This window comes from Chitinophaga arvensicola (genome assembly GCF_900110835.1).
Taxonomy (GTDB): domain Bacteria; phylum Bacteroidota; class Bacteroidia; order Chitinophagales; family Chitinophagaceae; genus Chitinophaga; species Chitinophaga arvensicola.
Genome location: NZ_FOJG01000002.1, coordinates 1 through 230,686, shown reverse-complemented (window position 1 = coordinate 230,686; position 230,686 = coordinate 1). Strand labels below are relative to the sequence as shown.

181 protein-coding genes and 2 tRNA genes (1 of these 183 cut by a window edge) are annotated in these 230,686 nt (G+C 46.7%); 95 read left to right on the top strand and 88 right to left on the bottom strand.

The annotated features are described in order from the left end of the window. From BMW79_RS18215 to BMW79_RS18195, 5 genes are all read left to right on the top strand, one after another. A protein-coding gene (locus tag BMW79_RS18215) for a TetR/AcrR family transcriptional regulator (protein ID WP_177192240.1) crosses the window boundary here: on the top strand, positions 1 to 179 show its 3' portion. Its footprint begins 379 nt before the window's first position; the window shows 179 of its 558 coding nt (coding positions 380-558); its start codon lies off the left edge, out of view; its stop codon occupies positions 177 to 179. Between the two features lie 6 nt (positions 180 to 185). Next, on the top strand, positions 186 to 1,427 hold the full coding sequence (gene fabF, locus BMW79_RS18210; RefSeq protein WP_089897091.1) for a beta-ketoacyl-ACP synthase II: 1,242 nt from the start codon (positions 186 to 188) through the stop codon (positions 1,425 to 1,427). Positions 1,428 to 1,607: 180 nt separating this feature from the next. Further along, complete coding sequence (locus BMW79_RS18205) at positions 1,608 to 2,825, top strand: alpha/beta hydrolase (protein ID WP_089897090.1); 1,218 nt, start codon at positions 1,608 to 1,610, stop codon at positions 2,823 to 2,825. 71 nt (positions 2,826 to 2,896) lie between these two features. Then, complete coding sequence (locus BMW79_RS18200; protein WP_089897089.1) at positions 2,897 to 3,874, top strand: DUF6268 family outer membrane beta-barrel protein; 978 nt, start codon at positions 2,897 to 2,899, stop codon at positions 3,872 to 3,874. 43 nt (positions 3,875 to 3,917) lie between these two features. Further along, a complete protein-coding gene (locus BMW79_RS18195; protein ID WP_089897088.1) occupies positions 3,918 to 4,367 on the top strand; it encodes a hypothetical protein in 450 nt (149 codons plus the stop codon). A 47-nt stretch (positions 4,368 to 4,414) separates the two neighbouring features. On the opposite strand, the gene BMW79_RS18190 is transcribed toward BMW79_RS18195, so the two are convergent. After that, a complete protein-coding gene (locus BMW79_RS18190; protein WP_089897087.1) occupies positions 4,415 to 7,675 on the bottom strand; it encodes a S41 family peptidase in 3,261 nt (1,086 codons plus the stop codon). A gap of 288 nt (positions 7,676 to 7,963) precedes the next feature. On the opposite strand from BMW79_RS18190, the gene BMW79_RS18185 reads away from it, so the two are divergent. Both BMW79_RS18185 and BMW79_RS18180 read left to right on the top strand, forming a co-directional pair. Next, on the top strand, positions 7,964 to 8,425 hold the full coding sequence (locus BMW79_RS18185; RefSeq protein WP_089903910.1) for a cold-shock protein: 462 nt from the start codon (positions 7,964 to 7,966) through the stop codon (positions 8,423 to 8,425). Positions 8,426 to 8,543: 118 nt separating this feature from the next. Then, entirely contained in the window at positions 8,544 to 9,641 is a 1,098-nt protein-coding gene (locus BMW79_RS18180) for a metallophosphoesterase (protein ID WP_245752581.1), read from the top strand. Here BMW79_RS18180 and BMW79_RS18175 read toward each other — a convergent pair. The 6 genes from BMW79_RS18175 to BMW79_RS18150 all read right to left on the bottom strand — a co-directional run bounded on the left by BMW79_RS18175 (position 9,629) and on the right by BMW79_RS18150 (position 20,452). Beyond that, on the bottom strand, positions 9,629 to 10,663 hold the full coding sequence (locus BMW79_RS18175) for a sterol desaturase family protein (protein ID WP_089897086.1): 1,035 nt from the start codon (positions 10,661 to 10,663) through the stop codon (positions 9,629 to 9,631). The two genes, BMW79_RS18180 and BMW79_RS18175, sit on opposite strands and share 13 nt — an antisense overlap. 106 nt (positions 10,664 to 10,769) lie before the next feature. Beyond that, complete coding sequence (locus tag BMW79_RS18170) at positions 10,770 to 12,029, bottom strand: alpha/beta fold hydrolase (RefSeq protein ID WP_089897085.1); 1,260 nt, start codon at positions 12,027 to 12,029, stop codon at positions 10,770 to 10,772. Then, positions 12,026 to 12,922, bottom strand: a complete 897-nt coding sequence (locus BMW79_RS18165) for an SdpI family protein (protein ID WP_089897084.1) — start codon at positions 12,920 to 12,922, stop codon at positions 12,026 to 12,028. The genes BMW79_RS18170 and BMW79_RS18165 overlap by 4 nt, the downstream gene beginning before the upstream one ends. After that, the gene (locus tag BMW79_RS18160; protein WP_089897083.1) at positions 12,909 to 13,208 is read right to left on the bottom strand and encodes an autorepressor SdpR family transcription factor; all 300 of its coding nucleotides are present in this window, start codon (positions 13,206 to 13,208) and stop codon (positions 12,909 to 12,911) included. Before BMW79_RS18160 ends, BMW79_RS18165 begins: the two co-directional genes overlap by 14 nt. Before the next feature lie 190 nt (positions 13,209 to 13,398). After that, the gene (locus BMW79_RS18155; protein WP_089897082.1) at positions 13,399 to 17,910 is read right to left on the bottom strand and encodes a TonB-dependent receptor plug domain-containing protein; all 4,512 of its coding nucleotides are present in this window, start codon (positions 17,908 to 17,910) and stop codon (positions 13,399 to 13,401) included. A gap of 4 nt (positions 17,911 to 17,914) precedes the next feature. Continuing rightward, on the bottom strand, positions 17,915 to 20,452 hold the full coding sequence (locus BMW79_RS18150) for a SusC/RagA family TonB-linked outer membrane protein (RefSeq protein WP_089897081.1): 2,538 nt from the start codon (positions 20,450 to 20,452) through the stop codon (positions 17,915 to 17,917). A 307-nt stretch (positions 20,453 to 20,759) separates the two neighbouring features. Here BMW79_RS18150 and BMW79_RS18145 point away from each other — a divergent pair, with 307 nt between their 5' ends. The 3 genes from BMW79_RS18145 (at position 20,760) to BMW79_RS18135 (ending at position 22,324) form a co-directional block, all read left to right on the top strand. Further along, a complete protein-coding gene (locus BMW79_RS18145) occupies positions 20,760 to 21,296 on the top strand; it encodes a hypothetical protein (protein WP_143059211.1) in 537 nt (178 codons plus the stop codon). Positions 21,297 to 21,381: 85 nt separating this feature from the next. Then, on the top strand, positions 21,382 to 21,873 hold the full coding sequence (locus BMW79_RS18140; RefSeq protein WP_089903902.1) for a BON domain-containing protein: 492 nt from the start codon (positions 21,382 to 21,384) through the stop codon (positions 21,871 to 21,873). Positions 21,874 to 21,898: 25 nt separating this feature from the next. Further along, positions 21,899 to 22,324: an SH3 domain-containing protein gene (locus tag BMW79_RS18135; protein ID WP_089897079.1), complete on the top strand. Its 426-nt coding sequence runs from the start codon at positions 21,899 to 21,901 to the stop codon at positions 22,322 to 22,324. Positions 22,325 to 22,385: 61 nt separating this feature from the next. On the opposite strand, the gene BMW79_RS18130 is transcribed toward BMW79_RS18135, so the two are convergent. The 3 genes from BMW79_RS18130 to BMW79_RS18120 all read right to left on the bottom strand — a co-directional run bounded on the left by BMW79_RS18130 (position 22,386) and on the right by BMW79_RS18120 (position 25,034). Beyond that, positions 22,386 to 22,823, bottom strand: a complete 438-nt coding sequence (locus BMW79_RS18130) for a GNAT family N-acetyltransferase (protein WP_089897078.1) — start codon at positions 22,821 to 22,823, stop codon at positions 22,386 to 22,388. A 77-nt stretch (positions 22,824 to 22,900) separates the two neighbouring features. Then, positions 22,901 to 23,932 carry a cupin domain-containing protein gene (locus BMW79_RS18125; RefSeq protein WP_089897077.1) on the bottom strand — a complete coding sequence of 344 codons (1,032 nt, stop codon included), beginning with the start codon at positions 23,930 to 23,932 and terminating at the stop codon, positions 22,901 to 22,903. A 313-nt stretch (positions 23,933 to 24,245) separates the two neighbouring features. Then, positions 24,246 to 25,034 (bottom strand): sterol desaturase family protein, encoded by a 789-nt coding sequence (locus BMW79_RS18120; protein WP_245752579.1) that lies wholly within the window; start codon positions 25,032 to 25,034, stop codon positions 24,246 to 24,248. A gap of 143 nt (positions 25,035 to 25,177) precedes the next feature. Here BMW79_RS18120 and BMW79_RS18115 point away from each other — a divergent pair, with 143 nt between their 5' ends. From BMW79_RS18115 to BMW79_RS18095, 5 genes are all read left to right on the top strand, one after another. Further along, positions 25,178 to 25,630, top strand: a complete 453-nt coding sequence (locus BMW79_RS18115) for an SRPBCC family protein (RefSeq protein ID WP_089897076.1) — start codon at positions 25,178 to 25,180, stop codon at positions 25,628 to 25,630. After that, positions 25,611 to 25,934, top strand: a complete 324-nt coding sequence (locus tag BMW79_RS18110; RefSeq protein ID WP_089897075.1) for an ArsR/SmtB family transcription factor — start codon at positions 25,611 to 25,613, stop codon at positions 25,932 to 25,934. Before BMW79_RS18115 ends, BMW79_RS18110 begins: the two co-directional genes overlap by 20 nt. Positions 25,935 to 25,940: 6 nt before the next feature. After that, the gene (locus BMW79_RS18105; protein ID WP_089897074.1) at positions 25,941 to 26,312 is read left to right on the top strand and encodes a SnoaL-like domain-containing protein; all 372 of its coding nucleotides are present in this window, start codon (positions 25,941 to 25,943) and stop codon (positions 26,310 to 26,312) included. Positions 26,313 to 26,505: 193 nt separating this feature from the next. Next, positions 26,506 to 26,943 (top strand): hypothetical protein, encoded by a 438-nt coding sequence (locus BMW79_RS18100; RefSeq protein WP_143059210.1) that lies wholly within the window; start codon positions 26,506 to 26,508, stop codon positions 26,941 to 26,943. Positions 26,944 to 27,091: 148 nt separating this feature from the next. Continuing rightward, on the top strand, positions 27,092 to 29,470 hold the full coding sequence (locus tag BMW79_RS18095; protein WP_089897072.1) for an ABC transporter permease: 2,379 nt from the start codon (positions 27,092 to 27,094) through the stop codon (positions 29,468 to 29,470). A 41-nt stretch (positions 29,471 to 29,511) separates the two neighbouring features. On the opposite strand, the gene BMW79_RS18090 is transcribed toward BMW79_RS18095, so the two are convergent. After that, the gene (locus tag BMW79_RS18090; protein WP_177192239.1) at positions 29,512 to 29,916 is read right to left on the bottom strand and encodes a CPBP family intramembrane glutamic endopeptidase; all 405 of its coding nucleotides are present in this window, start codon (positions 29,914 to 29,916) and stop codon (positions 29,512 to 29,514) included. 316 nt (positions 29,917 to 30,232) lie between these two features. Between BMW79_RS18090 and BMW79_RS18085 the strand changes: the two genes are divergently transcribed. Continuing rightward, positions 30,233 to 31,123, top strand: coding sequence for a helix-turn-helix domain-containing protein (locus BMW79_RS18085; protein ID WP_089897070.1), 891 nt, complete (start codon positions 30,233 to 30,235; stop codon positions 31,121 to 31,123). Positions 31,124 to 31,175: 52 nt separating this feature from the next. Here BMW79_RS18085 and BMW79_RS18080 read toward each other — a convergent pair whose 3' ends face one another. Together BMW79_RS18080 and BMW79_RS18075 are read right to left on the bottom strand one after the other, a co-directional pair. After that, complete coding sequence (locus tag BMW79_RS18080) at positions 31,176 to 31,562, bottom strand: hypothetical protein (RefSeq protein ID WP_089897069.1); 387 nt, start codon at positions 31,560 to 31,562, stop codon at positions 31,176 to 31,178. A 3-nt stretch (positions 31,563 to 31,565) separates the two neighbouring features. Continuing rightward, a complete protein-coding gene (locus BMW79_RS18075) occupies positions 31,566 to 31,919 on the bottom strand; it encodes a hypothetical protein (RefSeq protein ID WP_089897068.1) in 354 nt (117 codons plus the stop codon). Between the two features lie 234 nt (positions 31,920 to 32,153). On the opposite strand from BMW79_RS18075, the gene BMW79_RS18070 reads away from it, so the two are divergent. From BMW79_RS18070 to BMW79_RS18060, 3 genes are all read left to right on the top strand, one after another. Continuing rightward, entirely contained in the window at positions 32,154 to 33,632 is a 1,479-nt protein-coding gene (locus BMW79_RS18070; RefSeq protein ID WP_089897067.1) for a hypothetical protein, read from the top strand. A gap of 214 nt (positions 33,633 to 33,846) precedes the next feature. Next, positions 33,847 to 35,391, top strand: coding sequence for a hypothetical protein (locus tag BMW79_RS18065; RefSeq protein ID WP_143059209.1), 1,545 nt, complete (start codon positions 33,847 to 33,849; stop codon positions 35,389 to 35,391). Then, a complete protein-coding gene (locus BMW79_RS18060) occupies positions 35,391 to 36,479 on the top strand; it encodes a hypothetical protein (RefSeq protein WP_143059208.1) in 1,089 nt (362 codons plus the stop codon). The genes BMW79_RS18065 and BMW79_RS18060 overlap by 1 nt, the downstream gene beginning before the upstream one ends. Positions 36,480 to 36,666: 187 nt before the next feature. On the opposite strand, the gene BMW79_RS18055 is transcribed toward BMW79_RS18060, so the two are convergent. After that, the gene (locus tag BMW79_RS18055; RefSeq protein WP_089897064.1) at positions 36,667 to 37,620 is read right to left on the bottom strand and encodes a helix-turn-helix domain-containing protein; all 954 of its coding nucleotides are present in this window, start codon (positions 37,618 to 37,620) and stop codon (positions 36,667 to 36,669) included. Between the two features lie 89 nt (positions 37,621 to 37,709). Between BMW79_RS18055 and BMW79_RS18050 the strand changes: the two genes are divergently transcribed. Next, positions 37,710 to 38,810, top strand: a complete 1,101-nt coding sequence (locus tag BMW79_RS18050) for an FAD-dependent monooxygenase (RefSeq protein ID WP_089897063.1) — start codon at positions 37,710 to 37,712, stop codon at positions 38,808 to 38,810. Positions 38,811 to 38,983: 173 nt separating this feature from the next. Here BMW79_RS18050 and BMW79_RS18045 read toward each other — a convergent pair whose 3' ends face one another. Beyond that, positions 38,984 to 40,033: a PDDEXK nuclease domain-containing protein gene (locus tag BMW79_RS18045; protein WP_218150376.1), complete on the bottom strand. Its 1,050-nt coding sequence runs from the start codon at positions 40,031 to 40,033 to the stop codon at positions 38,984 to 38,986. 1,074 nt (positions 40,034 to 41,107) lie between these two features. On the opposite strand from BMW79_RS18045, the gene BMW79_RS18040 reads away from it, so the two are divergent. The 3 genes from BMW79_RS18040 (at position 41,108) to BMW79_RS18030 (ending at position 45,818) form a co-directional block, all read left to right on the top strand. Further along, a complete protein-coding gene (locus BMW79_RS18040) occupies positions 41,108 to 42,136 on the top strand; it encodes a hypothetical protein (protein WP_143059207.1) in 1,029 nt (342 codons plus the stop codon). A 246-nt stretch (positions 42,137 to 42,382) separates the two neighbouring features. After that, complete coding sequence (locus tag BMW79_RS18035) at positions 42,383 to 43,510, top strand: hypothetical protein (RefSeq protein WP_089897061.1); 1,128 nt, start codon at positions 42,383 to 42,385, stop codon at positions 43,508 to 43,510. Positions 43,511 to 43,901: 391 nt separating this feature from the next. Further along, the gene (locus tag BMW79_RS18030; RefSeq protein ID WP_177192238.1) at positions 43,902 to 45,818 is read left to right on the top strand and encodes an ATP-binding protein; all 1,917 of its coding nucleotides are present in this window, start codon (positions 43,902 to 43,904) and stop codon (positions 45,816 to 45,818) included. A gap of 255 nt (positions 45,819 to 46,073) precedes the next feature. On the opposite strand, the gene BMW79_RS18025 is transcribed toward BMW79_RS18030, so the two are convergent. The 4 genes from BMW79_RS18025 to BMW79_RS18010 form a co-directional block, all read right to left on the bottom strand. Continuing rightward, the gene (locus BMW79_RS18025; RefSeq protein ID WP_089897059.1) at positions 46,074 to 46,328 is read right to left on the bottom strand and encodes a hypothetical protein; all 255 of its coding nucleotides are present in this window, start codon (positions 46,326 to 46,328) and stop codon (positions 46,074 to 46,076) included. A gap of 5 nt (positions 46,329 to 46,333) precedes the next feature. Next, positions 46,334 to 46,660 carry a sensor histidine kinase gene (locus BMW79_RS34405; RefSeq protein WP_177192237.1) on the bottom strand — a complete coding sequence of 109 codons (327 nt, stop codon included), beginning with the start codon at positions 46,658 to 46,660 and terminating at the stop codon, positions 46,334 to 46,336. 336 nt (positions 46,661 to 46,996) lie between these two features. Next, positions 46,997 to 47,674: a phage integrase SAM-like domain-containing protein gene (locus BMW79_RS18015; protein ID WP_089897057.1), complete on the bottom strand. Its 678-nt coding sequence runs from the start codon at positions 47,672 to 47,674 to the stop codon at positions 46,997 to 46,999. Positions 47,675 to 47,982: 308 nt separating this feature from the next. Then, positions 47,983 to 48,066, bottom strand: a tRNA-Leu gene (locus BMW79_RS18010). Between the two features lie 159 nt (positions 48,067 to 48,225). On the opposite strand from BMW79_RS18010, the gene BMW79_RS18005 reads away from it, so the two are divergent. Together BMW79_RS18005 and BMW79_RS18000 are read left to right on the top strand one after the other, a co-directional pair. Then, on the top strand, positions 48,226 to 49,506 hold the full coding sequence (locus BMW79_RS18005; protein WP_089897056.1) for a hemolysin family protein: 1,281 nt from the start codon (positions 48,226 to 48,228) through the stop codon (positions 49,504 to 49,506). Between the two features lie 58 nt (positions 49,507 to 49,564). Continuing rightward, the gene (locus BMW79_RS18000) at positions 49,565 to 51,049 is read left to right on the top strand and encodes an arylsulfatase (protein WP_089897055.1); all 1,485 of its coding nucleotides are present in this window, start codon (positions 49,565 to 49,567) and stop codon (positions 51,047 to 51,049) included. A 41-nt stretch (positions 51,050 to 51,090) separates the two neighbouring features. On the opposite strand, the gene BMW79_RS17995 is transcribed toward BMW79_RS18000, so the two are convergent. Next, positions 51,091 to 51,840 carry an ABC transporter permease gene (locus BMW79_RS17995; RefSeq protein WP_089897054.1) on the bottom strand — a complete coding sequence of 250 codons (750 nt, stop codon included), beginning with the start codon at positions 51,838 to 51,840 and terminating at the stop codon, positions 51,091 to 51,093. Between the two features lie 15 nt (positions 51,841 to 51,855). Further along, positions 51,856 to 52,644: an ABC transporter ATP-binding protein gene (locus tag BMW79_RS17990; RefSeq protein ID WP_245752577.1), complete on the bottom strand. Its 789-nt coding sequence runs from the start codon at positions 52,642 to 52,644 to the stop codon at positions 51,856 to 51,858. Between the two features lie 248 nt (positions 52,645 to 52,892). Here BMW79_RS17990 and BMW79_RS17985 point away from each other — a divergent pair, with 248 nt between their 5' ends. Then, on the top strand, positions 52,893 to 55,322 hold the full coding sequence (locus BMW79_RS17985) for an ABC transporter permease (RefSeq protein WP_143059206.1): 2,430 nt from the start codon (positions 52,893 to 52,895) through the stop codon (positions 55,320 to 55,322). Positions 55,323 to 55,324: 2 nt separating this feature from the next. On the opposite strand, the gene BMW79_RS17980 is transcribed toward BMW79_RS17985, so the two are convergent. The 5 genes from BMW79_RS17980 to BMW79_RS17960 form a co-directional block, all read right to left on the bottom strand. Then, the gene (locus tag BMW79_RS17980; protein ID WP_089897052.1) at positions 55,325 to 55,960 is read right to left on the bottom strand and encodes a response regulator transcription factor; all 636 of its coding nucleotides are present in this window, start codon (positions 55,958 to 55,960) and stop codon (positions 55,325 to 55,327) included. A gap of 10 nt (positions 55,961 to 55,970) precedes the next feature. Next, on the bottom strand, positions 55,971 to 56,750 hold the full coding sequence (locus tag BMW79_RS17975; protein WP_089897051.1) for a sensor histidine kinase: 780 nt from the start codon (positions 56,748 to 56,750) through the stop codon (positions 55,971 to 55,973). Then, entirely contained in the window at positions 56,720 to 57,358 is a 639-nt protein-coding gene (locus BMW79_RS17970) for a hypothetical protein (protein WP_089897050.1), read from the bottom strand. The genes BMW79_RS17975 and BMW79_RS17970 overlap by 31 nt, the downstream gene beginning before the upstream one ends. A 23-nt stretch (positions 57,359 to 57,381) precedes the next feature. Next, positions 57,382 to 57,930: a hypothetical protein gene (locus tag BMW79_RS17965; RefSeq protein WP_089897049.1), complete on the bottom strand. Its 549-nt coding sequence runs from the start codon at positions 57,928 to 57,930 to the stop codon at positions 57,382 to 57,384. A 92-nt stretch (positions 57,931 to 58,022) separates the two neighbouring features. Beyond that, positions 58,023 to 60,224, bottom strand: coding sequence for a B12-binding domain-containing radical SAM protein (locus BMW79_RS17960; protein ID WP_089897048.1), 2,202 nt, complete (start codon positions 60,222 to 60,224; stop codon positions 58,023 to 58,025). Positions 60,225 to 60,574: 350 nt separating this feature from the next. Between BMW79_RS17960 and BMW79_RS17955 the strand changes: the two genes are divergently transcribed. The 5 genes from BMW79_RS17955 (at position 60,575) to BMW79_RS17935 (ending at position 67,109) form a co-directional block, all read left to right on the top strand. Beyond that, positions 60,575 to 61,831, top strand: a complete 1,257-nt coding sequence (locus BMW79_RS17955; RefSeq protein WP_089897047.1) for a peroxiredoxin family protein — start codon at positions 60,575 to 60,577, stop codon at positions 61,829 to 61,831. A 79-nt stretch (positions 61,832 to 61,910) separates the two neighbouring features. After that, entirely contained in the window at positions 61,911 to 62,555 is a 645-nt protein-coding gene (locus BMW79_RS17950; RefSeq protein WP_089897046.1) for a YceI family protein, read from the top strand. Between the two features lie 199 nt (positions 62,556 to 62,754). After that, complete coding sequence (locus BMW79_RS17945; protein ID WP_245752575.1) at positions 62,755 to 63,720, top strand: cytochrome-c peroxidase; 966 nt, start codon at positions 62,755 to 62,757, stop codon at positions 63,718 to 63,720. A gap of 20 nt (positions 63,721 to 63,740) precedes the next feature. After that, the gene (locus BMW79_RS17940) at positions 63,741 to 66,296 is read left to right on the top strand and encodes a TonB-dependent receptor plug domain-containing protein (RefSeq protein WP_089897045.1); all 2,556 of its coding nucleotides are present in this window, start codon (positions 63,741 to 63,743) and stop codon (positions 66,294 to 66,296) included. An 18-nt stretch (positions 66,297 to 66,314) separates the two neighbouring features. Then, entirely contained in the window at positions 66,315 to 67,109 is a 795-nt protein-coding gene (locus BMW79_RS17935; RefSeq protein ID WP_089897044.1) for a DUF4397 domain-containing protein, read from the top strand. 347 nt (positions 67,110 to 67,456) lie between these two features. Here the strand turns inward: BMW79_RS17935 and BMW79_RS17930 are convergent, their stop codons facing one another. Both BMW79_RS17930 and BMW79_RS17925 read right to left on the bottom strand, forming a co-directional pair. Next, complete coding sequence (locus BMW79_RS17930) at positions 67,457 to 69,361, bottom strand: TonB-dependent receptor plug domain-containing protein (RefSeq protein ID WP_089897043.1); 1,905 nt, start codon at positions 69,359 to 69,361, stop codon at positions 67,457 to 67,459. A gap of 65 nt (positions 69,362 to 69,426) precedes the next feature. Then, positions 69,427 to 70,665 (bottom strand): outer membrane protein assembly factor BamB family protein, encoded by a 1,239-nt coding sequence (locus tag BMW79_RS17925; RefSeq protein WP_177192236.1) that lies wholly within the window; start codon positions 70,663 to 70,665, stop codon positions 69,427 to 69,429. Positions 70,666 to 70,733: 68 nt separating this feature from the next. Between BMW79_RS17925 and BMW79_RS17920 the strand changes: the two genes are divergently transcribed. Continuing rightward, entirely contained in the window at positions 70,734 to 70,871 is a 138-nt protein-coding gene (locus BMW79_RS17920; protein WP_089897041.1) for an alanyl-tRNA synthetase, read from the top strand. A 102-nt stretch (positions 70,872 to 70,973) separates the two neighbouring features. Here BMW79_RS17920 and BMW79_RS17915 read toward each other — a convergent pair whose 3' ends face one another. From BMW79_RS17915 to BMW79_RS17885, 7 genes are all read right to left on the bottom strand, one after another. Further along, complete coding sequence (locus BMW79_RS17915; RefSeq protein ID WP_089897040.1) at positions 70,974 to 71,195, bottom strand: CDGSH iron-sulfur domain-containing protein; 222 nt, start codon at positions 71,193 to 71,195, stop codon at positions 70,974 to 70,976. 63 nt (positions 71,196 to 71,258) lie between these two features. Then, positions 71,259 to 71,639, bottom strand: coding sequence for a VOC family protein (locus BMW79_RS17910; protein ID WP_089897039.1), 381 nt, complete (start codon positions 71,637 to 71,639; stop codon positions 71,259 to 71,261). A 105-nt stretch (positions 71,640 to 71,744) separates the two neighbouring features. After that, positions 71,745 to 73,085: a rhodanese-like domain-containing protein gene (locus BMW79_RS17905; RefSeq protein WP_089897038.1), complete on the bottom strand. Its 1,341-nt coding sequence runs from the start codon at positions 73,083 to 73,085 to the stop codon at positions 71,745 to 71,747. Positions 73,086 to 73,096: 11 nt separating this feature from the next. Further along, a complete protein-coding gene (locus BMW79_RS17900) occupies positions 73,097 to 73,522 on the bottom strand; it encodes a DUF6691 family protein (RefSeq protein WP_089897037.1) in 426 nt (141 codons plus the stop codon). A 15-nt stretch (positions 73,523 to 73,537) separates the two neighbouring features. Continuing rightward, complete coding sequence (locus BMW79_RS17895) at positions 73,538 to 74,107, bottom strand: YeeE/YedE family protein (RefSeq protein WP_089897036.1); 570 nt, start codon at positions 74,105 to 74,107, stop codon at positions 73,538 to 73,540. 120 nt (positions 74,108 to 74,227) lie between these two features. Beyond that, a complete protein-coding gene (locus BMW79_RS17890; protein ID WP_089897035.1) occupies positions 74,228 to 74,878 on the bottom strand; it encodes a Crp/Fnr family transcriptional regulator in 651 nt (216 codons plus the stop codon). Between the two features lie 97 nt (positions 74,879 to 74,975). Further along, on the bottom strand, positions 74,976 to 75,716 hold the full coding sequence (locus tag BMW79_RS17885; RefSeq protein ID WP_089897034.1) for a DUF3108 domain-containing protein: 741 nt from the start codon (positions 75,714 to 75,716) through the stop codon (positions 74,976 to 74,978). A 46-nt stretch (positions 75,717 to 75,762) separates the two neighbouring features. On the opposite strand from BMW79_RS17885, the gene BMW79_RS33915 reads away from it, so the two are divergent. From BMW79_RS33915 to BMW79_RS17875, 3 genes are read left to right on the top strand one after another with little or no spacing between them, the layout of a single operon-like run. After that, positions 75,763 to 75,933 carry a hypothetical protein gene (locus BMW79_RS33915; RefSeq protein WP_177192235.1) on the top strand — a complete coding sequence of 57 codons (171 nt, stop codon included), beginning with the start codon at positions 75,763 to 75,765 and terminating at the stop codon, positions 75,931 to 75,933. Between the two features lie 45 nt (positions 75,934 to 75,978). Further along, positions 75,979 to 76,995 (top strand): sensor histidine kinase, encoded by a 1,017-nt coding sequence (locus BMW79_RS17880; protein ID WP_089897033.1) that lies wholly within the window; start codon positions 75,979 to 75,981, stop codon positions 76,993 to 76,995. Further along, positions 76,992 to 77,702 (top strand): LytR/AlgR family response regulator transcription factor, encoded by a 711-nt coding sequence (locus BMW79_RS17875; protein ID WP_089897032.1) that lies wholly within the window; start codon positions 76,992 to 76,994, stop codon positions 77,700 to 77,702. The genes BMW79_RS17880 and BMW79_RS17875 overlap by 4 nt, the downstream gene beginning before the upstream one ends. Position 77,703: 1 nt before the next feature. On the opposite strand, the gene BMW79_RS17870 is transcribed toward BMW79_RS17875, so the two are convergent. Next, positions 77,704 to 78,108: an L-rhamnose mutarotase gene (locus tag BMW79_RS17870; RefSeq protein ID WP_089897031.1), complete on the bottom strand. Its 405-nt coding sequence runs from the start codon at positions 78,106 to 78,108 to the stop codon at positions 77,704 to 77,706. A 154-nt stretch (positions 78,109 to 78,262) separates the two neighbouring features. Between BMW79_RS17870 and BMW79_RS17865 the strand changes: the two genes are divergently transcribed. Next, positions 78,263 to 78,724 carry a hypothetical protein gene (locus tag BMW79_RS17865; protein WP_143059204.1) on the top strand — a complete coding sequence of 154 codons (462 nt, stop codon included), beginning with the start codon at positions 78,263 to 78,265 and terminating at the stop codon, positions 78,722 to 78,724. On the opposite strand, the gene BMW79_RS17860 is transcribed toward BMW79_RS17865, so the two are convergent. Then, positions 78,696 to 79,244, bottom strand: coding sequence for a hypothetical protein (locus BMW79_RS17860; RefSeq protein WP_089897029.1), 549 nt, complete (start codon positions 79,242 to 79,244; stop codon positions 78,696 to 78,698). The two genes, BMW79_RS17865 and BMW79_RS17860, sit on opposite strands and share 29 nt — an antisense overlap. A 167-nt stretch (positions 79,245 to 79,411) precedes the next feature. Between BMW79_RS17860 and BMW79_RS17855 the strand changes: the two genes are divergently transcribed. Continuing rightward, entirely contained in the window at positions 79,412 to 80,284 is an 873-nt protein-coding gene (locus tag BMW79_RS17855; RefSeq protein ID WP_089897028.1) for a hypothetical protein, read from the top strand. A 68-nt stretch (positions 80,285 to 80,352) separates the two neighbouring features. Here the strand turns inward: BMW79_RS17855 and BMW79_RS17850 are convergent, their stop codons facing one another. Beyond that, complete coding sequence (locus BMW79_RS17850) at positions 80,353 to 80,949, bottom strand: hypothetical protein (protein ID WP_089897027.1); 597 nt, start codon at positions 80,947 to 80,949, stop codon at positions 80,353 to 80,355. 117 nt (positions 80,950 to 81,066) lie between these two features. Between BMW79_RS17850 and BMW79_RS17845 the strand changes: the two genes are divergently transcribed. The 3 genes from BMW79_RS17845 to BMW79_RS17835 all read left to right on the top strand — a co-directional run bounded on the left by BMW79_RS17845 (position 81,067) and on the right by BMW79_RS17835 (position 85,281). Beyond that, on the top strand, positions 81,067 to 81,741 hold the full coding sequence (locus tag BMW79_RS17845) for a hypothetical protein (protein ID WP_089897026.1): 675 nt from the start codon (positions 81,067 to 81,069) through the stop codon (positions 81,739 to 81,741). Between the two features lie 42 nt (positions 81,742 to 81,783). Next, positions 81,784 to 82,863: a hypothetical protein gene (locus BMW79_RS17840; RefSeq protein WP_143059203.1), complete on the top strand. Its 1,080-nt coding sequence runs from the start codon at positions 81,784 to 81,786 to the stop codon at positions 82,861 to 82,863. A gap of 96 nt (positions 82,864 to 82,959) precedes the next feature. Next, a complete protein-coding gene (locus BMW79_RS17835; protein WP_089897024.1) occupies positions 82,960 to 85,281 on the top strand; it encodes a T9SS type B sorting domain-containing protein in 2,322 nt (773 codons plus the stop codon). A gap of 49 nt (positions 85,282 to 85,330) precedes the next feature. Here the strand turns inward: BMW79_RS17835 and BMW79_RS17830 are convergent, their stop codons facing one another. Continuing rightward, the gene (locus BMW79_RS17830) at positions 85,331 to 86,593 is read right to left on the bottom strand and encodes an alpha/beta fold hydrolase (RefSeq protein WP_089897023.1); all 1,263 of its coding nucleotides are present in this window, start codon (positions 86,591 to 86,593) and stop codon (positions 85,331 to 85,333) included. A gap of 144 nt (positions 86,594 to 86,737) precedes the next feature. On the opposite strand from BMW79_RS17830, the gene BMW79_RS17825 reads away from it, so the two are divergent. From BMW79_RS17825 to BMW79_RS17805, 5 genes are all read left to right on the top strand, one after another. Next, positions 86,738 to 87,289, top strand: a complete 552-nt coding sequence (locus BMW79_RS17825) for an RNA polymerase sigma-70 factor (RefSeq protein WP_177192234.1) — start codon at positions 86,738 to 86,740, stop codon at positions 87,287 to 87,289. Between the two features lie 67 nt (positions 87,290 to 87,356). Beyond that, the gene (locus BMW79_RS17820) at positions 87,357 to 88,367 is read left to right on the top strand and encodes a FecR family protein (protein WP_177192233.1); all 1,011 of its coding nucleotides are present in this window, start codon (positions 87,357 to 87,359) and stop codon (positions 88,365 to 88,367) included. A 206-nt stretch (positions 88,368 to 88,573) separates the two neighbouring features. After that, positions 88,574 to 91,834, top strand: coding sequence for a SusC/RagA family TonB-linked outer membrane protein (locus BMW79_RS17815; protein WP_218150374.1), 3,261 nt, complete (start codon positions 88,574 to 88,576; stop codon positions 91,832 to 91,834). A gap of 17 nt (positions 91,835 to 91,851) precedes the next feature. After that, positions 91,852 to 93,453 (top strand): RagB/SusD family nutrient uptake outer membrane protein, encoded by a 1,602-nt coding sequence (locus BMW79_RS17810; RefSeq protein WP_089897020.1) that lies wholly within the window; start codon positions 91,852 to 91,854, stop codon positions 93,451 to 93,453. Between the two features lie 5 nt (positions 93,454 to 93,458). Further along, a complete protein-coding gene (locus BMW79_RS17805) occupies positions 93,459 to 95,423 on the top strand; it encodes a glycoside hydrolase family 127 protein (RefSeq protein WP_089897019.1) in 1,965 nt (654 codons plus the stop codon). A 36-nt stretch (positions 95,424 to 95,459) separates the two neighbouring features. Here BMW79_RS17805 and BMW79_RS17800 read toward each other — a convergent pair whose 3' ends face one another. Then, positions 95,460 to 97,838, bottom strand: coding sequence for an ABC transporter permease (locus tag BMW79_RS17800; RefSeq protein WP_089897018.1), 2,379 nt, complete (start codon positions 97,836 to 97,838; stop codon positions 95,460 to 95,462). 183 nt (positions 97,839 to 98,021) lie between these two features. On the opposite strand from BMW79_RS17800, the gene BMW79_RS17795 reads away from it, so the two are divergent. From BMW79_RS17795 to BMW79_RS17730, 14 genes are all read left to right on the top strand, one after another. After that, on the top strand, positions 98,022 to 98,798 hold the full coding sequence (locus BMW79_RS17795) for a hypothetical protein (protein WP_089897017.1): 777 nt from the start codon (positions 98,022 to 98,024) through the stop codon (positions 98,796 to 98,798). 196 nt (positions 98,799 to 98,994) lie between these two features. Beyond that, positions 98,995 to 99,597 (top strand): RNA polymerase sigma factor, encoded by a 603-nt coding sequence (locus BMW79_RS17790; RefSeq protein ID WP_089897016.1) that lies wholly within the window; start codon positions 98,995 to 98,997, stop codon positions 99,595 to 99,597. Between the two features lie 73 nt (positions 99,598 to 99,670). After that, the gene (locus BMW79_RS17785) at positions 99,671 to 100,876 is read left to right on the top strand and encodes a FecR family protein (RefSeq protein WP_089897015.1); all 1,206 of its coding nucleotides are present in this window, start codon (positions 99,671 to 99,673) and stop codon (positions 100,874 to 100,876) included. 63 nt (positions 100,877 to 100,939) lie between these two features. Next, positions 100,940 to 104,593, top strand: a complete 3,654-nt coding sequence (locus BMW79_RS17780) for a SusC/RagA family TonB-linked outer membrane protein (protein WP_089897014.1) — start codon at positions 100,940 to 100,942, stop codon at positions 104,591 to 104,593. 11 nt (positions 104,594 to 104,604) lie between these two features. After that, the gene (locus BMW79_RS17775; RefSeq protein WP_218150373.1) at positions 104,605 to 106,071 is read left to right on the top strand and encodes a RagB/SusD family nutrient uptake outer membrane protein; all 1,467 of its coding nucleotides are present in this window, start codon (positions 104,605 to 104,607) and stop codon (positions 106,069 to 106,071) included. A gap of 21 nt (positions 106,072 to 106,092) precedes the next feature. Beyond that, positions 106,093 to 107,259: a TlpA disulfide reductase family protein gene (locus BMW79_RS17770; protein WP_089897013.1), complete on the top strand. Its 1,167-nt coding sequence runs from the start codon at positions 106,093 to 106,095 to the stop codon at positions 107,257 to 107,259. A gap of 139 nt (positions 107,260 to 107,398) precedes the next feature. Further along, the gene (locus tag BMW79_RS17765; protein ID WP_089897012.1) at positions 107,399 to 108,457 is read left to right on the top strand and encodes an MFS transporter; all 1,059 of its coding nucleotides are present in this window, start codon (positions 107,399 to 107,401) and stop codon (positions 108,455 to 108,457) included. 85 nt (positions 108,458 to 108,542) lie between these two features. Continuing rightward, complete coding sequence (locus tag BMW79_RS17760) at positions 108,543 to 108,992, top strand: DUF6010 family protein (RefSeq protein WP_245752573.1); 450 nt, start codon at positions 108,543 to 108,545, stop codon at positions 108,990 to 108,992. 12 nt (positions 108,993 to 109,004) lie between these two features. Beyond that, positions 109,005 to 110,033, top strand: a complete 1,029-nt coding sequence (locus BMW79_RS17755) for a S41 family peptidase (protein WP_089897010.1) — start codon at positions 109,005 to 109,007, stop codon at positions 110,031 to 110,033. Between the two features lie 73 nt (positions 110,034 to 110,106). Beyond that, positions 110,107 to 110,652, top strand: a complete 546-nt coding sequence (locus tag BMW79_RS17750) for a hypothetical protein (protein ID WP_143059202.1) — start codon at positions 110,107 to 110,109, stop codon at positions 110,650 to 110,652. Between the two features lie 193 nt (positions 110,653 to 110,845). Then, the gene (gene acpA / locus BMW79_RS17745) at positions 110,846 to 112,213 is read left to right on the top strand and encodes an acid phosphatase (protein WP_245752571.1); all 1,368 of its coding nucleotides are present in this window, start codon (positions 110,846 to 110,848) and stop codon (positions 112,211 to 112,213) included. 57 nt (positions 112,214 to 112,270) lie between these two features. Continuing rightward, positions 112,271 to 114,037 (top strand): cytochrome-c peroxidase, encoded by a 1,767-nt coding sequence (locus tag BMW79_RS17740; RefSeq protein WP_177192232.1) that lies wholly within the window; start codon positions 112,271 to 112,273, stop codon positions 114,035 to 114,037. 384 nt (positions 114,038 to 114,421) lie between these two features. Further along, positions 114,422 to 115,981 carry an ABC-F family ATP-binding cassette domain-containing protein gene (locus BMW79_RS17735; RefSeq protein ID WP_245752569.1) on the top strand — a complete coding sequence of 520 codons (1,560 nt, stop codon included), beginning with the start codon at positions 114,422 to 114,424 and terminating at the stop codon, positions 115,979 to 115,981. A 5-nt stretch (positions 115,982 to 115,986) separates the two neighbouring features. Continuing rightward, positions 115,987 to 116,580 carry a TetR/AcrR family transcriptional regulator gene (locus BMW79_RS17730; RefSeq protein WP_089897007.1) on the top strand — a complete coding sequence of 198 codons (594 nt, stop codon included), beginning with the start codon at positions 115,987 to 115,989 and terminating at the stop codon, positions 116,578 to 116,580. 198 nt (positions 116,581 to 116,778) lie between these two features. Here BMW79_RS17730 and BMW79_RS17725 read toward each other — a convergent pair whose 3' ends face one another. From BMW79_RS17725 to BMW79_RS17710, 4 genes are all read right to left on the bottom strand, one after another. After that, on the bottom strand, positions 116,779 to 117,357 hold the full coding sequence (locus BMW79_RS17725) for a hypothetical protein (RefSeq protein WP_089897006.1): 579 nt from the start codon (positions 117,355 to 117,357) through the stop codon (positions 116,779 to 116,781). A 78-nt stretch (positions 117,358 to 117,435) separates the two neighbouring features. After that, the gene (locus tag BMW79_RS17720; protein ID WP_089897005.1) at positions 117,436 to 117,831 is read right to left on the bottom strand and encodes a hypothetical protein; all 396 of its coding nucleotides are present in this window, start codon (positions 117,829 to 117,831) and stop codon (positions 117,436 to 117,438) included. 136 nt (positions 117,832 to 117,967) lie between these two features. After that, positions 117,968 to 118,051 (bottom strand) — tRNA-Leu (locus BMW79_RS17715). A 77-nt stretch (positions 118,052 to 118,128) separates the two neighbouring features. After that, complete coding sequence (locus BMW79_RS17710) at positions 118,129 to 118,533, bottom strand: carbohydrate-binding protein (RefSeq protein WP_089897004.1); 405 nt, start codon at positions 118,531 to 118,533, stop codon at positions 118,129 to 118,131. Between the two features lie 244 nt (positions 118,534 to 118,777). Here BMW79_RS17710 and BMW79_RS17705 point away from each other — a divergent pair, with 244 nt between their 5' ends. Beyond that, complete coding sequence (locus tag BMW79_RS17705; protein WP_089897003.1) at positions 118,778 to 119,830, top strand: AOC03_06830 family ribosome hibernation factor; 1,053 nt, start codon at positions 118,778 to 118,780, stop codon at positions 119,828 to 119,830. Positions 119,831 to 119,900: 70 nt separating this feature from the next. Here the strand turns inward: BMW79_RS17705 and BMW79_RS17700 are convergent, their stop codons facing one another. The 7 genes from BMW79_RS17700 to BMW79_RS17670 form a co-directional block, all read right to left on the bottom strand. After that, a complete protein-coding gene (locus tag BMW79_RS17700) occupies positions 119,901 to 120,968 on the bottom strand; it encodes a glycoside hydrolase family 76 protein (RefSeq protein ID WP_089903877.1) in 1,068 nt (355 codons plus the stop codon). Between the two features lie 14 nt (positions 120,969 to 120,982). Beyond that, positions 120,983 to 122,128, bottom strand: coding sequence for a glycoside hydrolase family 76 protein (locus BMW79_RS17695; protein WP_089897002.1), 1,146 nt, complete (start codon positions 122,126 to 122,128; stop codon positions 120,983 to 120,985). A gap of 8 nt (positions 122,129 to 122,136) precedes the next feature. After that, positions 122,137 to 123,261 (bottom strand): SusE domain-containing protein, encoded by a 1,125-nt coding sequence (locus BMW79_RS17690; protein WP_089897001.1) that lies wholly within the window; start codon positions 123,259 to 123,261, stop codon positions 122,137 to 122,139. A 27-nt stretch (positions 123,262 to 123,288) separates the two neighbouring features. Further along, a complete protein-coding gene (locus BMW79_RS17685) occupies positions 123,289 to 124,896 on the bottom strand; it encodes a RagB/SusD family nutrient uptake outer membrane protein (RefSeq protein ID WP_089897000.1) in 1,608 nt (535 codons plus the stop codon). Positions 124,897 to 124,915: 19 nt separating this feature from the next. Further along, positions 124,916 to 128,422 carry a TonB-dependent receptor gene (locus tag BMW79_RS17680; protein ID WP_089896999.1) on the bottom strand — a complete coding sequence of 1,169 codons (3,507 nt, stop codon included), beginning with the start codon at positions 128,420 to 128,422 and terminating at the stop codon, positions 124,916 to 124,918. 46 nt (positions 128,423 to 128,468) lie between these two features. Continuing rightward, positions 128,469 to 129,488 carry a FecR family protein gene (locus BMW79_RS17675; protein WP_089896998.1) on the bottom strand — a complete coding sequence of 340 codons (1,020 nt, stop codon included), beginning with the start codon at positions 129,486 to 129,488 and terminating at the stop codon, positions 128,469 to 128,471. 124 nt (positions 129,489 to 129,612) lie between these two features. Then, positions 129,613 to 130,227: an RNA polymerase sigma-70 factor gene (locus BMW79_RS17670; RefSeq protein WP_089896997.1), complete on the bottom strand. Its 615-nt coding sequence runs from the start codon at positions 130,225 to 130,227 to the stop codon at positions 129,613 to 129,615. Between the two features lie 247 nt (positions 130,228 to 130,474). Between BMW79_RS17670 and BMW79_RS17665 the strand changes: the two genes are divergently transcribed. Further along, a complete protein-coding gene (locus BMW79_RS17665) occupies positions 130,475 to 131,695 on the top strand; it encodes an MFS transporter (protein ID WP_218150372.1) in 1,221 nt (406 codons plus the stop codon). Between the two features lie 12 nt (positions 131,696 to 131,707). Here BMW79_RS17665 and BMW79_RS34250 read toward each other — a convergent pair whose 3' ends face one another. Continuing rightward, entirely contained in the window at positions 131,708 to 132,472 is a 765-nt protein-coding gene (locus tag BMW79_RS34250; protein WP_089896996.1) for a LuxR C-terminal-related transcriptional regulator, read from the bottom strand. 47 nt (positions 132,473 to 132,519) lie between these two features. Next, positions 132,520 to 132,822: a hypothetical protein gene (locus BMW79_RS17655; RefSeq protein ID WP_089896995.1), complete on the bottom strand. Its 303-nt coding sequence runs from the start codon at positions 132,820 to 132,822 to the stop codon at positions 132,520 to 132,522. A gap of 88 nt (positions 132,823 to 132,910) precedes the next feature. On the opposite strand from BMW79_RS17655, the gene BMW79_RS17650 reads away from it, so the two are divergent. Beyond that, positions 132,911 to 134,056 (top strand): TlpA disulfide reductase family protein, encoded by a 1,146-nt coding sequence (locus BMW79_RS17650; protein ID WP_089896994.1) that lies wholly within the window; start codon positions 132,911 to 132,913, stop codon positions 134,054 to 134,056. Between the two features lie 58 nt (positions 134,057 to 134,114). Continuing rightward, positions 134,115 to 134,861, top strand: a complete 747-nt coding sequence (locus BMW79_RS17645; protein WP_089896993.1) for an XRE family transcriptional regulator — start codon at positions 134,115 to 134,117, stop codon at positions 134,859 to 134,861. A gap of 63 nt (positions 134,862 to 134,924) precedes the next feature. Here BMW79_RS17645 and BMW79_RS17640 read toward each other — a convergent pair whose 3' ends face one another. From BMW79_RS17640 to BMW79_RS17625, 4 genes are all read right to left on the bottom strand, one after another. Continuing rightward, a complete protein-coding gene (locus BMW79_RS17640) occupies positions 134,925 to 136,088 on the bottom strand; it encodes a sialidase family protein (RefSeq protein ID WP_218150371.1) in 1,164 nt (387 codons plus the stop codon). An 83-nt stretch (positions 136,089 to 136,171) separates the two neighbouring features. After that, complete coding sequence (locus BMW79_RS17635) at positions 136,172 to 136,864, bottom strand: ATP-binding cassette domain-containing protein (protein WP_089896992.1); 693 nt, start codon at positions 136,862 to 136,864, stop codon at positions 136,172 to 136,174. Further along, complete coding sequence (locus tag BMW79_RS17630; protein WP_089896991.1) at positions 136,861 to 137,163, bottom strand: hypothetical protein; 303 nt, start codon at positions 137,161 to 137,163, stop codon at positions 136,861 to 136,863. The genes BMW79_RS17635 and BMW79_RS17630 overlap by 4 nt, the downstream gene beginning before the upstream one ends. Before the next feature lie 104 nt (positions 137,164 to 137,267). Then, a complete protein-coding gene (locus BMW79_RS17625) occupies positions 137,268 to 137,771 on the bottom strand; it encodes a hypothetical protein (RefSeq protein ID WP_089896990.1) in 504 nt (167 codons plus the stop codon). 687 nt (positions 137,772 to 138,458) lie between these two features. On the opposite strand from BMW79_RS17625, the gene BMW79_RS17620 reads away from it, so the two are divergent. From BMW79_RS17620 to BMW79_RS17605, 4 genes are read left to right on the top strand one after another with little or no spacing between them, the layout of a single operon-like run. Next, entirely contained in the window at positions 138,459 to 141,719 is a 3,261-nt protein-coding gene (locus BMW79_RS17620; protein ID WP_089896989.1) for a SusC/RagA family TonB-linked outer membrane protein, read from the top strand. Positions 141,720 to 141,736: 17 nt separating this feature from the next. Next, positions 141,737 to 143,209, top strand: a complete 1,473-nt coding sequence (locus BMW79_RS17615; protein WP_089896988.1) for a RagB/SusD family nutrient uptake outer membrane protein — start codon at positions 141,737 to 141,739, stop codon at positions 143,207 to 143,209. Between the two features lie 18 nt (positions 143,210 to 143,227). Further along, a complete protein-coding gene (locus BMW79_RS17610) occupies positions 143,228 to 143,917 on the top strand; it encodes a hypothetical protein (protein WP_245752567.1) in 690 nt (229 codons plus the stop codon). A 23-nt stretch (positions 143,918 to 143,940) separates the two neighbouring features. Then, positions 143,941 to 144,909 carry a DUF5007 domain-containing protein gene (locus BMW79_RS17605; RefSeq protein WP_089903866.1) on the top strand — a complete coding sequence of 323 codons (969 nt, stop codon included), beginning with the start codon at positions 143,941 to 143,943 and terminating at the stop codon, positions 144,907 to 144,909. A gap of 63 nt (positions 144,910 to 144,972) precedes the next feature. On the opposite strand, the gene BMW79_RS17600 is transcribed toward BMW79_RS17605, so the two are convergent. Continuing rightward, on the bottom strand, positions 144,973 to 145,224 hold the full coding sequence (locus BMW79_RS17600; RefSeq protein ID WP_089896987.1) for a hypothetical protein: 252 nt from the start codon (positions 145,222 to 145,224) through the stop codon (positions 144,973 to 144,975). Positions 145,225 to 145,353: 129 nt separating this feature from the next. Between BMW79_RS17600 and BMW79_RS17595 the strand changes: the two genes are divergently transcribed. Further along, positions 145,354 to 145,578 (top strand): helix-turn-helix domain-containing protein, encoded by a 225-nt coding sequence (locus tag BMW79_RS17595; protein WP_089896986.1) that lies wholly within the window; start codon positions 145,354 to 145,356, stop codon positions 145,576 to 145,578. 166 nt (positions 145,579 to 145,744) lie between these two features. Here the strand turns inward: BMW79_RS17595 and BMW79_RS17590 are convergent, their stop codons facing one another. The 3 genes from BMW79_RS17590 to BMW79_RS17580 all read right to left on the bottom strand — a co-directional run bounded on the left by BMW79_RS17590 (position 145,745) and on the right by BMW79_RS17580 (position 149,922). Continuing rightward, on the bottom strand, positions 145,745 to 146,248 hold the full coding sequence (locus tag BMW79_RS17590) for a 2'-5' RNA ligase family protein (RefSeq protein ID WP_089896985.1): 504 nt from the start codon (positions 146,246 to 146,248) through the stop codon (positions 145,745 to 145,747). An 81-nt stretch (positions 146,249 to 146,329) separates the two neighbouring features. Next, complete coding sequence (locus BMW79_RS17585; RefSeq protein ID WP_089896984.1) at positions 146,330 to 147,355, bottom strand: hypothetical protein; 1,026 nt, start codon at positions 147,353 to 147,355, stop codon at positions 146,330 to 146,332. 137 nt (positions 147,356 to 147,492) lie between these two features. Then, positions 147,493 to 149,922 carry a TonB-dependent receptor gene (locus tag BMW79_RS17580; protein ID WP_177192231.1) on the bottom strand — a complete coding sequence of 810 codons (2,430 nt, stop codon included), beginning with the start codon at positions 149,920 to 149,922 and terminating at the stop codon, positions 147,493 to 147,495. A 362-nt stretch (positions 149,923 to 150,284) separates the two neighbouring features. Here BMW79_RS17580 and BMW79_RS17570 point away from each other — a divergent pair, with 362 nt between their 5' ends. Beyond that, the gene (locus BMW79_RS17570) at positions 150,285 to 151,817 is read left to right on the top strand and encodes a T9SS type A sorting domain-containing protein (protein ID WP_089896981.1); all 1,533 of its coding nucleotides are present in this window, start codon (positions 150,285 to 150,287) and stop codon (positions 151,815 to 151,817) included. A gap of 98 nt (positions 151,818 to 151,915) precedes the next feature. Here BMW79_RS17570 and BMW79_RS17565 read toward each other — a convergent pair whose 3' ends face one another. The 9 genes from BMW79_RS17565 to BMW79_RS17530 form a co-directional block, all read right to left on the bottom strand. Beyond that, a complete protein-coding gene (locus BMW79_RS17565) occupies positions 151,916 to 154,171 on the bottom strand; it encodes a GH92 family glycosyl hydrolase (RefSeq protein WP_089896980.1) in 2,256 nt (751 codons plus the stop codon). Between the two features lie 115 nt (positions 154,172 to 154,286). Continuing rightward, positions 154,287 to 155,816 carry a RagB/SusD family nutrient uptake outer membrane protein gene (locus BMW79_RS17560; RefSeq protein WP_089896979.1) on the bottom strand — a complete coding sequence of 510 codons (1,530 nt, stop codon included), beginning with the start codon at positions 155,814 to 155,816 and terminating at the stop codon, positions 154,287 to 154,289. 48 nt (positions 155,817 to 155,864) lie between these two features. Further along, a complete protein-coding gene (locus BMW79_RS17555; RefSeq protein WP_089896978.1) occupies positions 155,865 to 158,855 on the bottom strand; it encodes a SusC/RagA family TonB-linked outer membrane protein in 2,991 nt (996 codons plus the stop codon). A gap of 136 nt (positions 158,856 to 158,991) precedes the next feature. Next, positions 158,992 to 160,893 carry a carbamoyltransferase family protein gene (locus BMW79_RS17550; protein WP_089896977.1) on the bottom strand — a complete coding sequence of 634 codons (1,902 nt, stop codon included), beginning with the start codon at positions 160,891 to 160,893 and terminating at the stop codon, positions 158,992 to 158,994. Continuing rightward, positions 160,890 to 161,039 (bottom strand): DUF5989 family protein, encoded by a 150-nt coding sequence (locus BMW79_RS34400; protein WP_407641632.1) that lies wholly within the window; start codon positions 161,037 to 161,039, stop codon positions 160,890 to 160,892. The genes BMW79_RS17550 and BMW79_RS34400 overlap by 4 nt, the downstream gene beginning before the upstream one ends. Positions 161,040 to 161,059: 20 nt before the next feature. Beyond that, positions 161,060 to 161,449: an SxtJ family membrane protein gene (locus tag BMW79_RS17545; protein WP_089896976.1), complete on the bottom strand. Its 390-nt coding sequence runs from the start codon at positions 161,447 to 161,449 to the stop codon at positions 161,060 to 161,062. Positions 161,450 to 161,451: 2 nt separating this feature from the next. Beyond that, positions 161,452 to 163,506: a tetratricopeptide repeat protein gene (locus BMW79_RS17540; protein ID WP_143059200.1), complete on the bottom strand. Its 2,055-nt coding sequence runs from the start codon at positions 163,504 to 163,506 to the stop codon at positions 161,452 to 161,454. Positions 163,507 to 163,652: 146 nt separating this feature from the next. Next, entirely contained in the window at positions 163,653 to 166,238 is a 2,586-nt protein-coding gene (locus BMW79_RS17535; protein ID WP_089896974.1) for an AfsR/SARP family transcriptional regulator, read from the bottom strand. Positions 166,239 to 166,403: 165 nt separating this feature from the next. Next, the gene (locus tag BMW79_RS17530; RefSeq protein WP_089896973.1) at positions 166,404 to 166,691 is read right to left on the bottom strand and encodes a hypothetical protein; all 288 of its coding nucleotides are present in this window, start codon (positions 166,689 to 166,691) and stop codon (positions 166,404 to 166,406) included. A gap of 224 nt (positions 166,692 to 166,915) precedes the next feature. Between BMW79_RS17530 and BMW79_RS17525 the strand changes: the two genes are divergently transcribed. Next, the gene (locus tag BMW79_RS17525) at positions 166,916 to 169,600 is read left to right on the top strand and encodes a PQQ-dependent sugar dehydrogenase (protein WP_089896972.1); all 2,685 of its coding nucleotides are present in this window, start codon (positions 166,916 to 166,918) and stop codon (positions 169,598 to 169,600) included. Positions 169,601 to 169,727: 127 nt separating this feature from the next. Here the strand turns inward: BMW79_RS17525 and BMW79_RS17520 are convergent, their stop codons facing one another. The 5 genes from BMW79_RS17520 to BMW79_RS17500 all read right to left on the bottom strand — a co-directional run bounded on the left by BMW79_RS17520 (position 169,728) and on the right by BMW79_RS17500 (position 182,412). Beyond that, positions 169,728 to 173,333 carry a glycoside hydrolase family 2 protein gene (locus BMW79_RS17520; RefSeq protein ID WP_089903863.1) on the bottom strand — a complete coding sequence of 1,202 codons (3,606 nt, stop codon included), beginning with the start codon at positions 173,331 to 173,333 and terminating at the stop codon, positions 169,728 to 169,730. A gap of 117 nt (positions 173,334 to 173,450) precedes the next feature. Continuing rightward, entirely contained in the window at positions 173,451 to 174,560 is a 1,110-nt protein-coding gene (locus BMW79_RS17515) for a glycoside hydrolase family 99-like domain-containing protein (RefSeq protein ID WP_089896971.1), read from the bottom strand. Between the two features lie 11 nt (positions 174,561 to 174,571). Then, positions 174,572 to 176,353: a SusD/RagB family nutrient-binding outer membrane lipoprotein gene (locus BMW79_RS17510; RefSeq protein ID WP_177192230.1), complete on the bottom strand. Its 1,782-nt coding sequence runs from the start codon at positions 176,351 to 176,353 to the stop codon at positions 174,572 to 174,574. Between the two features lie 9 nt (positions 176,354 to 176,362). After that, complete coding sequence (locus BMW79_RS17505) at positions 176,363 to 179,563, bottom strand: SusC/RagA family TonB-linked outer membrane protein (protein WP_177192229.1); 3,201 nt, start codon at positions 179,561 to 179,563, stop codon at positions 176,363 to 176,365. A gap of 296 nt (positions 179,564 to 179,859) precedes the next feature. After that, complete coding sequence (locus BMW79_RS17500) at positions 179,860 to 182,412, bottom strand: kelch repeat-containing protein (RefSeq protein ID WP_089896968.1); 2,553 nt, start codon at positions 182,410 to 182,412, stop codon at positions 179,860 to 179,862. 596 nt (positions 182,413 to 183,008) lie between these two features. Between BMW79_RS17500 and BMW79_RS17495 the strand changes: the two genes are divergently transcribed. Then, complete coding sequence (locus BMW79_RS17495; protein ID WP_089896967.1) at positions 183,009 to 186,104, top strand: SusC/RagA family TonB-linked outer membrane protein; 3,096 nt, start codon at positions 183,009 to 183,011, stop codon at positions 186,102 to 186,104. Positions 186,105 to 186,115: 11 nt separating this feature from the next. Continuing rightward, positions 186,116 to 187,759 carry a SusD/RagB family nutrient-binding outer membrane lipoprotein gene (locus tag BMW79_RS17490; protein WP_089896966.1) on the top strand — a complete coding sequence of 548 codons (1,644 nt, stop codon included), beginning with the start codon at positions 186,116 to 186,118 and terminating at the stop codon, positions 187,757 to 187,759. A 60-nt stretch (positions 187,760 to 187,819) separates the two neighbouring features. On the opposite strand, the gene BMW79_RS17485 is transcribed toward BMW79_RS17490, so the two are convergent. After that, positions 187,820 to 188,611 carry a sterol desaturase family protein gene (locus tag BMW79_RS17485; protein WP_089896965.1) on the bottom strand — a complete coding sequence of 264 codons (792 nt, stop codon included), beginning with the start codon at positions 188,609 to 188,611 and terminating at the stop codon, positions 187,820 to 187,822. A 91-nt stretch (positions 188,612 to 188,702) separates the two neighbouring features. Then, a complete protein-coding gene (locus BMW79_RS17480) occupies positions 188,703 to 189,299 on the bottom strand; it encodes a Crp/Fnr family transcriptional regulator (RefSeq protein WP_143059199.1) in 597 nt (198 codons plus the stop codon). Between the two features lie 120 nt (positions 189,300 to 189,419). Here BMW79_RS17480 and BMW79_RS17475 point away from each other — a divergent pair, with 120 nt between their 5' ends. Continuing rightward, positions 189,420 to 189,698 carry a DUF4342 domain-containing protein gene (locus tag BMW79_RS17475; protein WP_089896963.1) on the top strand — a complete coding sequence of 93 codons (279 nt, stop codon included), beginning with the start codon at positions 189,420 to 189,422 and terminating at the stop codon, positions 189,696 to 189,698. Positions 189,699 to 189,708: 10 nt separating this feature from the next. Here the strand turns inward: BMW79_RS17475 and BMW79_RS17470 are convergent, their stop codons facing one another. Continuing rightward, entirely contained in the window at positions 189,709 to 192,159 is a 2,451-nt protein-coding gene (locus BMW79_RS17470) for a mechanosensitive ion channel family protein (RefSeq protein WP_177192228.1), read from the bottom strand. Between the two features lie 63 nt (positions 192,160 to 192,222). Next, entirely contained in the window at positions 192,223 to 193,728 is a 1,506-nt protein-coding gene (gene mqo / locus BMW79_RS17465) for a malate dehydrogenase (quinone) (protein WP_089896961.1), read from the bottom strand. Between the two features lie 297 nt (positions 193,729 to 194,025). On the opposite strand from mqo, the gene BMW79_RS17460 reads away from it, so the two are divergent. The 13 genes from BMW79_RS17460 to BMW79_RS17400 all read left to right on the top strand — a co-directional run bounded on the left by BMW79_RS17460 (position 194,026) and on the right by BMW79_RS17400 (position 208,909). Then, the gene (locus BMW79_RS17460; RefSeq protein ID WP_089896960.1) at positions 194,026 to 195,246 is read left to right on the top strand and encodes an acyltransferase family protein; all 1,221 of its coding nucleotides are present in this window, start codon (positions 194,026 to 194,028) and stop codon (positions 195,244 to 195,246) included. Positions 195,247 to 195,384: 138 nt separating this feature from the next. Next, positions 195,385 to 196,146: a polysaccharide biosynthesis/export family protein gene (locus tag BMW79_RS17455; protein ID WP_089896959.1), complete on the top strand. Its 762-nt coding sequence runs from the start codon at positions 195,385 to 195,387 to the stop codon at positions 196,144 to 196,146. Positions 196,147 to 196,157: 11 nt separating this feature from the next. After that, positions 196,158 to 198,518 (top strand): GumC family protein, encoded by a 2,361-nt coding sequence (locus BMW79_RS17450; protein ID WP_177192227.1) that lies wholly within the window; start codon positions 196,158 to 196,160, stop codon positions 198,516 to 198,518. Next, complete coding sequence (locus BMW79_RS17445) at positions 198,511 to 199,851, top strand: flippase (protein ID WP_089896957.1); 1,341 nt, start codon at positions 198,511 to 198,513, stop codon at positions 199,849 to 199,851. The genes BMW79_RS17450 and BMW79_RS17445 overlap by 8 nt, the downstream gene beginning before the upstream one ends. Positions 199,852 to 199,854: 3 nt before the next feature. Continuing rightward, positions 199,855 to 200,547, top strand: a complete 693-nt coding sequence (locus tag BMW79_RS17440) for an FkbM family methyltransferase (protein ID WP_089896956.1) — start codon at positions 199,855 to 199,857, stop codon at positions 200,545 to 200,547. Positions 200,548 to 200,549: 2 nt separating this feature from the next. After that, the gene (locus BMW79_RS17435) at positions 200,550 to 201,197 is read left to right on the top strand and encodes a class I SAM-dependent methyltransferase (RefSeq protein WP_089896955.1); all 648 of its coding nucleotides are present in this window, start codon (positions 200,550 to 200,552) and stop codon (positions 201,195 to 201,197) included. After that, a complete protein-coding gene (locus tag BMW79_RS17430; RefSeq protein WP_089896954.1) occupies positions 201,197 to 202,102 on the top strand; it encodes a hypothetical protein in 906 nt (301 codons plus the stop codon). Before BMW79_RS17435 ends, BMW79_RS17430 begins: the two co-directional genes overlap by 1 nt. A gap of 16 nt (positions 202,103 to 202,118) precedes the next feature. Then, complete coding sequence (locus BMW79_RS17425) at positions 202,119 to 203,549, top strand: hypothetical protein (RefSeq protein WP_089896953.1); 1,431 nt, start codon at positions 202,119 to 202,121, stop codon at positions 203,547 to 203,549. Further along, positions 203,533 to 204,402, top strand: coding sequence for an FkbM family methyltransferase (locus BMW79_RS17420; protein WP_177192226.1), 870 nt, complete (start codon positions 203,533 to 203,535; stop codon positions 204,400 to 204,402). Before BMW79_RS17425 ends, BMW79_RS17420 begins: the two co-directional genes overlap by 17 nt. Positions 204,403 to 204,417: 15 nt before the next feature. After that, entirely contained in the window at positions 204,418 to 205,521 is a 1,104-nt protein-coding gene (locus tag BMW79_RS17415; protein WP_089896951.1) for a glycosyltransferase family 4 protein, read from the top strand. Beyond that, the gene (locus BMW79_RS17410; protein ID WP_089896950.1) at positions 205,518 to 206,255 is read left to right on the top strand and encodes an FkbM family methyltransferase; all 738 of its coding nucleotides are present in this window, start codon (positions 205,518 to 205,520) and stop codon (positions 206,253 to 206,255) included. Before BMW79_RS17415 ends, BMW79_RS17410 begins: the two co-directional genes overlap by 4 nt. Continuing rightward, complete coding sequence (locus BMW79_RS17405; RefSeq protein ID WP_089896949.1) at positions 206,252 to 207,481, top strand: glycosyltransferase family 4 protein; 1,230 nt, start codon at positions 206,252 to 206,254, stop codon at positions 207,479 to 207,481. The genes BMW79_RS17410 and BMW79_RS17405 overlap by 4 nt, the downstream gene beginning before the upstream one ends. 24 nt (positions 207,482 to 207,505) lie before the next feature. Continuing rightward, on the top strand, positions 207,506 to 208,909 hold the full coding sequence (locus BMW79_RS17400; RefSeq protein ID WP_089896948.1) for an undecaprenyl-phosphate glucose phosphotransferase: 1,404 nt from the start codon (positions 207,506 to 207,508) through the stop codon (positions 208,907 to 208,909). Here the strand turns inward: BMW79_RS17400 and BMW79_RS17395 are convergent. Then, a complete protein-coding gene (locus BMW79_RS17395; protein ID WP_245752770.1) occupies positions 208,906 to 209,619 on the bottom strand; it encodes an FkbM family methyltransferase in 714 nt (237 codons plus the stop codon). The genes BMW79_RS17400 and BMW79_RS17395 overlap by 4 nt on opposite strands. A gap of 332 nt (positions 209,620 to 209,951) precedes the next feature. Here BMW79_RS17395 and BMW79_RS17390 point away from each other — a divergent pair, with 332 nt between their 5' ends. After that, complete coding sequence (locus BMW79_RS17390; RefSeq protein WP_089896946.1) at positions 209,952 to 210,812, top strand: helix-turn-helix domain-containing protein; 861 nt, start codon at positions 209,952 to 209,954, stop codon at positions 210,810 to 210,812. Between the two features lie 95 nt (positions 210,813 to 210,907). Beyond that, on the top strand, positions 210,908 to 211,687 hold the full coding sequence (locus BMW79_RS17385; protein ID WP_089896945.1) for an alpha/beta hydrolase: 780 nt from the start codon (positions 210,908 to 210,910) through the stop codon (positions 211,685 to 211,687). Positions 211,688 to 211,738: 51 nt separating this feature from the next. On the opposite strand, the gene BMW79_RS17380 is transcribed toward BMW79_RS17385, so the two are convergent. The 4 genes from BMW79_RS17380 to BMW79_RS17365 all read right to left on the bottom strand — a co-directional run bounded on the left by BMW79_RS17380 (position 211,739) and on the right by BMW79_RS17365 (position 215,155). After that, complete coding sequence (locus tag BMW79_RS17380) at positions 211,739 to 212,302, bottom strand: cysteine hydrolase family protein (RefSeq protein ID WP_089896944.1); 564 nt, start codon at positions 212,300 to 212,302, stop codon at positions 211,739 to 211,741. Positions 212,303 to 212,321: 19 nt separating this feature from the next. Next, positions 212,322 to 213,581: an MFS transporter gene (locus tag BMW79_RS17375; protein ID WP_089896943.1), complete on the bottom strand. Its 1,260-nt coding sequence runs from the start codon at positions 213,579 to 213,581 to the stop codon at positions 212,322 to 212,324. A gap of 82 nt (positions 213,582 to 213,663) precedes the next feature. Further along, positions 213,664 to 214,272 carry a TetR/AcrR family transcriptional regulator gene (locus BMW79_RS17370; RefSeq protein ID WP_089896942.1) on the bottom strand — a complete coding sequence of 203 codons (609 nt, stop codon included), beginning with the start codon at positions 214,270 to 214,272 and terminating at the stop codon, positions 213,664 to 213,666. A 139-nt stretch (positions 214,273 to 214,411) separates the two neighbouring features. Next, the gene (locus BMW79_RS17365; protein ID WP_089896941.1) at positions 214,412 to 215,155 is read right to left on the bottom strand and encodes an SDR family oxidoreductase; all 744 of its coding nucleotides are present in this window, start codon (positions 215,153 to 215,155) and stop codon (positions 214,412 to 214,414) included. 190 nt (positions 215,156 to 215,345) lie between these two features. Here BMW79_RS17365 and BMW79_RS17360 point away from each other — a divergent pair, with 190 nt between their 5' ends. The 4 genes from BMW79_RS17360 to BMW79_RS17345 are packed head-to-tail and all read left to right on the top strand — an operon-like array spanning position 215,346 to position 217,930. Next, positions 215,346 to 216,161: an SDR family oxidoreductase gene (locus BMW79_RS17360; RefSeq protein WP_089896940.1), complete on the top strand. Its 816-nt coding sequence runs from the start codon at positions 215,346 to 215,348 to the stop codon at positions 216,159 to 216,161. A 15-nt stretch (positions 216,162 to 216,176) separates the two neighbouring features. Further along, entirely contained in the window at positions 216,177 to 216,677 is a 501-nt protein-coding gene (locus BMW79_RS17355; protein WP_143059198.1) for a hypothetical protein, read from the top strand. Next, a complete protein-coding gene (locus tag BMW79_RS17350; RefSeq protein WP_089896938.1) occupies positions 216,670 to 217,506 on the top strand; it encodes a helix-turn-helix domain-containing protein in 837 nt (278 codons plus the stop codon). Before BMW79_RS17355 ends, BMW79_RS17350 begins: the two co-directional genes overlap by 8 nt. Then, entirely contained in the window at positions 217,484 to 217,930 is a 447-nt protein-coding gene (locus tag BMW79_RS17345) for a nuclear transport factor 2 family protein (RefSeq protein WP_089896937.1), read from the top strand. The genes BMW79_RS17350 and BMW79_RS17345 overlap by 23 nt, the downstream gene beginning before the upstream one ends. 83 nt (positions 217,931 to 218,013) lie before the next feature. Here the strand turns inward: BMW79_RS17345 and BMW79_RS17340 are convergent, their stop codons facing one another. The 4 genes from BMW79_RS17340 to BMW79_RS17325 are packed head-to-tail and all read right to left on the bottom strand — an operon-like array spanning position 218,014 to position 221,619. Beyond that, positions 218,014 to 218,847: an SDR family oxidoreductase gene (locus BMW79_RS17340; protein ID WP_089896936.1), complete on the bottom strand. Its 834-nt coding sequence runs from the start codon at positions 218,845 to 218,847 to the stop codon at positions 218,014 to 218,016. Between the two features lie 12 nt (positions 218,848 to 218,859). Then, the gene (locus BMW79_RS17335; RefSeq protein WP_089896935.1) at positions 218,860 to 219,681 is read right to left on the bottom strand and encodes an SDR family oxidoreductase; all 822 of its coding nucleotides are present in this window, start codon (positions 219,679 to 219,681) and stop codon (positions 218,860 to 218,862) included. A 19-nt stretch (positions 219,682 to 219,700) separates the two neighbouring features. After that, entirely contained in the window at positions 219,701 to 220,489 is a 789-nt protein-coding gene (locus tag BMW79_RS17330; RefSeq protein WP_089896934.1) for a helix-turn-helix domain-containing protein, read from the bottom strand. Then, the gene (locus tag BMW79_RS17325) at positions 220,489 to 221,619 is read right to left on the bottom strand and encodes an MBL fold metallo-hydrolase (RefSeq protein WP_089896933.1); all 1,131 of its coding nucleotides are present in this window, start codon (positions 221,617 to 221,619) and stop codon (positions 220,489 to 220,491) included. Before BMW79_RS17325 ends, BMW79_RS17330 begins: the two co-directional genes overlap by 1 nt. 157 nt (positions 221,620 to 221,776) lie before the next feature. Between BMW79_RS17325 and BMW79_RS17320 the strand changes: the two genes are divergently transcribed. From BMW79_RS17320 to BMW79_RS17310, 3 genes are all read left to right on the top strand, one after another. Next, complete coding sequence (locus tag BMW79_RS17320; protein ID WP_089896932.1) at positions 221,777 to 222,235, top strand: hypothetical protein; 459 nt, start codon at positions 221,777 to 221,779, stop codon at positions 222,233 to 222,235. A 268-nt stretch (positions 222,236 to 222,503) separates the two neighbouring features. Next, entirely contained in the window at positions 222,504 to 226,928 is a 4,425-nt protein-coding gene (locus BMW79_RS17315) for a hypothetical protein (RefSeq protein ID WP_143059197.1), read from the top strand. A 69-nt stretch (positions 226,929 to 226,997) separates the two neighbouring features. Continuing rightward, on the top strand, positions 226,998 to 230,686 hold a 3,689-nt coding region (locus BMW79_RS17310), incomplete at its 3' end, for a COG1361 S-layer family protein (protein ID WP_177192225.1).

The following is a 230,686-nucleotide window of genomic DNA, read 5'->3' as shown; positions in this document are numbered from 1 at the left end:
CACAATGCCTTGAACAGGGCAGAAAACAGGGACGTCTTCACTTTAAGGGCACCGCACATACGCGGGCACTGATCATCATATCCAATTTACAGGCTTCCCTTCTATTATCGAGGGTAATAGGCTCATCGGCAATTCGTGATATAACGGAACAACTGCTGGCTGACCTGAGGCAAAAATAAAAAACTATGAAAAGAGTTGTCATAACAGGAATGGGTACAGTATCTCCGATCGGTAACAACGTTACTGATTTCTGGAACAATCTTGTAAGCGGTAAAAGCGGTGCAGCCACTATTACACATTTTGATGCAAGCCGTTTCCGTACGCAGTTTGCGCATGAGTTAAAAGGCTTTGATGCCGGCACTCTGCTCGATAAAGCAGAAGTACGCAAAACCGATCCGTTTACGCAATACGCACTGGTAGCGGCGCACCAGGCTATCCAGGATTCCGGGCTTGATTTTACAAAGATGGATCCATTCGATACCGGTGTGATCTGGGGCTCCGGGCAGGGCGGTATGCAAACATTTGAAGAACAGGTAACAGAGTATGTGACCGGAGATTTTAATCCCCGCTTCAGTCCTTATTTCGTGCCCAAGCTGATCACCAATATGGCTTCCGGCATGATTTCCATCAAGTACGGACTGATGGGCATCAATTACACCACCGTTTCTGCCTGCGCCACTTCCAATACCGCTATCATGGATGCATTTACGTATATCCGTCTGGGTAAGGCGAAGGTGATTGTCACCGGTGGCTCAGAAGCCCCTATCACACCGGCTTCCGTAGGTGGTTTCTGTGCCATGAAGGCAATGTCGGTACGCAATGATGATCCAACAAAAGCATCCCGTCCTTTTGACGTGGACCGTGATGGTTTTGTAATGGGCGAAGGCGCCGGCGCACTGATCCTGGAAGAATATGAACATGCCAGGGCAAGAGGCGCTTATATTTATGCAGAAGTAGCCGGCGCGTCGATGACTGCTGATGCGTATCACATGACCGCCACACATCCGGAAGGACTGGGCGCCTTAAGGGCCATGCAACAGGCACTGGAAGACGGTGAATTGAATGCCACTTCCGTAGATTACCTGAATGCACATGCCACTTCTACACCAGTAGGCGATCTGAGTGAGATTGCCGCCATCGGTAAAATGTTTGGAACCAATCCCGCTCATCTGCACATCAGCGCTACCAAATCCATGACTGGTCACTTATTGGGTGCTGCAGGGGCCATAGAAGCCATTACCAGCATCATGAGCATGGAAAAAAGTATCATCCCTCCTACTATCAACACACAGCAACTGGACCCGGCTATTCCAGCCGGATTGCAGATTGTGCTGGGAACAGCGATAGATAAAAAGGTGAACGTGGCCATGAGCAATACCTTCGGTTTCGGAGGGCATAATGGCATTGTCGTTTTCCGTAAAATATAAATACCATTGCCCGGGCATTTTTCGGGAGATCTCTGCGAAGAGAAACCACCGGTGCCCGGGTATAGTATCATTGTTTTTATCCCACCAATTCCCTGCTCTGTCACATTTTTTAACCCCTGCATCACAAGCTGCATAAAACCCGATGGAATAATTTCATCTTACCGGAAATAACATGCTGGTATGAAAAAACTATCCCTCGCTGCCCTTGCTATCTGTCTATGTTTCCTTGTAAATGCGCAATCCGGACAGATGCTGGTGTCTTTTGGAACACCCGATAGCCTTTACTCCAACACGCTGAAAGAGAACCGGCCGCTATGGATCTATACTCCTCCTGCTGATACCGCCTATTTCAGTAAACCTGCTTACCCTGTATTGTATGTACTCGATGGAGATTTCCATTTCTCTTCATTGCAGTCAATGATTTTTCAGCTAAGTACCAGCAACGGTAACACGGCCCTACCCAAAATGATTATTGTTGGCATTCCTAATACTAATAATCACCGGAACAGGGATTTAACTCCGTCTGCCGATGCCAGGGATCCGCATTCTGGCGGCGGAGAAGCCTTTACGGCATTCCTTGGTAAAGAGCTGATCCCTTATATCGATAAAAAATATGCGACAGCACCATTCCGCGTACTGATCGGTCATTCACTGGGTGGCCTGCTGGTGGTAAATACCTTATTGCATCATCCCGGCCTGTTCAATGGCTACATCGCTATTGACCCGAGCATTTTCTGGAACAACAGCAATGTGTTGGCAAACATACAACAGCAGTTATCACATTCCTATCAAAACAAAAGCTTCTACCTGGGAGTGGCACATACCATGAAACCCGGTCTGGATACCATACAGGTAAGGAAAGATACTTACATGGGCTCCCTTCATACCAGTGCCATCCTCCAATTAGCAGATGAGATAAGGGCTTTCCCGGGCAACCAACTAAGATGGAAATACAAATATTATGAAGACGACGATCATAACTCCATTCCCTTTATAGCTGAATACGACGGACTACGGTATATATTCCCGCATCACCGCTTCCCTACCTATCTCTATACAGACAACAGTTGCCCGGCCGATTCCCTGCAAGCACTGATCAACACACACTTTCAGCAGTTATCAAATGAAATGGGTTACCGTGTACGCCCCGATGAAGCTACCATGAATGAATTTGGTTACCGCAACCTGCAGGATCAAAATTTTGAAAAGGCGAAAATGTTTTTCCAGCTGAACATTGATTATTACCCGGAAAACTTTAATCCTTATGATAGCATGGGTGATTACTACCTCGCTGTGAAAGATACGGCGCGGGCCAACATCTTCTGGAAAAAAGCATTGGCCCGCAGGAGTACTGCAGAGATCAGGGAGAAGGTCGCCCTGGTAAACGCCGGAAAATAATTTTCCAGGATCCATAGGGGTCAGCAGGGGTCATGGTGTCTTCCTTCAAAGGTTTCAAAAACACCTGACTCATGACTCAACAACAACTGCAACATTCAACTAAGCAACAAAAGAATGGATATACCTGTCTGCTCATTTTATTATTCGCATTCGCACCTGTACATCAGCTGTGGGCTCAACTGGGCGCCACTTCGCTGAGTGGACCAGGTATCGGTATCAGTGTAGATTATTTACCGGCATCACGTTATATCCGGCCGGAAGACAGTGTAAAAACGAATTCGACTACCTCCCAGCAGCGTTATAATTTCGCGGCCGCCTTTATGCTCAGCAACCGGGTGGATACCGCCACCGGTAAGGTCCGGAACTGGGGACTGGCAGTATCTGGCAGCTACACAAAACTGCAGAACAAAGACTATGAACATTCGCTGCTACCCGAAGAGTTACTGAGTACACAACTGGTATTAACACATTACCGCAGTCTGCATAACCGTTGGGGAATGCTGAGCCTCTTGTCTGTAGGGCTTTACACCGATATGGAGAAAATGGATATGGAAGATATTTTTATTAATGGCGGCGTTTTATTTATCAAACAACATAACCGTCACTTCTCCTATGGTATAGGCGCCATGCTGACCAATAGCTTTGGTACACCGATGGTGCTGCCGGCTTTACTGGTTAAATGGCAAACAGACAGCAAATTCAAGATAGATATTAATTTCCCGGAGAAACTGAGTGTATCCAAACGGATGAACAGTCAGACCGATCTGGCGCTGGCCTTCCGTATGCGCGGTTCCTCCTATGATGTAGAAAATGGTCCGGATAAAAAGCGGCTCATGGGCTATTCGGAGATGAGCCTGGGCCTGGAGAATACCTGGCACCTGAATAAACATATCGATTTTGTTGCCTCCGGCGGAAGCATTCTTTACAGCGGATTTACTTTCCAGAACAAGAAATTATCTGAGATGTTTTCAGACAAACCGATGCATAGGATGGCCACGAATTACTTTTTCAGTGGTGGTTTGCGCTGGAATTTTCAGGCGAGGAAGTAAAAAAGATAATTACCTTCGGCGGCATATCAACTGCTATCAGCCTATGCCCTTTACTATTTCTTTCGATCTGGATGATACCCTGATACCTGGCGTTAAACGCTTTCCCGTAGAACGCAGAGGACTCTGGCAACAGCTGCTCGCGAAAGAGTCCCTGAGAAAAGGTACCATCCACCTGATGAAGGCGCTAAAGGAGAGAAAGATCCGGGTATTTATTTATACCACCTCTTACAGGTCGCCCTCCTATATCAGGCGATTATTTTTCTCTTACGGTATTTTTCCGGAAAAGATCATCAATAAAGAAATACACGATAAAACACTCGGTGAGCGCGGCAACCGGATTTCCAAATATCCACCGGCATTTAATATCGACTGGCATATCGATGATTCACCCGGAGTGGCCATTGAAGGTGAACGATATCAATTTAAAACGATTATTGTTTCGGAAGATGATGCCGATTGGGGGAATACTATATTAAGTCAACTGGTCGGTTAGTTAACATGTCACCTGTCCACATCGTAAACAGGTGACATGTTATATCTTTATCTCACTTCATAAGGAGGCTGCGCTGGCGCCTTATAAGGCTTTGTCTGTAACAAACTCTTGATTTCAGTAATGGCACGTTCGATCTGCGGATCAATTCCTTTTGCCATATCACCGAGGTTTTCATCTACCGGGATATCGGGATCTACACCATGTCCTTCCTTGAACCAGGTACCATCGCTGTTGAACATACGGAAAGAAGGTACGGTAATAACGCCGCCATCAATAAGGCCGGGCGTATTGCTGATACCGATCAATCCGCCCCAGGTACGGGTTCCGATAATAGGTCCCAGTCCTGTTTTGCGGAAATAATCCGGGAAGGCGTCACCACCGGAGCCGCTCCATCCGTTGATGAGCATTACTTTGGGCCCGAAATTCGCATATTGCGGCCATTGCGAGGGAGTGCCATTGCGGGTAGCCCAGTACGACAGTGGTTTGCGGTTCAGCATTTCAATGAAGCGATCAGGTATTTGTCCCCCGTTATTGAAGCGTTCATCAATCACCAGGGCGGCTTTGTCCCATTGTCCGTTGAACTGGCGGATAAGCTCATCCTGTCCGTCGATACCGGTGCTGGGAACAAAGATGTAACCTACCTGGTTATTGGTGGCCTCTGCAATGTGTTTGCGGTTACTCTCAATCCAGGCCAGGTGGCGCAACCGGTATTCGCTTCCGATGGTTTTTACGATGGCTGTTTTCGCGCCATCCAATGATGGCCGGTTATTCCAGGTAAGCTCCACTACTTTTCCGGCGAGCGACTGGAAGACACTGTAGGGCTCCTGTGCCGTGGTTACCGGTACACCATTTACCGCAAGGATGTAATCTCCTTCATGGATATTCACGCCCGGTTCATCCAGCGGGTTGCGGGCTTCCGCATTCCAGGGCGCCCCACGGATGATACGTTTAATTTTGTAGTATGGACCATCTGCCTGCCAATCCACCCCGAGATAGCCCACACTTTCATGCTTGCTGTCTTCCACGTCTCCTCCGAAGTTGTAGGTGTGGGATGCATTCATTTCACCAAGCATTTCATTAATCACGAAGCTTACTTCTTCACGGGTGCGTGCGCCGTCCAGCAGGTGTGCGTACTTCACTTTAACGTCGTTCCAGTTCACACCATGCATATTAGGATCATAGAAGAAATCCCTTTCCAGCCGCCAGGTATCCATGAAGAGTTGTTTCCATTCTTCTACCGGATTAACGGTCATCTCCATTTCTTCCACGCGCATGGAGGTGTCTATTTTCTGGTTTTCGGCTACGTCGATCACACCGAACGGACCGCTGTTAACCAGTATTTTATTGCCGTCGGCAGAGAGTTCATACTGACCGGCGTTCTTGATGATATTCTTCACCTGTTTGGTGGCCACATCGTAGTACTGCAGGTTCGCTTCACCGGCGCCGTCTTCTTCATCCGGCGGGATATTACTGAGAAACAGGATCTTTCCTTTCGTGGCGCCGAGGCGACTGTAATTACCGGCGGGCACTGGCAGGAGGATCAACCGGGCCTCCATATTTTCCAGGTCTATCGTTGTGTCGTCTTTCTTCGCGGCCGGTTTCTCTTTTTTGTCTTTTCCTTTTTCTTTGGCAGGTTTGGCGGGTTCTTTCTTTTCGTCTTTCACTTCCACTGCATCGTTGCGGGTAGCCAGCAGGGATGGTGTTTCTTTTTGCAGACCGATTACGCCCACCAGGGTGCTGTTGGCATAGATAAAGGTATTATCAATGCTGCTGTAGGTGGGTTTGAATGATTGATTGGTAAGCACGTAGAGATATTTTCCTTCTTCATCAAACACGGGCCGGCTCACGTCGTAGAAACCGCTGGTCACCTGGTGTCGCTGGTTGTTTTTTGTATCGAAGAGGAATACTGCTTCATGCCCATTTTCCATATCACGGCTGTAAGTAATCCAACGGCTGTCGGGTGTCCAGCTGAAGCGGAAGCCTTCCAGTACGTCGGGGGAATAGTGCAGGGCTTTATCCACCGCAGTAGTTTTACCTGTAGCAATATCCAGTACCCATATTTTCAGGTCCTGGTCAATAAAGACGAGTTGTTTGCTATCGGGCGACCAATACGGGCGATAGCGGAAGCCCGCGCCGTAGCGGGTGATCTGTCTGGCCTCATTTTCTTTGCCGGCAGTGGCTATCCAGAGTTCATAGTCGCCGGATTTATCGCTCCACCAGGCGATGCTTTTACCATCGGGCGACCAAACGGGATAGCGTTCGGCCACTCCGCTGGTACGGGTAAGATCTTTTACGTAGCCATTGATGGCAGGAACGGAAAACACATCGCCACGGGCGCTGATAAGGGCGCGCTGGCCATCGGGGCTGAGGGAGGTAGACTGGATATACTTCACAGTACGTATGGTACGCGGCTTCAGTGCAGCCAGATCAGTGGTGATATTGACCTTTACCTCCGTGGGTTGTTGTGTGGCGAGCGACAGCACAAATATTTTACCGTTGGCTTCATACACGATGTCGTCGGGTCCCATAGAGGGGAAGTGAACATCATAGTCTTTGTAGCTGGTAATCTGTTCGTATGTTTTCGCATTCGTATCGTAGCGCCAGAGGTTCATTCTTTTCTCCGTGCCCCGGTCGGACAGGAAATAGATATAATTTTTGAACCACATGGGAAACTCGTCGCCTGCTTCACTTTTAGCGGAGATATTTTCTGACAGCTGGGTATTGAAATCGAAAACATGAATGTCGGCTTTCATGCCACCACGGTATCGTTTCCAGTTACGGAAGCTTTGTGACCGCGTGGTGAGCGCCATTTTAGCGCCATCGGGCGAGTAGCTCCCAAATTCGGCGTAGGCCAGTGGCAGTTTGGTAGCAGCGCCGCCGGTTTCCGGGATGGTATAGAACTGGTTAAAGCGCTCTTTGGTGCTTTCCCTTCCGGAGGCAAAGAGCACCTGTTTACCGTCCGGAGTCCAGTCGACCACCCTGTCGGAGCCGCCATAATTGGTAAGCCGGAGTGGTACACCACCGGCTACCGGCAATACATATACGTCGGTGTTACCGTCGTAATTGGCACTGAAAGCCAGTTTAGCCCCATCTGGTGAAAATTTCGGAAATGTTTCTACCCCTGGTGGGGAGATCAATTTAATGGCAGTGCCACCGGTTTTCGGAACAATCCAGATATCATTCGCATAGGAGAATGCAATCTGTGACCGGGAAACATCAGGATAGCGGAACAAGCCGGCGTCTACCTGTGCAATTGCCTGTTTTCCTGCCATGGCGGCCAGGAAGACCAGGGCGGTTTTCTTCATCATAAGCTTTTAGATTTTTGAACGGGTCCACTTCAGGGGGTTCATTTTTTGTTGCGGATAATAAAACGGATTTGCTAATCTAGCGAAATATAGGGAGACAATAATTACCGCTGCACACAAATAAATACGGCATCCGGAGGGTTATTTGAAGATGTGTAAAAAATATAGAATAGCCGCTACAGGGAGTCCTGGGTCAAAATAATGAAATCCCGCCGCAGTGCTGCTTTATATTTCCGGTCTCTTACGCAAAAAAAGCCGATCTTTGTGGAGTATCAAAATTTATACATAAATATGGCTAGATCCCAGGAAACAGTTGGTAAAAAGGAAAAAGAAAAGAAAAAGGCAAAACAAAGACAGGACAAGCAGGAAAGAAAGGAAGAGAGGAAGCAAAACAGTGGTAAAGGAAAGAGTCTGGAAGATATGATGGCTTACATTGATGAGAATGGTAATATCTCCTCTACTCCTCCAGATCCCAGCAGGAAAAAAGAGATCAATGTGGAAGATATTCAGCTCGGACCAGGCAGACAATTGCCAGAGGAACCGGCAGAACTGATCCGCAGAGGTGTCGTGAAGTTTTTCAACGAGTCCAAAGGTTACGGGTTTATCATCGATCAGCAGACGCAGGACAGCGTGTTCGTTCACATCAATCAGCTGACCGAACCTATTAAAGAAAAAGATAAGGTAACTTTTGAAGTGGAAAGAGGACAGAAAGGTCCAAGTGCGGTAAATGTTAAGAAAGAAGTAAAAGGCTAAACGGAAGTAAGGTCTGGCCTTTTTGAAATAATAAAATCTGAGCGGTTATTGATAATCGCTCATTTTTGTGCGTGGTAAGGTGGTGATGCCATACCATCTGCTTTAAAAGTATCACAACGTGCAAAACCCGCTGAAAAAACTACTCAAACGTCCCATCATCTGGCTCTCCAACCGTTTCTCCTCTCAGCCGGACAAAACCAAGGTATTTTCTTCTTTATCGGAATTGCAGGAGGCTATTCTGAAAGGCAACAAACACAAAGGCGTTACCATCCCCTTTCATTACGAGCATGCGCGTTTTATCATCTTCTCCGACCAGCATAAGGGAGGTAAAGATGGCGCAGACGATTTCATGGCTGCAGAGGCCAATTATGTAGGGGCATTGCGATATTACTATGATAAACAGTTCACCTTTATTAACCTGGGTGATTGTGAAGAGTTGTGGGAATCCACACCCGCAGTAGTGATCCGTGAAAACCAGACCTCATTACGGGAAGAAGCCCGTTTTCTGCAACAGCAGCGGTACTACCGCGTATTTGGCAATCATGACCTGGAGTGGCATTATGCGGTTCCCCGGCAACAGTTTCTGAAAGATATTTTCGGCAAACGCCTGAAAGTATACGAAGGCCTCATATTGCAAACACGTTACCAGGAGCAGGATTACCGGATATACCTGACGCATGGCCACCAGGGCGATCTGCGCAGTGATGGAAACCCTTTCAGCAAATGTTTTGTAGCAGCTGTATGGACACCGGTGCAGCGTTTTTTTGATATCCGTGTGGATACCCTTTCCGACTCCTTTGATCTGGCAGACCGGCACAATATCATCATGTATGAATGGAGCCGGCAATATGAAAAAACGTTCCTGATATCGGGACATACGCATAAACCGGTGTTTGCATCCCTGGATCATATAGACCGGCTGACAAAGCAGCTGGAAAGAGCCCGCAGCCTGGGAGATACGGGGCAGGTTGACATCTTACAAAAAGCATTGGCAGCAAGACAGGCAGAATATGCAGGTAAACAGTTTGTAAAAACAATGGCGCATCCCTCCTATTTCAACACCGGCTGCTGCTGTTTCAGCGATGGCGATATTACCGGTATTGAAATAGCAGATGGATTTATCAGGCTGATCAAATGGAAAAAAGAAAACGGGGCGCCTTCCCGTATAGTGCTGGAAGAATCGCCCCTGTATTATCTGTTTGATCAGATGAGCTGATCGGCGGTTTGTTTGATGGCTGCCGGTTGCTGCGCCTGTTGCGCCTCCTTCAGAAAAGCCGCTTTTACTACTTTCGCGGTTTTATGATCGCCGGTATGGCTCCATCCCGGCGGCATTACAACATACAGCAGTTTATTCTTTATCCCCGGCGCATGGCGCATGTCTTTCCAGAGTCCGTACAATTCTCCGAAATATACATCCAGGAAACTATTGGGATTCATTTCCCTGGAGATTCCATACTCAATCTGCATTTCCCGTTTTTCATGCTGGAAGGTACCGAATACCTTATCCCAGATGTTCAACAGGTTACAGAAATTCGTATCCATGTACAACGGGTTTTTAGCGTGATGTACACGGTGATGGGAAGGTGTAAGAATAATTTTATTCAGGAAGCCAAGGCGTCCGTCTTTGATAAGATTTTCACCGACATGGATAAACGAACCCCAGGTACCATCTATAAACATGATGATGAAAAGCAGCGGCGGATTAACTCCCATGAGAATACAGATACTGGTTCTGATCACATCCGCATAAGGTGCTTCGAGAAAAAAGTGCGCATAGGTAACCGACAGATTCATCGTTTGCGGAGCATGATGGGTAGAGTGCAGGCACCAGAATAAGCGGACCTTATGACCAAAATAATGGTAAATGAAATGTGAGAATTCCCAGATCACATACCCGTAAATAAACCAGTACCATTTCAACGATGTGTTGAACAGCGCGTATTTCTCCAGCAGACCGATACAGAAAGCCACCATCGCAATAGAAAGAAAGCGGGATATGAACCGGTTAGCCACAAAAATCAGGAAAGGCATCTTATAGTCTTCTATCTTAAACTTCTTATAGAAAATGGCCCTGCAAATCTCCAGCAGCAGCAGGAAAGGCACCAGCGGTGAGATAACAGAGAAAATTCCGTTTAAGGTGAGCAGGACTTTGTAGTTGCCCGTTTTGCACACTTCTATCAATTGTGAAATACCCAGGAATCCGATGATTTCCTGGAATAAAGTCTGAATAACTTCCATAACGCACTTATTTAAGATCGGTTTGTACGTACAAAATACAACTTTGTACGTACAAAGTAAAGAAAATACCCAATTTTTTAGTCCATTATGGAAGAGGCTGACAAACTCAGGATTTTATAAAGTTCGCTATCGGAGTAATGAGTGCCGGGGATATAGGTAAAGGTTTGCCATCCGGATAGGTTGTTTCTGCTTCATTTTTGCCGGCGTGCGACATCCCGGGAATCAGGATTAACTGCGCGTCTGGTTTACAATGCTGCAGCAACGTGGCCTGTGCCGGAGGCACCTGCATATCTGCGGTCCCGTTCAGAATCAGCACGGGCATAGTGACGGTCTTCATCAGGGTGCAGGGATCAAAGCGAAAGGTGCTTTTCCAGAAAGCATAAAGAGACGGATTAAAGAGCGTGTTCAACGCGGCCGGCACATTGGCAGGATCATTTCCGTTGCGCAAGGCGGTCAGGATATCCGGCAACTGCTGATACAGCGACTTATCCAGCCTGGATTTCAATTGTGCCAGCAGCAACTGATCCATTGTTTCGCCGGGACCTGCAAAAGACACCAGGCTTTTGAAAGAATGTGTAGTGGCCAGTTTCATGCCTATCAATGCTCCCTCACTATGACCTATTACAGATACCGATTTAAAACGGCGATCTTTTTGCAGGTGGGTGAGCCAAATAGCTGCATCATTGGCGTAATCATCCAGCGTAGTAGCGGCAGCCGGCTTTGTGAAGCCCGTGCTCTCTCCTATGCCGCGTTTATTGTAACGCAGCGAGGCAATGCCATTGGCCGCGAGTGCGGCTGCCAGCTGCTGATAAGAAGATCCGTTGCGTGGGGTGGACAGCGGATTATTCCCGTTACGGTCGGTAGGTCCGGAACCGGCAATGATCAATACCAACGGAAAGGGCGCGTTCCCTTCTGGGAGCGTCAATGTTCCTAATAAAAGCCCCTGATCCGCTGTAGCAACGGAATCGGGAGATTCATTGGTTTGCAGTGAAACCGGTTTAGGTCTTGTGGCGGCGATAAAAAATCCGGCGATGTGGTGAGCACTGTCGAGTACCACGCGGAAGATAATGATGCCGTTGGCAAAGCGATTATCTGCCATCACAATCGTATATGCGCCATCCCGGCTGGTTTGCTGGGAAGTAAAGGCTTCCCATTTTCCATTTCCCTGTTCCAGTTGCTGCCAGATGCCGTTGAGCATATCCGGCGTCACTTTCTTCTTCATATTGGCATCCATGTGTTCCATAGCGCCGATCCAGTTTCCTTTACCCATCTGTTCAAAGAAGTGATTCACCACGGGATCTTTTTGCTGTGCGGTCAGCGTGTAGCATATGCAGCACAGGATCAGTAATAAGTATCCTTTTTTCATAGGTCGGGAGTTTGTTGGATTATCTTTTTGTAGATGATGTAAGAATAGATGAATGTGATAGCAGTAGACGTAAGTATCACCGTTGTCATTACTGCATACAACTGTTTTTCATCGACGATCAGAGACAGAATAAAGCCGGTAATACCAGCGATGAATAACACCACGCCGCCGAGGTGATGTGTTTTACGCCAGACGGTTTCATTTTTAAGTGTCCAGGGTGTGCGGATCCCAAAGAAATAATTGGGGCGTACATTGTACATGAGGTTACCACAGATAGCGAGGAACACAAAGATAAACTGTGGAATCAGCCGCAGCACATTCAGTTGTCCCGCAGCCAGCAGGATACAAACCGGCCCAATCGACATGATGACATGCGTTCCTGTCCATATCACCACATACGCCTTCCTGGACAAAGGTTTTACCTCACTGCGCTCATACAACAGGGCAAACATACGGTACATCATTACGTTGACCAGTACCAGCGCCACCGCGCCTGCGGTAATACCCCACAGGGTACCGTTTCCACTGGCTATCTTCCCGGTAGCATTCAGCATTTCATATATGGGAACACCACTTAAGAACACGACCAGGACTGCTTTGAATCCATACAGGTAAGGCCCTGCCAGCTTGAACTGTTTTATTTTCTCTTCGCTGAATGGAAATGGCAGCAGCGGTATACTCATCGATACATACACGATCAGCGCGCCGATAAAGGTGCTAAAAGTATTCGCCAGCGGCGCCATATAGGTATCCACTATCCACTTCCCGTCTTTGATAGAATAATGGGAGGGCAGTTTTTCAGGCAGTTGTGGTAACAGCCACACATACACTAAAAAAGGGGTGAACATGAACAGGATCAGCGGGATTTCTCTTAACCATTTATTTTCCTTCATATCTGGTAACGGGTTTTATTTTAGGTAATGCCTCAGCGGTGAACTGTAACATCCATTTCAGCAATTCATCCATCACAGTGGTGTTCAGTGAATAAAATACAAACTGCCCTTTCTTTACACTGGTGAGCAGTTCGGCCTGTTTCAGGAGGTCGAGGTGATGAGAAATAGTGGGCTTGGAAAAGTTAAAATGCTCCGCTATCTGACCGGCAGTCAGGTCCTCTTTTTTAAGGAGTTCGAGTATATCGCGTCGGGTTTTATCATTGAGCGCTTTAAATACGTTGTTCATAAGGCATATATTTAGACAACTATCTAAATACTAAATTAGGAGAATTTAGCGGGACCGGCAAAATAAAGATGAAGCTTGGAAAGATGATATGACAGATGATCATCATCAGCTAATAAAAATAGCAGCGCCTCCTTTTTGGGGAAAACGCTGCTGTGGCGGAAGTGAGAGGTAAAGGGATCTTAGCAAACTGCTAAGGAAGTATTTCAATAGCCGTTCCCTCCTGCCAGTGTTTATGCTCAGGCGTGTAATACAGGTAACAGTTACTGGCTTTGCCTTTATACTTACCGGGTACGTCTGCTTTCAGGTCGAGATGGATCGTTTTGGTTTCACCCGGGCTGAATCCCATCCAATAGAGTACGAGGTAATTATCAAAAATTTCATAGTAGGCCACTTCATTCTTCTGGGTCAGCTCTTTTAACTGCCAGGGTTGAAGAGACAGACCGGCCGGAATACCAATCTTTGCGATGGACATGGGTTGCAGTGCGGACGCCATATTTTTCACCTGGATATTCATCCTCACCGTTTCTCCTGTTTTCGTGCGGGTATCACTGAGGGTGGTCGCCAACTGAAGAACCGCTTCGGGGTTGCTGGCGGGTTGCATCGTGTAGTAGGCCACTTCCATACTGTATGGCACTTCTGCCTCCGCGGAACGGTACGTTACACTGAAATTATTGGCGCCGCTCTTCACTGCTTTTTCAGCGCCGCTCCCTTTTTCGATAGTCATGTTATTGAGCTGAAAGGCGATGTCTTCTTTGCTGAATTTGCCTTTCAGTTTCGTATAATCTATAATTGCCTGAAGGGCCAGCACGGTAGCCTGCGTAGCACCGTAACCGTAGTATGTTTTTGCCGAAAGTATTTCAGAGATACATTTTGCCATGGCTGCCTTGTCCGGTACCGCTTCCCGCGCGAGGGCCATCGTATATAACGATAACGCCTCTACGCGGAGGGAAGCATCCCGGGAGTTAACGACGGAAGTACTCAATATCAGTTCCTTCCGCTGATAGCTTTCTTTCAGGGCTGTCATCAGCCGGTTATAATCGGCCGTATTCTTTACATTACTGGCTGCCAGTGACATAAGTCCCATCTGGTAGGCATCTTTGGATGCCAGCGCCTTTTGGACTCCTGCTTCATATTCTTTTTGTATTTCGGCGCCGATACCCGCCTGTGTTAACGCATATACGATATAGAGATTGGCTATATGGTTGGGAACGGAAGCAAACTTATCATAGCCAGTGGATGACAATTTAAATCCACCTTGCCCGTCGCGGCGACTTAGCAGGAACGCTTTGGTACGGGCCAGCATGCCTTTGTCCACGTCTATAAAATCCTTCATGTCAGTAAACTCCAGTAAGCCATAAGCGGTAAGCGCTTCATGCGGTGGTGTTTTGCCAAACCATTCGAAGCCCCTGTCGGATGTTTCGAAGCCGATCAGTTTTTTATAGCCGGTCTGGATGTAATTCATTGCCCGTTGTTCTACTTCACGATTGGAGCGGCCAGTTTCTTTCAGGTATTTCAGGATCAGGATATTGGGATAAGTGCTGGAAGAAGTTTGCTCAAAGCAGCCATAGGGCTCCCTGAGCATAGATTCGATACCATCCAGGAGCTGGCCCTCCAGGGTGCTGAATACCTGTAGTTTTGTACGGATACTGCCTTTCACCGGTTGATTCACAATAAACGAATGCTCGGCGGATTTATCACCGGAGAAGATATAGATTACCGGGAAACCACGCTCTGCAACGGTAACGGGAAGTGCCAGTGTTTCGCTGCCGGCATTTCCATTGACCGTGAATTTGACGATGCCGCTGGTAGGTGCAATGGCCTCCAATGGAACGAGTACCTGTCGCGCACTGTTGGCAGCCACCGTGATGGTGTTTTCAAATTTACCGGCCGACATGTTCTCCGGTAGCGTAAGACTGATATCCAGCTCCAGGCCGGATGTGCCATTATTTTTCAGTACCAGCGGAATCAACGCCCGATCACCTACAGAGAGGTAAGGCGGAATCCTGGCATCTATCTGCAATGCGCTGCGGGTAGACCAGGTCGCTTCTGTTCTGCCTGGCTTGCCATTCCAGGCAATACCTTCTGCAATTGCACGGAAGGTGGTTGCGGCATCAGAATTATAGAACTCCAGTGTAGCCGTTCCCGTATTCCCGGTTTGCACTGTTGGATTCCAATAGATCGTTTCCCGGAAATCATTTCGTTCTTTCGTCTCCGTAGTGGCATAGCGTGGTGCGTAAAAACGACGGGAAGCGGCGAAATTAGGTATTCCTCCTGCTACGGAGGCGGTGGCGTAATAACTCTTTCCGTTCAGCTTCAATTGGAGGCTTGCTGCTTTTTTTCGTTTAGTGGTTACCGCAATAACGCCATTGGCGGCTCTTGCGCCATACAAGGCGGTGGCCTGCATGGATTTAAGTACCTCAATATGCTCTATATCGTTTGGATTGAGGTTAGGATCAAATCGATCCATGGGGATGCCATCTATCACATACAAAGGTTCGTTGTTCCCGGTAACAGAAGCATTGCCTCTTATCCTCAGGTTCGGCTGGGCGCCAGGATTAGCGACGGGCGTGACCACCAATCCCCCCACCCTGCCCTGAAGCAGCATGGGTATGTTTAAAACCGGTATATTCTCAAGATCTTTCCCGGTTACGGTCGTCACAGCCCCGGTTAGATTGGCTTTCTTCTGTGCACCATAAGCCACCACCACTACCTCACTCAATGCCTTATCTGATCCCAATGTGTTATCCATTTTTACAATGTCCCTGACCGCATTGGCATCACCTTTCTTCTGTGGTATTATCGGTAACGGATATACGGCCTGTCGAAAGGGAATAATTTTTTCCTGCAGTTTGCGGCTGCGGATACCATTAAACTCCACACCATTCTGTTCTATACGTATGCTCACCTGCTCCCTTGATTTACGGGACCTGGCGATGAGATAATAATGGCTGTAGGCATCGAGATGAGCGAAAAAGAAAGCGCCATCGGGGTCTGTTGTCATTTGAGTAGCCCTTCCCCGGTCCTGCACATTAATGAGAAATACAGTTGCCCTTACCGGTTCATTCTTTCTGTTCACCACCACGCCGCTCAACACACGCCCTTCGTCCGGGAAATATTTCAGAGAGTCCCCGCCGGCTGTTCCGGGGATATAACTGAAATACCGGTAGCCATGGGTCAGCATCACCAGATCCAGCGCGGGATCCGCCTTAGGTTCATCTCTCCGGAAATAAAATGAGGGCTCTTCAATCTTCCCGTGCAACTCACTGCTCATCAGCAACCAGGATAAAATATGATCTTGCTTATCATCTGCAAAAGACCAGAGTTTATCATCCATCACAGATAAGGATAAATTAGCAGGGAGCGGCTGGCCTTGCCTGTCGGTGGTTTTAACGGTCATCACTACTTTTTCCCGGGGGAGGTATTGCGACTTATCCGTGGTCACGCTGACTTGCAGCACGTTACTTTTATTGAGGAATACCAGTCTTTCTGCGATAGGCTGCTGATCCATCGCAACAAGGGTAAAACGCGCTATACCGGCAGGAAAAATACTGGTATCAATGGTAATTGTCTGTGTCCCTGCTTTCAGGTCCAGCGTTTTTGTATAAAAAGAAACCGATTTTGTTTGCCCCAACAACGTTACCCGCCGGGCGTTTTTACTGGAGATATCCATCAACAGCTGTCCCTCTCTGGCGTTCAGATTCATCACGAGTCCATCATCTGTGAAAGTGGGAAAAGAATACGTTTGGGAGATGTTCAAAGGCGAAGTAATTTTCACCGAATACTTTTCACCGGATTGTGGGGTAAATCGAAATTTTCCCATTCCGCCATAGTAGCTGTCAAAGGCAGCCACTTTATTACCTGCATGATCCAGCACCACGCCTTTTACATCCACTGGTTTACCATGTTCGTTCACCGCCCGGAAGGCAATATTACTATTGAGACCCGCTACCAGCGTACCTCCTTCCGGGAGCAGCTGCAGGTCTATTTTATTCAGCACGATAGGGATGCTCCGGGAAATAGCTTCTGTGTAGGCATCATAATCGATCGTCACATTCAGCAAACCATCGGTGGTATTGAGATCGGACGGCAGGGTAAACCTCAGTTGTACTTTTCCGTCTTTGCCCGTTGTAGCTACAGATGATTGTATAACGGTACCGCCTATACTTATTTTATAATTTATTTTATACCCTGCAACAGGTTGATCAGAAAGATTCCTGATGGCATAATCTGCCGTCACTTCATCCCCGGGGCCATAGCCTTTCTGTGGAAAATCCAGCTTCATCAGCACCCTGGGCGGAATCACCTTTTGTAAGGTCAGTTCTTTTACAAAGAAGGTACTATCGGCTTCATTACGCATCCAGGTGGTATAGGCTTTCAGTTTATAACTACCTCCCGGTGCATCCGGCATAAAAGCATACGACCCTTCGGCATAGCCATCATTCACCTCGTAATTTTGTTTTGCCAGCACCTTTCCGGATGGATCTATTACTTCCACATATGCTACTTTACTGAGTTTGGCGGGCGTCTGGTCTTTTGCATTCACTACGTACAATTTGAAAAACAGTTCCTCACCGGGTTGAAAAAAAACATGACTGGTATGCAGGTAAATTTTTTCTTTAAAAGAGTTGTAATCGTATTGCTGTGCGCTACCTGCAAGCGAAAGCAGCAGACATACTAAAAGGCAGCTGATGATATTTTTCATAATCTCAGAATTGAAGGGCTACATTAAAACCAACCGTTTTAGTGGAAGGCAGGTTAAAGAAATCCAGTCCGCTACTGTTGGGCTGATCAAATAATAATTGTTCGGGGTCAACGCCTTTGTAGGGAGACCATAAGACGACGTTATTGATATAGGCAGCCAGGGTTATCTTCTGTATGATGCCCCGAAAATCCAGCTGGTAAGAGAGTTTCAGACTATTCAGCCGGAGCCAGTCGGCCCGCTCCACGTAATCGGCAGCTACGCCACCGATGCCATACCTGACCCAGCGATTCTTACTGACATCCTGCTTCGTATTGTAAAAATCCACCGGGATATTATTGGGTGTACCATCTGTTTGCAAGCCTGTGAAAACATACCCGGTAATATTCCGCATTTCTCCTGATTGCCCGGAACGTCCGTAATAGTCGAGGATAGCCCGGGTACCATTCCATCTGTCGCCACCGTGTTTCCATTCCAGGTCGGCCTGCAAAAGGAAATTTTTCCAGGCCAGCCTGCTATTGGATTTTACGAGGAAATCCGGAATAGGGTTTCCGATGACAGCGGGATATTTTGCAGCCATAGGAAACCCATCTGCACCGATGATCTGGTTGCCGGCGGCATCGCGTTCCCAGGTACTTCCTACGATTACGCCCAGTGGCCGGCCTTCAATCAGTGCGGTATGAACATCGCTGAATCCCGCTATGGGAGTGTAATTATAGCCATCGTTAACTTTCGTCACCTTGTTGCGGTAGGTATAAAAAGAGAGGCTTTGCGAAAAAACCGGCCGGTCTTTTGAATAAGGGGTAGATATGGCCAGCGAAAGATCGATTCCCTGGCTGCGGTGATTTCCTACGTTTCTCAATACCAGTTGCCCTGCTGCATCTACCGGAAACAGGTCGTGATGAACGTTTCTGCTGAACGCTGTAGCAGAGAAGCTCCATAAACCGCCATTTGTTACTTCCAGGGTACCTGTCCATTCCTGCTGAAATATCGGATCCAGATGATCATAACTTTTCACTTCCTCCGTCTGCAGGTATTTTCCGGCATCCCTGATACTGTACCGGAGCAGGTTTACATATGCCAGTGATCTGTTGAGGGCCAGTTCCGTGGCGTTGGTAGCGTATCCGCTTTTCAGCGAGAGATCCCAGTTGGAATATGGCAGGCTGTATTTGGCTGCCAGACTGATGTCTGGTAAGAAATAATAACTTTTCGCAGCGGTATTGGACAGATAGCTTTTATTGCCAAGTCCGAGCAACAGTTCGGTACGGGAGAAGCCACTATAAGTATTTGTGGCGTGCAGATGGAGTTCCTGTGTTGTCCGTTGCCAGGTGTACCTGCCGGGAAACAACGACTGATAGCTGGTGTTGGTGCGGAAATCCGAAAGCGTATAACCGGCTTTGACATTAGTGGTTACGTATGTTATGTTGTCAAAAAAGGTCTTGCTGGTTTCACCAGTGAGTATATATTGCCTGTCGCGCTGCTTCCGTTCCAGCAGCATCCCTTCCGGAAATGCAGCGGTACCTGGTTTGTAGCTTTCGTTGCTGTTTGCCTCTTTATTTTCGAAAGATTGTGTCACTTTATATTTCATCTTATTCCATACATCCCTTTCCAGGACCAGGCTGGCCTGGTGAGTACCTGACAGGAAGCGGTGACCGTTGTCACGCAATAAAAACCCGGGGTTATCGGCTCCTGGCTGATAACTCCGCTGACCGGCGTTTAACGTGTATCCCTGTCCGTTATCAAAGCTAACCGGAGTAAGCAGGGATTGCTGATAGACCCTGTTCAGGAACCCGCTTCTGTTGGTATTGGAAAACTCCTCCTGCAGATAGTTGTACCGGCCCTTTATAAGCAACCATTTTTTCCGGGTGCTTCCGGAAAGCTCCAGGCTTTTCGACTGGTTGCTGTTGTCCCGGATAAATGTATTCTCTTTGGTATGCCCTACCAGGAAGCCAAATTCATGAAGCGGTACGCCATTGACCAGCATTTTTGTGTTTACGCTGAAACGTTGGGCAAACAGGCTTCCTGTTCTGAAAATATTATTCGTATAGCCCGCAGGGTGATGACCGTTGCCGGAGCCAGCTGCCACGAGTTTTCCATTGATATCGTAAGGATAGGAACTACCATCATATTCCAGTTGGGACAATGCAGGGCCGTAACTGAATGGCTCAGCGGTTTCCGGTCCCTGCCACTTGGCAGCTCCCATTAAGGATCGTCCCTGTGTATAGGTGGATTGAAGCGCCGGCAGCCGGTTGATGGTGCTAAATGCAATACCGGCGTAATAGTCGCCACTGATCCGCAGCTCCCGGGGATACGCTGCGCTCATTTTCAACTCATTGCCACTAACAACCACCTTACGTAAAGGGGTATTCAGATTGAATATTCTTCTGGTGCGGAGTTCTTTATGCCAGTTGGTAACGGGTAGCCTTACGAGGCTATCGTTATGCACCAGGCGGTAGTAATCCGTCGACAAAACAGGGGAAACCGGATAGGTTTGTTGTGCAAAAATCAGGGAGGGCGATAAGAGCAACAGTAGTAAATATTTCAAGGCACGTATTTTTACATTTATCAATATAAGGTATATTTCTAAAGTATCTAAAGCGCGCTTTAACCTGTGGATGAATATTTCATAGCGGTATCTTTATATCTGAATTTGATTGATAATAAAATAATTACGACACATACTTATCTACCTGCACCTCAAAATGATTTGTTCATTTCCCGCATGATGCCGGTTTAAAACAAATTCCATAAAGAGAGATAAAAAAATAATTTTTCTTCTCCTGCTGAAAAAAACGATGAAAGAATTGCGTTGAAATATTAAACTTGCAAACTGAAAAAACTCCCTTGCCTGTATGATGTACCGATTGTCGTTGCTGTTATTAATAGCAGCTATTTGTTTTTCCTGCAAAAAAGAAAAGAATTCTCCTCAGCTTGCCGGGTCATGGCAAAGCGTTGTGCAGTTCTATTCCAACGGAAACTGGGAGTACATTAATGTGGACAGTATCAGGGCTGCCGGCAAATTCAACTATGTATTAAATAGTAATCGTACCGGCTCCTTTACACGAATGGTAATACCGGAAACAACAACGCGACCGGTTAATATCCCGGCCAAATGGTTACCGGGCATGGGTAGTGGCACAGTGACCACAGGGCCGCTCCAGGTGCCTTTCCAGCCCAAGTATAAAACAGTGGCTGGCTTCTGGGAATATCATGCCGGTACAAAAAAAATGGTGTTGCTCGATGCGCAACGTCAAACATTGGAATCCTGGGAATTTGAAGAAGTGAGTGATCAGCAGATGACAACGCCGGCGTCTCTTCTTAGTTTACCTCTTCCCTTAACTAACGTCCCTTATAGCATAAAAGCGCGGGTGGTGTTTATTAAAAAATAAACAACTCTTTGATCCTGATTGCCAGGTGGAAAAAGATACTTAACTTAAGAAAGTATTTTTTCATCATTAAAACCTCAGTATGACTATGAAACTGAAACTCCTAAGCACCCTGATCCTTTCTATGGGAATCCTGTTTATGGTATCCTGCAAAAGCAAGCCCAAAGATGCGGACATCCAGGCTGCTGTTACCACGGCCTTACAGTCCACTCCCGGTGTTAGTGCAGATGTGAAAGACGGAGTAGTCACTCTTTCCGGAGCGGTAGCGTCACAGGCCGACAAAGATGCGGCTGAAGCTGCTGTAAAATTGAACCAGGGAGTGAAAAGTGTTGTTAACAATGTTACGGTAACACCGCCTCCTCCTCCACCCGCGCCTACTCCTGAAGTAACTGCTGATGATGCGTTAAAAACTTCTGTTGCATCTATCGTAAAAGACTTCCCCGGTATCCAGGCGGATGTTAAAGATGGTGTTATCATCATCACCGGTGAACAGAAAGCTGATCGTTGGAAGAAATTGAAAATAGCGCTGGACGCCTTGAAGCCTAAGAAAGTAGACGCTTCCGGTTTAAAAGTTAAATAATCTTTTTCTCTAAAACTTCACAATCATGGCAGCATTACAGGATAAATACAAGGAGCTTATTGACGCGGCTACTGAAGCCAACACTACTGATCTGAAAGTAAGTGAACTGGATGGAGTATTGCATATTGACGGCATTGCTCCAAGCGGTGCTGTAAAAGATCAGTTATGGGATATCTATGGAAAGATAGATCCAAATTTCCTGACAGGAGATGTGGTGATGAATATCAATGTAGCGACCGCCGTTGAAGGTGCGAAATTGAAAGTCGTTACAGAATCTTCCAACCTGAACGTGCGTCAGGGTCCGGGCACAGATCAACCCATTGTAGGTAAAGCAGCACATGGCGCTACCGTTACGTTGATCAGCAAACAAAGCGATCAGTGGTGGCTCATCCGCACTGATAGCGGCGCAGAAGGCTATGCTTACGCACAGTACCTGCAACCCATAGAATAACAACAAACAGTTGAATACAAAAAGGGGAATAACGTGCTGTTATTCCCCTTTTTTATTAAGATCATAATTCCATCGACAATATCGGGAATGGTTTTCCCATGCCATCGGTAGCCGACCGGGATACCACTTTAAAGCCGGCGTGCAGATAAAAGCCAACCGCCTGCGGATTCTGCTCATTTACATCTACTGCGTTAACTCCTTTCTCCCGGATAGCATATCCCAGCAGTGTTTTACCGATACCCATCCCCCTTGATTCCGGATGAATAAACAACATTTCTACCTTCCGTTCCGCGATTCCCATAAAGCCAATGATGTGTCCATCACTGTCCTTGATGCAAGAAAGTTCCACTGCCTTCAAATATTCATTAAGGATGAGTGGTTTGAAAAATGCAATATCCTCCGGTGTTAAAAAATCATGTGTGGCTGTTACGGAAGCTTCCCATACCGCTACTATTTCCGGATATGCTGCTTCCTCTACTGATTCAATCTGATGTTTCATAACTTATACTTATGAACGCAATTTACAAATTTGAATTTATTCCGGTTTCAGGCACCTGATTTTTATTACCCTCTTTTTTATGGTATGATAACCCGGTCGTGCCCCGGGAACTTATCTACCAGGGCGGCATCTACCTTAAAATTTCCCTGGAGCAGATCTTTAGGATTTCCGCTCAACCACATACTGAGATCTATGGCTTCGTACTGTCCGCTGTTAAAACCGATCAGAATTTTTAGTGTATCCGTTCCCGTATTCTTTATATAATGCCCTGCACCCATTGGTGCATAGCCGATATCTCCTTTTTCAAACTGGTCTACCACAAACTGATGTTCTGCCAGGAAAACGCCCATCTCAGCGGTCCCCTGTAAATAATATTGCCATTCATCGCCATTTGGATGCCAGTGTAACTCCCGGAGACCGCCTGGTGCAATTTCCAAAATGCTGCCGGTGATTGTACGTGCAATCGGGAATTCCTTTTGCGTTACCAGCTTTTGTGTACCTCCACCGGGAAACAGTTTCGGCTGTTGTGCTTCCAATGGATAGCGATGCTGGGAAATGAGCGTAGCATCGGTAGTTTCCAGTGCAATCCCGGAACGGACATCCGGTATTACACTGTTGGCAAAATAGACTTCGCCCTTAGGCAGCTGCGCCACTTCCCCCGCTGTGATTCCCAGATTTTGCGCAACAATGGCCGCAGGCACACAGGAAATAAAGTCGGTGACGCTAAAAGTATGATCTTCCGAAAAATCGCCGTTATCAAAAATCAGGATAAAGTGACAAGGCTGCGGACCTACACATTGCAGCGCATGCCCGTAGCCCCGGGGGAAATACCACACATCACCCGGCTGGAAGAGATCCACGTAAGTTTTGCCATCGGGATGTACCACGGTGGTACGCATATTCCCTTCCACGACATAGGCCCATTCTGCGGCGTTGGCATGCCAGTGTAATTCCCGCATGGCTCCGGGCTCCAGCCGCATGCTCACGCCTGCCAGTCCTGCCGAAGCAGGAAATTCCCTCACAGAAGCACCACGGGTAATTCCGCCAGGACCGGTTCTTGGCTCTTTTTTCTCCAGTTGGTATTTAAAACTTAAGGACGCTTTCTCCATCGTATTACCTGTTTTAGTATTGCTACTAACAGGGAAAAAAGTCTTTTTGTTGAACCATCTGTGGTTTCAAGCGTAATAAGGCGGTGGTAAGTCAGCAACCAATAGCGCGTATTCCAGCACTGATGCGGGGAGCGAATCAAATATTCTCCATGATGATATTTATTGTTTTACTGTGATATTTATATCACTGCCAGCTGGATTTTTTTATGAAACGCATATTTGTTTTTTTGCGACCGGAAAACGTCCGGGCGTCAAATATTTTTTTACAATAGTGCTATGGGGAATAGGTTTGCGTAAAATAAGTATGATGCTGTCATTTTTCCCGGTCAACAGGTAAGTAAGTATGAAAAAGACGATCCCACAAACTGGTATAAAATCCAAAGTTGCCATGAACATCGCGGTGGTGTGCATGATGAAATGCGGATGTGCCCAATATCAAACCGGCCCACCTGTTCAACCTGGGATATGACTGCAAGGGTTCAAATCCCAGATGCCCTGCCACACCAAAAATCACATTCAACACCAGGTAAATAATAATGCTCCATATATTGTAAGTCCCCGACCATAGTATTAACAACCACAATATCCCAAATCCGGCCGTTTCAACAGGATGCAATACAAAAAGATCTATTGGCGTGGGGTTTACCGCTTCGTGATGCAGTGCATGTACCGCACGATAAAGGAAAGTATGATGAATTACATAATGGAACACATACATCAGCATATCCATCGCAAAAAAAAGAATAAGGGTATCTCCAACTATCACCGGCCCGGAGGTATAAGTCATCCGGATATATCCATGCTTCCACAACAATGCACCGGCTATCGTAATAACCGTATTGATCAGCACCGTCAGCAGCCCTATTTTCCACGCAGCTACAGTAACGCGCTGTATGGGCACATGATACCATTTTCTCATGGCATATCCTGCCAGCAATGCACCAGCAAAAACAAGCAGGTTTTGCAGCAGCAACAGGCATAAAAGTAGTGGTAATGGCAGGTTTACCAATCGCTCCAGGTACGCTTCCATGATTACTTCTTTTTCCGGATAGCCTGTAAGATACGAAGCTAAACGGAAAGGATATACGCATGCTGCTGTCATCAGGATATAAAAAACAACTAAAAAAAGGATTAATTCGTTCACTCCGCTTCCACCATTTCTCTCACATAAGCAATCATCCGGAAAAAAAATTTGGGTAACTCAAAAGTTACCTATACATTTGAGTAACTTAAAAGTTACGCATTATGGCCCAAAGTATTCGTCATCAGTATTTCTTTCCTCATCCTCCTGAGATTGTCTGGGAATACCTCACAAAAGTTGAACTAATGGAACTATGGCTGATGAAAAATGATTTTCAGCCCATCATAGGATATGATTTTCAATTTCGCACCAACCCGGTTCCCAGTCTCAATTTCGACGGTATTTTCTATTGCCGCGTCCTGGAAATAATTCCCTTTAAAAAGCTGTCCTATTCCTGGAAATGCGGGCCGGGAGATGGCAAAATCACGATTGATTCCATAGTTGTATGGCAATTACGGACAGCAGACGAAGGCACCACACTCCTCCTGGAGCATAGTGGTTTTTCGGAAACGGAAGATCTTAGCATGTACGCTGCATTAACAGATGGATGGCTGAAGAATTTACACAAGATTGCAGAACGTATAAAAGCAGCGCAACATGGCCCAGCCAACGCTTGACACCTTCCAGGTGATCGCCGATCCGAGCCGGCGGGAGATGCTGAGATTGCTCTCAGAAGACAGTCTGACGATCAACAGCCTCGCAGAGAATTTCGACATGAGCCGCCCTGCCGTATCAAAACATGTTAAAATACTGCATGCGGCAGGATTTATTTCCATCAGGGATATTGGCAGGGAAAGATATTGCACATTGAAACAGGAAGGATTCAGGGAGCTACAGGAATGGATCTCTTATTTCGACAAATTCTGGACCTCGAAATTGAAAAAGCTGGAAACGCTATTAAATAAAAAAATGTCTAATTAACTTTTTATGACTTCAGCAACACGAACTGTACAGGAAGTAGCCGCACGCTTTGACGAGCTGGCCCGACAGGAAAAATGGTTTGAAATACAGGAGGAACTTTTTGCAGAGCAGGTGAAAAGCATTGACCCTCCTCACTCTCCCTATCTGGGCTATGCCGAAGGTAAAGCGGCAGTCCGTAAAAAAGGGGAAGACTGGGTTAAAAAGATCCAGGCGGTACAGGGTGTTTATACCACTCCCGCTGTAATTGGCGGTCAGCATTTTGCAGTAGGCCGCGGCATGGATGTGATGGTGGAAGGATTTGGCCGCGTGAAGATTGATCAGATTATGCTATATGAAGTTAAAGATGGAGAGATTATATTAGAGCAATTCTTTTATTAGGATTGCTCCCTTTTCGTTGTAACCTTTTACCTTTTAATCCGTTATATGCTGGATAGCCGGGAGGTAACACGCCACCATGATGACCACAGGAATATAAGACCACCAGTGCTTTTATTTCCGCATCACCCAGGGAGCTATGAACTTGAGCAAAATGGAACCTGTTACAATAAGGAGAACGACAAAGGATTTACCATTGATGTTACTTGTTGCCATCACTACCCTCTTTCCGGGAATGTATATGATGGCAACAGGGCGCACCTTTATGTCAGGAGCTATTCTTACCCTGCTGGTGGTTACCCTTGCGTCCACCGCTTTTATCCAGATTTTCAAACAACACCAGTACCTGACATTAAGCAAAGAAGGCCTCACATTTTCTGATGGTGGTCAACAGCAGTTTCATACCTGGGACGAAATAGCTGCTTACCGGCTGGAAACGGATACCCGGTCGTTCTATTCAAATGAAATGAACAGTTACCAGGAAAGCACCACACACAATATCATATTAACGCTCCCCGAGGGTCGTTCCTCCCGTATCACTATCGACAAGCTCTCCAAAGGACCCGATGAAATTATCGCACTGTTTGATTTATATAAAACCTATAGCAGATCTTTGCGGATCAGCGAACCTTAGCAAGGGTGTTCAGAACCGGACATCTTCTATTTCAAAAATGAACAAACAGGCTTTCTCAGCAAGACTATCTAATTGCAAATCAACCACATAACTATCCGGCATTGTCTTGGCACCTTCTCCTGTCCAATACATTTCAATAACTTGCATTATGATCAGAACCTTCTTCAAAGTCGTTTACCGGAATCTTCTGCGTAACAAAGGTTTCTCAGCTATTAATATTACCGGTCTTGCTGTTGGCATGGCCGCCGCTATACTTATTTTTCTGTGGATCAGGGACGAAAAAAGCTATGATGGATTTCATGCGAACAAAGACAGGATATACGAAACCTGGAACCGGGTACCCATGGATGGCAATATCTCCAGCTGGAATACCGTGTCTGCCCTAACAGGACCTGCCCTGGAAAAAGATATACCCGGGATAGAACGTACCGTAAGGGTCAACTCCAATAGCAATGCGCTTTTAACGGTGGGCGACCGGAAAATCATGAAGTCGGGACTTGCCGTAGATACCGGCTTTTTGCAGGTATTCAGTTTTCCCTTGCTGAAAGGCGATCCGCTCACCGCGCTGAATGACCCGCACTCAGTAGTACTGACAGCGAAAACAGCAAAAAGTCTGTTTGGGGAAGAAGAAGCTATCGGCAAAATCGTTAAAATAGAGAATAATGAAAACTTCACGGTAACCGGTATCGCTAAAGACCTACCCGATAATACCAGGTTCCAGTTTGACTACCTGCTGCCATGGTCCTCCATAAAAATGCGCGAGGGCACTGATTTTGGGTGGAACGACAATAGCACGCCTACTTATGTGCTGTTGAAGCCTAATGTAAACTGGGCGACTGTTGATGCTAAAGTAAAAACATTGAAACAGCATTACAGCGGCGAAGCAAAGGATATGAAATGGGAATTGTTTATCTATCCCCTTAGCCGCTGGCGGCTCTATTCCAGCTTCACCAATGGCATGGAAGATAATGGAGGACGCAGCACCTTCGTGAAAATATTTGGTATCATTGCAGGGCTGATATTATTGATCGCCTGCATCAACTTCATGAACCTGAGTACCGCCCGGAGTGAAAAAAGAGCAAAAGAAGTGGGCATCAGAAAAGTAGTGGGTGCACCTAAAAGATCGCTGATCAGCCAGTTTATAGGTGAATCTGTTTTTATCGCTTTCCTGGCCGGCATAGTGGCAATTCTTATTGTACAGTTAAGCCTCCCGGCGTATAACCAGCTGACCGATAAAAAACTATTCATCGACTTCGGCAACATCTATACCTGGCTCACCTTCTTTGGCTTCATCCTGTTTACCGGCATCCTGGCAGGCAGTTATCCGGCCTTCTTTCTGTCGTCTTTCCAGCCGGTAAAAGTATTGAAAGGTACTTTTAAAAGGAGCAATGCGTTAATAACACCGAGAAAAGCACTGGTGGTACTGCAATTCACCTGTGCTACTGTGCTGATCATCTGCACTATTATTGTCAAACAACAAATAGACTATGCCCAAAACCGGGAAACAGGTTATAACAAAAATAATCTCGTTTACCATTTCATGACGGGGGATATTCCTAAAAATTACGCGCTGATAAAAAATGAACTGATTGAATCAGGTATTGCCACATCTGTTACCCGGACCAACTCTCCCCTTACCGAAAGGTGGAGCAATGGCTGGGGACAGGATTGGCAAGGAAAAGATCCGAATGACAAAACACCTTTCGACCGGTATTTAGCGGACGAGGGGCTGGGTACCACAGCAGGACTTCAATTTACGCAGGGGCGTGATTTCGATCTGAAAAAGTTCCCGACCGATTCTACAGGACTAATCATCAATGAGTCGGCGCTGAAAGTAATGAAGTTCAAAGATCCGATTGGTAAAGTAGTCAGCGACCTTGGGATCGACTGGCATATCGTAGGGGTAATTAAAGACTTTATTCTTACCAGCCCTTATGAGCCCACCAATCCCATACTGATATGCGGTGCGAAAAGTCAGTTCATGACTTTCAACGTGGTGCAAATGAAGCTTAATCAGCACACCACCACTACCAGTAGTCTGAAAAAAGTAGAAACTATTTTCAGGAAGTACAACCCGGAGTATCCGTTTGAATACAAATTCGTAGATGAAGCATATGCGCAGAAGTTCGACAATGAACAGCGACAGGGCATCCTGGCCGCTTTATTTGCCGGACTCACTATTTTTATTTCCTGCCTGGGCTTATTTGGTCTTGCTACATACATGGCCGAAAACAGGGTCAAAGAAATTGGTGTCCGGAAGGTACTGGGCGCATCGGTGGCCAGCATTACTACTTTACTCTCGAAAGATTTTGTAAAACTGGTACTTATCTCCTTTATAATCGCTGCACCATTGTCCTACTGGAGCATGTATAAGTGGCTGCAGGATTACCAGTACCGTGTAAATATTCACTGGTGGGTATTTGCGCTGGCTTGTTTCTTAGCCGTAGCTATCGCGGTACTAACGGTGAGCTACCAGGCTATCAAAGCTGCGCTGATGAACCCGGTAACCAGTCTGAGGAAAGAGTAAAGCGCAGCGCTTTACTCTTTCCTGGCAATACGGTTCAATAACTATGCGTCTGCCAGGAAATAGTTCCATGCCAGCACCAGCGTATTATACAGCAAATGTATGAGCATGGTGGTAAGAAATGCAGGCCGGTGCTGTTGTTTGGACCGGGCATAGGAATAAGCCAGCACAATGCCAGGTACATACATAGCCAGCACATAGCCGTTGGAATAAGTATGAGCAAAAGCAAAGAATAATGCAGATACGATAATATAGCAATGCATGAACCACTGCTGCAGACGCTCTTTAAAAAGGTCAATGATTAAATAAGGTATCATCTGGGAGATCAAGGTCTCCAGCGGCGGAGCCAGCAATATCGCAACAGCGATGCTTTCCGCCATATTTTTGTGTTCAGACTGGTAGCCTCCAGGATCCCGCCCCAGGCTGTTAAGGAGAAATCCTACTCCCATTACATACAAGAAACTTATCAGAACAGATATTAATATTAAGCGAAAATCCAGTTTGCCTCGTGGCATCGGGTTAGCATCCATTATATATTGGTATAGGTTTAAACGACGAATGTACATAATACACTCCTTTTTCACAGCTCATACCGGGAATTTATCTTTATCGGTTACCCCCCTGTTTTTTCGTCATTTCCGGCAGCAACCACCGCTGGTGGTGGAATAACAACCGATAGTAGCGGATTTACAACCAAAAGTTGCCGCCTTTTTTTGGCCCCGAAGATGGATTCAATCACCTTTGTAGTGTCAAAAAAAAGCGTCCATGTCAGCAATCCAGGTGATCGGTAGTAAAATTGCCGAAGCAAGAAAGAAAATAAACATGTCACAGGCCCAGCTTGCCCGGCGCCTCTTTATCAGTGCCCAGGCGGTTGGGAAATGGGAACGCGGGGAGTCTATGCCGGATATTATTACCTTCAACCGTCTTGCTGAAATGCTGGGGGTTGACCTTAACTATTTTTCAGAAAGTGTCCCAGCCGGGGCGGCTGAGGCGCCCGCAACAGCACCGTTAACAAAGGAGCCAGCCGCCGAACCCTCACAGCAGTTTAACTGGGATATGTCGGGTGAGCAATGGATCGACGCCGACTTTTCGGGGATAAAAAACCTGCATGAGCAACTTAACTCCGCTCACCTGCTGCGTTGCAAGTTCATTGATTCTGATTTGTCCGGCCTGCTCCTAAAGGGCAATCATGTTGAAAACTGTAATTTCTCCGGTGCTGATATGAGCAATAGCCGCATTCAGCGATCTTACCTGGATAAAAATATATGTAAGAATAGCTTGTTAAAGGGAGCTGAATTCTTTGAAAGCTTCATGAAAAAATGCGATTTCTCCGATGCCAATTTTACCGGCGCAGTGTTAAAATCAGGATCTTTTCTGCATAACAATACAGTAAATGCAGTGTGGAAGCAAACCTCTTTTATCAAAATGCAGATCGAAAATATTGTTTTCAATGGTATCCTGGAAGATTGCTGCTTTGACAATTGCGCGTTCGACATGGTAACGTTTGAACGTGCTATCCTCACTAACACACTGTTTAAAAACAAAAGCCTGAAATGGGTCCGTTTTATTGATTGCCAGGCAGATCGCATCACTTATGAATTCCTGAAAAAAAATGGGAAAGCAGATCTAAGCGGTATCACCCTGATAACATCCTGAAGGTAGCCATGAATGGTGCAGGGAATTTTACTGATCCTCTGCACCCAGAGCATTACTTTGCCTTTTCAAAAATATACTGCTCAATAACAGCATAGTAGGAAAAGTAGGTTCCCTTTTTCACGTTCTCCACAACCTTCGGGTAATTCAGAATCAGGTATCCTTTTTCATCGATTCCTATCTGTGATACGCCAGCACTGGCTTTGGAAAACTTATACATCATCATAAACCTCCGGTTCTCTATTTTATACTTAGCCGACATCATCTTTTTAAAATCGTTCCTGCCTGTTTCCTTAGCATAGAGCTTAAAATTATTATCAGTAATAACGGCAAAAGCTTCGTCTTTGCTTTTATCTTCCAGGAGCACATCTTCCAGCCGGTAATATGTCTTTTCCGGAATCCATACGGAATCGTTATACCTGATGGAACGGAAGTTAATCATCCGCTAGGTTCCGATAAATTTCGTAGGATCATCTACCGTTGTTGTCGTATCCAATTGAGCATGCGGAATAATGGAATTAGGTGTCATGGTAGTAATAACGCCGTTCTGGGTATAGCTCATAGAAGCCTGTGTCTTTCTGATAGCGGGCGTAAGAAAGTGATAGTAAATATCGAAATCATTGTCCCAATGAGGATACTCCAGTCGTGGTCTTGAAATCTTATAATCCAATGGGAAGCGGATGCTGGTGTCTTTCGCTGCTTTTGACAGCAGTTCAAAGTCATTGTCCTGAGCCAACAGGTCTGCTGAGGCTACAACCAGCAAAAGTGACAGCAAGGTTTTAATAAAATAAGGAGCCATTAGTACAGGGTATTTTAGTAACGTCCGAAAATACATCATAAATGGTTATCCTGCTACGATACCCCGTGTTCTTAAAGTAGTTATTGTTATTGCCGGAGATATACCATGACCGTTAGATAAGTTGACTAAAAAACGGTATGGGCTACGAACTTGCACCTGACAGAAAATATACCCTGATTTTTTTCCGGGAGTTTAAAAAATTATTATATTAATCTGCAAACTCCCCTTTTACTTATGAAGCCCCTCATCGCTCTATGGCTGGGCATTTTCAGCCTTTATTTATTGTCCTGCCAAAACGCAGGCAGTCAAAAACACGTCGTAACAGATTCCACTCCATCACCACGTATCAGCTTCTGCCGGCTGCTTGATTCATTGCCTATGGTCGACCGGGCAGCCAGCAGCCACCTCACTGGATTGCGGGATGTAACCGGCAACGAAATGCTGCTAAGTTTTCCGCAGTGGGCGGGCCATATGGCGGTGGCTGGCGTTTATGTACGGAACCCGGGATTTACCGTGGTTTATATTTATGCGTCCGAAGGTGACGGTGCTGAATACCTGGCGGCTTATGACACCACTGGTCAGCTGTTATCTGCTCAAGTCATGGGAGAAAACAGATCCGCTTCTACAAACAGTACAAAGACATTTGTTAGCAGCACCACTGTTTTCCGGAACGACTCTATCATTGAAGTCAGGACTACAAAAGATAGTACAGACCTTAACGACCACCCGATTATAGCAACGAGCGGGAAATTAAGATTGTTGAAAATAGGCCGTGATGGTCAGATTGCTTATCTGCCTACAGAAACCAGGTCATTCGCTGAATACCTGGCCAGCTTTCCCAAAAGGAAGTTCCCCATTGAAATAAAGGCTGCACCTGTCACCAGTGGTTTGCCACCCCTTTCCGGGCAAACACCCTTTATGGATTACCGGGACTATATCACGGCTTACACCCTCCGTTTTTATCAATTTGCCAGTTTGAAAGCGGACCATAACTTTTACATGGCTATCTATGCGAACGACGAAATGAGAGAAGCCAGGCGGCTATTCCATGCAGGAAGCTTACTGATTGTCTATTCCAGAGAAGGAAGGGAAACGGACCGCACTACCTTGTATGGAGGAGCTTCGCAGGCCATGTACGAAAATGAGGTAACGTCTGCCAGCATTCAGGCCAACGGTACTGTGCGTATTAAGGATAAGGAGTCTTCCCTTATTTTCGAACAGCATACGGAAAATGAACACTACACCGATATTTACAGGGATTATACATTACGCGTAAATAAGAAAGGGAAGCTGGAAGGAGAAATAAACAATTTCAAAGTGAATTGCGATTTTCTTTATCCCGGCCGGTTCAGGAAACAGCTGCTATTTATGAAAAGAAGCGGCGATATAGGAAATACAGGCGCAGAACAGATCTGCTGGTTACCCTTTAAAAGCCGCGTTGGGCTACTGTTTCATTTTTTTGTCGACTTTCAAAATACTTTCGGCGAGTTATTACTGGTAGATAAAAATTTGGTAGTTACTGACAGGTTGCTTTTACATAATGGCTTGAAAACGGAAAGCCTGAAATCTATGTTCTGGAAGAAGGTACCGAAGGATGTATTCTTAGCGGAAAATATGAATCCCCTGATTACACTAAATAAGCCTATGGCCATAGCGGTAAACGGGCAATCATTGCTTGTTACACCACAAGGCAAATTTGTAGCTCCTGAATAACAGCGCGATATTCATCGTACCAGATTTTTTCATTAATTAAAACAAAACATACATTAACCATAATACCAATATATCATATATGGGTATTTGCTGGTGAACCACAAAATTGAAAAGCACTTTGCAGGCATATTAATAATTCCTATATTAGTACAGATAAATTTGTCGAAGTAGCAGATAGCCCCTATTGTTATTCCTCATCCCAATACTTATATACATGAAAAAGCTCTTTTCATTACTATTCCTGTTACCAATGGCGGATATGTATGCCCAGTCACCGGATACTATCCTTATCGATTATCAGCATTTGCCCAAATCCAGGATACGGCACCGTGTGAGTCATGGCAACCTGGTTGTATTAGAAATAACCAACATTAACAAAAGCCGTTACACGATCCAGGTAAATAACACCAGCACCAATTTCTTCACGCAGCAACCTGACATCCTCAAAAAACTGGATGGATCAACCGTTGCGCTCAACACCACAGATGATCCAAAGCCGCCGGCAGGGTCCAGCTTTTCCTTTAATGACGGTGTTCTGAAATTGAAAGCACAGTCGCAAGATGAGCTTACTCCTTTTAAAGCAAGCTATAAAAAGGTAAATGAAAAGCTCGATAGTTACTGGGAAAGCCTGGAGAAATTCAAAAAAGCAGTCAATGTATTGCAACAGAGTTTGCTCTATAAAAATAAGCTGGTCGTCATAAAAGATGCGTGCGATGGCACCTACCCAACCGCAAAAACATCCTTATTAACCGCAACTACAACCTTTGTCAACAATAATAAAATCGACCAGGAAGTTCCTGATTCTTCGAAAGAACTGCTGCTGGCACAGGTAATTAATATTCTGGATCACTATACGGAGGCTGCAACTACAGAGAAACCAGTTGTTGAGCAACTGGAAAAAGACATTGAAGAAGCAGCAAAATCCTTTAAGGAAGATGCAGATAAGCTGATGGCCAAGCTGGGGACCTTGAAAAAAAGTGCTAAGGCAGATGACTTTGGAAATGACTATGCTATTCTGGAAAAGGCCATCCGGGTTACCAATGAAAGAATTGAAGCCATGCAATCCAATAAAGCGGTTGTTACAAAAGCTAACGGCATCATTGATAATTACCTGCTGCTTGATCAGAAGAATTTAATAGTGAATAGTTACAAGACGATCAACCCGGTGAACTATGTCATCACGCAGGCTGCTATTGCAGATAAAGACGAACTGAAATTTGACATCAAAATAGATCCTAAAGAAAATACGATCTGCACTGATCCTGGTCTACAAATTCCAGTTATTGTAAGAACCTATGGCGGGTTTAAACTCGACTTCAGTACAGGCTTCTTTATGAACTTCGGAAGTAACAATTTTTTTGATCAGTCTTACAGACTTGATAGTATCAGCGGTGACCCCGACAACGCGAAAATTGCCAGAAATGATAACCGCAACAGGGTCATTCCTTCCATCGGAGCACTGATGCACGCTTATTACAGAACGGGCTGGGATTTTCAACCTGCACTGGCCATCGGTGTCAGTTTATCGGTTGGCTCTTCTACAAAATTCAATTATCATTTAGGTGTTTCTGCCGCACTGGGCCGCGAGCAGCGGATTATTGCCAGCTTTGGCTGGACACTCACGCAGGCAACACTCCTTTCTTCCAAATACCAGGAGGGGCAAGTGGTATCAAAAGCGACGATGGGCACAACGGTAGAAACGGAATCCTTTTATAAATGGGGAAATTTCCTGGCTATCACTTATAATCTCTCCAGATAATGTCAACGCATATAAAATGCCTGGTCCTGTGCTTCGCCATCATGCTGCTGCAATGGCCGCACAAAGCATATAGCCAGGTAGTTACCGCTGCGCAACCATCCAGCGATACGATACCGGAAGATAAATACTTCATCTTCTCCTGTAGCTTTGTCAGTACACAGCTGGAAGATGACTGTATTCCGGATATGCAACCGTCTTTAAGTGCGGATGGTTTTACCCCGGCCAGGGTAATCATCAAGATTCAGCAACTATTGGGCAAGGAAAGTGAAAACCGTATTGCCGCAAACTTTATGCTGTATGAATGCCAATTCCCCGGACCTGTATTTAAAGCGGTAATGACACGGGGCGACAGCACCCGGTATATTTTATATAATCGTAGCTACCTGGACAAACTGGTAGCTAAAAATACCGATTGGGTGGCCTTCGCGATCTTCGCCCATGAAGTAGGACATCATTTCCTCGGGCACTCCATGCGGTCGCAATCCTTAACCTACGCCATTTCCAGGCAAAGAGAACTGGAAGCAGATTTCTTCTCCGGGTATATTATTAAAAAACTGAAAGGCACACTGCAAAATGCGGAGTCCGGGATTATGGCAGTCAACAACCACCCTACTCCGGAACTGGAAGCGGGGTGCACCCACCCCACCAAGGCCAAAAGACTGATAGCAATAGAGAAAGGCTATAACTTCGTAAATCAGCCGGCCGCTTCACTGAACAGCTTTTTTAATATTGATAGCCTGGTCAGAAGCGAAGGTATAGAACAGTTACTCAACCGGACCAACCAGTTGTATCAGCTGCAGAAGTTCCAACAGGCTCTGGATCAGATTGACAATTTATTTGACAGAGTCAGCAGCAATCAACTCCCGATGTTGTATAACAACAGAGGACTGATTAAGCTCAAACTCAATCAGCAGATTTCTGCGTTGGAAGACTTTAATAAAGCGATTATGATTAATAAAAACCGGGCAGAATTCTTTGAGAACAGGGGACAGCTAAAAACCAAACTGGCTAACGAGATCAACCTGGAAGAAGCACAGAAAGATCTGAAAAAGGCTAAACAGCTGAAACAACAGGAACGGGTGCAATAATAAGATATTACACAGCATACGCTTGCCAACGGCCTGCATCAAATTTAAATGGACAAACCGGGATGCTCCAGGTTTGTCCATTTAACTAAACTCGGTTAATGCCGCCCGGCATAAAGCCCAATTAAAATAAAGCAATTAATTTTTTTTGATTGGAAAATCTGTTACAGCCTCACAGGTCTACGTTTTTCTACGCCAGTTCCTTACTATATTTTTTGGGCTTCTTTCCAATATGTTTTTCAAATACCCTGGAAAAGTGACTGAGATTCTCAAATCCCATTTGATACCCAACTTCCGATACAGACAACTTCTCATCCCGTAAAAGACGGGCAGCTTCTTTCATGCGTAAATGCTGGTAATAATCGTAAATACCCATTCCGAAAACCTGTGTAAAAAGTCGACGCATTTTTAATTCGTTCATTCCTGCAACCTGCTTTAACGTTGCGATAGCGCTTGGCTTGTCCAGCGATGAAATAATTTTGTCCCTAACGCTGTATATAGCTTCTATATCCTTACTGCTTAGTTTTTGATGAACAGATTTCTCCCGTTTGTTCAAACTTTGAAACAAATAGAAAAGTAGTTCCATTGTTTTTAGTTTGTAGTAGTAGCTATTGAGTGCCTCTGGTTCTTCCTTTTTGGCAATATCATTTATGGTGCGAAGTATATCATCCGTCATCATTTCTTCAATCAAAAAATTGCTGCCATTGTCGAACAAAAACGGGAAATGCTCAACATCATCTTTCAAAAAACTTTTCAGATAATCTGCACTGATAAATACAGACACCACTTTTACATGGGAGTTTCTCCTGAAAACACTGGTATATGGAAGTTCAGAGGGAAATACGCGGACGTACGGCGGTTTTTCCTGTGTTTTTAACTTTCTTTTGCCTTTTGCGGGTGCATCATCATCAAAGGCATTGTGAAAGAAAAAGCGGATGCTGTTTTGAATATGTTTGGGAGGTGTCGTATGTCGTGAAAACGTTTTCTTTACTTTATAGGAAGCAATAAATAAGGCAAAATCGGGTAGGAAATCAAAGTTTTTTTGAAATTGCACATCTATGTTTTGCGCCATACGTTCCCCGATATCGTAACCGATTTTATTTGCAAACTGAAGAAAGTCTTGCCCATCCCTTTCTGTTATCATAATTTTTACGACTATTTTTATTAGTTATTCAATTATTTTATTCTTAAAAATAGCAACATTTTTGTATTGTAAAACAAAAAATAATTGATATGACAAAGCGGGTTTTAATATCAGGAGCAAGTATTGCCGGCTTAACATTAGCCTATTGGTTGAATAAATACGGCTACGAGGTCACCGTTGTTGAAATTTCAAATGGGTTGAGAAGAGGCGGATCGCCCATAGACGTAAGAGGGGTAGCCTTAAACGTTGCAAAAGAAATGGGCATACTGGAAAAAATAAAGGCGAAAGAGTTTATTCACACGGATGAAATTGTAAACGCCAAAAATGAAACAATCGTTACGTTTTCGTTAAATGCGCAACCTGAATATCTCGGTGATATTGAAATTCACCGTGATGATCTCCTGGATATACTTTATCAAAACATTCCAACGAATGAAGTGGATATTATGTTTGACAACAAGATTGAAACATTAGTGCAGTACGAAGAAAACGTGGAGGTAACATTTAAAAATGGAGGTAGCAGCACTTTCGATTTTGTTTTTGGTGCAGATGGAACACATTCTGCCGTAAGAAAGCTGGTATTTGGAGAGGAAGAAAAGTACTCAAAATTTTATGGCGAATATTTTGCATTTGCGGAAGTGCCAAATATTAAAACCAAACCCAACACAGGGTTGATATACAACGAGCCACGTAAGTTTGCGGCGCTCTATCCGTTTAAAAATGCCGTGAATGCGCTTGTTGTTTTCAGATCGCCTAAACTGAATTGGGATCACAGGAATCACGAACAGCACAAGCAAATCTTGAAAGAAACTTTTCAAAACAGCTCCTGGAAAATACCTGAAATTTTAGACGCCATGTTGCACACCGACAATTTATACTTCGATGAAGTTTGTCAGATTCACATGCCTTCGTGGACAAAAGGGCGGGTGGCATTGGTTGGCGATGCAGCACATGCAGCGAGCTTCCATACAGGAATGGGTACAAGTCTGGCCATGCAGGGCGCCAATATTTTAGCAAAAGAATTGTATTCAAATGATCATTACGAAACTGCATTCGCTAAATATAATGACACTTACAGACCGTTTGTGGAAAGTGTGCAGGCAAAAATTTACCGTGGAATAAATTATCTGGTTCCTGAAACGGAGGAAGCTATCCAGGAGGCATACAAACGGTTTATGGTTAAAAAATAAAGGAGAAGGAAACCGGGAAAGCGTGACAATCGACACGTCATAGAATGAAAAGAGGCTTGCAAGTCAATTACTTACAAGCCTCTTTTGTGCACCGAAGTGGACTTTTCCCGAACCAAAGATTACTACTTCCAGATAGCATGCAAGTACGAAGTTCAGCTATTGGTCTGCGTGATTTATTGTTTTTTCATCAGCCTCAAAAGGATATCTTTCAAGTACCTTCCTACGTTCAATCCTTGCCTTAGCTTCAATGAAGATATTATGTATCTTTTTCTCCAGCGCTTTTTTGGGAGGTAGTTCTGTCCAGTATTCGCTACTATTATTCCATCCTTGTGCATTTCCAATAACTCTACCTGCTCTCTTCTACTTTCAGCACATAAGATTAAACCTATGGGAGGGTATTCTCCTTCTTGCTTTTCGTATCTATCCAGCCACTTTAAATACAACTCCATTTGCCCTTTATGTTGGGCTTCAAATTTTCCCAGTTTCAACTCAACAGCTATCAGGCGTTTTAAATTTCGGTGATAAAACAAAAGATCTAAATGAAAATCTTCGCCATCAATGATCATCCTCTTCTGACGCTCTATAAAGGCAAACCCTTTTCCCAGCTCTAATATGAAAGCCTCTAGTTCCCGAAGTATGGCCTCTTCCAGATCCTTTTCCAGATAGGTGTTTCGTAATCCAAGGAAGTCCAGAAAATGAGGGTCTTTGAAATTGTCACTAATAGCCGGATGATTACTTGTGTTTTGTATATTCGCAATGCCCGTCCGCTCAAATGTTTTGGTTGCAATTTGTTTCCTTAATTCCCTTATGCCCAATCCCTGATCAGTGGCTATCTTTGCGTAGTATAGCCTTGCCTCCTGGTTCTTAAGCGACAATAATTCCACGAAATGAGACCAACTCAGTTGCTGTGATAGCGGTAAGATAGCCTCCAGGTCTGTGAATTGCTCAGCAAATTGTATCATTCTCCTTAAATTCCTTATCTCAAAGTTTTTCCCATACTGACTCTTTAATTGTGTCGACAGTGTCGACACAATCCGTTTTGCATACTCCGCTCGCTTATTTCTAAGGATTTCATGGTTAATACGTTTGCCAATTTGCCAGAAAAGTATTGTAAGCGTACTGTTAGCATGTGAAAACACTTGTCGTTGACTTTGCTCTATAAGCTGCGAAAGCTCATTAAATAAAGATTGTTCAATTGAAGTCGTGTTTTCCCTTTTTACCATTATGCTTATTCTTTATCGGCAAACCAATATTGGGGATGCCAGATTCTCACGTTAGATGAATAACCTGAAAATTAGATAACGAAAGAATGATAAGCGTTAATTGGAAGTTAATGTGGTTAGAGTATAATAATTGAATGGCAAAGGAATGATTCGATTTTCCGCGAAAAACTCGTTTTTGACGGAAGCCATTATCGAACCGCTAGATTGAACGAAGCCGTCAAGCTGATATACAGTCTGGACGCGGATCTCCCCGAAAATAAAAATGGACAAACCAAGAGTAATCTCGATTTGTCCACTTTCGTGCCCAGAACTGGATTCTTATCTAGTTAAGGGTGAAAGAGTTGTAAGGTATTTGTGTCAATGAAGTGTCGAATTACAGTTAAAAAAACACTTCTAAATATATAAAAAATTAACCGAGTAGTCTAAAAATAAGCCCCCTATAATCCTTCACCAATTTCAGATATTATAGCCAAGGCATCCTTATAATTGATGTTGAAAAATTCTCTTTTGGGATTTACCATGCAATAATCGAGTCTTTTATGAATTAGTCTTTTCTATTAAGTAGCAATCCTTTACATGCCATTCAGAGGGTACCAAAAATTTGCTTACCGAGGCTGTTGTACCTGATAATTCCATTGCCCGAGTATTGCTATCACGGGTTGTTAATCCAATTTTGAATATATCAGTAACATGCAATTCATTTCGCACTAAATATTTAAATCCAGAGTTTTTGTCGTAAGCTGGTGGACTTGGTAAGTTGCTGTTAAAATTGATTGTTAGTGGTTGTTGCTGTTGTTCATAGCAAGATATCGTCTTCTCAACCCAAAGTCGAGCATGAATGAAATGTAAATAATATTGATAATCAATTAATTATGTATATCTATCATCAATCGAAGGTCAAAATGCCAACAGGATAACAGTTGATCACACTTTTTACTCTTTTTTCTCTCACGACACATCTATAATCATTAAACTTATTCGGCAAATTAAATGCCCCCTTTATTCAATATTTTTTATTTTATTTGAAATGAAACAAGATATGCATTTATGTTTCCTCCATTTTATAATTAATATATGACCAATTCTAATAAAAAAACGCCATTGAGGGATATACAAGAGACCTCTATCCAACTAATCTGGTTTTCGCTAACTCGAGAATATTTTCTGCTTGGTCATACATTTAATGAAGAAGATCTTCCTTTAAGAATTCCATTTAAAGGTGAAGGCTGGATTGAAATAAGCCAAGAATTTATTGGATATGCTTTTGTTTTACGGCTAAGAACAACAATTCAAACGAAAGTGGGTGAAAGAAGATACAATCAATTTAAAGAAATGCAATTAGAAGAGGGGACTGAAGCCATAATGAGCATTTCAGAACTGGCCAGATATCCTAAAATCAAAGCAGAGGTGAGTGTTGTACTACCGAGGCTAGAAGATATAACAGAAAAGTTATTTAAGCTGCTTCGATGGAGGTTTAAGCTTGCGGTTTATTTGAATAAAAGTACCAATGGCGAATTTAAATGGTCTTTTGATCAACACAAATGGCAACAGATTAATTCTTTTAAAGAATCTGGAGTTGTCTGTTCACCATTCTACTTTATTCAAAACCCAAAAGAAGAAATTGAAAAGTTAATAACCACACATTCTATTGAGGAAGAAACAGAACCAATAGGTCATACTATTTTAAGAGAAGCGCAAACAATCATAAGTTCAAGTCCTGAAAGTGGGTTGGTGATGGGTTTTGTTGCTTTGGAAGTTGCTGTTAAAAGATTCATTACATTGAGGGATCCAGAATATATATTTCCGGATCCTTCGCCCAATATTCATAAACTATTGACAGAAATAATACCAGCGCTTGATACCAAATTTGAATTGTCTAATAAAGATCAGAATACAGTGAAGGATATAATGCTTCACAGAAACGATATGGTACATAAGGGCAAGATGCCAGACTCAGTTGGCCCCCACAAAATCACGAAATATCTGGCCTTTATTGAAATGATAATTTTAATGCTTGATGTTCATATGGGGTTTGATTGGGCTCAGGAATACCTCAATTTTTGCGGCAATAACCTAAGATCAATGGAGTCAGTTAAAGAATAATCTTGGATAATTCTAATTTCATATGGATAATTTCCGTTATTGTGCACCCTACATTTGAAGAAAGGATAGGTGAATTGTTAGCAAAATTTACCCATCTATTTTTTCTGGACGGTCAATACTTTTGACTTTAGCACCATAGTGACCCGCGATCATTTATGACATTCTGGAAAGACTAGATGCTGATTAATTTCCAGACAAATTCAACCAATAGAAATTTTCAAGTCTTCTTAAAATATTAATTGATTTATGAGTGGTGATATAAATGATAATAATCCAAAGGTTCATATTCCTGTTGTTGTTGGTAATTATTTCCCTTTCAGACTAGTACTGAGGGAAAATGACACATGGCATCCGACTCTTGATGAAATAAATTATAAAAACTACGATTATGTCAAACTCACTAGGCTGTCAACATTTATTGATGTAGGCATTTCGCCTCTATCATTGGGTATATCCTTTAGTGGTAGTTTAATTTTACCTGCAATTCCTGAATATAGAGATAGAGAACTGGCTTTAAATAAATTCAATGAAACTCTAGGTTTTTTTTTACTTGGAGGTGTTTATTGTGAGGCAATTCAACCTACAGACATCTCCAGCGGTAAATTATTTCAGGACGGATATTTAAAGCTTGGAAATGGAGGAAGCGGATACTATGCTGAGCTAAATAGAGCATTTCAAACAAAACATGTTGGCCATCATGATGTCATTAAGTTATTAAATCCATTAACTATACAGGCGTCAGAACTAGAAAAAGCCTATCAATTAGGTAAAGGGTATTTTGCGAAAATTGGCAGCCTATCCCCTGCCTTGCTACTAAACGGCACCTCCAACTATGTGAGAAACCAATGGGGTGAAAGTTTAATTTTCTTATGGACCTCCATTGAACAAGTGATAAATATTATCTGGGTTAAAGAAATTGCGAAAGAAAATAGCGAAGAAAATGTAATCGAAGGTAGAAGAACTTTTTTAAAAGACTTTCGAACTTGGACAACTTCTACCAAAATAGAACTCCTATTCCAAAAAGATTTTATTACAATTTTGGATTACCAATTACTAAATAAGGCGAGGAAACTGAGGAATGATTTTGTTCACAACGGAAGAAAGTTATCCCAAGAACAGGTCAAAAATGCTCTAATAGCTTTATTTCGATTAATTTCTCTGACTATTTCTTCATACGAGGACGCTACACTTCTCGATGAGACATTAGAAACAATATATAAGAACGAAAGAGAAGAATTGTTCCCCAAAGACAACATTATTAATGGAGTTACACATTGGCTTTCTATCCCCCCAATACCTGGTGACCCTAGCTGGGGAGATAAAAGTTATGAAATAATTGAAGAGCTGGTTCTGAAGCCTTTGATAAGGGATTGATAGTTTCTCTAATTACATAAGTATAATAAAGCTGATGGCGGTATATAGCACGTATGATTGAATACTTACAAATTTCAACCCGCAGATCATTATTGGTTTGTAGCTAACAAATTCTTATCTAGATAACGCAATAGTACCCTTTTTATCTTTAGCAACACGTTTAAAAATCTCCTTTTGTTTATTTCTAATAACTATAGGAATCAGATTTTTTCTTGAAAAGTTAAGCTGCTAGACTGACGCGAGTAGAATTGAGGTAACAATAATATTATATCAGCTCTCCTAATGAATGGCTATTAATGATCATCTATTAAAAGGATCTGTGACGGCAATACTATACAAATTTGTATATTGTGAAAGTAATTATTTCTTAGACCCCATTCTTTTAAGTATTATGAGTCAAAAACACCACGCAACCTTTGCAGATCGATTTTTAGAATCTTTTGTTGGCTCAGCGATATTCTGTGAACCCAAAGTAGCTATAATAGAACTGATTGCTAATGCTTGGGATGCAGGATCGACTGAAGTTAATATAACATGGCCGGAATCAGATGGAGATCGATTTGAAATTTCTGATAATGGACATGGGATGACTGAGGGAGAATTTGAAAGTAGATTTATGGTACTGGCATATGATCGCATTAAAGATATTGGAGGAATGGCGCTAATCCCTCCCTCACATAGAGATAAAATTGCCTCAAGGCCAGCTTTTGGTAAAAATGGAAAAGGGAGAATGGCAAGTTTCGCCTTTGGTAACGTATTTACAGTATCTACTTCAAAAAATAATCTACAAAATACTTATGACATTTCAATAGATGGCAATAATAGATTGACATATCAAAAAATTGAAACAAAGGATTCTACTATATCCCACGGTACCACAATTTTCATTAAGCATTCCATAAGGCCCCAAATTTCAATTGACGATATTAAAAAGGAGATTGGAATGAGATTTTTGGTAGATCCTAACTTCAAAGTGAAACTAAATAATACTGAAATAACATTTGAAGATGTCCCTAAGGACCATATAGAAGAAATTAGAGTTATAGTTAAAGATGTCGGTGAATTTCCAATCAAGATAATAGACATTCAGGCAACAGATAAGACAACGCAGTTGCATGGTATAGCCTGGCAAGTAAAGAATCGTTTGGTTGGCGAATGTACATGGAAAGGAAGTGGAAGTGAACATCTTGTGGATGGGCGAAAATCAATAGCAAAAAGATACATATTTATAGTGAATGCTGATTGCTTGGAAAATTCAGTTTTAGCTGACTGGACTTCATTTCGAATCTACGACGAAGCTTACAAAAAAGCAAGTATGGAGATTTATAAAGAGATAAAAAATCATGTATTAAATTTAAGCAAAAGCCAGAGGGATGAAACATTTAAAGATATTGAGAATAATATTAAGCCCACGTTAAGGAAAATGGGGATTGTAGGAAGAGAAAAATGGGAGAAATTTGTAAAAGAAGTTCAGGAAGAATGCCCATCAATTGGAAGTGATGAGCTAGAAAAAATTGCCGCTTTATTAGCTAAACTTGAAACTTCTGAATCTAAATATGGACTTATTCATGCTTTGGCAGCAGCATCCGTTGAAGATTTAAATGATTTGAATAAAATTTTAGAGAAGTGGGATATTGATTTAGCAAAGGTTGTCCTTGATGAAATTGAATGGAGGACTAAGCTTTTGGAGAAATTGCAGGAGAAGGTATTAAATGAAACTACTGATGAAGTCCAAGAATTACAGCCGCTGTTCCATAGAGGGCTATGGATTTTTGGCCCTGAATATGAGACAATCGAATATACATCCAATAAAGGGATGACACAAGTTATTCAAAAAATATTTGGTGCAGATATTAAGGGAAGTACTATTCGACCCGACTTTGTTGTTCTTCCTAACAGCACTGTAGGTTTATATTCATTACCTAAATATGATAATGAAGATTTTGGCGAGATTGGAGTAGACAGACTAGTAGTTGTTGAATTGAAGCGCCCGGGAGTATCTATCGGCAGAGATGAGAAAGGGCAATCATGGAAATATGTGAAGGAGTTATTTTCTCATGGATTACTAAAGGACTATTCTAAGGTGGTCTGCTTTGTACTAGGTAGTAATTTAGATCCTTTAGAAGCAGGGAGAACGAATGAAATGGATGGCCGTGTGACCATCATACCTATGGAGTATGACATGGTAATCCGGAGGGCCCAAAGCAGATTGTTTAATCTATCATCCAAAATCAAACAAGCCCCTTTCCTAAAAGAATCGAGGATGAAAGTTTATCTTAACGATAAAGCTCAGCTTTCAATGTTTTAAAAACCAACCTCTATCCACAATTAGGTAAACTTTTTTTATCAGATTGTTACACAAATCAAATTTTAAAGGCTGCTATCCTAGCATCCAGCAAGTTGTATCATTGTTACACAATGAACTTGAAAGCAGCCTCCGCAGTCGGCCGCTTTAGGTGAAAAAGCCACTCGGAACTCGCACCTTTCTGTTAGGGGCAAACGAAATATTTAGCCCTGAAATTGGATCATTTCTAATCCAATTTCAGGGCAATCAAATTCAAAATCAGTACATTAAAATCTTATCAAGGTCACGGTTAATAGTAGCCTTTATTTCTTTAGCCATTCGTTTAATCATCTCCTTTTCTGCATTGCTTATACCCGGATGCGGGGTTGATCCACTCTTCAAATCCTTAAACGGTTTGGACTTTCGGTAATAGGTGGAAAGACTCCAATCACACTCTTCACATACACGATTCCTTAATAAAATTGGCGTTGAGGTTAACAATTCCTGAAGGTCATTCAATAAATTCTTGTGCATAATGGTCACTGGTTTTTCATGGTTACGGGAAGCGATACGTTAAACTTTGTTATACCATTTCTACTAAAGACGGAGATCATTCCATCCAGCAATTCCGTGTATTTTTTACAGAGATACAGCCCAAGACCGACACTTGCTTTACCTTTTTCTAGTGTCTGATATGGCTCAAAAATTAATTTGCGCTTCTCTCTGGGAATAGTCATTCCGTAGCTGGTAACATAGAACTTTAGAGCGCCATCAGTGATAAGCGCATAAAAATAAATAGTGGTTCCAGTACCACAATATTTAAAAGCGTTGTGCAAGATGTTGCAGATTATTTGTTGAGTTTTCACTGCGTCTATCTCCGCTTTTGTTCCTGGGGTGATATGAATTCTGGCTGATAAATCTATCCCGGTAATGCCCCATCAAATAAGCAATTGTAGGGTCATCTACCAATTTATCTTTCAACAGTATGGCAAAACTCAACCGCGCGCAAGACCATGTTATATATTTGCCTATGTCAGTTGCGCTAATCCATTTTTCCAGTACCTTATTAGCCCCATCTGCTGTGGGTAAGCGAAACAGTAAGCCCGTACCTGACCGCTTTCTTTTTTCCACTATCATGCGGGCAATAGGATGCAATGTGAGCGTAACAGGCAAGCCGGTTTTGGCCTGAATGATACGTGTGGTTAGTTTAACCCCGTTGATTTGGCTACCCAACGCAGACCAGTATAACAGCAAAAAATAAAGGCATCCTTTACCTCTTCGTTGGTGCATGGAGTATTTAGGAGTTCCAGATATTCCGGAACTTCCAGATGTTCTTTCAGCCGGGTACTGGGATTTGATTTAGCAGTTACCTTTTCTGTGGGGTTTATCCTGAAATAGCCATCAGCAGTGGCCGCAGTCAGCACCCATTTAAATCGGGTGTAATAATCGGCGGGCGTCTCTCCGGTATATTTATCTAACAAGAACCTACGAAATGCTTTGCAGGTATTTTCTGTTATATTACCTGGTGAAATAATGGAAGAGCCAAGAAACAACCGGAACTGTTTCAGACTACTTTCCAGATGACGGTTGCCATCCCGCTTATTATTGTTTACATACTCTTCGTAATAGTCGAGAAAGTTCTCTTTGAACTTATGCGCTGGTATAAACGCTGTGCCGATAGACTGCTGCTCAATGATGGCCTGACTCTTTTTTAACTCCAATAAAGCCAATGCCTGCTTGTTATGCTGCTTCTGTATTGCGTCTTTCGGCTTTGTATATACGAAAATGCCAGTCGCCGGACGTTGTCCTTTCTCACGGCCCAAGTCGTAATAGTAGTATGTTTTATCGCCTTTAGTATTCTTACGTTTCAGATAATTCATGCTCCAATGATTTTGAAAGTGAAACCATTGGCACTAATAGTATGCCGTGTCAGTAAGGATTTGAGGCAATTTTTAAAATCGAGCCAAAGCGAAAAAAAGCGGAGGAAAAGAATTTTTTGAAGGCTTGCGTGTCGTGTTGACATACTGCCAAAATGCCGGTGGGTAATAGCTTTGGAGAAATGAAGCGTGTGTCATGTGGTGTGTCAATTTGTGTCGTGATTGGTGAATAAAAGCGAAAAAAACCGGACAAAAACGACATTGACACAAACAAAAAAGGTTGTAAGTCAAATACTTACAACCTTTTCTAGTGCCCAGAACTGGATTCGAACCAGCACACCCTTGCAGGCGCTGCGACCTGAACACAGTGCGTCTACCAATTTCGCCATCTGGGCAACTGATATTGTGTCAGGGCTGCAAATATAAGCAGCGTTTCCATTTTTCCAAAATTTCAGTGAGATATTTTTTCAGTTAACCCCCACCACCACCCTGAAAACCAGCGCAATAAACAATAGTCCCACCCCGTTGTTAAGTAGTTCACAACCGCTGTCCATATGGCTTCTATCATTATCATACTCGTCCTTATTGCGCTCAACTTTTACTTCTCCATTGCGGAGATTGGTTTAATTTCGATCGACAAAACATTGCTGCAACAACAGGCTGACAGCGGAAACAAGAAGGCTGTGAGTGTATTGAATCTCATCAAGGATCCGGATGAATTTCTCAGTGCAGTACAGGTAGGTATTACGTTGGTAGGCATACTGGAAGGGCTATACGGAGGCGACCTCATGGCCGCCTGGCTGGAGCCGGTATTTGTTTCCTGGGGACTTCATACTAGCATGGCACACCTCGCAGCATTGATCATGGGCGTAGGCAGCATTACGTATCTGACCATTGTTATCGGGGAACTGATCCCTAAAACCCTGGCCCTGCTTGATCCTATGAAGGTATCTTACCTCATCACACCTTCGATGATCATTTTTTCAAAGATCACCTACCCTTTCATCAAGTTATTAACCGCCAGCACCAAATTCATACTGGGCCTGTTTTCTGTGAATACCATCCGCGAAGAAAAACTAACGGAGAATGATATACGGGGGATGCTGACCGCCGCATACAAACAGGGGCTCATCGATAAAGGCGAGTTGATCCTGCATAAGAACCTCTTCTCTTCTTATGATCTTACTGCAGAAAACATCATGACGCCGGCGAGCATGATCACTTATGTCCGCGAAGAAATGAGCCGGGAAGAGATAACGGAAACGATTAAACGTAGTATACATCGCACCTTCCCGGTGACGGGCAGTACACGGGAAGTGATGGGTGCGCTGGGTGTCAGGGAGTTCTTTCTTTACCCGGAGAAACGGGTGCCGGAGCTGCTGAATGCCGTTTCTTTTTTGTCGGTGAACCAGGAAGTATATGATATTTTCCAGCAACTGCGACGCGAAGGCACTAACATGGGCGTAGTGATCAATGAGTATGGCGAATGTGAAGGCATCATCTCCTATCACGATATTGTATCCGGTTTACTGGGTGGAAGTTTGCCAGGATTCAATGCCACCGAGCGATACCTGGTGCAGCAACCGGATAAAAGCTGGCTTACCTACGGCTATACCCGCCTGAGTTATATCCGCGAAACACTGAATTTTGAATGGCTCCGGGAATATGAAAAAGAAGACATCACCATTGCCGGTCTACTCATCGATAAGCTCCGGCATATTCCCGTACCCGGAGAAAAAGTAATGCTGAACCAGGTTTCCTTTGAGATAAAAAAGATGGATCATCACCGTATCGATGAAGTCATTATCCGGACGCAAACGCTTGCGCAATCGTGAAAGTGCTATAGATTATCTACCGGAACCTTTCTATCTTGATGCAAACAATTTGAAGGTAATGGTTAAAAGAACTTTGCTGCTCGGGCTACTCGTCCTGCAGGGTATTATTTCAGAGGCGCAAACGCGGAAACCCAATATCATATTCATCTATGCCGATGACATGGGATATGCAGAAACAGGCCCTTATGGTCAACAGAAGATAAAAACCCCGCACCTCGACCGCCTGTCGGCAGAAGGCATTCACTTTAACCAGTTTTATACCAGTACGCCTGTATGCGCACCAGCCCGCTGTATGCTGCTGACCGGCCGGCATGGTGGCCACGCTTATATCCGTGGCAATTATGAAATGGGCGGCTTCCCGGATTCACTGGAAGGCGGACAAATGCCTTTACCGGAAGGTACGGTCACCATTGGTACCATGTTACAAAAAGCAGGTTATACCACGGGCGCCATCGGCAAATGGGGATTGGGAATGTCGTACAGCACCGGCGATCCAAAACGCCAGGGCTTCGACTATTTCTACGGCTATCTCGATCAGAAGCAGGCACACAACTACTACCCTACCCATCTCTGGGAAAATGGTAAAACGGATCCACTGAATAACACCTATATCAATGTACACCAGACTTTATCGCCAGCTACCGCCACAGATGCGGATTTCGATAAATTTAAAGGGAAGGATTATGCCGTAGATGAACTGACAAAAAAAGCGACCCGCTTTATAAAAGACCATCAGAAAGACCCTTTCTTCCTTTATCTTCCTTACACCATTCCGCACATTTCCCTCCAGGTACCAGACAGTGCGGTGAAGGCTTACCTCGGGCAATTCAATGAAAAACCTTACTATGGCCAGCAGGGATACACGCCGCATAAATACCCGTTGTCGGCTTACGCTGCCATGATCACTTACCTCGACTCACAGGTAGGTGTTATCATGAACCTCGTAGCAAGTCTGGGCCTTGACAACAACACTATTATCATGTTTTCCAGCGATAACGGCGCCACTTTCAACGGCGGTGTAGACGCTGCTTTTTTCAACAGCACCGGTGGCTTAAGAGGACTTAAAATGGACCTTTACGAAGGAGGGATCCGGGAGCCGCTGATAGCCCGCTGGCCAGGCAAAATACCGGCAGGCAGGACCTCCGAACTTCCATCCGTGCAATATGACATGATGGCCACTATCGCCGCTATAGCGGGCATTCCGGCGCCGGCGAACGACGGCATTTCATTGCTGCCGGAAATGACCGGCCGCAATGCACAACAAACCGATAGAAAGTACCTCTATTTCGAATATCCGGAGAAGGGCGGCGCTATTGCTATCCGCATGGGAAAATGGAAAGCCATTAAAAACGGACTGAAGAAAAATCCTGCGGCTGCCTGGGAACTATATGACCTCAGTACCGATCGTTCAGAAGAACACGATGTAGCAGCTACGCATGCATCGATGCTACCAGCCTTTGATGAGATTGTAAAAAAAGAACACCGCAACGCACATATCAACGAATGGGAATTTATTAATTCCAAAACAGATAAAGGAAAGTAAGTATCGCGCCGGGATGTTTCATGAAGCATCCCGGCGTTTGTTTATTTATTTTCCCACTTAAACCACTTCACACCCAATACTACAAACATAATGGTGTAAGCAACAGCTGCCAATAACGCATAGGTGGTTTTAAATGTCCAGGCAGATGGTTCCAGGCTGGCCGCCAGTATTTCCCGCACCACACCATAGGGCGACCAACTCATGATCTCCTGCGTTTCTTTACCCAGCAAGCCCAGTTCTCCGAACATACCAATCATGATGAAGATAAAATAAACCAGGCGGGTGATAGAGTTCACCGTTTCCGGGTTTTTAAACCTTCCCACAATAGCCTGCCCCAATCCCAGGTATACGGCGCCTCCCAGTAAAGACATCAGCAAGCCAGCAATATAACCCAACGGCGACACATGAATATGATCGATGTAGTAGCCACCTATAAATACCAGCAACGTCATGACCATGATCATCGCGATCTGCACCAGCAGGCGGCTGATCATAATTGTCCAGGAAGATACCGGCCCTACGCGGAGCCGCTGAAATACGCCCCGGTCGCGGTCGCGCGCAATGGCATTGGAATAACCCATCAGTCCGATGCTGGTAAGACCGATGGTAATACAGGACGACAGTACAAACACGCCCCCCAGCTTATCTACCAGCCCTTTCCAGGATACCAGAATGATAAGCGGTACAATCAGCACCAAACGGAAAGAACGGCGGTTACGCCATAGCGTGGTAAAATCGGCACGCAGCAAAGCGGCCATCACAGTAGTATTTTTTGGTATTCTTGTTTCCATGTTGATAGCGTGAGGTTATGAGCGTACAGCCGTGCCAGTTAATCCGATAAACACATCTTCCAAAGTAACTTTTCCTTTCCGGACAACCTTCAATACCTCCGGATCATGCAAATGCTTTTCTATTAAGGCTGCCGGTGTATCAATAGCGATAATACGGCCATGATCAATAATAGCAATACGGTCGCAAACCGCTTCGGCTTCTTCCATGGAGTGAGTAGTAAGTAATACCGCATGTCCGTTGTTGCGGAAATATTCAATTCTTTCCCAGAGCTGGCGCCGCGACTGCGGATCCAGACCGGTAGTAGGTTCATCCAGCAACACCAGCTGCGGATGATGGATAGTGGATATCAACAGCGATACCCGCTGTTGCTGCCCACCGGAAAGCTGCGCAATCTTTTTGCCGGCAGCATCTTCCAGGTTAATCGCAGCCAGCTTCTCCCGGATAGTATCCTCTCCCAGCTCCACCCCGTAAATACTGGCAAAAAGCCGGATAATCTCCCCGATGGTAAGCTCCGGCTGAAAGCTGGTAGCCTGTAATTGTACGCCCATATTGGCACGGGCGTGCAATGGCTTCTCCCGTGTATTAAAACCCGCTACGGTGATCTGTCCCGAAACCGGCTTCAGCAACCCTTCTATAGCACTGAGCGTACTCGTTTTACCAGCGCCGTTAGGCCCCAGCAAACCAAAAATCTCCCCGCCATATACGTCGAATGACACGTCTTTCACCGCTTCAAAAGCACCATAACGGATATGCAGCGCTTTCACATCGAGAATGGGCGCATTGTCCCCTTGTTGATTCATCATCATTTCTACATTGACGACCGAAAATACAACAACCCCGGCGATCCCCGTTCGTAAAAAGGCAAAGGCCACCGAAAAAACGGTAAACGGAGCCGTTAAAACGGTGAAACCGGTTTTTCCTCCCTCTTTCCCGGATTACAAACGTCCGCTATCGTCAACAATTGTTCAAAACCGGACAATCCACCATACCCATAAACATTGAACATAAACAACTTACGTTTCTGACCTGCTTTTTGCGCTATCTTTCTGTTATGATAAACAGCTACCTGAAAACAACCTTTCGCAGCATTACCCGTAAACGAACATTTACCATCCTGAACATTGCAGGATTAGCCACCGGTATTGCTGCTGCATTGATTATTTTCCTGGTGATCAGCTATGAACGCAGTTTTGATAGCTATCATGCGGCGGCGGACCGGATTTACCGTGTAACCACCAACGTTATTAACCGCAGCAACGGGGAGGTAACGTCCAGGCTGAGTAATGTTAACTGGGAAATGGCGGATAAAATGAAGTCCGATTTTCCGGCAGTCGACAAGGCAGCTCTCATTTCTTTCCAGGGCGGCGCACAGATGTATGTGCCCTCCAAAGGAACCAGCGATGAGAAAAAATTCAAACAGACAGGCATCTTTTATACCACCCCTGATTTATATAATATCCTCGATTATACCTGGCTGGCTGGCAATGCCGCCGGTTTAAACGATCCACACACCGCTGTAATTTCAGAAAAAACCGCGCGGGCCTATTTCGGAGATGTCCAGTCGGCCGTTGGCCGCACCATACTGATGTGGTCTTACCGGGTCCCTTTCCAGGTAACAGGCGTATTTAAAGACCTGCCCACCAACACAGATCTACCCGTGGAAGTGGGATTGTCCTATAATGTATTGAAAACATTGACCCCGGATCAATTCCTGCCGGGCAGCCCCTGGGAAACCAGCCAGGGCTATGCGCAATGCTTCGTGCTGTTAAAAGACAACGCGCAGCGATCCTCCATTACAGCAGGACTGCCCGCCTTTGCGGCGCGCTACTACAAAGCCAGCACCACCCAGCTTGCACAATTACAATTGCAGCCGCTATCTGCCATGCACATGGATAAACGTTATCACAACTTTATTACCGGTAACCTATCCTCCAGGGAATTGTGGGCGCTGGCGCTGATAGGCTGTTTCCTGCTGCTGGTGGCCTGTATCAATTTTATTAACCTGGCCACCGCGTTATCAGTAAACAGGGCGAAGGAAATAGGCGTGCGGAAAGTACTGGGCAGTAACCGGGTACAGCTGTTCTCCCAGTTTCTGCTGGAAACCGCCGTGATTACATTATGTGCTATTGCGGTGGCCATCATTATTACCATTATAGCATTACCTTATACCGGGCAGCTGATCGACCGGGAATTATCTTTATCCTTACTAAACTCCCCTTCCCTATGGGCGGCGGTATTGGGTTGCGCGGTGCTGGTCACCCTGCTGTCCGGCTTCTATCCGGGGATGATTGTTTCCGGTTTCAACCCGGTAACAGCACTGAAAAGCAAAATCAGTATCAAATCGACCGGCGGCGTGTCATTGCGCCGGGGACTGGTGGTGTTCCAGTTTGTAATTGCGCAACTGCTGGTAATAGGCACGCTGGTAGTGGTAAAGCAGATGGACTATATAAGCCATCAATCGATGGGATTTAATAAGGATGCAGTAGTGCTGGTGAATCTGCCGAGCGACAGTACCTTAAAACTGAAATATGAATATCTTAAAACCAGCATGAGTGAATTACCAGGGGTGAGTGCAGTGAGTCTTTGTACAGACGCGCCTACGGCCGACTGGATTTTCCTACAGGATTTTTATTTCGACTCCCAGCCGGAGAAAGCACCATTTAAAATAGGTGTTAAACCGGGCGATGCAGATTTCTACCGCACCTTCGACATCAAGCTGAAAGCAGGCAGGCTCCCCTATCCCAGCGATACACTGAGGGAAATTGTTGTGAATGAAACCACGGTAAAAAAACTGGGTCTATCATCTCCGGAAAATATTATCGGTAAAATCCTCACTACCACCGAACACCAAAGTTTTCCGATAGTAGGTGTTATCAATGACTTCAACAGCAAATCCCTGCATGAAGCCATCACGCCTTTATTTATGGGCTCCCAGAGAGGCGCCTATGAATACATCGCCCTGCGCCTGGATCCCACGAAGATCTCCGCTACCCTGAAAAAAGTGGAGCAAACCTTTACCGGCATCTACCCTACCTACCTGTACGACCTCTCTTTCGTTGATGAGCGGGTGCAAAGCTTCTACGAAGCAGACGTTATCACCGCCAAATTATTCCAGTTGTTTGCCGGCATCGCGGTGTTCATTTCCTGCCTGGGGTTGTACGGCCTGATCTCCTTTATGGTTACCAACCGCACCCGCGAAGTGGGTATACGCAAGGTATTGGGCGCATCGGTCAACAATATCCTGTTCCTTTTTTCGAAAGAATTTATGCTACTGATCGGGATTGCCTTCGTGATTTCCGCACCATTAGGCTATTACTTTATGCAGGGCTGGCTGTCCGGATTCTATTATCATACGGCGATAGGCGCTGGCATCTTTGTTTCCGCTATTGTTTTATCATTGCTGATGGCATGGGCAACGGTGGGCTACAAGGCGTTGAAAGCGGCATTGTCTAACCCGGTAAAAAATTTACGGGAGAACTAGTTTTATAAACTCACGAGTTGTCTGCGTAAGGCCTCCAGGACCATACCGGTGCGGCTTTGCACATTCAGTTTGTTAAACAGGATTTCCCGGTATCCATCTACCGTACGTTCAGTAACATTCATTTTAGCGGCGATGGCTTTGTAGGTCAGATCGCTGCAGGCGAGATGGAGAAACTCCCTTTCCCGTTCTGTCAGGGTTTGTTTTTGTTCTGATTGCAGCAACAGGCGGCGATAGTTCACGTTGGACGCATCATTGTAATACTGTCCGGTGCTGTGTATTTCCGTCAGGGCTTTTTCCAGTTCTGTGGGGTGTATATCTTTCAGGAGATAGGCACAGCAACCGGCTTTCAGCATTTCTATGATCGTGGCGTCGTTGTCTTTCATCGACAGGGCCACCACTTTTACCGTGGGATATAGTTTTAATACAGCCGCAGTGGTGCTGGCGCCATCCATAACAGGCATGTTCACATCCACCAGCAAAATATCGGGTGGCGATGGCAGTTGCGCCAGTTTTTCAAGCAATTCCTTTCCATTCATGGCTTCCGCTACAATCTGAAAGCCGGCGAAGCCGCCAACCAGTAAACTGAGTGATTTCAGGAACAGCTGGTGATCATCTGCAATACCAATGTTGATCTTCATAAACAAAAATTTATTCCAGGGGTAATGTTATCAATACGGCGGTACCACCAGCGGTGGTGACTTCCCAGCGGATATCGCCGCCGAGAAGATTGGTACGGTGCTGCATATTCCGGATGCCCATCCCTTTAGACGACATACTGGCTTTATCAAAGCCCGATCCATCATCGGCGATAATCAGGATCAGCTGTTGCGCAGCTACCCTGATACTGATATCAATGACTTGCGGACGGGCGTGTTTGATACAATTCTGGATCGCTTCCTGGATAATACGAAACAGGATGATCTGTGGTTCTGCCTGGAGGGGCAATACCATCAGTTCATGGGTAAACGTTATTTTAATCTCCCTGCTGGAGTTAATTCTCTCTACTTCTGTTTTCAGATTGTCGATCAGGCTGAACTGATCCAGCCATTGACGGCTAAATGATTTGGAAAGCGCCCGCAGGTGCTGGATAGCGGTACTCAGGGTATTTTCCGCTATCTGCAGGGTATCGGGAATTTCCTTCATGCTCCGTTGGGTAACATTGATCAGGAGCTTGGTGCTGCTCAGCAACTGGCCGATATCGTCATGCAGTTCCTGGCCGAGATGGGCAAAGGCTTCTTCCTGCATTTCAATCTGGGACCACATAAGCTGTTTGTCGTAATCTTCCTTCATTAGTTTAAGCTGATGTAAATATGCATCCTGCTTCTTTTTATAACTTATTACCGCCGCCACTACCACCAGTCCCATGACGATAACGAGCAACGAAATAAAAATAACAGCTACAAAGAGATCCTGTTTGACCGGAAACATACGACGCCTTTTATCAGCATAATATACAACAGGTAATTGGATAATGAGTTTAATACCCTGAAAAAGTGCCTGGCCCGGGTGGTATCATTTTCCAGGAGCAAATTATAAAAGGCATTTACGCTCACAGAAGCTGCGAAATAAATAAAGAATGCAAGGGTTAACCAAAAAACAGGGTGCCGGAATATAGATGCTTCACTATCCGGGGTTATTGAAAAAAAGGATAAAAGGCACCAGCAGATAACCAGGAAGCTTTCTATGGTGATGTTGATACCGGGAAAGGCCCGCCATCCTTCCAATACAAAGCTGTAGAAAAGGGATACCATACCAAAAACAAAAATGGAAACACCCATTAATAGTCGCCAGCGATAGTCCCTGATCCCTGATCGGAGAATAATTGTAATCAAACTATATTCCAGCACCACAAAAAAATGATACACTATAAAAAAACCTAAACCTTCTGTGCCGATTACTTCTACAATTACTTCCGTAATAATAGAAGCCGCGAGCAACACACTTAATATCTTAACTTCCCTGTATTGCAGGTTAAATAAACTAAGAATAAAGCAGGTTACCAGTAAAAGATAATAAGCATACACCCAACCGTTCATCGGCACAAAAATTTATGTTCAGATTACTTTTTAAATACCAGATCAAGGTCTGCTGTTGCCAGGGGAGAGCCATGACCTTTTAATATTTGAAATAATTGCAGGAATGATCCATCCGGATTAGGTTTACCATTACCTCTTTCTTCCACCTTGGGATCGCCGCCGGCATGCAACATGTTATTATCGGTAACTTTCTGCAGCAATTGTGCATAGCCCACCTGGCCTAATTCTGAAGTCAGACCCTCCGCTACGAGGCTTAATTTGTTGTCTTCTTCAGGAATAGCAAAATGAAAACGAACATATTCACAGCCTTCCTGGCTAAGAATACGCATCAGGGACGCCTTGCTGAAGTCAACGGAATAACTGCCCTGGAATAAAGGGATCAGCTCCGGATTGGCAATTAAAAATTTGTAAAAATTGTTCAGCATTCCAAAATACGCCGCCACAGTAATGGGCATTCCATAGGTAGCAGGTTCTCCCGTAAATGGCATCTGGTAGGCTAGCTGCTCAGGTGTAGGGTTCAGGTGGCCCTGGTCATTACAGCCATAGCCAGCAAGGGACATAAGATCACTCATGATAGGTCAGTTTAGTGGAAACAAATATTTGACTTTTTCTTCATGACTGATACCGGGAATTTCCCCGGTAAGCATTTTTGCCGTTTAAAACACTACAGCTTCAACAATCCAAGTTTGTGCAGGGTGTTCACCGGCTTGTTGTCCCAGAAGAGCTCAAAGTCGTCCAGACCAGCCGCCTCATAACTATCTTTCACTTCCTGCAACGTCCATGTTTTCACATTGGCAACAGCCAGTTGCCGGAGTATCTGCGTAAGCCACACCCCTTGCGGCGGTTGCACACTAATATTGACTTTCTCTTTCTTGCTCTGGAAAGTTAAGGAAGACATCTCCCAACTGGCTCCTTTCTTTGATTTGGTAATAATTTCCATGGCCGGCTGTTTGCCCAGGTACACTACTTTAGAGGTGGGCTTCACCGTGCCCGCTTCTTCCTCCATCAGTGCGTTCACGATAAAGTCGGGATGCACACTGGTTTTCGGCACTTTGAATTCAAACCATTTCGATAGCGGGAAATCCAGGCAGGCGCCATGCATGAAATTCAGCAGCGATTTTTTTAATCCGTAGCTGAAAGATTCGTGGTCGGCCCCCGTAGGATCAATATGCATAATATCGTTATTGGCAAAAGCGCCGATCTCTTCTGTTTCCTTTTCTACATTAAACTTTGCAGGCTCCAATCCAACAGGACTGTGAGCGGTCATGGTAAACTGGTGCCAGAAGGCAGATTGCAGGATCCCGGCCTGGAACATCTGCCGCACCATTTCCAGCGCATCAATCGTTTCCTGTGCGGTTTGTGTGGGAAATCCATACATCAGGTATGCATGTACCATGATACCGGCTTCCGTAAAATGTCGGTTTACACGGGCCACCTGCGCTACCGTGATGCCTTTCTGTATCAGTCCCAGTAAACGGTCGGATGCTACTTCCAGTCCACCGGAAACGGCAATACAGCCCGAGGCTTTGAGCAGCAGGCAAAGATCCCGCGTGAAACTTTTCTCAAAACGGATATTTGTCCACCAACTGACGGTAAGCTTACGGCGGATAATTTCCAGCGCCAGGGCACGCATCAATGCGGGCGGCGCGGCTTCATCCACAAAGTGAAATCCGTTTTGCCCCGTTTGTGCAATGATGGTTTCCATCCGGTCGCACAGCAGGGAGGCCGTAATCGGTTCGTATATTTTTATGTAGTCGAGCGAGATATCGCAGAACGTACATTTACCCCAATAGCAACCATGTGCCATGGTGAGCTTATTCCAGCGGCCATCGCTCCAGAGGCTGTGCATGGGATTCACCACTTCGATGGCGGAGATGTATTTATCGAGTAACAGGTCGCTGTAATCCGGCGTACCAAGTTGCGCCTGTTTATAATCGTGCGTGGCTTTGCTGTTAACGTAAGTCACTTTCTCTTCTGTGAGCAGAAAGGTACGTTTCAGTTCTTCTGCCGTTTTCTTTCCTTCGAGGAACTGCAGCAGGTTTTCGATGGGCGCTTCTCCATCGTCGAGTGTGATGAAATCCACGAATTCAAATACACGGGCATCTGCCAGTGAACGCAGTTCCGTATTGGGAAAACCACCACCCATGGCCACTTTCACGGCAGGATAATGTTGTTTCACCCATTGTCCGCAGCGCAATGCCGCATACAGGTTGCCGGGAAACGGCACCGAAATGGCCAGCATAGCCGGTTGCACCTGCTCCATGTGTTGCGCCAGTAATTCCGTCAGGATACTGTCTATATAAGTATAATCCGCCTGGAGTGCGGCATAGAGTTCATCGAAGCTATTGGCAGAGCGACTGAGCCGTTCTGCATACCGGCTGAAACCAAAATGGGGATCCACGCATTCCATGATCAGGTCTGACAGGTCTTCCAGGTACATAGTGGCCAGGTGTTTGGCTTTATCCTGCGTACCCATGGAACCAAAGGCCCAGTTCAGATCATCCAGCTGCGCAAAACGGGAGGCTTCGGGTAAGTAATCGCGTTTACAGATGAGATGTGCCAGGGTAGGATTTTTTCCCTGTAGAAATAAAATAACCGCGTCGATAGTTTGTATGTAATCTTCCTGTAATACCAGCATGCGGGCAATATTCTCTGAAGCTGCCATCGGCGGCGCTGCAGCAATATGCGCAAACAACTGTTCCAGGCCCTGTTTTGAAAATAAACGGAGTGTTACCTCTATACCCAGATCTGACTGGAAGGAAGTAATATTTTTTGTATTCAGAAATCCTTTCAGGTAAGCAGTGGCCGGATACGGCGTGTTCAACTGGGTAAATGGTGGTGTTATTAAAAAAACAGAATTACTCAAGTCAGGTTATTTAAAGCGCAAATTTAGTTCTTTTTTAGGCAGAATAGTGTAGCAGCGTGGAGTGTCCGGCAGTTAACCGGCAAAAGCCGCGTCTCCTTCCAGGCCAATAACAAGCTCTCCGGATATAACTTTTCCCCGAAACCTTTTACTATACCCACTTTCTTATTAGTCTACAAAATTTATAGACTTTTATTTGGAAATAATAAAAGACCCCTTTATCTTTGTTTCACCACCACTGATAAAGCCACCACTCCATCAGTACTTCACCACCAGTTTTATTTTGTAGCATCCGCTCGTCGCCCCACCAGGACCGGCAACGTCTTGCATTGTTCAACCAATAATTTACAAACATGAAAACGTCCAAACACTTATTTTTAACCGGCCTGATGGTGGCAGGATTATTCAGCAACAACTCATTTGCTGCCCCTAAAAAACCATTTGTAAAACAAGGTATCTGGAGAGGCGTATTTACCCTGAGCGAAGCACAGGTACCCTTTAACTTTGAATTAAAAGGCAAAGACCCCGAGCATGCCGTATTTACACTGATCAATGGATCACGTCGCGACGACTTCCATGTACAGCGCATCGGCAACGATTCCTTATTTATCAAAATGAACACCTATGATGCTGCACTGGTCGCCAAAATTGAGACCGATGGCCGTATCACCGGTGAGTACCGCAGCCTCGTGCCTAACTTCCGGGGCAACGCACTGCCGTTTACCGCAGAACACGGACAAAGCTACCGCTTTGCGGAAGCAGGTACAGAAGCCGCTCCTGCTTACAATATCAGCGGCAAATGGGACCTGAAAATCTACAGTAAAGAACCTACCCCCAACCGCATCGGTTTACTGAAACAGAACGGCAACAAACTCACCGGCGTAGTGATGTCGGTAGTAGGCGACAGCCGCGAACTGGAAGGTACCGTACATGGGGATGAATTTGAACTGTCCGGCTTCACAGGCCCCAGCCCCATCTACATCAAAGGAAAGGTAAATGACGACAAATCACTGACCGGCGAAATCAGTTTAGGTATCTACAACAACATCAAATTTGATGGAGAAAAGAACGCCGCAGCTGAATTACCCGATCCTTACAAACTGACCTACCTGAAAGAAGGTTACAAGAAGCTGGACTTCACCCTGCCCGATCTGGATGGTAAAAATGTTTCCCTCAGCGATGATAAATACAAAGGTAAAGTGGTAATTGTAGAGATCATCGGTACCTGGTGTCCTAACTGTACTGACCAGACTTCTTTCCTGTCGCCCTGGTATAATAAAAACAAAGACCGTGGTGTAGAAGCGATTGCTATCGGCTTTGAACAGAAAGATGATCTGGAGTATGCGAAGTATACATTAGGTAAATTAAAAGAAAAATACAACATACAATATGATATTCTTTTTGGTGGCATTGCTGATAAGAAAGTGGCGTCAGAGAAGCTACCGGCGCTCAACCGTATGATGGCGTTCCCTACTACCATTATAATAGACCGTAAAGGTGAAGTAAGACAAATACATACCGGCTATACCGGCGAGGTAACCGGTGATTATTACAAGGATTATGTAGCGAAATGGAACCAGGATCTGGATGCTTTAATTGCGGAAAAGTAATTTTAACATTAATTTCCGGATCTCGTAAACGCTAATCCGCCCGTCACCCTTAAATTGCACCAAATTTAAACACACACATATGCAACGATTAGCATCACTGTTCTTTATTGGAGGATCTATCTTCCTGATGTCTTTCACTACACCTGCTACTGTCAACAAAGGAGAAAAACCAACCAAAGCCGCTACCGCCCGGAAAGCAACCGTTTTCCAGGTAGACAGTAAAGAGAGCAAATTAAACTGGACCGGTAAAAAAGTAACCGGACAACACGAAGGCACCATCAACATTGCCGATGGCAAACTGGATGTAGACAATAACGTGTTGAAAGGTGGCAGTTTTTCACTCGATACCCGTACCATTGCCGTTACCGATATTAAAGATGCCGGTGGCAACGCAAAATTACTGGGTCACCTGAAAAGCGAGGATTTCTTCTCTGTAGAGAAATTTCCTTCTGCCAACTTTGTTACTACCAGCGTTGTTTCCAAAGGCGGCGGTAACTACGACGTAACCGGTAACTTAACTATTAAAGGTATCACCAACCCTGTTACTTTCCCAGCCACCGTAACGGTAGCCGGCAATAAGCTCACTGCGAAGGCAGCCATCAAAGTGGATCGTACCAAATACAATATTAAATACGGTTCCAAGAGCTTCTTTGAGGGCATCGGCGACAAAGCCATCTACGATGACTTTGACCTGGATGTAACATTGGTAGCTGCTGCCAAATAACTCATTCGTGTTTTCACTACCCCATTATATAATTCCTGGGGAGGACGGGCACTCCCGCCCATCCTCCCGGGAATGCCAATAACCATTTCTTTTTTACAGCCTCCTTACAGCGACACAACACTTTAGTTCAACCAAATATTTTTTTTGCAACCCCCATGTTGCTCCAGGGCATACTATGTCCTTCCTAATTTTTACCACCATGAAGCTGAGAAAAATGATATTCATTTTACTGGGTGTGCTATGTGCCTTCACCATTGTGGCAGGATTCAATACCAGCGCAAAACTGGGCGATCCCCCCACCAGGGCGCAACTCGGAGAGAAGTTGTTCTTTGATCCGTTGTTGTCGAAAGACCGCAGCATCAGTTGCGCATCCTGTCATATTCCTCAATTTGGATTTGCCGATACCGTGGCTTTCAGCCGTGGTATTCATCATACACCCACCAAAAGAAATACACCCGGCATCACCAATCTTTCCGGCCGGCCCAATTTCTTCTGGGATGGACGCGCCGCCACCCTCGAGGAACAGGCGCTGCAACCGATCATCAACCCCGATGAAATGGGACTGCCTATTGAAGAAGCCGTACAGCGGCTGAACGACAATGAAAGCTATCGTTTATATTTTCAGCAGTTATTCAACAGTGCGCCCAACAGCAAAAATCTGCTGCAGGCAATCGCTGCTTATGAACGCACGCTGGAAACGGCCAACAGCCCGTACGACCGCTACATTGCCGGCGATGACAGCGCGCTCACGGCGCCGGCTATACGTGGCCGCCTCCTGTTTATCGGTAAGGCCAATTGTAATAACTGTCATTCGGGAGAAGACTTTACCGCCGACCGCTTCAAGAACATCGGTCTGTTTAACGGGATTACCCTGACCGATGCAGGCCGGTTTGATGCCACGAAAGACAGCTCCCACAGAGGCTTTTTCAAAGTACCCAGTCTGCGCAACGTGGCCGTCACCGCTCCGTATATGCATAACGGTATGTTCAAAACATTAAAAGAAGTCATCGCGTACTACAATGAACCTAACACCATTGTACACGACGGTATTAACCGGGATCTGTCGCTGAATAAACCCCTGAACCTCAGCAAAGAAGAAATGGAAGACCTTGAAACCTTCCTGGTAGCGCTCACAGATGACCGATTCAAAGTAGTACATCATTAACCATAAAATCAACCAAGGGCATGAAAAAAATTATACTGCCGGTCCTCTCTCCACTGTTGCTGCTTTCCGCCACCATCACGGCGCAGGATAAGCATCTGACGGATACTACCAAACAACTCGGCGAAGTACAGATCGTAGGTAGCCGCAGCGCCAACCGCACCAAACTGAACTCGCCGGTACCGGTAGATATCATCGATATTAAATCGCTGCAGGAAGCAGCACCCCAAACCAGTATCACCCAGCTGCTGCAATATGTATCGCCCTCCTTTCACTCGGTGAATGGTACCAATGCCGGCGATGCAGGATCCGCCCTGAGTCTTGCCCAGCTGAAAGGACTCGGCGTGGATCAGTTGCTGGTACTGGTAAACGGAAAACGCCGGCATAAAAGCTCCAATGTCAACTGGGGCGGACTAGGCAACGGCGCCACCGGTTATGATCTCAACTCCATTCCCGCCGGCGCCATAGAGCGCATTGAAATACTCCGGGATGGCGCCGCTGCACAATATGGCTCCGATGCCATTGCCGGTGTAATCAACATCGTACTCAAGAAACAAACCGACGACGTGATTATCAGCAGCACGGGAAGTATACGCCGCCGGGGTGATGGCGCCAGCACCCGCACCAATATCAATTACGGTATTAAAATCGGCGACCGGGGCGGTTATCTGAATGCCACCGCCGAATTTGCCACGCAGGGCATTTCCCTGCAACCCGGCCGCGATGACGCCGGTTTATACAACGGACCAATCTACGGCGGCGGCGCCAATACCCGGGGCTACGATAACATCTATACAAAGGAAATAGACGATGCGATTCTGAAAAGCCGGGGCATAGACAGGCACTTCTTTGATCAACGTGGCGGAGGTTCCAACAAAGCTAAAGATGCCCTGCTATTTTTTAATACAGCCGTTCCAGTTAGTGAACATGCAGAAGTGTATGCCTTCGGTGGTATCAGTCACCGTAACTCCCAATTCACCGCCGTATACCGCCTGCCCGGCTGGACAGAACGCAACAACACCGGGCTATATCCCGACGGTTTCCTGCCAGCCATGGACAACAGTATCACCGACAAATCCATTGCCATCGGACTGAAAGCCCGTGCGGGTGAATGGAAACTGGATATCTCCAACGTATATGGTAAAAATGATTTCGGCAATGTCATCAGCAATTCGCTGAATGCCAGCCTGGGATTAAAAAGCCCCACTACCTTCGACGCCGGTAAATACAATGCTTCACAAAACACGGCCAGCCTCGATATCAGCCGGTACTTTGAGCGCGTACTCCATGGCCTGAACGTAGCCTTCGGTGCACAGTACCGCACCGAAACCTACCAGATCATTGCCGGTGAAGAAGCCTCTTACAGCAAAGCAGATCTGCGCCCCATTTACCGGGTAGACACCTCCGTAAACGGCGTACCTTACCTGGCAGATGGCGGACTGCTGGCACTGAACGGACTTTCCCCCGGATCTCAGATCCACGCAGGTTTCCGCCCGTCTAATGAAGTGAATGTAAGTCGCGCTATCGTAGCCGGCTACCTCGATCTTGAACTGAACGTCACTGAAAAATGGCTGGTATCAGGCGCCCTGCGGGCGGAAAACTTCTCCGACTTCGGTAATGTTACCACCGGTAAAATAGCCACCCGCTATAGCTTTGCCCCCTGGCTCGCCATCCGTGGATCTGCCAACAGCGGCTTCCGGGCGCCGGATCTGGCACAATTCTACTATACGGAAACATCTACCAGCTTCCAGCAGGGACGCGCCATCGACCAGGTAACCGCTTCCAATAAAAATGCCGCTACCAGGGCACTGGGCATCCCTTCCCTCACCCCGGAAAAAAGCACGGGATATACCGCAGGGATCACCTCCCAGCCTGCCAGGAATGTAGAAATCAGCGTAGATGCGTACCAGGTAGATATCAAAAACCGGGTTGGCAATACCGGTAACTTCTCTGCCACAGATCCCAATCTGCCGGCAGATGTACGGGCTCTGCTACTGCAAACAGGTACCACGCAGGCGAAATTCTTTTACAACGCCTTCAGTACACGGACCAGGGGGATAGAATTTACCGGCAGCTACCGCATTCCTTTACATCGCAACAGCCTGCAACTGCTGGCAGGAGGCAACTTCGTAAAGAACGAGGTAACGTCTGTAAATACGCCCAAAGGACTGGAACAATACCGGTATGTCATCTTCAGTGAATCAGAAAAAGCAAGGGTCACCACCAATATACCACAGCAGAAAATCACATTACAGGCGATCCTGAACACCCCCCGGTTTACTTTCCTGGCCCGCACTATTTACTTCGGTTCGGTCACCACCGCCTCCGCGCTCAACGCCAACTTCCCGAGGCCGGATTATTACTTCCAGGAGCTGAAACCTATCTGGGTAACAGATTTTTCCGTGGGATATCATATCAGTAAAGCAGTACAGGTAACCGCAGGTGTCAACAACGCCTTCAACGTACTGGGTGATTATACAGATGCTGCGATTGCCGGGCTGCGGAATCCATCCGTAGTAGGTATTCAGAATGGCAGCGCAGGTATTCAGCCATTTGTGAGATTATATGCGCGTTTTTAATCCTTAAAAAAAGCTATGATGAAAAATAATACCCTCTTCCTCCTGAGCAGCTTTACCATGCTGGCTTTCAGCGCCTGCAACAAAACGGATTACCTGGATGTGAGCGCCGGCGACCGCCCCCCATTGTCGGCCAATATCCGTTTTGCGAATGCACGTATCGCCACAACAGGCATACAGTTCTGGACCTTCACCCAGAAAATCACTACCGATGCGGTGTTGCCGGGAAAGGCTTCTCCTTATGCCGCCACTACTTTCGGGAATGTACAGATCAATTTTACGGAGGGCAACGGCAATGCCTATAAAGCGTCGCGGCAGTTTGGCAACAGCGCCACCTATTCTGCCTCAGGCGGTCCTAACGGGCCTATTGCCGGATACTACCATACTGTGTTTGCAGCATCTGCGAAAAATGATGCGAGCAAAGATACCCTACTCCTTTTCTACGACGACCTCTCCGCTCCTGCCGCCGGAAAGGCCAAACTACGTTTTGTACACCTGGCGCAAGGCATCGGGAATGTAGGACTGAAATTAAAACAGAATAGTACGGAAACTGTGCTTTATACCGCCATTCCTTACGGCAGCGCCGGCGGAAGTAATCTCCAGGGCGGGGCGTACGACAGCGCACCGTTTACCAGCGTAAACGCCGGTACCATTTCACTGGTTGTGAGTGCCGGTGAAAATGCGTTACCGGTAGCAATTGACCAGCAGGCGCTGAGCAATATCACCCTCGACGCAGGAAAAATATATACCGTATTTATCCGGGCCGATAACAAAGGCGTGGTTAGTGCGGGCATCTTCTCTGCGACGGCGTTGTAGCAGACCGCAGCCAGCGGGTGGTAATAGATGGTAGCACCCGGGCAACTGCAGGTCCGGCTACCCGGCATGATGCTTAACAATTGGTCTTTTGCAAAAAAGGTGCCTCCCGTATAGGGAGGCGCCTTTTTTATGGCAAAGTCAGCGATGAAAAAGAATGTGCTTAGCCCCAGTTAAGCCCTATCTAAAATATAGTTCCGCACCATATAACCCATCACTATAAGATAGCTGTTATCTATGTCGGAACTCCTGCTGATGATCTGCTCAATCTCCTGTATTATATCAACAAACAAAAGCCGCTTACAGGATGATGATCCTGTAAGCGGCTATAAAAAGGAACCTAAAAAAAATCAGAAGTTTACTTTACCACCCAGCGTGATCCAGCGGCCAGGCATGAGCGAGGCGCCCGCCTCCACATAGGTAACATCCAGCAGGTTGCTGGCATCTGCATAGATCTGGTAACGCGGCTGTCTGAACGCAATACGGGCATCTACCAGCGTATAGTCTTTGTAGTTGATACGCATACAATAACGTGCCGCAGCAGATACACTGAAATGCTGTAACAGGTCGGTGCGTACGTTGGCGGTGAACTGATGCCTTAAGCTTTCAATCACATAGCGGGAAATCTTTGTGGAAAGTGCATCTCCCTTAAAGGAAGGCGACAGGTAATTATAACCGGCATTTACACCGAAACTGTTAAAGAAAGCATCCGGATGCAAAGTGGTGGTATAACCGGTATTGAGGGAGAATCCTGTCATATCGGCCCGCTGGAAGTTCTGTGGCTGCCAGGGTACTTTGGTCGGATCTACCCCACCGGCCGTATCTTTTACAAAATCTATGAAGTTGCTGACCTGGCGGTAAAAGGCGGAAGCAGAGAAAGAGAACCTGCCACTGAATTTCCGGATACCTGCTTCTGCGTAGGAGGCTTTTTCAGGTCCCAGGTTTTCATTGCCGATAATACCACCGCCTTTGTAATACAGATCGGTGTAGGTAGGCAAACGTTGCGCAGTACCTGCATTGGCAAACAGCTTGATGTCCGGGGTAATATTAAAGCCCACATCTGCACCGGGAAAGAACTGCCATCCATATACGGTGTTATAGTTGAGATAACCACCTACCGAAAAGTTGAACCGGCGGTCTGCGGGAGACTTATACTCTCCGAAGGCACCCAGGTTGGTTCTGTCGTGGTTGCCCAGGTTGGAACTCTTTATTTTCTCATAGCGGCCCTCCACACCGGCGCCGAAAGTACCGATAGCGGTGGTGAAGGTATTATTCAGTTCCGCATCCAGTACATGTGTATTGTGGAGGTTACGGAATTTATCCGGTTTGATGTAGATGTAATCGTCTTTTGTATAGCGGTAGCTGATCCTTGGCGTCATTACCCAATGAGGGTTAATGCGGGAGGTATTGCTGACTGCAGCCAGGAAGGTTTTTACGGTTTCTTCAGAGTTCAGGTCGCCGGGGGCCGCATAGAAGCCATTGGCGCCGTAGTTATTGTTCACGAAACCGGCCATCACATTGTACTGATGGGCGGTATCCTGGTTAAAGGCCGCCTGGTAGAAAGCACGATAGTTATCATAGGCAGTGTTATAGCGGTAGCCATTGCCCTGGTTGCGTTCTACGGATAAAGACTGGTTCACATATTTGCTCACCAGGGAACCCGTACCACCGATGTTATAGCCTGCATATAAATTGCCGTTCTCATTCTTTTTGAAGCTGCTGCCTCCGCTGCCTTTGATGGAAGCGCCACTTTCAGTGGCTTTGCGGGTCACGATATTAATGGCGCCGTTGAGGGCGTTGATACCATAAATGCGGGCGGCAGCGCCACGGAGTACTTCAATATGATCTACGTCCTGCAGGGATACCGGCAGGTTCATCACATTATGACCGGTTTGCGGATCTGTTACCTTTACACCGTTGATCAGTACCAGGGTTTGATCGAAGGTGCCTCCATCGATCCCGATATCGGCCTGGATACCGCCGGGGCCGCGCTGACGCACGTCCAGTCCGGGTACATAGGACAATACTTCTGTAATAGAAGTAACCGGCAGGGCTTCTATCTGACGGCGGGTAATAATGGTGATATTACGGTTTACCGCCTTTACGGGCGCTGACAGGCGATTTTCCTGTACAATCACCTCATCGAGGTGACGGGTGGCCAGGGCAGTATCGGAGCGCTGCTGCGCCGCCACACTGCCGCTGAGGCCTAAAAGCAGGGATACTAGTATTTTGGTATTCGGTATTGCTACACGCATCTTTTAAAAATCATTGCTAAAAGAGCGCAAAAGTACGTATTAAATCATTCTTTTAATCAAGTGCGTTATTGAAGGGCATATACGTTGCCATCGGTGCTGCCGAAATAGAGGACGCCTTCTTCCAGCCATGGGGTAGATAAAATACTGCCCATATCCAGGAAGTCGGCATACATTTTTATATAATCGTCCTTATACCGTGCCATCAGATCAGGAAAAAGCGCTTTGGTGTCAGGATTAAAAAAACGGTGCTCTTCCTTTGCAGAAGCGGCTGTCTGGAAAAGAGTAACGCCTTCGCCTGTACGCAGATCCATTTTCAGCAGTTTACCATCGAGGCTGCCCATATAGCCGTATGCGTTAGTAGAAGCGATGCTGCTGAAAACGTTGAGGTGTACGGGTGATTTCCATTGCAGGTTGCCATAGAGCGCATCAAAAGACAAGGCGCGGTAGGAATCGGAAGTAGATACCAGGAGGCGTTCGCCGGCCAGGCTGGGCACACAGCTCCAGCTACCGGGTTCGTGGTATACCCAGAACCCTACTCCTGTGCGGAGGTCCAAAGAGTATACGTTATAGTCGCGGGCACAGAAATAAACGCAGGTATCGGCTACTACAGCGTGGAATTGTACGGCTCCCACCGGGAAAAATCTTTCTCCGATAGTATTAAATTTCCAGCGCAGGGAACCATTGGGGTTCAGGGCATAGAAGAAGCCGTCGAAGCTGCCTGCCAGGATAATATCCTTTGCAACGGTGGGAGCTGCATGTACGGCGCCACCGGTGCGGAATTTCCATTGAAGCTTACCGGTGCGGGCATTGATAGCGTAGATATGTCCGTCGGTGCTGCCTACGTATACCACCCCTTTATTGATAGCGGCGGAAGAGAGGAAATAGTCCCATGGATCGGTGGCATGTTCCCCGCCTGTTTTGAAGCTCCAGCGGCGTTGGCCGGTATTCATATCCACGGCGTAGAGGAAACCATCTTCGCTCAGAAAATAGATCGCGCTGCTGTCGCAGGCTACGGAACTGTTTACCGCGCCATTGGTCTTGAACTTCCAGCGTTGGGTACCGGTGGTTCTGTCCAGCGCATACATACAGGAGTCGGTGGAGCCGATAAAAAGGTGGGACCCGTTTATGACCGGGGAAGAGATGACTTTCCCATTGGTTTTAAACTGCCATTTTACCGCAGGCTTATCAGGTATATCTGCGGAAGCGTGATAATTCGCTCTGCTGGCGGAACGGCCAAGCTGTTGCGCAGAAAGGGAAATATGCAGGGTCATCAGTGGGATTGCCAGCCAGAATAGTGCTTTCATAAGTGGGAATATATTAGTCTTCCTAAGATACATTTATCTGCACAAAAAATTCTTAATTTTGCGCTGCTATGTCTACAGAAAATAACAGAAAGGCACAAATTATAAAGTGGGTCAGAAAGCTGGGCGTCTGGGGCTTTCTTTTTTTCCTTATCAAGGGACTGGTATGGCTGGCGATCGGGTACTGGGGCGCTTCCCTGTTCCGTTAATTACAGCAATACATTGCCTACCTTACAGATAACAAATCTCCTTTTTACCGGACATAAAAAAGGCCCCATTTGCATGGAGCCTTTTCCAATGATCTCATACGCTTATGCCTTTTTTGGTGGCAGGGCAAAAGCGATGGCTTCGTGATCAAAATTACCTTTGTGGGAGCCATCGCAGAAAGGTTTGTTGGCAGACAGGCCGCAGCGGCAGATACCTACTACTTCCCGTCCGGCCAGATCATATTTGTCGCCGTTTTTGTCTACGATTTCAAATTCACCTTCTATTTTCAGTGAACCATTGTTGTTAACTGTAATTTTAGTAGCCATAAATCTTCCTTATTTAGCCGGCAAAAATAGGGAAAACAAACGGCTATTCCTTCCCGGTGCTGTTTACGATGCTTCTACTACGGACAGGATATTACCTGCCGGATCTGTAAACCAGGCCACGGTGGGTCCTTCATCGCCCCGGTGAATTCCTTTTTTATCCGTTTGGATGTCGCCGCCGTATTGGAGGAAAGTGATTCCTTTGGCGATGAGCTGATCTACGGCAGCTTCCGCGTCCGGTACCGGAAAATTGAGCACGGTAAAAGTGGCCGGTGTATGATTTGGTTTGCCGTAGAGCAACACGTTATTACCGCCAGCTATTTTAAGGGTGAGCATGTACTCCCCTTCCGTTGCTACCTCCAGTCCCAGTATGTCCTGGTAAAACTGTTTTGCTTTTTTCACGTCATCGACGGAGTACCCGCTGAATGCTTTTGTTTTCCCAAACATAATTGCTGATTTTTCTGGTGAACAATACCTTAAAGTTACCCTGCTCCGGGCAGTATAACAGGGGGTAAACAGGGCAATTAACGGGTGTATTACGACAATTCCGGATCAGAAAGCAAACTCTTTCACGGCATCGCCGAGGTCGTATATTTTCACTTTATCTTTTAATGCGGCAGCTACAATACTGCTGCCTGCGGCGCTTCTGTAGCCACCTGCGCAATGTACCACCACGGGCTTGCCGGTAGGAATTTCTGTTACCCGTTCCCGTAGTTGATCGAGGGGAATGGAGAGGGCATTTTCAAAAATGGGCTCCTCTTTTGATTCAGACGCCATCCGTACATCAACGATAGTATACTGCTCCGGATGTTCCCTGAAATTGGCCAGTGGCATGGATTCCATGGTCACGGCGCCACCGTTGGTGACCGCAGCGGCTTTGATATTTGTTTCATAGCCTATTTTAGCGGCTTTGCGGATCAGCTGCCATAATTCCTGGTCGTTAGCAGCCAGCAGGTAATACGGCTCCCCTGGTGCAATGATACTTCCCAGCCAGGTTTCAAACTTACCGCCATTCTGCAGGTTGATGGCGTTGGGCAGATGTCCCTGCTTAAAAGCAGCAGCCGGCCGGCTGTCTATGATCACTACATTTCCTTCCGGTACCGGTTCACCGCTGATGATGGGTACTTTCTCCAGGGCTGGCTGCAGATCAGGCGCACCTTCGCGGTTGATGGCTACATCATAGGGGAAATATTTTGGAATAAAAGGTTGCTGCGATAATAGCTCTGCCACAAAATCGGCTTCTGTAGAGGGTTGCAGGCTCCAGTTACTGACCGCTTCCGCCGCAATGGTGCTGCTATCGGCGTCGCTGAGGGATTTACCACACAGGGTGCCGGCGCCATGCGCGGGATACACCAGCACATCGTCGCCAAGTACCAGGAGTTTATTTCGAAGGGAATAATACATTTGTTTGGCCAACGTATTGCGGTCTGCCGTGATATTACCGGCATTTTCCCGCAGATCGGGGCGGCCGCAATCGCCGATGAATAACGTATCTCCCGTAAAAACCGCCCGGTCTTCCCCTCCATGCGTGAGTACAATACTGATACTGTCGGGTGAGTGACCAGGTGTATTCAGTGCCTTCAAGATGATATTTCCGAGGCGCAGGCTCGCGCCTTCGTCGAAGGCTGTATGCGGATAGGAAGCGCCGGTGAGTGCAGAGCAATATATACGGGCGCCGGTAGCGTGGTGAAGTTCGAGGTGACTGCTGATAAAATCGGCATGGGGATGAGTTTCAATCACGCCAACGATCGTTGCATTCATGGAATTCGCATATTCCAGGTAAGGCGTGATGTCACGGGATGGATCTATGAGTATGATCTCTTTGACGATTTCACTGTAGATGGCATAGGAGTAGTGTGCCAATCCTTTATCTTCAAACTGATGTATATCCATGGCTGTTAATTTTAATGTGGTAATTGGTCCCGGAACTTTCCGTATACCCAGGTGCCTGCGATGGCGCTGAGCAGGGTAATCACAATAACGGTAGCACCGGTTCCTATCTGGGCAAATAACGGACCGGGGCAAGCGCCGGTGATCGCCCAGCCAGTTCCAAATATAAGTCCTCCGTATATCTGTCCCTTACTAAATTTTTTCGGGTGAAAAACAATGGCTTCTCCCCCGATGGTGCGGATGTTGAATTTCCGGATGATCAGGACAGACAACATGCCTACCAGCAGCGCACTCCCGATAACGCCATACATGTGAAAAGATTGCAGGCGAAACATTTCCTGGATACGGAACCAGCTGATGACTTCTGCTTTCACAAAAACAATTCCGAAAAGGGTACCGGTGATTAAAAACTTAAGCTGGCTAAACCATTTATGCTCCATATAAGCGGGTAACTTTTATAATGAAAGAAGAAGTGGCAAAATAAGATTGGCGGTGATGAAGCCCCCCACCATAAAACAGGCAGTGGCTACGAGTGAAGGCCATTGCAGCGTAGATAATCCCATGATAGCATGACCGCTGGTACAGCCGCCCGCATAACGGGTTCCGAATCCAACCAGGAAACCGCCTCCTATCATCATGAGGCTTCCACGAAGGCTGCCCAGTGCTGCCCAGCTGAATAAATCTGCGGGTATCAGCGCGTGGTGACTATGGATACCATAGCTACTCAACTCCGCTGCCAATGCGGGATGTATGACCATATCCGATGGATCTGACAACCAGTTGCCGGCAATGATACCACCTAACGTGATCCCCCCTACGAAATAAAGGTTCCAGGCTTCTTTTTTCCAGTTGTACCGGAAGAACGGGATATTGGCCGGTATACAAGCGGCACAGATATGTCTCAAAGAACTGCTGATGCCAAACGACTTATTCCCCAGCAGCAACAGCGCCGGTACGGTTAATCCGATGAGCGGACCCGCCACATACCAGGGCCATGGCTGCTTTACAAATGCTATTACGTCCATTTTCCTGCTTTAAGGATACAAAGGTGTATCATCGCAGCCGGTATTTCTGTGACATTTGTTACATAAGCATCCGATTAACAGACGTATAACGATCCGGAGTAGAAAAGGTTTGAAAGCGGGTTAATCTGCCGGCAGTACTTCGATATAGTTCCTGTTGAGTTTTACGAGACCTTTCTGTTCCATTTTTTTCAGGAGTCGGGAAATGACTTCCCGCGAGGAATTAATATCCGTGGCAATTTCCTGGTGCGTTAATTTCAGTTGCCGGGTATTGAGTTGCCGGGACTGTTCGCGGATATAGGACAGCAGCCTTTCATCCATACTTTTAAAAACGGTGCTGTCAAGCACTGTCAGTACTTCTTCGAAGCGGCGGCGATAGGATTCAATCACAAAGCGGTACCAGCTTTTGTAGTCTTTCATCAGTAATTCCATGTGTTGCACGGGTATCATCAGCACCACCGATTCTTCCACTGCCTTTGCCATTACTTCGCTTTCTTTACCGGAAGCAATGCATATCATGGAAATAGCGCAGGCATCGCCGGGTTCGAGGTAATACATAAAGAATTCGCCCTGCTCCTCTCCTTCGCGGTATAGCTTGATGCGGCCTTCCAGTACCAGTACGGTGAACCGGATATACTGCCCCTGTTTCAGGAGTACTTCACCTGCCGGTATTTTTTTTAAGCCGCCGATAACGGACAGGTATTCCTTCAAATCCTTGTCCAGTGTAGGAAAATGTTTGTTGAGATAAGTGAGAATATCCGGGTGTTGCTCCATGGCCAGCTGCTTGATCAGGCGGCCAAGTTACGATAATATTTCCGGGAGATGGCCATGCGGGGTGCCTGCCGGATAACCGGGCATTACCCCGCCATATTTACCTGCTAAACCTTTCCGGCAAATGTGGTGCCGCTCCGGAAAGTTTGATCTTATACCGGTAAAAGCCTCCAAAGAAATCCTCTTCTTTCAGGAATTCATGACCGTCTTTGCTGATCCAGAATGTCTGCGTATAGTGTCCACGCGGCGAATCGCCTTCGGTAAACAATTTCCAGCAATCAACTGTCTGGCGTCCGTTGAGCTGTAATACTTCACTGCCTGTGACCTTATACGTGACGTATTTCGGCGGTTCCAGGCCGGCGTCATAAAAGTGTATTACAAATGTTTTTCCGGCCTTTAAAGGCAGCATTTCGAATGTTTCCATATCGAGGTTCCAGTTGTAGCTGGGGCTGTCAAAAGCCAGCTTAAAACCGGCGGCCTTATTATTAGCTGTGGTATCGCCGGTGATCTCCCGGGCAGACCAGCGATAGGCTTTCTGTTCCTTACCCCTGGTTTCTGCATGATACAGGGGCGAAAAATCGGCGGCACGGTTGATAGAATAGCTTTCGAGATAGCGGGTACTGTCTTCGCTGTACCAGTGCTGGGTAATGCGGAATACCGGTTCCTGCTGCCAGCTGCTCTTCTCTATTTCCCGTGTCCAGAGGCTAAGCCCCAGCCAGTTGGAATGAGCAGGCGCCTGGAAATATACCAGGTATTGCTTTACACCGGGTTGCAGGAAACCCGTATTGAGCCGGAGATGTTGCGGGCTGATGGTATCGGTTTGTGCAGAGAGTGTCTGCATAGCACAACCTATTAAAAAGTGGAGAAAAAAACAGTGTTTTGTTTGCATGTGGATAGACTTTTACCCGCCAAAGATGCGTGCCTCACCGGCAGCCGGTAAAATGAATTCAATGCAATTCCTTCTTTTTTTAACGGGTGGCGGATTTCTGATGATGACAGTACCTGTTGAGTTTTTGGGTGGATCTGTTGAAACATTGCCGGGAATCGTTGAATATTAAATCCGGAGTTCATTACTGCTTGCAAAAGCTTCGTAAATTGGGGCTATGCAACTGATTAACCGTATGTCGACCGCCGCCCGGGTACAATGGGCACTCTGGCTGGTTGTTTTTTTTATGATGTTCTTCTCTATGCTACCGGAAGACGGCTTCGGTCAGGCAGTTGTGTTCTCGTTACTGAACGTGTTGTTTTATGCGCTGGTGATTTATGGGAACATCAACTGGCTGTTTGTGCAGTTGTATTTAAAAGGGCGTATAGTGGTATATGTTATAGCCGTGTTGGTGTTTTTACTGGTGACGGGATTATGCAGGGGCTTCCTGCTTACCTGGATTTACAACACGTGGTTTACCACTCATCCGGAGCCGCTCACGATGAAAATAATGTTGCGTTACCTGACAGGAATCCCCCTGTTGTTTTTGTTAAGTTTTGTTTTCCGGATGGCCATTGTTTATTTTGAGCTGAAAGCGCAGGCAGCGGCGTTGGTATTACAACATGCAAAAACAGAACTCGATTTATTGAAGTCGCAGGTACAACCCCATTTCCTCTTCAATACGCTGAATAACATTTACTATGAAGCCTACCGGGAAGCCCCGCGCACAGCAGCATTGATAGAGCGGTTATCGGATATGATGCGCTATTTTGTGGAAGAGAGCCCGAAGGACCAGGTAGACATTGCCACGGAGATCGCATTCCTGGAAAACTATATTGCGCTGGAACGGATCCGGATCCGGCATGAAATCGCGTTGACGTTTATCCATGATATACCGCCAGGAGCGCGGATACCGCCTATGTTGCTGATGACGTTTACGGAAAACATTTTCAAACATGGCATCGACAAAGCCAGCCAGCAAAATGAAATTGAGCTTCAGTTGGTACAACAGAACGGGCGGCTCCATTTCCGGACACGTAACAGTTTACCGGCGGAACCACTTCATAACCGCCCGGGTGGCTCCGGGATCGACAACCTGAGGAAACGCCTGTCCTTGTTGTACGGCGCCGATTTCACGTTACAGGCAAATCAATCCGGGCATTATTTCACCGCTGTTTTATCTGTTCCTTTATGAGCCTGAAATGTATGATAGTAGATGACGAACCCAATGCAGTAAGCCTGCTGGAACTGCATATTGCGCAAACAACCGACTGGCAGGTAGTAGCCAGGTGTTATGATGCACTGGAGGCATTGACTTTCTTAAAAAGCCATAAAGCGGATCTCATCTTCCTGGATATCAATATGCCCCGGCTGGATGGAATGGAACTCGCCGCCTTGTTGCCGCCCGAGATGAAGATCGTGTTCACCACCGCTTATACCGCATATGCTGCGGCCAGCTATAATTTCCCGACCATCGACTACCTCCTGAAACCCATTACGCTCAAGCGTTTCCTGGCAGCACGGCAAAAAATAGAATCTGCGTTTATACCTGCCCGTATCCCGGAAGCATCCGTACCCAAACAAACAGAAGATTACTATTTTGTTAAAACCGGGAAAACCTTACTGCAGATCAGGTTATCAGAATTGCTATACCTGGAAGGCGAAAAGGAATATGTACGGATCGTGACCATCCGGGAAGAAGTGCTGGTATATAAACGGTTAAAGGAGATGGCCGAACAACTCACGGTACCATTCATCCGGGTGCATAATTCTTACATTGTAAACACAAGCCGGATCGATAAAGTCCAGGAAAATCATGTATTTATAGGCGATAAGCGTATTCCGCTGAGTGATAAGTTCAGGCCGGCATTTATGGCGCTGATACAGCAGCGTTTTCTGTAGTTTATTCCTGGTGAAATACTTCTTCCATGTCTGACCAGGTGGCGTTTTTCGCAGCAGCATCGGGTAACGGGAGCTGGCAGGGAGCAGTGACCTTCCACCATCTTTGGGTCGTGCTATCGGCGGCCATTTTTGCCATATCGGCAGCAAAATCTTTCCCGGTATATTCAAAGTAGCTGAACAGGTAATACTGTTCATTGATCTGCTTCAGAAAAATGGAATAATTACGGATGTTGCATTCCCGGATCTGCTTTGACACAGCCGGCCATACGGCGGCATGGAGCGATTTATACTCAGCGATCTTTTCCGGTTTCAGTCCGGTAACGGAACCATAACGGTGTGCTGGTGCGGAAGTATGGTTACAGGCCCAGCAACACAGCAACAGTAACAACCAGGTATGTTTTTTCATGAACGTTATCATGGGTTTGAAGTTAGCCTGAACCCGGATAGTATTCACCTGATAATTTGACTTATTTCAACACTATTTTGCTCCTATCTTGTAATAAATTTCCAGTTACCCTGTTACAACTTTACCGTATATTTGCTCACCCTTATATCGTAAAATGATGGAAATTAACCCGACCAGCCGTTACTATAATTATCTCGCGCAGAATGAAAGGTATTTTTACATGTACCGCATCTTAGCTATTTTCATCGTAGGGAGCGCCGGAATATTATTGATTCCTTTTATCATTTATTATATCCGGGCAAAATGTACCTTAACATTTACCAATAGCCTTCGCACAGAACAGGGGCAACTAATAATCGGTTATATGAAATTTTTCCGGAACAGGGAAGTTGCGTTTCCACTGAAAGAGACTGTGCTGGAGCTGCGTGAATTCCATGATGATGTTCGTTTTCCTCCTTACTACCAAATGGCTGTCCGGCATAACAACAAGATAAGATATACCTTAGACAGCAGGGAGGGCTATTCCAGGGAAACCCTGCTGACCTTTATGAACGGTTTTGCAACGGCGCAGTCATCGGCTGCTTTAGTTACTCCGCCAGTTCACTCAATTTGGTGATCTCCACACAAAGAACACAGAAACAAAAATTATTTACACAGGCGCATTCATACACCGTACCATTGCATTCGCGCGTAGTGCAGTCTGTACAACCCGCCGGGCGGTTGGCCGATTGCAATATTTCCACAATACGGTCCTGATCACCCAGGTAACGGTATACTTTGTGGTCCTTTCTAATGACCACTTTCATCCCTTTCAGCTCCTGATCTGTAGTAACCTGTTTGAATTGCTTTGGGTCCAGTGCCTTGTTTACAAACAAGCCGTCCATAAATTCAGCAACCTGTTTTTGCGGACGGGAAACACCTTTTTCAGAAATACTCTTTGCAACAGGCTGTTCTACCTTACGGCCGCCGGTGTAAGTCCGTTTTTCCTTTGCCACGATGATGGTGCTGTCGCTCAGCGTGGCCACTTCTACAGTAGCGGGTTTAGTAGCGGCGGCTTTTACAGGCTGGCTTGCCTGGGCAGCGCCTTGAAGGGTGAAGAAGATCGTCAGGGCGATCGAGGTTATTAACGCTTTCATGATAAATCTGTTTTGGAGTATATCAACAAAGAGCAGGAATTGTTACCCCTTAGCGTAAAAAAGTATTTCCGAACCGGCTGTGCAGTCTGAGGAGAGGTCCTCCCCCCTATCTGAGTAGGGATTTATTTATTATATTCGGGGAATACTATTTCTTAAAACGACAGCTGTTGAACAAACATACGCCAACTACAGATAAACTACATGCGCTCTTTAAGAACGTTCATACCGTTGTGATCAAAGAAGGAGGCGTTCATGATAATTCCGCTATGGGTAACGAGGTAAGGCTCACGTTGTCCCTGCCGGAGAAAATAGCACGACTCTCCTCTTTGCTGAACATCGAAGAGCCGAAGGAAAGATTCTACTGTATGTGTGCGGGTGATTATGCAATTGAATTGTATTCAGACCATCTCCTACCGGAAACTATTGGTTTTCATCATGAGTATTCCATCCGTTATTATCAATGGAACAGCGACGCCATACTTTTAACAAGAAAAGAATTATTACATTTCTTATCAGAGGAAGGTTTTTCCGACCCGTTGGAAAAATATTTGAAAAATGAAGCGGAGAGTACTATAGAAAGGATCCGGGAAAGGGATTGGTTTTGGGAGGCACCTAAAAGCTTCTCCAGGCATTTGTCCGAAATAAAAGATTTTTCTACCGAATATTTACCGGTCCTGATGGAGGATCTTACTGTGGAAATACCCGATACTCAACAGCGGATTATCGCCTTGCTGCAGCTCTATGGCAGAAGTAAACAATTATGGAGTGGTTACCCATCGTATGAAAACGTACCGGCCGAATTGCTTCAAACTTTTGACTTTAGCGCCATTATCCAGGCTTATGAATACTCGGACAAAAATTATAAAACGCGCCGGGGACTTGGCCGTTTTCTATGTTCTTTCGAATTCAAAAAGCAACGCAAGAAATACCTCGCCCTTATTTCCCCCAATCTGACAGAAGAGTTATTGAAGTGCTTTCTCGCTATCGGAGATGAACATGGGGTGATGGAAATCAGAAAGCTGGCAACAGCCATAAAATGACATAAACAGGCGCCATTATATCCACTCATGAACATAGGCGCCTCATAAATCTTTACTTTACTGGAAGATCATTTTATAATCCTATGTATGACAGGCGGATGCTTTGCCTTCCTGGCAAAGGAAAATCCTGCAATTGCCAGTAAGCCGCCAAATATCAGGAGTACCTTTTTTGTTCCCAGCGAAGCAAGGCCGATAACAGCAACGAGTAAACTGCCATGCCCATGGAACTCATAGCCGGTTCCCGATTCTATCGTCGAGGCAAAAAGCAACGTTACCAGGCACAATATACCCACCACAATTAGTGCGGCCAGTGGCTTCTTACCGGCCTGTATAGCGGTTTTACGTTCTGTTTTCGTCGAAAAGGAAGGCAGCAGCGTTTTAAAGTAATCAAATATTTCCTGCCGTTTGGTATCGTCATAAACGGTGAAATATTCTTCTGATCCCCGGAAAAATACCTGTATATAGTTTTTGCCTTCCTGCCATCGGATCTCACTGATATAGGATAAAGGAATACCGAACATATTTTCATCCGGAAGCACTCCTTTGCCGAGCCCCCAGGCGACCTGTTCTACCTCGTTGGCTTTGGGATTGCACTTATAGATGGTATCGCCCAGATGTGCGATAATGCGGTCCTCCCCTTTTTGGGAATTGATCCATATTTTCATAGTATAGGAATTTCTATCAGAGGGATGTTGATTGTTTGCTGCCAAATTATACTTTTTCCGGGCAAGAGAGAAATATGAAATTCCTTATTTTGCAGGCTGTGCCCAATAATATTGTTTATGACCTGGAACCGTGCTTACTATTATTATCTCCTCTTTGGCGACATTACACCCGATTATTCGCCCTGGGAAACAACCGTGTGGACGAACAACATCTACCCTGTGCTGGATAAATTACTATCGCTGTCCGGCCACTACAAGCAAACAGGGATCAGCTCCCTGCAATATGTCCCGAAGCCCGGCACGCCCTATTTCCAGCCATTTAAGCCGGGGCGTTTGAGCTGGAATGCGGCGGCGCAGGATAAGTGGACATTAGACGCACATGAGGTGAATCGCAGATTTCATCACCTGGATATCTGGACTCCGTCCAGGAGTGTTTGTGCAAAGCTGAATAGCGCACCTGACATTTTCTTTAGCCTTTTTAATGAACGGAATACCTTTCCCGTGGCAGATCCGACCTTTGAAACCTTTACGGTTGTTGCAGTTGCCCAGGCATTAAATGCAGATCCATTACCCGGAATATTGGCCTTATCTGCGGCATTAAAGGCGAAGAAAACAGTTTTCCGGATGCGTGGATGGGAAGAAAAACAGCAGGATGAAAACTGGGAACTTACCAATTCCATCCAGGATACCATGTCAGCAAACATCTACCAAAAAACAACGGGAGCCCTTAATAAAGCAGTATTTGCAGACATTCCTTTCGAACCGTTCTGGAAGGTGGTGTATGAAAGGTAATCCGGGATATTCCTATCTTCCATTATTATTTTTAAAGTGCCAATGAGATTAAATTTAATTTACAATAATACACTACCAACGGACCAGACTATCGTCACAGGTAGCCTGTCGGCGATAGATGAATGCGTATTGCTGATGAGTTCCGGGGAGGTAGTCCGTCATAAATTCAACACGGCGGATAACGAAACCCTCTTTTCGGTGATCAGCAGTATTGGATATACTGATGGCGGATTTGATATAACCGCCTCCTCCCGTATTTTTACGTTGGATGAGATTGTAGTGGTGGTCAATGATTATAAAAGACATGGCTTCATTCATTATCCGGGGAAATATACCGCCCTTCATCTGTGGCGGGAAGATTATCATGCCGATATATCTTCTTACCCGATTGCGATGTTCAGGGATGCGCAACTTGTTCCCCACATCATTTACGCAGTGGCCTGGAACCATGTACAGATCATGAATCTTGATACCAGGCAGGTATTAACAGCAGCCAAATCATTGATCGAAGAATTCGCAGAAGAGTGGCACCTGGCACATTTTAAAAAATACGACGATGCCAACAAGGCGCCCTGGCCTTCTCCATACGATTACTTTTATGGCGGACTGCAGATGTCGCCCGACAACCGCCAGTTCATGAGTACCGGCTGGGCCTGGGGATCCTATGATTTGTACAATATTTACGAGGTAGATCACTTTATCAGGAGCAATCGTATTGCTGATAAAATCATTGATAGCTGGGAACATAACAACCGGGCCGCCTGCTGGGTAAACAACCATACGGTTGCAGTGGCCTTCCATCCTGTAAGAGATGAGGAAGAAGGCGCCTCACCGGATGCACCCTGCGAAATTCATCTTTACAAAACCGGGGACGGCAAGCCGGAAATAGCACAAAAAATAAAGGTAACGGGGATGGATATACTGAATGCCAATCTTCATTATAGTAAGTCGTTGAATGCTTTTATTGCCTACGGCAATGATATAGGCGTGGCTTTAATTTCACCCGGAGGGGATATGCTGTTCCACGACGCAGACAAAAAAGTAAGCGGATACCATGCCGGCGACGATCTCCTGTTATGTCTGACAGGGAACACGATCCAGGTTTACCGGTTTGAGGTGTAGCCTCCAGTATACTTTTGCTGTTTTTTATTACTATCTTGCCGTGAAGGCCAATCGCCTTCATGATAAGTTGCCCGTACCTAATTCGTTGACCTCTATATGAGAAAAGCAATTGTAGCCTGTTTGATTACATGTCTTTTCAGTCCGCTCGGATTGAAAGCCCAAAAAGAAATCAACCGATGGTATTTCGGCTACAATGCCGGCATTAACTTCAATACCTCTCCTGCCAGTATTCTGACAGATGGACAAACCAATACCCGGGAGGGTGTGGCCACTATTTGCGATGGTATAACGGGAGATTTACTGTTTTATACAGAAGGCTCCCTGGTGTGGAATGCACATCACCAGGTGATGCCCAACGGCAGCGGGCTGCAGGGCGATCCTTCCAGCGTGGAATCAGGCGTGGCAGTGCCTTTTCCGGGACATCCCAAACAATATTATCTTTTTACAACAGCTGAATACAAAGGATTCCGGTATTCCATTGTAGACATGACACTCGATAACGGCGATGGCGATATTATACCCGACTCGAAAAATACGCTGCTGCTCCCAACAGAAGCCAGCACGGAGAAAATGACAGCTACACGGCATTGCAACGGGAGAGACTTCTGGATTATTACCCACGCGAAAAACAGCGCTGATTTTTACATCTACCTGTTAACACCCGCAGGCCTATCTACGCCTGTTGTCTATAAGCTGGGATACTATGTGAGAGAAGGTGGCTGGGAAGGCGTAGGTTACCTTAAATTTTCCCCACAGGGAGATATACTGGCGCATACCATTGGTCCGCAGGTACAGGGAGTGCCGGGAAGAGGCGAGTTATTCAGATTTAATAACCAGACTGGCGTACTGACGGGTCCCTACAGCATCCTCGATGGAATTACACCATTTGGAGTAGAATATTCTGCCGGAGGTCATCTGCTGTATGTGACCGCCTCCAATCAACCGATACTGGCGCAATATGACCTCCGGGCCGCAGATGTGAATGCATCGCGTATTGATATTGCACGTATACCTTCCCACCTTTCTATAGGTGGGTTGCAGATGGGACCCGACAAACAAATCTATGTGGCTTATGAAGACGGCTACGAGAAAGGCTACCGTTATGTGGGCCTTATCCGCGCACCGGAAGTAAGAGGAACAGGTTGTAGCTACATTCAGGATGGCATGGATATGGATCCTTCCGGTAACCGGAGAACAGCGATGTCTTTTCCGTCCTTTGTCAACAGTTTTTTCTATTACCCCGCAGATTTCACGGCCGTTGCCGCCTGCCTGCGTACGCCGGCCTCTTTCCAACTGATCAATTCCACCGGGGTAACAAGTGTACTTTGGAATTTCGGGGACGGCACCACCTCCGCCGAACTGGCGCCTTCCCATACCTATACTGCGGCCAAAGACTATATAGTAACCGTGAAGGTTACACGTAATTGCAGTACAGATGAAAAGGCTCAAACCATCAGTATCTCACCTCCTTATAACCAGAACGAAAATGTTACTATCTGTGATGGAACTTCCTATACGTTGCCTGACGGCAAGATCGTAAAAACAGCGGGCGACTATCAGAGCAACCTGACCGCCACCACAGGATGCGATAGTATTATCCATACCAAAGTAGTATTACTGCCAGCCTATCATCAAACAACGGATATTCAGATTTGCCCGGGACAATCGTATTTGCTGCCCGATGGCAGTAATACCACGGTAGCCGGTACTTTCACGGCTTCGCTTAAAACATACCAGGGGTGCGACAGCATTATTATTACCCGGTTGACCGTAAATTCCGTTATAGCAACGGAACGATACGACACCATTTGCAACGGGCAATCCTTTATTTTACCTGATGGTAAAACGACCGGTTCATCCGGAGATTACAAAAGTAAGTTTATGTCGGTCAACGGCTGCGACAGTATTATTACCACGCACCTACAGGTAAACGATAAACCGGTGATAGGACTGGATCCCACAGTTTGCCTTTTAAATTCCCGTCCCACCACCATCACCGCACCATCCGGCTACAAACGTTATCTGTGGCAGGATGGCAGCACCAAACCTTCCTATACGATCCGATACCCGGGCCGGTATAGGATGCAGGTAGGCAATGATTGTGGTATCACCACACTGGTACTCAATGCGCAGGATTGCTCCCCGGATCTCTATGTACCCAACGCATTTACCCCTAATAACGACGGCAGGAATGATGTATTCCGGCTGGCAACGCCCCATGGCCAGGTATTACTGGAATTCAGGATATTCAACCGCTGGGGCGGGGCACTGTTTTATACTACCGATGTTTCGCAGGGCTGGGACGGCACCTTCAAAGGCATTCCACAGGAAAGCGGCAGTTATACCTATTTCATCCGGTACCTGAATATAGATAAACAGGAAAAAACGCTGAAAGGCTTTGTAACATTGATACGGTAAGCGTTTCCTTATTTATATGTGAGTACGGTAGCCACTTTCCGGCAGCCTGTTACTTCCCGGTGAAAAATCCGGTCACTGTTTTTACAAACAATTCCGGTATTTCCCTAACGGCTTCATGACCTGTTTTCCTGAAAATGATTAAAGTTGAATGAGGGATACTCTTTGCGATCAACCTGGTATGCGGTTCTTTGATAACATCCTTTTCGCCCGCCATCACGAGGGTGTTGCAGGAAATTTTACCCAGGGATGCCGGGTCAATATGAGGTTCGTTCAATAAACATTGTTTTACCCGCCATTCAAAATTCAGATCGGCGTTCGCCTCCAATACCTTTATCTGGCTCCTGAGGGTATCATTTACCCAGTCGGCCACCGAAGAATGATCGTTATACAGGTTGGCGCCGAGAATGGCCAGCTGCCTTACTTTTTCCGGGTGATTCATGGCCAGTAACAACCCTGTATTTCCGCCATCGCTCCAGCCAAGCACCCGCACGCTATCCAGGTGCAGATATGTCAGCAATTTATTTACATCCTCTGCATATAACTGGTAAGTGAGTTTGGTTGTATCCGCAGAGGATTTTCCATGTCCACGGGTATCAACGGCAATGACTTTGAAATTTCTAGCCAGTAGCGGAATAATCCCTGCATAGGAACTGATAGATTCCAATGCGCCATGAAGCAGTACCAGCGGCTCCCCCGTTCCGTATGTTTCATAATAAAGACGAACACCATTTACGTCCGCAAAATTGCCGGCCGTTTTATTGTTGCCGTATGTTTCCGTATTTGTTTTATTTTTTGATACCACCTGTAATACGTGGTTGGAGGAGTTCAGCGGATCAATAACAATAGTGGCGGCATCTTCCACCTTTTTTGTAAAGAAATAGGAGTTAAGTCCGGTGGTATCTTCAAAACCGGCGTTTTTCAGCGTCACATTTTCTTCCCCGCTCCCTCCTTTCATCGACAAACGCATATCGTCATATAAAAACGTACCATCTCCTTTGTAATAAACGCCGACAAAAAGCCGGGCTGCGTTCTTACTCAACTTTCCTGTCACGGACAATGGCTCCCATTTATTGACAACCGGCAAAGGTTCATTTAAATAGCTTCTGATAAACTTACCATCTGCGTCGTAACATGCTACCAGCACCGTGGTGTTTTGAGACAAAGTAGTGCAACTAAATGTAAAAGATTTAGCATGAAAGGAGGAAACGTCAACCATATGTCCAAAGCCGGCATACTCGTCCTGCGCATATGTTAGCAGGGGAAACAGGAGCATTATCAGGATAACATGGAAGGTAGCAGGTAATTTATTCACCGGAGGTAATATTTAATGGGTTTTATTGATAACTTTTTCAAAATAATAAAAAAAGGAGATACCCAAAAACGGAGCGGCTGTTCTTTTGGCACATTTGCAGCCAACACATTTTTCCCTATATTGTATCCAGAATTCTTCCACGGGATGATGACAGAAGAAGATTGCAAGCAGCGCGTAGCCAGTTTTGCCGACGAAACCGCATTTGAATGGTTGTACAACCATCATGCACTTCCCGTGTTTCATTTTGTGTACTCTATCATCCGTAGCAAACAACCTGCAGAAGAAATCGTGAACGATATCTTTGTAAAGCTCTGGCAACAACGGGAAACACTTGCGGATATCCACCATTTAAGGGCGTATTTATTAAGGTCGGCCAGAAATGGGGCCAGCAATTACCTGCGAAGCCTGCATCAATTCATTGACCTGGACCAGGTCAGCGTGGCGCATATCCGTTTTGAGCCCTCTCCCGAGCGCCTCTCCATCTCTAAAGAATTTATCGGTATTATTACCAGGAGTATCGACCAGTTGCCGCCCAAATGCAAGCTTATTTTCAAGCTGGTAAAAGAAGACGGGCTGAAATACCGGGAGGTGGCAGAATTACTCGATATTTCTGTAAAAACGGTGGAAACCCAGATGACCATTGCATTACGCCGTCTTTCTGATGTGTTGGCGTACATCAAATCCCAGCAATCTTAAAAAAAGTAGTTTTTCTTTTCAGGGTAAACGGCAGGAAGCAGTGTCTTCTATGCAGATACTTATTTTCATGCTTCCTGAACGACTACTCATTTTACTTGGCAGAAAGATTTCCGGCGATGCTACCAGTGAAGAACTGACGGAGTTGCGGACATTACAGCACCTGCATGGGGAAGCAGATGGCCTGGAGGCCCTGACGGCATCCCTGCAGCGGGCAGATACCGCCTTTGTGGAAGTAGAAGAAGGAAGGGAAATGCTGGACAAAGGTTGGAAAAAAGTAAGCGGCCAGATGGGACTGCCGGCGAAACGGCGTTTGTACCACCTCCCCTGGCTCGCCGCAGCAGCCGTGCTGGGAGCGCTCTTCTGGGTATGGTGGCAATATAGCGCCCCTCCTGCTGCGCTGGCGCATCAGAACCAGGTAAGCACACGCCCTGGCAGCAAAACAAAAATAGAACTGCCGGATGGTACCAAAGTGAGTCTGAATGCCGGGAGTAAACTCACTTATGCAGATGGTTTTGTAAATGGTAAACGCGAGGTAACACTTGTTGGAGAAGCTTATTTTGAAGTAAGCGGTGCAGCAGAACATCCACTCGTAGTGCATACCCAGAATATGAAAATTACGGTGCTGGGTACCCGCTTTAATGTAAAAGCCTATGCAGAAGACTTACTGGCTGAAGCTACGCTGGTGAGCGGAAAAATATCCGTTACTGTACCTGGTAAAGCGCCGGTTATACTGCAGCCACTGGAGAAATTCACTCTCCAGCAGGTAAATGGCGGAATCCAGCCCGGCGAAGCCACTGAGCCACCTGTAGCCATCAAAAAAGTAGCAGAACTGGCTGCACCCGAAACCGCCTGGGTATACAACCGCCTGTCTTTTAAAAAGGAACCATTTGATGATGTGATCCGCAAAATGGAGCGATGGTACAATATCCGGATCATTGTAGAAAATGAAGCACTACATGACCAGCTGATGAGTGGAGAGTTTTCCAAAAATGAAGATATCCAGCAGGCGCTTACTGCGTTGCAATTCACCACTCCCTTCCGCTTCCATATCAACAAAGACACCGTTATGATCAGATAATACATTTCTTCACCTTTAATGCTATTGCCATGTAATCAACCAAAAGGAAAGGCTGACCAGTTTAATTTCACGTAACAGGGCAAAAAAAAGGGAAAGTGTTGGACCACTTTCCCTGGATGTCAAACCAGGATTGAATTCCACATTCGGATCAATGACCTGAACGGGATTTTCTTGCCCTGAATTTTAACAATTCTCAAAACAAATGTATGAAAAACAACCAAAACGACTCGCCTGGCTACAGGCGGCTCAAAAAAATATTGCTTTTTATGAAGCTTACCGCCATCTGCATTCTGGGCGCTTTATTACAGGTTTCTGCCAGTGTATACTCCCAGCAGCGGTTCACGCTGCGCCACGATCATGTAGCCGTGGAGAAACTCTTTGAGGAGATAGCCGCCGGCAGCAACTTCCGGTTTATGTTCAATAACAGCAGCCTTCAGAAAAAGACCGTCAACATTCATGTGGCCGATGCCACCCTGCCTGAAATCATGGACAACTACCTGCCCGATCTGCAATACCGTATCATGGACAACGGGCTGGTACTGGTAGCCCTCCGGGATGAAGTACTGAAAGACATCCGGATAAAAGGACATGTGGTAAATGATATGGGCCAGCCCCTGCCCGGTGTAACCGTGCGCATAAAAGGAACTGCTCTCGGCGCAGTCACCGATCCGCTGGGTAATTTCGAACTACAGGTGCCGGATAATGCCATCCTCACTTTTACCTTTATCGGCTACAAACCACGCGAAATAAAGGCAGGTACCCAAACTAATCTGACAATAGCACTGGAAGCTGATAACAGCGGCTTAAACGAAGTGGTGGTAGTAGGCTATGGCACACAACGACGGGAGCGCATCACCACCGCCATCGCCAGTGTAAAAGCAGAAGATTTTGTAAAAGGCGCCGCTACTGATGCAGGACAACTGATACGGGGAAAAGTAGCAGGACTCAGCATCACCATCCCGGACGGCAATCCCACCAGCACTTCCCAGATCAGTTTGCGCGGTATCAGCACCCTGAAAGCCGGCGTATCACCTTTAGTACTGATCGACGGTGTTCCCGGATCCCTGATCAGTGTGGCACCGGAAGATATTGAATCGATCGATGTGCTGAAAGACGGATCAGCAGCAGCGATTTATGGTACCCGTGGTACCAATGGTGTGATCCTCATCACCACCAAACAGGTACTGGGCGAAACACCTGCCACCGTAGAACTCAGCTCATATGTATCTACCCAGAAAATTACAAAGAAGCTGAACTTCATGAACGCGGAGCAATACCGGCAACTGGTAAAGGACAACAAACCAGGCGCTACAGACTATGGCGCCAACACCGACTGGCTGAAGGAAGTAACACAAACCCCCATCTCCCAGGTTTATAATTTAAGCCTCAAAGGTGGCAGCAAAAATACCAGCTATATTGCCAACCTGAACTACCGCAGTTTACAGGGCATCATGAAGCGGTCGGATAACCTGGTATTCTTTCCCCGCATAGAAATCAATCACCAGATGTTCGACGGCAGGCTGAAATTCAATGCCAATGTAAGCGGCTACCAGCAGGAGTATTTTGCAGGCGCCGATGGCTCCAGCTACCGCACCGACGTATACCGCAATGCACTTACCTATAATCCCACCGATCCGCTGAAAGATCCCAACGGCAAGTGGACAGAGCATATCGACAAAACAGATTATGCCAACCCCGTAGCATTGTTAAAGGAAACACAGGGAAAAAACAAGAACACCGATCTCCGGACCTATGGTACCATTACCTTTATCCCGGTAAATGATCTTACTATCAGTCTCCTTGGTTCCCGCGATGTATATAACAGCTCCCGTGGCTATTATGAGAGCAAGCAACATTATTCCACCATCCACGATGGCCGCAATGGCTACGCCAGCAGAGGCACTACACGGACGGAAGAAAATTTACTGGAACTCACCGCCAACTACCAGAAGAAAATAAAGGAACATGAATTTACTGCCCTGGCAGGTTACAGCTGGCGTAAATATATGTCGGACGATTACTGGATGCAGAACTGGGACTTCCCTACCGACGACTATTCCTATAATAAAATGCAATCGGGTCTCGCACTGAAAAGAGGAGAAGCGCCAGAAAATTCTGACGCCGCAGAAAATAAACTGGTCGGTTATTTCTTCCGGCTGAACTATGCGTTCAAAGGAAAATATATGTTGATGGCCAGCGTACGCCATGAAGGCTCTTCCCGTTTTGGCGCCAATCATAAGTGGGGTAACTTCCCGGCCATCTCCGCCGGATGGAATATCAAGAAAGAAAGCTTCATGGAAAACGTGGATGCGATCAGCAGCCTGAAACTCCGCGGTGGTTATGGCGTTACAGGAACAGAGCCTTCCAGTAACTACGGTTCTCTCAACCTGCTGAATTTCGACAGCTATGTGTATTATAACGGGCAATGGATCCAGAGCATCAGCCAGTCGACCAATCCAAACCCCGATCTGCGCTGGGAAAAGAAACAGGAAACCAATATCGGTATCGATTTCGGCTTTCTGAAAGACCGGATCACCGGTACCATCGACATTTACAAACGGCATACCACCGACCTGCTGATGGATTATACGGTGCCTACCCCACCCTACCTGTACAGCACCATGACCGCCAATGCCGCTACCATGGACAATAAAGGAATAGAGATACAGGTAAATGGTATTCCTGTTAAAACAAAAACCTTCATGTGGAGTACAACGGTCAACTATTCCACCAACAAAAACCAACTTGTGTCCCTGTCAGATAAAAACTTTTCTATTGCCAGCGGCTATTTCGACCGTGGCACCAGCGGGGAACCAATCCAGACACAATTTACACGTATCCAGATCGGCAATCCCATCGGCAATTTCTGGGGATTCAAAACGGTGGATATTGACGACAATGGTCACTGGATCATCGCAGGAAAAGATGGCAAGCCCAAATCTATCAACGATCAGCAGGCAGACGACAAACAGGTAATCGGTAACGGTTTACCCAAGCATTTCCTGGCATGGAATAACACATTTACCTATAAAAAACTGGACCTGAATATCACCATGCGTGGCGCTTTCGGCTTCCAGATCCTGAACACCGCACGCATGTGGTACGAACAACCGGTGATGCTGACAAGGGGTAATGTACTTTCCACCACCTACGACAAGATCTATGGAAAAAGACCACTGGCAGATGACCAGTCGCTCAACTATGTCAGCTACTACGTGGAGAACGGCAACTACTGGAAAATAGACAATATCACGCTGGGCTATAACATGACGCTGAAGAATCCGTTCATCAAACGGATACGGGTATACGCTTCCGGTTCCAACCTGGTCACTTTCACAAAGTATAAAGGGATAGATCCGGAAATCAGCGCCTATTATGGCGGTGATGCGCTGGTACCCGGCGTAGACGACCGTAACCGCTACCCGGCTACGGCCACGTATACACTTGGTGCATTCCTTACATTCTGATCTTAAAATCTTAACCGATGAAAAAAATTAACAGCTGTATATACCTGTTGTTGTTGATAGCGGGAATGGCCTGTAATAATAATCTTGATGAAATCACCTATTCACAGGTGAAAGAAGATGCCTATAAATATACCGATCCCTACAAAGCTATGGGGATTGTATACGCCAATATGCGCGGGCTTTTCGGGCATACCACCTATAGTATTGCGCAGGAAGCATCTACCGACGAACTGGTGATGCCTGCCAATGCCTCCGGCTGGGATGACGGCGGTATCTATAAAAGAATGCACCTGCATACCTGGAACTCCGAAAACCCACAGATGTCTAATATGTGGAACAGCATGTATGTAGGCGTGTCCAATGCCAACCGCGTAATAGAGCAACTGGATACCGGTAAGATTCAGATGCCTGCCGGCCTGGATAAGAAAAACTTCGTGGCGGAAATGCGGGTAGCGCGGGCCTTTTTCTATTGGCTGTTGCTGGATAATTTTGGAGATGTGCCCCTGGTGACGAAGCCGCTTCATGGCACTGCCAGCCAGAATGACTACCCCGGCAAAACAGCGCGAAAAGACGTATACCAGTTTGTGGTAAATGAAATCCTGGCAGCCATACCCGATCTGAGTGAAGACATCAATCAGAATACCTACGGCCGTTTCAACAAGTGGGCCGCCAAAGCGCTGCTGGCCAATGTGTACCTGAATGCAGCCGTATATACCGGCACCCCGCAATGGGAAGCCTGCCTGGCACAATGCAACGATATAGCGGGCAAGTATACACTGGAACCTGTATACCGCGATATTTTCAAAACGAATAATGAACGTAGTACGGAGATTATTTTTGCCGTGCCTTTTGATGAGAATGTAGCGGGTGGCTTTTTGTATGAGATGTTTTCCTGGCATGGTGCTTTCAAAGCCAAATCCAACATGCAGGCCACACCCTGGGGCTCCGGTTCTGCCATGGCCATATCCCAGTTTATTGATACCTATGATGCCGCAGATCAACGTTTGCCGGATACCTGGCTCATGGGACCACAAACCGGTATGGATGGCAAACCGTTGCTGGGCTCTTACGACCGGGCAGGCAAACAGCTGGTGCTGACAAAAGATCTGCCGGATGGCCTCTACACCGGTGAATCGGAAGGTTACCGCATGAATAAGTTTGAAGTAAAGGTGGGCGCCAAACCGGATCTGAGCAACGACTTTCCCTTCTTCCGCTATGCACAGGTACTGCTGATGAAAGCAGAATGCCTGTTACGCACCGGGCATAGCGACGATGCCGCTTTGCTGGTGACCCAGGTGCGTACCCGAGATTTCAAAACAGATCCGGCCAAAGCCACCGTAACAGGCGCCGATCTGCTGAAAAACAGCGTTTATCATTATGGTTATGTACAAAACTATAAAATCACAGATCCGGGCGATGCCACTGCAGTGCAATATGGCCGCTTCCTGGATGAACTGGGCTGGGAATTTGTGTGGGAGTCTTACCGCCGCCGGGATATGATCCGCTTTGGCATTTATACAAAGAAAAGCTGGTTATCACATAAACCAAATGGCGATGAACGCCGTATCTTCCCGATTCCACAGCAAGCCGTTAATGCTAATCCAAAATTGAATAACTAAACAGGATGAATACAAAAAGATCTTTAGGACTATTGCTTTGCAGCGCCATAGCGATGAACGCGGGGGCCCAGTCGCTGCAGGCCATTCAGCCGGTGAGCTTTTCACAGGTGCAGATTACAGACAGCTTCTGGCGGCCACGCATGCAAACGGTGAGCAAAGTAACCGTACCGGTGTGCATTGACCAGACAGAAGTGAAAACACCCCGGATCCGCAACTTTGAAAAAGTAGCGCGGCACGACGGCGAAAAGCACGAAGGCATCTACTTCGATGATTCGGATGTGTACAAGGCGCTGGAAGCCATTGCCTATTCGCTGAAAACTTATCCCGATCCGGCAGTAGAGAAAAAAGCCGATGAATGGATCGATAAGATTGCCGCCGCGCAGCAACCGGATGGTTATCTCAATACCTTCTATACCCTTAATGCACCAGACAAGCGCTGGACGGATATGGAAAAGCATGAGGATTACTGCGCCGGTCACCTGTTTGAAGCAGCTGTTGCGTATTACAATACCACCGGTAAGAAAAAACTGCTCCAGGTAGCTACCCGTTTTGCGGATCATATCGACAGTACTTTCCGTGTGCCGAACCGTCCGTGGGTATCGGGGCATGAAGAGATAGAACTGGCACTGGTGAAGCTTTACAAAACCACCCATCAGCAAAAATACCTGGACCTGGCCAACTGGTTTATCCAGCAGCGTGGAAAAGGTCATGGTCGTGGTGTAATATGGGATAACTGGAAAAACGCGGACTACTGCCAGGATAGCTTGCCTGTAGAACAACAGCGCCAGATTACCGGTCATGCTGTACGCGCCATGTATCTCTACACCGGCGTAGCCGATGTAGGCGCCGCCCGTAATGATGAAGCCTATATGAATGCGATGAAAGCAGTATGGGAAGATGTGGTATACCGTAATATGTATATCACCGGGGGAATTGGTTCATCGGGGCATAACGAAGGCTTTACCACCGATTATGACCTTCCTAACGCCGACGCCTATTGCGAAACCTGTGCATCGGTAGGGATGGTATTCTGGAATCAGCGGATGAACGGGCTCACTGGCAGCAGCAAGTACATCGACGTATTGGAAAGAAGCCTGTACAACGGCGCCCTGGATGGACTGTCGCTCAGCGGCGACCGCTTCTTTTACGGGAATCCACTCGCCTCCGGCGGACAACATGCCCGCCAGGAATGGTTTGGAACGGCCTGCTGCCCTTCCAATATTGCCCGGCTCATTGCCTCCCTGGGGGATTATGTGTATGGTAAATCGGCACAGGATATCTGGGTGAACCTGTTTGTTGGCAGCAACACCAGCATCCCGTTGAAAAATGGAGCGGTACAGTTGCAACAGCAAACCGGGTATCCGTGGACAGGCGATGTGAAAATAACCGTATCGCCTAAACGCAGTCAGGAGTTCCCGCTGCATATCCGCATTCCGGGCTGGGCGCAACAGCAACCGGTTCCAGGCGCCACCTACTTTTACAATGACCACTCAGATGCCGCCTTTACTCTCACCGTAAATGGTACGCCGGTGAAGTATGACATGGAAGATGGGTATGCAGTGATTAAGCGGAGCTGGAAGAAAAACGATGTGGTACATCTCCAGTTACCGATGGAAGTAAGAAAAGTGCAGGCGATCGACAGTATTAAACAGGACCGGAACCGTATTTCATTGCAACGCGGTCCACTGGTATATTGTGTAGAACATGCCGATAATGCCGGTGACATCAGCAACATCATTCTGCCTGCCAACACGGTATTTACCGCCGCCTACGACCCATCTCTACTCAATGGCGTAGTAACACTCAAAGGCGAAGTACCGGTGGTAAAAGTGGCTGCAAATGGCGAATCTGTTACTACCACGCAGCAAACCATCACCGCCATACCCTATTTCTCCTGGGCAAACCGGGGCAAAGGACAAATGGAAATATGGTTACCTGAGAAAATTACGTCAGTGAATATCAAACCATAAAAGCAATAAAGTCGCTCTCCTTCCCGGAGGGCGGCTTTATTCTGCCCGCAAATTCTTCACCGGGTCTGCGATAGCGGCTTTGATAGCCTGAAAACTGATGGTAGCCACCGTAATAATGGCGATAACCAGGGCCGTAATCAGGAAAATATCCCAACCGATATGAATCCGGTAAGCAAAAGCATTCAGCCAGTTATTCATCGTCCACCATACCAGTATAAAAGCGATGACAAGTGCGATCAGCACAAGTTTCAGAAACTCCACCGACAGCAAGGTCACCACACTTCCTACAGAAGCCCCTACTACTTTACGGATACTGATTTCCTTCTTTCTTCTTTGCGCGGTAAAGGCAGCAAGACCAAATAACCCGAGGCAGGAAATGATGATCGCCAGCCCTGCAAAGTAGCGGGATAAAATACCCACCCGTTGTTCTGCGGCATAAAGGGCCTGGTAATCCTGGTCCAGGTAACGGTATTCAAAGGCCATTCCCGGGTTGAAAGCAAGATAAGCTTTCCGGATACCCGCTATTGCCTGTTGTTCTTTATCGCTATCTATCCTCACCATCACGTTGGGCATTACCGGGAATACCTGGAAAAAACAGGGCTTCACCCGCTGGTAGAGCGACTCAAAGTTAAAATCGGCTGCCACACCAACTATTTTGCGCTCCTGCCCCCAGAACCTGATCGTTTTTCCGATGGGATCTTTCAATCCCATGTTCCGGATAGCGGTTTCATTAAAGATAATTTCCCGTTGTGCATTCGCATTGGTGGAAAAATTGCGGCCGTCTTTTATGCCAATGCCGGCCGTTTCAAGAAAATTATTTCCTACTTCCAGGTTAGAGAAATCAATATCCGTTTGAGGATCTTTACCGGGCCAGTCGAACCCGGAAATAGATCCGTGTTCTCCCATCAGGTTATGATAATAGCTGGAAGCATTGATCACACCTGGCGTGTGCTGCAATTCGCTGACGAAGGCCTCCGCATGACTCAACTGTGCGGAATCCATCTCCAGGGGAATTTCAAAATGGATAATATGATCCCGTTTATAACCCAGATTTTTTGATTGTATGTAGTTCAATTGTTTGTAGATGATCAGCACCGCCGCAATGAATACCACCGACAGCGTAAACTGCACTACCACCAATCCTTTACGGATCAGTAACTCTCCGAAAGAAGTACGGAGCTTCCCCTTTAATACCGTCAGTGCATTGAAGCCCGACAGGTACAAGGCTGGATAGCTACCCGCCACCAGGCCTGTAGACAGTGTAATAACCGCCATAATGAGGATTAACTCAGCGTTCAGGTGCAAACTCAGCTGTTTACCTGATACGTTGTTAAATACCGGCAACAGGAGGATGATCAACAGCAGCGCGATGGCAAGCGATAAAAAAGTCATCAGCATCGATTCCCCGATATATTGAAATACCAGTACGCGCCGGCGCGCGCCCAATACTTTTTTAATGCCTATCTCTTTCATTCTTCCGGAAGCCTTTGCTGTAGAGAGATTCATAAAATTGATACAGGCAATCAGCAGGATCAGTACGGCGATAATGGAGAACATTTTTACATAAGAGATCCGGCCCCCGGCCTGTACCCCATTTTCATATTTCCCATAGAGGTAGCTGTCGGAAAAACGTGTAAGAAAGAGGGTAATACCGGACTTTTTATCTTTTGTGCGGATGAAGTTTTTTATTTTACTATCCAGTTGAGCCACTGCCGAGGTGTTTTTTACAATGACAAAAGTGCTGGGATCACTGTTCCCCCAATCTTTCAGGCCCGGTCTTTTATCCAGCACTACCTCATAATTGAAAATCAGGTCAAATTGATCCGTAGCAGAAACCGGGTTATTTTTGAAGACACCGGAGATCGTATACAAACCACTCATCTCCTGTTGATTCCATTTTATGGTTTTCCCTACAACGTGCTGCGTGGTATTAAAAAGCCGCCGGGCCAGTTCTTCAGAGATCACCACCGAAGATTTATCGGACAGCACCTGGTTTTTATTCCCTTCTATAAGTGGCGTGGTAAATACATCAAAGTAGCTTTGTCCCACATACTGCCCTCCTGCCTTCACCTGTGTTTCGCCGTTTGACACCACTCCTTTGAATGGAAACCAGGACGCCGGCAGTACAGATACGGCATATTCAATACCGGGAATTTCCTCATTTAATGCCTTTGCCAGCAGGCCGGGCGTATTGGAGATGGTTTTGATATCGTTGTCCGTTTTGATGTTGGCCATTACCTGGTATAGCTGCCGGTCTTTCTCATTGTATTTATCCACTTTTAGTTCATCGCTTATCCAAAGCCATAGCAACAGGGAGCAAGCCAGTCCGGTAGATAATCCAAGCAGGTTGAGAATGGTGAATTGCCGGTCTTTCAACAGGTTGCGCCAGATGATCAGGAAGTTATTTTTGAACATGGAGAGCTGGATTTGTCTTGTGAGGCCGCAAATAAGATACCTGTCGAAGCAGCATTGAGAATCAGGAGGTTAATGCGAGGAAGTGTCCGGTTTTGGTACAAGGCTGTTCATTTGCGGGCGACTGGCGCAGAAGGCCACTTAATCAAATAAAACTTTAAATTCATATAGTAAAATGTATTTAAGATGTTAAGATTAGTATCTGTTACAGACGAACCGATTAATTCACGCGCAGAAGGTATTTCAATGATATACGCAGGCATGCTGAAAAAACATGAGCTTACCTTTTATCGTCATATACATATTATCCATACCAGGGAAAAGGATCAAAACCTTATTATCGGAGAAGGAAAACACATCGTAAATGTCAAATTCAGCTATGACCCCGGTAAAGAGTTTTCATCAAAAGATGATGAGTATCTACAACTCACCATGATTGAGATCATACATCAGGCGCTTCTTATGCTGGCCACGCAGGATGAACATCTGGATATAGCAATACTGTATGCAATTAAAGCGGAACTTATAAGAACGCCACTTGATTTCCGGGTTAAATACAAAACCTTCACTCATCCTAAAGACAAGACCTTTCTGGCAAACGTTATAGTTCATCCCTTAACCAGATATTTTAATATTTATCTGGAATTAGAAAAAAACGACACGATCATCACTTCTCTTTTGATCTATAAAGGGATCAATGTCCCAACCTATTTTCCGGATTATTTCTCTAAAGGTAAATGGCTAAAAAATGAATTTATATTAAGTGGCAGTTGTACCGATATGGACATTCATTTATCTTTTAACGACTATACACTTACTTATGTGAGCACATCCGGCATGGAAGGGAGCGCCCCTAAATTTGAGCTCATGAAAGCGGAAGCATACAGGAAAAAGGCTTTGGAGGAATATTTACATACCCTGAATCCTGCCATAGTAGCTGTTCTAAAGAGCAGTGAGAATTAGCAGCATGATAGCTGGTTTGCAGATTCCCCTCTTGCAGATATAATAATAGCGTAATACCGGAAATGAATAACCTGAGATGGCCACTCACATGGGTGGCCATCCTGCTTTACCTCCATCACCACCCATACAAGAAATAATGAATCTATCGGGCAGGGATTGATATCTCATCTTTTTTATTACTTTTATCCCAGCAAATATGTCCTCCGATTCCGATTATATTGAAAATGATTTGCTGCGCCGCATCGCAGATGGGGATGAAGTCGCCTTTACCGAGCTTTACAACCGCTACTGGAAAAAGGTGTATACCTACCTGCTGCGCATGACGAAATCACATGAAATTGCGGAGGAGCTGTTATATGATATCTTCACAAAACTATGGACGGGCCGTGAACTGATCACCGATATCCGGAACATGGATGCCTTTCTTTCCAAAGTCGCCTACAATAAAGCGATCAGCTTCTTCCGGTATACTGCTACACAACGTAAAATGCAGGAGTTGGTGGCCGGGCAGATGGCAGATCTGTATGTAGAAGATACCGCAGATAAACTGCTCGATGGAGAAGCCCGTCAGTTGTTACAGGAGGCTATCCGTCAATTATCTCCTCAAAGAAAACTCGTATTTACCCTCAGCCGGGAGCAGGGGCTCACCCACGAACAGATTGCCCGCCAACTGAACCTGTCGACCCAGACAGTGAAAAAAACAATGTCCCATGCACTCCAGTCCATCCGGGAGTTCCTCCATAAAAGAGGCCTGGAAAGCTCACTGCTGCTTTATTTCTACCTGGAAACCCGGAAGTAAAAAAAAATTTCCGGTCCCGATACCTCCTGCTCTTTTTACGTGCGTCTATATAGTATAAGCCACTTATTTTAACATGTCGCAGCAACCGATACGCTTACAGCTATTATTCGAGAAATATGCCAGGGGACAAGCCAGCCCGGAAGAGTTGCAGGAGTTCTGGCAACTGGTAGCCAATACAGAGAATGAAGCATTATTATCTGACGACATGAAGGCCTGGTGGGACCGGCATGAGGGGGAATATGACCTGTCGGCCGGTGTAAATGGCGCCAAAACGCTGAAAAAAATATTGGCTACAGGAAATCAGCAACCAACGGATTATCTCCGGATACATCACCGGCCCGTACGCCGGATCCGGCAGATATGGGCTGCAGCGGCTGTATTCCTGCTCATCGGCATAGGTTCCTGGTATTACCTTCACCAGCAGCAAAACAAGCGGCTACCGGTAGCAAAGATTGCGAATCCTTCCTATAAGAATGATGTAATGCCTGGTGTTACAGGCGCCACGCTCACACTGGCCGATGGCAGTGTAGTGCAGCTGGACAGTGCCGCCAATACGCTCCATCTTCAACAGGGGAATGCACAGGTATCTGCGGCCAACGGAACCGTGGTATATTCCGGCGAAACATCCGCCGCAGCCACTACCTATAATACGCTGACCACCCGCAGGGGCCAGCAATATCCGCTTCGCTTATCCGATGGCTCGCTGGTAGTACTGGATGCCGGTTCATCCCTTACTTATCCGGTCGTTTTTCCGGGGAACAAACGGGTAGTGCAGATCAGGGGACAGGCATGGTTTGAGATTGCCAAAGATACCGCCCGTCCGTTTATTGTAATGCAAAACGACAAACAGGTGCAGGTATATGGTACACACTTCAATGTAAACGCATATGATGAGGATCCCAACCTTTGTGTAACATTGGTGGAAGGCAGCATTAAAGTGACCAACGGTGCCAGCAGCCAGATGCTGGTTCCCGGCCAGCAGGCGATTTTATCGAAAAACAGCAGTAATATCCGGATAGATGGCAATGCCGATATAGAAGAAGCCATCGCCTGGAAGAACGGTCAGTTTGAATACAAAAGCAGGGATCTTACCCATGTCATGCGTGATGTAGCGAGATGGTATGATATAGAAATAATATACGACGGTCCAATGCCCACCGATACTTTTACCGGGGGATTCAGCCGGTCCGTTACACTTACCGAATTACTAACAATACTTGAAATGAGCAGAATTCATTTTAAACTCGAGGGAAGAAAATTAACCGTGTTGTCGCGCTGAGTACGGACACCGGAGAAATCGGCCAAAATATAATCATCGTAAGTCTAAAACCAACCAAAAGTTATGCAGTCATCTGCTAAGGGGATGTGCTATCCCAAAAAATCGGGGAAACCGGCGACGCTGTCCGTTCGGCGGTTGCTGAATCAAAAAGTTGCAGCACTGGTATTACTATTAGTGCTCACACTGGCCGGAAAGGCAGTAATGGCGCAAACCATCAGTTTGTCAGCCAAACAGGCGCCTTTATCCAAAATATTGCCGGAGCTGAAAAAACAGAGCGGGTACCAGTTCTTTTACAACGATGCTATGCTGGCAAAAGCCTCACCGGTGTCGCTGGACGTAGAGCGTGCATCTTTGAAAGACGTACTGGCTATCATCTTCCGTAATCAGCCCCTTACCTATGCTATCGTGGCAAAAACGGTGGTTGTAAAAGATACGGCTATGTTATCGCAGATGGATGTAGTTGGTTTTCTGAAAGATGAAAACGGGAAACCTGCCGCCGGCATCAGTGTACAGGAAAAAGGCCGCTCCAAAGGCACCTTTTCCAATGCCGATGGTCTTTTTGTTTTGAAAGATATAGATCCCGGTGCTACTTTATTGTTCACAGGTCTGAACGTGGAAACCCACGAGGTAAGGATCAACGGACGGAGCGATCTGGCCACTATTACCCTGAAAACAAAGGTCACTGCGCTCAATGAAATCAATGTGGCCGTATCCACCGGTTACCAGACTATTTCAAAAGAGCGCAGCGCCGGCTCTTTTTCCAAACCGGATATGGCTGTAGTAGCCGACCGCTCCACCAGCATGAATATCCTGCAACGCCTGGACGGCCAGATTCCCGGGTTGGTGATCAACAACTCTCCCAGTGCTTCTACCGATAAAAATACTTTTCTCATCAGGGGGCTCAACACCCTGCAATCCGACAGGAACCCGCTGGTAGTCGTAGATGGTATCGCGGTAGATGTGAGCAGGATCTCTACCATTAACCCGCAGGACGTGGCCGACATTACCGTGCTGAAAGATGCCACCGCCGCCTCTATCTGGGGTGCCAGGGCTTCCAATGGGGTGATTGTTATCAATACCAAAAAAGGAAAGAGCGGTAAAATGAAAGTAACGTATGATGGGTTTGTGAACTTCCAGGGACGCCCGCAATACGACTATTTCCATATGATGAACAGCAGCCAGTATATCCAGACAATGCGGGAAGTTTTCGATTCCGTAAGTCTGTATATGCCCTACCAGCGCGCTACCACCTATGACCCGCTGAATTCTGTATACGGACTGGCGCCTTCCAACCAGATATTGTATGATATGAAAAACGGCGTGATCTCCAAAGAAGTGGGCAATGCCAAACTGGATAGCCTTGGCCGTATCAGCAATACCTCACAGATGGGGGATATCTGGTATCGCCCTTCCTTACTGACCAACCATACCGTAACCGTTAGTGGTGGTACAGACAAGCATGCTTACTACAACTCATTTGCCTATACCGATAACAAATCTTATACACCCGGCAGCAAGGATAATACCTTCAAACTGAATACCCGCCAGGATTTCAACTTCAACCGGTTGCTGAAAATATATGTAAGCGCAGATCTGACCAATAACAGCACCACCGATAGCCGGCCCATTTCCATCGATAACAGGTATCTCCCCTACCAGTTGTTCCGCGATGATAACGGCAACAGTCTCAACATGCCTTACATGGGTTACCTGAGTGAAAGGGAAAGACCCAATATCGAAAAGCTGAGTAAAATCAATATGAATTACAATCCTATTGATAATATGAATACCGGCTATACGAAGAGTAATACTTTCAGCGGAAGATTCAATACCGGTATTACCGTGAACCTGTATAAAGGGCTGAAGTTTGAAGGTGTATATGCTTATGTAAAAGAAACGGGGAAGACACAGGTATATGACGATGTGTCCAACTATCAGCAGCGCGCCAACATCACGAATTTTGCCGTTGCCAACAGCGATGGAACAGTTACCTATAACCTACCAACGAAAGGGGGACGATACACCGTATATAATTCATCGCTGGATAACTGGGTAGTAAGAAATCAACTGCACTACGACAAAAACTGGAACAACGGCAAGCACCAGTTAACCGCACTGGCCGGCGCCGAAGCCCAGGAACAACGCACGGTGGTAAACCGGAGTACCGTATATGGCTACGACGAAGAACTGCAAACCTACCCGATGCTGGATTATAAACTGCTTTCTACTACCGGTATCGTAGGCCCTATCCTGCCAACAGGTATAGACCGTAAGTCGTCGAGGTTGTCGACCTCCAATGATGAAAACGGCTCTTATTTCGGTGAATCAGAAACGATCCCCCGCTCCAGGTTTACTTCCTACTATGGAAATGCGGCCTATACCCTGTTGCGTAAATATAGTATCAACGCCAGTTTACGTAATGACCAGAGCAACCTGTTTGGTTTGAACAGATCTGCGCAGCGTAAACCGGTATGGAGCATCGGAGGAAAATGGAATATTGCCAACGAGTCTTTTATGCATGATGTATCCTGGGTAGATGCACTGGCGGTGAGAGCTACTTACGGCCTGACCGGGATGTCGCCTAAACCAGGTTCCGCAGCCTCTTATGATATTTTCAAACCAGCTACAGTACGATACGTTCCCGGCGGACAGGCACTGAACATTTCTACCCTCAGCAACCCTGATCTTACCTGGGAAAGCACAAAAACATACAATGTGGGTATCGACTTTGGCATATTACGCAACAGGCTGAGTGGTTCGGTAGACCTGTATCTTAAGAATACCGACAACCTGTTGGGATTATTGCCTGTAAACCCGCTGGCCGGCACCAGTTCCATTTATGGCAATGTGGGCTCGCTGACCAACAAAGGATTTGATATCGCCCTCAGCTCTTTAAACATTGATGCAGGGAAGTTCTCGTGGAGTACCACGCTGAATATGTCGTACAACAAAAATAAGCTCACCAACCTGGGCCTGATTGCTACTCCCATCAGCCGGGGCGATCAGTTGCTCAACAATAGCTACGTATTGAATTATCCTGCCTTTGCCGTATTTACCTACCGGTATGCCGGCCTGGACGCCTCCGGTGATCCACAGATCCGGCTGGCAGATGGTAAAGTAACCAAAGCGAACAATGTGGCCAAACCGGAAGACATGGTCTTTAAAGGTGTATATCAACCGGTGTGGAGCGGTGGATTGTCGAACATGTTCCACTACAAAGGCTTCTCACTTTCTGTAAATACCATCTTCAATATGGGCAATGTAATGTACCGGGATATGAATACCCAGTACTCCGGCAGCTTCAACGTGGGTTATATGAATTTCAGATCGGGCAACATCAATACAGAATTTCTCGACCGCTGGAAGCAGCCGGGTGATGAACTGAAGACCAATGTCCCAAGATTTGTAGCAAATCCGTCTACCAGCAGCGCACAACGTACTACTTCTTATTATACCCGTGGAGATATTAACGTAGTGGATGCCTCTTACATCAAGATCAGGGACATTTCCCTCGTGTACCAGCTCCCCGCACAGGTAGTGAGCATGATGCATATTGAAGGACTCTCCTTCCGTGCGCAGTTATCCAACCTGATGTTGTGGAAAGCCAACCATTACGGTCTGGATCCGGAATTCTCCAACAGCACTTCACCTGGCACCAGCAGTATTATGCCTGCCAATCAGAAGGCCATCACCATCGGTGCTCATTTAACACTCTAAAATTAAAAGCAATGATAAAGGTTGCAAAAAATATAATAATACTCCTTTCATTATCGGTGGCTGGTTTTGTTCAATCAGGATGCAAAAAGGAGTTCCTGGAAGTAACACCCAAAGGCGTACTGATTGCACAAAAAACAGGGGACTATGATATGATGCTGAATGCCGCCTCTCTCCACCAGTTCTCGCTTTTTTCTCCTGCTGTTATGGGAGATGAAGTAGCAGGCAGTGGCAGTTTCAATGTAGTAGGATTTGGCGCCGCTTCCATGGCCGACCAGGAGGCATTCAAATGGTCGGATGATATCTATCTCCCCAACGTCACCGAGTCGGAAATAACGATGTTTGTAAAGCAGGTCTATATCTACAATAAAATCATTGCAGAAGTGATGAAAGCATCCGATGGCACGGATGCACAAAAAAATGCGCTCCGGGCAGAAGCATTGATGGGACGGGCCTGGGTACATTTCCTGCTGGTAAATTTATACGGCAAGCCCTATAATGCAGCCACCGCAGCTACCGACCTGGCTTCGCCTTTATTTATGACCGCCGATGTTACACAAACTACCTTCACCAGGGCCACCGTGAAGCAGCTGTACGACCAGATTGTAGCCGATCTGAACGAAGCTATTCCTTTACTGCCCGAAACCATCACCAACAGAGCGAGGGGCGCCAAACCAACAGCACAGGCGCTGTTAGGAAAAGTATATGTATTCATGCAGCAATGGGATACGGCTTTGCCGCTCCTGCAGGCCTTTACGACCTCCTTGTCCCGCTCCACCATAAAAGTTGGGCTGTACGACTATCATAAAGAATTTGCTGCAAACGGCACCTTCCTCCCTATTGATCCGATGAACGGACCTAACCGGCTCTATGCTGATATGGACAATGAAGTAGCGTATATGCGCTCTGCTGCAAGACTGTATGGTGCAGGGCTTGATGGCGTGGTGATGAGTTCTCAGACAGCCGCACTTTTCACTACCGACGATGAACGACTGAAATTTTTCAGCACCCAGACCTGGTTAACCGGTGCGAGTTATCCTTCCAACATGAGAAGAGCCTGGGGGCAGTCGTACGCAAATATGGGCGTAACGGTAACGGATATATATCTTCTGATAGCAGAATGCAAAGCACGCCTCGGTCAGTTGCCCGCAGCAGCGGAGGATCTTAAAAATTTCCGTCTCACCAGGGTAGCATCATCGGATGCACCGGTACCCACCGCTATTGCAGGTGATAAAGTGGCACTGGTAAAATTCATCCTGGAAGAAAGGATCCGTGAATTTGCACTGACAGGCAACCGCTGGCTGGATATGCGCCGCATCTCGGTGGAACCATCCTATGCCGGCACAGTGGGAAACACGCATAAAGTATATGATGATTTTGGCAAGGTAACCGGCACCTACACCATGAAACCGGAGCGGCTTACCCTGCGGTTTGCCATCTATGTAATGGATGCCAATCCCACAATGTCCAATAATCCGTAAAAACAAAAACCAACCATTCATATGATGAAGAAGTATGCCATACTGTTGTGCAGTTTTCTTGTTGCATCCGGCAGTTTCGCCCAGCAGGGATATACCCTCAGGATCAAACTCAGTCATGTTAAAAATTATCAGCCCAGACTGTCGTATGTAAGTAACGGGAAATTAAGCATCGACTCCACCTACACTACTGAAAAAGGCTGGCTGATCATGAAAGGAACGGTGAATACCGCTACGATGGCCAGTTTCACCGTAAAAGGAAACCCTGCGCTGGAAGTGGTCACCGAAAAACAGACGCTGACCGCTCCTGCTCTCCGCTTCTTTCTGACCAACGACGTAATCACCATTAAAGGCGATGCAGACAAAGTGTATGCAGCCGAAGTACAGGGTGGTGAAGCTAACGCCGACTGGACAGATCTAAGAATCAAAGGAAGTAAAATGGACCAGGAAAGCTGGATGGCCACCAGGAAAATAGCCGATAGCTGCAAATCCTGTGAAAATAAAGTGCTGATGTCGTCCATCAACAAAACAAACAGCGCAAGAGGCAAGGCTATGCAGGAACTGGAAAAGTCGTTCTTCGACAGTCACCCTAATTCCCCTTACAGCATGTATATGCTGTATCGCATGCAAGCTATTATGGAACTGGATTCTTTAAAAGCTACCTACAACAGAATGGGTAGTGCCGCAAAGAAAAACGCGTATGCGAAGGTGATCAGCGAAAGAATTGCCAGCCTGGAAGCCACTGCTGTAGGCCAACCTGCCATTCCATTGCACAAAAAAGATATGAACGGACAGGAAGTTAGTCTGGCTACACTGAAAGGAAAATATGTGCTGCTCGATTTCTGGGGTAGCTGGTGTCATCCCTGCCGCGCGTCCCATCCTCACCTGAAAGAGGTGTATGGTAAATATAAACCCATGGGACTTGAGATCGTAGGCATTGCCTCCGAAAACAGCCATGATCTTGAAAAGAACAGGAAGATATGGCTGGAAGCCATTAAAACAGATGATATCAACTGGGTAAATGTGCTGAACAACGAAGGCATTGAATCTTTTGATGCAGTGAGTGCCTACGGTATCTCTGCATTCCCGACCAAAATCCTGCTGGATAAGGAAGGAAAGATCATCGGCAGATGGATAGGCGGCGAGGCAAAGGAGCTGGATGTGAAGCTGGCGGAAGTATTTGGGAAATAAGTAGTGTCGATAATGTTAATAAAAAAAGTAGCCTCCTTCACCGGGAGGCTACTTTTTTTATGATAGCTGGATGACCGGCAGGTTTGAAATTACGTACTGCCGTATTACCTTCGTCTGCTGAAAATATCCCTGTATTCCTATGAAACAAGTATCCTCTTTGGTTGAATATGGATTCCGGCGCGCGTTTATTACGCTTACTGCGATTATCTGTATCCTGCTGCCAGTAATGAATATCACTGTCGCCGACGTAGCCTTTGCCGACATAAAGGGCCAGTTGGGCGTACCGGCCTACCAGGTCCATTGGGTAACGATAGCCTATGTTCTTGGCCAAATAATTATTATACCTTTTAGCAACCTGCTTTCATCAAAGCTGGGCAGAAGAAATTATCTTGTTGGCGCCATTTTACTTTTTACGGTCTGTTCTTTTTTCTGCGGTAATGCCGCCAGTATCTACGAACTGACAATTTTCCGTTTTCTGCAGGGACTCGGTGGTGGCGGTATGCTGGTGTTATCGCACATTACTATTACCGAAAGCTGGCCTGTAGAAAAAAGGGCTACCTCACAGGCATTTGTGATCTTCGCTATGCTTGTTGGACCGGCATTGACAGCACCTTTCGCAGGCTATCTGACAGATAATTATTCCTGGCCTTTTGTTTTCTTTGCCAATATTCCGGCAGGTATTATAATTGGCTTACTGGCATTCATGTCTGTAAGAAATGTCCGGTATGAAAAGCAGGAATATGCGTCAGGCGTATGGCAAAACACGCAGCTGCGTATTGGCATTTTATTGTCATTTGTCGCCGCCCTTGGAAGAGTATGTTCCTCCTTTACCGATATACCCTCATTAAGCCAGCATACAGCCTCAGTGATCAACCCGGTGTGGCTGGCGATCGCTGTGTTGACAGGGACGCTCCTGCTGACCGTTTTCCTTATGGAAAAAGGGATGGCAATGAAATACATGATCGCAGCAGGTTTACTACTGTTACTGATCGCCTGCTATCTGACATACCAGGGCGGGTCCGTCGATTTCCTTTGGCGGCTGACAATCCGGGGAATTGCGGTTACTTCATTATTCCTGTCGATAGATACCTTCGCGTTATCTCAACTGGAAGGGAAGCAGATAGGCCAGGGCGTAGCCCTTTACAACCTGGCACTGCAACTGGCCGGTGGTATCTGTATGGTATTATTTCCGTTGTGATCAACAATGATTGAAACATCCTGAAAAAGCCCTTAAAGATCCTGGTGGCAGATTTGTTTTCCCATGATCTTTGAAGAAAAAAATTATGCAGGATCATGTTGTTCCTGAGGTTGGGATGCCTCAGATCATTGGCGCCGTTGTTATCGCCATGCTTTATATTGGTATATTCTCCCTTGTAAAAAAAGAAAACCGCACAAGATTAAATGCCATCGTATTGGCGGGAGCCGGCGCCGCTTACCTGAGCAGCGGTCTTGGGCCATGGGAGTTTGCTTTCTGTGCACTGATGACCTTTGTGGCGTATAAGGGTTTAACCCGGAATTATATGATCGGTATCGGATGGATACTACATACCTGCTGGGACCTGGTGCACCATTTAAAAGCGGATGCCATTGTGCCGATGGATCCCACCTCGTCATTTGGTTGTGCCATCTGTGATCCTATTCTGGCGTTGTGGTTCTTTTCAGGGGCACCAAATGTATGGGTCGTTATGCGTGAAAAATTACAAAACCGGCGTACATTGAAGCCTATTTCCTAATCCTTTGAATCTATGACGGGAAGAAGACACACGCATGTTTTATTCTTCGGGGCGCTGCTGGCCGCCTTGTTTACCGGATGCAGTACTACCTATTTACTGGACGACCGGGAGGCTGCCCGGAAAAACATCTCGCCTGCAGCGCTCCATTATTTTAACGATGCCTTTGTGCAGGTCAGGAACCAGAGCATCCGGAAAAAGGATATTGATTTCAAACAGTTGTATCAGGCTTCCCTTGCGCAAATGGGAAAGGCCGTATCCTGGCAGGACACCTATCCCGCCATTCAATACCTGCTGGCAGGCCTCAACGACCATCACAGTTTCTTCCATCCTCCCGCAAAAGAAGGAAGCTCCCTTACCAGTATCTTAAGTAACAAAACAGGCAGCATTCCCTTCAACGCCAGGATAGACGGGGGATACGGTATACTGGAATTAAAGTCGTACAACTCAGTGGATCATGCTGATCAACACCGGATAGCCGATAGTCTTTATACCGCCCTGAAAAAGATGGACGATGAAAATATCAAAGGCCTTATCATTGATTTCCGGAAGATGGAGGGAGGATCCACGGTGCCTTTCCTGACTGGATTTGCGCCGCTGATTAACCAGGATATATTATTGAAATATGTTGACAAAAAAGGGCATGTATCGTATATCACACGTTACAAAAATGGCATCTATACCAAAAGCGGACATAAAACCGCGCGGCTTGGGTATTTGTCTTCCTTTGCGCCGCTTAAGCTATCCCGCAAGCCTATTGCCATTATCATGGGCCACTACACGGCCAGTGCAGGCGAAATGATACTTATTTCATTCCTCGGATTGCCGCAGGTAAAAACATTCGGGACACCGACTTATGGTGTAGCCACCGGCAAAAGCAATATTTTCCTGGCAGACAGCGCATTTATTTCCCTGGCCAGCAGCGTTACCTGCGACCGTAAAGGGCGTTCCTATCCCGGCCCTATCTCCCCGGATCAGTATACAGATTCATCGTCAGTGAGTGAAGACCAGCTGATGAACGATATCCGGCGTTGGATCAGATAGGAACCTATCGCTGTTTTACATATTATGATTATGTTAGCATTTTAATAAAAAAAGGATGCTTATCTTTATCGGTATGATACGGACAATCATTTTTGCCGCTATTTTATTGTCGGGCATGGCTGCTAAAGCGCAGACAGCGCCTTCCTTCGGATCCATGAACGGTATGGAATCCGCCTACAAACGTCCACAGCAGGTGGGCGATACCAATACTATTCATAAGAAATGGTTTGTTACAAAATATGCCGGTGTTTCTACCGGTTTTGTGGCATTTAAAGGCGGCGGTGGGTCCTTTTTGTCGGTGCCATTGGGTTTACAGCTTAACCGGCAGTTGACGCCGAACCTGTTTGCCTTTGGAGATGTGTCGGTAGCACCGGCTGTTTTCCGTTACAACGGAGGCCCCTTTCAGCCTGTGATGAACAAGGGAAATGGTTTCATGCAGACTAACAATAACAACTTTTCCGCCAATGCGGATGCCAGAATAGGTGTGATGTATATCAATAACGACAAAACATTTTCTATCTCCGGCAGCATTGGTGTCAGCAGAGGAACCTATGGTGGGTATTCTCCTTTCTATGGGCCTATGTCTTCCCCTTTCATGGGGATGGGGAATGCCTGGTGAGAGGCATACCTGCTTTAACAGCGCCCTTCCCTTTCACTAATAGCTGCAGCAGTTTCCTTTCCTGTAGCAAGTTTCATCAAAAATTAATTCATAAAACTCATTCCCGTTCATACCTGTTAAACCGACTCCTGGTAAAATATCATTCGAAAAATAAAAATCCAGTCCCTATTTTTACCGGATAACAGTTACAACAATGATGAAAAGGAATGCTAAATTATGCGCTGTTGTCGTGGCGGGCCTTCTGGCAGGCTGTTCCGGCAGTCGCAAGGCCGGACAAACCCAAACGGCGAAATTACCGGCACTGGACGGTATCGAAAAAGTGAACCATGTAGTAGTGATCTATATGGAGAACCATAGTTTTGATAACCTTTACGGACAGTTTGAAGGCGCAGAAGGCCAGGCCAATGCTTCAAAAGAATCTGCATTGCAGCTGGATCGCAAGGGTGAGCCTTATAAATATCTTCCGGCTATACCCCGTTCAAGTGAGTTTCCGACTAATATTCCCAATGGCTATTTCAACATCGACCAGTATGTTCCGGCCGATAAAGAAACGCCTGATGTTACGCACCGGTATTACCAGGAGCGTAACCAGATCAATAACGGGAAGATGAACCTTTTTGCAGCTTACAACAGTACTGCGGGTCTTGCCATGGGTTATTACAAAACCTCGTTGTTGCCTTTATATCCTGTAGCAAAAGAATTTACACTCTGTGATCATTTCTTTCATAGTGCATTCGGTAGTTCCTTCCTGAACCATCAATGGCTGATAGCAGCCGCCACACCTTATTTCCCGGATGCGCCAAAAGAGATAAGGGCGGTAGTAAACAGTGATGGCAAGATGGAAAAAGATGGTCTGGTAACACCCGATGGCTATGCGGTAAACACCATCTACTCTGTAAACCAGCCTTATCCGGCCGGCTCGAAGAAAGAAAACCTGGTCACCAACCAAACCAATCCTACTATCGGTGACCGCCTCAGCGAAAAAAATGTTTCCTGGGCCTGGTATTCCGGTGGCTGGAACGACGCTATAGCCGGCAAACCGGATGAATTTTTCCAATATCACCATCAGCCCTTTATATACTACAAGTCATTTGCTGACGGCACTGCTGCCAAAAAGGAACACCTTAAAGATGAAGAAGATTTCCTGAAAGCAGCCAAAGACGGTACACTGCCTGCAGTATCCTTTATCAAGCCGTTGGGCGTTCAGAATGAGCACCCCGGCTATTCCAGTGTTATTGCGGGAGAAACGCATGCTTTGAGCCTGATTAATGCGGTGCGTAACAGCCCTAACTGGAAAGACGCCGTGATCATACTCACCTATGATGAAAACGGAGGATTCTGGGACCACGTGGCACCGCCCGTAATCGATAAATGGGGACCAGGCAGCCGCATTCCTGCCATTATCATTTCCCCGTTTGCCAAAAAAGGTTATGTAGATCAGACACCATACGAAACCGTCAGTATCCTTTCATTTATTGAAAAGCGCTGGGGTCTGAAACCACTCAACAGCAGGGATGGAAATGCCAATCCGCTGCAGGGCGCCTTTAATTTTAAAAACTGATTTTAATACCAGGTGAAGCATTCCCGGATAGTAATAGTGGTTATGTTGATGGTGGGGATGATACAGCTGTTATCTTCTTTCGCCATCAGAACCAATGATCCTGCGAAAGAAGTTGCGGGAATGCTTTGCCGTGATATAGACGCCTTTTCATTTTACATCAGGGATTCCCTGCAACCCGCCATCAGATCGGGTTCGGAAGAAGACCTCCGGCACTCCTTCCTCACTGCCAGGAAATATTACAAACGGATAGAGTGGGCTGCGGAATACTTCGCCTATGCCTCCGCCAGGTTTATTAATGGCGCCCCTAAAGCGGAAGCAGAGCTGCCCGGGTATATGATCTTAAACCCAACAGGGCTGCAGGTGATGGAAGAACATATCTTTCCCGCATTTGACAGCAGCTCCCGGAACCTGCTGCTTGGCCAGACAGACATCATCCTTGATAAACTTACGGTATTCAAATCCTATTTTTCAGGCATCCCTATAGCCGGCTGGCAGATACTCGATGCAGCAAAACTGGAAGTCTTCCGGATAGAAACACTGGGCATCACCGGTTATGATAATCCACTGAGCAGGAATAGCATGGAGGAATGCGCCACTGCCCTGCAAGCTTTGCGGGATGCACTCGCACCTTATAGTACAGCCGGCAACGCTTCACTGCAACAGCTGAACCGGAGCAGCGCCTTTCTGCTGGCAAACCGGGATTTCGACCAGTTCGACAGGGCTCTTTTCATCCGCCATTACGCCAATCCGTTAACGACCGCCATAGAGCAGCTCCGCAGGCAACTGGATTTCCAGGGTTATCGTTACAACCGTTTATTGCGGCAGGACGTGTTCACCCTGTTCGATCAGGATGCATTTAATGCAGATGCCTACTCCCCTTTTCTTAACCAGGAGCATAAAGCCGCCAAAGCCGCATTGGGTGAGGCTTTGTTTACAGAAACCGCTTTTTCGGGCAACCGCAGTATCAGTTGCGCTTCCTGTCATCATCCGCAAACCGCATTCGCAGAAAACCTGGCCAAACATCCTGATGTGAACGGCACAGGGCTGATAGACAGGAATGTGCCATCACTACTGAACGCAGCCCTACAGCCCCAGCAATTTTATGACCAGCGCGCAGAAACCCTGGAAGAACAGATAAATGATGTAGTACATAATCCCAAAGAAATGGGTGGCCAGATTCATACAGCCCTGCAGGCGATTAACGGTTCAGGCAAATATGAACAACTGTTTGCCGCAGCCTTTCCGGGCAAAGCCCAACCAGACTCCCTAGCGGTAACAGAAGCGCTGGCGGCGTATGTAAGAAGCCTTGTACGCATGAACAGCCGTTTTGATGATTATATGGCCGGTGATGATACGGCCCTTACCGACGAAGAGGTAAAAGGCTTCAATTTATTCATGGGCAAGGCCGCTTGTGGTACCTGTCATTATATGCCGTTGTTCAGTGGCGTACTGCCGCCGAAATTCATCACGCAGGATGCGGAAATACTGGGTGTTCCTGAAAAACAAGGCACTAAAAATATCGACTACGACAGAGGCGTTTTCAAAACGCTCCTGGGCTATAATTATTTTGACAGCAGCCGCTTGTCGGCGTTTGATCACGCATTTAAAACAGTTACCGTCCGGAACATGACGAAAACGGCGCCGTATATGCACAATGGGGTGTTCGCCACGCTGGAAGAAGTAATGGACTTTTATAATGAAGGCGGTGGTGTGGGGAATGGTTTCCTGGTTCACAACCAGAGTTTAAGTGAAAAGAAATTGCAGCTGAATGCAGAGGAGATCAGGCAGGTGATTGCGTTTATGCATGCGCTGGATAGCCGCTAAAGATGGAAACAAACACATAGCCCAAAGAAATAAAATATACAATTGTTTTCAGGCTGCCGGCAATAAAGAACCCCTGTCATAAAGCCGGTCCTAAAAAATCATTAAACCCCAGTCCTTCCTTTCTCTATAAGAAAAGTATACGTGGTGTAAAAAACATTCTTACAGCCGCTTTTAAATTAATTGACAGGTATAATAAATTATAAAACAGCAATATATCTAAAAAAAGGGCGCCTGTTACCCGAAACCCTGATCTGTCCATTATTTTATCTTAACATTTTTGTCTAACAAAAATGAATATTTTATGCATATTTGCCTTCACGAAAGGCAGTATTCATATTCAAAACCGAAAATCCAGTGGGCTTAATTATAAAATCATTGAGTTACGTGCATCCTGATAATGAAGAGTTATTTTATGACCTGAATTTCATCCTGAATAATGGAGAAAAGGCCGCATTGGTGGGAATAAATGGCGCCGGCAAATCAACATTGCTTCGCATTCTTTCAGGAAAGATTGAATTAACATCAGGAGAAATTCTCTCTTCAGCACTCCCCTGGTATGTGCCACAGCATCTGGGAGAGTTTGACACTTGGTCTGTTGCGAAGGCATTACAAGCAGATAAGAAACTGAAGGCACTTTATGCCATATTGGGAGGAGACACTGATGCAAGACATTTTTCACAGTTGGATGAAGACTGGGATATCGAAAATAAAGTTAAAAGAGCCCTGGAAAAATGGGACCTTGGAAACATAAGTGAAAACAGGCCATTGGGAAGCCTGAGCGGTGGTCAGAAAACCAAAGCATTTCTCGCAGCAATGGAGCTGAACAGTCCGCAGCTCATTTTACTGGATGAGCCCTCCAATCACCTGGATAGCAAAACCAGGAAGCAGCTATATACGATGATCCTTCAAAGCAAATCAACCATGCTTATTGTGAGTCACGACAGAACACTATTGAATCTCATGAATAAAACCCTGGAGCTGAATGAAAAGGGAATTGAAGTATTTGGTGGAAATTTTGATTTTTATCAGCAAAAAAAAATGGAAAAAGTAAATGCATTGCGCGCCCGGTTGAACGAGCAATCCAAAGCATTGAAAGCATCTGAAAAAAAAGCGACAGATATGGCCGGCCAAAGAGCCCAGCAGGAGTTCAAAGGCAGGTCGGCAGGATTAAGCCATTCAATACCGCGTATTATTGCCGGTGGCTTAAAGAATAAAGCGGAACGCAGTACTGCAAGAATGATCAATACACATGAGGAAAAGATCGCCACCCTGCTGCAGGATATTGAAAACACCAAAGCCCAGATCCAGGAATACGAAATTCTTAAAATCGATATCAGGACGCCCGCATTCACTCCGGGGCAATTGCTTATCGATATCGCAGATATCAATTTTAAGTACAGTGATAAATTTTTATGGACTAATCTGCGCTTCCAGATTAAATCCGGCGAGCGGGTACAGATCGAAGGCGAAAATGGCTGCGGGAAAACTACCTTACTGAGAATCCTTACACGGGAGTTGACACCCTTTGAAGGTGATTACAACAGTGCCCCATTCAACTATTTTTATCTCGATCAGCACTATTCAATGATAGATCCTAAACTAAATGTTTATGAACAGATACAATCATATAACAAACATGGGCTGGAAGAACATGACCTAAAGGAATTATTGGTTTCTTCACAGTTTGACCCGGCAACCTTCGACAGAAAATGTGCAGTACTAAGCGGCGGTGAAAAAATGAAACTATCTTTGAGTTGTTTATTAGTCAGCAACCAGGCACCGGATCTGCTGATACTTGATGAACCGACAAATAATCTCGACATTAAAAGTCTCGATGTATTGACCCTGGCTGTAAAAAATTATGACGGTACGTTGATCGTAATTTCGCATGATGATTATTTCATCAGCGAAATAGGAATTGACCGCAGAATAAACTTAACTTAAAGGATATGCCAATAAAAAATACGGGAACGGAACAACTTATAAAAGACACTGCAAAACGGTTGATTTTTACAGAAGGAAAACTTCATGCCACTACACAGGAAATAGCAGATGCCGCTGGTGTTAACAGAACAGCCCTGCATTATTATTACCGATCAAGAGATCTGTTAATTGCTGCTATATTCCAGGATGCGATGCAGGATCTGAGCCAACGCCTCAACGAATGTATGACCGCCCCGGAATCTTTTAAAACCAAAACAGAAAACATTATCGCTCTTTTCCTCCGGCATATGATTGCTTTTCCTTACCAGGAAACATTCCTGGTCACCGAAATCAATACCTTAGGTACCAAACTGATTGACAATATCCAGTCAAACCCTGTAAAATCCTATTTAAAAGAAGCAGCTGAGGAAATGGAGAAAGGAACAATTGAGAAAATGAATCCCGCCCATTTTCTGATGAACTTATTTTCCCTTTTATCATATCCATTGATCATGGCGCCGCTATACAAAAAGTTATTCCGGTTATCCGGGAAAGATTTTAAAGCATTGATAGACGAGCGTGCAAAAATTATTATCCGTTTGTTATTTAAAAGTCAGTGATGTCACTAGCTTTATTTCTCATTAAAAAGGCGCTTCAGATTGTGGTGTTTTGTGATCCAGCATATTGTCGATCGCTCCCCATCTGTAGCCGAGGTTCAATCTTCGCAGCATCTCGGAAATAGCCATTGCCAGCGCATCATGAAGGCATACGACGACTAAGTCGCAACCAAAGGCAGCATCCCAGATTAAGTAGAAACTTTAGGAAACACCGCTTCTTCTCATCACATTATTAACTTTTCTGAGAAAACTCATATCCATCCAATCGCCCATGCTTCCGTTGATGGTGAACTGTCCTGCTGCACCATTGATGCTGATATCAAAGGTGTATACCTCGTCAGCGGTTTCACTGGCAGTGATTTCCTGTGTGATAACAGGTGAATCAGATAAGGTAACCCAGCGTTTAAAGCAGGTGATATATTCGTTGGCCCCTTCAAAGGTATCGTGTGCTTCATAGTACATCCCATCAGCGCCTAACATATCTCTCAGGAACTCGTAAAAAAAACGCGGGGACTGTCCATTATCAGCAAGCCCCAAATCTCCTCCTTGTTTTAACAAGTGGTATTTTTCCAGTACATAATTGATTGGCGTGGCCAGCTGGTCCTGAGGTTCTTTCGCTTTGTGGTATGGATGTTCGTCGAAGACGGCTGCAACAGCCCCATCTTCACGGTAAATGGTGGTTGTTCCTACCGGGATATCATCCCGGTCTACTACCAACAAAGTGGATCGTTGCCCATTAGAATAGTAGTACTCTTTCTGAATACGGTTTTCATGGTACAATTTACTTTTCTCTCTTAGCTTGCATTCGGGTGTATAAATTGCTTTAACAGCGTTTCCTCCTTCTTCGTATCTCCAAACTTATTCTTTTACTGTCATAGAACCGGACATCAGGACCGTTATTTCTTCTTCCGGGTATTCCCAGGTTTGCTCTATAGCTTTTTCTTTCAGGTTTTCGCGGACACTGGTCAGGATATAGCGTTCTTCCTGTCCGTTAAATTCCGCTAATAATGGTGGTATCAATGATTTATACTTCCAATAGTCAGCTGTTGGGCTGATCGTATCCAGATTAATGACAAGAAATTTATCGTTAACGAAGCTGTGTCTGTTGAAATACAGTTCAAGGCTAAAATCGTTATTGCTCCAGATCTGATAGGGGCCATAATCTGAATAATCGTCATAGGAGGCCAATACAAGGCCGGCATTTGCGAAACGTTCTTCACCAAGGATATCGGGTATATGCGTTACCAGGTCCATAAGTTATCAGGGATAATATTTGCGGAAGATATAAATTTTGGGTGTAGTGTGTCAATTATGTGTCGAAAATGGTGCGAAAAAATAGGTAAGGCATAAATGAAAAAGGTTGCAAGCCGAAACTTACAACCTTTGTTAGTGCCCAGAACTGGATTCGAACCAGCACACCCTTGCGGGCGCTGCGACCTGAACACAGTGCGTCTACCAATTTCGCCATCTGGGCAACTGATATTCGTGTCAGGGAGCGCAAAGATAATCACCTATTTCTTTTTTCCAAAAAAAATAACGGAAACGGATACACTAATAATTAAAAATGAAACCGAAAGCAGTAATGCTGAATGGCATTCCACCCTTTGCAACCAGGTACAGGTCGTGTACTCCTTCTGCATGACGCAGATTACCGGTCAGTTTGAGCGCATAGGTGCTATCGCCTGTATAAGGAATATCCAGCGTACCAATAATCTTTCCTTTGGGTTTATCGATCCGGAATTCTAACCGGGCATTGCTCTTTTTATGTTCGGAAGCCACTTCCACCCGGAAACCTATTTCACCAAGACTCAGATTTACCTGCGCAAAAGCAAGATAACTCCCCTCCTTCATCTGGAATTCTGTGGCACGATTCCCCTTTTTAGCCGCCGGCGCAGCTGTCTGTCCGTAAACAGACACCGGCACAAAAGCAAAAAGCAGCAATAACATCAGCCTCATAGGGATAGGATAGTTGTCTTCTTCTCTGTTATATGGTCAGGAATGGTTTTCCCGGCGATAAATTAATAATAAAAAAGCTAAAATTAAGGAATTATGTAATATTATAGCAAAATAATAACGTGAACTGATCAGTATCAGCCAGTAAAGTGACTTATATCAGGTGCCAGCCTCCCCTTCCGTGTTACCTTTAAGAACGAATTAAACATTGTATTCAACAGTTTGTTAAGGATAAAAAACGGAAATCATGGAACAAGCACTTATGACTTTGAGTCAATACCACGGAGCACCGGCTGTGACGATATTATTGTCTACCCATAGAACACATCCTGATAATAAACAGGATCCTATCCAGCTAAAAAAACTGACAACGGAAGCGGAAACCAGGCTCTATGAGCTGTATGATAAAAGAGAAGTATGGCCCGTACTTGATAAAATAAAAGCCGCAGAAGCGGAAATCAATCACGACTATAATCTCGAAAGCCTCGCCATCTTTGCAAATACAGATGGGGTTCAGGTTTTTAAACTGCCCATTGCCACCACCGACCGGGTAGTAATAGGCGATCGTTTTGAAATAAGGCCGTTACTGAAAGCATGGCAACAACAGGAACATTATTACATCCTCACCATCGCGAAACAAAAAATCCGTCTGCTGGAAGCATATAATGATACCCTGATCCGGGAGATCAATAACGCCGACTTCCCGCTGGCTAACCAATATTTCACCACAGATCCCATGAAACTGCAACAGGACGCTATCGTAGACGATCTGCTGAAAGAGTATTTCAATGTGGCGGATAAAAAGTTCAAACCATATTATCATGAAAATCCACTCCCGGTCATCCTCCTGGGCGACACCAAAAGCATCGCCTACTACCAGGAACAGATGGATATCAAAAATATAGTCATCGCCACGGCGCCAGGCAGCTACGACGATACAACTGCTCACGAAATTCTGAAAGTCACCTTCCCCCTGATCCAACAGCATATGGCGGATAAACAACAGGGAGATCTGAACGACATTGAAGCTGCGCAATCCAAACAGAAGGTGCTGAACGACCTGGGCGATATTTACCGGGCTGCGGAAGCCGGCGCTGCTGAAACACTGTACCTGGAAAAAAATTATTTCTTCCAGGGCGCTATCGATAACGGTACTATAGCGGAATCCGGTAAACCAGGAGCGGAAGATGTTTCCCTGGTGGTGATAGACACCGTACTCAGTAAAGGCGGTAAAGTAGTGTTTATGGATGAAAACACGCTCAATGCTTATCAGGGTATTGCACTGGTCACAAGATATTAATACGCTTTCTCCTTAAAATAACGAAGCCCGCAACGATGATCGTTGCGGGCTTTTTCAATATAAACAGGCCTTACTGAATAACGGCCAGTCTTGCATAAATCTCCATCATACCTGCCTGTCCCAGCAACTCCTTTTCCGGGCGGGTGCCCAGCATATTGTTGCCGGGATTGCGGTCCTGCGCCCATACTTTGTCCGCGTAATCCTGCATGGCACGGATGTATTTCGGCTGACTATCAGCTCTGTACAATGCCTCATAGCCCCGGAGCAATACCGCATTGAACCAATAGGAAGAATGGAAGCGGCCATTCCGGAAGAAATGCCGGTAACTTCCTTCGGCTATATGCTGCGCTTCTTTTAGATATGCCCCCTGCTTTGTAATCTGGTACAGCTTTACGTTGGCTTCCAGCATGGTACCGGTATTATAAGTATAGGCAGCGGAATCGATGCGGTTGTTCTCTGCCGGCTTAATGGCATCCCAGTATACGCCGTCGGCACTGCGCAGATAACGGTTCACCCAGTGATACAACAACAACGCCGTGTCGAGATAGGCCTGCTGATGGGTGGCATCATAAAGTTGCAACGCCAGCAGGATACCCGGCCCGTTTGAACAGGTGTTCTTTGTTGTATTATCTCCTTCTTTCCAGTACAAACCGCCTCCGCTCACGGTATCATATCCTGTCATCATAAAACGGTAGATCTCCTCCCCTTTCTCCAGGTACCATTTTTTACCGGTTCGCGTATAGGCGTCGAGGTAGGCAATACCGATCCACTGGTTATCGTCATAGTAACGGTCTTCCCTTCTTTCCTTCAGCACGTAGGAAGCGTAGCCGGGTGCAGGAGGAATGGGATCATAGTATTGATTGATCGCCCCTATTACAGGCGCCATATATGCTTTGCCAGGAATCATCCGTTCCATTTCATTGGCCGCCTGGATAAGGCCACAGAGGCCCCACAGATCGGCATGCGGATTATGATTCTTTGTGCGGTCACTGGTCTGAATATATAACCCGGTTTTACTTTCATAGAGATACCGGTCTACTGCTTTCTGCAATGCCTCAGCCTTTTGCCGGTTGCTTTGGGCCAATATACTGCCGGCTACCAGTAAACACCATAAAGTAAGCGTCGTTTTCCTCCCCATCTTTCCTGTTTTCATTACTTGAGCAGTCCCATACTTTTCAGTTTCACGGCTGCTTCAATAAGCATAGCGCCGCTCAGCTGGGTTGTGAGATCTGTGCTGGTAGCCGTAGTGGTCCAGTCTTTATTAAATAATACCTGTGGCTTCATGGTTCCTTTCTGCCATAATGTTTCTGCATTCAGTTGCAGGAACGCGGCATATTTGGCAGCGTCTGTGCTGCTGATGCTGCCGTCGGTGATGAGCAACATCAGGTAACGCACCAGGATGCCCTTGAACAGGCCACCATCGCCTGCGCCTTCATCTTTCAGGATATTGGCATTGGTAAACCCACCGGCAAGCGCATTGTTGGCGGTTTTCAGTGCATCATTGAGATAGATATTCTGACCGGTGAGTTTATACAACTCCACGCCAGCGCCAATAAACACACCCTGGTTATAGGTGAAGTTCCAGTTCTTGGTCACCTGGCCACTACCGTCCTGGTTAATACCATCCCATACAAGGCCGGTAGCCGGATCTACCAGCGTGGCTTTCTGCCAGTCGTAGATCTTTTTTGCCCAGGCAATATCATCTGCGTTTTGGGTCAACGCATACATGCGGCAGGCGATAATACAGGCCGGTGCATTGGCAGGTGTATTTTTATAGTTCTTTGATTTATCCTTATTCCAGTGGATACCACCACCCCAAACATCATCCCAGCCGCCTTTGATATCATTCCAGAGCAGCACGGCCACATCTTTGTATTTAGTATCGCCGGTGGCTTCAAACGCGCGCAAACAGGCAATGTTCATCCATTCCATGTCGTCATAGAAATGGTTGATATAAGTGCCGCCGTTCTTCACTTTCATGCCAGCCAGCAGATCGTCCATACGGGCTTTGATAGCAGGGTCATTTTTACGTATATAGGCATCCGTTAGCACATCCAGTGCGTGTGCATTGGGCCAGTAATTAAAGGTATTGCTACCGCCACTGTTGGCATTGAAATATTTCTCTGCGTTCCAGAAGTTACCGGTAACGCCCTGCAGCGATGAATCTGCAATCTGCGCCCAGTCGAAAACATAGCGAGCCTTATTGGCGCCCGGACCCGGGCCATCATCTACAGGTTCTTTCAAACATGCAGTGAAGGCCAGGGAAAGCAATAAAAGGGAATATCGTATCAGCTTCATAGCGGTCTTTATTTTACGATGATTTCGTGGGTGTAGTTCTTGTCGGTGGTAAAGTAAACATTGATGTCGCAGTTCTTGGTATCTGCTTCTGTAGCGAATTTGTAGCAGTAGCCCCACTGGTCGTTACCCGCAATAGGACGCAGTTCCCAGAAGCTGAGCGGCGTGGTGGAAGTAGGACGGTTGTTATCGCTGTTGGCGCTTCCAAACCATTCTTCACCGGCAACGCCATCGGCATCTTTTACATTCAGGCGGAATTTGTAACGTTCATCACGGCCCCATGATTCCTGTTTGAAGGTGATCAGTTGGTTCTGAGCTTTCCAGGTACCATTGCCGGCATAACTGATTTCAAATAAGAATTTATTCAGCGGGGCAAACCAGAGACCGATCGTTGTCAGTTCCGTTACCGTTGCAGCCGCATTGTTGAAATCGAGGCGGATGCGGTATACCTTGGTACCTGCAGTTTGTTCGTTTTCACCACCTTCTTTAACGGCGGTACCGCTCAGGGAATAGATATTCGGTGTACCGGTGTTTCTGCTCGCGAAATGGTATTTACCATTCTTGAGAGAAGTGTAAATTTCATATACACCAGGGGTGGTCGCTTTCAGTTTCAGTGCTTTCGACAGGTCGGCTCCGGCTTCTGTAGCATCTCCTGTCAGGAACACATCTGTCGGAATTTCTGCAAAACCATTAGGTCTTTCTACTTCTATCAGTTTTGTTTCCGCTGCTTTCTGGATGTTATATCCTTTGGCAGCGAGTACGGTCCATTTCAGTTTGCCGGTAGCAAGAGAGGCAATGCCTGCTTTACCGGCAATGCTGTTCAGGTCTTTGTGCGACAGCGTCAGTTTGTTTTGTACGCCACCACCGTCGGAGGCATATTTGGCAACTGGTGCGGAAAAGTCGCCTCCTTCTTTATCAAAGGCCACCTCGTATTGTACGAGGGAGCCATCTTCTGCGCGGGCCTGATCCCATTCAAAGCTGACAGTAGCGCTGGTGGTAGGTTGCAGCTTGATATATTTATTATCCAGCGGGGCAGTGAGTTTTGGCACCGGCTGCATATTGGTGTTAAGATTATAGTCGTCTTTCTTACAACTGAAGAATAAAACACTGAGTATGATGATCAAATATTTTTGCATGTTATTACAGTTTTAGGTGGAAGGATATTACCAGTCTTGGTTTTGTGAAAGATTTTTATTCTGATCGCGTTCTACGGTTGGCACCGGCCACAGGTAGTGTTTGGGATTGGTAAACAACCTGTTTTCCACGATGATATAACCGTTCGGATCTTTGTTGAATGCGCCGGAAGTCACTTTAATACCTCTTACAGGTCTGTTCATCACAGCATCTGCCGTTTTCCAGCGGCGGATATCGTATACACGCAGTCCTTCAAACGCGAACTCAGCACGTCTTTCACGACGGATCCCGGTACGAAGCTGATCCTGAGTCAGGCCAGCGTTAAACTGGGTAGCGCCTGCATCAGTAAAACCAGCCCGTACGCGGATCGGCCGGATAGTTTGATTCCACACCGCTTCATTCATCTGTGCCAGTTCATTCTTTGCTTCTGCATACATCAGCAATACATCCGCATAACGGATCATGATGAGGTTCAGGCTGGAAGCATAATTGGCAGCGGCGCGGTCGTAATATTTATAGAAATAGTAACCGGTGGGAGATGCACCCTGGTCATCCACGGTATTGGTAGCCGGTACGGAGCCTGGCTTCGTCAGGATGGTTTGTACGGTACCGGTGAAATCGATCACCTTGGAGCCATCATGCAGGATGGTGGCTTCGAAACGCGGATCGCGGTTCACATACGGATTGTTTTCATCATAACCGGAACCTGCGTCACCGATGGCCTTTCCGTTGGTCATGATATAATCGTTTACCAGGTCTTGCGTAGGTACCAGTACGCTTCTTAAGGCAGCAATAGTCTGCGGCATAAAGGAACGTTGTTTGTCGTACGTTCTGCCACCACCGTATTGCAGGTCCAGGATCACTTCACTGTTGTATTCGTTGGCTACGGTAAACTGGTTGCTATAGCTTGGAAACAGTGAATAGGTACCGTTATCTGTTTTGGTGATCAGTTGTTCGCAGTCGGCTACTACACCGGGCCATTCGCTGCGGAACAGGTGTACACGGGCGCTGAGGGCGATAGCTGCACCACGGGTAACGCGGCCACGATCGTTCTGTGCCTGTTGCACATTGGTTGGCAGATCTTTCTGGATCGCTGCCAGTTCTGCCAGCACAAACTGCTGGATCTGGTTTTTATCTGTACGCGCAATGGTGCGGGACTCGTCAATGGAAATCAGGTTCGTGTAATAAGGCACATCACCATACCAGGCTGTCAGCTGAAAGTAAGCATAGGCGCGGATAAAACGGGCTTCTGCCACAATACGCGCTTTCAGTGTGGCATCCATATTGGGCACCCGGTCAATGTTGGTGGTAACGGTATTACAACGACGGATCGTGGTGTAATAGTAATTCCAGGTATCTGCCACGCGACCGTTGGCTGCGTCGTAGCCGCCATTGGCAATAGCATTAACGTTAATCAGACCGCCGCCGCTGTTATAGGCGTTGTCACTCAGCGCTTCATCTCCAAAGAAATAATCATCTTTTGAAAGATGCTCATAGCAGGCGGTGAGTGCATCGAGGGCATCCTGTGAATCGCGCCAGTAAGCCGTTTCGGTAAACTCCCGCGTGATAGGCTGATCCAGTTTACGACAACCGAATAATCCGCCTGCCAGTAATATTGATAAAAGTAATTTCTTCATACAAGTGATTGTTTAGGCATCAAAACTTAACATCCAGACCAAAGGCAAAAGTGGCCGCATTCGGGTAATTACGTCCTGCAATAGGATTGTAATTAGACATGGACAACTTATCATCAAACTGAGTAAACTCAGGGTCTACACCAATTTCACGGAATCGTTTAGGCATAATCGTGATCAGGTTCTGGCTGGTGAAATATACCCTTACACCCTGGATACGTGCCCTGCTTACCAGCGCTGCCGGGAGGTTGTAGCCCAGCTGGAAGTTTTTCAGTCGCAGGTATTTGGTATCAAACAACCAGTAATCGGAATAAGCAAAGTTGTTCGCATCTGCAGAGCCGATGGTGAGGCGTGGATAAGAAGCACCCGGATTGGTAGGCGTCCAGCGGTCGAGATGCTGGATCATGGCATGGTCTTCATTGTTATGGAAGGCCTCTACGATGTCCCCTCTCAGGAACTGGGAGCGTTTGCCTACACCCTGCCAGAACATAGTGAGGTCAAAGTTCTTCCAGCTTACGTTATATGTAAAACCAAAGGTGTAACGGGGAAAAGGATTACCAAAGATATAACGGTCGTTTTCATCGATTACACCATCCTTGTTACGGTCAATATATTTCACATCTCCCGGCATCACCTGCTGGTTATAGGCAAATGGCACTTTGGGCGCATTCTTGATGTCGTCCAGGTTCTGATAGAGTCCATCAGATTTGTAACCATAGTAGGAAGCGATCGGGAATCCTTCTTTGATGATGAATGTTACATCGGAACCTCGTATAGATTCCTGGCCAAATTTGATCACCTTGTTGAGGTTATCCGCCAGATTGAAACCAAAGTTGTGGTGGAATTGACCGGTGGTCATACGATAGTTGACCGCCAGTTCCCATCCTTTGTTATTCACTTTACCTACGTTTTCCAGTGGGGCGGCAGTACCTGCGGTACCCGGTACGGTCTGGAACAGGTAGATCCCGTCGGTCATCTTGTTAAAGTAGTCGAAAGATGCAGTCAGCTTACCTTTAAAGAACTCTGCATCTACGCCGTAGTTGCTCATGGTAGAAATTTCCCATTGCAACAGGTCGTTGTAAGTGGAGAAAGTAGCACCATTAGCCGGTGTATTGTTAAAGGAGTAGTTACCGGTGGTATAAGGAGAATTCCTGTCGTCGGTAAGTCGTACCCTGGCCAGGTAGTTAAAGCCGCCGATATTGGAGTTACCCACCTGTCCCCAGGAATAGCGCAGTTTGAAATTACCGATGTTATCTTTCACATATTGCATGAAGTTTTCATCGGTGAGCCGCCATCCCAGTGAAAATGCCGGGAAGAACTGCCAGCGGTGTCCGGGAGCCAGTTTGGAGGATCCGTCATAACGCCAGGTAAACTCTGCGAGGTATTTATCATTGTATACGTAGTTCACCCTGCCGAAAAGAGAGTTCAACGCATACAGGTTAGGGTTGGTGATATCGTTGTAAGTATTGAGATCGCGGTAGTCGAAAGTGCCATCCGGTTTGGGGATATAGCCGCCACCGATAGACCAGTCGTTATCCAGATTAGTGGTACCGTATCTTTCTGCACGGAAGCCATAGCCTTCATTTACGGCATCACTGCGCACACCCACCTGACCTTTTACATAGTGCTTACGGAAAGTGTTCTCATACTCTGCGGTAGCGTATACGTTCGTGGTGAGGTCTTTGTTCTCAGCGCTATAGGTTTGGTTATACAACGGAGGCGTAGCAGTGGTATAATAAGGTGCGTAGGTAAATTTATTATTACGACGGAAGGTATTATCGATGTTGTAGTTACCGGAGGCATTCAGGTTAATCTTGAAATGGTTCACCGGTGTGATCACTACATCTACGCCACCCATCAGGTTATCTACTGTTCTCATGTTGTAACCACCCTGTGCCAGCAATGCAAATACGCTGTTGCTCGTTAATGGTGGTACTACCCAGTTACCGAGGGTATCTTTCACCGCCGTGGTGCGTGGTACACGCATCGCATCGCGGATCAGGAAGCCCATATCAGATACCTGTGTGCGGAAAGTAGAACGGGTGTAAGCGGCGTTACCGCTCACCTTTACATACTTGCTTACATCTACAGATACATTGAGGCGGGCGTTGTAGCGTTTGTAGTAGAAATCCTGCGGTACATATTTATTCTGCAACATATTTCCCTGATCCAGGTAGCCGAGGGAAAACAGGTAGCTGCTGGTTTTGCCGCCGCCGGTCATACTTAAGCTATGGTTTTGCTGCGGGGTATATTTGCGGATCATCTCATGCAGGATCGACGGTTCAGAACCGCGCTGCTGCCAGTACTGGATATTTTCCGGGGTAAACTGCGGTGTTTTACCGGAGTTTACCAGCGCTTCATTTTTCAGTGTCATGTACTGCCAGCCTTCTACCTGCCGGGGCAGGGTGGTTGGCGTTTGCCAGCCATACATGCCATTATACTGTACCGTTGGGCGTTCATCTTTCTTACCTCTTTTGGTAGTAATATAAATGACGCCGTTAGCGGCCTGTGAACCATAGATGGCGGCCGAAGCGGCATCCTTCAATACAGAAATGGTTTCCACATCATAAGGATTGAGGTTCTGCAAACCATTACTACCGGCCTGCACACCATCGATGATCACCAGCGGCGCGTTGCCGGTTAAGCTACCTACGCCACGGATGTTCATGGTCATAGCAGCACCGGGTTCGGCGGTATTCTGTTGCATGATGAGATTGGGCGCCTGACCTTGTAAGGCCTGGAACATATTCACAGAAGGTCTGCTGGTAATGTCTTTAGCGTTAATAGTGCTGATAGAGGCGGTTACCTGTGTTTTTTTCTGTTGGCCATAAGCCGTTACCACAATCTCCCCGAGATCTTTGGAATCTACCGTGAGCATGGCAATGATGCTTGTTCTGCCACTGATGGTGATTTCTGAAGTAACATATCCTACGGAAGAAAATACCAGTACGCCGTTAGCTGCGCTGGCAGGTATTTTCAGGGTATAATTACCTTCTGCATTGGTAACGGTGCCAACACTCATTCCTTTTACACGCACATTGGCGCCGGGAATGGTCTGGCCTTTATTATCCACTACACGGCCGGTAACGGTGATGTCCTGTTGCTGGTCGCCGGTGGTGGCCATGTTACCACGTTTCAGGATGATTTTATTGGCGATGAGTTCATAATTGATCTCCAGTGGTAAGAGGATCATTTGTAATACATCATCCAGTTTATTATCCTTTACATTCAGGGATATTTTCTGTGCTGTTTTGATATCATCGTTGGAATACACAAATACGAGGGAAGTTTGTGCTTCAATCTGTTCCAGCACTTTAGCAAGACTGGCATTATCTACCTGCAGGCTAACGAGGTAATTCATTGATGGTGGCCTCTCCCGTTCCTTCGCCGGCTGATGCTGCACCTGGCGGCGCGAACCAGACGCATAGGCTACCTGCGCATGCAGATCCAGCACGCTCAGCAGCGATAAACAGATGATCAGCGACAGGAAAGGCGGACGAAAAGAAGACTGGTATAGTTCCTTTCTCATAACGTAGTGGTGATTAAAAATGAATAAATATTAATGTTGGCTTATGCTATTCTCCTATTACAAGTGTTGAATCGGTGATGCGGTAGTGGAATGCTTTTGATTTGCTGAGATAGTACATAATATCTTCGAGTGAATTATTGTGAAACGATCCCGTGAGGCGGTATTGCTTAGGTGCATTTGCTTCAAACTCTACCTGTTTGTTGAAGTTCCGCTGCAAACTGGCGCCGATTTCTTCCAGGGTGGCGTTCCTGAAAATGAGTCGTCCTTCTGTCCAGGCTTTATCTTCCGACCCGATGGTATTGCCTTTGATCAGGGTGCCACTGCTGGCGGTGTACGTCACTTTCACATCCGGTGTTACCAGGATGGTATCACTGATTTTTTTAGTGCCTTCATAACGGGGAATGAAAGCTACTTTACCCGTTACCACTGCCGTTTGTACAGGTTCATTTTCGTAGGCCCGGATATTAAAAGAGGTGCCCAGTACTTTGATGGTTCCTTTTTTCAGATGTATAATAAACGGGCGTTTAGCGTTGGTGGCCACATCAAAGAAAGCCTCTCCTTCCAGGAAAATTTCGCGGCTGTCGCCCTTGAATTTTTCCGGATAAGTGAGTACACTCTGGGCGTTGAGCCAGATTTTGCTACCGTCGGCCAGTTCTATAAACGACCGGGTAGCTTTGCCGTTACTTCTTTTCACCCATTGCTCTTTGCCGGGATCTTTGGTGTTGCGGGAATGATTACCGAACCATAAGGCGCCGCTGATCAATAGAATAGCTGCCGCAGCTGCTGCCGGCCATTTCCATCTCCTTGTTTTCTTAGTAAGATCCGCGTGTACAATGATGCCCGTTTGTGGTGATTTTATTTTAGACAGTGTCCGTTGCAGGGCCTGTTCTGTATCTTCTGCAGAAAGGTGTAACGGATCTTCAAAGTAGTGGTGGAGATGATGGTATCTTTCTTTTAACGCCGGATGCTGTTCCAGCAGGGCGTCCAGTTCCGCCAATTCTGCGGAAGTAGCTGCCCCGGCCAGTTTACGGGTCACCAGTAAGACGAAATGTTCTTCGTTTATCATAAAATGGAATCGTGTTCAGATAGTAGGACAGGTAACGGGGCAGGAATTACTTACAAGCGGAGAAAAAAAATTTTGAGGGAAGATGGAGGTGGGTATTATTTTACGGGAGATGACAACATCAGCGTTACCAGATGGCGGGGAAAGACAGTGCCAGGAGCACAATCAGCGGCGGTAATACGCCTTTATTTTTACCCAGGCTGCCGAGTCCTTCGTTGAGGCGGCGCATGGCGCGGAACAGCTGTGTTTCCACGGTTCTCGGGGAGATGTTGAGGATTTCGGCTACTTCTTTATATTTAAACCCATCTTCTTTGATCAGCTGGAAGATACGACGGCATTGAGCCGGCAGGGCAGCTACGATCTGGTCCATTCTGAAGCGCATCTCTTTCCATTCCAGGTCGCGTTCCAGGTCGATACTGTTGCGCAGGTCGGCCGTATCGGAGCCGGATAACGGTACGATACGCAGATGGGAATATTGCTCCAGGTAATTAAGCGAGTGATTTTTTACCGCTACAAAAAGATAGACCTGCAGATTTTCCACTTTTTCGAGTTCGCTGCGACGGTTCCAGAGTTTCACGAAAACATCCGATACAATTTCCTCAGCGGCCTCCCGGATGTGTACATACCGGATACAAAAATGCAGTAACCGGTCGTAGAGGTGACGAAACAAACGCGCAAAAGCCTGTTCATCATCATAACGCGATATCTGTATCTGCCATTCACTGATCTCCTCTATGTTCATGAGTATGCTAAAACGTTTTTGCTTAGTGGACAAAAAAAACGAGCGGCTGTTGCTCTTATTCGATCTGGTTGTTTATTGCCTAAAAGTTGGTGGTGTATTACCATAACAATGATATAAAAAAGGAACAACATAAACAATAATCTATTTTCTGGTATAAATTACTTTATAGCTATCTCTAAATCACCTTATTTATTTTATATAAGTGTTAATGCCATCTTTGCATCGTGATTTTTCAAACAACAATAATATGGATACTACATTAAGGGCAACAGCGGCCCAAAGCCGCATGCCCGCTGCATTATGGGCATTAACGATCAGCGCCTTCGGGATTGGGACTACGGAGTTTGTCATTGTAGGATTATTACCGGTAATTGCCGGCGATCTTGGGGTGAGCATTCCGGCAGCCGGACTGCTGGTCAGTTTTTATGCCATCGGCGTGGCGATCGGCGCTCCTGTGCTCACTGCCATGACCAACAAACTTCCCCGGAAGCAACTGCTGATATCACTGATGATCTTATTTATTGCCGGTAATACCTTAGCCGTATTTGCAAAAGGATACTATCTGCTGGTGGCAGCCCGTATGCTCACCGGGTTTGCACATGGGGTCTTTTTCTCCGTAGGCGCTACCATTGCCGCTGCGATTGTACCACCCAACAAAAGGGCTTCTGCCATCGCACTGATGTTTGCCGGCCTCACCATTGCCATGGTCACCGGAGTACCGCTGGGCACCTTCATCGGACAGCAACTGGGCTGGAGAGCTACTTTTATGGGCGTAGCATTGCTTGGCGCCATTGGTCTGGCTGCCAATATGCTGCTGCTACCGGGTAATATTCCGAATGAACCTGCCGGTCACTGGAAAGAACAGCTGCTGGTATTCCGGAATAAGAAAGTCTTACTTGGCCTGTTGACAACCGTATTAAATTATGCAGGGGTGTTCCTGGTATTTACGTACCTGTCGCCCTTACTGACCTCCATCACCGGCATAGCCCCTGCCCTGGTCAGTATTATGCTATTGATCTATGGCATCGCGGTAGCCATTGGCAATGTAACCGGAGGAAAGCTGGCCAACAAAAATCCGCTCCGCTCCCTCCGTTATATATTGCTGTTGCAGGCAGTGGCACTGGTAGCGTTTACTGTTACCATGCATTCACCGGTGCCGGCTATCATCAACCTGTTTATTATCGGCGGATTATCATTTGCCACCGTACCGGCCTCCCAGTTATATGTGGTGCAAAGTGCCGAAGAAATGGCACCCGCTACGGCGAATGTGGCCTCTGCGCTGAATATTGCAGCTTTTAATGCGGGAGCCGCTATAGGAGCCTATGCGGGCGGTGTGATTGTGGCCTCTTCAGCCGGACTGGCGGCAACGCCCTGGGCCGGAGCTGTCAGCTTACTGCTGGCTGCCGGTGTAACGATCGTGGGGGTAAGGCGGAGAAATGTGTATGCCACGGCCATCGCAGAAAAGTAGTCGTGGCCTTTTTTACACCCAGCCTTCGCGGAGGGCCTTCACTACCAGTTCAGCAGCGGTTTTGATGCCCGTTTTCTTTAGCATATTTTTCCGGTGTTTATCTACCGTCAGTTTACTGATATTAAGTTGTGTGGCAATTTCCCGGCTGGGGATACCTGCCAGGACTAAACGCAGTACTTCCTTTTCTCTCCTGGTAATGACTTCCCGGCTGGGTGTAAATCCTTTTTTAATATCCACATTCAGGAAAGAGGGTTCTCCTTCCAATCCCACGAAAGACAACACCGGCTGCCCGGTGGGTTTCAGATGTGTAATGTCGGTATGCACGCAGAGGGTACGCAATACCGCCCCGTTTTCATCGTGCTGTATACAGGTAGCCTGCTGGAGCATCCGCACATACTCTCCGTTTGCCTTCCTGAGCCGCAGGTCATAACGCGCCTTATACCGGAGTACTTTTTCTATCGGCAGGGCAGAAAAGAAATTCACCGTGGCCTGCTCAAATTCGAGGAACCAGCCCAGGTCTTCCGGATGAATGAAGCCCATCATCACGGGTATGGTGCATTCCTGTGCATTATATCCCAACACCTCCTGAACACCGGGATGCATATAATCAAACTCTCCTTTTACCGCATTAAATATAAAGTAGTAACAATCCCCTACCTGGAAAAAATTAAGGACCTTCCGGTGAATCTCCAGCTCCATGGCGAGATCTGGCGGGTCGGCACGGTCCGCCAGAATATTCCAGACCTTTCTGGCTTCTTCATATATACGAATCTTCATGATACAGGGATATTACCAATCTACCAAACACGCACAATGGTCATCTGCTAACTCAGCAGATTAAAAGATACAAAAACAATTGTGATACTTATACATACCAATGCCACCAGGAAAGTATAATCAGCGATCTGTTCGAGGCGCTCGCTGGTAATACCCTCTGCGCTTCTCAGCGACAGGAACGACAACAGGCAACTGGCCATCAGGAGGATGGCGGCCACGCCGGTACAGTCGTCAATAATTGTAGCATTGTTAAACCGTGCAACCCGGATTGACGTAAGTACAATCAGGCAAAAGCCCAGTAAATTGGAAGAGGTGTTGAGGATGTGGGGGGACTTATTCTGATTCTCCATTTTTTTTGTTATTCCGTAATTAACAAAATCCTTGCACCACGAATTGAATACATTTTGTTGATAGTTTAGGGTACTGATAGCATATCTTATGAAAAAAATAACACTTCTCGCATTGTGTTTGCCCGCATTCATAAATGCCCAGTCTGCAAAATACGTATTGAATGGCAAACTGACTAAGCAAAACAGTCCGGCCAAAGTTTACCTGAACAAGGTAGTGAACGACGCACTGGTGGTCGACTCTTCTGAGATCAAAGACGGTGAATTTCATTTTGAAGGGACGCTGGAAGGACCTATGCGCGCTATGCTGATCCTTGATCCCAGCGGCGCAGGCATGGATTTTATGCAGCTGCCTCCCAATGCAGACACCCGGATTTTCTTCCTGGAAAAAGGTGATACCAAAGTAACCGGCAATGAGTTGATCAGCAAGGCCCGCATCTCTTCTCCCCTTAACCAGGAAGAGATTACCTTCAACACCTCCATGAAATCGGTGCTGAAATCGATCCGGCAACTTTCCCGTGAATATAAACGGGCATCTGCCACCAAAAAAGAGGATCCTGCTTTCAAACAGCAAATGGCCCTGCGCTACCAGGTGTCTTATGAAGCACAGAAGCTCCTGCAACATAAATACATCGCAGAAAACCCCAACTCCTTTTTCAGTCTGATGGCGTTGGAAGAACTCGCGGGTATGGATCTGAACCCCGACCAGATCGAACCGCTCTTTAAAAAACTCTCTGAGGAAATCCGCAATACACCGGAAGGAAAAGCATTTGCCGAAGAAATTGAACGCACCCGTAATCTTACGGTGGGATCCGATGCGCCCGACTTTGAAGTACCCGATATCAGCGGCAAGCCAGTGAAGCTCTCCGACTTCAAAGGCAAAACGGTATTGCTCGATTTCTGGGCCTCCTGGTGTGAACCCTGCAGGCGCGAACACCGCAAGATCCTGGAAGCTTACCGCGCGTTCAAGGATAAAAACTTTACTATCATCAGCATCGCACTCGACCCACCGGCAGATAGAAAATATCTCCTGGATGCTATCAAAGAAGACAGCCTCGTATGGACCAATCTCTCTGATCCTAAAAAAGATAAAAACCAGGCGGCCAAAGTATACGGGATCAAAGCAATCCCCCAGAATTTCCTGATCGATTCTACCGGGATGATCTTTAACAAAGACCTCAGCGGAGAAGCACTCTACCAGCAATTAAACAGTTTGCTGAAGAAAGAGAGTGAGTAAAAAGCCCTACATTTGTCCTTGTTAATTATAAATATAACTTATTGTAAATATATAATACATGGACAAACAGCCCCTTTTCTGGGCCGCTAATCTTAAATTATTACGGACACGACAAAAGATCTCACAACAGCATTTATCTGACCTGCTGGGGCTGAACCGCAACAAGATCACCGCCCAGGAAAGCGGTAAAACGCGCAACCCACGGATGGAAGACCTGGTATTGATTTCCGGCTACTTCAAAATAGACATCGATCTGCTGGTAAAAACAGATCTGTCGCAGCTGCCCGAAGGGCAATTGATGGAGCTGGAAGCCGGCAACAAAATAGATCTCACGGGCAGGCATATACGGATTCTTCCGATTACGGTAGATAACAGCAACGAAGAAAATATGGAGTTTGTGCCGGCACGTGCCAAAGCAGGCTACCGTAGTGGATTCAGCGATCCGTCCTTTATAGCCGGATTGCCGAAGTTTACCCTGCCGGATCTGCCAAGAGGAAAAACCATCCGCATGTTCCCCATCAGCGGCGATTCTATGGAACCCATCCCGGATGGCAGCCATATCATTGCACAGTACCTGCAGGACTGGTCGCATTTAAAAAACAATACGGCCTGTGTACTGGTGCTGAAAGGCGGAGAAGAAGAAATCGTTTTCAAAGTAGTAGGCAACCATATCAAAAAGAATGGTACGTTATCGCTGCATTCGCTGAACAGTCAATATGAAACGACGGTGGTGAACATAGATGAAGTACTGGAGATCTGGACTTTCATCGGCTACCTGAGCAAGCAACTGCCCGAGCTGAACTAATTTCCGGACGGATGCTACCCGGAAAATGGGCTGACCCTTCATCAGGGTCAGCCCATGGACGTTTTACAGTGATTGTGGTACAAAAACAATCTTCGTATAATTATCTGCTTCATACAATACCCCGATATGCTGTTCATCTATTTTCACAATATCTGAATAGGCAGCATAGCTGGGTATAGCTTTACCACTGGCAGCTATCACATATTTGCCCGGCCAGGTGCGTCCTTCATCATAACTGATACGCAGGGTAAGGTTATCGCGGGTTGTTGTGTCTGCCGCATTACAAAAAGCCAGTATGGCTTTGTTCTTTTTCCAGCCGATGTTGAGCAAACTTCCTTCGCAAACCGGGTCCGGCAGCTGCGGGTCGGTATAAGTACGTTCCCAGCTGGCGCCGCCATCGGCGCTGATACCCACCAACCGGGCTTTTACATCACCACGCTGATTACGGGTATTGATCATTAATTTTCCGTGAGATAACTCCGTGGCAGTAGCCTCATTGGAGCCAGGCATTGGCAGGGAAGCCCCGAGATGAAAAGTTTTCCCGTGATCATCGGTATAATAACCATGCGCCTGATAATCTTCAAATCTTTTTTTGGGCGTGCCCGCAGAGTGATTGGCTGCTACATAGATACGCCCTTTGTATTGTCCACGGCTAAATTGCATCGCATGTCCCGGTGTATTGGCATAGCTTCTCCAATCTTCCGGAAAATTCCAGGCCGGATTCACTGCCGGTTGAAGCGGACGATGTACCTGCGTGGTAATATTCACCGGTACAGACCAGGTACCCCCTCCGTCTGTGGAGGTAATGTACCATACTTCCCGATACCCTTTTCCTTTGCGCACCTGTCCCTCATGATTATTGCCTGTATTATAGAACAGAAAAATGCGGCCACCGGGAAAATCAGGATCGGTGAGATCCACGACCGGAGCCGGATTACCGGCCTGCATCGTATCGTAGTCCGCCACCTGCGTTAAAGCCGACCAGGTTTTACCGTGGTCGCTGCTGCGTTTCATGACGATATTAATATCACCGAAATCGTCCGAGTCTTTTACCCTGCCTTCTGCAAAGGCGAGCAGCTGCCCTCCGGGTAAAGAAACGATAGCCGGAATCCGGTAGCTGGCATGTCCATCCTGTCCCGAAACAAATACGGGCGTTGGCTTCACCTGTCCGGATGCTATCAAACAACACCATACCAACATGCTTGTCAATACACGCTTTTTATTCATATACTTTGCTTTTTTACTGATAAATGTATTGCGGGCAGTATCATTTCTGCCCCCGTATAGGCGTGATCGTATACCGGCCAGTTTTATATCAACCCGGAAAACGCCAGGCTCCCCGGCGGAAGATAATGCTTGTCTTCCAGTTCCGTTAAGGCATGAATATGCTGAAAACTCCCGTTTGCTACCAGGATGATGCGGTCGCTGGCAGCAATAATATGCCGGTAGTCGTGGTCTGTAATAATAAATCCTTTCTTGCTTCTGTATGCGTGGATCAGTAGCATCACGCGCTCTTTGGTTAACGGATCGAGGGCGTTGAAAGGCTCATCCAGCAATATAAACGCGGCAGCAGAATTTACCAGCAGCAATATTTCCAGGTAGCGTCGCTCTCCTCCGGAAAGTGCATTTACTTTCTGGGAAAGATGCGGCCTGATATATTCATCATCTGACACGTTGTTTTTTTCGTCCTCACTGTCTGTAAATACATCAATCACTTCCCTCACCGTTAAAGTTCCTGGTAAAAATGGCTGTTGTGGCAGATAGGCCATCAATCCTGCGGTTTTGTAGGGCGCCTCATATCTTTTGCCATTGATACTAACATATTTATGGTGGCAGTCGACGGTACCAAAAATGATTTTCAGAAAGGTAGATTTCCCGCAACCATTTCTCCCTAAAATACCCACCACTTCGCCGGTTTCACATCGCAAAAAACAATCGGTCAGCAGCTCCCTGCCATTGATATACTTAAAAACACTATCAGCATGTAACTCATTTTTAATCATAGCCCGAAAATTTTTATCAGCGCGTAAACGAGGAGTGGTAAAAGGTTCAGGAGATACGACCAGGTGATCAGCCGCATTTTGGAATAACCTTTATTGTAATAGAAATAATACCTGTTTTCAAATACCAATCCGTAAAAAAATACAGACAGCAGGAAGCCACCGGTCATGAGGGAGATGAAAAAATTCTGCATCACATTTTCCAGTTTATTGGGTCCTATCAGCCCAAACAAACTTACCAGAAGAGAAAATGGGATATTGAAACTATGCAGGGATTTATAATAGTGGAACAGGATTTTCATGCTACCGTGTTTACCGGATAAATATAAGCTGGCGCTATTAAAAAAACGATCCTGTTGGAACAGGATCGTTTTTTTAACATAACTTTCTCAAAGGTGGCAGGCGGCTATTTATAATTTTCCTGGAATACCTGCAGGGCCTGTTCCATCTTTATTTTAAGCTTTTCTCCTTCTGGTCCGTCGCCCGGCCGGGCAATATGGAAAAGCGCCAGTGTGTTGTTCTCTTTCAGTTCCCTGCTTCCCTTGTCGCTCTCTTCTATTTTTACCACGTTGGCGGCGAACTCCAGCCCGATATAGTAATCATAGAAAATGCCTTTAATAGCGCTGACGGGCGCCGTTAGCCGGTACAGGCTGTAGCTGTTTTCAACCGGGTAGCGGAAGGTAACCGATAAGATCCCTTCTTCGTTTACGCGGAAAGACGATTCAATTTTTGCCATCGACTCCGTTAAATTTGATAACTCCGGCGGATAAGCGCTGGCTGCATCATTGAGCAGTTTTGTGAAAACAGCCGCCGCTTTGGCCCTGCTGCCCGGGTTGGGTCCTTGTTGCGCAAAAGTGGGAATACCCCAGATGATCAGCAGTATGCTGAAAAGTAAGTAGCATTTTTTCATAGGTATCATTTAGGATAGGTGTATTAACTACCCGTAAATATATATAATTTTAACAATGTATTAAACGTCTATTAAAAAAGCAGTTTCCGCTTTACGGAAAATACGGCCTCCGCTAACCCGAAAAATATTATCTTTACCACCGCAAATCCGCTGCAAGTGTATCTTTTACCCCTTCTCCAAAAACAGCTGCTTTTAACATTGTTTACAATCTTTTAAATTTCATTAACAAGTTATTTTTCTCCTTCATACTAATTTCATCCTCATATTCAACGCCTGTGACTTATTTATAAAATCGATTTAGCACAAATACGGGATCGAACCAAAATTTACCGACAGCTGAGCACTGGTTTTTATTCGGATTAAACAATTTAACGGGATTATAACGGCATTGCATTAAACACATTCAACCAGATTATAACAAACCAAAATTTAAATACCAACAGCAGAGCATTATCAGATTTACTTAAACACAGTCAACCAAAGTATGCAGGAAGCAGTCATTTTATACCTGCTCTTCCGGCTTTATTTATTGCTAATTCATTCCGGCGAGTCTGCCTGCTATAGCGGACATTCCGGGAAAGAGCGAGCCTGTATCATTATTCAACCAATTTTTAATTCAGCCAATATCGTAACAACAACTGGTTAATCAGCATTCCAGTATCATTTCATCAGTTCAAACCAAATTACATGACTGTTAATTTTACACAAAACAGCCGTAACGGCGCTGTTATGTTGTTAACGTTCTGCCTTACCTTCCTGTGTCTTGCAGGCAATGCACAGGTAAAATCTGCCTCCACGCAGATCACCGTATCAGGCATCGTGAAGGATGGCTCAGATGGCAATCCCCTGCCGGGCGTATCTGTCAGCATTTCAGATACCAAATCCGGCGCCATTACCACCACAGATGGTAGTTTCACGCTTAAAATGAACCCGGGCGCCACCCTCACCTTCAGTATGATGGGTTATCTGCCTTATTCTGTTGCGGTAAAGGAAAGCAATGCACATCTTCGTGTGACTTTACCTGTCGACAAAAAAAATCTGAAAGATGTGGTGATCATCGGTTACCAGGAAGCTTCCCGGAAGACGGTAACTGCAGCGGTTACTTCCATTAATCCGAAAACATTGATGGACGTACCCACCCCTACTTTTGACGCCTTGCTGCAGGGACGCGCACCCGGTCTGGATGTACAGAACTACTCCGGCGAACCCGGTATCAGAAGTAATGTGGTGATGCGCGGTAATACCGCTGTAAGCCGTAACATCAACAGCGACTTCACCAGTGCAGATGGTAAAACCAGCCTGGCCCGCGCATTGAGCGGTCCCCTCTATGTGATCGACGGCGTACCGCAAACCACGGAAGACATTGCCGCCATCAACTACGGCTCCGGTACCAATACCGATGTAATGGCCGGTATATCCATCAACGATATTCAAAGTATAGATATCCTGAAAGATGCTTCTGCTGCCGCGATCTATGGTTCCAGAGGCGCCGGCGGGGTCATCATCATCAAAACAAAAAGAGGTATTTCCGGCAAACCGAAACTGGACTTTGCTACCTACCACGGTTTCACCGAAATGCCGCAACTGAGCAAAGTGCTGATTGGCGCAGAAGAGCGCCGCGCAAAAATGGAACTGATCCAGCACTATGGCAACTGGGGCAATATGAGGAATATTCCGCAGGTACTGACCGACAGTCTTAATCCGGCCTTCAATAACGCCAACGATTACCAGGGCGGCATGTACCAGACCGGTCGCGTAGATAATTACGATCTCTCTATTTCCGGTGGTAATAACCTGATCAATTACCGTTATGGCCTCAACTACTACGATGAACAGGGTATCATCCGGAAATCCGGTCTGAAACGTTATAGCTTCAGCGGCAGCACCGGGCTTACCCTCTCTCCCAACGTACAGATCAACACACAGATCCGTTATTCAAGGATAGACCGTCCCAGATCTATCAATGATCTCTCCGGCGGCTTTGGTCCGTTTAACGGCGGGTATTATGCCTCCAATGCATTACCTACCAGCCTGCTGTACATGACACCGGCGAATAAAGATTTTATCTTCGGAAACAATACCAACAATACCGATCAAAACAGCAATGATAACCTGTCTATCAGTCCTATCATTGAATGGAAGATCTCCAATAAATTCAACTTCACTACCGTCATCTCCTTTACGCAAACCAACAGCCGGATGGATTCCTATACACCTGGTGCAGTAAGAAGAGATGGTACCGGTAAGGCCAGCAGTTTTGTGGATAAATCCAACAACTACCTGATGAGCAATACCATCCAGTACACTACTACCTTAAATAACGACCACCGGTTCAACTTCCTCGCAGGCCAAAACACGGAGTACTGGGAATACAGGGCTACCCAGTCGTCTGCCATTGGTATACCCAATGATCAGATCCGTACGGTAACAGTACTGAACAGGAACCTGGCGGATACCCGCTCCGATCTGTTACAAAGTGGTATCCAGTCGCTCTTCTTAAGAGCCAACTATGGTTATAAAGAACGCTACCTGTTATCGGCTGTAATTACGGCAGATGCCTCTTCCCGCTTTGGTAAGAATAACCGTTGGGGCTACTTCCCTTCTGTATCCGGTGGTTGGGTAATCAGCGATGAACCAGCCCTGAAATCTGCCAGCAACTGGCTTACCCTCCTGAAATTACGCGCCAGCTATGGTGTAACCGGCCGTCAACCGGATGGAGGAGATAACTATCTTTCCTATAACACTTACCGCATCGGTGCGGGTAACTTCCCTGGCAGTAACAATCCTGCTACCGGCAACAACTACGCCTTTGCTTACAACGGCATACCTGCGGTATCGCTCGACTTTAACAAAGGCCTGACCAATAATAGCCTCAGCTGGGAAAAGAACACGCAAACCAACGTCGGGCTGGATGCCACCCTCTACAACGGGCGCTTCAACATCGTAGCCGATGCCTATATCAAGAATACCAACGGCGGTATCTTCAATCTGAATGTACCTGTTACCACCGGCTATTCCGTGCTTACGGCAAATGCTATTGGCATACGCAACACCGGGATAGAATTGCAGCTGATTGCCAACGTGCTGAAACCATCTTCCAAATTCCAGTGGCAGGCTTTATTAAACCTTGCACACAACGATAACCTCATCACCTCCCTGCCAAATGGCGGACGCGATATATACCTGGACAAATTCCTGCTGCGCCAGGGACAACCACTGAACTCCTACAACGTGTTCAAGAAAACAGGGATTTACCTGACCGATGCAGATGTACCGGTAAACAAGGTGACCGGCCAGCCACTCAGTTTTTATAACTATCCGTTTAAAGGAGGCGATCCTATCTGGCAGGACTCCAACGGCGACGGCATTCTTGACGCCACCGACTACGTACCTGCAGGCAATCCTAATCCAAAAATAACCGGTGGTCTGGGTAACACGTTCAGCTATAAAGGCTTTACCCTGTATGTGTTCTGTACCTTTACCGGTGGCCGTAAAATATTCAACGATTACCTCGCTGGAAAGCTGTCCCAACTGGTACCAACAGACGATGGCGACCCCGATCCGTATCACTCGCTGTCCACACACGCGATGCCTGACCTGAGCAATATCAACTACTGGCGCAATCCGGGCGATAAAGCAGAATTCCCTAGTCTCAGTTCTGTAAATGGTACGCACTACAAATACGCTATGGTGAGTTCTGCCTGGATTGAAAGCGGTTCCTATTTCCGTGTAAAAAATGTGTCGCTCTCCTACTCCTTTAATCAGGCAGTATTGGATAAGATCCATTTCAGACGCTTAAGGATCTATGCGCTGGCAGATAACGTGTACATCTTCAAACAATCTAAAAACATACCTGATCCTGAACAGGTAGATGCTTTTGGAATATACAGCGGCAGTGGTTATCCCATTCCCAGAAAATTCACACTGGGACTGGATATTAGCCTTTAATTATTAAAAAGAAAATCATGAAAAAACAACGCTTATATACCGCTTGTGCAGCTGCTGTTATTTTAGTAGCAACGCTGGTGTCGTCCTGTTCAAAAATACTGGATCAGGAACCGCATAATTCCACTTTCACCAATGCCTACTTTTCTACAGAAACAGATGCCAAAACATCGCTCGCCGGCGCCTACGCGATACTGCGTAATATCCTGATCCGGGATAATTCCTGGCATAAATACGGCGATGCAGTATCCGGTGAACTGGCCATTGATGGCAGCCGCGACAACGGGATGTTCAATATCTCCAACGGGCAATTTGTGGGGCTGAATGTGGGTAGTGAAAACTGGAACTGGCAGCAGTATTATCAACTGCTCCAACAAATCAACCTGATCATCAATAAAGTGCCGGGCATTGCCGATAACAAATTTGTAAATATCGATACCAAAAGGCATGTGATCGGAGAAGCTTATTTTCTCCGCGCATATACTTACTTCTATATGAGCCGGATCTGGGGAGATGTGCCGCTGAAACTGGCGCCGGACCTGGATGTATCCAGCGCAAAGAACATTCCGAGAAGTCCGGCCGACAGCGTATGGAGACAATGCCTGGCCGATCTGGAAATCGCGAAAACCAATCTTGACTTTGGCTACGATGACGAATCAAACCGCGCAGTAAGAGCGAATAAAGGTGCTGCATTGGCCCTCCAGGCACATATTCTGGCGTGGAAAGGCGACTACGCCGGTTGCGAGGCAGCGGCCAATGAAGTGATCACCAAAGGTGGCTACAGTTTAGTAGATTCTACCAACTACATGAAAATATTCATCGGCAAAACACTCGAAGGGATTTTTGAAATCAATATCAATGATGGTCAATCAGAAGGCCTTTCCCTGGCGGATAATTCCGGCGCAGGTAAAACGCTGATGATGCCCTTCATCGATGGCAAAAACTATATCGAGTGGCCGGTAAGTGAATTTTATCTCTCTAAAATATACACCGACGCTGATAAAGATGTCCGGTTTAAAGATATCTTTTACGGACTGGGTGGTAACCAGGGCCAGATCATCAAGTACGCCAACATTGCCTATGCAGATGGCGCTACCAAAAAAGATCCGCGCATGACCAATAACCTGAACATCTTCCGCCTGGCAGATATCATGCTCCTGAGAGCAGAAGCGCTGAACAAATTGCATAAAGACGGAGACGCGCTGCCACTGCTTAACCTGGTGCGCAAGAGAGCCGGTTTGGATCCTTACACCGGTACCGGTGATGATCTCGCAACCACCATCCTGGAAGAACGCCTTCGGGAACTCTTCTATGAAGGTCAGGCTTATTATGACCTGGTGCGCAATAAAAAACTCGGCGCAGGTAATGGTTACAACGAACATTTCCCGGATGATCAGTTCAGAAATGGCGGCTGGTTATGGCCTATCGATCCGAATATGTTCAAAGACGACTTCACCCTGGTACAAACTCCTTACTGGAGAGGTAAACTTTAATCCATTAAAATCAGTTGTATGAAAAATACGCTCTATCTCTTTTTCATGGCGCTTCTGGCGGTCGCTTTATTCTCCTGCAAAAAGGACTATACGATTGGCGGCAGTGTGCATGATCCGCATGTAAACATGACCACTTACGACTATCTGAAAACCAACCCGCTGTTTGATACCGTGGTGTTGCTCATCGATAAAACAGGTTTAAAGGAAGAAGTAAATGCTACCGGCACTTTCTTTTCCATCACCGACTATGATATCGATAATTATATCATTCAAAGACAGGAACAGGAACGTACAATAAGGGTAGATCCCAACTATAAGTTCACGTTCGACTCCCTGGATTTCAGGCTGATGAAAGATTCGCTGCGCGCCTATCTTTTCAAAGACCTGATCACCCTGGACAAAGCGACGAAAACAGGTAAACTGTATAAATCCAATGATGGGGAACTACGACTGGTACAGGGCATTCCAAACACCGCTTACACAGATGGCAGTGTATTTACACAATACCCGGTGTACCTCTACCTGACCAAGCTGGTGGCCAAACCCGGACATCCGGTGCCCACCACAGATGCTGACCTGGCAGGTACGATACCGGAACAATACCTGCAGGCGGTTTGCCAGACAACGGGTATTCTGACTACCAACGGCATTTTGCACGTATTGAACAACAATCATACGTTCACTTATTTCGCGGACAAGTTTAACTGAGTATTCACCCTTACGCAATGATCATGAAAAGAAATATAAAAGTCATCGGTGCAGTAGTAATGGCCCTTACGGGAGCCATGTACGGTTGTGCTAAAGTGGAAAACGGTTTTCTCAGCACCCAGATACGCTATGTCGATAATCCCATACAGATAAAACGCGGACAGGTACAACAAACCAATCCTGTAAGCAACGATGGTTCCAGCGCCCCGGTGGTGTATAAACTGCTGGATATACGCACCGCAGATAAACACGTGCATGCGGATTCCATGTTTGCCAAGTTTGACCGTTATGAATGGATTGGAAAATTCGATCCTCAGAAGGATACGACAATAGCATTGCTGAATACCAAAAGGCAAAAGGTAACAACCCCATGCTTTGAATTCAATGAACATACCGGCGCCTTTACTTTTTACGGTACCTCCGTTAAAGTACCGCTTGGAACTTATGAATTTGATATTTCCGCCTCCAATCAGAATGGCACCAAAGAATACAAAAACATCGGAACCATTACCTTAGTGGATGAACCGCCCTATCATGTGGGCGATGGCGGTGCTGCCTGGTTTAAAGACGGCACTACCACCAGTGGTGATCTCGGTGCGCCGATCGTCACCATCAAAAAAATATCCGATGAGGGTACCAATATCATTCTAAAAATAGCCGATCAGAACGGGCGCTATTTTAATCCGTCCAAAGGAGAGATCATCCGGAGAGGCGATCGTAGTGATTTCCAGACCTATGCACAGTTTCATCCGCTTGAAAAAACGGATACCTCCATGGTCTGCAACTTTGAAACCACTCCCTTTCCCCTGTTACAAAGCGCTTACGGATACCTGATCTATTATCGTATCCCCAGCCAGTTTGTAAAAGTAGATGCCGGCTACGCTCCTACTGCGGATCCGATTTACAACGTAAATCCACGGTTCCAGTTCCAGATTTTCCAGGAAGGAACTTATGAGGTGACCGTTACGATCAAGCACGTAAACAGGCTCTGATTTCATCGTTCTGTTAAAAAAAAGGGGAAGCCTTCTTTGAAAGAAGGCTTCCCCTTTTTATCATTACTGACGGCTGTTAAACGTCTCAAATGCGATACGTGCATAGGGAGGCTCCTGGCGGAACCGGTAAATATGAATAACAACATCCGTATCTCCGGATGTGCTATACCAGCTCATGGCATAGGGACCGTTTTCATCATACCAGTCATCTACCAGTACCTGTTCAATCAACTCTTCCGCAGCCGCTTCTGTTTCACAGCTGGCAGAATATAACAAGTGGTTTCCAGGGCCTGAAAAATCAATTCTCGACGTCATATTACGGTTGGTTAGGCCACAAATATAGGAAAAAAATACAATAAATATACACCATAGAGCATATTCTATCAGACATACTTTATAAAGGCTGTGTTATTGTGCATCTTATCTATATGTTTGTGATTAATAATGAGATCGAAAGAACAAATATTAATTGATTTTGGCAATAGGCTGCGAAAAATTCGTACGTCGCGGGAACTTACACAGATGGATGTCGCGGTAAAAGTAGACAGTTATCCCAACTATATTTCAAAACTGGAAAGTGGTAAATCAGAACCGGGCCTCTTTTTAATCATTGCTTTGGCAAACGCACTCAACGTTCCGGTGAAAGAACTGATGGAAGACCAGATATAGATTTTTATGTAATATTCAGACGTAGCAGTAGTCCTCCGTACAATAGATTTTATCATGGTGGTACGAGTGTGTGCCGGAGTTTAACCACCCAATCCTTCATTTCAAAGTGATACGTTTTCATGCAATAATCCAGAAAACAGCCCACATATCTATTTGTAAAAACCTGCTAAAGTTCATTTCTGAACGGGTACTCCCCTACCGGCTCCCAGGGCCCTCTGCGATAGCGCCAGCTGCTGATACCGTTGGCGGTTACTTCAAACGGACGGAAGTCTGCCTGCAACTTTTCATGTATACGTTGTGCTTTAAACGCAGTAACATTATTCATAATGGTGATGTGCGGCCGGAGTGGTTGCCTGTCGCGCGGAATGAGCCAGGGTGCCCACTCCTGTTGCAGCAGCTGATGTAATGCCAGCAATTCCGGTGAGATAACCGTATAGGCCAGGCCGTTAGGATACGGCTGTAAACCGCTCACCTGCATGGTAAAAGGCGACCGGGCGGTAATTGCTTCCAGGGAAGTAACAAGGCGGTCTGCATCTGCCGGCAGGCGGTAAAATAAGGTCAAATGCGCCTTTACCCGGTTGGCAGGATAGTACTCCCGCCGCAACTGGTTAAAGAAGGCCATCGCTTCCGGGTGAAGTTCCAGGGTGATGATATGTGGTGCTGGTTGCATCGCCACGAAGATAGGCACGGAGAAGCATAAAAAAAGTCAGGCCGGAATAATCCGGCCTGACTTTTTACTTAAAACAATTGCTTATTTCTTTATCATCTCAGAGATGTAACCATCTTCGTCCTGCGTTACAATTTTAGTTGCAGTAACTTCTTTGATGGTATTTATCACTACGCTAAAATCGTCAGCGCTTATTTTTCCATCATTGTCGGCCACGAGGATCAGCTGTTTGGTTGCCGGCACATAGGACCAGCCACCAAATACCAGGGATTGTTCGTCATTCTCAACATATTTCAGACTATTGCATTTTGAGCTGTCATAGTTGAGATAAGAATACTGATCATGATATTCATAGGTGAAAGTACCGTTAGTATTGAACGCTGCCTGATCTTTCAACGTTCTGTTGATGCGGGTGATGGTCGGCGTTCCCTTTTCGTCGTAAGTCAGCACGTTATTTACGCAGGTAAATGGTGTCCAGCCGGTATCTGCGGCAATCACATAGGTCCAGTTAGCACTGTTGGGACCTTTGTAGCGGTAGTTTTCCCAGGTGCCGGCAAAAGCAGCGCCATCTGCACCTCCTGCTGGTTTCAGCACCGCGATGAAAGCAGTAATTACATTACTAACTACATTGGAAGAATCGTACACGGCGTACTGAAGCTTGAAAGTGTCAACGTTCAAACCTTCCGGTAATTTGATAAGAATCAGTGAATCAGGAATGTTGCCACGCAGCAAACCGTGTTTCACGTTTTTTGCCTTACGGGCGCCTGCCTTAGCAGGGAATTCCACTTTGAAATAATTGTCGGCGCCTGCTACTTTTACATAGTAACCCTTAAACTTACCGGTTTCCAGTTCAGGTGCTACCACTGCGTAACGGCCATTGATGGCGGTCAGTACCTGGTTATTGGAAGACGCACTTAATACCGGTGCACCAGCTGCGCCTGTGCCAACAGGCATTGTACCGGTAACGACGGTACCACTTTTCACGGTTAAAGCTCCGGACAGTACTTTGGGATCTTTGTAATCGACAGCAGGAGTTGGGGCGTCATTCTTGTCACTGTTACAGGCAAACAAGGACATGGTCACAAAGGACAGCAATAATAATCTCTTCATAGGTGTTGGATTAGACAAATAGTTTGACCACAAAAGTATATAACTATATCATAATACATAATTTTTTATAATTCTTGATAACAATAAAAAGGCCGCTCATACATGGAGACGGCCTTCTATTCGTATATGCGATTGGGTTAGAATTTCAATGAAACATTGGCAGAAAAATTAAACGGCATCTGCGGACTGATCACGCCTTGTCCAACATAATATTCCGCATTGGTAATATTGTCGAGCTTCAGGCCCACCCTGAACTGACGGGCATCATAAAATGCGGTGGCATTCAGCAGCGTGTATGCAGGAAATGTAAATTTACCGGTAACAGTAGAATTGGCGGTCACATGTTCACTTACCTTATTACCACCTACGCCGGCACCAAAGCCGCGCAATTTACCGGCAGGAATAGTATAGCTGATCCAGGCGTTGGCAATATCTGCCGGGCCTGCGGAAGCGGGTCTTGTGCCATCCACATCTTTTCCGCTGGTATTCAGTTTACTGTTATTGTGGCTGTAACCGGCCATGATATTCAATCCTTTCACCGGCGCAGCCATCAGTTCCAGCTCCACTCCTTTGCTGCGTTGGGTACCATCCTGCACAGTAATCGTATAGTCTGTACCGTTATATTTATACTTATCGCTACGGGTAATATTCTCTACCTGGATATCATAATAGCTGGCAGTAAATGTGAGCCTGTTATCCAGCAGATCCAGCTTCACACCACCTTCTGCCTGGTTCGCATGCTGTGGTTTGAAGTTACCGTTAACACCCGGCACTGGTTGTGTAACAGGCTGTACGTTGCTGAAGCCGTTCATATAATTTCCGAACACAGATACTTTCCCCGGGATCACCTGGTATACAAGGCCAAATTTGGGGGAAAATGCGGTCTGATAGTAGCGGCTATCTTTTGTAATTTTGCCGGTTACGTAATCCTGTGTACCATTGCTGGCAAAGTAATCCAGCCGGAGGCTAAGCATCGCCAACAGGTTGTCGGTAATATTGATAACATCAGAAGCATAGACTCCGTATACATTGTTGGAATTGTATGTTTTGGTAGGATCTGCTTTACTCAGTGCAATTTTATTGGTAGCAGAAGCCAGCGACAACATCGCATACTTTTTACCATCCGGGTTTGATCCACTGATAGAATCATACTTAACGATAGCGGAGTTGTTAACGTTGCTGCTTTGATTCAGATAATCCAGCCCCACAATGAGGCGGTTACGAAGCCCTCCTATGCGAAATTCCCCTGTAAAATTCTGCTGGATACTGGTCGTTGCTGCAGTTGCATTCTGTAATTGTACATTACGCTCCAGCAAATCATCCTTAGCAGAATCGCGTACAAATTCATACTGGTACATACCATCTGTTTTGCGGATGTTACGGGAGAAATTGGTGCTGGATACCCAGCCACGCCCCAGTTTATGATCGATGCGTCCGTGAACATTGGTAGACGGCGCTTTCAGGGTAATATCATTGCTGGTGTAAGACCTGGCCCAATCGAAATTCAATTGCTCCGGGGAAGTAGCAGAAAATTTACGCACCCGGTTCAGGAAAATAATGGAAGGGTTAGTGCCTTCATAGCTATAGAACTCCGCTCCCAGGGTGATATTGGTGCGCTCATTGAATTGATAGGCAATCACGGGCGCCAGGAAAAATGACTTTCTGAAACCTGCATCCTGGAAGCTGTTGCGGGTATGATAAGCCGCGTTTACTCTACCCGTCAGTTTTTTATTTTTACTGATCGGACCATAGATATCAGCGGTAATACGGTTCAGGTCATAACTGCCCCCTGTATACGAAATTTCACCTCCCAGGGTATCCAGTGGCTTTTTGGTTTCCACATTGATCAATCCGCCGAAAGAAGTAACCGCGCTTCCGAATAAAGTACCGGAGGGGCCTTTGATGATTTCGACAGACTGGATATTGGCCATATCGATTTCACCATTGGTTTGTCCGGGGATACCATCTACCATAGATACTCTGGTAGGGAATCCACGGAGATTGTAATACACGGCACCGTCGCCGCTACGGCCAATGCTTCCCTGCATCTTCACGATACCAGGTGCATTTTTCAACCCATCACTCAGGTCGGTGATGATTTGCTCGGTCAGTAATTTATCCGACAAAGTAGTATACACCTGTGGATTCTCCAGGTATCTCAGCGGCAACTTGGCCACCGTTTTACTTTCCTTATTGAGTTCTTTTCCGAGGGTACGGGTCACCACCTCTACTTCCCGGAGACCTACTGCGCTTTCGCTCAGCGTAAAATCAACGGTACTGCTCACGCCGGTGGTAACGGTGATCATTTTCTTCATCGCGGGCAATCCCAATACCGAAGCTTTAATGGTATAGGTTCCGCTGCGTACATGGTCGAACCTGTAACTGCCGTCATTGGCGGTCACAGTTTGCTGCCTCGTTTCCAGGATCACCACTGCTACATCAGTAACCGGCTGTCCGTCGGAAGTAAGTATTTTCCCATACAGAGATGGATTCGTTTGTGCCTGCACATTCATACAGAAAAAGAAAAGGCAACAAATGGTAACCGTTAATCGTAAAATGTTGTTCATTAATCGATGCTTATTAAAAATAAATAGGACCTGGTAATAATATGATGAGATAGAAAGACAATCAATTTTCATTGCTATTAGTTCAGGTTTAGATGCGTTGGGGACAGTATCCCATCTTTTCAAAATTCCGGCGAAGGTACACGTGGTCAAGGTGTGGCGTATGACGAAATGGGAAAATGATTTACGCAAAAGGGAAAAATGGTCATCAACTTATCAGGTGAATACCGGCGCTGATGAAGCCTTTCTGATACTGCGATATGATATCAGTAGTAATATTTCCCGGGAAAGCTATTGTATCTGTATGCTTAAAAGAGTACTTTTAAATGATATAATCCTTTTAGAAAATCCCGCTAAAGTTCTTTATGATGTTACTCCACGTTACCACTAAGGGGAAGCCCCTTTCCGGCAGTTATGCGGCTAAGGCTGCGCGCTGTTTCCAACTGTTTTTTTTCCTGGCGGCAGCCATGCTCACACTTCCGGCCCAGGCACAAAAAACATTCAGTTTTTATTTCAATGGTACCACGTATTCGTATATCGGCAGTTATGCAAACAGTCCGGATAATAATTACGCGACGTACATGGCCAGTCACCCTACCTCCAATAGCTTCGCTACAGGCCCCGGCGATGGTCATTACAACTGCCATGCGTACGCATGGGCCAATGATAAAACGGTGTGGGTGCAAACCGGTTCTCTCACCAACTCTCCGCCGCAGATCTACTATAACAGCGGCTATTATGTGCAAACATTAAATGAAAGCGAAGCAGAGTTAGCGGTGTATGGCCAGCCCAGCTACCCCATACACACAGCGCTCCGCATTACCAATTCATCGAATGCATTTGGTGCGCAGGCCCTCACCAATTATCCGCAGTATGCCGGCTGGTACATTTCAAAATGGGACGGCGGTCCGCTTGTGGTGCATCGCTTAACAGATTGCCCTTACGCCATTGCCAATGTGCCGATTACCTTCTACAGAAAAAGTACCACTGCTTTAACAGCCAACTATATCCAGGGCTCCAACTTCGCCATATCTGGTCCCCGGATGGTATGCAGCAGCGGCACACAGTTCACGCTCACCTGCGGTACGCCTGTCAGCTTTACGGTAACCTGGAGCAGCAGCTCCAATATTACGTTGCCTGCCAATCCTACGGCTTGTCCTATCACTGTCACGGCAAATGGTACCGGTAATGGCTGGGTCAAAGCCACGGCAAATTTCCCCGATGGCACTTCTTCTGTGATCGGTCAAAAAACAGTGTGGGTAGGTAATCCGGAGCCCATCACGTCGGTATCTACCTCGCAGTTTACACCCGGCCAGGGCACTACGCCTACGATTATAGTAGATGGCCCCACCGGTTCTTTGTATGCACATCCGTATAATGGCGGGGATGTACTTTCTCCCTTTGGCATGGATACGCATGGTGCTACCTATTACACCTGGACGTTTTCAGGAGGAATTACTTTCAATCAGAATCCCGCTACCCTCGGATACAGGCATGTAGGCGGCTATCTGACACCACCAGGATTTTTAGGCATGTTGTCCGTAAATGCGTCTAACGATTGCGGCAGTTCCTACTACTGGCAAAGTGTACGCGTGTCCGGTGGGTCGTTCAGGATGTCGCCCAATCCGGCTTCCAATGAATTAACCATCACCATGGAAGAGGAAAGCCCCGCGGCTACCAAACAAACCACGGCTAAAACAAAACCGGTGGCTAAGGTCAATACAGCTATCACCTACGACATCCGGATTACAGATGTTTCAGGTGTTATCTGCGGCACTTTGAAGAGAAGCGGAACGAAGTTCAGCATCCCTGTCAGACAGTTGAAGAACGGTATGTATATAGTGGAAGTAAGCGATGGTAAAACGGTATATACAAAGAGCATTGTAGTAGCACACTGATACAGGTAAATGCTTTAAAAAAGAAAGGCCATCTCTTACGAGATGGCCTTTTCTTTTGTCTTCATCATTGTTACCGGCTCACTAGACCAGTAAACTTCTTATTGTACGCCCCAGCTTTTATTAGGCTTGGGACCCATAAACAGTTCCAGCGTTCCGCCATCTACCAGTTGCTGATGGGTAAACGTGGGCTTATTCAAAGTTTTACCATTGAATTTCGCCTGCTGAATATATTTATTTACCACAGAGCTGTTATGTGCTATTACGGTAAATTGTTTTTTGTTTGGTAATGCGATGCTGATGTTTTCAAACACCGGGCTACCAATAGTATATTCCGGTATACCGGGTGTTATCGGGTAGAAGCCCATAGAAGAAAATACCACGAAAGCAGACATACCACCACCATCTTCATCACCTGGAATACCAAAGATGTTATCCTTGAACCATGCATCCAGCAGGAAACGGATACGTTGCTGGGTTTTCCACGGAGCGCCGGTGTAGTTGTACAGGTAAGGAATATGGAAGCTAGGCTCGTTACCCATGGAGTATTGTCCTACGAGACCGGTGGCGTCAGGGAATTTGCTCCAGAAAGCGTAACGGGACATGTCCAGTGATTCACGGAACAGCTGATCCAGTCTTTTTTCAAAAACATCTTTACCGCCCATCAAACCGATCAGTCCGGGAATATCCTGTTGTACCTGCCAGAGGTAAGTCCAGCCGTTGTTTTCATCATAGTAATCACGGCCACCCATGCCACCATCATATTTCACATCAATATCAATCCATTTCCCGTCTGCATCTTTCGGCACGAAGAATTGCTTTTCCGGGTTCCATACGTTTTTGTAGTTCTTTGCTCTTGGCGCAAACAGGCGTTGGTCGTCTTTCTTATTCAGATCGCCGGCCAGTTCAGCAACTGCCCAGTCGTCGTATGCGCCACCCAGGGTAACGGCTACGGCCTGTCTTTTTTCGAAAGAGTGTACCGCAGGTTCTGTTTCCTTCTCTCCTATGTGCAGCGCAGGGAAATAACCTTTTTCATGATAGATATCGTCCAGCGGGGTTTTAGGACCATTGCGCCATGGCAGCATCGTAGCGTCGGTGGCATTTTTCCGCATGCCTTCATACGCTTTCTGCACATCAAAATTCTTCAACCCTTTTCTGTAGGCATCCAGCAGTACTACGGAAGAGTGGAAGCCGTTCATGCAGGCATGATCACCAAACAGTACCGGGAAGGTAGGCATCCAACCGCTTTGCTCGTACATATGTACAAACGATTGCAACATATCTTCTTCACGGGAAGGATTCAGGATCATTCTCAGCGGATGCAGGGCGAGGTAGGTATCCCAGGTCCAGTCGTCGGTATAGAAAGGACGGCTGTCTTTGTGGATCTGTTTATCAAATCCGCTATAATACTGTCCGTCTTCTGTAATATCGATGGCTCTTTCATAGCAGCGATACAACGCCGTATAGAAAGAACGTTGCTGTGCCAGTGTACCACCTTTTACTTTTACCTGGTTCATGACATCGGCCCAGGCTTTTTTACCATTGGCAGCTACGGCATTGAAATCTTTCTTACCGACTTCGGCTTCGTAGTTTTTCTTTGCCTGTTCAGGGCTGATATAACTGATGGCATATTTAAAAGTAACTTCTTTGGTAGCAGCAGGGAAACTGATAAATGCCTTGATACCTTTACCAGCAATATTTTTATTAGTGCTTAGCTGTCCGTCGGCCACTACTCCCGGCGTACCAGCTTCGCTGAACACACCGTACATGTATACTTTTACATAGCCATTGTAGGTTTCCATACCGGTGAGTACATTGCCGGGCTGGAAGTTATAAGCGGCTTCGCCATCGTTGTAAACATGGAACAATAACGATTTTTCTTTTCCCTGTGGAAAACGGAAGCGGTAGTAACCCGCCTTTTTACCGGCAGTAAATTCTACGTTTACTTCTTCATTCAGTAACCAGGTGGAATAGTACCAGGGCTGATTGATTTCCAGGTTATGATCATAAGCCAGCCGGTTTTGCCATGCTTCTTTTGAAACAGCGCCTACAGCCGGTTTTACCGCGAACACCTGTCCGAGCCGGTGTGATACTACGTTGAGTGGAAAATCAGAAATCTGATCGTCCATATAATCCTTACGTTGCGGCGTAAAGCGGATCATCTGGTTCGGTAGTTGAACGGTTGGCCTGGTGGGCTCCAGCAATGCGCCTACATTTCCGATGGTGGGATCAATGAGGTCGATCGACTGTTTCGGACCGGGAATGGTATCATAGACCGCAGCGCGTGCCCGTCCGGAGAAGCATACAAAGGGTGTCAGCCACAGAAGGCTGCACAGCTTCCAGTTTATTTTTTTCATTCACTAAATTTTATACTCCCGGAGAATTTGTCATTGACCTGGAGAACGAATTAACAAAATAGTTTAATCATGCACAAGGCATGATTAAACTATTTATAGGCCAAATCAAAAGTGCTTAGTAACTAGGGTTTTGTGTCCATCCCGGGCTCAGGTTCAGATCGCGGATTGGAATAGGCGCGATATATTTAGGACCTGGGTTTGCAACCGCAGCAGGATTTAACGGCAGATCTTTGAATTCGTTCGGGTCGCGTCTGGCGATTACCTGTGGTAATAACTGCAAACGAACGATATCGAACCAGCGTTGACCAAACTCACCGGCAAACTCGTATTTACGTTCTGCTACTACGGAGTCACGGAAAGCGGTAGCTGTCAATCCTTTCTTGATATCCAGCAATCCGGCGCGGCGGCGTACCTTGTTCAGCGCTTCGTAAGCATCATCAGAAACTGTGTTGGCAGACATCGCAGATGCTTCGGCATAGGTCAGCAGTGTTTCTGCAAAACGCACCACATCGGTTGTTTTATCTGTACTCGCATTGAAGCTGATCACTTTGGTAGGTGTTTCCACAATACCATCACCCACGCCATAACGGAATTTGTTATAGTAAGGGTGCTTGGTAGCGGTTCTTGGGTCATCCCAGCTGACAGGACCTAAGGTCTTATGTTTAATAGTAGTATAGAACGTTTCTGTAGTACGTTTACAAACCGGTGCATCCTTGAAGTAATTGATTTCAGGGAAGAAGTCATCCCATCCACCTTCATCATCAGGAATACAGGTAGCACCAAAAGAACGCTGGAACAGCTGACCGGCTACGTTGTACTGCAGACCAAACACAGACTCAATGTTGTTATTGGTTTTGAATACATCCAGGTAGTCAGGTACCAGGTCATATTTTTTGGAATCCATTACCGCTTTGGCTTCTGTTGCTGCCAGACCGTAATTGGATGCCTGGTTGATAGGCCAGCCGGCCATAGTCAGGTATACGTTGGCCAGTACCGCGCGGGCTGCCAGTGCACCTGGTCTGCCTACGTCCACACTGTTGCTCCATTTATCAGGTAACATACCCGCTGCTGCTTTCAGATCGCTGATAATCTGCTCATATACTTTAGCAGGTTCTTGTCTTGCTGGCGTAACTGTAATTTCAGCAGGACCGGTAACCAGTGGTAATGCACCAAATGTTCTTACGAGATAGAAATAGCAAAGACCTCTCAGGAAGTAAGCCTGTCCACCAGCATAAGTACGCTGCTGAATAGCATCCGGTGTGGTAGCCGCTACTTTCTCATAGTTATTGATAACGTTATTGGCCTGGTAAATGGTGTTCCATGGTCCTTCCCAACCAGCCCGGAGACTGGAGTTGGTGCTGGTACCCTGCAGACGGTCGAACTCGCGTGAATCCGCTTTATTCGACTCAGGGTGTGTTGTCAGGTCATCCGCACCAAAATATGCGGTCATTTTGCTGGTAAAACCCCAGGCGCCATCTACGGCCAGGGCTCTAAAGGCAGAAGTTACTGCTCCATCCAGCTCACTCTGGGTATTGAAGTAATTGCCGGGAGTCAGATTGGCTTTTGGATCTTCCGTCAGCTTCACGCAGGATGATGCACCGATCATGGCAGCAATCGCTAATGGGAGAAAATATTTTTTGTTCATAATAGTAATTTTTTAGAAAAACAGAATCCTTTGCTTACGCTAATTCAATTATAAACCGAGTCTCAGACCAATAGTATAGGTTTTGGGGTTAGGTATAGTACCTGTTTCCAGACCTTGTGTGATAGCATTGGTAGCGTTGGTTACTTCAGGATCATAGCCAGGGAAATTGGTGATCGTCCAGATGTTCTGCGCACTGATGTACACATCCAGGCTGCGGGCATGTATTCTGCTCAGCAGGCTTGTTGGAATAGTGTAAGTCAGGGAGATGTTTTTCAGCTTAATGTAGCTGGCGTCATATACATAACGGCTGCTCTTAATTTCATTCTGGTTACCATACGTAGGAACATCTGTTTGTTTTTCAGGTGTCCACATTTCAAGGATCTTACTGTTGGTCGCATCACGTGCATCCCCCAATCCGCCCATGGTGTAAGCCTGGCTGAAAGAATAGATCTGGTTGCCGTGTGTACCCTGGAACATTACGTTCATGCTCCAGTTCTTGTAGGAGAAATCATTGATAAACCCGAAGTAGTATTTAGGCATACCATTACCGATAGTAGTCAGATCGCCACCGGAGAGTTTTTTATCGCCATCCAGGTCAGCGTATTTGGTATCGCCTGGTTTTTTACCATAGGTGGCAGCTTCTGCTTTCTCTTCTGTTTTCCAGGTTCCCAGGTATCTGTAACCATAGAAAGTTCCCAGCGGCTGACCTACTTTAATAATAGATACGCCTTGCTGTGCAGAACCAATACCGTTTACGATGATATTGTCCTGACCTCCCAGATCCAATACTTCATTTTTATTGAAGGAGATATTGAAGCTACTGTTCCATTTGAAATCTTTGGTTACAACAGGAATACCGCCTACAGCGAATTCAAGACCGGTGTTTCTTACGCTACCGATGTTACGCTGATAGCTTCCGCCACCATAATAGAATGGGTTATCAGTGTTGTACAACAGGTCTGTTACTTTCTTATTGTAAGCATCTGCGGTGAAAGTTAAGCGGCCATTCCAGAATTCCATATCCAGACCCAGGTCATAGGTGGTATTTTTTTCCCAACGGAGTGATTTGGAAACCGGAGATCCTAATGGCGTATTTACGCTTGGTGTGGTACCGTCAAAATAGTAAGGAAGACCTGTACTCACCTGCGCAATGCTGGAGTAGGCAGGTACTGCCTGATTACCGGTCTGACCATAGCTTGCGCGAAGTTTCAGACCAGTTACTGTTTTAGAACCAGCCATAAATCCTTCTTTGTCGATTGCCCAGCCCAATGCTACGGATGGGAAAGTGGAATACTTGTCAACCAGGTGGGAAGATCCATCTGTACGAACAGCTACCGTTAACAGGTATTTATCGTTAAAGGCATAGTTCACCCTTCCCATGTAGGAGATCAAAGCGTCTTCCCAGAAACCACCGCTGGTTGACTGGCTCTTACCTAATGCAAGGTTCCAGTAACCAAGGCTGTAGGTAGACAGCTTGTTGGCCTGTGCAATAGTATTGGTGTTGGTTTTGGAAGCCTGCTCAAAGAGGGCAGTTACCGTCAGTGAGTGCTTGCCAAAACGATTGTTATAAGTCAGGAAGTTGGAGTTCTGCCAGCTTCTGTAGCGGGAGTTTTCCATTTTCGCGTAGTCACCACCGTTATATCCTTCGTTTGTTCCGGGAGGGAAAACAGACTGTGTTTGCTGATTCTGCAACTCATAACTGTTATTCGAGGTAAAGGTCAGGTGATCAATAATGCGGTAAGTAAATACGCCAGTTGCAGTCATGTTGGAAGTTTTTCCATCAACTGAACGGGTCATGATATTCTGTACCGGGTTAGTAGCCAGTGACGCAAATTGTGCACGGGGAATATAGTTACCCAATGCATCCCTTACGCTGCTGGTTGGATCATACATAGTGGACTGAGCGAACGGATCGGTGATGTCGCCGGAGAAATCGGTATTGTGTGAGGATGGCAACAGACCGGTGATATTTACTTTCAGATCCATTTTGCTGTTCAGCTTCACATCTACGTTTGCTCTCAGGGTGTGTCTGTTGTAGCCGGAGTTGATCAGCAAACCTGGCTGGTTGAGATAGTTATAGGAGAAATAGTATTTCACATTCTCAGAACCGCCGGATACACCTACCTGGTAATTCTGAACAATTGGCTTCTGTGTTAACTCACTCTGCCAGTCGGTGCCATCAGGATTTTGTTTGAGGGCAGCCAGCTGTGCGTCAGTAAAACCACGACCTGTTCCGGTAGCGATATCTTTTTTCGTTCTCTGTAATGCAAAATCATAAGCATTCAGCACGCCCATTCTTCTTGGTAAGGACGCTTTACTGATCCATCCGCTTGCATCTACTCTTGGTTTACCGGTTTTACCTGTCTTGGTAGTTACCATTACCACACCGTTCGCACCTCTGGAACCGTAGATAGCAGTTGCAGATGCATCTTTCAGGATTTCCAGGCTTTCGATATCACCGGGAGCAATAGACTCCAGGTTACCACCGATGTAACCATCAATTACATACAACGGATCATTACCGCCTGTAATAGAACTGGCGCCACGGATCCTTACACTGATACCTTTACCAGGCTGTCCACTGTTGCTCTGTACAGTAACGCCGGAAGTAGTACCCTGTAAGGCCTGTTCCACTCTTGCCAAAGGACGCTTGGCAATTTCAACTGCTTTCACCGAGCTGGTCGCTCCGGTAACATCGCTCTTTTTCTGGGTACCATAACCTACTACCACCACATCATTCAAAGAACGGGAATCTGTTTTTAAAGTAATGTTGAGATTGTCGCCGGTTACCGCTACTTCCTGTGAGATGTAGCCGATATAAGAAATTACCAGTACCGGGGACGCCGCGTCGCCGGTTGCAATCTGGAATTCGCCCGTAGCATTGGTAGGACTTGAAATGTTGGTACCTTTTACTCTGACAGTTGCTCCAGGTAGTGGTTGGCCGGTTTCATCCAGCACTTTACCTTTTGTCAACTGCTTTTGTGCATAGGCCTGCAGCAGACCCGATGCGAGGAGCATCAGCAATAGTAATCTTTTCATAACGCGAACGATATTTCGATTGATAAAAAATAATGAATGCAAGTAAGCATCACCGGCCTAACAAGAGCGCTAATAATGAACTAACTGGTGCATTAATGTTATATTTTTTTTAAAATTTCTTACTGTAACTACTATTTCAATCCATTTCGAAGGATTTGAACAACTCCTTTGGCAACGTTGGCTGGCGGCTTTTCTCGAACACATAATTTCCAATCACCACATAATCCATTTCTGTCCGCATAAAAGCCAGCCATGCATCTTCCGGTGTGTTCACTACCGGCTCTCCCCGTACATTAAAAGAGGTGTTGATAAGCAAGCTACAACCCGTTAGTTTTTTAAAACTATTAATAAGTGCCCATAGCTTTGGATGAAGTGTACGATGTACGGTTTGTATCCTTGCAGAATGATCGAGGTGTGTTACCGCAGGAATCGCAGAACGTTCCTGTTGCAACCGTTCATATATAGATGCTACCGATAATTCCGGTTCACTTTCTTCCACCGTAGCAGCAAATGATGCTGCTGCATTTTTTACCGGTGCAATACGCCATTCAGATTTTACCGTGGTAGTAAATAACATATATGGAGAAGCAGCTGCATCTTTAAAATAAAGATGTGCATCTTCTGCCAGTACGGCTGGTGCAAAAGGCCGGAAACCTTCCCGGAATTTTATTTTCAGATTGAGTTGCTGCTGCATATCCGGTTGCCGGGGATCAGCCAGGATACTGCGATTGCCCAGTGCGCGCGGACCAAACTCCATCCGGTCCTGGAACCAGCCCACTATTTTTCCTGCGGCCAGGTAAGCGCTCACCCTTTCTGTGAGTGCGGTGATATCCGGATAATGTGCGGCCACTGCCGCATAACGCGCCATCATTTGTTTCACCTCCACGTCGCTGTAAGCGGGGCCAAGGAAACTTCCCTGCATCGCATCATCTCCCGGAAAATATATTCGCTCCTGCTCCATACCTATATGATAGGCAGCATAAGCTGCACCCAGCGAACCACCCGCATCACCCGCCGCCGGCTGAATCCAGATATTTTTGAAAATATCCGCATCCTTTATTTTACGGTTGGCCACACAATTCAATGCCACACCTCCTGCCATCACCAGGTTGGTACTACCTGTAATTTCACTCGCTGTACGCGCTAACGCTACCACTATTTCTTCTGTCACCTGCTGAATGGCCAGCGCCAGGTTCATATGTGCAGTGGTGATCTCCGACTCCGGCTCCCGGCGGGAAATACCAAACAGCGCTTCCCACAAAGGCGTCACCGTCATTTTTAAACCCGTGGCAAAATCAAAATAATCCATGTTCAACAGGATAGATCCATCGCTTCGTATATCCACCAGCGTTGTAAGGATCTTTTCCCGGAAAGAAACTGTTTGCGGATCATCCGCTATACCATAGGGAGATAAGCCCATGAGCTTATACTCTCCGCTGTTTACTTTAAAGCCCAGGAAATAAGTAAAGGCAGCATATAATAAACCGGGAGAATGCGGAAAACGCAGCTCCCGTAAAATTTTTATATCTCTTCCCCTGCCATAGGAAATAGTAGTGGTAGCCCACTCTCCCACTCCATCTACAGTGAGAATGGCAGCATTTTCATAGGGCGAGGGATAAAAGGCACTGGCAGCATGTGATAAATGATGTTCAGGAAAATACAGGGGCGTATTTTTCGTGGCGCCCAACGCACGGAACTCCTTTCGAAGCATCTTTTTCATAAATATCTTTTCCTTCATCCACACCGGCATCGCCTTTATAAAGCTGCGCCAGCCACGGGGTACAAAGGCATGATACGTTTCCAGCAGCCGTTCAAACTTTAGTAACGGCTTGTCATAAAACGCCACGGCGGTGAGTTCATCAAATGATACACCCGCTTCCGACAATACATATTTAATGGCCTGCACGGGAAAAGCCGCATCCTGTTTGATCCGGGTAAAACGCTCCTCCTGCGCCGCTGCGATGATCCGTCCATCGATGATCAACGCCGCCGCACTATCGTGATAAAAAGCTGATATGCCCAGAATAATATTCCTCAAAATATGGCGTAAATAAAAGGCGCTAAAGCAGAAGCACTGGTCAAAGCCACCAGGGAGGCCAGTATTAATAACATAATAATTAAAGGAAGCAACCAGAACTTTTTACGCGTTTTTAAAAAGTACAGTAGTTCATGCAGAAATTCCATTACGTGAAAATTATGATCGTTTAAAATGTATGCCGCAGCTCTTCTTTTGTATACACATGATTCCTTATATCCATCACCGATGCCGTTCCTTTTTTAAATCGCCGTAACTGCAACGTGTCTTTGCCCCGCCATTTGCGTATCAGTCCTACCGGCACTACCACCAATACGAATACCAGCGTGAGTAATACCCGGATATTTATTTCTCCCAATATTTTTGCCAGGCCAAACCAGATCACTGCCAGCGGATAAAATAAACGGGGCAGTACCAGGGTGATCGCCAACAGCACCAATGCTGCCGCAACCAGATGAAAGTCGTGCCGGTACAACGCCGCCACCAGCATAGCCAACGTGGCTACCTGTCCGAATTCAATGCATTGCTGCCGGGTAATGTTGCCGATATTCTTCCACATGACTACACTTTTTTCAGTTGATCCTGTATCGCAAGTGCTTCCGGGTTGCCGGGCGATGTTTGTAATACTTTGGCGATATACAATTCCGCGCCATCTTTATTTCCCATCTTGATATACAGTCCGGCGATCTGGTTCAGCACCGCTATGTTCGCCGGTTCTTTGGCCGCCACCTGCTGTAGTTGCACAATTTGCAACAGGCATTCTCTCACCGGCAGTAAGTTCAGCCGGCGCTCGTTATGATCTATTGCGTAATTCAGGTAAGGCAATGCTTCGGTAGTCTTGTCTGCTTTCAGGCAAAGCACAAACAAGGTTCTGGCTACATCAAAGGATGGCGCCGACGCGAATACTCTTTTGAAATAGAAAATCGCCTCCGGTGTATTATTCAGTTTGCCGTAGTAATTGCCGGCTTCTTCATAAGGCGCCATGTCCAGCGGATGTTCCTGTACTATTGCCGCCACTACGATGGCCGCTTTTGCCAGGTCGCCCTGACGGTTGTAAGTCGTGTACAATTCTCTCATCGCATCTCCCCAGGAAGTATGCCTGAAAGCCACATCGTAGGCCAGCTGCTCTTCTGCAGTTGTAATCAGCATTGTGTCAGCAGCTCCGGTATGATTGAATGGCCAGCTTTTTTTAAGATTGGCGATCTTGAATTTCGCGGCTAAAGTGTCTACCACGGTGAGTGGCATCATTTGCTGCAGCTGCGCAAAACTCATCTCCGCATCTTCGGACACCGTAAAAATGCCTTGTGTTTTCAGCGATTGATAGAAAATATCTGACAACAACGCGTAGCCTTTCAGATCCGGATGTACGTGTTCCAGTACCAGTTCTTTCCCGATAATACGACCGGGGCTATTGGCTTCAAATACCGCATTGGCATCTACCAGGTGCGCATTTTTATATTTACTGACCAGTTGAGGAAGCACCTCATTGAGTTTGGAGGGAGCGCGGAAACGCAGTGCATCGAAGTCCCTCGCTTTATCAAAATAGTTTTTTGCCGCTACGCTATCCCCGCGTTGCAACTGTAGCTCACCGAGGTAATAATTACAACCGGCGTGTGTGTTATAGCTATGCTGGGCAGTTTCGAAATATTGGAATGCCGCAGTGGAATCACCTTTTGATATGGATTGCACTCCCAGCTGATAGTTGCGGTTAAAATCCGGATACTTTGTGCTATCCGCCTCCACACTGATAAAAGGGAACAGGTCTTTTTCGGCAGACACCAGGTTGCTGATAAACACGGGTACATTGGCTTCGTGCAACAGCCGCAGCGTGTTATCCATATTGGTGGTAAACTGCGTGATCCCTCTTTCATACAGCGGAGAGCCGAATGGGATCTGCTGTTCTGCCACCATCATTTCCATGCGGGTTTTGCCGGCCCCACTGCCTGCGGAAGCTTTCCGGCTGGTAATGCTGTTCAGCGCATTCGCCATCAGTTGGGTGAGCCGGTACTCCCGGAGCTTCAATACCAGGTGAATGAGAAAAGGACTGCCGGCTATTTTATCGGTGCTGCCGGCGCCAAGGCAACCATAATACTCATTATGACCGGTATAGATCAGGACTGCATCAGGTTGGTAAGGCAGCAATTCTTTTGCAAAACCTTCGACAGTATAGGAATTAACGCCCGTTAGTGAAAGATTAATGATTTCAAGACGCTTGTCCGGGTTGGTATGCATAAGGCGATACTGTAACCAGCGATGAAAAGAGCCGTTATGAAAATAAGGATAACCGATGGTGGTAGATTCACCCAGCACAAAAATGCGGAGCGTGCCGGTATCCTTTACTTTTTTAAATAATTCAACATTGCCTTTCGTGGCAACAGCCGGATCGGAAAAATATTTAAGCGACGCATCGGGATTGAACTGGTAATAATCCGGATCCTGGGGAGAAGTAATAAAGAGACGCAGATCGTGGCCGTAATTAAATAATCGTAAGCCACCTTCTACTCCCGCAATAATTAAAAAGGGAAAAAGAATGCTGATGACTTTAATCACCAGCATTCTTTTTTTTCGTAATAAAACGGCCTGAGTGCCATAATCGTGGAATCGAGTCTTATTCATTTAATTGCAATTTATACGCCCAGCCTTAATGACAGCACTAATAATGCACTAACGATGGAAATAAAAAAGGAGAAAGTAGTAATTAAGGAGAAAAAAGGATACCTGTTGTAACAGCGAAGGGGAAGGCATTACACCTTCCCCTTCCATTATTTATCTCCGGAGTAGGCGGTGAAGGATTGCGGAAATTCCTCTCCGTACATATGCTGGTATTCTTTCGTGAATTTGTTGAAGGCGGTTTTAGCGAGAGAATGGCGGCCCAGTGTCACCAGGCTGCTGCATTTCAGGCGCAAGGCTTCTTCATTGACCGGATCAAACAGGAAAATGCTGTCGGCTATTTCAATGAGGAGCTCCGGATCTGCGCTGAACTGGTGCGCTGCTTCGGTTAAAATATCGAGAGCTACGCTGGAAATCTCTGACTGTATGTCTTCCAGCCAGGTATAATTGGCATCCGGCAGGAAGGAGCCACGGTGCAGAATACGCAACAATTCCTTTACAGGTTGTTTTTGCAGCGGACGCGGCATATGCAACAGTTGCTGGAAGTCGGCCAGGTCCATCCGTATCTCCTCTGTTGAATATTGCAGGCTCCAGCGGTCGGCTTCTTTTACAAAGGCACAGACGCCCAGCTTATCTAGTATCGCTTTTAGCTTCACCATATTCACAGAACGGTTGTTCTGGGCCTCCTTGCTGGATTTATCGCGCCAGAGGGTAGCATAGAGCCGGTCGGATGAAATTCCTTTGCCGGAGCGGATGGTATTGATCGCGATGAGCAGGAATAATTCCTTCAGCAGCGGCGTAAAGAATTTGGTAATGTCCTGCCCGTCTTTATCGAGTACTTCAAAAGGACCAAAGAAGTAAATGTTTCCCTTCGGATTTTCATCCGGCGCCGGTTCCTCTGCCGGGAGCACTACCGGAACAGGTGCAGGTACTGCAGGTGCAGCAGGCGTTGTAGGGCTAGGTGCGGCTGCTGGCTCCGCTACCGGGGCTTCCGGCGCTGGAACGGGCGCTGCTTTTACAGGCGGCGTTTTCTTTCGTCCACGCAGGAAAATGTACACCCCAAATGCTCCCAGTGGCAACAGGATCAGGAAATACCAGGCAGAAAATCCGGACAGGCCGGAATAATCATCCAGCATCACATCCGGCGGGAATTCCAGTGTATATACCTTGACTTCTGTGATATTATCCTTATTGGTATACAGGGTAACGGCCACTAATTTCTTACTATCTCTGCAATAATACAGGTCAGCGAACGACTTGATATCATGAAAGGAATAGGGAATGGCATTGGCCAGGGGCCTGTATTTCGGTTCTTTCAGCGACCCTTCGATCAGCTGGAGCGTGGTATTGAATTTATCATCGGGGAAGATGAGCGCGTAATAGTTCTGTGCGGCAGGATCGATGACCAGGCTGTTGGCAAAACAGAATTGTACCGGCGGATCTTCCAGCTGGTAGATCTTATGAAAAGCATGATCCTTCACATAAAAAGCCATCAGGTCGTAATAATGCCTCGGGTTCACCACCTGGTTACCGCTGTTACTGCCATATCCACCAAGGATATAAGCAGTATCACCATTATCTGTGGAGCCGGCAGCAGCGAGGTAACGCGGGGTAAGCCTTTCTCCATGCGTTGTTATCGAATCCCATTTTTTATCCGGGAAATGATAACGCTGTACTGTGTTCTTGTACTGCATTTGCCCATACCCCCCCAGCACATACATGGAAGAATCTGATTGGGAGATGAATTTATTGGCCTGCCAGAAAACCGTCAGCAGATCCGGCGCATAGTTAATATCCCATTTCCGGTTGAGCGAATCGTAGCCTCCGGCCTTTTTATGGTCAATATAAAAATTAAACAGTTTGTTCAGGAAAGGATTGAACACCGACTGATTACCCGGCATAAGACTATCCAGGCGTTGTGCAAGCCGTAATCCATGTTGCTGCTCATTTTTAAAACAGATATTATACAGGGAATCGGAAGATACCACATACAATATTTCCTTATCCCGGTCAAAAGCCACGCTCGGTGTACCATAGATCTCCCAGGTTTGCACCAGGCTCCAGTTGCTGTGCTTCGGACCTATCCAGATCGGATTACGGATGGTAGCTGTTTTTCCTTCTTTGAGATCGGTGGCGGTGGCCCCCGCATTTTCGGTGAGTGGCCAGTTATATTTAATATTTCCGCCTTCCTTTACAACGATATTACGGATGTTCATCGGTGGAATATCCACTGTCTGAAATCCTTCGTAGGTATTGGCGCCGAAGAATACCCGGGTACAAACCGGACTGCCGAGTTTGGCCGGACCTTTTGCAATAAATTTATTATCTACCAGAATAGCCGCCTCGTTGCGCTCCAGATCGAACTGGATGCTGATATGGGTCCATTTACCGAATAACGCGATAGAGTCTATCGAAAAGGCACGGGAGAAGCTTTCCCCGATGAGGAAGCTGAAATTTCGCTCGCGCTGGTTATATACGAGATCTATATTTTGATTATTGGCCGCAATGATGCGGACAACATATCCGAAATAAGTTTCCTTATATGGTAATAAATTAAGATCGAAAGACAGCTCTCCGTTTTTCTTGAAACAAAGCGCACCGGAAGAAGTTAAGTTCAGCGTCGTTCTTCTCTCCTGTACCACTTCATGACTGGCAAAGCGTAATCCATAGGACTGAGCATAACCAGCATTTGTAAACAGATGAACAGATAAAAATAGTAAAAGGATAAATTTCCACATACTCCGCTAAAAAACTAAAATAACTGATTGTTTAATATTTATCGATCTAACGCCACGTGGAATATACAAATAATAAACAAATTAGTGCTTTTTTATGCCCTAATAATCAATGACAAATGTAAAATATACACGCTTTGGTTGGCAATCAGTAACCTTAGTTGGTACTTATTTTAAAAATCGTTTGACTAATACATTCCATTCCTCTTGCTGGGTACCGGCAGGTTTCGTAGTGCCTGCGCGTCGATACCAATAGTCCGCATTTCCTGCATCTCCTTCCACCCTGTGCAGGTATGCATGCACACTGGCGGCGTCTGTACCCGGCAGATCATCTACCAGGTCGTGCGCCTTTTTCCAGTTGCCCTTACCCTCATACCAAAGTGATTCCAGGTATACGGAAACATTTTTTGGAGGATGTGCATCCTGTAAGGATTGTTTAAATTCATTAAAATCCATCTTATCGATTTACCGGCCTATGTATAATGTGGGCCTCAAATATACAAAAGCAGCCCCTAAAATGGCAACTTCCCCGACTATAATAATATTAAATTAGCCAATATTCACGGATCATCAAAACAAAGAGACGATCCGATATTGTTTCCTTCCATCCATTTTTCAGGGAAAAAAATACAATATTCTATTATTTTGTGAGCCGCTTAACAAATCCTTAATCCGTTTCCATGAGTGAACAAGCTAAGTTATGTATCCGGAAATTACCGGCTCTTTTGATTGTCGGACTGACAGTAATTTCACAGGGATGTAACACCCACACCAGTAAAAGCAAAGCAACCAAAGCCCCGGAAGACAACCGTTTTACCAAGACCATTCTTTCCAACGACCTCAATGAACCGATGGAATTAGCGGTTGCCGGCAATGGCAGCGTGTATTTTATTGAACGCAGCGGTAAATTGTATCACTACGACCCAGGCACCCAGGCTACAAAGGTCGTATACACGTTCCCGGTACTGCCAGATACCAAAGAAGGATTTGGTAACGGGTTACTCGGCGTGACCCTCGATCCTGGTTTTGAAAAGAATCATTATATCTATTTCTATTATACACCCAACAAACTCCCGGCAGCCCAACAGGTATCCCGTTTTACCCTGGAAGGGAAAGACTCGCTCATCGCAGCTTCTGAAAAAGTATTGCTCACCATTCCACTGGAACTGGAAGTAAGCGCCCATACCGGCGGCTCACTGGATTGGGACAGGGAAGGCAATCTCTTTATTTCCACCGGCGACAACACCGTGCCCTTTGCCTCCAACGGCTATGCGCCCATAGATCAGATCCCCGGCCGCATCACCTTCGACGCAGAACGCTCCGCCGGTAACACCAACGACCTCCGTGGAAAAATCCTGCGTATCCATCCCGAACCGGATGGCAGCTACACCGTACCGGCAGGCAATCTCTTTGCAAAAGGCACCGCCGGCACCCGCCCGGAAATATATACCATGGGTTGCCGTAACCCCTACCGCATGTCGGTAGATACCGCCACCGGCATCGTATACTGGGGCGAAGTAGGTCCGGATGCAGGCCAGGACGGTGATCAGGGACCACGCGGATATGATGAAATCAACCAGGCCCAAAAACCCGGCAACTACGGCTGGCCTTTTGTAGTCGGTGATAATAAAGTATACCCCCACTACGACTTCGCCACTAAAAAGATCGGTGAACCCTTCAAAGCGGATGCACCGGAAAATAATTCGCCTGCCAACACAGGGCTGAAAGTATTACCGCCCGCACAGAAAGCCATGATCTGGTATCCGTATGATTCGTCGGCCGTATTCCCCCAACTGGGCAACGGCGGCCGCTGTGCCATGGCCGGCCCGGTGTTCCATTACAATGAAGCCACCGCAACGCCCACCGGTTTGCCGCAATGGTACGACAACGCACTTTTCATCTACGACTGGATGCGTAACTGGGTATATGCCGTGCGCCTCGATGAGCAACATAATTTCAAATCCATGGAGCCGTTCATGAAAACAAACGGCGATTTCAGAAGACCCGTAGACATGGCCATCGGTAAAGGCGGCGACCTGTATGTGCTGGAATATGGCTCTGTATATGGCATCGACAACGACGATGCCCGCCTGGTCCGGATATCCTACAACGGTGGCAACCGCGCGCCGGTAGCAGCTATCACCACGGTTGATACTGCCGGTACCGCCCCCCTGAAAGTAAACTTCAGCAGCAAAAACAGCTACGACTTCGACGAAGGACAGGCACTTACATACGAATGGCAGTTCGGCGATGAAACCGCTGCTTCCACAGAAGCCAACCCTGTACATACCTACGCTAAAAATGGCGTGTACAAGGCCACGCTGAAAATCACTGACCCCGAAGGCGCCAGCAGCCAGCACAGTCTTACTATACGCGTGGGTAACACCGTTCCCGTAGTAACCGTAAGCACCACCGGCAACAGCACCTTCTATTTTGATAACACCCCACTGCCTTACACCGTTACCGTCGCCGACCAGGAAGACCCTTCCATCAGCATTGAACGGCTGATGATCGGCCTGCACTACATTCCGCGCAGCAAAACAAAAGCCACCCTGGGCCATCAGCTGATTACCACTGTACCGGCCCATCCAGGCAAAGTACTGATGGAAAGCAGCGACTGCAAGGCCTGTCACCAGATAGATAAAACCTCCGTAGGCCCGGCCTTTACACAGGTAGCCAAACGTTACGAAAAAGATCCGAAAGCACCGGCCTATCTCGCTGCCAAAATCATCAAAGGCGGCGGAGGCGTATGGGGTGAACATTCCATGGCTGCACATCCGCAGCTGTCGACCGACGACGCCAGCCAGATCGTGAGATATATCCTGACGCTCGCCGCGCCACAGGCAGGTGGTAGTTTGCCTGCCTCCGGCAGCATTGCCCTGAAAGACCACCTGGGTAAGGAAAAATATGGCAGCTACGCACTGGCCGCCACCTACACCGATGGCGGTGGCAATGCCACGCCGCTTACCGGCAATGGCTTGCTGCTGCTCCGTTCCCTCCGGGTACAGGGCGAAGACGCCGACTCGGTACATAACATCGACCGTTCTGCACAGCTGCTGGGCGCTATTCATAACAAATCGTTCTTTATATTCAGGAACATCGATCTGAAAGGCATCCACAAAGTGACCTACTATTATTCATCCCTGAACCGCGACGCTACCCTGGAAATTCACACCGGTAGCGTAGATGGCCCCGTGATCAGCAGGCTGGATTACAAAGCCACGGGCGACTGGGAGAAATTCAAAGAGATCACGGTGCCGGTAAAGGATCCGGGCGGCAAAAATGACCTTTACTTTGTATTCAGTAAAGCACAACAACCCGATCAGCACCTGTTTACACTGGACTGGATGGAATTTAAACCATAGACATTTTACTTCCTTATAACAGTAACGGCTATCCAAATCGGATAGCCGTTACTGTTATAATGGATAAAAAAAGGGACCACAGGCTACACCGTGGTCCCGGAAGAAGAGTAATCAGCTCTCCCACTCTTTATCTACATCCTTCGTACAACAGGTTGTACAGTAATTTACCGGCTACCGGATCGGTGGTGGCTTTTTCGAGCGACATCGTGGATAAATACAAGGTGCCGATCTTCACGAGCGTAGCGCCCTGGATCTTCGCCATGTATTCTGCCCGTTCTGCCATCTCTCCTTTAATATAGCCGTGTATGTTAATATGCTTCGCGAGTATTTCAAGACCAGCGCTACGCTTTACGATCAGCGCGCCTTTGCAGGCGGCCGGCAGTTCCCGCTTGTTGTTATTAAAATATCTCAGCTCCAGTGGCGCAATGCCTTTGAATACCGGCGATTCAGGAATATCCATGTTTACGATATCTCCCTCCGGGAAATCAAGCGCCCCGGTGATATGCGCAGGGAACAGCTGTGATGCTGACTTTGCCGCATCCAGCAGGAGTACTTTTCCGCCGGAGGCGATGAAGTCCTGCAACTGTTGTTGTTCAGCGGGAGAGATATTTTTACCGGGTTCAAGCCCGGCGAAAACATAGAGCGCCGCCTTTTTCGTGAGTGCTTCCTGCACGCTGCCAGCCACTACATACTGCACTTTGAGCGTGTCCAGCGCGGCCTGCATCTGGTGTGCCCCATCTACCAATACCACTGGTGCAGCAACAGCCGGAAGGAAACTCCGTTGATCCGCCAGCGTTACCTTGTATTCATTGGAAGACACGGGTTTATTATTTTCTGTGAGTGACAGGACCAGCCTGGCGTTTACATGAGCAGCCGGTAACCTGCCCGGGATAAGGATCTCCGGGGTTACCCACTGACGGCCGTAATAGGCTACTTCGGGCATCGCCTGTTGTCCTTTCGCGATCACCGTACCGTCTTCATTTTGCAGTTGCCAGGTAAGTACGGACGCCTGCAGTGGTGTGCCTTCATTACGGTCGTTGACTACACAGATACGCGCGGGGATGCGGGTACCGGCGTAGAAATGACGGCCCCAGAGTTCCGCACTCACCAGCACCGGCTGCAAAGCGCGTTGCAGCGCATAGTACGCAGGATACGGCGCAATGGCCTTTGCATCGTATACATTGCGGAACCAGCTGATTAGCGCGAAATGCAGGATACCTGCCGCCTGGTCGTTGGTTCTGCGGTAAGCTTCAGCCTGTTCGCCGGTAATAAATGCCTGCGACTCCATGAAGTAAGCCGGATCGCTATATTCATAGGCCAGATCACCCACCAGTTCCTGTGCGGTTTGATGCACCTGGGTATAGAACCTCACCGGGTGGCCGGTTTCGTTGTTGGAATAACCGGAAGACATTTCCTGGCTGATCAGCGGACGGCCCTCATTTTTATTACGTTGCTGGAATTCTCCGTTGAACTGTTTGAAAATCGAGTAGTCGTACCAGTTAATATAGGCGTGGATATCATCGATATCACCGTCATCAATATCTTTAAAGAAATCTTTCCCGAATTTCTTCTCATTTCTTTTATAGTTGGAATCAAAGCAGATAGGGCGGGTACCGTCTGTTTTGCGCATTCTTTTGACCACTTCCGAGATAATCTTCATTTTCAGTTTGGCCCGGTCGAAGTCGGGATCGTTATCATAGAATTTCATTTCATTGTTAACGGTCCAGAACAGGATCGACGGGTGGTTGCGGTACTTTTTCAGCAGGTCAATGAATTCATCGGCCCATAAGCTGATGAGCTTTTCCTCTGGCATAGAGCTATTGATCATCAGCCAGGGCCAGGTGCCTTCAAAGCTGATGCCTACTCCTTTGCGGTCGGCTGCTGCCAGCCAGTTTTCGTTGTAAGGCGTGGTATGGGTACGGGTAATTTCCATGTTGCCTGCTTTCATCAGGTCATAGAAACGTTCCGCCAGCTGAGTGTCGTTGGGCGCCAGTGCAAATGGCGTATGATTACCTCCGCGCAGCCAGTAGCGGCGGCCGTTCAGGTAAAAGAAACCATCTTTCGATTCGAAGGTCCGGAAGCCGGAAGTGATGGTGGTACTGTCTGTAACACGGCCGTTATTTTCGAGGGAAAAGGTAAAATCGTACAGGTTGGGTGTTTGCGGCGACCATAACTTCGGTTGCAGATGATTGATCTCATAATGCAAGATCCGCTCCTCTCCTGCTTTCAGGCGGGTTCCGGGCAATGCCTTGCCATTGTACAAACCGCTAATCTGTGTGCGTACCTCGAACAGCTGCTCCTTACGGGTGTTATTTTTTACGGTAATATCGAAAGAGGCGCCTGTGAGCGAAGGTTGTATAAATACATCCTTAATCGCCAATGGCTCGGTAATGAGTAAGGACACGGGTTGCCAGATACCGGCAGGATCATCGCCATAAAAGCCATGCGCCAGGTCTTTCAGCATTTTATTGGTTACTTCCACACTCACGGCCACATCTACCACTTTACCGGCGTCTTTGATACCGGTTACAAAATCACGTGTAACCTTTACCGTGATGAGGTTCTTACCGGCTTTGAACAGGCCTTTGCCGTCTACAAAAAATTCACCGAACATGCCGGTATGTTTGCCGGCGGGCTTGCCATTGATATATACTTCTGCGATCTTGGACACAGCGTCGAATCGCAGGATGGTTTCTTTTTGTTCTATCCCTGCCGGCAGGTTGATCCATTGGCGGTACCAGGCGGCATTCGTTTTCTTATAATCAAAAGTATAATTGGCGCAGCGATCCGTTTCCTGCTGGAAGTAGGCATCGGAGGCGCCTTTGGAATGCTTCCCGAATGTTTCTCCGTGTAGCCATATACGTATGGGGTTCCAGAAATCGGGCACTTTCATCACATGCCATTGCTGGTCTTCTTCCTTTGGCGAAGTAGCTTTCTTTTCATCGGCCAGCTGGTACAACGGCATGAACAGCCAGTTGCCATCGAGTGGCACAACCGTGCGGGTACTACGGATATCCGTTACCGTAACAGGCTGCCAGGCAGCGCGTTGTTTGTTCCGCAGCGCTTCTTTTATGTCCGGTGATGCGGGGATACTGCCATATTCAACGGCAGGAACTCCCTGCAAAGCTTCTGCAGCAAGGGGTTGTACGGCAAGATCCGCATAATTGGTTTTTACCCAGCCACCACCAAGGGTTACTTTTCCGGCAGGAGCCAGCTGGCTGTTCCTATCGGTAACGTCTATACGTGGCAGGACTTCATTGTTCAGGAACACGCGGATGCGGTTATTGACTACCTCCACACGAAGGGTATACCATTCACCGGGAACGGGATGAAAATCCAGCGGGCGAAGGGCCAGGAATTCATCAGTGCCCATGTACCCGAGGCGGCTCAGGTAGAGATTATTCTGCCGGCCTCCTCTCAGGGCCACGATATAGCGGTCGTTGCGGTTATAGGCACGAAATCCGGCCCATATCTGTACTTCGTTTGCCGTATCGGCGCTGCTGGCGCGGAAGCTGACACGGTAATTGCGCCAGGAGGTATCTCCGAAAACAGCACTGGCATTGGTAGTTTGCAGGATACCTTTCTCCTGTGTGACGATACCGTTCCCTATAACAGGCGGTGCTTTATAATTACTGCCGAAGGTGGCCTTCCAGGCTGGCTGCTGCGCAAATCCCTGACCAGCCAGTAGTAGCAGGGCAAAGAGGCCTGCATATTTCCTCACTTTGTTTATCATGCTGTTATTACTTTTCCTTCCGGTAAATGACACGTAAAAACAAGGGGCTGTCGATCAGCCCCTTCTATTTTTATTGATCAATTGAATCTTCCACGATTCTCAGGTACTAAGGGGTTACTATTTTTTGAATTGTTTTCTCACGATGTTCAGGTACAATTCCCCATAGCTGGCAGATGGTTCCAGTTGCATATCCTCCACCCAGTTGTTCCAGCTGTCGATCATGATCAGCCTGGTTTTGCTGCTGGCATTCATCTTCGCTACGTTACACAGTTTGGAGAACAGGGCGCCGCTGTCGGAACGCGGATATTCCGGGTTCGTACTGGTAGGCGTATTGATCTTCCAGCTGTATGCCGGTGTGATATTGGGAATGTAATCTGCCCTGAAGTTTTTCTCGAAATAATCCTTGGAGTATTTCCAGTTCTGGTCGATGGTTTGCGGCAGCAGGTACCAGCGGTCCCAGTTGTTGATCTGTGAACTGAGCGACTGATGATAGATCGCATCCACGCAGTCTTTGAAACGGAGCTCATAACGGGCCGGCGGTGTCCAGCGGTCCTGCATACCCACCAGGTAAGGCGTTACGCCCCATCCTTTCATCAATCCTCTCAGTGAATCATAGATAGCTTTGTTGTTATCAGAAAACAACGTTTGTGCGTTCATGATATACACGATGGGTTTACCATCTACCAGCATATAATTCGGATCTTTCAGATAAGGGATGATACGGTGGAAGTCTTCATAAAACTGTCCCATTCTCAGCTTATCCTTTTCGATCGGATTAGTGGCGCTGATACCGCCGAAGGTATTGGTGTTGAAGTTATAGGTCAGTGCAAACTTCATTTTCCCTTCTCCGTTGGCATTGATAAACGCGCGCACCAATGTAGAATCCGATTTGTAGTTATTGGCGTCGCGGTTGGGCGAGCGGAAAGAGAAGGCGAAATAATTAAGCCCTGCTTTCACCGCATAATCGATATGTTTACCCATTACACCGGCCGTGATCACCCCGTTAGGCATGCTATAGGTGCCTACTACCGGAACTTCTTTGATATTGGCATTCCATCCTCCGAAGGAGGTATAAAAAGCACCTACTACATAATCCTGTGTAACAGGTATTTCCTTGATGTCATAATTCAGGATATTGTCATCAACGGAAGGACCACTGAGGTCTTTCTTACAGGCGCCGAATAACAAGACCACCGCTGCTATGTAAAATATATTGAAACGTTTCATGATTACAATTTTTATGGATGATAGGTCTGGTTAACGGTGAACTTGAAGCCACCTGCTGCAGCTGCCTGGCGGAGATCTTCTATCGTGGTACCATACCATTTCTGGATAAAGCTGTTATCGTAGCGGGCGTCGGCCTTGTCCCATTCCGGCACCTGGTAAGGCATGGCAAAATGCAACGTCTGATAGATATCATAGTCATCACCACGGTTAGCGGCCATTTCTTTCAATGCGCTCTGGTATCCGGCAGGATTCAGATTCACTACAGACATGGGGTAAGAAGCCCTGCCTGGTACATCCGAATAAGTAGGATTTGGTGAATAAGAAGCGTTACCACCAGGATTGGTATGCGGAGGCAGGAGGAATACGCGTGTTCTGCGTTCCAGCGCCCAGCAGTCGAAACCACCGTCAGGGAAGTAATTGAGCCAGCGCTGTACCCATATTTTATTATTTCCGTTAGCGGAGATATTCGCGTTGGTTAAGCTGAGATAGTTATTGAATCCTTTTCCGGTGGTACCCCATTTAATACCATCTCTCCCTTTATACTCATCCCGTAAAGCAGCGCTGATGCCCCAGTAGGCAAAGTTGGCATCGATACCGGCATAGTAGTATTGGTCAGGTCCCATGCTGCCGCCATAGCCGCTTTGCGCCGCCTCTGCTTTCAGGAAAAGTGCTTCTGCATAAGAGAGCATAATGAAAGGACGGTTAGCCTGCAGGATAATGGAATTGGCATTGGAGTAAGCATTGATATTGGAAGTACCCACAGGATCCGGCTGGCCGGCGAGACTGGTCCATGCGGCCAGTTTAGTACCTGCTTTTGGCAGTCCCAGGTAAGGGATCGGATAACTTACTACACGCAGCGAATCATCGTTTTTGCTGGTGAGGGTATCTGTGAGCTGCATACGATTGGCCAGGGGCACAGAATCATAGTACACCATCAGTCTCGGGTCTTTGTAGGACCGGAATACGGTAAACAGGAACTCGCTCAGTTTGGGCGCCTGGTTAGTGGCATTCGGTGCGTATGGGAAGTACTGGTTGGATTTGATGTACTTTACGAAATACGGGTTCTCGTTGTTATTCACGTTTTCAAAACTCATTTTAGCGGTTTCCGCTTCTGAGTTGATGGTGAGGGATTCATTGGCCATTACGTCGCGGATATGGGCAGCAGCCAGGGCCGGCAGATTACGCTGGATCTGGAGCCCGATCTTCAGCCGCTGTGTGTTGGCAAACTTGATCCAGTTCTGGAGGTTGCCATTGTATACGGCATCGTATTTCAGCTTGTCGCCGCCAACATTGATTTTGGAAGCGGCATCCTTCAGGGTGCTCATCACAAAACTGTATACCGAATCTTCATTATCAAACATAATGGTAGAGAGGTATTCCGGGTTGTTGGCCTGGTATAACGGTACGGGACCATAGGTTCCTGCCATGATACCATAGGTATATGCCTGGAGAATACGGGCCACCTGTACGCGGTTGTTGTACAGGGAATCTTTACCATAATTTACTATCACCTGGTTGAGGTTTCCTAGTACGCCCTGATAAGCGGTTTGCCAGAAGCCGGCATCAGTTACATCGTAACGGTTGGCCTGCTGACAAAGCAGATGACCGAGGTCCCAGTATTTGGTGGTGTTATAGTTACCCAGTTGGGTGTTCAGATTTTTTACTGCCGCCAGGATAGATGCTTCCGGTGCGGCATTGGTAAACTGTGTAGGATCCGAATTAAGATTGGCAAAATCTTTTGTACATCCCCAGCACATGATCAGGATCAGAGAGAATATGTATACTGCTTTCATGATACGCATTTAAAAAGTTACTTTCAGGTCAAATCCATAAATAGAGTAAGGGAACGATCCGCCGGATTCAATACCCTGGGCATTACCGGTGGTGTTAGCTGCTTCCGGATCGATACCTTGCGGAGTATTTTTGAAAAGGGTCCACAGGTTCCGGCCTACAAAAGCCAGGCGGGCGGTTTTCACCGGTGTGGGTTTCAGAATACGCGTAGGCAGGGTGTATCCGAAGATCAGTTCACTCAGTTTTATGTTGGATGCGTCGTAAGTGATAGCAGGTGTGTTGTTTAATACCATGTCTGAATTGTAGGTAGTTGGGTTCATCCAGATATCACTTTTCTTACCTACCATCATTCTGCCGTTTTTATCGAGCAGGGTAACGCCTTTGCTGTCGGTGAGCGGGAAGTAGGCATCCGGGTAGCGCATACCTTTAGGACGGTCTTTATCGTTATAAACGGTATTGCCTTTACTGTTAGGCTGACCAATACCCATTCTTTCCTGGTCGTTTTCTCCGAGGATCACGTTACTCAACAGGAACTCATCCCTGCCGCCTAAGCTGGCAATAGTGTTACCGGCGAAGTTCGCGCGGCCATAGGAAGCAGAATAAATTATGCCGCCCATTTTCACCGTGAATAATACAGACAGATCAAACTGACCATATTTAAAGGTAGATCCGAGAGATCCGATCCAGTCGGGGTGGAAGTTACCCAGTACCACGTTAGGATCTGCGATGGTCCTACCATTGGAAGAACTTACGATGAGGGTATCATTTACCTTGTAAGGTGCATTACCGGTGAGCATACCATACTGCTCTCCTACTTTTGCATTCACCGTAGCGCCCAGGGTGGTTCCCAGCGAAAGGATATTGATATTTGGTACCAGTGAAATCACCTTGTTGCGGTTCATAGACCAGTTGGCCAGCACATTCCATTTCAGTTTTCCTTTCTGCAGCACGGCGCTGTTCATGGAAATTTCCACGCCCCTGTTACGCATTTCTCCCGCGTTGAGAATACGGGTGGTGAAACCTGTTTCTGTAGGAATCTGCGGACGGATGATCTGGTTGGTGGTATTGGACTGGTATACGTTGGCGGTTAACTGGATCCTGCTTTTAAAGAAGGCCAGTTCCACGCCTGCTTCGCGCGACAATGTTTTTTCCGGTTTCAGCTGTCCGTTGTTCAACTGGCCGTTGTTACCATAGTTCAGGTAAGGGTTGCCGAGGAACAAGCCACCATAAGGATAGGTGGTGATCAGCGACTGTGCCGGTGCAGCATTACCTACCTGTGCTACCGATGCTCTCAGTTTACCATAGTTCAGGATACTGGTTTCCGGCAGGAAGTTGGAGAAGATAAAGCTACCGCTTACAGAAGGGTAAAAGAAGGAATAGTTCGCTGAAGGCAGCGTAGATGACCAGTCGTTACGACCCGTGATTTCCAGGAAAAGGAAGTCGCGGTACTCGATCCTGGCATTTCCGTAAATCGATTGCACATTAGTACGCGCAAGGGATTCCGTAGCGAAAGGGAATGCGGTGCTGTTCTGGATGCTGGGCATATCATGCACGAGCAGGGAAGAAATACTGGCGCCGCGGTTCAGGTTATTCGTGGTTACGTATTCCGCACCGAGGTTAGCAGTGATGTTAATGGCTTTGCTCACCCTGTTATTGTACATGAACATACCCTGGTAATTCCACATCTGGTTGTTCTGTGAAGAGTTGGAATAGGAGCCGTTCGGGTTTCTTAATCCACCCAGTTCTTTGTACTGGTAGAATGTTGCCATTTTAACATCGGAAGATGCCTGTAAACGGAAGCTGAGCTTTTTGGAGAGTTGAGCCGTAGCCGTTATACCTGCCAGTAAGCGCTGTGATTTGTCTTCGTTTTCATTTTCATAGAGCATCCACAATGGATTTTCCACGCTGCCTACGGCGCCGAAAGAGGCGGAGTTACCGAAAGCGTCTGTCCATGGATCGAGTGCATTTACGTTGATACTGCGGGGCATGTACACATAAGCGGCCATCGGGCTGGAAGCGTCCAGGTTACGATAGGTACGGTTCTTTGTACCCTGATTGGTATACATCACCCTGGTATCGATGTTCAGGAAGGTGCCGAGTTTGCGGCTGGCGTTCAGGGCCACGTTATGTTTTTTGATGAGGTTCTGATTTTTCAGTACGTCATCGCTGTTGGTAAAGGTATATGACAACCGGAAACTGGAGATAGCATCCGCCTTTGCGATAGAGATATTGGAGGCGTTAGTGATGCTTGGTTTGTAGAACGAAGTGATGTTGCCTGGTTGCGGGGAGTATCCGCCGGCAATCGGTTTACCGGAGAAATCGTTATAAGGCTGGCCCAGCATAGGCATCCCCCAGGTAGAGCCATTAAGACCCATACGCACGGCGCCGGTACCGGGAACGATGTTGTTACCATTGCCCACCAGGTAGCCGTTACCACCTTCGCCGTATACATTCTGATAGGCGGGGAACTCGGCAATGGAATTTACTACCGTGTTCTGGTTAACAGCGATACCGAGGTTGCTGTCGTTGATCTTTCCTTTTTTAGTGACTACGAGGATAGCGCCGTTGGCTGCACGGGAACCATACAAGGCGGCGGCATTCGGACCTTGCAGTACCTGGATGGATTCGATATCGTCCGGGTTCAGATCGGCCGCACCGTTACCAAAGTCGAGGTTATCCCTGCCATCGCCCATATCGTTGTTGATGGGCACCCCGTCTACCACCCATAAAGGCTGGTTATTCTGGGTCATGGAGTTTTCACCACGCAGAATGAGGCGGCTGGAAGATCCCGGCTGCCCCGTACTCGTGACCTGTAAACCGGCCACTTTTCCGGCGAGACCATTCACGATGTTGAGGTCTCTGGCCTCCGTGAGGTTTTCCGGATTTACCGCCTGGGTGGCATAGCCTACAGATTTGGCCTGCCTGTTAAGACCCAGGGCGCCTGCCACCACTACGTTCTTTAAATTAATGGCAGAAGGACTCAGGGAAAACTGTACCGATGTTTGCCCGTTGATGGTAATTTCTTTTGTTTCATAACCTGTCATGGTGGCCCGGAGGATAATCCCTTTCGGAGCGCCTACATAAATGGAAAAGGTACCGTCATCGCTGGTAGCTACCCCGTTGCGGGTGTCTTTTACCATGATGCTGACCCCAGGTAGCGGATTGTTTTTTTCATCCGTGGCTTTCCCCCTGATAAGGGTTCGCTGAGCCATTGCCTGTGAAAAACAGAGCAAGAGCAAGACTGGCAAGCAGAATCTCATAATTGATTGATAATTAATGGTTTAAAATATACAGACCCGTGGAATTAATTTCAGTAGAACGGAATTATGCTGATAGTACATGTAGGAAAGGGAACTTTCAGGTTCGTGGAATCTAATAACATAACGTGTTTACTGAAAAAAAAGCTTGATTGATAAATTATACTGCAAATCAATGCGCTACACGCTAATGAATCCATTAACGAACGCATTAATGCCGTATTAATCCTCATTTTTTTTTAAAAAAAGGGTCAGGCGATAATTTCCTGGAAGTTTATATGGAAGGTTTCACCGTACATGTGGCGATAGTCTTTACTGAATTTTTCATAAACAGATTTGGCAATGGAGGGTCTGCCCTGTTGAATCAGGTATTTACATTTTGTACGGAGTGCTTCTTCATGGATCGGGTCAAAAATGAAAATGGCATTGGCGATCTCGATAAATATTTCGGGAGATGTGGTGGGCGGTAATCCGTTCATTTCCATAAGCAACACATCGAGTGCTTTGGAAGAGATATCAGACTTGATATCTTCGAGCCAGGAATAATCGGTACGGAACAAAAAGGTACCTTCTTTGACTATTTTTAATAAAGCGAGTACCCGTTGCATTCCCGGTGTACCATTTTTTACCAGGGTGCTGAACTCGGCCAGGTCTACCCAGAGAAGCGACGGATCATAGGTCATCTTCCAGCGGCCTTCCTCCCGGAGAATTATCCCACTGCCCAACTTTTCAAGTATCGCTTTCAGCTTTACCATGTTAACAGAGCGGTTGTTCCGGGCATCGCGTTCCGACTTGTCATGCCAGAGGATCTCATAGAGTTTTTCCGAAGAGATGCCCTTGCCCGACCAGGCCGTATGAATCACAATCAGGAGGAGCATTTCCTTTAACAGGGGTGAAAACAGGTGGGTTAAAGCGTTCTTATCTTTATCCAGCACCTGGAACTCACCGAACAGCAGCAGCGAGGCGCGGTCCGGCATCACTTCTTCCTTCAAAGGCGTTTCCGGCTCCTTTGTCGGTGCTTTCTCCGGCACGTCTTCTACTTGCGCAGGTACGGGTGGCGCCACTACTGCCACCACCGGCGGCTGCTTAGCCGGACGTCTATATAAATAATAGATAACAGGTACTATAATAATGATCGCTCCCAGGAGCCATACCCACCAGGGGATATTTGCTCCGGCCGTATTACCTCCCGCCGACAGCGAGAGCTGTCCTGGTGGAAATGCCAGTGTATAGATACGGATCTCCGTGCCCTTGTCGCGGTCCACGATCTGGGTAATCGCCAGCAGCTGGTGGCTGCGGGCACAATAGTAGAGATCAGCCGCAGAGCGGTTATCCAGAAAAGCATACGGAATGGTATCTCCCGCCAGCTGGAACTCCGGGTTCGACAACGATCCTTTGATCAGCTGTAAACGCGACCGGAACCGGTCGTTCGGAAAAGTGAGTGCATAATAACTATGGTCGGAACTATCGATCACCATACTGGAGGCAAATACAAAAGGCTCTGCCGGCTCTGGTAAACTGTAGAGTTTCTTTATAGAGTTATTCTTTACATCGAACTGCAACAGGTCATAATAATACCGTGGGTTGAGCATCTGCTCCCCGTTATCGCTGCCGTACCCACCCAGCAGGTAGGCGGTATCCCCGCCTGGTGTAGTACCCAGGGCCGACAGGTATCTTGGTTTGTAATCATTCTGTTGTACCTGCACCGCTTCCCACTTCCGGGTGCCGAAAGAAAACCGCTGTACCAGGTTCTTATATTTCAACTGACCATACCCTCCCAGCACATACAAGGCATTCTCACTGTTACGGATAAACTTATTCGTCTGCCAAAACTGTGTAATATCGACGGAGTCGAACGGCATATCCCAGCTGTGGCTACCACGCTGCCAGGCGGCCAGCTCTTTCTGGTCGATATGTACACTGTATAACGTACGGTCGACCGGGTTATACACCGACTGAAAACCGGGTGACAAATACACCGGCCGGCTTAAGGCTTCCGCCCTCAGCGACCTGTCGCGCAGCAGGAAATGATGGATGCTGTCGGCCCCCGCCATATATACTTCTTCCTCCAGCGGGTCAAAGGCATAGCTCCCATTGCCCTTCACGGTGAGTGTTTGCAGCAGCTGCCATTGCTGATGCAATGGCGTGGCCCAAACCGGGTTACTCACGGTGGCTACCCGGTGACGGATGCTGTCCATCGCATTTTCCCCGGCCACTTCATTCAGCGGCCAGAAACCCTCCATCTTCTTATCTTTATATAAGGCGATCCCTTTTACCTGCATGGGGGGCACATCGCTGGTTTTGAAGTTATGCAGCTGAGAGGCCCCGAAAAAGATCCGGAAGCACTGGTCTTTCAACACAATCTTTTTGCTGCCACAATCTTTCCCGTTAATACTTAACCCCAGCATCTGCTGGTCATAATTCAGGGCACAGGTATTCCAGTGGTGAAACAAATCGGTACTATCCAGCTGAAAGTCAAGCTGGGCATATACATCTCCCACAATGACGCTGAATTTCCGGTCGCGGTGATTATAAATCAGGTCAATATTCTGGTTATGATTATTGATAAACCGCACCAGGTAGCCGTAATACACGCTCCGGTCCGGGAAAAAGGTAAAATCGAATGACAGCCCGAAATTTCCATCCAGGCAAAGCGGTTCGTTATTATTCAATACCAAAGAGGTTCTTTTCTCCTGTACCTGGTCGTAGGAAGAGAAAACTAAACCTTGTGATTTTACAGGTGAGCTAAAACCTGCGAGTAACACCCCTAAAAATAACAGGGCTTTATAGGCGCACATATTCATGGTGGAACACTAAAGGGCAATCGATCTGGTAAATTTATTGTACTAGAACCGGCTCGTATGCGTATTCTGGTTGTTTATTGAGCGGGAAGATAAGTTGTTTTGGGAAAATTTGGGAGAAAAAAAGGGTCAGGTGCGAATGGGGGCGATGTAAAATTGTTCACCGGCGTTAAAGTCCGGTTTGTGGGAAGCTAGTATTCCGGATTATCTGTACCTTTCATATACTGATAACTTTAGTCAGTTACCATACCCGTATCAGATACTTTTCCCCCATAGATAACCTGTAATTAATAGATACGGATTATCCACGACTCAACCCTGGCTTATGTATATGTTATAGGCAAGTGAACCTAGCATTACACTAGCACTCCATTAGCATTCAATTAGCACTCCATAAGTGTCTAAACAGTGTATACATTTCTCTCATCCTATTTCTGCCCCACCCTCCAAAAAAGTTAATTTCCTATCACCATCAAATACTTTTCACCCTTATCTTAGCACCTGTTACCCGTATTATTCATTCAACCAACATCGTGAATCAAAACCTGTAATCTAAACGCGCGCTTAATTATTTCAACCAAAAAATAAAAAACCCGAACATGAGAAAACCGCTACGGCTACTCGCGATACTATCGCTGGTACTGCTATTGTTGCCCGACATTTCCTATGCACAGGATCAAAAACCCATTACCGGCCTGGTGCTGGCCGACGATGGTAATCCACTGCCCGGCGTCACCGTCAGGATCAAAGGCAGCAACCGCAATGCACAAACCGATGCTACCGGCCATTACCGCATCCTCGTCAGCCCCGGTGATGTACTGGAATTCTCTTTCATCGGCTATGAAAGCAGAAGCATTCCCACCGGAAACAGCCCGAACATCGATGTAAAAATGCTGACAACCTCCAGCGCTTTGGAACAGGTGATTGTAACAGGGATGGGCATCAAAAAAGAGAAAAAAGCACTGGGGTATTCGGTGCAGGATATCAAGTCTGCCGAACTCCTCAAAAACAAAGATCCCAACCTGGTCAATTCGCTCAACGGCAAAATTGCAGGATTAAACATCACCAATTCCGGCGGCGCTCCCGGTGCCTCGGCTTCCATCATCATTCGTGGCGGTACTTCCCTTGAAGGAAACAACCAACCGCTGTTTATCATCGACGGTATGCCTATGGACAATTCCACCGGACAGGGCGACAACAGCGCATTCGATGGCTCCATCAACCAGAGCACGACCTACAGCAACCGCGCGATGGATATTAACCCGGAGGATATTGAATCTATTTCTGTTCTGAAAGGACCTGCTGCGGCGGCATTGTACGGTCTCCGCGCTGCCGCCGGCGCTATTGTGATCACTACAAAGAAAGGAACCGCTGGTAGTGTAACCGGCTCCGTTAGCAGCCGCTATATCACCAACTGGGTGAACCGGTTGCCCAAACAGCAAGGCATCTATAAACAAGGCTCCAGCTATAACGGCACGTTTACCGACCAAACGGCCATGTCATGGGGAAAGCAATTTGAGCCCGGTGAAAAGATCTATGATAACATGAAAGACTTCTTCCAGACAGCCAACGCCTTTGATAATAGTTTCACCATTTCAGGCGGCACGCCCAATAGTAATTTCTATCTCTCCGGCTCTAACCTGAACCAGTCCGGCGTCGTACCTTCTACCGATTACAACCGCACCACCGTACGATTTAACGGCGAACAGAAAATCGGCATTTTCACCTTTGGTGTGAATGCTACCTACGCCCGCAGCGAAACGCAGAAAACGCTGACCGGCATTGGCCTGTGGGCATCCGGCGGTTCCGGGTACATGGAAAGTATAGTGGCCTGGCCCCGCAACGATGATATGAAAGTATGGCTGAATCCTGATGGCACCAAACACCGGCTTCTCCCCAATATCCCACTGGATACGGATGTAGACAATCCCTACTGGATCATCAACCGGAACCCGCAGTCGGATAAAACAACACGGTTTATCGGATCGGCCTATGCCAATATAAAAATTACCAGCTGGTTCGATGCTACTTACCGCCTGGGCATCGACAACTACTACACACAATTGCGGAACTTAATTTCTCCGGGCTCCAGTGTGAAAGAAGGCTGGCAAAACGGGATGCTCTCGGAAACAGACCGGAATTACAATTATGTCAATTCCAACCTGATGCTGAACTTTCACAAAACAATTCATAAAGACTGGGATGCCAGTCTGCTGTTGGGTACTACTACGGAAGATACCTATACAAAGTCTAATTCAGCGCGGGCAGAAAACTTCACGATACCTACTTTTATCAGCATTAACAATGCTGCCAAGGAAAACCAATACATCAGCCAGGGTATCTCACGCAGACGCCTGGCAGGCTTCTATGGCGATCTGCGCCTGTCGTACAAGAACATCGTTTTCCTGAGTGCTACCGGTCGTAACGATATCGCCTCCACCCTGCCACCTGAGAACCAATCCTTCTTCTACCCTTCTGTGAGCGGCAGCCTGGTATTTACAGAACTGATCCCGAAAAATAATATCCTGAGCTTTGGTAAGCTGCGCGCCTCCTGGGCACAGGTGGGTAAAGATGCACCTACCTACCAGACCAACACTTACCTGTTTGGTCCGGAACTGACTATTGGCGGCGGTTTCCGCAACTACTGGTCCAGAGGCAACGATCATCTTAAACCGGAAACCACTACTTCCACTGAGTTTGGTACCGAAATGCGTTTCCTCAACGGCCGCCTCGGATTTGATTTTACGTGGTATAAAACCATCAGCCGTGATCAGATCCTGACACCCCGCGTGAGTAACGCTACCGGCTATATTCTCAGTTCTGTGAACACCGGTACCATTGAAAACAAAGGGATGGAATTCACCATCACCGCAACACCCATCAAGAAAAAAGATTTCAGCTGGGATATTATGCTGAATGCCTCTCATAACAAAGGAATCGTAAAATCCCTCCCGGGTACGTTGCCCATTTTGTATGTAACCGACGTGCATCTCGCAGTAGGACAGGCCGCATCCTTTGATGGCGGCGTATTCATGGGCATCAGCGGTTCGGTATGGCAGAAGGATGAAAACGGCAACCTGCTGCTCGACTGGAACACCGGTTACCCGATCACCTCCAACTCGCTGACTACGTATATAGGTAACCGTGAGCCCGATTTCCTGGGTGGCTTAAACAACAGTTTCAGCTACAAAAGATTCAATTTTTCTTTTCTCTGGGATTTCCGGTCAGGGGGAGATGTGTTTAACGGTACCGACTATCTGCTCACCTCCTATGGCCTGAGCCAGCGGACCGCTGACAGGAACACCGAAATTACATTTACCGGCGTGGCGAAAAATCCGGCCACTGCGAAGTTTGAACCGGTGACTAAAACGGTCAGCGCATCCGAAAAATACTACCGCGATGTATATGTAAAGAATGCGCCTTTCTTCCTGGAGAAAGTAAACTGGATGCGGCTGCGCTCCGTGTCGCTATCCTGGTCGCTTCCACGCCCCTGGTTTAACAGCGCCCGCTGGCTGAAAGACGCCACCATTACTGCTACCGGTACCAACCTGCTGTTGTTTACCAATTACTCCGGGATGGACCCGGAAACCAGCAGCGCCGGCGCCGGCGTACTCGGCTCCGGATCTTCCGGCATCGATTATTGCGGCGTGCCTGCCACCGCAGGATTTGCCATTGGTTTAAATCTCAAATTCTAAACGTACGGACCATGAAAAAGATATATTTTATTATCAGCCTGTCTTTTGTGTTAAGTTCCTGTAAGAAATGGGTAGACATCAACAACAATCCGAATAGCGCCAATTCAGGCGTACCCACTGCCGAGCAACGGCTGCCACCACTCATTGCCCAGTTCTGTGATGCCTATGAAAGCACTGGTACCCGTACGGCTTACCTGTCTCAGCAACTGGCTACCACCTACGCCAGCGGTGGTAATAATTATAACCTCACCGCATGGCTGTCCAACAGCGGCAACATCGCGTGGCCCTGGCAATGCTGGTATGTAAATGCCGCCGTAAACATTACGCCGCTGATGACCGCTGCAGAAAAAGTGCAGGCCTGGCATTATATCGGCGTCGCCAAAATCATGAAGGCATGGGGATTTGGTACCCTCGCCGATGTATATGGTATGATGCCCTATGATCAGTTTGATGATCCGGCCACCATCACGCCCAGATTTGACCAGGCCTCCTATATCCAGGAAAAAGTACTGGCGCTGCTGGATGAAGCGATCATTGATCTCCAGAAAACACAGGGACCTACTGCCCCGGCACTGGCCAAAGGCGATATTCTCAACAATGGCAGCACCGACAACTGGATCCGGCTGGCCTATGGCCTCAAGGCACGATGGCTGAATCATACTTCCGCACTGCCCGGCTTTAATCCGCAAACGGTACTGGACGCCGCTTCCAAAGGGGCACAGTCGAAAGCCCAAAGTTCCGTGATGCAATACGTGGATGAAGGGCCGCTGGTTACCTCCGCTGCTAAAGAAGCGCTGCAATACACGAATACCTCCACTACCGCCAGGATCACAAAGCTATACCTCGATTACCTGACCAATAACTACACCGGCGCTCCTACCGGCGCCGCCAATATGGAAGATCCGAGAGTAGACCTGCTGATTCCCAGTATGGCCGACCGGAACGGTGTGCTGCATCGTACCAAAGGTGTAGACATGGCTTCCGGCATCACCAATACCGGCCCGGTAGCCTACACCTACAATGCAGCGGCCAACAGCTTCTCCAGCCCTGATTCGGTCTATGTAGTGATGCGTAAAACACCGTATGCACCTACGGATAAAGACCGGATACAATCTACCGGTACCTGGTACACCCGCAGAGGCGGTAAAGGCCTGCTGTTTACCAACGCAGAACTACGTTTTATTGAAGCAGAGATCCTGTTTAACCAACATAAAAATAACGAGGCGCTTACGGCGTATAAGGCAGGCATCCGCGCACACATGGAGCATATGGATATTGCAGCCGGCAAGATAGATGCATTCCTGAACAGCACTTCGGTGGTGCAACAGCCGGCATTGCTGACGCTGAGCCACATCATGATCCAGAAGTATATCGCCTTGTCTTATTCTCCCGAATTATGGGCAGACCTCCGCCGGTTGAATTACTGCACCGACGGCGCCGGTAATTATAATGAAGTAGCCGGCATTTACAAAGGATTCAAACGCCCCGCCCATGTAAACAATCTCTATTACCCGGCTCAAACCGACTGGCCACGCCGGTTTGCGGTAGCCAGTTACGAGATCAATTACAACAGTGGCCAGGTACTGAGCGCGGAGCCTAATGCAGGCAGTCCCACGTATCTCAGTCAACCCGTGTGGTGGAATAAAAAACAGTAACAAAAAAACAGCCCTGGCAGATGCTATCTCCCAGGGCTGTTTTATATTTCCGGCAAAAATTTATGCTGCTTTGGCAACCACTGCTTTAGCTCCAAAACGCCGCTCCTGCAACAGGTCGTATTCCTTTACATAATCCGGATGCTCTGTACCCATCAGGCGATCCCAGACCCGGAAATACAAACCATAGTTACCCCTGAATTTCTTGTGATGCAGGTTATGATGTACGGAGGTATTGAAAAATTCAAACCCCCAGCTGTAACGGAACCACTTTGGCATTAACTCGTAACCCAGGTGTCCGTACACGTTAATAATAAATCCTGATATCGTGAACAACAGTACGGTAAGCGGATGCAGCGGCATCACACAAGTAATCACTACCAGTACCATTCCCTCTGCCACCGCTTCCAGCACATGAAAACTATAGGAACTCCAGGGAGAAGGATTCGTGCTCTGGTGATGTACCAGGTGCGTCCGTTTAAACAATGCCTTATGATGCAATACCCGGTGCATCCAGTAAAAATAGGTGTCATGCACCACCAGGCTCAATACCAGGCTCACACCGATGTACCACAGCGGGAAATCGTCAATATTGGCGTAGATCTGCGTGTACTGGCGGATAGGCGTAAACAGCAACACGATCGTGATCACGGTAAATACCAGCGTACTTTGCATGGAATACCAGATCTCCCGGAGGAAATCCTTTTTCGACGCCTCTTTCAGCTGGATTTTGAAGCGGTTAAACCGCACCGGCATCAGCAAATAAAATAACGCAAAAGGAATGCCTGCCAGCAAAAAATAACGGAGGGCAGACATGCTGAAGATCTTCACCCCAGCTTCAATCATCGGTTCCATAGCCTTGAGAATTTGTATGCTCAAAATTAGGGGAGCGCTATGGCTGAAGTGGTTAACAAAAGATAATTTCGTGTATTAACAAAGGTTAATTTCATCCCTTTCCCTTATCCAGCATCCTTTTCCGGATGCGGCTGAGCGACACCGGCGTAATGCCCAGCATCGAGGCAATGTACTTGTCGGGTACACGATTTACCAGGTCGAACCGCTCTGTGAGCAGGTTACGGTACCGCTCTTCCGGCGATAGGGTAACAAAAGCTTCCATGATATTCAGCGACTCGGACAACATCCGCATCAGGAAGAAATTCCGCAGTGGCTCGTATTCCGGATGTGTTTTCAGCACTTCTTCCAGTACATCGTAATCTATTTCCATCAGGCTTACCGGTTCCAATGCCCGGTAAATAAAGCGGGAAGGCTTCCGGTGAATAATGGTATCGTGGGAGGCGATGAACTGTTTTTCCCAACGCAGAAACAACGTAGCTTCATCTCCGTTATGCTTGATGATGTAAGCCCGCATAATACCTTGCTCAATAAACGCCAGCCGTCGTTCAGTATCTCCCTCCCGGATATAGGTTTCATTGGCTTCCAGTTTCCGCTGCCGGGTCATGGCAAATAAAGGAGCAGTATCCGCAGGCAACACGCCTGCCAGGTCAAAAAGTAATTGTTGTAATGTTGTAATCGATGCACTCATATCGTCCAATGCCAGTAAGGGCGGACCGCTAATGTAAGGCTAATTATTTATTTGTGCCAGCAGGGAAGCACATTATCACCGTTTATTTACTATCTTAACTTATACAAAACACTATTTGCCATGACTACAAAAGAAACCTTTTTCCTTCACGGAGAAAACCTGCTCAAAAAAATAAAGGAATTGATCGCAGAAGGTAATATCCGCAAAATCACGATCTCCGAAAAAGACGGAAAAGAACTGATGAGCTTTCCGCTGACCTTCGGTGTAGTGGGCGTGATTGTGGCCCCGATACTCGCCGCAGTAGGCGCAGTAGCAGCTCTTATCGGCGAATGCAGTATTACCGTGGAAAGAGAGGAAACACCCAAAGATGATAAGAAGCCGGACGCGCATACGCTGTAAAACAGTGGCGTTAATCCCCCTCCGCTTCTTCTTTGCCGGGGGAAGTATCTGTTTTGATATGTATCTCCTGCTGCGGGAAAGGTATGGTGATCTGCTCTTTTTTAAAGACCTGGAATATCTCCGAAATGAGATCACTTTTTACAATAAGCGACTCGTTGATATCCCTGTTCCAGTAAATTAATTCTATCTCGATGGAACTATCCCCGAATGCGGTGAAGAATACGGCAGGTGCAGGAGAAGTAAGAATTCTTTCATCTTTTTTTAAGATGTCCTGGAGCAACCCCCTGGCCCGATCAATATCCGTTTCATAGGCCACTCCCACTGTCAGGTGACTGCGCCGCAGATTATGCCCCATGGTCCAGTTGGTGAGTTGCTGACTCAGCAGATCCCCGTTGGGAATGATCAGGTTGGCACCCTCCGAGCTTTTTACCACACTGCTTCTGAATCCGATCGATTTTACCGTGGCGAATTTCCCGTTGAGTTCTATGATGTCGCCCACATTTACCGGTTTTTCGAAAGAGATGATCAACCCGCTCACAAGATTATTAACCAAACCCTGCAAACCAAGGCCTACTCCCACACCAAGTGCACCCAGCACAATGGCAAACTTGTCCATAGGAATACCGGCAGCTGCAAACGCCAGGATAACACCCACGGTGATGATAAATATCCGGATCACCAGCAGCCAGCTTCCAATGGAGAAGCCTTTGCTGCGCTTACCGGCAGCAATCGTATGATCCTGCTCCGTGGCAAAGTAAGACACCAGCCGCGACAACATCAGGGAACAGAATAATACAAAAATAAAAATGAGCAAACCTGTGATAGAATAATTATAGTCGCCCAGGGATCGCTCCGCAGTAATAAACGTATTCACCGACGCCGCGTAGCCCCTGAGATGATAAAAGTTCCGGGCTACAATCAGCAACCAGCCAACGGTCAACGCTACATAAAAAATGCCCGGGGCCTGCGGCCCCACCCGCTGAAAATTCAGGTAAAACAGCTGCCTGCTGGGTGTTTTATAAACACCGGAGGCGAGTACCAGTCCTTCGTTGATCAGGCGGATCACCCACAAAAAAACCACGCCTACGGTTAAACTGATATAGCCGCTGATCATCAGCGATTTGGCCACGTTAAAGCGTCCCATCAGATTCAGGAAAGAGGAACAGACTTCAAACACCAGGAAAATGATAATGAAATAAAGGATCTTTTTTTCCTTCAGTTCCGTTCTGTTTTTATTCAGTAGCAAGGCAGTCAGGTACCCGCATCCTCCCAGAGAAATAAGCAGCATCAGGTACCGTTCCGGCCGGGAAACCTGCAGGATCATATTATCGACACCGGCCAACAGGAATAATGCTGTTGTCACTATCCAGAACCTTTGCCAGTAGGCGCTGATAAATCCCTTGAAGATAAAGCCAAGACTGATCGCCGCCATCAGCCACAGCGCAAAACTGAAGATAAAGGGCGGCGACGCAAACAGAAACTGGAAGATGGATAAGGTGAGTACAACAGCCGTAGCAAACGGATGAACAATCACCAGGTTATCTGCTCTGGCATCTGTCACATCGTGTTGTCGCTGCACCTGTTTTTTTAAAGAACGTAGAAAATACCAGGAGCCCATCAGTAGCAGGAACACCAGGAAGAGCCGGATCACATGATCTTCTACATAAAAGCGCAGCAGGATCATTTCCTTGGCGAAAGAGAACCGGATAATATCTGACAGTGGCCGCGACAATACCGGGTGAGCCCAGAGATAGGGAAATTCCTTTTCGAAAGACTGCCTGGCAAGATGACCACTGTAAATATCAATATCTTCCCTGACTGCACTGATATCAAATAACAGGTAATCTGTTTTCAACTGCTGTTCTTCTACCAACGTAACCGCTTTGTCCAGCGCACTGTCGATCGGGTTTACTTCCCTGGCTGCCAGATAGAGCCGCCTGATCTGCTTCATCGCGCTCGCTGAGTCTGCCGGAAAAACAAACAGCGACGGGTCACTGGAAACAGAGTCAATCTGCATGCGCAGGGCAGTTACCTTTGCGGCATAGATCTGCAATGCTTTTTTCTGATCTGTGATACGTGCATACAGTTCATTTACAATAGCCGCAGATACCTCCAGGTTCCGTTGTGTCTGGCTACTCCCCTTATTCACTAAAATGCCGTCTTTAACGGTTTCCAGTGACCGCTTTGCATCCACCCTCGACTGATCGAAGGAAACAGTGTCTATCCCTCTCTTAAGCAGTATTTTCGTCTGCTGGCTGAGACTCCTGATGCGTTCCAGGACAGCACGCTGGCGATTGCCCGTTTTTTCTTCTTCATATTTCTGCACACTTTTAACGGATTCGGCAGCGCCCATTTCTCTCAGGGTTGTTACGATATCACGCCTGGGAGTACGTGTAGTATCTGTCTGCGCAAAAAGCGCGGCCGGCAGGGCGATAATAAATAACAACAGTAAATTTCTCATCCGTGCTACATTCATGTAAAAACTATAGTGGCTTAGGTTTTCTTTCTATGCGTGATGAATCTCCTATTTTATTGCCGGTTGTTGCCAGTCGAGCTGCAATGTTTTACTGGTCCATGTTCTGATGCGGTAACACAGTTCCGGGTTACCTTCCAGGTGTGTACCATAAGACGGGATCATACTTTGCAGCTTTTCCTTCCATGCGCCGTTGATTTTATCGGGGAAACAGGTTTTCAGAAGATCCAGCATAATAGACACTGCTGTAGATGCGCCGGGGGAAGCGCCCAGTAAAGCAGCAATAGTGCCGTCGCTACCGGCTACCACTTCCGTTCCGAAACGCAGGGTACCTCCTTTCTCCGGATCGTTATAAATCACCTGTACCCGCTGCCCGGCCTTTTGCAGTTCCCAGTCTTCCCCCCTGGCATTCGGGTAAAACACCTGCAACGCAGCAATCCGGTCGTCAAATGATAAATTCAATTGTTCCAGCAGGTATTTTTCAAGGCTGGCATTTTCCAGGCCCACCCGCATCAGGGGAACTATATTCCAGTATTTCACTGACTCCAGTAAGTCCCAGTAAGATCCTTCTTTTAAAAATTTGGTGGAAAAGGTGGCAAACGGGCCGAACAAAATGGCTTTTTCGCCGTCAATAATCCGGGTGTCGAGATGCGGAACACTCATTGGCGGAGCCCCTACGGATGCCTGCCCATATACTTTAGCGTGGTGCCGGTTCACGATTTCCGGCTTTTTGCAAACGAGCCATTCTCCTCCTACCGGAAAACCACCATACTCCCTGCCTTCCGGGATGCCGGATTTCTGCAGCAGTTGAAGGGAGCCGCCACCGGCGCCTATAAATACAAAATCTGCGGTAACATGGAAGGTCTCCTTCGTCAGCAGATTTTCTATCTTCACTTCCCATTTACCATCTCTTAACTGCTCCAGGGTTTTCACCTCATGCTCCAAATGCAGTTTAAAATTATGTTGTTGCTGCAGTTCATGAACCAGGTCTCTTGTTAAGGTGCCATAATTTACATCGGTACCCAGTTCCATGTGGGTAGCAGCGGTTTTCTCTGCCTGTTCCCGCCCTTCCATCACCAGCGGGATCCATTCCTGTATTACCGCGGGATCATCAGAATACTGCATGCCCTGGTACAGTTCATATTGTTGCAGGGCTTCAAATCTTTTGCGCAGGTAAGCAACATCATTATCACCATGCACAAAGCTCATATGCGGGGTGCTCCGGATAAAGCCTGCGGGGTCCTGCAGCTGTCCCTGTTCTACCAGGTACGACCAGAACTGTTTCGACACCTCGAACTGCTCAATAATATGAATCGCCTTGCTGGTATCGATGCTCCCGTCTTCCCGTTCGGGGGTATAGTTCAGTTCACACAATGCAGAGTGACCGGTACCTGCGTTGTTCCATGCATCAGAACTTTCCCCGGCTACTTTGCCAAGGCGTTCATAAATATGGACCGTGTATGCCGGTGAAAGGTGTTTAAACAAGGTGGCCAGTGTAGCACTCATGATACCTGCTCCTATCAGTAAAACGTCTGTATGTAATATTTGCTTTTCCATATGTATCCTGTATGATAACTAAATACAATAATTGCGGCCAATTTGTTAAACAACCGGGCTCTTTAATTATGAAGAACTACTAATATAAGCACTTTCATCCATAACATTTTTTTTACTGGTATCATACTGGTTTCTCAAGCCAACTCAACGCCGTTCATTTTGTTCATATTGAGAATTGTAATTCATTTTAGCACTTTGCATTCTCACTCTGGTAGGAATCGTTATTATAATTAATTTTCTCCCGCAAAGAAACATAAAAACCTCAACCGTTGATCTCATTTATCGTATAAAAGCCTGATGTATCCGAACCAAGATCCTGCTAAACACTTCTACACTTTTGATGCATTCCGTGGAATTGCCTCTATAATTGTTGTACTATATCATTGGCAACTGTTTTATTATGCCAACGATGTTTTTGTATTGGGCCAATATGATAAAACAGCATTGCCTTTCTATCATTACCTGGCCGTTTTTTATAATGATGGTATGGTAGCGGTTGATATCTTCTTCCTGTTGTCAGGCTTTATTTTCTTCTGGTTATATTCAGAAAGGGTGGCTTCCGGAAAAATGAAATTCCGGCAATTTTTCACCTACCGGCTAAGCCGGCTGTACCCCATCCATTTCGTCACCCTGCTGATCGTGACCATGCTGCAATGGATGATGGTAAAGAATGTGGGACATACCTTTATTATACAGTATAATGATGCATATCATTTTATACTCAATGTATTCCTCATGCAAAACTGGGGACTGGAAAAGGGTGCTTCATTCAACGGTCCTTCCTGGTCTATCTCTGTAGAAGTATTTCTCTATTTTCTGTTCTTTATTATCTGCTATCTGAAGCTGCAGCGAAAGAAATGGCTGCTATTTCTGATGATCCCCGCAGGCGTATTTCTCCAGTCGTTTACCCTGCTCATCGGCAAAGGGATGTACTCTTTTTTCCTGGGCGCCTTGGTATACTACCTGTACGTATGGATGACAAAAGAAAACAGGATCAGGAAATACCTTCCTGCACTTACTACTATTACGATACTGTTGTGGGCCATGATACTGGCGGAATACCATTTTTCCTATATACAGGGGCTGTGGACCCAGATAGTCCACCAATGGCTGCCTGGAAAAAATGAAGAGTTTATTACTGTTACATTCGGACAAATACGTAATTTCTTTTTCCGTAGTACCGTGTCTCCCTGTACGATTCTTTCGCTGGCGCTCTGGGAAACAAAGCGCGACCTGATTTCTAAAAAATGGGCCTTGCTGGGTAACTGCAGTTACGCCATTTACCTGATTCACTTTCCGTTACAGATCATTTTTGTATTGACGGTTGATACGTTCCACATCAGCCGGTACGTATTAAGATCGCCATATACAATGATGCTGTTCTTTGCACTGTTGCTGCCGCTGAGTTTACTTACTTATTACTATTTCGAATTGCCGGCGCAGGAAAAAATCAGGGACTGGTTTTATAAACGTTATAAAAGGCGCACCAGCATCGCCACAGTGAATGTGACAACATAACAACGCATGATCACCCAAACAGCAAACGTCTTGTTCTTTTTTCAGATACCGAAAATTTTCGTAGCAATTGGTTGACGCCACTATGCTACCCCGGAAGTATTGCTTTTTCACGTCATACCCGATTGACAATTATTAAGTATGGGATTCAAATCTATTTTACCATTTATGATGGTATTGTTGCTATTTACCAGTTGCGCCAACACGCGCAAGCTGACCTATTTTAACGACATCGCCGCTGTCAGGGGAGCTGATTCCCTGGGCAGGCTGCAGCAACTTAAAATACAGCCAGGCGACATTCTGCAGGTCACCATTACCACCATGGATAAAGAGGTGTCACAGATCTTCAGCCCTGCGCAGGTGAACGCTGCTGCTACCGGCGCCACCGGTATGGAACCGGGTTACCTGGTAGACAGCACGGGTTACATCTCCCTGCCGGTTATCGGTAAAATAAATGTAAAAGGGAGAACAACAGGGCAGATCAATGACCTTATTGCCACAGAGCTGGATAAAACCATCCGCAATGCCTATGTATCCACGCGGCTGGTCAATTTCAGGATCTCTGTGCTGGGGGATGTGGCCAGGCCCGGATCGTTCCGTATAGGCGCAGAAAGAGCCTCTATCCTGGATGCACTCAGTATGGCGGGCGACCTGAACGTAACTGCCAAAAGGGATGATATCATGATCATCCGGGAAGTGGACGGTATAAAAACATATGCTTCCGTTAATCTGAACGATAGTAAAACGTTATCCTCTCCCTACTACTATCTCAGCAACAACGACGTAATCTATGTAAAGCCCGGACCAGACAAAAAGTTCGCCACTTCGAAAACGATCCAATTTTTACCGGCTATCATCGGCGTGATTTCGCTCATTACTACCATTGTCATTTTAAACAAATGATCCGTAACGCTATGACTCAGCATAAAACAACCAACAACAAAAACACTGTCATCGACCTGAATGACCTGTTTCAGAAGCTTGTATTCCACTGGCCCCTCTATCTCATCGTGGTGATGGCGGCTGTAACCGGGGCTATGCTGTACATGAAATACAAACAACCGATCTATATGTCGGGCGCCAAACTCTACCTGAAAGACGAGAAAAAAGGCGGCGGTGAAGAAGCGGATGCACTCAAATCCCTCTCCCTGTTTAACAGCAGCAAAAACATAGAAAACGAAATGGAATTGCTGAAATCCCCTATCCTGGTGGAAAAAGCTATTCTGAGAAATAACTTCCATCTCCGCTACTACCGGAAAGGCGCCGTAAGCAAAGAAGAAATTTACACCCACCCCCCTTTAACTATCAGGGTACTGGGCGACAGCGCCGCAGTTGGTAACTACCTGCTGGATGTAACCCCGGAAAAAGGACTGCTCCAGGTAAAACAGATCAGCAAATCCGATGACGACGGTAAGTCTTTTACCGTAAAACCAGGAGAAACATTTACACTGGCCAAAGACCAGTTCATGATCAATTACGTTTCCCCCGAAGCCCTTGAAACCGGCGCCACTTACCGTATCCGCATAGACTCGGTCATGGAACTGGCGTACGACAAAATTGACGAAATAGGTACTGCCCTGGTGAACAGGGACGCCACCGTTGTATTTATTACCTACAAAGATCCCGTTGCAGAAAGAAGCGCCAATTTCCTGAATGCACTGCTGGATACTTACAACGACTACACATTAGACGATAAAAATAAAGTTTCTTTTAAAGCCGTTCATTTCCTGACAGTCCGCATTGATTCGTTAAAAGAAGAACTCGGACTGCTGGAAAAACAGGAGGAAAATTTCAAGATCCAACGTGGCATCACGGATATTGATGCAGGCTCTAAACTGGCGCTGGAACAGGTAAAAGAGGCCGATATCCGGCTTAATGAAGCGAACCTGCAACTGACGGTATTTGACCAGGTAGAAGACTACGTGAACAATCCTTCCAGCGGTTATCCCTTTGCCCCTGTTGGCAACGTGGATCAGACACTCACGTCGATGATCAACCGTTATGAGGAAGCACTGAAAGAGAAAAAACGGCTCTCCCTTACCCTGAAACCAAGCAGTGAGATCCTGCAGAATGTAGAATCGCAGATCACAGATACGCGCAATACCATCATGAACTATATTGCCGGGTACCGGAGAAACGCAGGCGTTGTACAGAAAGCGACACAGGAAAAAGTGAACCAGATACAAAGAAAAATAGCGACCATTCCTACCTCTGCCCGGGAATACATCAATATTAAAAGACAACAGGGAGTAAAGGAGAACCTGTATCTCTTCCTCCTGAAAAAGAAAGAAGAAGCCGCCGTAACCAATGCCAGCAATGTAACAGACAATAAAATCATTGCGCCGGCCTATGTCCCGGACTCCCCCATTGCTCCTAAAAAATCAATGGTATTTATTGGTTTTATTGCCGGAGCACTGGTGCTGACAAGCATTTACATCTACCTGAAATATTTCCTCAACCAACGGGTACTCAGTAAAAAAGAAATAGAGCAGGCATCTGACCTCCCGGTGATTGCAGAAATTTATCAGCAGGATACCAATGTGAAAGACCTTTCCCTGCATACCCGGTCGGTGCTCGTAGAACAGATATTCAGTATGCGCACCAACCTGAAGTTCCTGCTCACCGGGCAAACCGGCACCCCTACCATTCTCATCACCTCCAGTATGTCCGGCGAAGGCAAAACATTTTTGTCGGCCCACCTGGGAAATTCCCTGACCGTAGGTAATAAAAAGGTAGTACTGGTAGAACTGGATCTCAGAAAACCAAAGCTCTCGCAGTTCCTGGGGCTGGACCATAACAACGGCGTCACCAATTATATCATAGGTAATAAATCTATCGAAGAAATCATCAAAAAGGTGCCTGGCAATGACGACCTGTTCCTGGTTTCCTCCGGACCTATTCCACCTAATCCCATTGAACTTATAGAAGGACAACGGATGGCAGAACTCCTGGAGCAGCTGAAAGACTTATTTGATTATGTCGTGATCGATATGTCGCCCGTGGGTATTGTGTCTGATGCCCGCAGCATCGCACCGCATGTGGATTGTGCCTTGTTTGTGGTACGCTACAACTTCACGCCAAAATCCAAACTGATGATGGTGGCAGACAGCATCCGGCGGGGTTTCTTCCGGAAAACGGCGATCATATTCAATGGCATTGCACAGGATACTTTCTATCCATATTACTATTATGATCATTATTCTTATTCCGCCACCAAAGAACAGCAGAGAACCTGGTCGTCGCTGGCAAAAAAAATAAAACAAAGAATTGCATAAACTATTTGAAAATAGCGGTTGGTTACTGGTAGATAAACTGAGCAAGCTTTTTCCCGGTATCATTATATTGGCACTGATTGCCCGGCATCTGGGTCCTGAAGCATTCGGGATCTGGAACTATGCGCTGGCGCTTACTGCCATCATCGGCAATATGGCCACACTGGGTATGGAGCGGCTGGCGGTGAAAGAACTGATTGATCATGAGGAACAACAAAGCAGCATTGTGGCCACCATTATTTTCATGAGGATACTCGCCGGCATCGCCTGTATGCTGATCAGCATCGGCTTTGTATTCATTACCCGGAAAAACCAGCCGTTATACCTGTATTGTACCGTTTTCACCTCACTGATCATCATATTGCAGTCGTTCGATGTACTGGATTATTTCTACCAGGCGCGCAACAGTGTGAAGAAGGTCATCATTCCCAAGGTAACGGTCTTTATTATTTTTTGCCTGGTAAAACTAATGCTCATTTACTTTAATGCCGGTATGCCTGCTTTCCTGTGGGCGTCTGTTATTGAACTGGTGATCACCTACCTCATCGTGCTAACGGTATATGGCTATCAATATTCGTCCGGTATTTCTTCACGGATAGATCTGTCCCTGGCACAATCGCTGCTCCTGCAAAGCTGGCCGTTGATTCTTTCCAACCTGCTGGTCGTATTATTTATGAAAGTGGATCTCCTGCTGCTGGACCTGATGGGAAGTCCCGCAGAGCTGGGCGAATATGTAGGCGCCGCCAGGATTTCCGAATTATGGTATGCGGTACCTACGGTGGTAGCTGTGGCCATTTTACCTACGCTTATACAAAAGAAAAACAGTGACCGGGAAGCATACCTGCTGACGCTGGAAAAGTGGTTACGTCTTTCCTTCTGGCTGAGCATAGCCATCGGTGTGTTTGTAACATTTACCGCGTCCGTGATCATCCCTTTCCTGTACGGCCCTGGTTATGTGGATGCACCGCTGATCCTGATGATCCATATCTGGGCCAGCGCCCCTGTATTCCTGTGTATTGCCTTTGTGCAATACCTGTTTGTAGAAGGAAAATACAAAAGCTATTTATATGGTAACGCAGCAGGCTTACTGGTAAATGTGGGAGTAAACATAGTGCTGATCCCCCGCTATGGTGGCGTGGGTGCAGCTATCGCTACTGTTATATCATATAGTGCAGTATATGGCACACTGCTGTTATCCGATAAAAGTCAGCAGGGCTTCCTGCTATCAAAAAAAATGTTTCATCCTGGACTGATGCTGTCAGATGTACGCCAGGTTCATAGCAGTTTAAAAATTTTCGCAGGTAAAATGCTAACCATTCATCAAAAAACAACATAGCGCATGAGAAGATGGAGAAATATGGCGGCTAAAGTGGTCACCACCTTGTTTCCCCGCCTTAGTTACGGCGTGCGGGCTTACAGCTCCGAGGGAGAGGATCTTATTCTAAGACGGATATTTGATAAAAAAAGAAAGGGAGTTTATGTAGATGTCGGCGCACATCACCCATTCCGTGTGTCAAACACCTACCTGTTGTATAAACGGCAGTGGAGAGGCATCAACATAGATCCTATGCCGGGGTCCATGACGTTGTTCAAAAGGCACCGGCCCAAAGACATCAACCTGGAAATGGGGGTTTCGGCGGCGAAGCAACAACTCACCTATTTTATTTTCAATGAACCGGCGCTCAATACCTTCTCTCCCGAAAAGGTAAAAGAATATACGCAGGCGCCTCAATACCGGGTAATCCGTGAAAAAAAGATAGAGACCTGGCCACTGGCGGATATACTGGATCAGTACCTGGCAGGCGATGTACATATCGATTTCCTTACCGTAGATGCGGAAGGTCTTGATATGGAAGTGCTGCGCTCCAATAACTGGAAAAAATACCGTCCGGCTTATGTGCTGGCCGAATCACAACCTCTGGGGCTTACCCAGATCCATAACAGCGAGTTATGCCAGTTTATGGAGCAGGTAGGCTATAGCCTGTTTGCCAAAACCTATTACACTTACTTCTTTAAAAAAATGAATGACTAGATATGTCCACCGGTAAACTATATGTGCAATATGGCTGTGGACCATTTTCAGCACCCGCCGGCTGGAAAAACTTTGATGCGTCGCCCACCCTGCGGATGCAGCGGATTCCTTTGATCGGAAAATGGCTGAAAACAGGTATGCACGTATCCTTTCACCCCGATGTATTGCATGGCGATATCCTGAAAGGCTTGCCCGGTATTCCGGAAAACTCCTGCGATGGTGTTTACTGCTCGCATGTGCTGGAACACCTGTCGTACAAGGATTGCCTGCAGGCCATCCGGAATACGCACCATATCCTGAAACCAGGCGGATATTTCCGTTGTGTGCTGCCCGATCTGGCCGTTGCCGCCAGGAGATATATCGATAAACTGGCGTTGAACGATCCGAAAGCCAACACCGTGTTTATGGAAGAAACACTGCTGGGCAAGGAAGAGCGGGTACGTGGATTCAAACGGCTGGTACAACTGGCCTTGGGCAACAAGGAGCACCTGTACATGTGGGACAAGGTGTCGCTCGCCCACCAGCTGGCCGAAGCGGGGTTCAGCAACATCCGGAACTGCGGTTTCAACGACAGCAGCGATGAGATGTTCAGACTGGTAGAAGAAGAAATCAGATTTAATAACGCCGTTGCATTGGAGGCAACCAAATAATGTTACGTACACCTGTTTTATTCCTGATATTCAACCGGCCGGAGCAATCGCTCGCGGTGTTTGAACAGATCAGGCGTCAACAGCCGGAGCAGCTGTTTATCGCAGCAGACGGACCACGGGAAGATAAACCCGGTGAAGCGGCCCTGTGCGAGGCAACCAGGAAAGCGGTGATGGATCAGATAGACTGGTCATGTAGTGTACAAACCCTGTTCAGGTCCAGGAACCTCGGCTGCGGAAAGGCCGTCAGTTCTGCGATCGACTGGTTTTTCAGCCAGGTAACAGAAGGGATTATCCTGGAAGACGATTGCGTGCCGGATCACAGCTTCTTTCCTTTTTGCACCACGTTGCTGGCCAGGTACCGGTTTAACGACGATGTCATGCATATCAACGGGAGTAACTACCAGGGCGGTATCACACGTGGCGAAGGCTCCTATTATTTCTCCCGCTATGCACATGTATGGGGATGGGCCAGCTGGCGACGGGCCTGGAAACATTATGACTTTTCATTGCGCCGCTATGAAAACCTCTCCCGGGATGGCCTCAATACCTTCCTCCGCTCAGAATTACAGTCCATCTATAAAGGGCAGACAGATACCTGGGACATCCAGTGGTTTATGAGTATATGGTTCAAACAGGGTAAGGTGATCACGCCTAACGTTAGCCTGATCAGAAATATCGGTTTTGGCGAAGCGGCTACACACACGCATTCCACGCCGCGATGGTTTAAAAAAATACAGTACGGCACCGTCAGCAGCATCCGGCATCCGGCCAATATCCGTGTAGACGAGGCCGCAGACCGGTATTCCGCAAATACATTATACGGCGCCGGTGGAATGTACATCCGTTTTAAAAAGATCATAAAAAACAATGCCTTGTTATACAACCTATACAAACGTATTTCCTGAGTAATAAAAAAAGAATATGGACGAAATAGGATACAGTAGTTTTCAAAGCAGTAATATATTCGTGGAATGCTTCCGGGAAGGCATGCCACTGATCGTTACTATTATATTACTGTGCCTGTACTACCAGAAAAGAATATCCGTTATTGACACCCTGCTCTATGCTTTTGCTACAGAGGCATACACCATGATCATGATCGGCCCTACCTTTACCGCCACCTTTTTTATCGGCATTTTCTTCCTGGTAGAACAAACCCATCAACTGATCACCGGCCGGCAACAGATCAGGAGAGAGTACCTGTTGCTATTACTCCTGCCTTTCCTGTCGCAGGTAACCGTATTCCTGATCACACAACTGTATAAAGATCCCTTCGCCTACCCTGGCGGAAAGCTATACGCATTTTATACCAAACCACTTTATTTCTATATCAAGACTTACCTGCCATTTTTTGCCATCGGCGCCAAAATTGTGCAGGACAGGGAACAGCTGTCATTTGCTGCATTCACCGAAACGGTTAAAAAAATTGCACGTATATCCTGTGTGATTGCAGTGATCCAGATGGCCGCTCAATTTACCTTCCGAAGCCGGGAACTGAGCGAGTTCCTCGGATTGCAGGGGCGATATATGGTAGAGGAAATCAATGGCCCCATGGGTATCCGTGTACAGGCCTGGTTTTCTGAACCTAAAATATTCAGCGCATTTCTATCACTGGCTATTCCCCTGTTTGTAAAAGACCGGCAGTACAAAATGGCTTTCGTTTTACTCGTGATGGGACTGCTCACTTCCTCACAAACCTTCTGGGTAAATATGATGGCAGCAGGTGTATTGTTCTTTATTTTCCCCTGGCCTAAATCGGTACGATGGAAAACATTGAGCAGCTTCGGTTTCATTGTGGGTATATTCCTCATGGTGGCTGCATCGAAAGAATACTTTCTGAAACACTACATGGAAAACCGGAACGATCCTTTATATAAAACGCTTTTTGAAAGATCGGCCTACCGGTATGATAATGAAGTATGGAAAAAAGATAACATCATCATGGGAATTCCGCTGCAAAGGGATATGGAGTTACCGGTCGTGGATTTCCTGAGAGATGAACCCTACCTGCTGGTATCAGGGTACGGAGCAGGCAACAGTATTTTTATTCCGCCTTCTTACTTTTTCGGACAAATGAATTACCAGAACCACCTGGCCGGCATCGGCGGACAGAATCTTAATATGCGGTGGTTCTTTATTCTCGCCGAATTTGGTGGCGTGTCCCTGTTATTCTTTTTCCTGGTACTGACAAAAACAAACCCGGAAACCACGCCATTCCAGCGCAACTACCTGGCATTTGTCGTCATCTGTTTCTTTTTCAGCCAGATAGACCTGCTTTTTGTGATAGTGGCTTTACTCTGTGCATATGATCATGGACCCCTAAATGAAAGTGTATATGAACAAAGTGCGTAACCTGCTGAACGGTGTAAAATTCCGGATGCGCTTACTGTATCATTACCTGTTTAATCGTACAGTAAGAGCCAGGACATCCTGGCGGGAAATGAGATACCACCTGTTTTCACCCGGTATGTACGCGGTGGCCAGCCAGAAGGCCACCATCATCAGCAAGGATAAAAAGTATGCCTATTACCGTATCAAAGGCTACAATGATACTTTTGTTTATCCCGCCAATGCGCCACTGTACAGTTTTGCCATGATTATGGCGGAAGCACGGCCTGAACACTGGCATTATTATGAAATACCGGAAACGGCCATTGCACCCGGAGATGTAGTGGTAGACTGTGGAAGTGCGGAAGGATTTTTTGCATTCAGACATCAGTATACTGCCGGCCGTATTTATGTGCTTGAACCACTGCCGCTGTTTATCGATTCCCTGCAAACACTTTTCAAAGAGAAAAAACAGATTGTTATCCTGCCGGTAGCCGCAGGCGATGCCTGCGAAAAGGCATACATCAACATGACGTCTGACAACACTGTGCTCAATGGTACCATACAGGCACAAAGCAGTAACGGGCAATCACTGGAAGTAGAGGTGGTTACGCTCGACAGCCTCTTCGCAGACAAAGGCATCAGGATAGATTATATCAAAGCAGACATAGAAGGATTTGAAGAAAATATGATCAGGGGCGCATTGGAAACCATCAGGACAAGCAAACCCAAAATAGCTATTACCACCTATCACGAAGGACAGGATTACGAAAAACTGATCTCGCTGATCAAAGGGGTGGTACCGGAATACAAACACCGCGTGAAGGGCATTCACTATATATCCGGTAACCCGGTGATGCTTCATATGTGGATTTAAAAAGAGAAAGCAACCATGCAGATATTCCTGGATAATATTGTGTTCTCCATACAGCAAACAGGCGGCGTATCTGTTTACTGGTACGAGTTATTGACTGGTATGTGCCACAGCGGCTTATCCATTAAATTCCTCAATGCCCGCCCTGCATCCGGTAATATCCTGGAACAGAAAATCAACTATAACCCACAGCACTGTATCCGCGAAAGCTGGATTCCGGATAAATACCTGCGTTATCTTCCCATGCGGTATACGCTGCCCAGGGCCGCAGTGTTTCACGGAGGTTACCTGCGTGTTTCCCCGCAGAAGGATATCCTCAATATTATGACAGTACACGATTTTGCGCATGAGCGGAAACTGGCCACCAGGTTTCCCCGTGGACTGGCCAATACTTACCAGAAAGCATATGGCATCAGGCGGGCAGATGGCATCATCTGTATTTCAGATAATACCAGGAAAGAGTTACTGCATTTCTATCCGGCCATCGACCCGGCAAAGATAAAAGTCATCCATCATGGTATTGCCCGCGACTTCTATCCCCTTCAATATCAGCAACCGGTAAGTTGCTCGCTGGACATGAATTTACAGGAGAAATTCATCCTGTATGTAGGCGCCCGCAGCCATTATAAAAATTTCTCCCTGGCCGTTGAAACAATGGCGTTACTCCCACCGGAATACCGGCTGGTGGTAGTGGGTGGTGAATGCTGGAGTTCCAAAGAATTGCTGGTACTGGCACAAACAATACCTGGACGCTACCGTATTTTTCCGACGGTAAGCCAGGCTGATCTGAATATATTATACAATCATGCTTTCTGTTTACTCTACCCTTCCGCTTACGAAGGATTTGGATTTCCACCGGGAGAGGCCATGAAAGCGGGATGCCCGGTAGTTACCACCAACCTCACCTCCATTCCGGAAGTGGTAGGCGATGCCGGTTTAATGACAGCAGCTATAGCGCCCCAACTGTTTGCCGAAAAAATCTGCAGCCTGGAAAATACGGTATACAGGGCACAGCAGGTAGCGCGGGGACTGGCACAGGTACAACAATTCACCTGGGAAAAAAGCGTACAGGAAACAATAAGTTTCTATAAAGATTGCTGGAATTATAAATTTTCGAGATGAGCATTATTTTCAAAATTGCGGATTCGATAAAAGTGTTTATGAACTCCGGGCGGGGCGTTACCTCGTTGCTGGGGAAAGGCGCCTCTGTAGCCTCTACACAGGTATTGCATAACTGCCGGCACTATATCCCGGTACTCAATGCGATCATTGATGTAGGCGCCAACCAGGGACAGTTTGCCATCGCCGCAGGTTACTTCTATCCATCAGCGGATATCTACTCTTTCGAACCACTCCCGGATGTTTACCCCCTGTTGCAGCGCAACACAAGGAAATTGCCACGTATCAACACTTACAATATGGCATTGGGCAACAGTAACGGAACGCTTGAATTCCATAGCAATGCCTATTCCCATGCCAGTTCTGCATTGCCCGTATCGGCACTGCAAAAGGATATGGTGCCGAAAACTGCTGCCTCCAGCAGCATTCAGGTAGCCGTAAAACGTCTGGACGATCTGCAATCCAGCATTACTTTTAATACCCCGTCGCTCTTAAAAATGGATGTACAGGGTTTTGAAAAAGAAGTACTGAAAGGTGCTGCCGCGAGTCTTCCCCAAATTGATTATCTCCTGTTTGAAACCTCGTTTGTCCAGATGTACGATGGGGAACCCTTGTTTGATGAAATGCACCATTTCGTGAAAGAGCTGGGCTTTGAATTTATTGCGCCTGTTGGATTTCTGCAATCCGAAAAATTACAGATCCTTCAGATGGACCTCTTATATAAAAGAAAGAAATGATGAAGATAGTTGTCAATGATCACTCAGGCCACGCCTTTCCGCTGCAACTCAGCAAGCAGTTTGCCCAAAGCGGGTATGAGGTGCTGCATGCCTTCTCAACGTCCTTCCAATCGCCCAAGGGTAATTTCGACGATTTACATGCGACCGGGGGCAAACTCACCGTTGTCCCCATCTCCGTAAAAGGCAGATTTCAAAAATACAGCCTGCTGAAAAGACGCAAACAGGAAATTGAATACGCGCAACAACTGATCCGGAAACTGGATATATTCAGACCTACCGTGGTATTAAGCGGCACAACCCCTTTATTTGTGCAACAATATGTACAGCGATATTGCATTCAGCAGGGAATCAAATTTGTATTCTGGTGCCAGGACATCTATACGGTGGCGATCCGGCAAATTGCGCGTCAGCGGCTGGGTTTCCTGGGTTTTCCACTCTGGAACTATTTCAACAGGCTGGAAAAAGAGCTGTTGCAGAAGAGTGCACATATCATCAGTATCACTCCTGCTTTCAATGATCTTTTCCGGAATTGGAAGATCAGTCCGGACAACGTCACTTACATTCCCAACTGGGCGCCTATACAGGAAATAACGCTTACGGAGAAAAACAATTCCTGGGCGCGACGGCACCGGCTGGCAGATAAAATCTGTATCCTCTATTCCGGCACGCTGGGACTGAAACACAACCCGGCTATGCTATCTGCCGCAGCCGCTTATTTCAGCAAACACCCGGACCTGGTATTTGTGGTAATTTCTGAGGGACTGGGGGCCACTTTCCTCGAAAAAGAGAAAGCAAGGTTACAACTGGATAATCTCCTGCTGCTCCCCTTCCAGGATTTCAAGGATATGAGCGATGTATTAGGTACGGCAGATATTTTACTGGGCATCCTGGAAAATGATGCAGGTACTTACTCGGTTCCTTCCAAGGTGCTCACCTATCTATGCGCCCGCAAACCTGTTGTATTGTCCATACCGCTCAACAACCTGAGTGCCGCTATTGTGCAGGACAACAAGGCCGGCTATTGTGTATCACCTGAAGATCAGCAAGGATTCTATGATCATATCGAAAAGTTGGTAAATGACGCGAAACTGAGACAGGAACTGGGGAATAACGGACGTGCATATGCGGAAACAAATTTTGACATCCAGGAAATCGAAAACAGGTTTTTAGACGTATTTAATACTATCCTACACAAGCCCGTGGCGGAAAGCGCTGCGGCATATTAACCCTCATCTCAAAATTCCCATGCTATGTTACCGGATACTCAGGCAAATTTTTTTCTTCGGTTACTGATTGATTACGTCGTACTGGTCCTGGCTTTCCTGGCCACGCTGCAATATATTGCCCGTCCGGAACACCTGGTGCTCTCCGGCTTCAACCTGCTGCTGATGGGTATAGGTCTTATTGTATGGACGGGCATCGGTCTATCTGTTCATTTATACGACGAATTCAGGACCCGGTCTTTTTCGTATGAGTTTGTAGCCATCCTGAAAACCGTACTTATTTATTTTTGCTTTTTTACCTTCCTGTTTTTCTATTGTTTCAAACACTATCCATATCCCAGAACTTTCACCCTGCTGTATGCCTTCCTGTCGTTTACGGGTATTACGGTGATGAAGTTTATTGTAAAGCAAACGCTGCTGCGGTTGCGGTCAAATGGACATAATATCAAAAACATCGTGATCATAGGCACCGGACCAACCGGCATGACATTTTACGATACGATCCTGTCGAACGATCATTTCGGTTACCGCTGTATCGGTTTTCTTGATGAGGAATCCAACCCACATATCAATGGGAAATACCTGGGCCGGGTGTCGGAGCTGACCCGGGTTCTGGAAGATCATGAGGTCGACGATGTGATTGTAGCCTTACACGAGCCGATGAGTCACCAGGTAGAAGAGATCATCATGGCCAGCGAGCGGGAAGCAACGCGGGTAAGGATTATAGCAGATTGTCATCGTTTCTGTACTTCTACGGCCAGCATGAATTTCTTTGGCAAGCTGCCGGTGCTGACCATCCGTACCTCTCCGCTGGATGATCCGGCCAGGCAACGGTTTAAGCGCATCTTTGAACTCTGCTTTACGGGAATTCTTTTCATTACCGTGTTCAGCTGGCTTTTTCCCATTATAGCAATAGCGATCAAACTCAGTTCAAAAGGCCCTGTATTCTTCAAACAAGAACGCTGGGGCTTAAAAAATAAAAGGATCACGTGCTATAAATTCCGCTCCATGGCTGTAAACAGCGATACCGTAGATGCCAGTGGCCGTTACCGGCAGGCCAGTCGCGACGATAACCGGATTAACCGCGTTGGACGTTTTCTCCGCAAAACGAATCTCGATGAGCTACCGCAGTTTATCAACGTGCTGCTGGGAGATATGTCGCTGGTAGGTCCACGGCCCCACCCGATCCCACTGCACCAGGAGTCGAAAAATACGATCCAGAATTATATGCTGCGACACCTGGTAAAACCGGGTATTACCGGCTGGGCGCAGGTAAATGGTTTCAGAGGAGAAACAAGGCTTTCCGGATTGATGCAGAAGCGTGTAGACTATGACCTCTGGTACATAGAAAACTACAGCTTCTGGCTCGATTGCCAGATTATCTTTCAAACCCTGATGAATATGATAAAGGGAGATAGAAATGCCTACTAACGGGCATTTCTGCGTAGTGCAACAATATTCTGGAAGGAAAATATCTCGTAGTTAACAGACTTATATGCACCCAGGGCTTTCAGGCCATCAGGCAGTAACCGGTAAAAATCATAACCGGGGAGTATATCTACTATATCCTTAAAAAAGGTCCGGGAAATAATATTCATCTCGTTAAACTCTATCTGTATTACCTCTGCTATTCCTTTGGAGATGGCGTTCTTCGCGCCTTTGAGCACGCTCAGCTCGTGACCTTCGGTATCAATTTTCAGCAAGGCAATTTTTGAAATACCATTTTCCGATATAAACTCATCAATAGTGGTCAGCGAAATAGACAGTTCCTGCGCTTCACCTTTATGCAACTGCTCTATCACATCCTTATACATGCTGGCGTGCTCGGTGCCACCTTCTCCCCGATAGTCGTAGATAGCTGCCACCGCACTGGTTTCACCGGCTCCCTGCGGGATCGGCGTAAAGTTATACCGGCTACCGGCTTCCTGTAGTTTACGGAAGGCTGCAGGATGTGGCTCAAAAGCAAAGATAGGTAAGCTCACCTGGTGTTTACGGAGCATCATAGAATAAGAGCCTGCATTGGCACCGATATCCATGATTACGCCGGCATTCAGCCGCTTACCTGCAATGAGAAATTTTATAAAGGCTTTCTCTCCAGATACGATGTCATTCTCATGGTTCCTGATACCCAGGCCGAACATACTCAATTTGTATAAAAAAAGATTTACCGGATAAAACATCCTGCGTGCAAATAATCTTACGTATATTCTTTTAGCGGACTTCCCAATCGTGTTCATGGATCTAGTTATATGACGTTATCTGTTGGTTAGCAAAGGGTACTGTTAAACATACGACGATTTTCACGGCTAAGTTTTATTCAGTTTATCCATTTTGAATTTATTTATTGCAGAAAGCGAAAGTCCTGATGAGTAGATAATTCTTCTCCTACCCGGACCTGTCTTTGGACTTCCATACTTCTTTTGTATTTTGGTTATGCGTTCAGGCAAGGTTATCATCATTCATTCCATTCTCCATGAAACTTACACTTAAAGAGGAAGCAACCGGGGGCGAGTTATTTCTTTTTAAAGAAGAAGCGGGCTTCGACCGGCTGGCTTTCTCCAAAGACCGGTTCAACAAATATTTCACGATAGCATGGAATCCGGCAGAAAGCCAGACCGTAACTATCGACGGAACGGAATATGAATTCCCTGCCAATTCGCTGCTGACGCTCCTTTTCAGCCAGTCTTTCAGCTTTGAAAATGCTGCCACGATCGTTGCCTGGCAGTTTAACCGGGAATTTTACTGCATCATTGATCACGATAGTGAAGTAAGTTGTGTAGGCTTTCTGTTCAGCAGTACAGACCATATGTTTGTAACGCTGAGTGAAGAAGCACAGCAAAAATTACAACTGCTCTCGGATGTTTTCATTGCCGAATTCCATACCTCCGATCATATCCAGAATGAAATGTTGCTGGTGTTATTAAAACGGCTCATCATCTATACCACCCGATTGGCCAGATCCGGATATCTCCCGGTAAAAAAAATGAATGACGAGCGGTTTCACACCATCCGGAAATTCAACCTGCTGGTAGAAGCGAATTTTAAAACCGAACATTCCGTCAGCTTTTATGCGCAGCAACTCTGTAAGTCGCCCAAAACACTATCCAACCTTTTTGCTCTTTTCAATCAGAAAACACCGTCACAGATCATCCAGGACAGAATTACCGTAGAAGCAAAGCGGTTGTTGAGCTACACCGACCGATCTGTGAAGCACATTACCTTTGAACTCGGATTTGAAGATGTATCCTATTTCTCTAACTTCTTCAAGAAAAATACCGGGATATCTCCTTCAGATTTCAGGAATGCTGCTACAATCGTAAAAGAAGGGAAATAATTACAACTAACCGGGAAATACACGCATTGCCCGCAGCAGGCGGATATCGCACCTTTGTATCGTTGATTCAAACAAAAACTTCAACAACCACAAAGATGACAACGTCGACATTAAAAAGCGGTATCATAGCCCTCACAGTGGCTCTTTCTTCTGTAACCGGTGTAGTTACTGAAACCAGTGCGCAGGCAATCAGGAATATAGTATTGGTACACGGCGCCTTTGCAGACGGCTCCGGTTACAAAGGCGTGTATGAAGCCCTGACCAAACAAGGTTATCATGTTACCATCGTACAAAACCCGTTGACCTCCCTGGAAGATGATGTGGCAGCCACCAGGCTGGTGCTGGATGCACAGGACGGTCCTGCGATCCTGGCCGGCCATTCCTGGGGCGGCGCCGTGATCACCGAAGCAGGTACGCATCCGAAAGTAGCCGGACTGGTTTACATCGCAGCTTTCCAGCCGGATAATGGTGAATCAGCCCTGAAATGGTTCCAGACAGCTCCCCCTGCAGCGGAAAATGGCGTGCTGCCTCCCAATGAAAAAGGAATTGTTTACTATGATAAGGAAAAGTTCCATGCAGGTTTCTGTGGAGACCTGAGCAAAGAGGAAGCAGCATTCATGTATGCCTCACAGGGCGCTTTTTATGGTAAATGCTTTGTAACTCCCATTACGGAAGCTGCCTGGAGAACCAAACCATCCTTTGGTATTGTGGCGACTGACGATAAAAGCATTAATCCCGATATTCAACGTAGCATGTACAAACGGTCGAACACCAAAGTGACCGAGATCAAAGGGAGTCATGCCGTTTATATTTCCCAACCACAGAAAGTAGCGGCGGTGATCATACAGGCCGCCAAAGAGGTAGCGGGTAAATAATATGTACTTCTGAAAAAAGACGGGGCTGTTTCGCAACAGCCCCGTCTTTTTTTATTTCGTCCAGGTATCGAGGTCAATCACCGTTGCCTGGGCAGGAAATACTTTAGTCGTTAACACCTTGTGTACCTCTTCATCCCTGTCGATGCAACAGTCGGCGATAACGGTCAACTCATAATCCTTGTCAGCAGCTTCCCGGACGGTAGACAATACCACTCCTGAAGTAGCAATACCGGTAAGCACCAGGTGCTGGATACCATTAGCACGGAGCACCACTTCCAGGTCGCTGCCGGTGAAGGCGCTGACACGGCGTTTGGTCACCACTACTTCGCCGTTTTCCGGTTTCACATCTGCATGAATCTGTTCCCACTGCTGAGAAAACTCAGGCGTCCACATATCCTTGTTACCAAGCACAGAGAAGCTTTTGTTGCGACTACTGATTTCAGGTGCTCCTGCACGGAAAGATACTACTACATAAATAACAGGAATGCTGTTTGCCCTCGCGTGAGCAATAGCTTTCGAGACATTTTGTACAAATACGGCCGGATCGGCGGCGTATTGTAAAATGGAATTTTGTAAATCCATTACCAGCAAAGCTGTTTTGTTTGAAGGTTGCATTTCTTTAGAATATTTATGTTTAATTATTAACTAATTCAGCGGCCACGGGCTGTGGCACATCTTCCTTTTTTGCCGCTTTGAACAACCGGTAAAACAGGATGCCAATCGCGATCGACAGCAATCCCTGTATAAACAGTGTCCATTGGCTGCCAATATGTTCAGACGCATACCCCGTCAGCAAACTACCCAGGGGTACCATGCCGAAAATGGCCGTCAGTAAGATACTGATGGCTCTTCCCCGCATGTGCGGGGCTGCTTCGGATTGCACGATAATATTGCAACTGGTAAACTGCATCACGGAACCAAAGCCGGTAAATAAAACAAACAACAACGCCAGGTAAAAATTGGCGGCAAAAGCAAAACAGATCAGTCCGAAGCCCAGTACCACGGTGCTCAGGATCAGGTAAAAACGGAGATTGGCATTACGTTTCAGGGAGGCCAGCAACACCGTTCCCGATACCGCACCCAATCCGATAAAACCGGATATATATCCAAACGTAGACGCACTACCCTTGAAGGTCACTTTCGCCACTTGTGGGATTAACGTGTCGTAAGGCAGTACCAGCAAGCCAATCAGGCTAACCATCAAAATCACCAGTCCGATTTCAGGTGCGCTCTTTAAATAAAGGATGCCTTCTTTAAACTCGGCCAGAATTTTCTTCTCTCCTGCCCGCCGCTCAAAAGGCCTCAGGTTCATCCGGGAAAAGCAGATAATGACAACGATAAAACCTACTGCATTGAGTGCAAAGCAAATACCTGCATTCCAGTGCTCCAGTACAAAACCGGCAGCAGCAGGCGCCAGTACTTTGCTGACACTCGACATAGCGGCACTCAGGGACAATGCGCTTGATACATCCCCCGGATCACTGACTACCTCATTGATCATCGTTTGCCTGGCGGGCACGTCAAAGGCGTTGATAATACCCAGCAACACGCTCAGACTTAAAATTTCCCACACCACGATATGATTACAGAGCAGCAGGATGGCCAGCAGGGAGGTTTGCACCACAGCTCCGATCTGCGTCCAGCGGATAATTTTCATACGGTCGTAACGGTCGGCCGCGACGCCACCTACGAATGAAAATAAAAAGGAAGGAAACTGCTCTGCAAATACCGTAACGCCCAGCATAAACGGCGAATGTGTGAGGGAATAAATCATCCAGACCACGGCTGTGCGCTGCATCCAGATGCCAAACTGGGAAATGGAACGCCCGGCGAAGTAATATTTGAAATTGTTACTTTGAAACGCCCTGAAAGTATTTACGCTGCTGATACTCATCTTACATTGATCTGTGATAATAAAACGGCATTCGAACTATTTGACAAAAAACATCGAAACGTCAAATTATGGATAAAAAAAATTACAACCCCAGTTCCCGTGCAGCGGATCTCGCCAACATGACCACCCCGTTCTGCCAGAGGTTTTTATATCCTTCTATAGCAGATTCCCTGCGGATGCCGCGAATGCTGCTCAATAATACAAATAGTAATGTTTCCAGTGCATCGGTGTCCGGCTCCGGTATTTCCCGGGAAGCTACGGCGTGTTCAATCTCTTTCTTCAGCAAAGCTGTTTCTGCCTGCATCATATGCTGATGCACATTCCACATGATCGCGGAATATTTGGATAATTCGTCTTTATCCAATCCTGATTCTATGGCAGCAATGAAGTTACGGGTTTTCTTAAAGCCTTTGATCTTGGCAAAACAAAAGGCATGGATCTTGGCTTCCAGTCCTTTCTCTTTGTTGATCACGCCTTCCATTTCGTTTTTCACTTCTTCCACCAGTGAAAACATCACCGCCTCAAACAATTCATCGCGGTTTTTAAAATAATAATAGAGGGCGCTGCGGGTTTTACCTACTGCTTTCGCCACATCGTCCATCGTCACCTTCTTGATGCCGTGGCGCTCATACAGCTGCTGTGCAGTTTGCAAAATCTGACTTCTCAGTAACTCCTCTTGTGAAAGACTCATGCTTCTTGATAATTACGGCCGTAAAAGTAGTAATATTTTGACAAATTTACAAATTTTGTCAAAATGAAGAAAATAGTACAGGGAGATTTTCTCCTTTGAAAATCGCCCTGTATACAGCCGGATAACGGTTTTTCCGCAATTACATAGGTTGCGCGGTTGGACGGATGAGGATCTCGCTGACATCCACCTCTTCCGGCTGAGAAATAACGTAAGCAATTGCATTGGCGATATTCTCCGCCGGAATGGACAGCTTTCTGAGTTCATCTATCGCTACCTTTACTTCTACGGCTGAAATAGTATGCGATAATTCGCTTTCGACCAGTCCGGGCGAAACCACCGTGGTACGGATATTATACGGCTTTACCTCCTGGCGGAAGCCTTCACTGAGCATCAGTACAGCCGCTTTGGTGGCGGAATACACGGCAGATGTAGGGGCTACCATATGTCCGGCCAAAGAGGAGACATTGATCACCTGGCCTGAACGTTGTTGTTTAAAATAAGGCAACACCGCAGCGATTCCATATAATACGCCCTTTACATTCACATCAATCATCTGGTTCCACTCCTCAAATTTCAGGTCTTCTATCAGGGATAAGGGCATTACACCTGCGTTGTTGACCATCACGTCTACTTTACCAAAAGCCGCTACGGTGTCTGCCACCAGCGCCAGTACGTCTTCACGCACACTCACGTCTGTACGGCGCGCCAGGGCTTTACCTCCCCTGCTGTTAATCTCTTCTACCAAAGGTGTTAGTCTTTCTATACGCCGTGCACCTAAACTGACAATAGCGCCCTGCGCGCTTAATATTTTAGCCGTAGCCAGGCCGATGCCGCTACTGGCGCCTGTAATAACAATTACTTTTCCGGAGATGTTTATACTCATGGTTATCCTTGTTTTGTTACCCAAATCTCGGAAGGAAAATTCCGGGAACGTTCGCTGCAAGGCTCGAATTTTAATGCTCATTGGCTCACGACAAGCGCGCAGATGAGCTTTACAGAACACTAAAATTGAGCCGCAGGGAAAACTAAAATAGTTGGAGGAAGCGGACCTTTACTTTCAAATAATCAACAGGATGAGCAAGACGATTTTAATCACCGGAAGTAGCAGCGGCATTGGTAAAGCCACCGCAATTTTTTTTGCAGAACAAGGCTGGCATGTTATTGCAACCATGCGTACACCTGAAAACGAAACTGAACTAAACACATTCAAAAATGTTTGGGTAACTAAACTGGATGTATCGGATCCGGCAGGTATTCAGCATACCGTGGAGGAAAGCATCCATCGCTTCGGGAAAATTGATGTGCTGGTAAACAATGCAGGATACGGCGCGTATGGACCATTGGAAGTATTTGACAGGGAAAGCATCCTTCGTCAGTTTAATACCAACGTAATCGGGTTACTGGATGTGAGCCGCGCCGTGATCCCCCATTTCAGAGCGAACAAGGGAGGAGTGATCATCAACGTTTCCTCTATGGGCGGCCGGTTTGCATTTCCTTTTGGCACATTGTACCACGGGACCAAATTTGCGGTAGAGGGTATTTCGGAATCGTTGAACTTTGAACTGGCCACCTTTGGCGGAAAGGTCAAAATCATTGAACCGGGCGCCACTGCCACCGATTTTGCCGGAAGATCCTTTGACTTTAAGAACGACACAACGATAGCAGCATACCAGGGGCTGATGACTACCCTTACAAAAATGATGGACAACCTGGGGAGTATGAGTGTGCCCGCCCGCGTGGTAGCCGAAAAAATCTATGAAGCCGCTACGGATGATACCGATCAGCTTCGCTACCCTGCTACCCCGGATGCACAGGCATTGCTGGGAAAGCGATCAAAAGAAGATGACAATACTTTCATCAACGGACTTAAAAAGCAGTTCGGATTATAAAAGATAATGATCACTATGGACCTTTTAAAACTAAGTACCGACTGGGCAAAGGCAGAAGTCTTCTCCGCCAGAATAGTATGGCTTTTCAGTATTATCGTACTGGCAGCCGCCATTGGCTTTTATTACTGGGGGAAAACCACTATGGCAAGGGCTTTCATCTGGCCCTTGCTGGTATCGGGCGTTTTCCTGGTAGCGGTGGGCACCGGGTTATTTTTTGCCAACAAACCCCGCATCACACAATTTGAACAAACCTATCGCAACGATCCACAGGTGTTCCTGCAACAGGAACTACAACGTACCGCGAAGTCGCAGCAGGAGCTGGCCACCGTATTCCGTGTATTACCGGTACTGCTGATCCTCGCAGGATTGATCATCCTGTTGCTGCCATCGCCCACCTGGCGAGCCATCGGCATCACGCTTGGATTACTGGCAGGATTGCTCATGGCCATCGACAGCCATACCGATGCACGCAATACCCTTTATCACGAACAATTAAAACAACTGGTACATGAGTAACGAAGAAAATAACTTTGGAGATGCTTTTGTTTATTCCTGCCTGGTCGATAAAGCCATGGGGCACGAACAGTTTGTGCCGAAACATGCCGTATCCTTCCAGATATCCGGCGAAACGCACATCGATCATCAGCAGGGAACCATGATCCTAAAAGAAGGACAACTGATGATTGCCCACAGGAACCAACTGGCAAAGGCTTTCAAATATCCGGGAGAGAACAGGGAATACCGCTCCGTTTCCGTTATGCTGGATACGGACTACCTGAAAAAATATGCTGTGGAACATCATATTGCTACTGATCATAAATACAGTGGCGATCCTAATATTTTACTGGAGCCAGATAGCTTTATACAGGGTTATTTCTCTTCACTGATCCCCTATTTGGAACATACAAAGGAAGTAAATCCTGAAATGGAAGCGATGAAGGTAAACGAGATGATTACGTTGCTGCTAAAGCTGCACCCGGTGCTTAAAACACTCCTCTTCGATTTTTCAACTCCTTATAAAATCGACCTGGAAGCATTTATGGTGAAGAATTATCAATACAACGTACCCATTGAAAATTTTGCCAGATTAACGGGAAGAAGTCTGGCTAGTTTTAAGCGCGATTTTGAAAAAGTGTTTGGTACGTCGCCACGCAAATGGCTGAAAGAAAAACGACTGGTGGAAGCCTACTATCTCATCGAAAAAAAACAACAGAAACCGGCAGACATCTACCTGGATCTGGGTTTCGAAAACCTCTCCCATTTCTATTCTTCCTTTAAAGAAAAATTCGGTATCACACCGGCCACCATTTATTCAAAACAAAATGACAACAGAACAGTTTATTAGAGAAGAACAGGACCGGCGCGCGATACGCGAAGTGGTAGATCAATACGCCTACTGCGCCGATACGCGTAATGCAACAGGACAAATGGCACTGTTTACAGAAGATACGCAATTTATTGTGTATATGGACAGTAAGTCTGATACGCCTACACAGGTCATTACCAAACGGGCAGACCTGTTCCCGGTTTTTGACAACCTGAATACCTATCATGCCACCATGCACTTCAACGGACAAAGTACTGTTACCCTGGAAGGCGACCGGGCACATGGAATCACGTATTGCAGGGCGCATCACCTAACGGTAGATAGCAACGGGCAACACCTGATGATTGCTACCATCCGCTATCATGACATCTTCATAAAACAAGCAGAAAAATGGCTTTTTGCAGAACGTAAATTGCTGGTGGACTGGATCGAAAACAAATAACTGTAGATGATCTTTACAGGGGGATCAAAAATAGCCGGTCTTTTTCAAGACCGGCTATTTTTATATGATCATCCGAAGGAAAATCAATGGTTTCCGGAGGGAGAAAAAGTGCTTCTCAATACATTCATATACTGCTCATCTGTACCACCGTTGCGGATATCCAGCAATGGTTGCAGGTCTTCCCCTACTACATATCTCAGTTGATCCGAACCATCTGTAGCAGCAGCAAAGACAGCTGCGGCAACATCTCTTGGGGAAGCTGAACCACCGCTGTAAATACTTTTAAAAATCTCATCCATCTGTTTCAGGTACTCACTGTAATCAGTTAAAGTATCATCTACTGCAAAATTGGCTTTGGTGGTTTGTTCAAAATTGGTATTGATGCTACCTGGTTCGATGATCTTCACTTTAATATGCTGTGCAGCCAGTTCAAAAGAAAGTGATTCGCAAAAGCCTTCCAGCGCAAACTTTGAGGCCGCATACACCGATACCAGGGGAACAGTAACCCGACCTACGCCGGAAGTAATGGTGATAATGCTTCCGCTCCGCTGTTGACGGAAATGCGGCAGCAGGGCTTTGGTGATATCCATGGTACCAAACAGGTTCACGTCAAACTGGCGCCTGATCTGTTCAGTGGTGGTGGCTTCAAATAAACCATGTTGCCCGTAGCCCGCATTATTGAGCAGCACATCTATTTTACCAAACCTGGCGATAGCGGTGTCGATTATTTCCGGGAAAGTAGCGGGTTCGGCTACATCCAGTTTCAGCAACAGCAGCTGATCGCTGTTTTTTAGCGCCGTTTGTTTATACGGCTGACGCATTGTAGCCACTACATTCCAACCCTGTTCCACAAAATACTGTGCGGTTGCCAGGCCAATCCCCGAGGAGGCGCCGGTAATAAATATCGTTTGTTTCATGATATGCAGACTTTAATTAAGATTAAACAATGTGCGCATATGCCTCGTGAATGTAAGATCGTCCATGGAGGTTCTGTCTTTGATCCATCCCTTTGCATCTGCACCTACGGCATAACGGAACTGGTCGGAACCATCTGTAGCTGCTTTATAAATCTCCTCTGCTACCGCTGTGGCGCTGGACATATGCTCTCCCATTTCACCGAGTTTTGCCGTAGCAGATGCGATGAAGTCGTTGTAGTCTGTCAGCTCAGGATCCATGGCGAAATGTTTTGCGGAAGTGTTGTGGAAAGGCGTATCCACGCCACCTGGTTCTACCAGTTTCAGACTGATATGCTGGGTGGCCAGTTCATAGGAAAGTGCTTCCGAGAAGCCTTCCAATGCGAACTTAGAGGCCACATACATCGAGATTAACGGGATACCAATCCGTCCGCCGGCGGAACTTACATTGATGATACTGCCTTGCTTTTGTTGTCTGAAATGTGGTAATACCGCGCGGATCACATTCATGGTACCAAATACATTCACCCTGAACTGTTGTTCAATCTGCTCCGGCGTGATGGCCTCGAAAACGCCATATTGCCCGTAGGCAGCATTGTTTACCAAGAGATCCAGGCGGCCAAATCTTTCCAGCGCAGTTTGAATACTGTTATGGATGGATGCCGGATCCTGTAGTTCCAGGGAAGTAACCAGTACATTTCCGAGCTGTGTCAGTTCTTTCTCCTGCTCCGGGTTGCGCATGGTAGCGACTACATTCCAGCCATTTTCGGCAAAAAGAAGGGCTGCGGCTCTTCCAATCCCAGTGGAGGAGCCCGTAATTAAAACGGTCTTTTTCATATGTAAATGTTTTTTTGTACTAGATATTGGAAGGACTTACGCCAAACTTATTTTTAAAAGCGTAGGAAAAATGGGAAAGGGTTTCAAAACCAACTTCCAGGTAAACGTCCTTCGATTTCATCTTTTTATTATGTAATAAATAATACGCTTCCTCTAATCTTTTCTGTTGTAACCAGCGATTGGGAGATGTCTGGAATATTTTCTCAAAATCGCGTTTAAAAGTTGCCAGGCTTCTGCCGGTAAGGAAGGCGAGTTCGGACAATGGCACATTAAAGTGATAATGTGTATTCATAAAGCCTTCCAGGTTAATCTTCCCCGGCGTACCGAAATGAAAGAGCAGGTCCCTGAAATTTTTGTTATGGTGTAAAAGAAGATGAATGAGTTCTTTCTTTTTGAGTTCAACCAGGTCCGTATTCATATGATGGTCAAACCAGGGTTGCAAAGCGATGAAGTAGCCCTGGATTAGCTCATCGGGTTCGAGTTTGAATAAACTTTCCTTCATTGCTTTTTGGGAAACCAATTGCTGCTGCTGCGAAAAATCCTGCAGCAGTGATTCATCCAGGATCACTGAAATAGCTTCAAATGCTTCGTCATGGGCCGGATATTTTACAAAACGTACCAATGCATTTTTACGGTATAGTACAATGTCTCCTTTGCGGTATACGTATTTCGTGTGACCGTCGTAAGCTTCCATCTCACCGGAAACAATCCAGGACAATCCATGATCTTTTATGAACTGTTCGCCAGCCTTGCTACTTTTAGCGTAGCAGGTGCGTTGTATGCCGTGTAAGTTAATTTCCTTTGCCATCAGCTCTTTTTTTTCCACCAGAAGGTGGGTGTTGTATTCAGGGCATTCAGATTTACGATTTCGCCGATCAATGGTGTTAGCAGCGGAACATGTTGGGAGATACTTAACCTGGAAATGCGCTCCAGCGGCTCATACCAGGCATGATTTGCCAGTACAAATTTGGAGGAGTGCACGGGTAACAGCACTTTCGCGTCCAGGTCTTTTGTGGCCTGGATCACTTCCTCCGGTTGCATATGGATGTATTTCCAACTGAGATCGTACTGCCCGTTTTCCAGGATAGCCAGGTCGAAAGGTCCGAACCGGTCCCCGATTTCTTTAAAATGTACATCATATCCGCTGTCTCCTCCGAGGTAGATCTTTTTGGAAGGCGTTTGCAGTACATAAGAGGTCCAGAGTGTATTGGCGCCCCAGATGCTTCTGCCGGAAAAGTGACGTGCGGGTGTTAGTACTACGGAAAAGCCGCCACCCAGATCAACGGCATCCCACCAATCCCCTTCAATAATCTGTTCCGGGCTATAACCCCAATATTCCAGATGGGAGCCTACGCCCAATCCACAGATTACCTTACCTACTTTCGTCCTCAATTTCTTCAGCGTTTCGAAATCCATGTGATCGTAGTGGTCGTGTGAAATAAAGAGGTAGTCGATCTGCGGCAAAGCTGCCGCCGTTGTTACATTCGTACCGGGAAAAGGTTTGCCTCCTCCGGGCATCGGTGATGCCTGCTGGCTCAGCACCGGGTCTACCAAAATATTTTTGCCATCGAGGTGCAGCAGGTAAGAAGAGTGCCCCAGCCAGACGAGGGCCGGTTGCCCTACCGGAAGTTTATTCCAGTCGATAGCTATAGCAGGAATAGCGACGGCAGGCTTTATGTCCGGGGACTTCCTGAAAAAATACTCATACAAAGCAACACCGATGTTTTGTGTTACCTGTGGTGTGGGATGTGTATTCTGAAATTTACCATCGCGATACTGCGGTGATTTTTTTATGCGTTCCAATCGCGCTCCCGAAGGCTTCTTTCCAAATAACGGATGCGTCATATAAATAGCGGTGGTTGCGATAAAAACAGCCAGTACGAGTAAGAGTACCCGTAGTATATACACTATTCTGCGTGTTTTTTTTGCTGCTTTCATCTTTGTAATTTTACTTCACAAAAGTAGGTCATACGCATTTATGGCGCTTTCCTGTAAAGCTCAGATTTCATGTCCTGAAAAGCTCACTATTTAGTGCTATTTCTTTCATTAAATAAAAAATTACCTTTAGTATTTATTATCCTTATAACCTATATTAATGACATCCGATTCTTCTATTTTTGATGAGGCTTTCGGCCAGCCCGCTCCTGTCAGACGCCGTGCTATACTACCACTTGTTCTGAAAATCTATATCTGGTTTTTTATGGTTGGCGGCGTATTTGCGCTTCTCGGCTCCTTTTTCAGCATCGGGGAATTCCGGCAGCAGATGAATACCACAGCGGATCCACTGATGGTCATCTTACCTATCATCTTCATCGTCATTTATTGTGTCTGCATATTTTTAATGGGCTGGTTACTATGGAGGGGTGTGAAGTGGGCGCTGAGATTTAACCTGGTGATAGGCATATTCGGGCTTATCTTCATCGGCCTTCTCCTTTTGAACTTCCCTTCCGGCGGTGCGTTATCGTTGATACTTCCGCTACTCCTTTTCTTTACCCCTTATTTTTTGATGCTGATAAGTATACGTAAGAAGTGGAATGCCTTGAATGACTATTGATGTTTTTTGCATTAAGACTTGAATAGTTGGCTTTCTCCCAAAGTCAATATTTAAGTTTTAAAAAGATTACGTATTTATCAAGCTAAGTAGCAGCGTAAGGAAATTGATGCAAATATATTAAAATCAATATATTACATATATAATAGTATATCTAGTTATTATATATTATATATGTTTAAACACATACGTGATCCAAATTATGTATATACCTTTGCCCCGATAATAATTACATAGCAGATATTTTTTTTATAATTCCTGTACCTTGAAAATGAGCGGACTACTACGTAGCATCGCATTGGCAGCGCTTTTCCTATTTGCGGCCAATGCTTTATATGCCCAGAACTGTACTATTAACGCAGGTGTAACCACTTCTGTTTGTCCTAACGACAAATTCATTCTTTCCGGATCCAGTAGCGGCCTGATTGCCGTTAATCCGATATGGTCGCAGATCAGTGGTCCTGCTGTTACTATCGTCCATCCGGAAAATCTGACCAGTGAAGTAACTGGCTATACTCCCGGCAATACTTACAAATTCAGGCTCTCTGCAAAATGCATGGATGGTTCGCTTATTTATGACGAGGTATTATATAATACTTATCCTGCTACTATTGCCAAAACCAACGCAGATCTCAATATATGCCCTCCCGTTAGTTTATTACAGTCTAATGCTCCCGGTAGCGGAGAAACCGGGACCTGGACGATTGAAGGGGCTGCCAATGGCATCAGCTTCAACCCTGCCGATATCAATCGAACGGAGCTTCCGATTTCCGCAGATCCGGAAAAAGCCGGAAAGACAACATTACGCTGGACGATCAACAGCAGTAACTCCTGCCGCTCTTTCGCTGAAGTTGTTGTCACCAATCCTGGTGGTGTGATGCCGGTTGATGCCGGCCCTAACCAGACGCTCAACAACTGTTATTCCACCACGCAACATGCTGATCTGCACGCCACCTTCGGCGGTAATAATACCAACGGACAACAGGGCACCTGGTCTTTCTTAAGTGGTCCGACTGTACCAACATTCAGCGATATTCACGATAATAAAGCCATCGTTTCCAATCTCTCTGCCGGCACCTATAAATTACGGTGGACCGTAACCGGTCCCTGTGCCAAAGGTGCGGATGATATTATCATTACGGTTCCTGTTGGTACGCAATCGGTCACGGAAGCCAAAGATGCCAGCGCGGTTTTCTGCGATGGACGCAACGCCACCATTATCACCGGCCTCACTCCTGCTTATGCAGGTGAAACCCTCACCTGGACACGCGAATCAGGTACCGGCGATATCGTTTCTCCCAATGCGCCTTCCACGGAAATCAGGAATCTTACCGGTGTAAAAAGTGTATTTAGTTATACGATCACCAACCCCTCAACTGGTTGTAATACTACCGGTAAGTATACTATCAATTATACCACACCGCCTACGATTACGGCACCTTCACCAGTGGTCGCTCCTTGTAATGCCAGTTTGGTTACTGTCAATTACAATTATACCGGTGGCGATAAAACGCAATGGGCGCTCATCAGTGCTCCGGCGGGTGTAAGTACCACTGACTTCAAAGATGCCGGTCAACCGTTACTCCTACCTCCCTATACCATCCCGGGAACTTACCTGGTTCGTCTGAAAAGAACTACCGACAATGGTTTTGGCGGATGCCAGGATCAATACGCCGATGTATATGTTCAATTATCACAGGCGCCCACTGCTGCAAACGCAGGTACGAAACAGGTATTAGCCTGTAATATTATAGAAACACATCTTGCCGGTAACATCCCTGCAACAGGCAGTGGCAACTGGTCGCAGGTTAGTGGTCCCAACACGGCGAATATCGCCGATAAAAAAGATCCGACAACCCTCATCAACGGATTGGTAAACGGCACCTATACTTTCCGCTGGATCATTACCGGCGGTGTAGGTTGCCCCAACCAACAGGCAGATGTGCAGGTAGTGGTATCTGACAGAAATCCGACGGCTGCTGCCGCAGGACAAAGCGTTACCATCTGTAACGCCACTCCGTATCAATTGCAGGGAAATACACCCACCCTCAACGAAACAGGCTTATGGACGGTTACACCCAGTGCCGGTGTCACCTTTTCTGATCCAAATGATCCGCACGCGATCGTAAACGGATTAGCGGCCAACACCAGTTATACTTTTACCTGGACCATGAAAAATTCATGCGGACAAAATTCTGCCAGTGTAAGTATAACCACCTCCAACGTTGCCGGACCGAAACAGGCCAACGCCGGCCCTGACCAGTGTATGCCTGCCGGCACCAATGCACTCACGCTTGCCGGTAACGCACCCACAAATGGAGAAACCGGTAAATGGAGCCTGGTAGGTGGCACCAATAATATCTCTTTTACAAATGCGGCACTCAATAATACCGGCGTTACCGGTGCTACCAACGGCAATTACCAACTGGAATGGAGCCTGAGCAGAAATGGTTGTCCTGATACCCGCGACACCGTATTATACACCATTTCTACCCCGGCTACAACAGCAGCTGCCGGCAGCAACCAGCAGCTTTGTGGCGCCGCCACCATTACGCTTAACGGCAATGTACCTTCCGTAGGTACCGGTCGATGGTCACAGGAACAGGGCCCCGGCGGTATCACTATCGTGGATCCTGCTCTCAACAACACCACGGTGAACAACCTGCTGGATGGGCGCTACACTTTCCGCTGGACCATTTCAAACGGCGCCTGCGCCTCGAACTTCAGTGACGTGACCTTCAATATCACCACACCACCTACACAGGCACAGGCAGGTCCTGATCAAACAATCTGCGGCGTAGCTGTGGCCACACTTGCAGGCAATACCATTACCAATGGCATCGGAACATGGAGCGTAGTAAGCGGTCCATCCAATCCCACTTTCACTAATCCTTCCGATCCGAAAACAACGATCAGCAACCTGAAAACAGGTATCTATAAATTACAATGGACCGCCAACAGCGGTCCTGATTGCCCCGTGAGCACAGATGAAGTGGTGCTGACCGTGAGAGAAAATGCGAAAGTGCAAACAGTTACCCAACAACTGTGTAACAGCACTTCTACAGTTGTTAGTGCCAACGAAGGAAGTATAGGCACCTGGACGCAAACAGCCGGTCCTGCTGGTCCTACCATCACCGCCAACGCCGGCAACGCTGCCGTTATCACCAATATGACACCCGGCAATACTTATACCTTTACCTATACTATTGCGGCAGCTGCCGGCTGTAATGCCTCCAGTGGTACCACTACAGTGACTACAAGTCAATTGCCATCTGCTGCGGATGCAGGGCCTGATCAGGAGTTCTGTTTACCAACCGGTCAATCTACCCAATCCACCCAGCTCGCCGCCATTGCTCCTGCAAAAGGCGTAGGTACGTGGACGTTAGCCACCAAGCCAGAAGGCACCACTGACCCGGTTATTGTAAATCCTTCCCTGAGAACAACGCAGGTAAACAACCTGCAACCAGGTATTTATGTATTCAGCTGGACGGTGTCCAATGGTTATTGCACCAGCAATACTGATATCATGCGCATTGTTATATCGGCTGAACCATCAGAGCCGCAACCGGGTGCCGATCAGACGAACGCCTGCACAGATAACATCCTGCTGCACGCGGTAGCGCCCACTTCCGGTATTGGTACATGGTCAATCCTGTCGGCACCTGATGGCAGCACAGCTGCCATTGAAGCGATCAATGCGCCATCTACCAAAGTACCGGGCGCCATGGTAGGTCAGTACGATTTCCGCTGGACAGTGAGCAACGGCGTATGTGCCGCGAAACATAAAGATATCACTGTCAATGTCACCTCAACGCCTCCTAATCCGGCCGTTGCCAATGTTGGAAATATCCTTGCCAATAAACTATGTATCCTTACAGGCGCTACTACCTCCATTGCATTAAAGGCCAATACACCACAGGCGGGAGAAACGGGCAAGTGGACCATCACGTATGCAGATGGAAGCCCAGCAGCTGTAACTTTTGACGAAACCAATCCAACTACCACAGTTGCGGATGTTGCACCAGGTTCTTACCTGATGCGCTGGACCATTTATTCCGGCAGCTGTACGAGCGTCAGTGATTTACCGCTCACCGTGTATGCACGTCCATCTGATCCTCTCCCGGACACCACCATGAGCATCTGCCTTTATTCACCCCTGACTTTGCCGGCAAATCCACCTGTAATAGGCGTCGGCAAATGGTCTGTGGTAAATACACCGGGTGTTATGCCTGCACTGAGCAGTAACACTGATCCGGCGCCCACTGTGAGTGGCCTGGTAGCCGGCACATATAAATTCAGATGGTTGATCAGCAACGAGACTTGTCCATTCAAAATCAGGGAAGTAACCGTTCATGTGGATGATTGTGGTATCAAGGTTGTGAAAACTGCCGGCACACCGATATTTAACGATGCAGACGGCAGCTATAATGTCACTTTCACCTTTAAACTGACCAATCCCGGCAACACGGTTACTATTAAAAACGTAACACTGACCGACTATATCCCCGGAGGTTTACCCGCGAACGCTGTCTATTCGGTGATAGGCCACACCATAGCTGATATGAATGATATCAACAGTTACAACAATTCCTTTGACGGTAAAAATGATGTCAACATACTAAATGCTGATATCGCAGAGTTAGCCGCCGGTACTACTGCAACGATCACCATTACCATCAAAGTAAAATTCTTCTAGCAGTTTAACGATCTACCTATGACAAAGAAAAAATTCCTTGCTATAAAATATTGTTTGACTGTCTTTTTGATGGCTTGCGTTATCGGTGTACAAGCACAGTCGGCCACCTATAAAAATATCACCGGTGTTAGCGGCAAACCCTCTATCACCGGGAACACAGTAAGCGATATCTCTTTTACTACCTTCCAGTTTCCGGCTATAGGACTGGCATTATCTGCCAGTGCCCCGGACCTGCAAAACGATGGTAGTTATAACATCACATATACCTATACGGTTAAGAATATGGGGGGACTGGATCTCACTAAAGTGAACGTGAACAGTTCCTTCAGCAGCACGTTTCCCAGCCCTATGACCTACACCATCACTTCTGTGAGCGGGCAGGGTATTACCACCAACAGTACTTTCAAGGGCACGGATGCGTTGCCTTCGCTGAGTAACACGAACGCCACGCTGGCAGCCGGCGCCACGGCTACTATCACGGTGGTGGTAAATCTAAAAAACAACGGACAATACGGCACCTTTACCACACAACCCGCTGTAACAGCCATGGCAGGTACTTCTACCGTAAGCGATCTGGCTGTTAATGGCGCAGTACCCGATGCCAATGGCAACGGCTCCGCCTTTGATGATGAATCGCCCACGCCCGTCACACTGGCCCGTCCGGATATAGAAGTAAAGAAAACGGCAAACACCCTTACTCCTTATGTGGGTAACAATGTGGTGTTCACCATTACGGTTACCAACAAAGGAACCGGCGATGCTGCCAACGTTGTAATAGCAGAAGCATTGGGAAATGGTTTTACCTATGTGTCTACCTCGGTAGGAAGCGCCTATAACACAACCACCAAAAACTGGTCTGTAGGCATATTGAAAAGTGGTCAGAGCAAAACCATGACCCTTACAGCCAAAGTGAATATGAGCGGTACCTATACCAACACCGCTTCCAGCAATCATCCGGAAGACATTGTGCCGGCCAACAACAGCGATATTGTCACCGTAGCACCGTTGCCTTCCGCAGATGTACAGATTGTAAAAACTGCCAGCAAGGATTCTGTCAATGTACGGGATAACGTTACCTATACCCTTACGGCCGGCAATAATGGCCCGAGCCATGCTACCGAAGTAGCGGTAACGGATACGTTACCTGCCGGGTTAGTACCTGTATTACCGCTGGCAGGCGCCCTGACTTATGACCCTGCTACCCGTGTTATTACCTGGAACCTGGGCAACGTAAACGCCGGCACCACCGGTCTGGTACAGACCTTTGATGCAACCGTCAGTGAAGACATGGGCAGAGCCGTGTTTGCCAATAAGGCTACCATCACGCGCAAAGAATATGATCCGAAGGCCAGCAATAATAGCTCTACGGCAGCAGTGGTACCCAAACAATTTGTGGACCTGGTGGTGACGAAATCCATCAATGCACCTTCTCCCCTGTATCCGTTGGATAAGGTTACTTTCACGGTCACCGTGCAGAATACCGGCAGCAACAACTGCTATGATGTAACCGTTACAGACGTGTTGCAAAGCGGTTATAATAATGGCACCGCTACCGCCTCCAAAGGTACTTTTGCCAATAATAACTGGAAAATCACCCAGCTTAATAAAGGAGAAACGGCTACCCTTACTTACCAGGTAACCGTACAGCCTAAAGGTAATTACAACAATAGCGCGACGGCCTACACTACCGACAACGATATCAACCTGGCCAACAACACCGCTGCCATTGTGCCACCGGTAGTAACGCCCCGGATGGACCTTGCGGTGGGCATTGCTACTTCCGGTACGCCTCAGGCAGGACAGCCACTTACCTTCACGGTTACTGCTACCAACAACGGGCCAAGCGATGCAACCGGTGTAATCGTTGAAAACCTGCAACTGCCGGCAGGTTATACGCTTACACAAAGCACACCCGGAAGCGGTACATATAATTCGTCAACTGGTGTGCTAACAATCGGTAACCTCGCTGCCGGCAGTTCCACCATACTGACACTCATCGCCAACGTGAATCCGGATGAAACGGACTACACGTTAAATGCACATATAACAGGTAACGAAACAGAAGTTACCTTAACCAATAACACCGCCAGCGTAACGCCCGCCATTAAGCAGGCTACAGATCTGGCTGTTACTAAAACAGTAGATTTCAGCACCCCTGATGCAGGCAGCAACGTGGTGTTCACCATCGTTGCCAAAAATGACGGCCCAAGTAAAGCCACCAATGTAAAAGTAGTGGATGCGCTTCCGGCAGGTTATACTTTTGTATCTGCGTCTTCTGCTGCTTATACCGGTAATACCTGGACGGTGGGTACGCTCAATGTAAATCAAAGCGCTACATTGACTATCACCGCAAAAGTGAATGCAAGCGGTAGTTATCAGAACACCGCCACCATTTCCGGTGCGGAAGTAGATAATAATACGTCGAACAATACAGCGAGTGTATCTACAACCCCTGTACCGGTATCAGATGTAAAAATAACCAAGACGCTCAGTAACAATGCGCCAGATGCAGGAAGCACCGTCACTTTTACCATTACTGCCACCAACGATGGACCAAGCGTAGCACAGAGTGTTACCGTAAAAGACGTGCTGGAAAACGGTTATACCTATGCGGTGAATCCAACGCCGTCTGTGGGTACGTTTAATAAAGCTACCGGCATCTGGACCATCGGCAATATGGCTGCCGGTAAAACAGAATCCATTGCCCTGATCGTTAAAGTATTAGGCAAAGGCACTTCTTACGGTAATACCGCGACGATCACCACCACTACAAAAGATAACAATACCACCAACAACACCGCTACAGTTCCTCCTGCTACCGTAAGGGCCGTGACGGATCTGCAAATAGAGAAAACAGTAGATAAGGCTACCGCAGATGCCGGCACTAAAGTGGTTTTCACACTGAAAGCGACCAACAAAGGGGCTAGTCCCGCTACCAATGTGAAAGTAACTGACCTGCTGCCTTCAGGATTTACGTTTGAAAGCGTACAGCCTTCCAATGCCGCCTATGTAGCCAGTTCCGGCGAATGGGCAATCGGCACACTGGACAGCGGCGAAGTAAAAAGCATCCAGCTTACTGCCATCGTTAATGCAACCGGCAACTATACCAATACCGCTACTATTACCGGTTCGGAGTATGACCCGGTAACCACCAATAACACCAGCGATGTGACTGTTACCCGTGTAGCAGTAACCGACCTGGAAGTATTGAAAACAGTAGATAATACTACGCCTGATGTAGGCGCTACCGTTACCTTTACCATCAAGGCCATCAATCATGGACCCAGTAAAGCCACTGGTGTAGTGGTAGACGATCCCGCGCCTTCCGGCTACGGAAACATCACCTATAACCCAACTGTGGGAACCGTTGATACCGACGGCAAATGGACCATTGGCGATCTGAACAAAGATGCCGTTGCTACCCTCACGGTAACGGCTAAAGTACTGGCCAGTGGTAGCTACCTCAATACCGCTACTATTTCCGGTACGGAAACAGACCGCACCACCACTAACAACACCAGCAGTGTAACGTCTGTACCAGTACCGGTAGCTGACCTGGTGGTAACTAAAACTATCAGCAATAGTACACCGGATGTAGGCAACACCGTTACGTTCACTATTACAGCGAAAAATAACGGACCTAGTACCGCGACCGGTGTAACGGTAACGGATCTACTGAAATCGGGCTACCTGTTCAAACAGAAAACAGTTAGCAGCGGCGCTTACAATGAAACCACCAGTGTATGGACCATCGGCAA

Coding starts and splice junctions, on each gene's coding strand:
- BMW79_RS17495 (WP_089896967.1), top strand. CDS start 183,009: ATGAGAAAACCGCTACGGCTACTCGCGATACTATCGCTGGTACTGCTA.
- BMW79_RS17475 (WP_089896963.1), top strand. CDS start 189,420: ATGACTACAAAAGAAACCTTTTTCCTTCACGGAGAAAACCTGCTCAAA.
- BMW79_RS17340 (WP_089896936.1), bottom strand. CDS start 218,847: ATGAAACAAACGATATTTATTACCGGCGCCTCCTCGGGGATTGGCCTG.
- BMW79_RS17655 (WP_089896995.1), bottom strand. CDS start 132,822: ATGGAGAATCAGAATAAGTCCCCCCACATCCTCAACACCTCTTCCAAT.
- BMW79_RS17755 (WP_089897010.1), top strand. CDS start 109,005: ATGACGGGAAGAAGACACACGCATGTTTTATTCTTCGGGGCGCTGCTG.
- BMW79_RS17825 (WP_177192234.1), top strand. CDS start 86,738: ATGATGACAGAAGAAGATTGCAAGCAGCGCGTAGCCAGTTTTGCCGAC.
- BMW79_RS17720 (WP_089897005.1), bottom strand. CDS start 117,831: ATGGACCTGGTAACGCATATACCCGATATCCTTGGTGAAGAACGTTTC.
- BMW79_RS17375 (WP_089896943.1), bottom strand. CDS start 213,581: ATGAGTATCAGCAGCGTAAATACTTTCAGGGCGTTTCAAAGTAACAAT.
- BMW79_RS17840 (WP_143059203.1), top strand. CDS start 81,784: ATGAGATTAAATTTAATTTACAATAATACACTACCAACGGACCAGACT.
- BMW79_RS17885 (WP_089897034.1), bottom strand. CDS start 75,716: ATGCAGACACTCTCTGCACAAACCGATACCATCAGCCCGCAACATCTC.
- BMW79_RS17975 (WP_089897051.1), bottom strand. CDS start 56,750: ATGTTTCCGGTCAAACAGGATCTCTTTGTAGCTGTTATTTTTATTTCG.
- BMW79_RS17335 (WP_089896935.1), bottom strand. CDS start 219,681: ATGAAAAAGACCGTTTTAATTACGGGCTCCTCCACTGGGATTGGAAGA.
- BMW79_RS17320 (WP_089896932.1), top strand. CDS start 221,777: ATGACATCCGATTCTTCTATTTTTGATGAGGCTTTCGGCCAGCCCGCT.
- BMW79_RS17995 (WP_089897054.1), bottom strand. CDS start 51,840: ATGGAAACAAGAATACCAAAAAATACTACTGTGATGGCCGCTTTGCTG.
- BMW79_RS17875 (WP_089897032.1), top strand. CDS start 76,992: ATGAGCCTGAAATGTATGATAGTAGATGACGAACCCAATGCAGTAAGC.
- BMW79_RS17670 (WP_089896997.1), bottom strand. CDS start 130,227: ATGAACATAGAGGAGATCAGTGAATGGCAGATACAGATATCGCGTTAT.
- BMW79_RS17880 (WP_089897033.1), top strand. CDS start 75,979: ATGCAACTGATTAACCGTATGTCGACCGCCGCCCGGGTACAATGGGCA.
- BMW79_RS18130 (WP_089897078.1), bottom strand. CDS start 22,823: ATGAAACATCAGATTGAATCAGTAGAGGAAGCAGCATATCCGGAAATA.
- BMW79_RS17965 (WP_089897049.1), bottom strand. CDS start 57,930: ATGAGTGATCTTATGTCCCTTGCTGGCTATGGCTGTAATGACCAGGGC.
- BMW79_RS17705 (WP_089897003.1), top strand. CDS start 118,778: ATGGAACAAGCACTTATGACTTTGAGTCAATACCACGGAGCACCGGCT.
- BMW79_RS33915 (WP_177192235.1), top strand. CDS start 75,763: ATGTGGATAGACTTTTACCCGCCAAAGATGCGTGCCTCACCGGCAGCC.
- BMW79_RS17520 (WP_089903863.1), bottom strand. CDS start 173,333: ATGATAAACAAAGTGAGGAAATATGCAGGCCTCTTTGCCCTGCTACTA.
- BMW79_RS17395 (WP_245752770.1), bottom strand. CDS start 209,619: ATGTTCGGCCTGGGTATCAGGAACCATGAGAATGACATCGTATCTGGA.
- BMW79_RS17985 (WP_143059206.1), top strand. CDS start 52,893: ATGATAAACAGCTACCTGAAAACAACCTTTCGCAGCATTACCCGTAAA.
- BMW79_RS18155 (WP_089897082.1), bottom strand. CDS start 17,910: ATGAAAAATATCATCAGCTGCCTTTTAGTATGTCTGCTGCTTTCGCTT.
- BMW79_RS18125 (WP_089897077.1), bottom strand. CDS start 23,932: ATGGAGAAAGCGTCCTTAAGTTTTAAATACCAACTGGAGAAAAAAGAG.
- BMW79_RS18060 (WP_143059208.1), top strand. CDS start 35,391: ATGTCAACGCATATAAAATGCCTGGTCCTGTGCTTCGCCATCATGCTG.
- acpA (WP_245752571.1), top strand. CDS start 110,846: ATGATGAAAAGGAATGCTAAATTATGCGCTGTTGTCGTGGCGGGCCTT.
- BMW79_RS17535 (WP_089896974.1), bottom strand. CDS start 166,238: ATGTGGAAATTTATCCTTTTACTATTTTTATCTGTTCATCTGTTTACA.
- BMW79_RS18160 (WP_089897083.1), bottom strand. CDS start 13,208: ATGAACAACGTATTTAAAGCGCTCAATGATAAAACCCGACGCGATATA.
- BMW79_RS17860 (WP_089897029.1), bottom strand. CDS start 79,244: ATGAAAGCGTTAATAACCTCGATCGCCCTGACGATCTTCTTCACCCTT.
- BMW79_RS34250 (WP_089896996.1), bottom strand. CDS start 132,472: ATGAAGATTCGTATATATGAAGAAGCCAGAAAGGTCTGGAATATTCTG.
- BMW79_RS17750 (WP_143059202.1), top strand. CDS start 110,107: ATGATACGGACAATCATTTTTGCCGCTATTTTATTGTCGGGCATGGCT.
- BMW79_RS18140 (WP_089903902.1), top strand. CDS start 21,382: ATGAAACTGAAACTCCTAAGCACCCTGATCCTTTCTATGGGAATCCTG.
- BMW79_RS18195 (WP_089897088.1), top strand. CDS start 3,918: ATGCCCTTTACTATTTCTTTCGATCTGGATGATACCCTGATACCTGGC.
- BMW79_RS18190 (WP_089897087.1), bottom strand. CDS start 7,675: ATGATGAAGAAAACCGCCCTGGTCTTCCTGGCCGCCATGGCAGGAAAA.
- BMW79_RS18050 (WP_089897063.1), top strand. CDS start 37,710: ATGACAAAGCGGGTTTTAATATCAGGAGCAAGTATTGCCGGCTTAACA.
- BMW79_RS17625 (WP_089896990.1), bottom strand. CDS start 137,771: ATGAAAAAATGCTACTTACTTTTCAGCATACTGCTGATCATCTGGGGT.
- BMW79_RS17580 (WP_177192231.1), bottom strand. CDS start 149,922: ATGAACAACATTTTACGATTAACGGTTACCATTTGTTGCCTTTTCTTT.
- BMW79_RS18035 (WP_089897061.1), top strand. CDS start 42,383: ATGAGTGGTGATATAAATGATAATAATCCAAAGGTTCATATTCCTGTT.
- BMW79_RS17845 (WP_089897026.1), top strand. CDS start 81,067: ATGACCTGGAACCGTGCTTACTATTATTATCTCCTCTTTGGCGACATT.
- BMW79_RS17905 (WP_089897038.1), bottom strand. CDS start 73,085: ATGGATATACATCAGTTTGAAGATAAAGGATTGGCACACTACTCCTAT.
- BMW79_RS18170 (WP_089897085.1), bottom strand. CDS start 12,029: ATGAAAAAAGGATACTTATTACTGATCCTGTGCTGCATATGCTACACG.
- BMW79_RS17920 (WP_089897041.1), top strand. CDS start 70,734: ATGTCTACAGAAAATAACAGAAAGGCACAAATTATAAAGTGGGTCAGA.
- BMW79_RS18065 (WP_143059209.1), top strand. CDS start 33,847: ATGAAAAAGCTCTTTTCATTACTATTCCTGTTACCAATGGCGGATATG.
- BMW79_RS17470 (WP_177192228.1), bottom strand. CDS start 192,159: ATGAGAAATTTACTGTTGTTATTTATTATCGCCCTGCCGGCCGCGCTT.
- BMW79_RS17390 (WP_089896946.1), top strand. CDS start 209,952: ATGAAACTTACACTTAAAGAGGAAGCAACCGGGGGCGAGTTATTTCTT.
- BMW79_RS17945 (WP_245752575.1), top strand. CDS start 62,755: ATGAAGCTGAGAAAAATGATATTCATTTTACTGGGTGTGCTATGTGCC.
- BMW79_RS17620 (WP_089896989.1), top strand. CDS start 138,459: ATGACTGTTAATTTTACACAAAACAGCCGTAACGGCGCTGTTATGTTG.
- BMW79_RS17820 (WP_177192233.1), top strand. CDS start 87,357: ATGCTTCCTGAACGACTACTCATTTTACTTGGCAGAAAGATTTCCGGC.
- BMW79_RS18120 (WP_245752579.1), bottom strand. CDS start 25,034: ATGACAGCAGCATGCGTATATCCTTTCCGTTTAGCTTCGTATCTTACA.
- BMW79_RS17505 (WP_177192229.1), bottom strand. CDS start 179,563: ATGGCTCAGCGAACCCTTATCAGGGGGAAAGCCACGGATGAAAAAAAC.
- BMW79_RS17590 (WP_089896985.1), bottom strand. CDS start 146,248: ATGCAACCAGCACCACATATCATCACCCTGGAACTTCACCCGGAAGCG.
- BMW79_RS18080 (WP_089897069.1), bottom strand. CDS start 31,562: ATGATTAACTTCCGTTCCATCAGGTATAACGATTCCGTATGGATTCCG.
- BMW79_RS18055 (WP_089897064.1), bottom strand. CDS start 37,620: ATGATAACAGAAAGGGATGGGCAAGACTTTCTTCAGTTTGCAAATAAA.
- BMW79_RS17680 (WP_089896999.1), bottom strand. CDS start 128,422: ATGAGAAAGGAACTATACCAGTCTTCTTTTCGTCCGCCTTTCCTGTCG.
- BMW79_RS18005 (WP_089897056.1), top strand. CDS start 48,226: ATGGCTTCTATCATTATCATACTCGTCCTTATTGCGCTCAACTTTTAC.
- BMW79_RS18165 (WP_089897084.1), bottom strand. CDS start 12,922: ATGAAGGAAAATAAATGGTTAAGAGAAATCCCGCTGATCCTGTTCATG.
- BMW79_RS17790 (WP_089897016.1), top strand. CDS start 98,995: ATGTCCTCCGATTCCGATTATATTGAAAATGATTTGCTGCGCCGCATC.
- BMW79_RS17585 (WP_089896984.1), bottom strand. CDS start 147,355: ATGAAGAGATTATTATTGCTGTCCTTTGTGACCATGTCCTTGTTTGCC.
- BMW79_RS17935 (WP_089897044.1), top strand. CDS start 66,315: ATGAAAAATAATACCCTCTTCCTCCTGAGCAGCTTTACCATGCTGGCT.
- BMW79_RS17780 (WP_089897014.1), top strand. CDS start 100,940: ATGCAGTCATCTGCTAAGGGGATGTGCTATCCCAAAAAATCGGGGAAA.
- BMW79_RS17940 (WP_089897045.1), top strand. CDS start 63,741: ATGAAAAAAATTATACTGCCGGTCCTCTCTCCACTGTTGCTGCTTTCC.
- BMW79_RS17460 (WP_089896960.1), top strand. CDS start 194,026: ATGTATCCGAACCAAGATCCTGCTAAACACTTCTACACTTTTGATGCA.
- BMW79_RS17800 (WP_089897018.1), bottom strand. CDS start 97,838: ATGTTCAAAAATAACTTCCTGATCATCTGGCGCAACCTGTTGAAAGAC.
- BMW79_RS17980 (WP_089897052.1), bottom strand. CDS start 55,960: ATGAAGATCAACATTGGTATTGCAGATGATCACCAGCTGTTCCTGAAA.
- BMW79_RS17435 (WP_089896955.1), top strand. CDS start 200,550: ATGTCCACCGGTAAACTATATGTGCAATATGGCTGTGGACCATTTTCA.
- BMW79_RS17455 (WP_089896959.1), top strand. CDS start 195,385: ATGGGATTCAAATCTATTTTACCATTTATGATGGTATTGTTGCTATTT.
- BMW79_RS17665 (WP_218150372.1), top strand. CDS start 130,475: ATGGATACTACATTAAGGGCAACAGCGGCCCAAAGCCGCATGCCCGCT.
- BMW79_RS17500 (WP_089896968.1), bottom strand. CDS start 182,412: ATGAATATGTGCGCCTATAAAGCCCTGTTATTTTTAGGGGTGTTACTC.
- BMW79_RS18075 (WP_089897068.1), bottom strand. CDS start 31,919: ATGGCTCCTTATTTTATTAAAACCTTGCTGTCACTTTTGCTGGTTGTA.
- BMW79_RS17635 (WP_089896992.1), bottom strand. CDS start 136,864: ATGATTAAAAATGAGTTACATGCTGATAGTGTTTTTAAGTATATCAAT.
- BMW79_RS34400 (WP_407641632.1), bottom strand. CDS start 161,039: ATGGAATTTCTGCATGAACTACTGTACTTTTTAAAAACGCGTAAAAAG.
- BMW79_RS17330 (WP_089896934.1), bottom strand. CDS start 220,489: ATGGCAAAGGAAATTAACTTACACGGCATACAACGCACCTGCTACGCT.
- BMW79_RS17900 (WP_089897037.1), bottom strand. CDS start 73,522: ATGGAGCATAAATGGTTTAGCCAGCTTAAGTTTTTAATCACCGGTACC.
- BMW79_RS17490 (WP_089896966.1), top strand. CDS start 186,116: ATGAAAAAGATATATTTTATTATCAGCCTGTCTTTTGTGTTAAGTTCC.
- BMW79_RS17560 (WP_089896979.1), bottom strand. CDS start 155,816: ATGAACAAAAAATATTTTCTCCCATTAGCGATTGCTGCCATGATCGGT.
- mqo (WP_089896961.1), bottom strand. CDS start 193,728: ATGGAAAAGCAAATATTACATACAGACGTTTTACTGATAGGAGCAGGT.
- BMW79_RS17795 (WP_089897017.1), top strand. CDS start 98,022: ATGTTAAGATTAGTATCTGTTACAGACGAACCGATTAATTCACGCGCA.
- BMW79_RS17955 (WP_089897047.1), top strand. CDS start 60,575: ATGAAAACGTCCAAACACTTATTTTTAACCGGCCTGATGGTGGCAGGA.
- BMW79_RS17640 (WP_218150371.1), bottom strand. CDS start 136,088: ATGAATAAAAAGCGTGTATTGACAAGCATGTTGGTATGGTGTTGTTTG.
- BMW79_RS17360 (WP_089896940.1), top strand. CDS start 215,346: ATGAGCAAGACGATTTTAATCACCGGAAGTAGCAGCGGCATTGGTAAA.
- BMW79_RS17990 (WP_245752577.1), bottom strand. CDS start 52,644: ATGATGAATCAACAAGGGGACAATGCGCCCATTCTCGATGTGAAAGCG.
- BMW79_RS17700 (WP_089903877.1), bottom strand. CDS start 120,968: ATGGGGAGGAAAACGACGCTTACTTTATGGTGTTTACTGGTAGCCGGC.
- BMW79_RS17350 (WP_089896938.1), top strand. CDS start 216,670: ATGAGTAACGAAGAAAATAACTTTGGAGATGCTTTTGTTTATTCCTGC.
- BMW79_RS17385 (WP_089896945.1), top strand. CDS start 210,908: ATGACAACGTCGACATTAAAAAGCGGTATCATAGCCCTCACAGTGGCT.
- BMW79_RS18135 (WP_089897079.1), top strand. CDS start 21,899: ATGGCAGCATTACAGGATAAATACAAGGAGCTTATTGACGCGGCTACT.
- BMW79_RS17815 (WP_218150374.1), top strand. CDS start 88,574: ATGAAAAACAACCAAAACGACTCGCCTGGCTACAGGCGGCTCAAAAAA.
- BMW79_RS18095 (WP_089897072.1), top strand. CDS start 27,092: ATGATCAGAACCTTCTTCAAAGTCGTTTACCGGAATCTTCTGCGTAAC.
- BMW79_RS17630 (WP_089896991.1), bottom strand. CDS start 137,163: ATGAAAATCCTGTTCCACTATTATAAATCCCTGCATAGTTTCAATATC.
- BMW79_RS18175 (WP_089897086.1), bottom strand. CDS start 10,663: ATGGAAGTTATTCAGACTTTATTCCAGGAAATCATCGGATTCCTGGGT.
- BMW79_RS17570 (WP_089896981.1), top strand. CDS start 150,285: ATGATGTTACTCCACGTTACCACTAAGGGGAAGCCCCTTTCCGGCAGT.
- BMW79_RS17515 (WP_089896971.1), bottom strand. CDS start 174,560: ATGAAACGTTTCAATATATTTTACATAGCAGCGGTGGTCTTGTTATTC.
- BMW79_RS17770 (WP_089897013.1), top strand. CDS start 106,093: ATGATGAAGAAGTATGCCATACTGTTGTGCAGTTTTCTTGTTGCATCC.
- BMW79_RS17915 (WP_089897040.1), bottom strand. CDS start 71,195: ATGGCTACTAAAATTACAGTTAACAACAATGGTTCACTGAAAATAGAA.
- BMW79_RS17870 (WP_089897031.1), bottom strand. CDS start 78,108: ATGAAAAAACATACCTGGTTGTTACTGTTGCTGTGTTGCTGGGCCTGT.
- BMW79_RS17775 (WP_218150373.1), top strand. CDS start 104,605: ATGATAAAGGTTGCAAAAAATATAATAATACTCCTTTCATTATCGGTG.
- BMW79_RS17485 (WP_089896965.1), bottom strand. CDS start 188,611: ATGGAACCGATGATTGAAGCTGGGGTGAAGATCTTCAGCATGTCTGCC.
- BMW79_RS17370 (WP_089896942.1), bottom strand. CDS start 214,272: ATGAGTCTTTCACAAGAGGAGTTACTGAGAAGTCAGATTTTGCAAACT.
- BMW79_RS17355 (WP_143059198.1), top strand. CDS start 216,177: ATGGACCTTTTAAAACTAAGTACCGACTGGGCAAAGGCAGAAGTCTTC.
- BMW79_RS17425 (WP_089896953.1), top strand. CDS start 202,119: ATGGACGAAATAGGATACAGTAGTTTTCAAAGCAGTAATATATTCGTG.
- BMW79_RS17600 (WP_089896987.1), bottom strand. CDS start 145,224: ATGACGTCGAGAATTGATTTTTCAGGCCCTGGAAACCACTTGTTATAT.
- BMW79_RS17730 (WP_089897007.1), top strand. CDS start 115,987: ATGCCAATAAAAAATACGGGAACGGAACAACTTATAAAAGACACTGCA.
- BMW79_RS17420 (WP_177192226.1), top strand. CDS start 203,533: ATGAACAAAGTGCGTAACCTGCTGAACGGTGTAAAATTCCGGATGCGC.
- BMW79_RS17610 (WP_245752567.1), top strand. CDS start 143,228: ATGAAAAATACGCTCTATCTCTTTTTCATGGCGCTTCTGGCGGTCGCT.
- BMW79_RS17890 (WP_089897035.1), bottom strand. CDS start 74,878: ATGGAGCAACACCCGGATATTCTCACTTATCTCAACAAACATTTTCCT.
- BMW79_RS18090 (WP_177192239.1), bottom strand. CDS start 29,916: ATGGGAGTAGGATTTCTCCTTAACAGCCTGGGGCGGGATCCTGGAGGC.
- BMW79_RS17810 (WP_089897020.1), top strand. CDS start 91,852: ATGAAAAAAATTAACAGCTGTATATACCTGTTGTTGTTGATAGCGGGA.
- BMW79_RS18040 (WP_143059207.1), top strand. CDS start 41,108: ATGACCAATTCTAATAAAAAAACGCCATTGAGGGATATACAAGAGACC.
- BMW79_RS17910 (WP_089897039.1), bottom strand. CDS start 71,639: ATGTTTGGGAAAACAAAAGCATTCAGCGGGTACTCCGTCGATGACGTG.
- BMW79_RS17950 (WP_089897046.1), top strand. CDS start 61,911: ATGCAACGATTAGCATCACTGTTCTTTATTGGAGGATCTATCTTCCTG.
- BMW79_RS17615 (WP_089896988.1), top strand. CDS start 141,737: ATGAAAAAACAACGCTTATATACCGCTTGTGCAGCTGCTGTTATTTTA.
- BMW79_RS17405 (WP_089896949.1), top strand. CDS start 206,252: ATGATGAAGATAGTTGTCAATGATCACTCAGGCCACGCCTTTCCGCTG.
- BMW79_RS18145 (WP_143059211.1), top strand. CDS start 20,760: ATGATGTACCGATTGTCGTTGCTGTTATTAATAGCAGCTATTTGTTTT.
- BMW79_RS18015 (WP_089897057.1), bottom strand. CDS start 47,674: ATGAATTATCTGAAACGTAAGAATACTAAAGGCGATAAAACATACTAC.
- BMW79_RS17710 (WP_089897004.1), bottom strand. CDS start 118,533: ATGAGGCTGATGTTATTGCTGCTTTTTGCTTTTGTGCCGGTGTCTGTT.
- BMW79_RS17760 (WP_245752573.1), top strand. CDS start 108,543: ATGCAGGATCATGTTGTTCCTGAGGTTGGGATGCCTCAGATCATTGGC.
- BMW79_RS17850 (WP_089897027.1), bottom strand. CDS start 80,949: ATGAAAATATGGATCAATTCCCAAAAAGGGGAGGACCGCATTATCGCA.
- BMW79_RS17430 (WP_089896954.1), top strand. CDS start 201,197: ATGTTACGTACACCTGTTTTATTCCTGATATTCAACCGGCCGGAGCAA.
- BMW79_RS18030 (WP_177192238.1), top strand. CDS start 43,902: ATGAGTCAAAAACACCACGCAACCTTTGCAGATCGATTTTTAGAATCT.
- BMW79_RS18070 (WP_089897067.1), top strand. CDS start 32,154: ATGAAGCCCCTCATCGCTCTATGGCTGGGCATTTTCAGCCTTTATTTA.
- BMW79_RS17410 (WP_089896950.1), top strand. CDS start 205,518: ATGAGCATTATTTTCAAAATTGCGGATTCGATAAAAGTGTTTATGAAC.
- BMW79_RS17530 (WP_089896973.1), bottom strand. CDS start 166,691: ATGGATTTTAATGAATTTAAACAATCCTTACAGGATGCACATCCTCCA.
- BMW79_RS18045 (WP_218150376.1), bottom strand. CDS start 40,033: ATGGTAAAAAGGGAAAACACGACTTCAATTGAACAATCTTTATTTAAT.
- BMW79_RS17930 (WP_089897043.1), bottom strand. CDS start 69,361: ATGCGTGTAGCAATACCGAATACCAAAATACTAGTATCCCTGCTTTTA.
- BMW79_RS17785 (WP_089897015.1), top strand. CDS start 99,671: ATGTCGCAGCAACCGATACGCTTACAGCTATTATTCGAGAAATATGCC.
- BMW79_RS18105 (WP_089897074.1), top strand. CDS start 25,941: ATGACTTCAGCAACACGAACTGTACAGGAAGTAGCCGCACGCTTTGAC.
- BMW79_RS17450 (WP_177192227.1), top strand. CDS start 196,158: ATGACTCAGCATAAAACAACCAACAACAAAAACACTGTCATCGACCTG.
- BMW79_RS17345 (WP_089896937.1), top strand. CDS start 217,484: ATGACAACAGAACAGTTTATTAGAGAAGAACAGGACCGGCGCGCGATA.
- BMW79_RS17325 (WP_089896933.1), bottom strand. CDS start 221,619: ATGAAAGCAGCAAAAAAAACACGCAGAATAGTGTATATACTACGGGTA.
- BMW79_RS17695 (WP_089897002.1), bottom strand. CDS start 122,128: ATGAAGCTGATACGATATTCCCTTTTATTGCTTTCCCTGGCCTTCACT.
- BMW79_RS17510 (WP_177192230.1), bottom strand. CDS start 176,353: ATGAAAGCAGTATACATATTCTCTCTGATCCTGATCATGTGCTGGGGA.
- BMW79_RS17645 (WP_089896993.1), top strand. CDS start 134,115: ATGGACAAACAGCCCCTTTTCTGGGCCGCTAATCTTAAATTATTACGG.
- BMW79_RS17675 (WP_089896998.1), bottom strand. CDS start 129,488: ATGATAAACGAAGAACATTTCGTCTTACTGGTGACCCGTAAACTGGCC.
- BMW79_RS17970 (WP_089897050.1), bottom strand. CDS start 57,358: ATGAACGGTTGGGTGTATGCTTATTATCTTTTACTGGTAACCTGCTTT.
- BMW79_RS18115 (WP_089897076.1), top strand. CDS start 25,178: ATGGCCCAAAGTATTCGTCATCAGTATTTCTTTCCTCATCCTCCTGAG.
- BMW79_RS18205 (WP_089897090.1), top strand. CDS start 1,608: ATGAAAAAACTATCCCTCGCTGCCCTTGCTATCTGTCTATGTTTCCTT.
- BMW79_RS17565 (WP_089896980.1), bottom strand. CDS start 154,171: ATGAAAAAAATAAACTGGAAGCTGTGCAGCCTTCTGTGGCTGACACCC.
- BMW79_RS17380 (WP_089896944.1), bottom strand. CDS start 212,302: ATGCAACCTTCAAACAAAACAGCTTTGCTGGTAATGGATTTACAAAAT.
- BMW79_RS17805 (WP_089897019.1), top strand. CDS start 93,459: ATGAATACAAAAAGATCTTTAGGACTATTGCTTTGCAGCGCCATAGCG.
- BMW79_RS18025 (WP_089897059.1), bottom strand. CDS start 46,328: ATGCACAAGAATTTATTGAATGACCTTCAGGAATTGTTAACCTCAACG.
- BMW79_RS17895 (WP_089897036.1), bottom strand. CDS start 74,107: ATGGACGTAATAGCATTTGTAAAGCAGCCATGGCCCTGGTATGTGGCG.
- BMW79_RS17865 (WP_143059204.1), top strand. CDS start 78,263: ATGATGGAAATTAACCCGACCAGCCGTTACTATAATTATCTCGCGCAG.
- BMW79_RS18000 (WP_089897055.1), top strand. CDS start 49,565: ATGGTTAAAAGAACTTTGCTGCTCGGGCTACTCGTCCTGCAGGGTATT.
- BMW79_RS17480 (WP_143059199.1), bottom strand. CDS start 189,299: ATGAGTGCATCGATTACAACATTACAACAATTACTTTTTGACCTGGCA.
- BMW79_RS17365 (WP_089896941.1), bottom strand. CDS start 215,155: ATGAGTATAAACATCTCCGGAAAAGTAATTGTTATTACAGGCGCCAGT.
- BMW79_RS17545 (WP_089896976.1), bottom strand. CDS start 161,449: ATGTGGAAGAATATCGGCAACATTACCCGGCAGCAATGCATTGAATTC.
- BMW79_RS17440 (WP_089896956.1), top strand. CDS start 199,855: ATGAGAAGATGGAGAAATATGGCGGCTAAAGTGGTCACCACCTTGTTT.
- BMW79_RS18185 (WP_089903910.1), top strand. CDS start 7,964: ATGGCTAGATCCCAGGAAACAGTTGGTAAAAAGGAAAAAGAAAAGAAA.
- BMW79_RS17690 (WP_089897001.1), bottom strand. CDS start 123,261: ATGCAAAAATATTTGATCATCATACTCAGTGTTTTATTCTTCAGTTGT.
- fabF (WP_089897091.1), top strand. CDS start 186: ATGAAAAGAGTTGTCATAACAGGAATGGGTACAGTATCTCCGATCGGT.
- BMW79_RS17650 (WP_089896994.1), top strand. CDS start 132,911: ATGAAAAAAATAACACTTCTCGCATTGTGTTTGCCCGCATTCATAAAT.
- BMW79_RS18200 (WP_089897089.1), top strand. CDS start 2,897: ATGACTCAACAACAACTGCAACATTCAACTAAGCAACAAAAGAATGGA.
- BMW79_RS17415 (WP_089896951.1), top strand. CDS start 204,418: ATGCAGATATTCCTGGATAATATTGTGTTCTCCATACAGCAAACAGGC.
- BMW79_RS17595 (WP_089896986.1), top strand. CDS start 145,354: ATGAGATCGAAAGAACAAATATTAATTGATTTTGGCAATAGGCTGCGA.
- BMW79_RS17740 (WP_177192232.1), top strand. CDS start 112,271: ATGATACAGCTGTTATCTTCTTTCGCCATCAGAACCAATGATCCTGCG.
- BMW79_RS17765 (WP_089897012.1), top strand. CDS start 107,399: ATGAAACAAGTATCCTCTTTGGTTGAATATGGATTCCGGCGCGCGTTT.
- BMW79_RS18085 (WP_089897070.1), top strand. CDS start 30,233: ATGTCAGCAATCCAGGTGATCGGTAGTAAAATTGCCGAAGCAAGAAAG.
- BMW79_RS17835 (WP_089897024.1), top strand. CDS start 82,960: ATGAGAAAAGCAATTGTAGCCTGTTTGATTACATGTCTTTTCAGTCCG.
- BMW79_RS17555 (WP_089896978.1), bottom strand. CDS start 158,855: ATGAAAAGATTACTATTGCTGATGCTCCTCGCATCGGGTCTGCTGCAG.
- BMW79_RS17400 (WP_089896948.1), top strand. CDS start 207,506: ATGTTACCGGATACTCAGGCAAATTTTTTTCTTCGGTTACTGATTGAT.
- BMW79_RS17525 (WP_089896972.1), top strand. CDS start 166,916: ATGAGTGAACAAGCTAAGTTATGTATCCGGAAATTACCGGCTCTTTTG.
- BMW79_RS17605 (WP_089903866.1), top strand. CDS start 143,941: ATGAAAAGAAATATAAAAGTCATCGGTGCAGTAGTAATGGCCCTTACG.
- BMW79_RS17540 (WP_143059200.1), bottom strand. CDS start 163,506: ATGAATAAGACTCGATTCCACGATTATGGCACTCAGGCCGTTTTATTA.
- BMW79_RS17685 (WP_089897000.1), bottom strand. CDS start 124,896: ATGAAGAAATTACTTTTATCAATATTACTGGCAGGCGGATTATTCGGT.
- BMW79_RS18110 (WP_089897075.1), top strand. CDS start 25,611: ATGGCCCAGCCAACGCTTGACACCTTCCAGGTGATCGCCGATCCGAGC.
- BMW79_RS17925 (WP_177192236.1), bottom strand. CDS start 70,665: ATGAAAGCACTATTCTGGCTGGCAATCCCACTGATGACCCTGCATATT.
- BMW79_RS17315 (WP_143059197.1), top strand. CDS start 222,504: ATGAGCGGACTACTACGTAGCATCGCATTGGCAGCGCTTTTCCTATTT.